Origin of the sequence: Brachybacterium sacelli, from assembly GCF_017876545.1 — a bacterium.
In the GTDB taxonomy this organism is placed as follows: Bacteria; Actinomycetota; Actinomycetes; order Actinomycetales; family Dermabacteraceae; genus Brachybacterium; species Brachybacterium sacelli.
Window position 1 is genome coordinate 1,418,368 of sequence record NZ_JAGIOD010000002.1, and the last position, 225,851, is coordinate 1,644,218.

A 225,851-nucleotide genomic window follows, 5' to 3' on the forward strand; every position below is an offset into this window, starting at 1 on the left:
GTCAGAGGTCGGGCTGGCCTGGTCCTGCTCGGCCTCGCCCTGCTGACCGGAGACGTCCTGGGGTGCGGCGGTCCAGCCCGGGGACTGCTGCTCGGGCGCGGAGTCGCCGGGCTCGGAGCCGTACGGATCGTGCGGATGCGGAGTCTGGCTCATGGTTCCTTCTTCGAGAGGGCCGACCGGAGGGCCGGCGTCTGGCTGATGGCTCCAGCCTAGCCAGCTCGATCCCCGGCGTCGCCGTGGCGGACCGCCATGTCGGGCGGGGGATTTCCCCCAGACGCTCGGAACGCGGTGATGCGCTACGACGCCTTGACGCTGCTCTGAACAGCATCTATGGTCACCGTCTGAACAATTCCGGCGAAGATCGTGTGAACCCCCCCGCGGGCTTCGGTGAGGGGACGCAGTGATCATGGACGGACGAGCAACTCGCCGCGCGGCCCTCGTCCTGGGGGCCGCCGCTGTGCTCGGTACCAGCGGCTGCGGGTCCGACGCCCCACGATCCTCACGGATGCGCTTCGCGCGGCTCTCCGGGAACGTGGGCATCACCAGCGGCGATGCCGCGACCGCCAACCTGATCGTTGTCGCCCCGACGCGCGATCCCGTCTGGTCGGGGATCCACGAGCTGGTGGTGGTCAATGACGCGCCGGAGGGCGGCGATCGCGGGGGACGCCGCGGAGATCATCCCCGGAACGGACAAGGGTGGGCTGCGCGCCGGAACCCTAGCCGTGAGCATCCCGAGCGATGTGAACGACTTCGACCTCAGGACGGTGCGTGTCGTGGTCGACGAGGGTGGGGAGGCAGTACCCCATGACGTCGGCGACTGGCGGATGCACCGGCCGGAGTCCCGACCGACCTTCGAGAGCTCGGGTGAGTATCCAGCGAGCCTCCCCGGGGGCGGGGAGGTCGTCCTCGGTCTCCGGAGCGCCTCGGGGACCGAGGCTCAGGTGACGGGGGTCGACACGGGCACTGCGGGGTTGGCCGCGCGCGACGTCCGCGCCGACTTCGCGGAGGGCGGAGAGGGCACGGTGACCTTCACCCTCGAAGTCGATGACTCCTACGATCTCTTCGCGTTCAGTCCCACACTGACCGTGGACGAGGGAGGGGCGAGGCGCGAGGAATACCTCGATCCCGTCCTCGTGGGTTACCTCGACCTCACCGAGGAGGACGTTCAGCGGATCGCCTCGAGATGACCTCCGCTGCCTTCCCGACGGAGGTCAGGACGGGTCGACCGTCACGAAGTCGATGAGCTCCTCGATGCGCCCGGACAGCGAGGGCTCGACGTCCGCGTAGGAGCGGACGGTGGACAGGATCCGCTGCCAGCCGATGCCCACATCGGCCTTGTCCGCATGGGGCCAGCCCAGTGCCGCCAGCGAGCCGACCTTGATGTCGGTGCCCTTGGGGATGTGCGGCCAGGCCGTCAGTCCGACGCGGGCCGGCCGCACGGCCTGCCACACGTCGACGTAGGGGTGCCCCAGCACCGTGACATTGCCACGGGCGCCGGGCAGCTTCATGACCTCGGCGGCGATGCGCGACTCCTTGGACCCGGGGACCAGGTGGTCGACCAGGATGCCGAGGCGCCGCCCGGCCGACGGGGCGAAGTCCTGGACCCGTTCGACGAGGTTGTCGGCGCCTTCGAGCTGCTCGACCACGATGCCCTCGAGGCGCAGGTCGTGACCCCACACCTTCTGGACCAGCTCGGCGTCGTGGGTGCCCTCGACCCAGATCCGGGAGGCGCGGGCGGTACGCGCCCTCGCCCCCTCGACGTAGACCGAGCCGCTCGCGGAGCGCTTGCGGACCGGGGCCTGCGCACGCGGCGCCGGGCGGGTGAGCAGGACGGGCTTCCCGTCGATCATGAAGCCCGGGCCGAGCGGGAAGGTGCGGCGCTTGCCGCGCCCGTCGTCGAGCTCGACGACCAGCTCGCCGGCGATCTTCTCCACGCGGGTGATCGCGCCGGTGAAGCCGGTCGAGGCCTCCTCGACGACAAGGTCCCGCTGGGCGGGCACCTCGCGGGCCGCGGGGCGGCGGCGATGATGGGTGGGCGGACCGGCGGACAGCACGTCGCGGCCGTACCGGTCGGGGAAGCGATCGGAGGGTGCAGGCACGCGCGACACCTTACCCGCGTGGCGAACACCTCCCCGCGAGCATCGCCGGAGGCGCGTAGGATTGGCACTCGGCACGTGCGGGTGCCAGCCGTCGCGATCGCGACGCTGGTCACGCCCGTCGGCCCCCGGACGACAGGTACGCACGGAACGCAGGAGGTGAGGGACACGGACGCCCGGAAGCTGCAGATCCTCGGTGCGATCGTCGAGGACTACGTCTCCACCCGTGAGCCCGTCGGCTCCAAGTCCCTGCTCGACCGCCATGAGCTGGGGGTCTCCGCCGCCACCGTGCGCAACGACATGTCGTCGCTCGAGGAGGAGGGGCTGATCCATCAGCCGCACACCTCGGCCGGTCGCATCCCCACCGACAAGGGCTATCGCGCCTTCGTCGACCACGTGGCGACCGTCAAGCCGCTCTCGGCCCCCGAGCGCCGCGCCATCGGCACCCTGCTGGAGGACTCCGGTGACGTCGAGGAGCTCCTCGGCCGCACCGTGCGCCTGATGGCCCAGCTCACCCAGCAGGTCGCGATGGTGCAGTACCCGGCCCGACGCCAGGCCCGGATCCGCCACGTCGAGCTGGTCAAGGTCGCCGACTCCCTGCTCCTGGTGGTGTTGATCACGGAAGCCGGGCGGGTCGACCAGCGCACCGTCCCGGTGTTCGCCGCTCAGCCGGCCGAGTACTACGTCGACCTGCGCGACCAGCTCAACCGGGCCATCTCCGGGCGGGAGGTCACCGACCTCACGGCGCCGGTGAACGATCTGCTCGAGACCATCCCGCCGGCGGACCGTGCCGCGGTTCAGGAGGTGGCCGACGCCCTCGTCTCCCTGGCGGCCACGCGGGCGGAGGACCGGATCATGCTGGCCGGGACCGCCAACATCGCCCGCTCCGCCGAGGACTTCGCACGGAACGTGGAGCCCCTGCTGGACGTGCTCGAGGAGCAGCTGGTGCTGATGCGCCTGTTCACCGAGATGCACGCCTCACCAGGCTCCGTCGAGGTGCGGATCGGCTCGGAGCTGCACGACCGGGCGCTGCACCAGGCCGCGCTCGTGGGCGCCGGATACGGTGCGGGCTCGCACCTGGCGATCCTCGGCCCCAGCCGCATGGACTATGCCGCCGGCATCTCGACCGTCCAGGCCATCGCCCGCTACGTGTCCCGCTACCTCGAATGACCTCCCGGCGCGTGCCCAGCCGCGTCCACCCGCCAGCCCTCGCCACCCCGTGCCCGATGCCGCCCGCCGCGGCCCGGCCACTCCGACTCCCCGGTAAGGAACCCTCACCGTGAACGACGACTACTACGAGCTCCTCGGCGTCTCCCGCGACGCCTCCACCGAGGAGATCAAGAAGGCGTACCGGAAGCTCGCCCGGACGCTGCACCCGGACGTGAACCCCGATCCGGAGGCCGCGGAGAAGTTCAAGAAGGTCTCCCAGGCCTACGAGACCCTCGCGAACGCCGACAAGCGCCGCCAGTACGACATGGGCGGCGGCCCGGGCATGGGCGGAGGCGGTTTCGGCGGCTTCGGCGGCGGTGCCGGCTTCGACGTCAACGACATCTTCGACATGTTCGCCGGGGCGGCGGGCATGCGCGGTGGCCGGGGCCAGGGTCCGGTGCCCCGCCAGCGCCGCGGGGGCGACGTGCTGCGCCGGGTCAAGATCGACCTGCGTGACGTCGTCTTCGGCACCGAGCAGGAGGTCACCTTCCGCACGGCCGTGAGCTGCGAGCGCTGCGACGGCTCCTGCTGCGAGCCCGGCACCAGCCCCACCCGCTGCAGCGCGTGCAACGGCTCGGGCCACGTCCAGCGCGTCGCCCAGTCCCTGCTGGGACAGATGGTGACCATGGCCCCGTGCCCCACCTGCGAGGGCCACGGCGACGTCATCGAGAACCCCTGCACCAGCTGCTCCGGCCACGGCCGCACCCCCTCGGAGCGCAGCGTCACCGTGAAGATCCCCTCCGGCGTCGAGAACGGCACCCGCATCCAGCTGCGGGGGGAGGGCGAGGTCGGCGAGGCCGGCGGTCCCTCCGGTGACCTGTTCGTCGAGCTCGCCGTCACCGATCACGAGGTGTTCGAGCGCGACGGCGAGGACCTCGTGATCACCATGGCGGTGCCGATGACCTCCGCCGCGCTCGGTGCGACGATCCCGCTGGAGACCTTCGACGGCACCCAGGAGATCGACGTGAAGCCCGGTTCACAGCCCGGGGACGAGGTCAGCCTGAAGGGTCTCGGCGTGACCCCGCTGCGGCGTGAGCGCCGCGGTGACATCCGTGTGGTCCTCGATGTCGACGTGCCCACCTCGCTCAGCGAGGAGGAGCGCGACCTGCTCCAGCAGCTCGCGGCGCTGCGCGGCGACGAGACCACCCGGCGCAAGGGCCACGGACCCTTCTCCAAGCTCCGCGACCGCCTGCGCGACCTCTGAGCGCAGCAGCCCTGAGATGCCCACCACCCCGCCCGGGTTCCTGGTCCTCGACGACGCCCTCGCCGGCGCGCGCGAGGGCGAGAGCCTGACCCTGGCCGGGGAGGAGGGCAGGCACGCCGCGAAGGTCGCCCGCCTCGGGGTGGGCGAGCAGATCCTGCTCACCGATGCCCCCGGGCGCCAGGTGCTCGCGGAGGTCACCGCCGCCCGCAAGGAGGCTCTGGACCTGCGCCTGCTGTCGGTCCCGACTCCCGCCGTCCAGCGACTGCCGCGCCTCACGCTGGTGCAGGCCCTGGCGACCGGTGGGCGCGACGAGCAGGCCGCCGAATCCGCCACCGAGCTCGGCGTCGACCGGGTGGTGCCCTGGATCGCGCGCCGTTCCGTCTCGGTGTGGCGAGGGGACAAGCTGGTCAAGGGCCGCGCCCGATGGGCAGCGACCGTGCGGGCCGCGGTCAAGCAGTGCCGGCGCCCCGGGATCCCCACGGTCGACGAGCCCGTCACCACCGCGCAGCTCGCCGAGCTCCTGGGCGGGATGAGCGCCGAGCAGACGATCGTGCTGGTCCTGCACGAACAGGAGTCGGTGGGTCTGATGAGCCTCGCCGAGCAACTGCGTGGGGCGAGCCCCCAGGGGGTCGAACAGATCGTCGTGATCGTCGGCCCCGAGGGCGGCATCGATCCGGGCGAGCTCGAGGCCCTCCGCGCAGCCGGGGCCCGCTCCGTGCTGCTGGGTCCCGAGGTGCTGCGTTCCTCGACGGCGGGCCCCGCGGCGCTCGCGGTGCTCAGCAGCCTGGTGGGTCGCTGGGGCTGAGCGGCGCGCGGCACGGCGCGTAGCTCTCTGCACTGCGGCTCTCCGCTGCCAGTGGATTCCTGAAACCCTGCAACAGGGCGCTCGCGGTCTCCTAGGATCAGTCGTCATGAGCCCAGACGCCCGCCACTGCCTGCGCGCCGCGTCGAGCAGGACGGGCGGCGACCGCCGATGATCCTCGCCGAGAACCTGGTCAAGGAGTTCACCCGGCCGAAGCGCGTCGAGGGCCGCTTCTCCGCGCTGCGGTCCTTCTTCAGCACCGACACCGTCACCACCTGCGCCGTGGACGACATCTCCCTGCGCATCGACGACGGCGAGATCGTGGGCTATCTCGGTCCGAACGGGGCGGGGAAGTCGACCACCATCAAGATGCTCACCGGCATCCTCGTGCCCACCGCCGGGCACATCGAGGTCGAGGGCATCGTGCCGTGGAAGGACCGTCGGGCCAACGCCCGCAGCATCGGCGCCGTCTTCGGCCAGCGCACCCAGCTGTGGACCGACCTGCCCCTGCGGGAGTCCTTCGAGCTGATCGCCAAGCTGTACGGGCTGGATCCCGTCGACTACCGGCGCTCCCTGGAGACCTTCGTGGACCTGTTGGAGATGGGGCCGTTCCTGGACACCGCCGTGCGCTCCCTGTCGCTGGGACAGCGGATGCGCGGGGACATCGTCGCCGCGATGCTGTACCGCCCACCGGTGCTCTATCTCGACGAGCCGACCGTCGGCCTCGACGTCGTGGCCAAGGCGCGCATCCGCGACTTCATCGCCGAGCAGAACCGCACCGAGGGTACGACGGTGCTGCTGACCACGCACGACATCGCCGACGTCGAGCAGCTCGCCCACCGCGTGGTGATCATCGACGAGGGGCGGATCCTGTACGACGGGGGTCTCGACAGCCTCCGCGCCCGCTATGCGCCCTTCCGCGAGATCGTCATCAGCGCACCGGCGGTCCCCGAGGACATCGACATCGCGGGGCTGGCCCTGACCCGACTGGTCCCGGCGGGCGACGAACTGCGCGCCACCTTCCGCTTCGACCCGGCGGAGCTCCCGGCCCCGGCGGCGATCGGGCGCCTCACCGGCGCCCTGGAGATCACCGACCTCGCCTCCCGGGAGCCGAATGTGGAGGACGTGATCCGGCGCATCTACACCGACCGGGGCGTGAAGGCATGAGCGTCGCCGTGCAGCGGCCGCAGGGCCGGCTGCTGGTCGACGGGATCTCCGCCTCGATCTCCCACGCCGCCCGCGCCCAGTTCGCCTTCCGCGCCTCCACCTGGACCGGGATCGTCGGCTGCGTGCTCCAGGTGATCCTGGTGCACCTGGTGTGGAGCGCCGTCTACGGCTCGCGCACCGACGTCGCGGGCGTCGCGCAGGTCGATGCGATCACCTACGCGGTGCTCGGGGTGCTGACCACCACCCTGTTCCAGCCGTTCATCTTCGACTCGATGCTGGGGCGGCTGCGCACGGGGGCCATCGCCTTCGACGTGATGCGACCGATCTCCGCCGTCCCGCTGGCCTTGGCCCGGCAGGTGGGCGGCACCGTCGGCCAGCTGCCGGCCGCTGCCACCGCGCTCGTGGTCGGTCTCGCGCTGGGCGCGATCGCCCTGCCGGGAACGTGGCTGTCGGGCCTGGCCTGCCTCCTCTCCCTGGCACTGGGCTTCGCCATCGCGCTGCTGGTGAACTTCACCGTCGGCTTGGTGGGGTTCTGGACCCTCGAGGTGGGCGGCGCGTTCCTCATCTACCGGATGCTCGCCCAGTTCTCCTCCGGGGCGCTGATCCCGCTGTGGTTCATGCCCGACTGGCTCACCGGCGTGCTCACCCTGCTGCCCTTCTCCGCGCAGGTCTTCGTGCCGCTGTCGATCTACGTGGACCGCGCTCCGGGATGGCACACCGTCCAGGCGATCGGACTGCAGGCACTGTGGATCCTCGTGCTCATCGCCCTCGCCGCCCTGGTGTGGCGGCGGGCCGTGCGACGCCTGGTGATCTTCGGTGGCTGAGGCGAGCGCCGGGACCCGGCCGATGCGACGAGGCACCCTCGCCCGCCCGGTGCCGCCCTGGCGCACCTACGCCATCCTGCTCGGGGCGACCTGGCGCAGCATGCGGGTGCACCGCGTGAACCTGGTGCTGACGTTCCTGGGCAGCGCCGCGCTCCAGGGGACCCAGCTGGCCTTCATCGGGGTGCTGCTGGGCGCCTTCGGCACCATCGCGGGCTGGGACGTGTTCGAGGTGGCGTTCCTGTACGGGCTGCGGCTGACCGCGCACGGGGTGTGCACGATCAACTTCGGCCAGCATCGCGCCAGTGCGCAGGTCGTGCGCGACGGGGACTGGGACCGCTACCTGCTGCGCCCGGCCTCGCCGCTGATGCAGCTGCTGACCCGCTTCTTCAACCCGGGCACCCTCGGCGACCTCGTGCTCGGGCTGGCGATCCTCGGCGTGGCCGCCTCCCAGGTCGGCGTCGACTGGACGGCCGGCGCGGTGGCATACCTGGCGCTCGCGGCGATCGGGGGAGGGCTGGTCGAGGCGGGATTGCAGATCGGCATCTCCGGACTGGACTTCCGGATGGGGCCGACGACGCGGGTCAAGGACACCATCGACCGGGTGCTGACGGACTTCGGGGCCTACCCCATGACGATCTTCGGCACCGCCGGAACCTACCTGCTGACGTTCCCGCTCCCACTGGCGTTCATGGCCTACCTGCCCGCCGCGATCGTGCTGGGCCACGAGGGGGAGCTCGTGGTGCCCACCTGGTTCGCACTGATCTCGCCTCTGGCCGGACCACTAATCCTCGTCGCCGGTGTGATGGTCTTCCGGTACCTCTCGAGGTTCTACGCGAGCCCCGGGCACTGAGGTGGCTCGCGAACGCGTCAGCTGACGGGGGAGAGGACCTTCTGCTCGACCGCGGCGAGGGCGGCCTCGAGCGCGGCGGCCTTCTCCTCGGTGACGAACAGCTCGCCCTCGACCGAGAGGTCCTCGCGGAAGCCGAGGCCGATGCTGCCCACGAGATCGGAGCCGACACGGCCCATCAGCGCCTCCAGCAGGGGGAGCACCTCGTGCGCCGCGCCCCAGCCGTAGCCGACCAGCACGGTGGGCAGGCCGTTCCACTCGGCGTAGAGGAAATCGACGGCGTTCTTCAGCGAGCCCGTGTAGGAGCCGTTGTACTGCGGGGTGAGGATGACCACGGCGTCGAGCGCGCCGATCCGCTCGCCCCAGCTGAGGCCGTGCGCGGTGGTCTTGTCCGCGCCGGACTTCGGGCTGGTCGGCTCGTCGAAGGAGGGCAGTGCGATGTCGCGCAGGTCGATGAGGTCGAGGTCGAACCGTTCCCCGGCGGAGTCGGCGACCCACTGGGCCACCTTCTCACCGACGCGGTTGGGGCGGGCGCTGCTGATGATGATTCCGAGCTTCGTCATGATGGTTAAAACTTCTCATACATGAGGGAACTTCCCAACCGGGCTGTGCGAAGAGTCGCTCCCGTAGACTCCGGGGTATGGGAGAGACAGCCACCGGACGCCGGGACCCGGACTGCGTGTTCTGCAAGATCCTGGCGGGAGAGATCCCGTCGGATCGTGTGTACGAGGACGAGACGGTGATCGCCTTCAAGGACCTCAGCCCGAAGGCTCCCGTCCACGTGCTCGTGGTCCCGCGGGAGCACCGGCGCGACGTGCGGGAGCTCGCGGAGCAGCCCGAGCTGCTCGCCCATGTCGCCACCGTGGCGGGGGACATCGCCTCTCACCAGGGCAGCGGCGACTTCCGGTTGCTCTTCAACACCGGCCCCAGCGCCGGACAGACCGTGTTCCACGTGCACGCGCACGTCCTCGCGGGCGGGACGCTCGCAGAAGGAGAGATGTGACGGATCTTGGCTGATGCCCTCACCCCGACGCCCGGCCGCACCCCCGAGGTGCACGAGCGGAAGCTGGCGATCCCTGACCACCTGAGCCCCTTCCAGGTGCTCGGCGAGAACGACCAGGCGCTGGCCGCTCTCGAGGACGCGGTGCCCGACACAGACGTTCATGTGCGGGGCCATGAGGTCACGCTGCGCGGCACCGACGACGCCCTGCGGCGCAGCGAGCACATCATGCGCAGCCTCATCGAGCTGGCCGGCACCGGCCAGGCCGTCACGGCCGAGGCCGTCCAGCGCGCCGCGAACCTCTACGGCGACGACCGTGCCTCGGACCAGAAGCTCGACCAGGTGCTCTCGCGCACCGTGCTGTCCTCGCGCGGGCGCAGCATCCGCCCCAAGACGCTGGGCCAGCAGAAGTACATCGATGCGGTCGAGTCCTCGACCGTCACCTTCGGGATCGGCCCCGCCGGCACCGGCAAGACCTATCTGGCCGTCGCCATGGCGGTCCAGCAGCTGCTGAGCAAGCAGGTCAACCGGATCATCCTCACGCGGCCCGCGGTGGAGGCGGGGGAGCGGCTGGGCTTCCTGCCCGGCAGCCTCAACGAGAAGATCGACCCGTACCTGCGCCCGCTGTCCGACGCGCTGCACGACATGCTCGACCCGGAATCGATCCCGCGCCTGATGGGCGCCGGCACCATCGAGGTCGCCCCGCTGGCGTACATGCGCGGGCGCACCCTCAACGATGCCTTCATCATCCTGGACGAGGCCCAGAACACCACGCCCGAGCAGATGAAGATGTTCCTGACCCGTCTGGGCTTCAACTCCACGATGGTCGTCACCGGCGATGTCACCCAGGTCGACCTGCCGGGTTCGCAGAAGAGCGGGCTGCAGGTGGTCGAGCAGGTGCTCGGCGGGATCGACGACATCTCCTTCTGCCGCCTCTCCGCCCGCGACGTGGTCCGCCACCGGCTGGTCAGCGACATCGTCGAGGCCTACGGCCGGTGGGAGATCGGCCCCGGCGGCAACCGCGACGCCCGCCACCGCCCCGCCACCCGGCATCACGAGCAACGAGAGTCCTCCTCATGACCATCGAGATCCGCAACGAGACCACCGCCGAGGTCGACGAGAACGAGTTCGTCGACCTGGCCCGCTTCGTCCTGGACGCGATGCACCTGCATCCCGCCACCGAGATGTCGATCCTCTTCGTCGACGAGGAGGCGATGGAGAAGCTCCACGTGCAGTGGCTCGACCTTCCCGGCCCCACCGACGTCATGAGCTTCCCGATGGACGAGCTGACGCCCGGGACCGCCGAGCACCCCGCGCCCGAGGGCCTGCTCGGCGACGTCGTGCTGTGCCCGAGCGTCGCCGCCGCGCAGGCCGCGGAGGCCGGGCACAGCGCCGTCGAGGAGATGCTGCTGCTGACCTGCCACTCCATCCTCCATCTGCTGGGCTACGACCACATGGAGGAGGACGAGCGCACGGTCATGTTCGACCTCCAGCGCAAACTCCTGCTGACCTTCCTGGCCTCCCGGGCCGCGAGCTGATCGCCCCGCCGATGCCCCGACCCGACCCTGCCCCTGTCCCCGTGGGACGGCGCCGCGCATGCTGACCGCCCCGCTGCTCGTGCTGATCCCCCTGGGCCTGGTGGCGCTGGTGGTCGCGGCCGTGCTCACCGCGGTCGACGCGGCGCACCAGGCCGTCTCCCGCGGATCCCTCGAGAAGGCCCTCGCCGACCAGCCCCCGGCGGTCCGTGAGCGCGTCCTGACCCAGCACGGCGACGGTCCGCGCACCCTCGCCTCGGTCTCGCTGGGACGCATGCTCGCCGAGGCCGTCACCGTCGCCTCGATCGCCGCGATCACCTTCCTGGTGTTCGACCGGCTCGGCGCCGAGAGCGCCTGGGCGGTGCCGCTGCTGATCACGATCGTGCTGGCCGGACTGCTGCTGCTCGTCGTGCTGGCCATCTCCCCCCGCACCATCGGCCGTGACCGCCCCGAGTCGGTGCTGATCTCCACCCGCGCCCTGATCACGGTCGCACGCTTCGTGCTGTGGCTCCCCGCGAGCGCGCTGACCAGCGTCGGTGAGAACCTCGCGGCCCGGCCCGGGGCCGCCGAGAACGCCGAGGACGGCGCCGAGAAGGCGCGGCAGAACGTCGACCGCGCCCTCGAGGACGAGCACGTCCCGGCCGGGGAGCGGGACATGATCCAGGGCGTCTTCGAGCTGCGCGAGACCATGGTGCGGGAGCTGATGGTGCCCCGCACCGACATGGTCGCCCTCGACGTGGACACCTCGGCGGCGAAGGCGATGCGCCTGTTCGTCCGCTCCGGCTTCTCCCGCATCCCGGTGATCGGCGAGAGCGTCGACGACCTGCGGGGGATGCTCTACGCCAAGGACGTCATGAAGGCGATCCACTCGCCGTGGGACCCGCGCCCCGACCGCGGCGCCGGCGAGATCATGCGCCCGGCCCGCTTCGTGCCGGAGTTCGTCGCGGCCGACGAGGTGCTGCGGCAGATGCAGACCAGCCACGTGCACATCACCGTGGTGGTCGACGAGTACGGCGGCGTCTCCGGCATCGTCACCATCGAGGACATCCTCGAGGAGATCGTGGGGGAGATCGCCGACGAGCACGATCCCGCCGAGCCCGAGATCGAGGATCTCGGCGACGGCCGCTTCCGGGTGCCCGCCCGGGCCGGGCTCACCGAGGTCGGCGAGCTGTTCGACCTCGACCTCGAGGACGACGACATCGACAGCGTCGGCGGACTGCTGGGCAAGGTGACCGGCCAGGTGCCGATCGTCGGCTCCCGCGCTGAGACGCACGGTCTCGTGCTCGAGGCCGAGAAGACCTCGGGACGGCGCCGCCGCCTGTCCACCGTGATCGTCTCCCGCGCCCCGGAGCAGGGCCCCCACCCCCACGATGCCCACCAGGAGAGCACCGATGACTGATCCCCTCACCCCCGCCGGCGGGGACGACCTCCGCCCCGCGCACCGCGCCGGTTTCGTCGCCCTGGTGGGCCGCCCCAACGTCGGCAAGTCCACGCTGACCAACGCCCTGGTGGGGGAGAAGGTCGCGATCACCTCCAGCAAGCCGCAGACCACTCGCCGCGCCATCCGCGGCATCGTCACCGGCGAGGACTCCCAGATCATCCTGGTCGACACCCCCGGCGTCCACCGCCCCCGCACCCTGCTGGGCGAGCGGTTGAACGATCTGGTGCGCGAGACCCTCAGCGAGGTCGACGTGGTCGGTTTCTGCCTGCCCGCCGACCAGAAGATCGGCCCGGGCGACCGCTTCATCGCCCAGGATCTCGCGGAGATGCGCAGCGGCCGGCGCGGCCCCCGGGTGGTCGCCGTCGTCACCAAGACGGACCTCGTCGGGCGCGACCGCCTTGCCGAGCACCTGATGGCCGTCGACCAGCTGCTGGACGTCGACGAGATCGTCCCGATCTCGGCCGTGACCGGGGAGCAGATCGAGCTGCTCGTCGAGGTCATCGCCCGGCAGCTGCCCGAGAGCCCGCAGCTGTACCCGGACGACCAGCTCACCGAGGAGTCCCGGGACGACCGGATCTCCGAGCTGATCCGCGAGGCCGCCCTGGAGGGGGTGCGCGAGGAGCTGCCGCACTCGATCGCCGTGGTCGTCGAGGAGGTCGTCGAGACCGACCCCGACGGCGACCCCTTCGCCGAGGTGGCTGAGGGTGAGGGCCGCCTGGTGGTGCGCGCGACGCTGTTCGTCGAGCGCGACAGCCAGAAGGGGATCATCATCGGCAGGGCCGGGGCCCGGCTGAAGGAGGTCGGCTCCCGCGCACGGGCCGAGATCAACCAGCTGATCGGCCGCACGGTGCATCTGGACCTGCGGGTCAAGGTCGCCAAGGAGTGGCAGCGCGATCCCAAGCAGCTGGGCCGCCTCGGGTTCTGAGGTGCCGCCGGTGCCGCGCGGAGCGAGGGCGTTCGCATCGTGAGCGTTCCGAAGCCCTCGGCTTGACGGTGCTACCGTGAGAATCATGCGTGGATCGCTGCTCCTGCTTAGCCGCCGCGACGGGACCTGAACGCCGGGACCCCGCCGCGGCTGACGTTGCGTCCGGCGACCGGTACCCCAGCGAGAAGGATCCCCTCATGACTGACTCCACGATCACCTCCGCCCCTGAGATCGCCGCCATCGGTGACGCGTCGGCCCCCGTCGTCGGCGCCTCGGGAGACGCCCCGCAGCAGCCCTCGGGCATGCCCACCCACAAGTACCTGCCCTTCCACGAGCAGATCCGGGTGGAGCTCCCGGACCGCACCTGGCCCACCCGCCGCATCTCTCGCGCCCCGCGCTGGTGCGCCGTCGACCTGCGCGACGGCAACCAGGCCCTCATCGACCCCATGAACTCCGAGCGCAAGCTGCGCATGTTCGAGCTGCTGGTGGCGATGGGCTACAAGGAGATCGAGGTCGGCTTCCCCGCCGCCTCGACGACGGACTTCGACTTCGTGCGCACCCTCATCGAGGAGGACCGTATCCCCGAGGACGTCTCGATCCAGGTCCTCACCCAGTCCCGCGAGCACCTGATCGAACGCACCTACCAGTCGCTGGAAGGGGCGAAGCGCGCCGTCGTGCACCTGTACAACTCCACCTCCGTGGTCCAGCGCGACGTCGTCTTCCGGGCCGACGAGGACACCGTTCTCGACATCGCCGTCCAGGGCGCGCTGCTGTGCAAGAAGTACGAGGAGACGATCCCGGACACCCAGATCACGTACCAGTACTCGCCGGAGTCCTACACGGGCACCGAGCTGGAGTACGCGCTGCGGGTGTGCAACGCGGTCATCGAGGTCATCAAGCCCACGCCCGAGGACCGCATGATCGTGAACCTCCCGGCCACGGTCGAGATGGCCACCCCCAACGTGTACGCGGACTCGATCGAGTGGATGCACCGCCACCTGGATCGTCGTGAGGCGATCGTGCTCTCGCTGCACCCGCACAACGACCGCGGCACCGGCGTGGCCGCCGCGGAACTGGGCTACCTCGCCGGCGCCGACCGCATCGAGGGATGCCTCTTCGGCAACGGCGAGCGCACCGGCAACGTCGACCTGGTGACCTTGGGCCTGAACCTGTTCACCCAGGGCATCGACCCGCAGATCGACTTCAGCGATCTCGACGAGGTGCGCCGCACCGTCGAGCACTGCAACCAGATGCCGGTGCCCGAGCGCAGCCCCTACGGGGGCGACCTCGTGTTCACCGCCTTCTCCGGCTCCCACCAGGACGCCATCAAGAAGGGCCTGGAGCGGATGCAGGGCGATGCGGAGACCCGCGGCGTCGACGTCGATGACCTCGTGTGGCGGGTGCCGTACCTGCCCGTGGACCCGAAGGACCTCGGCCGCTCCTACGAGGCGGTGATCCGGGTGAACTCGCAGTCCGGCAAGGGCGGCATGGCCTACCTGCTGCGCACGGAGCACGGCCTGGATCTGCCGCGCCGCCTGCAGATCGAGTTCTCCGGCATCGTCCAGCAGAGGACGGATTCCGACGGTGGCGAAGTGAGCCCGGACTCGCTCTGGGAGGCCTTCACCGACGAGTACCTGCCGGCCACCGAGGAGTCCAAGCGGTGGGGCCGCTTCGCGATCACCTCGATCCATCAGGAGTCCACCGGCGAGGGCGCGGACCGCATCACGGTCGTGCTGGTGGTCGGCGGCGAGGAGCACGAGGTCACGGGCATCGGCAACGGCCCGCTCGACGGCTTCGTCAAGGCCCTGGCCGAGCGCAAGATCGACGTGCGGATCCTCGACTACGCCGAGCACGCCCTCACCGAGGGCGACGACTCCCTGGCCGCCTCGTACATCGAGTGCGAGATCGGCGACCGGATCTTCTGGGGCGTGGGCGTGGACGGCTCCATCACCCGTGCGTCCCTCGAGGCGATCATCTCCGCCCTGAACCGGGAGCAGCGCGCGCAGCAGCGCTGAGGCGCAGCACCTCGTGCGGCGTGCCCCCGCGGCAACTGCCGCGGCGTCGTGAAAGGTACCGGGTGAGTGGCACCATTCACGACGTCGCACACCGGTCAGTCGCGCGAGGTCTCGCCGCCCGCGTCCCCGGCGAGGTGCGGGTCCCCAGCGAGATCCTCGTCGGGGAGCACCACCGGCATCTCCCCGGTCACGGTCGCGTGGGTGGGGATGGGCATGTCCCAGCCCGGCTCCTCGTCGATCGGCTGCGGCTCGTCGGGGGCGCCGCTGCGAGCGGTCAGCGTCACCCCGACGCTCGCCCCGACCACCAGGACCGCGGCCAGCACGCGCAGCGCCGTGGCGTCCTGTCCGATGATCAGCACACCGGTGATCAGCGCCAGGACTGGTTCGAGGCTCAGCAGGATGCCGAAGGCGTGGCGGGGCAGGCGCCGCAGTGCCGCCAGCTCGAGGGTGTACGGGAGGACGGAGGCCATGATCGCGGTGGCTGTCGCGAGCGCCAGCAGGCGCCAGTCCATGAGGCCGACGAGAGCGCCCTCGGTGCCCAGGGGCAGCACGGTCAGGGCGCCGACGGCCATGGCGATCGCGAGGCCGTCCTGTCCGGGCACCAGGCGACCCACCCGGGCACTGGTGAGCACGTACAGCCCCCAGAAGACCGCGGCGATGAGGGCGAACATCACCCCGACGAGGTCGAGGGACGCGGCCCCGGTGAGGGACTCGACGCCGAACAGGCTCACCCCGGCCAGGGCGAGCGCCACCCACAGCAGATCGCTGCGGCGGGTGGACAGGACCGCCGCGACGGTCAGCGGCCCGAGGAACTCGAAGGCGACGGCGGTGCCGAGCGGGATCCGGTCGATCGCGGCATAGAAGTTCCCGTTCATGCCGCCGACCACGACGCCGAAGAGGATCATGGCGATCCACTGCTGCCGGGTGAAGCTGCGGACCCTAGGGCGCACGATCACCAGCAGGATGACCGCAGCGATGGCCAGGCGCAGCGTGGTCGTGCCGAAGGCGCCGAGCTCGCCGAACAGCTGGGTCGCGAGCGCGGCACCGATCTGGAGCGAGCTGCAGGAGCCCAGGACGAAGAGGATGGGGGTCATCGGCAGGCCACCCCCGGCGCCGCCCGGAGTCGCACCCACTGCCGGCACGCTACCGGTCGAGGGGGAGGTCGAAGAAATAGTCACCCTGACACTGTGCCGCGGAGGTACCGCCACGTCTAGCGAATGTTTTCAAGGGGTACCATGAAGTAGAACTGCACGGTCGTCGGAGGTCGCCATGTTGAATCTGCATCGCCTGTTCCTGCTGCACGAACTGCACAGGCTGGAGACGATGTCGGCCGTCGCGCAGACCCATTCGATGTCGCCCTCGGCCGTGTCCCAACAGCTCTCACACCTGGAGCGGGAGACCAAGGTCACGCTGTTCGAGCAGGCCGGGCGCCGGGTCGTGCTCACCGATGCCGGGGCGCGGCTGGCCCGCCGGGCGGAGGAGATGCTGGGCCTGCTGGAATCCGCGGAGGGCGAGCTGAAGGACGCCCAGGGCGACGTCGGGGGCGTGTTGCGCGTCGCCTCCTTCCAGACCCCTCTGATCGCCCTCGCCCCGGCCGCCATCAGTGTGCTCGAGCAGCGTCACCCGCAGCTGCGGATCGAGCTGGCCCAGCGGGAGGTCGAGGGCGCCTACGAGGGACTGCTCGCCCATCGCTTCGAGGTAATCCTGGGGGAGGACTACCCGGGCGGGCAACGGGTGGTGCGACGGGGCACCGACCGGGAAGGACTGCTGCGCGACCCTATGCTGCTGGTGCTGCCCGACCACGGTCCGTGGTCGCGGGCGCGGACCATCGCGGACCTGGCCGACGCCCCGTGGGCACTGGACCCCGAAGGTGCCCGCACCGGGATCTGGGAGCGCACCTACCTGCGCACGGCCGGCGTCGAACCGTGGGTCCGCTTCGACACCCCGGATCCGCTGCTGCAGGTCCACCTGGTCCGCTCCGGGCACGCCGTCGCCTTCGTCCCGGGGATCATCGCCTCCGAACATCTCGGCGGCACCCGCCCGGTGCGTCTGCCCGGCGATCCCCATCGCTCGCTCTACACCGCGGCCCGGGCAGGCGCCGCCTCCCACCCCTCCCTGCTGGCCTTCCGGGCCGCACTCCTCGAGGCCGGCGGGATGGTCACGGAGCTGCAGGGCCTCGAGCGTCTCGCCGCGTGAGCGCCTCGGCCGAGCGTCTCCTCCGTCAGGAGGGCGCGCGGGGACGGATCGGCCCTGTAGAACAGTTCTATGACGACGCAGCTCGGCCGCAACGCGCCGAACGGACCCGCCGCGGGCGACCCCACGGAGCCCACTGACCCCACGGACGACGGTGCGCGGGAACCCGGTCCCCGTCGCCGCGGCCGCGGGCTCCTGCGATGGCAGGTCCCAGCCCTGCTCGCCGTGCTCCTGCTGGTGGCCGGGCTCGGGTTCGCCTCCCGCGGGGTGACGGAGCCTCGGGGCACCGACGCCCCCGAGCACGTCTTCAGCGCTGCCCGCGCCACCGCAGCGACCTCGCAGATCGTCGATGAGCCCCACCCTGTCGGCAGCGACGCCAATGCCGAGGCCCACGCGGACCTCGCGGAGCAGCTGGCCGGCCTGGGCTTCGAGACGACCTCTCAGGAGTCCCTCGGGATGCGAGCGGTCGGCGATCAGGGGACGGCCGGGTACACGGACAATCTCCTCGCCACCCGGCCCGGCACCGACCCGACCGGCACGATCGTCCTGGCCACCCACATCGACTCGGTGCCGAACGCGCCGGGCGCCGCCGACGCCGGGGTCGGGCTGAGTGTGATCCTGGAGACCGTCCGGGCGCTCGGTCCCGAGGCGCAGCGCAACGACCTCGTCATCCTCCTGGTCGACGGGGAGGAGCGCGGCCTGCTCGGAGCCCAGGCCCATCTCGACGCGCGCGCCGGGGAGCTGGCCGAGCCCGTGGTGGTGCTGAACCACGAGGCCCGTGGCGTCTCCGGTCGCCCGTTGGTCACCCGCACGAGCGGACCCATGCACGCAGTCCTCGGCTCGATGCCGCACCCCGAGTTCGAGTCGTTCTGCGACGCCCTGTTCGGCATGATGCCCAACGACACCGACTTCACCGTCTACCGTGCCGGAGGCTGGTGGGGGATGGACATGGCGATCATCGACGACGCGTGGGCGTACCACAGCCCGCAGGACGACGCCGAGCACCTCGATGAGGGCACCTTGCAGCACTACGGCGAGATGACCCTCGCCCTGACCCGCGACCTCACCGCGCGGGACCTCACCGCTCTGCAGTCCCGCACCGACGAGGAGCCCGTCCAGACCACCGCCCCCTGGGGCATCGTCAAGCTCCCCCCGCCGCTGGTCACCGCCGCCGGAGTGCTCGCGCCCCTGGCGGTGCTGGCCGCCGTGCTGGTCCTGCGTCGACGCGGGGAGCTCACGCTGCGCGGCACCGCGCTCGGAGCGCTGACCGGACTGATCGCCCTGCCGCTCAGTGCGGCCGCCGCCGTCATGGCCTGGCAGACCGCGGCCGGGGCGAGCCCGCAGATGCTCTCGCAGACCACGGGCGAGCCCGTGCGCGCCGAGCTGTTCCTCCTCGCCGACGTCCTGGCCGGCGCGGTGGCGGTCACCCTGTGCTGGGTGCTCGCCCGGTTCCTGATCAGCCGTACGGCCCTGCTCTCGGGAGCCGCCCTGGTCACGACGGCGCTGCTGGCGGCGCTGGCCGTCTCCTCACCGCAGCTGGGCAGCTCGATGATCCCGCCCGCGGTGATCGCCGCCGTCGGCTTCCTGCTCACCACCGTGCTCCCACCAGGCGTGGGCCTCGCCGTACGAGCTCTCACGCTGCTGCCGACGGGGTGGATGCTCGGCACCCAGGTCTCCTCCCTCATGGAGTTCGGCATCGCGTCCTCCTCGGGCGGGCTCGCCGGGACCGTGCTGGTCGGGCTCGCCGCCGCCGCACCGCTGCTGCGGGACGGGCGCGCAGCCGGGCACTGCCGTGCACGTCGGGCCCGGCGGCTGCTGGTCCCGGTGCTGGCGGCCGTCCTGACCGCCGCGGCCCTCGTCGGTGGCACCGCGCTGAGCCTGGCCGCTCCGGAGCCGGTCCAGGAGGGCGTGCTCGCGCAGGTCGACGGGCGCAGCGGGGAGACCACCTGGGACGTCAGCGGCACGACCGAGTGGGGTCGCGCGCTCGACGGCACCCGCGCCACCTCCGACCTCCCACCGCCGAGCGTCGAGACCACCCCGGGCGCGGAGCCGCAGGAGGTCGAGATCGTCCTCGCCTCCCCACGCGAGGCCGCGCAGTTCGAGCTCTCCCTCGACGAGGGTGCCCTCCGCGAGGTCCGCCTCGACGGCGAGCCGCTGGAGGCCGAGGAGCCCACGACCGCCCTGCAGATCGTCGGCGTCCCGCAGGACCAGGAGGTCACCGTCACCGCCACGGTGCCCGACGGGGCCGAGCTCACGGTCCTCGAGACCACCTATGACCCGAGCCTCGCCGATGGATGGGTCGAGCCCGGGCCGGAGGTCTCCCTCATGCAGCCGCGGCTGCGCATCGCCGTCACCGAGGGGGTCTGAGACGGGGCAGTGGTGCCCGATGGTCGACGGCGCTGCCCCGGTGATGTAGCTTGACCTCAAGATAAAGGCGAGGGGCCCACACACGACGGAGGGAGCGGCCATGGCGCACGCCTGGAGCCCGGAGCAGTACCTGCGGTTCGGCGACGAACGGGGAAGACCCTTCATCGACCTCCTTGCGCGCGTGGACGCCGAGGCCCCGGAGCTGGTGGTCGACCTCGGCGCCGGGCCGGGGACCCTCACCACCGTCCTCGCCGACCGGTGGCCGTCGGCCCGCGTGCTCGCCGTGGATTCCAGCCCGGAGATGATCGCCCGTGCCGAGTCCGTGGCAGGGATCCACGCCGAGCTCGGCGACCTGCGCACCTGGGAGCCCCCGGCGCCGGTCGACGTCCTGATCAGCAACGCAGCGCTGCAATGGGTCCCGGATCATCTCGAGCAGCTCCCGCGACTGGCCGGCCTGCTCGCCCCGGGCGGCGTGCTGGCCCTGCAGGTCCCCGGCAACTTCACCGAGCCCAGCCACACCATCCGCCGCGAGCTGGCCGCCGAGGAGCCCTACGCGGGGCACCTCGCCGGCATCGCCCACCCCGACTCCTACGACGCGAGCACCTACCTCCGCACGCTGCAGGGCCTCGGGCTCGAGGTCGACGCCTGGGAGACCACCTACCTGCATGTCCTGTACGGGCCGGACCCCGTCTTCGAGTGGGTCTCCGGCACCGGAGCCCGGCCCACGCTGCAGGCGCTGCCGGCGAACCTGCGCCCCGCCTTCGAGGCCGAGTTCCGGGCGCGGCTGCGCGCGGCCTATCCAGATCACGGTTGCGGAGTGCTGCTGCCCTTCCGCCGTGTCTTCGCGGTCGCGCGCCGTGGTTCCCGTCCGTAGGGACTGCAGGAGAGGTGGCCTGACGCTGCTCACCCGGCCGGGAGCACGTCGGCGAGGTCGATCTCGTGCACCGGGACGATCGCCGAGGCCGCGACGGCCTGCGGCACGGTGCTCGGGAGGCCGCGCACGTGCAGACCCTGCACCTCCCGGGGTGCGTCTGCGGCCACCGACCACCAGGGTGCTTCTGCCGGGGAACGGCTCACCAGGGCTATACGCGAGGGATCGATCCTCAGGCCGACGCCCGCTGCTTTGAGCAGGGCCTCCTTGCGGGCCCACAGGGAGATGCCAGATCGCAGACCGTCGGTCTCGCGGTGCTGGCGTTCGCGCGGATGGCGGACGGCGGCGTCGAATCCCGGCCAGAGGGAGATGGGAGGATCCTGCACGTCCACTCCGACCTGCACCTCCTGCGCGGCGACCGCCACCAGCACCTGATCCTGGGACGTGGAGCCGGACAGCGACATCCCGGGGGCACGAGGGCGTCCGTGCGGCGCTCCGCAGCGCTCGCACGCACGCTCCACGACCATGTCCTGGGCACAGGTGGGTGCCGCGCCGAGCACATGGGCCAGCAACAGGCGCAGCGCCGCCCGGCCGGCCAGGGTGCGGTCGCCGTGGAAGCCGCGTCGTGCGCGAGCGGCGACGAGGTCCTCCGGTGCCACGAGGGCCTGCGCGCCGCCCGTTCCCCGCGTTCCTTCGAGCACTGCTGTCACCGTGGTCGACAGGACCCTGATCATCGTCGACTGATGCGCCGGTACTGGACGACCGCTGCGGGAGCGAACACCGCAATGATGACGACGCAGCTGATGACTGAGTACAGCACCGGGTTGTCGCCCGGCCACCCACCCGGACTCTCGAAGCCGGGTGGGACCTCATTGCCGAACCCCTGCCGCGCGGCGGTCGCGACCGCGGTGATCGGGTTCCAGCGTGCGATGGCCTGCAGACCGGAGGGGAGGGAGTCCGCGGAGACGAAGGCGCCGGAGATGAAGCACACCGGGAACAGCCACAGCAAGCCGAGGCTCTGCGCCACCTCCACGGAGCGGGCTGTCAGGGCGATGAGGGCGCCCACCCAGGAGACGGCGAAGGCGAACAGCAGCAGAAGGGCGCAGGCCAGCACTACTGAGCCCGGCCCCGTCGAGGCCCTCCAGCCGATGGCGAGCCCGCAGCCGAGGATGACGAGCACCGAGATCGCGCTCATGACCAGGTCGGAGACGGTGCGGCCGAGTATCACCCCCACCCGCGACATCGGCAGGGCGCGGAAGCGGTCGATGAGGCCGGACTGCAGGTCCTTGGCGAGGTACACGGCGGTGAAGGAGGAGTTGAAGGTGAGGGTCTGAGCGAGGATGCCGCCGACGAGGTACTCCCGGTAGGCGCCTCCACCCAGCGTGCCGCCGAACACGTAGGCCAGGATGATCACGAACAGGATCGGCTGCGCGATCCCGGTGACCAGAGCTCCCGGGGTACGGCGCAGACCGATGAGGTTTCGGCGGGCGATGACGGCGCCATCGCGCACGGCACGCACCGGCCTCATCGTGCGGCCTCCGCGCGGCGTGCGGAGCTGACGTCGGCGCCGAGGTGGTGCGCCCCGGGTGCGTCCGGCTCCGGGACGGGCTCAGGGGCCGGGCCGCCGGTGAGACCGAGGAAGACCTCGTCGAGCGTGGGGCGTCGCAGCGCGGCCTCCCCGACGTCGATCCCGGCGCTTTCGAGGACGGTCAGCACACGCGAGAGTCCTGGTCCGCCGACGTCGGCGGCGAGCGTGAGGCGTCTGCCGCGCTCATCCGTCTCGGCGTCGTGCCCGGCGCGGGCGAGAGCGGCCTGCGCCGCGGCGCCGTCAGAGGCATCGGCGAGGGCGATGTCGACCCGGGAGCCTCCGACCTGCTTCTTGAGTGCGGCCGCTGTGCCGTCCGCGACGATGCGGCCGCGATCGATCACGGCGATCGAGTCGGCGAGTTGATCAGCCTCCTCCAGGTACTGCGTGGTCAGCAGCACGGTGACACCGTCCGCGGTCAGGGAGCTGACCGCGTCCCAGGTGTCGCGGCGACCTCGCGGATCGAGCCCCGTCGTGGGCTCGTCGAGGATCACGACCGGGGGGCGGGCGATGACGGCACCTGCGAGGTCGAGCCGACGGCGCATCCCGCCGGAGTACTGTCCGGCCAGCAGGGTGTCGGCGACGTCGTCGAGACGGAAGTCGTGGAGCAGCTCGCGGGCGCGGTCCGCGGCGGCGCGCCGCGGCATGCCGTACAGGCGGGCGACCATGCGCAGGTTCTCGGATCCCGTCAGCTTCTCGTCGACGGCCGCATACTGCCCGGAGACACCCAGGCTGCGACGCACGCTGTCCGGGTCGGTGCGAACCGAGTGGCCTTCGACCTGCGCGTCGCCCTGATCCGGCACCAGGAGGGTGGTGAGCACCCGCACGATCGTGGTCTTGCCCGCGCCGTTGGGGCCCAGCAGGCCCTGCACGGTGCCCGGGGGCACCTCGAGATCGACCCCGTCGAGCGCTGTCCGGTCGCCATAGTGCTTGACGACGCCGCGCAGGGATATCACGAGGCGGCTCGCGCTCCGTCGTCCAGGCGCCGAGGTGTGATGTCGAGCCAGGAGGCGTCGACGTACGCGAGGCATTCGGCATGGGCCCCCGGGCCGAAGACGGCAACCCACCCCCGGGGCAGGTCTGCGGTCTCGGGCCACAGCGAGTGCTGTCCGCGCTCGTTCACGAGGACGCGGAAGGTGGCGTCGGTGTCGTCGAAAGGGTTCATCCTGTGGTGGTCCCGTCTCCATCGGTGGTGCTGTCTCACCCGTGGTTCGGAGCCGACCCTCCCGCGGTTTGGTCGGATCCGCGGCCGAGCGGGAACGCGTCCAAAGCGGCGGCGACACTCTGCGCGGCCGGTTCCTCGAGCAGCTCCGTGTGGGGGGCGTCGATCCGGCGCACGGCGACTTCGCCGGTGACGTGAGGGCTCCAGGCCTCCGGGCCCGGTCGGCCCCGGGGAACGTCGCGGGTCGCCTCGAGGACGGCGAGGTCGCCCTCGACGACGGGGGTTCCGGCGGCGTCCAGGAGCGCTCCGAGGCGGGTGAAGCGCGAGGCCATGCGTTCCGCCGTGCTGACGGGCAGCTGCCCGAGCGCGTTTCCGGCCGCACGCAGGGCGCTGACCGCCGTCGCGGCATCCAGGTCGCCCTCGGGAACGGGGACGTCCTGGGCCTCCAGGAGCCCTCGCCACCGTGCCTGCTCGTCCTCGACGCCCTGCAGAGATCCCCCGTGGTGGGGGTAGGAGTCGAGGACGGCGAGCAGGGCGACCTCCTCGCCGTCGGCCTGCAGGCGAGCGGCGAGATGGTGCGCGATCCTGCCGCCGAGCGAGTACCCCAGCAGGTGGTACGGGCCGTGCGGTTGGACGGTGCGCATCGCCTCGAGGTAGTGGTCCAGCAGTTCGTCGAGGGTCTGCTCCGCGCCGTGAGGCGGCTCGTCCGTGGTGAGCCCGGGCATCTGCAGCCCGACCACGGGGCGGGGCATGCGCAGATGGGGGAGCAGGCCCGAGAAGCTCCAGGCGAGTCCGCTCGCGGGGTGGACGGCGAACAGGGGATCCCCCTGCCCCTCGGGACGCAGGGGGAGCAGCGGCGAGAGGGATTCGTCGAGGTCGGATGCCGCGGGCCGGTCGCCTCTGCCGACATCGTCCGCAGAGCGCGGGGGAGCGCCGTCGGCCTCGATCGCGAGCTGCGCCACGGTCGGGGCACGGAACAGGGTATGGACGGGGACGTCCCGGCCCAGAGCCTCGCCGATCGCGGCCACCGCGGGTCGGGCCACGAAGGAGTGCCCGCCGAGAGCGAAGAAGGAGTCGTCAGCACGGACGTCCTGGACCCCGAGCACCTCGGCGAACGCTGCCGCCACGGCGGCCTCGGCACCCTCCCGCGGTACGCGCCCGCCGCCCCCGCCGAAGGTGGGACCGGGCAGCGCCTGGACGTCGACCTTCCCGTTGGTCGTCAAGGGGATGGCGCCGACGAGGGTGATCGCGGCGGGCCGCATGTACTCGGGCAGGCGGGTTGCGGCGACCTGCTCGAGCAGGTCCGGCAGCCCGGCGCCGTCGGCGTCCTCGGCGGGCACCGCCCACGCGGCCAGGACCGTTCCGCGAGGACTGGGTACCGGGCGGACCACCGCCTGCGCAACCTCGGGACGGTCCTCGAGCACCGCGGCGACCTCGCCCGGTTCGATGCGGTGCCCACGGATCTTGACCTGGTCGTCGCTGCGCCCGAGCGCGACGACCCGGGGGCGGAGGCCGGCGGCGGCATCGCGCACGGCCACGAGGTCGCCGGTGCGGTACATGCGCGAACCGTCGAGGGCGAACGGATCGGCGACGAAGCGCGCGGCGGTGGTGGCCCCGGTACCGAGGTAGCCGTCGGCGAGCTGGTCTCCGGCGAGCCAGAGCTCTCCGACGCTCCCCACGGGAACCGGCCGCAGGTGCGCATCCAGGACGCGGGCGACAGTGCCGCAGGTCGGCGCCCCGAGGACGGGGGACGGGTTCCCGTCGATCGCCGCGACCAGGGTGTCCACCCCCGCCTCGGTGGGGCCGTAGAGGTTCCATCCTTGGACGGATCGACGCTCGTGCACCCAGGACCACAGTGCCGGCTCGACGGGCTCGCCCCCGAGCAGGAGCACGAAGGGGTTCTCCGGGTCCCGGGCATCGAGGAGATCAGCGAGCCCGGTCTGCCCGCGCAGGGCGTCGAGGTAGCCAGGTGTGGTCTCCCAGGCGTCGATGCGGTGCTGTGTGAGGGCGGCGACCAGGGCCTCGGGGTCTCGGCGCACCTCGTCGCCGATGACGTGCACCTCGTGGCCGGCCACCAGCCACAGCACCGGATCCAGGGAAGCGTCGAAGCCGACCCCCGTGGTGTGGGCGAGGCGCAGCCGGCGCCGATCGGGGTCGGGAAGCAGCGTCGAGCGGTGGCTCCTGAGGAGCTGGGTCAGCGCCCGGTGGGGGACCTGGACGCCCTTCGGCATCCCGGTGCTGCCCGAGGTGAAGATGACGTACGCCGCATCGGAGTCCGCCGGCAGGTCGGCGGGCGCCGTGCCGACCGGCAGATCGGCGCACCGCAGGATGCGATCGGCAGGGATCCCGGCCTCCCCGGCGGCCGTCACCGCCCCCTCCTCGGCGGCGTCGCCGGTGCGCAGCACCCAGGACGGCTGGGCGGTGCGCAGCGTGGCCACCATCCGCGGACCGGGCAGTGTGATGTCGACGGGGACGGCGACCGCCCCGGCCCGCCAGATGGCCAGCATCCCGGCGACGGACTCGGTGCCACGGCGCACGGCCAGGGCGATGCGGTCACCGGCGAGGGCGCCTGCTGCGCGCAACCCGCCCGCCAGGGCATCGACCTGTGCGGCGAGCTCGCCTGCGGTGAGAGAGCCGTCATCCCCGACGAGGGCGGTGGAGCGGGGCCGGTCCACGGCGGAGGCGGCCAGGGCCTCGAGCACGCCCTGAGGTCCGGTGGTGGCCTGCCACGGCTCCAGGGGCGTCGAGGCCGGGCCGGCGGGAATCTCCTGCAGGCTCCGCCCGGGATCCTCGGCGATGCCTTCGAGGAACCCGACCCAGCGGTCGACGAAGCCGCGTGCCGCCTCCTGGCTGAACAGATTCGCGTCGTACTCGAGCACGCCGTCCGCGCCGCCCTCGTCGCGGGGGCGGAGGGTGAGGGACAGGTCCACCTTGGCCGTCCCGGTGGAGTCGGGCTCCACCCGGGTGACTGCCACTCCTGGCAGCTCGAGGGCCGAGCTGCCCGTCTCCTCCACCGAGAGCATGGTCTGGAACAGGGGATGGCGGCCCAGTTGCCGTGCGGGGGCCACCGCCTCGACGATACGTTCGAAGGGGACGCCGTCGTGCTCCATGGCGTGCAGGACGGCCTCGCGGGCCCGCCCGACCGCGTCGCGGAACGGCTGCTCACCGTCGATGTGCAGCCGGATGGGCAGCGTGGTGACGAAGAAGCCGATGAGATCGGCGAGATCGGGGTCGGTCCGTCCTGCCGACGGGGTGCCGATGACGAGGTCGTTCCCGGCGCCGATCCGCTGCAGATAGCCCGCGAGAGCGGCGAACCAGGTGTGGAAGCCGCTGGCGCCGCTCGCCGCGCCGGTGGCCAGGAGGGGACGGGTGACCGTCTCCGGGAGCGTGAAACGCAGGGTGCGTGCCGGGCGCGTGGTGGCCTCGGCACGCCGTCCGTCGACGGGGAGGTTCAGCTCCGCGGGCGCATCGCGCAAGCGCTCGGTCCAGGCCTCGAGGTGGGGGTCGTGGTCGCGTCGTTCACCGTGCAGGGCCTGCTGGTGGCGAGCATGATCGGCGAACTGGACGTCCAGCGGGCGCCGCGCGGAGCGCATCCCCGCGGTACGGGCCCCGTACGCCGTGGCGAGATCGCGCACCAGCGGGCCCAGGGAGGCGCCGTCGGTCGCGATGTGGTGCACGGCGAGCGTCAGCCGCCAGCGACTCTCACCGGTTTCGACCAGTCCGGCACGCAGCGGGATCCCGGTGGCGAGCGGGAACCCGGCGGAGACGTCCACGGGGCCCTGGTGCAGGATGCCCGAGGGCGGGTCCTGGATCCGCTGGACGGGCCGCCCGTCGACCTCGGGGAAGGTGGTGCGCAGGATCTCGTGGCGCGAGACGAGGTCCTCGATCGCCGCCCCGAGGGCATCGATGTCGAGGTCACCCTCGAGGTCGGCCTCGAGGACCACCGTGTACTCGGCGGAGTCCGGATCCATCTGGTGGAGGAACCACAGCCGCGCCTGGTCGGGCGAGAGGGGGAGATCTTCGTGGGGCGGGCGCGGATTCTCCCGAGCCCATTCCTGCAGGCGTGCCGGGGCGGGCGGAACGGATGGGTCGGGATCTGCCACGACGCTGTCGCGTTCGAGCTCGTCCCCGCGGACCGCGGCGAGCAGCTGCGCCGGAGTGGGGGAGTCGAAGACCGTGCGCACGGGCAGGCCGACCCCGAACTCGTTGCGGATGCGGCCCACCAGCTCGACCGCGAGCAGGGAGTGGCCGCCGAGGGCGAAGAAATCTTCCCCGGGCCCTGCGGCGGAGACCGCGAGCACGTCGGCGACGACACGGCACATCCGCTCCTCGGCCTCATCGCGCGGGGCGCGCTCGGGCGAGGGGTCGCGCCGCGGATCGGGCAGCGCCGAGGTATCGACCTTGCCGTTCGAGGTCAGCGGGATCCGCGGGAGGACGGTGATGGTGGTGGGGACCATGTAAGCCGGCAGCTCCCGGCGCGCCGTCTCCTGCGCGGCGGCCGCCTCGACGTCCCCGGCCACCCACGCAGCGATGCGCTCGGTGGCCGGGCCTCCGGGGCTCGTGACGAGGGCGACGGCGGCACGAACGCCCGGCAAGCGCTCCAGCGCGCTCTCGATGTCGCCGGTCTCGATGCGGTACCCGCGCAGCTTGACCTGATCATCGGCGCGATGCAGGAAGTACAGGTCGCCCTCCGGCGACCGACGGACGATATCGCCAGTGCGGTACATCCGCTCGCCGTCCGCGGTGGGATCTGCCACGAACCGCGCCGCGGTCTCGGCCGCGCGACCGCGGTACCCGTCGGCGAGGGTGGACCCGGAGAGGTACAGCTCGCCGTCGACGCCGGGTGGCACCGGGCGCAGGAGGCGGTCCAGCACCCGCGCCCGCACACCGGCCACGGGCTCCCCGATCACGACGGGGCCGGGCACGATCGGGGCGACGAGCGCGTCGATCGTCGACTCGCTGGGACCGTACAGGTTCCAGCCCTCCAGGATCTCGGACCCCGCGACGCGGTCCCACAGGGATGGCGGCACGGCCTCACCACCGAGGGCCAGCAGCAACCGGCCGGGCCCTCCGGCCACGGCGTCCTCGAGCCCGACGGCCATCAGCTGTGCGGCGTAGGACGGGGTCGTCTCCACGACATCGATGTGCTCCTCCCGCACCAGCTGCACGACGGACTCGGCATCGGAGTGCACGGAGTCGTCGGCGATGAGCAGGGCGCTGCCGGCGACGAGCCACAGGACCGGGTCCCAGGCGGCGTCGAAGGCGAGGCCCGAGAGATGGAGCATGCGCGGGGCCCGCCCCAGGCGTTCGCGCAGCGGGCCGATGAGGGATTCCTCGTGCTGGACCAGCACGGTCCCCAGGGCACGATGGGAGACCTGCACACCCTTGGGGACGCCGGTCGTCCCGGAGGTGTGCACGAGATAGGCGGTGTCCTCGGGTCCCGGCGGTGCCGGGACGGCGCCACCGGCAGGGAGGGCCGCCGCAGTCAGCACCGGTATGGCCGACGCGCCGTCCGAGGCGGCCAGCAGGGCCTCGAAGCGGGTGGGGTCGGCGGTGACGACCACGCGCGCCGCGGCCGCGGCGAGCACCTGGGTGAGTCGGGCGTCGGGATGGGTGGAATCGACGGGGACCGCGACGGCGCCGGCGCGCAGCGCCCCGAGGAGGACGGTGACGGCATCGGCGTCGCGGGGCAGGGCGATGACCACACGGTCGCCGCGGCGTACCCCCTTCTCGGCGAGCCCGGCGGCGAGGGACTCGACGCGGCCGAGGAGCTCGGCGGCGGAGAGATCGCCGCGGGGGTCGAGGAGTGCGGGCGCCTCCGGCTGTTCACGGGCCGTGCGAGCGAGCCGGTCCAGCACCGTCGTGGGGGCCGGGGCCTCGGGCCCGCGGGCCCGCTCCGCGAGGCGGTGCAGGTCATCCGGTCCGGTCGTGGGCAGCTCGCCGAGCCGTACCTCGGGATCGGTGACGACCTGTGCGAGGACGCGATCGAGGCAGTCGCGCAGCCGCTCCACGGTGGGGCCGTCGAAGAGGGCCCGGTCGTATCCCAGGGTCACTCGGAGCGCTTCGTCGCCGTCGGTCCCGGGAGTGACGTCGATCATGAGGTCCGCCTTCACCCCGGCGCTGGTCGTGGGGGTGGGGACCCGCACCTGCACGCCCGGGAGCTCGAGCCGCGCCTGCGGCGCATTCTGCAAGGTCAGCAGCACCTGGATGACCGGTGGCCGGTCCAGGTGTCGGGGCGGGCGGACGGCGTCGACGACCGCGTCGAAGGGCAGCTCCTGATGGGCGTAGGCCTCGGTGTTCGCCACTCGCACGCGCTCGATGAGCTCGGAGAGGGTCGGGTCGCCGTGCAGCGAGGTGCGCAGGGCGACCGTGTTCACGAAGAATCCGACGATGTCGTCCAGCAGGGGATCGCCGCGGCCCGCCACGGGGGTGCCGATGACCACGTCGTCCCCGGTCCCGTGCTGATGCAGGGCGGTGGCGAGGGCCGTGTGCAGCACGATGAACAAGCTGGTGCGGCGCTCGGCGGCGAGGTGGCGCAGGGACGCGTGACGCCGCGGGTCCAGGTCGAGCCGGATCTCGCCGACGCCGCGCCGGTCGGCGTCGGCGGGGTCCGCCGTCCCGCGGGCGCGATCACGGGGCAGGGAGACCTCCGGTGGCGCGTCCGCGAGGGTGCGCCGCCAGAACGCGCTCTGGCGCGACAGCTCGCTGTCCGGGTCGTCCGGCGAGCCCAGGCGGCCGCGCTGCCACATCGCGGCGTCCGCGTAGCCCACGGCCAACGGCTCGCAGAACGCCTCACGGCCGGCGGTGCGGGCCGTGTACGCCTCCCCGAGGTCGCGGGCGAGCGGGGCCAGGGACCAGCCGTCGGTCGCGATGTGATGCATGGTGATCACGAGCACCGCGTGCTGGGCGGTGGTGCGCAGCAGCACGGCACGCAGCGGGATCTCCCGCGTGATGTCGAACGGCCGGTGGATCTCGGCGGCGATGACGGCCTCGAGGCGGTCGGCGGGCACGTCCACGGCCACGAGCGGGGAGGGGACCTCCTCGGCGGGGAGGATGTGCTGGATCGGTTCGCTGTCCACGGCCGGCAGCACGGTGCGAAGCGGCTCATGGCGGGCCAGGACGTCGTCGAGCGCGCCGCGCAGTGCGGCGGTGTCGAGATCTCCTTCGAGTTCCAGGACGACCGGGACCGCGTAGGCCGCCGAACCGGGCTCGAGACGGTTGAGGAACCACAGGCGACGCTGATTCAGGGAGACGGGGACCGGGTCGGGACGCTCGCCGCGCTCGGGTCTCGTCGGGGCTCGGCCACCAGGGGAGCCGTTCAGGACGCGGGCGAGGGCCGCGACGCTGGGATGCTCGAAGACGTCGCGCACGGTGACGGTGCGATCGAGGTCGTCCGTCAGCCGCGCCGCCAGGCGGGTGGCCAGCAACGAGTGGCCACCGGCGGCGAAGAAGTCCTCCTCGGCCCCGATGCCCTCCCGCTCGAGCACCGAGGAGAATGCCCCGGCCACCGCGCGCTCCGTGGCGCCCCGGGGCGCTCTGTCGTCGCGGGCGATCGCGGTGGACGGATCGGGCAGCGATGCCCGGTCGAGTTTGCCGTTCGCGGTCGCCGGGAGCCGTTCCAGCACGAGCACCGCGGAGGGCACCATGTACTCCGGGAGCTGATCGCGCAGACCGTCGCGGACCTCGGCGGCGATGTCGGCGTCCGTGCGCCCGGAAGCCGAGGCGACGTAGCCGATCAGCCGAGCCGTCGCCCCATCGCCCCGGACGAGCGCTGCGGCGGCGGTGATGCCGGGATGTCCGCGCAACGCCGCTTCGACCTCGTCGATCTCGACCCGGTACCCGCGGATCTTCACCTGGTCGTCCAGACGCCCGAGGAACCGCAGGGTGCCGTCGGCGCGGCGGCGCACGCGGTCGCCCGTGCGGTACATGCGCGAGCCATCGGCCGCGAAGGGGTCGGCGACGAAACGCTGGGCGTTGAGTCCCGGTCGGCCGATGTACCCGCGTGCGACGCCATGGCCCGCGAGATACAGCTCCCCGATGCCGCGGTCGGGGACCGGCGAGAGGCCGGCGTCGAGCACGTAGTGGCGGCTGCCGTCCACGGACTGCCCGAGGTGGGGCAGCCGGCCCTCCTCGATGGGGGCGACCAGGCTGTCCACCGTCGACTCGGTGGGGCCGTAGAGGTTCACCGCGTGGACACCCTCCCGGGCGGCGAGGGCCGCCCAGAGGGCCTCTCCCACGGCTTCCCCACCGAGTGCGATCTCCGTCGGGTGGTGGTCCCCCTCCAGCATCCCGGTCGCGAGCAGGGCCTCGGCGAAGGAGGGCGTGGTCTCGAGGGCGTCGATGCGCTGGTCGGCGAGATGGGCGGCGAGGCGTTCGGGATCGCGGCGCACGTCGTCCTCGATGACGTGGAGTTCATGGCCGGAGATGAGCCAGAGCAGGGGGTCCCACGAGGCGTCGAACGAGAGCCCGGCGGTGTGGGCCGCGCGCAGCGGACGGCCGAGGCGGGCGGCGGCCGGATCGTGGATCGTGCGGCGGTGCTGCTCCAGCAGGCTATGCAGGGATCGGTGTTCGACGGCGACGCCCTTGGGACGACCGGTGCTGCCGGACGTGAAGATCACGTAGGCGAGGCCCTCGGGCCCCACCGTCGGAAGCTGCCTCGCCGGGGATGAGGGGCGGCGCCACGGCGCCGTCTCGGAGTCGACGAGCAGGGTCGGGAGGGTCCACGAGGCGCCGTCCTCGCGGTCCTGCGCCTGCTGGCCCACGGTGGTCAGCAGAGCGGCGGGGGCGGCGTCCTCGAGCATGTGCGTGACGCGGCCGACGGGGTAGGCGGGGTCCAGGGGCACGTAGGCGGCCCCTGCCCGCAGGATCCCCAGCACCATCTCGGGCAGGCGGACCGTGCGGCCGACGCGGACGGCCACCCGGTCGCCGGGCGCGACGCCCTCCTGGATCAGGCAGTGGGCCAGGCGGGTCGACTCGGTCTCGAGGTCGGTGAAGCTGCGTTCGCCGTCCTCGGCCACCACAGCGCGATCCTCGCCCCGCAGATGCACGGTTCCACGGAGGGTGTCGAGGACGGTGCTCGGCGCCTCGGGGGATGTGGCGCCGTGCCCCAGGGCGAGCAGCGCCTCCCTCTCCTGCCTCCCCGTCAGAGGGGCGGTGAGAGCAGCGGTGTCCTGCGGAGCATCGAGCATGGCGTCGAGCAGGCGCAGAAGTCGCCTGCCGTGGTCGCGCAGGGTCTCCGTGCTGTGCAGTGCGCCATCGCCCTCGAGGCGGAGCACGGGGTCGGCGGCACCGCTGCGCAGATCGCTGAGGACGATCGAGAGGTCGCGCACGGGGCCGGTCGACAGGATGTGGACGGTCCCGCGGGCGGTGCCGAGGCGGAGGTCGTCGATGACCGGCAGCAGATTCACCGAGGGGCCGGGGTGCACGGGGGCGGCGTCGACCTCTTCGAGACGGAAGCGCTGGTGGCTGACGGCCGCGCGGACGGCGTCACCGGCACCGGTCACGACGTCGGCGAGCGTGTCGCGCGGGCGCACCGGCACGCGCAGCGGGAGGATGCTCGAGAGCATGGACGGAGTCGTCTTCGCGACCCGACCTCGGCGGGCGGTGACCGGGAGCCCGAGGGGCACGTTCTCGGTCCCCGTCATCCGGGCCAGGTACACGGCGATCGCCGCGATGACGGTCTTGGGCAGAGTGCGCTCGAGGGTGGCGAGGCGCTCGGCACGCTCAGTACCGAGGGGGATCCCGAGCCGGACGACCGTCGACGCGATGCCCTGGGCCCGGCCCTCGAGTCCTTCGGGGGTCTCCGCTTCCGCGAGGGCCTGCGTCCAGTAGTCGGCATCGGCGGCATGCTGCGCGGAATGCTCGTAGTCCTCGAGGTCGCTGTGGAGAGCGGCGAGCGATGGCAAGGGGGAGGGCACCGTGGCCAGGACGTGCGCGAAGCCGGCGGCGAGGGGGCGCGGCACTCGGGTGCGGGGGAGGAGTCTCGCCATCCCGGAGATCCGGGTGTAGGTCTCGGCCACGTAGCGCAGGGCGATGACCGCGGAGTACCCGTCGATCAAGATGTGGTGGATGCGCAGGAAGAAGAGTGCTCGGTCCTCGGCGATCAGGAAGAGCGTCGCCCCGAAGAGGTCCTCGCCGTCCAGCGCTCGCGGGGTGGACAGCTCCCGATCCATCGCGGCCAGGGCGTCCTGCTCGGCGCGATCCGCGCCGAGCTCCCGCAGGTCCCGCACGCGCAGCAGGTCCGCCGTGGGCTGCGGCCGGCGGATCTCGCCGAAGGGGCCGTGGGCGTCCTCCTGGATGTGCAGGCTCAGCGCCTCGATGTCGGCGACCATCTTGGTCACCGCGATGCGCAGCAGGGAGGGCTGGACGTCCCCGCTCAGGTCGAGGTACTGGCCGATCTGGAACGTCGGGTTCTCCGGGTCCAGGTGCTGGGCGTACCAGATGCCGCGCTGGGCGGCGGTGAGCGGGGTGCGGCCGGTGACAGCTGGCGCGGCCGAGGACGTGCGCCTCTTCACGGAGAGGATCTCCTTTGCGGGACGACGAAGGGTGAGCAGGTGGGTGCTACTGCTGGAACTGGCCGAGCTGCAGGGTCTCCAGCACCCCGTCGGCGCTCACGAGCGGCCCGTCGACGAGAGGCCCCTGGACCAGTGAGGTTCCGGAGCTGCTTGTCGCGGAGGGGGTCTCGGCGGCGTCGGCCGCGGGAGAGGCGCTGGCCGCGGGGGCGGCGAGGGCGATCCCCGTGAGGGAGAGGGCGGCGGTGGTGACGGCGAGGCGTCGGGTGCGCTGGATCATGATCGGTGGCTCCTGTGACGATGCGAGAGAGTGCCGGACACCGTGAGGTCGATGCTTCGGTGTCGGGTGGTTCGCAGCGGAGGAGGAAGTGGATTGGTCTGCGGGCCGGGGTCATGCGTCCGGAGGTGGAGCGCTTCGCGCCCCGCCGGTCGTGGCACGGCCCGCGTGACGTCGAGGATCGCACCGGGGCAAGGATCTCCCGGCGGCGTGATGGGCAGGCCGAGGTCGCCGTCGCACGCAGGGAGGAGACGGTTCTCTCACCGTCGGCATCCGGGTGAGGGCAGTCAGCGACCCACGACGCCGGGCAGGTGCGGTGAGGCCGAAGCCCTCGACGTACGGGTCAGTCGAGGGGCGGGAAGCTCGTCCGCGCCGACGTCGCGATCCGGCCCAGCTGGGCGCGGTCCGACAGGGCGCCGAGGATCGCACCCAGGCCCGGGATCGCCTTGCCGAACAGCCGGGTGGATCGCAGGCCGAAGCGGCGCAGGAGCCGCCCGCCGATCGCGCTCGCGACCTGGGACTGCCCGGTGGCGGGCAGCTTCCCGGCGACGCCGCGGGCCGCGGCGCCCGAGACCGGTCCGAGGTCGACGTTCTTCAGCACGTCCCCGGACTCCTCGCCGAGGAGGGAGGCGAGCACCCGCACGCGGACCTCCTGGTCCTCGAGGTCGTAGCCGCGCACGACCGCGATCGCCCCCACCATCCGCGTGGACTGCACGTAGAACTCGACGACGTTCGTGGGCAGCAGGACCGGGAGGGTGACGAATCCGCCCAGGCCGGTGAGGAACCCGCCGACGGTCACGCCCCGCCGATGCCGACGCACGATCCGTCGCATCGCCACCTCGGGGCGGCGCCTGCCGCGGCCTCGCCGGGCACGGCGCGCGACATCGGCAGCGGAGGAGTAGGTGAGCTTCCCGTCGAGGCCCATGTCGCGGATGATCGTCACCATCCGCTCGAGCGCGCCGCCCGAGGAGTCGTCCCCGCCGCGGCGGGCGTCCTTCAGCGCCTCGCGCGCGGTGCGGCGAGTCGTCTCGTCGCGGCGCAGCATCGAGAAGATCCCCATGGCGTCAGCCTCCCTGTTCTCCGGCACCGAGTCGACGCGGTGCGGTGGCTCTGGCCGTCATCATGCCGCCTCCGACCCCGCCGCGCCCACGCCCCGACCGCTCGGTGCGCTCTCGTGAGGGACCTCGCGGGCGACACCGCGTCCGCATCCGCCGGTACAGGCGGGGGCGGTCGTAGGCTCGAGGGACCATGATGCAGAAGCTCTACCGGGACGACGCGATCGTCCTGCGCACCCATCCGCTGGGCGAGGCCGATCGCATCATCACGCTGCTCACCCGGCGCCACGGCAAGGTGCGGGCGGTGGCCAAGGGAGTCCGCCGCACCGGCAGCCGCTTCGGCGCCCGCCTGGAGCCGTTCAGCCTGGTCGACGTCCAGCTCCATGCCGGGCGCAGCCTGCACACCGTGACCCAGGTCGTCAGCATCGAGGCCTTCGCGGTCGGGATCTGCGCCGAGTACGGCCGCTTCACCGCCGCCAGCGCCATGCTCGAGACCACCGACCGACTCACCGATGAGGTCGTCGACCCCAATCAGCGTGGCTTCCTCATGCTCGTCGGCGCGCTGCGCGCCCTGGCCGAGGGACGGATCGCCCCACCCCTGGTGCTGGACTCCTTCCTGCTGCGCACCCTCGCCGTCTCCGGATGGGCCCCTGAGCTGCAGGTCTGTGCGACCTGCGGCGCCCCCGGCCCGCACCACGCCCTGGACATCCGCGCCGGCGGGCTGGTGTGCACGGCGTGCCGGCGGCCCGGGGCGATCGCCGTCCGCCAGGCCACGGTCGAGCACCTGATCTTCCTGCTCGCCGGGGACTGGGAGAATGTGGTCGATGCCGACGAGACCGTCATGCAGGAGGCGGGCCGTCTCATCACCGATACCGTGACCTGGCATCTCGAGCGCACCGTGCGTTCGTTGAGCTACGTCGAACGCTGAGTGCGCCCCGCGCCCGATCCCAGGAGGACGTCCATGAGCGGTGCATCCGCGCCCGGCTACGAGGAGCCGTTCGAGCACCCCAGCGGGGCGCGGGTCCCCCAGCTGCCCGCCCCCACGATCCCGCGGCACGTCGCCGTGGTGATGGACGGCAACGGACGGTGGGCGAATCGCCGCGGCCTGCCCCGCACCGCCGGGCACGAGGCCGGGGAGGCCGCGCTGCTGGACGTCGTCGCCGGCGCGCTGCAGATCGGCGTCACCCACCTCTCGGCCTACGCCTTCTCCACCGAGAACTGGAAGCGGTCACCGGAGGAGGTGCGGTTCCTCATGGGCTTCTCCCGGTCGGTGCTGCGCCGCCAGCGCGACACCCTGAACTCCTGGGGGGTGCGCATCGTCTGGATCGGGAGGGAGCAGCGCCTGTGGAGCAGCGTGATCAAGGAGCTGAAGGCGGCCGAGCAGCTCACCCGCGCCAACACCCGCATGACCCTGTACATGTGCGTGAACCACGGCGGCCGCGCCGAGATCATCGACGCGGTCCGGGAGATCGCCGATCAGGCCCGCTCCGGGCGCCTCAGCGGTCGCGGCATCACCGAGAAGAGCCTGGCGAAGCACCTGAGCGATCCCGACATGCCCGATGTCGACCTGTTCCTGCGCACCAGCGGTGAGCAGCGCACCTCGAACTTCCTGCTGTGGCAAGCCGCCTATGCGGAGCTGGTGTTCGTCCCCGAGCTGTGGCCCGACGTGGACCGCGTGGTGCTCTGGCGCGCGATTACCGAGTACGCGCGCCGTGACCGCCGGTACGGGGGCGCCATCGACGCCCCGGGCGCGAGCGCGGCGGGGACCGCCTGAGGCCGATCCGGAGCCGACGGGTGAGCCGGGGTCAGGACGATCGTTCGTCGAGCACCTCGACGGTGTCGGGCGGCGGCGCCGAGGTCGTCCCGTCGGCGGAATGCGTCGCGTCCTCACCCTTCCCCGTCTCCTCACTCCGCGGGGCGAGCGGGCCGGTGCGTCGTCTGTGCCGCAGCAGCGCGGCGATCAGGAGGACGACCAGCGCGAGCACCCCGACGGCCGCCCAGGGGGAGCGGACGAACAGCTCGAACCAGGCGGCGAAGGCCACCAGCCCGATGGTGGCGTAGATGACGGCCCAGGCCAACCCGCCGAGGGCGAGGGCCGGGAGATACCTCCTCAGCGGCATCCCGGTCAGTCCGGCCGCCGCGTTCGCTGCGGTCTGGAACCCGACGGTCAGGAAGCTCAGGCCGACGACGGGGGCGCCCCAGCGGTGGACGATCTCGGTGGCCCGCTGGACCCGCGGGGACTCGAGGAAGGCCGCGATCCTCCCGCGGCGGACGGCGCGTCGCGCTCCCCGGCCCACGGCATAGGTCGCCCCGGCGCGCAGCCAGATCACCACGTACAGCAGGCCGACGGCCTGCAGCAGCGGCAGGGACTGCACCCACTCCATCATCGCGACGCGGACCCGTCCGGTTCGCCTCCGGTCCCTGCGTGCTCGGTGCACAGCCCGAACACCTCGAGCGTGTGGTCGAGGTCGGTGAAGCCGTGCTCGTGGGCGATCGAGGTCATGGCGTTCTCGAGCCGGGGCGCGAGGAACTCGACCGTCCGGCCGCATTCGCGGCACACCAGATGGTGGTGGTGGCCGGTGTCCTCGCACTGGCGGTACAGGGACTCCCCGTCGCCGGCGACCAGGACGTCCAGCCGGCCCGAGGTGCTCAGCGCCTGGAGGTTGCGGTACACGGTGGCCAGCCCCACGGTCTCGCCGTCTGCCTTCATCTGCTCATGGATCTGCTGGGCGCTGCGGAAGTCGTCCTGCCGCGACAGCGTCTCGAGGATCGCGGCGCGCTGGCGGGTGTTCCGTTGCATACCCCGATTGTCCCCCATCCCGCCCGGCGGCTCCATCCCTCGTGAGCTGATCGACGTGCGCCCTGCTCAGCGGCTCCGCACCGCGTCGCGTTCGGCGACGGGCCCCGGGCCGCCCTCGGCCGCCGCGGCGCCGGGGGAGGGCAGCAGGGCCCGGGCGAGCATCGCGAGCACGTAGACGGCGATCGACAGCAGCACGATCACCCCACCGGGCGGGAGATCCACGTAGACGGTGATCAGCAGGCCGCCCAGCGCGCAGACCACGGCGATCGCCATCGCGGTGCGCATCGTCCGGGTGAAGCCGACGACGAGCTGCTGGGCGGCGGCGACCGGGACGATCATCAGCGCCGAGACCATCAGGGCGCCCACGATCCGCATCGAGAGCGTCACGGTCAGCGCCGCCATCACGGCGACCAGCACGTTGACCGCGCGGACCGGCAGGCCGGAGGCGCGGGCGAACTCCTCGTCGCCGGTCACTGCGGAGAGCAGTCCGCTGAGGCCGAGGCCGATCGCGAGCACCACCACGGCTAGGACCAGGGCGATGACGAGGTCGGGCGCGGTCACCGTCGACAGGGAGCCGAAGAGGTAGCCCATGAGGTTCTGCGAGGTGCCGCCGGCGAGCTGGATGATCACCACGCCGCCCGCGATGCCGCCGTAGAACATGATCGCGAGCGCCACGTCGCGACTGGTGTGGCTGACCTCGCGCACGTACTCGATGGCCACGGCCCCGATCACGGAGGCGGCCAGGGCGCCGGGGATGGCGAGCAGATCGGCGGGGGTGGCGGTGGTCCAGGCGCCGACCAGCCAGCCCACGGCCACTCCCGTCAGCGCGACGTGACCGAGCCCGTCGCCGAGCAGCGAGAGGCGCTTCTGGACCAGGTAGGTCCCGACCACGGGGGCCGTCAATCCGATCAGCACCGCGATGATCAGCGGGTACCGCATCAGGTCGGAGGTGAGGAGGTCGAGGGGGGAGATCATGCGGGGTGGATCTCCTGTCCGAGGCATTCGTCGAGCGGGGCGGCGTCCTCGAGGTGGTCGTGGCCGGGGTCGAGGTGGGGACGGTCCCGCTCCGCGCCGTCGTGGACGATGCGCCCGCGGTCCAGCACCACGGCCCGTCGGATGTCCGGTGCCAGCTCCCCGGTCTCGTGCAGGACCACCAGGATCGTGGTGCCGCGGGCGGAGAGCTCGCGGAACAGCTCGGCGATGAGGCGCTGGGTGGGCAGGTCGACGCCGGAGAAGGGCTCGTCCAGGACGAGGAACTCCGGGTCCCGCACCAGGGCCCGGGCGATCATCACGCGGCGGCGCTGCCCCCCGGACATCCGGGTCACAGGGCGGCCTGCCAGGTCTTCGAGGCCGACGTCGCGCAGCGCCCGCAGCACGCGCGGGTCACGGGTGCCGGGGAACCAGGAGCGGGAGCCGAGCAGCCCGCTGGCGACGGTCTCGCGGGCGGTGGCGGGGATCGAGCCGGCCTCGATCGAGTCCTGCGGGACGTAGCCGAGACGGTCGTGCGCCCGAGCTCGCTGCACCGGGGAGCCGAACAGGTGTGCCGTGCCCGCCTCGATCGGCAGGACGCCGACGACCGCGCGCAGCAGGGTCGACTTGCCCGAGCCGTTCGCGCCGAGCAGGGCGACCATCTCACCGGGATCGATCCGCAGGTCCACCTCGTGCAGGACACGGGCGCCACCGCGGGACACGGCGAGGGAGGAGACGTCGAGAACGGGACCGACGGGGGTGCTCATGCCCAGCTCTCCAACAGCTTCCGGCAGTTCTCGCGCATCACAGCAGGATAGTCGACGTCCTCGTCCAGCTGCGTCTCGAGGTTGTCGAGCTCGTCGCTGTCGACGCCGACGTTCTCGGCCAGGGTCTGGGCGACCTTCGGCGAGGCGGTGGTCTCGAAGAAGATGGTGGTGACCCCCTCCTCCTCGATGACCTTCTCGAGCTCGAGCAGCCGCTGCGGGGAGGGCTCGGTCTCGGGGTCCACCCCGGCGATGCCGACCTGGTGCAGGTCGTAGCGCTCGGCGAGGTAGGCGTAGGCGGCGTGGCTGGTGATGAAGGTGTGCTCGCCCCCGACGGTCCCGAACTGCTCGGTGAGCTCGGCGTCGAGCTCCTCGAGGTCGGTGCGCACCTCCTGTGCGGCGGCCGTGAAGGCCTCGGCCCCGTCGGGGTCGATCTCCCCGAGGCGGGATCCGAGCGCGTCGGCGATCTCGGCCAGTCGCAGCGGGTCGTGCCAGAGGTGGGGATCCGCGGAGCCGTGGTCGTGGCCCTCGTGCTCCTCCTCGGCGTGCTCCTCGCCGCCGCCGTCGGACGCCTCCTCCTCGTGGGTGTGACCGTCGGCCGGGAGCATCTCGATCACCGAGGAGACATCCAGCACGTTGTCGCCCGGTCCCGAGGTGATCGCGTCGTCGAGAGCGGTCTGGTAGTGCGGGATCTGGAGCACCAGCCCCGCTTCCTGGACCGTCATCACCTGCTTGACCGACAGCTCGAGCCCGTGGGCGTCGGCCCCGGGGGTGGCGAGGTCCGTGACGCTCACGCGGTCGCCGCCGATGCGTCGCGCGAGGTAGGTCAGCGGATAGTTCGAGGTCACGATGCTCACACCGTCCCCCGGACCGCCGGCTCCTCCGCCGCCGTCGCCGCAGGCGGCGAGCACGGCAGTGCCCGCCCCGAGACCGGCGAGGGTGAGCAGGGAACGGCGGGAGGGGTGCGGCATCAGGGACATGACAATCATTCTCACCAGCGCTCCGGGGGCGCGCAAGTCGACGGGGCGCGTGGGAAGGGTGCGCGTGGGCACCGTCACAGCGGCGCCGTCGCTATGCTGGACGGGTTCTGACCACCCCGTCACCAGGAGTCTCCCCGTGGCCAAGGCCCCCGCCAGCACGCTGGACAACGTCATCGCTCTCACGAAGAAGCGCGGCTTCGTGTTCCCGGCCGGTGAGATCTACGGCGGTACCCGCTCCGCATGGGATTACGGCCCGCTCGGCGTGGAGCTCAAGGAGAACATCAAGCGCCAGTGGTGGCGCACCTTCGTCCAGTCCCGGGCCGACATGGTCGGTCTGGACTCCTCCGTCATCCTGCCCAAGCGGGTTTGGGAGGCCTCGGGCCACGTCGCGACCTTCACCGACCCGCTGGTGGAGTGCCGCAGCTGCCACAATCGCTTCCGCGAGGACCACCTGCTCGAGGCCTTCGAGCAGAAGAAGGGCCGCGCCCCCGAGGGGGGCCTGGCGGAGGTGCCCTGCCCCAACTGCGGCACCCGCGGCGAGTACACGGAACCCCAGCAGTTCTCCGGCCTGATCAAGACCTACCTCGGCCCGGTCTCCACCGAGGCCGGCCTGACGTACCTGCGCCCGGAGACCGCCCAAGGCATCTTCGTGAACTTCCTCAACGTCGTCAATGCCACCCGCCAGAAGCCGCCCTTCGGCATCGGCCAGGTCGGCAAGGCGTTCCGCAACGAGATCACCCCGGGCAACTTCATCTTCCGCACCCGCGAGTTCGAGCAGATGGAGATTGAGTTCTTCACCCCGCCGGCGGACGCCGATGAGCACTTCGCCCGCTGGGTGGAGGACTGCTGGAACTGGTTCATCGACCTCGGCCTGAAGGAGGAGAACCTGCGCCGCTTCGACGTGCCCGAGGACGAGCGTGCCCACTACAGCACCGGCACCATCGACTTCGAGTACCGCTTCGGCTTCCAGGGCAGCGAGTGGGGCGAGCTGATGGGCATCGCCAACCGCACCGACTTCGATCTGGGCAGCCACACCGAGGCCTCCGGCACCAAGATGCAGTACTTCGACCAGGCCTCCGGTGAGCGCTACACGCCCTACGTCATCGAACCGAGCTTCGGCCTGACCCGTTCGATGATGGCCTTCCTCGCCGACGCCTACACCGAGGACGAGGCCCCCAACACCAAGGGCGGCGTCGACAAGCGCACCGTGCTGAAGCTCGATCCCCGCCTGGCCCCGGTCAAGGCCGCGGTGCTGCCGCTGTCCAAGAGCGAGGACCTGGTGCCCCGTGCCACCGAGCTCGCCGATCGCCTGCGGAAGCACTGGAACGTCGAGATGGACGTCTCCCAGGCGATCGGCCGCCGCTACCGTCGCCAGGACGAGATCGGCACCCCGTTCTGTCTCACGGTCGACTTCGAGACGGCCGAGGACCAAGCCGTGACGGTTCGCGAGCGCGACTCCATGACCCAGGAGCGCGTGGCCCTCGACCAGGTCGAGTCCTACCTCGCCGCCCGTCTGCTCGGCGCCTGAGGCTGCCGACCGCCCCGATAGCCGGGTGAGGACCGATGTCGTCGTGAACATCGGTCCTCACCCGACGATCGCGCTCTCGCCGGCCGGGCTCCGAGGTTGATGGAAGAGTGTGCCCATGCCCGCCGCCCTCGCCTCCGGACTCGAGCTCTCCCGGGCGTACTACGAGCACGTCGTCCGCCCGCTCCTACACCGGCACACCCCGGGCCTGCCGCACGCTGCCGCGCGATCGGGGTCGGGCTCCGACGTGCTCGGCTTCGACGACGAGCAGTCGCGCGACCACGATTGGGGTCTGCGCCTGACGCTGCTGGTGGAGGACGGGCGCGCCACGGAGATCGACGCCCTGCTGGAGCGCGAGCTGCCACCGACCTGGGACGGCCTGCCCACCCGTTTCGCCACCACCTGGGATCCCGTCGTGCGGCAGCGGGTCGAGGTCGCCCCGGCCGCCGAGTTCGCGGCTTCGCGCCTCGGGATCGACGCCGCTCGACTCCAGGCCGTCGGCGGCGACGGGCTCACGCTGTCGGACTGGTTGTCGCTGACCGGACAGGCGGTCCTCGAGGTCACTGCCGGAGCGGTGTTCCACGACGGGACCGGCGCGCTCACCGCGCTCCGCGAGCGCCTGGCGTGGTATCCGCGGGACGTCTGGCTGTACGCGCTGGCGGCCGACTGGTCGCGGCTCGGGCAGGAGTTCCCGGACGTCGGCCGCGCCGGTCTGCGCGGGGACGAGGACGGCGCGGCGGTGATCGCCGCCCGCCATGTGCGCACGCTGTTCCACCTCGCCCATCTCCTGCATCGGTGCTGGCCGCCGTACGGCAAGTGGCTCGCCCGTTCCTCGGCGCGCCTCCCGGGCGGGGACCGGCTGCGCACCGTCGCCGAGGAGGTGCTGGCGGCCCGTGACTGGCGCGCCCGCCAGGAAGCCCTCGCCGCGGCCGCCGAACTGCTCGCCGCGGTGCAGGGCGAACAAGGGCTGCCCACCCTGGCTCCCGCCACTGAGCCGTTCCACGAGCGTCCCCACATCGGCCTGCGCGCGCTGCCCGAGCTGCTCGCCGAGCAGATCCGGGACCCGGCGGTGAGGGCGCTGCCGATCGGCGCCGGCACGGCCGAGCAGATCAGCGACAACGTCACCGTTCTCGTCGACGCCGCAGCCCGCCGCCGCCTCGTCGGCCCCTGAGGCCGCGGCGTCGCGGCGTCGCGACGTCGGTGCGGCGTCGGGGTGACCGTCCTTGCCGCGTCGCCATGAAGCAGTAATGCGCAGGGACGACCGGTGCTGCGGCGAACACCGGTCGTCCGCGTACATCACTGCGTCCGGCGGTAGCGGGGAGGTCGGCGGTCGCCGGGCGAGTCGAGGATCGCGCCTCTGCTCTGCGCTGATCAGCGCACGACGGAGAACGGCCCGCCCGGGTACGAGCAGGACGAGTCTGGATCCATGACACCGACGACGACACCACGCCTCGAGGACTCCACGCAGACCCCGCCCGCCGACGGACTCGGCACGCTCACCGCCACGCGGCTGCTCCACCACCGGATCCTGCTCCTGGACCGGGAGCTGGACCAGGACAACGGTGCCCGACTCAGCGCCCAGCTGCTGATGCTGGCCGCCGAGGACCCTCACCGCGACATCACCGTGCTCATCAACTCCCCGGGAGGCCTGGTCCCGGCGATGCTGGCGATCGGCGACCTCATGGATCTCGTGCCCTGCGACGTGCGCACGGTCGCACTCGGCATGGCCTACAGCGCCGGTCAGTTCCTGCTCACGCGCGGCACGGCCGGCAAGCGGATGATCCTGCCCCACGGCCAGGTGCTCATGCACCAGGGATCGGCCGGGTTCGGGGGCAGCGCGGCGGACATCGAGCTGCAGGCCGAGGATCTCCGTCGCAGCCGCGACCTCCTGATCCGCCTGACCGCTGAGCGCACCGGGCAGAGCGAGGTGACCATCGCCCGCGACTCCGAGCGCGACCGGATGTGGGACGCCGCCGGCGCCGTCGAGTACGGGTTCTGCGACCACATCGTCACCTCGCTCGAGGAGATCCTGCCGCTGGGGATCGCCGCGCGCAGCGCGACCTCCCTCGGCCTCACCAGCGCCCCGCCCACCCGCGACGAGAACCCCTCAGGAGACCCCCGATGAGCAGCTACCCGATTCCCAGCGTCATCGAACGCACCCACACCGGGCTCGAGCGCAGCGCCGACGTCTACTCGCGCCTGCTGAGTGATCGCATCGTCTACGTCGGCACCCCTATCGACGACGGCGTCGCCGGCGCCGTCATCGCCCAGATCCTGCACCTGGAGAACGAATCGGCCGACGTGCCGATCCAGCTCTACCTCAATTCCAGCGGCGGCGACGCCCAGGCGGTGCTGGCCATCTACGACACCCTCACCTATGTGCGCAGCGCGGTCGCCGTGACCTGCGTGGGTCAGGCAGTCGCCGCCCCCGTCGTGCTGCTCGCGGCAGGAACCCCGGGGATGCGGGCGGTGCTGCCGCACACCCGGGTGGTGCTGCACCCGCTCGAGGCCCAGGCGCGAGGCGCCGTCCCGGACCTGATCCTGGCGACCGAGGAGGTCGAACGGATCCGCCGCGCCCTGGAGGCGCTGCTGGCGGAGCACACGGGCACCGACCTCGCCACGGTGCGACGGGACCTCGAGCGTGAACGGGTGCTGGACGCCGGCCAGGCCGTGGCCTACGGCCTGGCCGACGAGGTCCTGGTCAGGCGGCCGACAGCAGCGTGAGAGGACTTCGGTCAGCGGGTGACGTCGCGGAGACCTCGGCGCCGGGGGCGCCCGAGGTGGGCCGACGCGAGGAGCCGCCCGCGGCGGTCCCCGTCAGATCCAGGACCAGCGGCCGCCGGACCGGGTGATCGGCGACGATCGCCTCGTCGGCGACGCGCAGGAGCAGCTCGGGGACCCCGACGGCGAGAGCACCGGTGATCGCGGCCAGCATCTCGGAGGAGGGATCCTTCCGTCCGCGCTCGACGTCGGAGAGGTGCTGCATGCTGATGCCCGCCGCCTCGGCGACCTGGGCCAGAGTCCGACCCTGCCGGCGGCGCTCGTCACGGAGCGCGGCGCCGACCAGTTCGCGCAGCAGCGGCTCGAGATGCCCGTCCATGGGCCGAGGATACGCCCGGCCCCCGGGCAGGCATCCCGCCCTCTGCTGTGAGCGGAACCTCCCTCCCCAGACCCGCCCGATGCACATCACCCCCGGTGCACCTCCCGGAAGACGGGAGCAGGTGGGACAATCGAGCCGATGACCACCCTCGACGCCGCACCCGCCCCTCGGGCCGTCCCCGACGGCTCGACCCGACGCACCCTGACGATCGGCCCCCACACGGTCGACACCCCGGTGGTGCTCGCGCCGATGGCGGGGATCACCAACATGGCGTTCCGCCTTCTGTGCCGCGAGTTCGGTGCCCTGCACAGCCAGGACGACGGCGGTCTATACGTCTCCGAGATGGTCACCACCCGGGCCCTGGTCGAGGACCACCGCGAGTCCTGGCGCCTGGTCACCATGGGGGAGCGGGAGACGCCCCGCTCGGTCCAGTTGTACGGGGTGGACCCCACCACGGTGCGGCGAGCCGTGGAGATGCTGCGCGAGCGGGACGTGGTCGATCACATCGACCTCAACTTCGGCTGCCCCGTCCCCAAGGTCACCCGTCGCGGGGGCGGAGGCGTGCTGCCGTGGAAGACGGAGCTGTTCACGCGGATCGTGCGCGCCGCGGTCGAGGCCGCGGGGCCCGAGGTGCCGGTGACCGTCAAGACCCGTCTCGGCATCGATGACGACCACCTCACGTACCGCGATGCCGGGCTGATCGCCCAGGAGGTCGGCGCCGCCGCGATCGCGCTGCACGGCCGCACCGTGGTCCAGCACTACTCCGGGCAGGCCCGCTGGTCACCCATCGCCGACCTCAAGGAGCTCGTCACCGACATCCCCGTGCTGGGCAACGGTGACATCTGGTCCGCCGAGGACGCGCTGACGATGATGGAGCAGACCGGCTGCGACGGTGTCGTCGTCGGGCGCGGCTGCCAGGGGAGGCCCTGGCTGTTCGCCGACCTCGCCGCGGGCTTCGCCGGGAAGCCGGATCGGATCCGGCCCACCATGGGCGACATCGCACAGATCCTGCGCCGCCACGCCGAGCTGCTCGTGGAGTTCTTCGAGGACGAGGGCCGGGCCCTACGCGACCTGCGCAAGCACGTCGCCTGGTACTTCAAGGGCTATCCCGTCGGCGGCGATCTGCGCCACCGCCTGGCCACCATGGAGTCCCTCGCGGACCTCGACGCCAAGCTCGCCGAACTCGACCTGTCCAGCCCGTACCCGGGCGAGGCGGTCGAGGGTCCCCGAGGCCGCGCCGGCTCCCCGAAGCGCGCCGTCGTCCCCGAGGACTGGATGAGCACTCGCGAACTCAGCCCTGACCACGCCGAGCGTCTCCACGAGGCCGAGCTCGACACCTCGGGGGGCTGAGGCGATGACACCTGTCGACCCCGTGGAGTCCGCGGAACCCGCGCGCCCGCCCGCCGGCTACACCGAGGCCGACCTCGAACGCTGGACCACCGAGCCCCCGAAGTCCCAGGCCCGCACCCCGTTCCAACGCGACCGCGCCCGCGTGCTGCACTCCTCGGCGCTGCGCCGCCTGGGCGCGAAGACGCAGGTGCTCGGCGCCGGCGCCAACGACTTCGTGCGCACCCGCCTCACCCATTCCCTTGAGGTCGCCCAGGTGGGCCGCGACATCGGTCTCGAGCTCGGCTGCGACCCGGACGTCGTCGACGCCGCCTGCCTCTCCCACGACCTCGGCCATCCGCCTTTCGGGCACAACGGCGAGAAGGTGCTCGACGCCCTGGCCTCCGACATCGGAGGCTTCGAGGGCAACGCCCAGACGCTGCGCCTGTTGACCCGTCTCGAACCGAAGATCCTCGGCGAGGAGCGCCCCTTCGGCCTGAACCTCTCCCGCGCGAGCGTGGATGCGGCGATCAAGTACCCGTGGGCCCGGGGGAAGGGGCCCGACCCCGCCTCCTCCAAGTTCGGGGCCTACGACGACGACCTCGACGTCTACCGCTGGGCCCGCGAGGGCGCCGCCCCTGGCCGCAAGTGCTTCGAGGCCCAGGTGATGGACCTCGCCGATGACATCGCCTACTCCGTCCACGACATCGAGGACGCGATCACGGGGCTCACCCTGGATCTCGGGAAGCTGCAGGACCCCATGGAGCGCGCCGCGGCGCTGTACGTGGTCCAGGACTGGTACATGCCGCACGAGTCCCTCGACGAGCTCGACGCCGCGCTGCAGCGGCTGGAGGCGGAGCCGAGCTGGCTGCGCTCCTTCACCGGCTCGATGCGTTCCGCCGCGGCCCTCAAGAACATGGCCAGCCAGCTGATCGGTCGCTTCACCCGCTCCGCGATCACCGCCACCCGCGCCACCCACGGCGAGGGGCCGATCTCCCGGTACGGGGGCGGCATGGTGGTGCCGGAGCAGACCCACCTCGAGATCGCGGTGCTCAAGGGACTGGCGGCCGCCTACGTCATGTCCTCCGCCTCCCAGCGCCCCGTGTACGAGGCGCAGGAGGAGATCATCCGCGACCTGTTCTCCCGGCTGTGGAACACCGGCACCCAGTACCTGAGCCCCCTGTTCGCCGAGCTGTGGGATGCGGCCGCCGACGACACCGCCCGCCGGCGGGTGATCGTCGACCAGGTAGCCTCCTACACTGACGTCACCGCGCGCCGGCTGCACGAGGTGCTGTTCGACCGCGAGATCACCCATGTCACCGCCGCGGACACGCCGCTGCCCGGACTCGGATCGGAGCTGTGAGCAGGTGGCCCAGGGACTGATCCGCCGCGCCGACGTCGACCTCGTGCGGGAGCGCTCGCGCCTGGACGAGGTCGTCTCCGAGCACGTCACCCTGCGCACCGCCGGCATCGGCTCCATGAAGGGGCTGTGCCCCTTCCACGACGAGAAGACCCCCTCGTTCAACATCCGCCCCCAGCTGGGCCACTGGCACTGCTTCGGCTGCGGCGAGGGCGGCGACGCCATCTCCTTCGTCCAGAAGATCAACCACCTCAGCTTCGTCGAGGCGGTCGAACTGCTGGCCGGGCGCTACGGCGTGCAGCTGACCTACGAGGACTCCGACGGCGGCCGCGGCGAGCGTCCCGACTTCGGCACCCGGCGCCGCCTGCTGGACGCGCACGCGATCGCGGAGGAGTACTACCGCGAGCAGCTCTCCACCCCGGCCGCGGAGGTCGGCCGGCGCTTCCTCGCCGAGCGCGGCTTCGACCGGGCCGCCGCGGAGCGTTTCGGCGTCGGATTCGCCCCCGAGGGCTGGGACTCGATCACCTCGGTGCTGCGGGGGAGGGGCTTCACCGAGGACGAGCTGACCGCGAGCGGCATCGTCTCCCAGGGCCAGCGGGGCGTCTATGACCGCTTCCGCGGCCGGCTGATCTGGCCCATCCGCGACATCACCGGCAACACCATCGGCTTCGGGGCACGGCGCCTGCTGGAGACCGACAAGGGACCCAAGTACCTCAACACCCCCGAGACCGCGATCTACCACAAGTCCACCGTGCTGTACGGCCTGGACCTGGCCCGCAAGGACATCTCCGCCGAGCGCCGCGTGGTCGTCGTCGAGGGCTACACCGACGTGATGGCCGCACACCTCGCCGGGGTCCCCACCGCCGTCGCCTCCTGCGGCACGGCCTTCGGCTCCGAGCACGTCAAGATCGTCCGCCGCGTGATGGGCGACTCGAACCCCAGCTCCGGGCTGCGGCTGAACGCCGATGGCCGCGGACTGGGCGGCGAGGTGGTCTTCACCTTCGACGGTGACGAGGCCGGGCAGAAGGCCGCCCTGCGTGCCTTCGAGGAGGACCAGCGGTTCGTCGCCCAGACCTACGTCGCCGTCGAACCCGGAGGCATGGATCCCTGCGACCTGCGCATCACGCAGGGGGACCAGGCGGTGGTGGATCTCATCGAGTCCCGCAAGCCCCTGTTCGAGTTCGCGATCCGCTCCGCCATCGCCCAGGTCGACCTCGACACGGTCGAGGGACAGGTCGCAGGGCTGCGGATGGCCGCCCCGGTGGTCGCCCGCATCCGCGACCGGGCCATGCGCCCCGAGTACGCGCGCCGCCTGTCGGGCTGGCTGGGGATGGACGAGCGCACCGTGCTGCGCGCCGTGCACGACGCCGCCCGGGCCCCGCAGGGCGCCGCCCAGACGTCGGCCCAGCGCCCCACCGCGCCGGGGGAGACCCAGGAGGAGCCCGGCCTCATCGCGCCGGCCCGCCTGGCCGACGTGGTGAGCCCCCGTGACCCCGTCGGCCAGGTCGAGACCCAGGCCCTGGCGGTGATGATGCAGGCTCCCCAGTTGCTGGAGACCGACAAGGTCGGCGCGCTCCCGGACGACGCCTTCCACGTGCCGGCCCTGCAGGGCGTGTGGGACGTGATGCTGGCCGCCGGCACGCTGCTGGACGCGGTGATCGGCACCCTGCACCCGGCCCGCTACCTCGAGCAGGTCCTCGAGATCGCCGGGGAAACGGTGCGGCCGCTGATCGTCGAGATCGCGAATCTCGACCTGCCCGCGCGGGACGAGGCCGGTCTCCAGCGCCTGGCCGGCTCGCTGCTGGACCGGCTCACGGAGCTTTCCATCACCCGGGAGTACTCGGTGCTCAAGCAGCGTCTGCAGCGCACCGACCCCTCCGATCCGGAGCGGTACCAGGAGATCCTCACGCGCCTCGCACAGGTGCAGGAGAAGAGACGCGCCCTGCGGGCCGCGGACGAGTGACCGCCTCGCGGCGGCGGCGCCGCACGGCCCGCACCGCCTCGATGGTTCCGCCGACGGCGAGCGCCATGCCGATGCCGAGCGCCACGCCCAGCAGCGGCTGGTCGCGGAAGGCGAGCCCGCCGAGCATCCCGATGCCGACGTAGTAGAGGGACCACAGAGCCGCGGCGAGGGCCGCGAACAGGACGAAGCGCCGGCGCGGATAGCCGATCACCCCGGAGGCCACCGTGGTGGCGGTGCGCCCGCCGGGGACGAACCGCGCCGAGACGATCAGCATCCCGCCCCGCGCCATCAGCTCCTTCTCGGCCCAGCCCAGCATCGTGCCGACCCACCGCCGGCGCCGGGCCCACCGTGCGAGAGGACCGGCACCGCGGCCGACATGATGCGCCGCCACGTCTCCGGCCAGGGCACCGGTCCAGGCGGCGAGCAGGAGCGGCAGGGCGTCGGGACCCCCGGTCATGGCATAGGCCGCCGCGGTGAGCACCACGGTCTCGGCCGGGACCACGGGCAGCAGGCCGTCGAACGCGGTCAGCGCGATCACGAGCACGTAGAGCCAGGGGGAGGCCAGCAGGGTCTCTGCCAGGTGCAGCACGGCGTCCATGAGGGGTCTCCTGTGAGGGGTGAGGATACGAGAGAGACGCTACGGAGCTCCCGGGCCCGGCAGAACACGGCTGCCCTCCCGGTCGCGGCGGAGAACCCTCCCCTCCTTTTACGGGAATCCGTAACCTTTCCGGAGGGCGACCCCCTGCACCCCGCCAGAGAGTCATTGGTAGCTTGCAGGGCGACGCCGAGCGGCGTCCTGCCCTGCTGCCCTGGAGCCCCCATGCGCCTGCCCGACCTCTCCGGCATCCAGTTGCCCCGCGAGCCCACCCGGCTCGTGCGCCGGTCGCTGCGCCATGTCGCCGGGGCCCTGCTGGGGCTGCTGCTGGGCCCGCTGCTGATCCTGACCGCCCTGCTCCAGCTCATCCGCTGGCGCGGTCCGTTCCGCCGCGTACGCCGCTGGGAGCTGCGGCGGCTGCACTGGGCGTATCGCCTGCAGCTGGAGGACGGCACCGGCGGCTTCCTCGGGGGGAGGCGCGCCCTTCTGCACGGTGGGGTCGCCGCCGTCCTGGGATACGTGATGGGGGACCTGCTGCTGCTGGTGGCGGCCGTGGTGCTGGGCAGCATGGTGCAGTCCCTCTACGGCAGCGCGGTGGTCATCGAGTTCGACCTGTGGGCGATCAGCCGGCCCGCCCCGGCCGTGCTGCTGATCTTCGGCACCTCGAGCCTGCTGGCCGCCGCCCTCTATGCGGAGTTCGTGGTGTGGCTGCAGACCCGTCTGCTGCGCCGCTGGACCGGGGTGGTGCGCGCGGACGCGATGGACAGCCGCATCAGCCGTCTGCTGACCACCCGGCGCGGGGTGGTGGTGGCGATCGACGACGAACGTCGCCGCATCGAGCGCGACCTGCACGACGGGGTCCAGCAGAACGTCGTCTCCCTGTCGGTGACTCTCGCCCGGGCCCGGCGCGCCGACGATCCGGAGCGCTCCGCCGAGCTGCTCGACCAGGCCCACGCCCAGTCGCAGGCGCTCATCGAGGAGGTTCGCCAGGTGGCCTGGAGGATCTACCCGACGGCGCTGGACGAGCACGGACTCGCCTCGGCGCTCGACGGGGTCGCCCAGACCAGCCCGGTTCCCGTGCATCTCGACCTCCGCCTCGACGGCGAGCTGCCGCAGGCCGCCGAATCGGCCGCCTACTTCGTGGCCCGCGAGGCGGTCACCAATGTCGTCAAGCACGCCGAGGCGACCCGCGTGGACCTCGCCCTGGCCACTACGGAGGAGGCCGGGCGCACGCTGCTGCGCCTGACGGTCACCGACGACGGCATCGGCGGCGCCGATCCCGAGGGCGGGGGGCTCCAGGGCCTCGCCCGCCGGGTCGCGGCGCTGGACGGTAGCGTGAGCGTGGACAGCCCGCTCGGCGGACCGACCACGATCACCGCGGAGATCCCCTGTGACTGAGCCCGACACCACCACCGACGCCCCCGGCGCGAGCGCGCCGCTGACCGTCGTCCTCGCCGACGACGCGGTGCTGCTGCGCGAGGGCGTGCGCAGCCTCCTGCTCGAGGAGGGCATCGAGGTGCTCGCCTCGGTCGGCGACGGCGATGCCCTCCTGGAGGAGGTGGCGAGGCGCCGGCCGCACCTGGCCATCGTCGACGTGCGCATGCCCCCCACCCATACCAATGAGGGACTGCGCGCGGCACTTCGGATCAAGCACGAGCACCCCGACGTCGGCGTGCTCATGCTCTCCCAGTACGTGGCCCGCGAGTACGCGAGCGACCTGCTCGGCACCGAGATGCCCGGCATCGGGTACCTGCTCAAGGACCGCATCACCGAGATCGACAGTTTCCTGCGAGCGGTCCACGGCGTGGCCGGCGGCGGCACCGTCATCGACCCGGCCGTCGTGCGTACCCTCCTGCGCAGCCCCGAGCAGCGCCAGGCGGTCAGCCGCCTGACACCTCGCGAGGTCGAGGTGCTCGAGGCGATGGCCGAAGGCCTCTCGAACCGGGGGATCGCCGAGCGGCTGTTCCTGTCGCTGTCCACGGTGGAGAAGGCGATCAGCGCGATCTTCGACAAGTTCGAGCTCGGCGGCGACGAGCAGACCAGCCGTCGCGTCCAGGCCGTGCTGCGCTACCTCGACGAGCAGTGAGGGAAGGTGGCCCCGCGAGCTGGGGCGGCTGCGCGGTGATTGACGCCCGGCGGCACCGATGGAATGCTCGACGACGTCCGTGAACGCTCACGGCACGAACGGCGCGTGCGAAGCTCGCGCCACGATCGGGAGCCCCGTCGATGAAGATGTCTCGCCGTACCCTTGTCACCCTGACCGCCGCCACCCTGCCTGCCCTGTCCGTTGCCTCCGCGGCGCACTCGGCGCCGCCGACGCCCCCGCACGCCGACGGCGCACAGGCCCTCGCCCGTGCCCGAGTCGCTGCGGACGTCCTGATGGCGGATTACGACCAGAACAAGGCGTGGTTCCCCTCGAGCTGGTGGAACTCCGCGGTCGCCCTGCAGACGGTCGGCGACTACATGCTGCGCAGCGGGGATCGTCGCTACCTGGACCAGCTGGACCACACCTTCGAGAGGAACAAGGGTCCGTTCCCCGCCGGTGAGCTCTCCGGTGACGAGCTGTACGGCAACTTCACCAGCCGCGCGATCGACGACTCCGGCTGGTGGGCGCTGACCTGGATCACCGCCTACGACCTGACCGGCGACCAGAAGTACCTGGACATGGCCGTGACCATCGGCGATTTCATGAACGACTTCTGGGATCCCAGCACCTGCGGGGGAGGGATCTGGTGGGACGAGGAGCGGACGTACAAGAACGCCGTCACCAACGGGCAGTGGATCCGACTGACCGCCGAGCTGCACAACCGCATCCCGGGCGATACGGCGTGGCTCGAGCGGTCCCAGGTGGCGTGGGACTGGTACACGACCAGTGGAATGGTCAATGAGGACGGCCTGCTCAACGACGGGCTGACGGATGCCTGCGAGAACAACGGCGACCGCGTGTACACCTACAACCAGGGCCTGGCGATCGGCGCCGCGCTCGAGCTGTGGCGCGCCACCGGCGATCCGCACCTCCTGGACAAGGCCCGCTACTTCGCGGATGCGGCGCTGGTCGAGGGCGCTCTGGTCACCGGCGGGATCCTCACGGAGTACACCGATGTGCTGGGTGAGACCACGAACGACAACCACAAGCAGTTCAAGGGCATCTTCCTGCGGTACCTGATGGACCTCGCGGACACCACGGGCGATTCCCGCTACCGGGACGCCGTCGCGACCCAGGCGTCGACGATCTGGGAGGTGGACCGCAACGTCGCCGACCAGCTCGGGGTGCGCTGGGCGGGTGCGAGCACGGAGGAGTCCCCGAACGTCTTCGACTGGCGCACCCAGGCCAGCGCTTTCAGCGCGCTGATCGCCGACGTCCCGCAGGACGGGGTGCGCCGCTCGCTGTCCGCCTCCCTCTCCCAAGCTCCGGTGGTGATGCCCGATGGCGAACCCGTGCAGCTGGAGCTCGACCTGGACGTGACGATCACCTCGGCCGATGCCCGTCGCCTCCACGTGCGACTGGAGGCGCAGGGCCCGGAGGGCTGGGAGATCGAGAACGCACACCGCGTCACGGTGGACGTCCCCGGGACGGGGAGGGACGGTGAGCCCGAGACCGTCACCGTTCCCCTGGGCGTGACGGTCCCGGCCGACGCCGCCGACGGGGACCATCGGATCTCCGTGACGGCGAGCGGGCCCGGCGGACTGGAGTTCCTCGCCCGGACGGAGGTGGTGGTGGCCCGCACCATCGACTTCGCAGCGGGAACCCGCGAGGACGCCCCGTGGCTGTTCGATGCCGGCGGCTCAGGAGTCACCGATGAACCCGGCCGGTTCGCCGACGGCGACAGTTACTTCGTCTACCGCTTCCCGTTCCCGGCGAGCACGACGTCGGCCCAGCTCACGTTGACGATCAGCAATCAGTACCTGGTGGACGTGGGCCCGGACGGGGAGAGCTGGACCCGGGTGCTGGCCGAGGACGAGCCGATCAAGGACGCCTCCAATCGCGCCGCCCACGAGCTCGATCTGGCGCCCTCTCTCGATGGCGAGGACAAGGACGTGTACCTCCGGGTGACCGACGCCTTCCCCGAGGACGGCTGGGGCGGTCAGGTGCATCACGTGAGCGTGACGTACGGCGGGTCCTGAGCGCACGCTCGGGGCCCGGTGCACGACGGGGATCCCGTCTCCGCGGTCGGCCGGGACGACGGACCCGCCACTAGAGCTCGCGGGTGCGGTACAGCGCGGTCGAGATGCTGACGGCGACGAGGACGCCGAGGGCACCGATACCGAGGCCGGCGGCGATCACCACGGCGATCGGAACTCCCGACAGCGTCTCCAGCACGAGGGTGTGCACTCCTGTGGCCTGGAGGAGCCAGGCACCACCGGCGATCACGAAGGCCGGCGCGTACGCCATCAGACGTCCTCGCGAGTAGCCGACGCGGAAGAACACCGGCATCTGAAGCGCCAGAGCGAGTCCGACGAACGCTGCTCCCGCAGCCAGGGATATCAGGAGAATCGACGACGGCACGCGATCGCCACGTAGTGCGGTGACGATCACCGTCGCCGCCGTCGCCAGGCCCGTGGCGAGGAGGTAGTACACGACCAGGGACACGGCGCGTCCGGCGACCACGGAGGCCCGCGAGACGGGCAGCACTCCGTACAGCGTGTCGAGTCGTCCGCGTTCGTCGCCCAGGAACGGGGTGGAGACGATCAGCGAGGTCGCCAGGGCGGCGGCGATGATCGCCATGCCCGGGACGGGCAGGATCAGTCCGACGGCCGTGACGAACAACAGGGTGAGCAGGGTCTGCCGACGGGGGAGCCAGGAGAGCAGGTCGAAGCGTGCGAAGGCGGGGATCATGCGGCGACCTCCTGGGAGTCGGCGGCCAGGTGGATGATGACGTCGTCGATGCTCGCGTCGTCGATCACCACCTCGGGGCCGAATGCGGCGGAGTCGCGCATCCGGATCAGTGCCGACCACTGCGCTCCCGACTGCTGCAGCCCCAGGACGGGGCCGGAGGACGGCGGGCCGGAGCCGCGGGCCATGGCGAACTCCTCCGCCACGCTGTCGAGCGTGCCCTGATGGGCGATGGCGCCGTCGACCAGGACGACGAGCTCGTCAGCCAGGTCCACCAGATCGGTGGTGATGTGCGTGGAGAACAGCACGGTGTGCGCGGGGTCGACCATGAACTCCCGGATCAGATCGCCGATCCGGCGGCGGGAGGAGGGGTCGAGGCCGCTGGAGGGCTCATCGAGTATCAACAGGTCCGGGCCCTGGGCAAGGGCGGTGGCCACGGAGAGCTTCACGCCCTGACCACGGGACAAGTCGCCGACGGGCCGATCCGACGGGACCGAAAGCTCCTCGAGGAGGCCGGTGAACCGCTCCTGGTCCCATCCCGGATAGAAGGGTCCCAGGCGCCGCCCGAGGCTCGCGACCGACCACTCCGCAGCGGCAGTCGGCTCGTCCAGGACGACTCCGGTGCGGGCGAGCGCACTGCGGGCACCGGGCGCCTGGCCCAGGACGCGGACAGTGCCTGCATCGGGCGCGAGAAGTCCCAGCAGGGCACGGATGGTGGTGGTCTTCCCCGCCCCGTTGGGGCCCACGAGACCGAGAACGCTCCCTGCATGGAGGGAGAGGGAGAGGTCGCGGATCGCGAAGCCGGGGCGTTGTACGGCCATGTGGCCGATTCGGACGGCGGGATCATTCATCGTGGCTCCACATCTCATCGAGACGGTCATGAACTTGAGGAGGGCTCAGCCGGGCGCGTCGCGCGGCGGCGACGAGCTCCCTGAGCACGTCGTCGACGTGGGTCCTCAGCGCGCTCGAAGCGACCTGGGCGTCGATCGGGAGGACGACGAAACCACGGCCGTGCTCGCCGTGGATGAGGCCGTCTGCCTCGAGATCGTTGTACGCACGGGTGACGGTGATCGAGCTGACCCGGAGGTCAGCGGCGAGCTGACGCAACGAAGGAAGGAACTGGCCTTCCGCGATCTCCCCGGACAGGATCGACGCGCGCACCTGTGTCTTGATCTGCTCGTAGATCGGCGTGCGTGAGCTCGTCGACACCACGATCCGCATGACACTCCCAACTGTATAGGTGCGTAGTAACAGTAGGACAGTCAGCGAGGCGTGGCAAGGGGCCCGACCGCCAGGACCCGGGCGTGCTCCTGATCAGGCGAGGGGCTGGTGAGGAACCAGGACCTTCTCGACGAAGTGCGGAGCCTGCGGGCGGTGGGCAGGGGCGCCGGGTTCGGTTGCCGAGCCCGGCAGGAGGATGCTGGAGGCGGCCCTGCCCTGACCGCCGAACCGGATGAGGGAGATCCAGGTGTCGCCTCCGATGGCGGGCCAGTCCGTCGGGGCAGGCACGATCTCCAGGCATGCGAACAGGCCGAAGTACGTGGGACCGCCGCTGGCCGGCACATCCTCCGGCGCGGCTCCGATCAGTGCGACGTCGCCGTAGGCCGCATCCAGCGGTCGACCCAGCTGCGCGAGGGCCTCTGCGGCACGGTGCAAGGAGTCCACTGCAGCTGCGGGATTCAGCAGGCCGGTGGGCAGTCCGCCCGCCTCACGGGCAGTGCCGAGGCGGCTGTCGTCCATGACGACGTCGCCGACGGGGAAGTGGTCGTGCGCCCACAGGTGGAACAGGAGGTAGCCGCGGCTGCCGGCCTCGGCATGTCGATCCCAGCGCCGCAGCACCTCCACGGCTTCGCCCAGGTCCTCCGACGCAGCGGCGGTCAGGAGGTCGTCGAGGACGATGTCCGCCAGGTGCACGCGGGTGCTCCACTTCAGGTCCAGCAGATCGTGCGGGGAGATCCGTGGGGATCTGCTCATCGCTGCCCGGGACAGGGGAGAGCGGATGTCGCGGATCTGAGCGGGATCCGGAGCGATGCCGTCGGGGTAGTCGGTCGGATCCAGCGGAGGATCGCAGAACCACCAGGGGGTCTCGTTGACGTTCTGGACCCACCCGCACTGCGGATCGATGACCTTGGGCAGACTGCTCGGCGGGTTCAAGCGCTCCCAGATCTGGGCGGGGTCATCCCCGGGAAGTCGGCGCCGGGAATCATCGAAGGCGCCACCTGGTCTTCGGGGCGTGGCTCCGCAGAACGCGGCACCGACCGATCCGGTGGAGTCCGCCGCGATGATGTTGAACATCGGCAGCGGCCGACGTTCCTGCGCCGAGAACAGGGCGGGGACGGTCTCGGCCAGGGACATCTGCCACCAGGCTTCCAGCGCCGTGGTGACCGGCTCGTGGAGGACCCCGGCGACACGGATCGCGACGAGTGTCCCGTCCGGGGCTTCCGTCACGGGTCCGTGGACGCTACGCCGCTCGGTCACTCTCACTGCGTCACCCCCGCGCACCTCCACCACGTGCTCCTGGGTCGTGAACGGGATCAGATCGCTGTCGAAGCGGTACTGGTCACCGCTCACCTCGAGCTCGTACACCCACAGCTGGGGAAGGGGATTCACGGTGTGGGTCCACCCGAGGTGCGAGGTATAGGCGAAGGACTGCCACGGGAACCCGATCGGGGTGACGCCATGGCACCTCCGGCCCGGCGACATCGTCCGCGCCTCGAACAACCTGTACGGTCCGACCCACGGGATATGCGGATTCACCAGCAGCAGCGACTCATGGGTCGATGATTTCTCGGCGGACACCGCCCAGGCGCTCGATCCTCCGCCGAGAAGCCCGGGACCTCCGACGGCCGGGAACGCGAGCTCCTGGTCCCAGAACCGCGCGAACCCGAAGAACAGTGCGAAGGTGTGCGCGACCACGTCACGAGGGGTGATCGGCAACGCCTCGCGGCGATCGCCACCGCGGGCCGGATCCTCAGCGCAGGCCTCGTTGAAGCCGTCGCAGAACGCCTCCAGACGGGTGAGGGTCTGGTCTTCTTGCGCGAGCCACCACGTCTGTACCGCGGCGTCGAGGCCGAACCGCGCGTGCATCACATCGCCCTCGACGAACTCCTCGCCCCACATCGAGGCCGCCCGTCCCCGGGCGATGCCGTAGAGCTCGAGAATCGCAGTGGCATGTGTCAGGGCCTGTGCGTAACCGAATCCACGGCAGGCCCCGAGGTCGTCGTCGGCGGTGATCGTCGGCATCCCGTACTCGTCCCACGTGATCTTCACTCTCGGCACTCCTCGCTTCAGGCTCTGACCGTTCGGCGCGGTCTCGCGACCGGATCTCCTGGAAGTATGGCGGGCCCCTCAGCCCAGATGCTCCGCGAAGTGTCTGTCGATCGAATGCTTAAGGCGGATGTGATTCCCCGGATGACCGTCCCCGGGTCCGTCGCGTTCATGCCGGGAGGCGACGATCCTGCCGGATTCCGCGCGGTGGACGCGGGCATCGTTGGTGAGCGGATCGGACAACGGCGCACGGCGTCACGACGGCCCGACGCGCGGGATCGATTCGAGAAACCTGCTCGTGCGGTCGACGCAAACAGTCCGGTGAGAATGTGATTTCCCTATCCGGGCTGCTACATCAGCACTCCACTTGTGTATCGAGGAGAATGCTGGCGTGATCGCGGTCTGGCATGATGAGCAGTACAGATAAAAAGTTCGTCCAGCGATGTGAGGACCAATCATGTTTCACAACAGCCGTCACGATGATGCCGCCGTCGGAACACTGAGCGCACTCGCCATTGTTCTGATCACGTTCCTTGCCGGGCAGACTCTCGGTGACGCATGGTCAGCTCAATGGATCACCGGCTCCCAGATGCTGGTGTTCGCGTACCTCGCCGCCATGTGGGTTCTGGTGCGCAACCTCGCGGCACGGCCCGGGCGGCATCGTGCACGCTCCTGAACGCAGTTCCCTTGCCTGTCATGGACCAGCGGCAGGGGCGGCATATGTGAAAAGAGGTTTCGGGGGAGGGGACGCTACGTGGTGAGGTGCGACGGCGCGTGGCACAGCGGATAATGGGCCATGAGTCCGCGACGATGACCTTGGAGGTGTGCGCGTCACTCATGGATGATGACGTGCGCGCCCGCGGTTCCTGGATTGATGCCGTTGCATTCCCGGTGCGTACTGCGTAACGGCCGTTCCCATCGAATTCGCTTCTGAACTGGTAGCCCAGGCGGGGCTTGAACCCGCGACCGACGGATTATGAGTCCGCTGCTCTGACCGGCTGAGCTACTGGGCCGTGGACCCACGGTGGGGCCCGGAAGAATCTACCACGTCGTGCCCCTGTGACCTGGCCGGATGCGCAGGGTTCAGGGGACGGGACGGGTCGCTGCGGCGCCACCGGTGCGGGTGTCGCCCGCCGTGATCGCTGCTCGCTCCCGCACCACTCGGACCGTCGGCCGTTCACCGGCACGGGAGGCGTCCATCCAGGCCTCGAACACCGAGCCGCCCGGCGCAGCAGCGCTGCGCTCCAGCAGTGGGTCCCGGCCGACGGGGAACTCTATCTCCCGGCCGCGGGGCGCCGGGGGAGCGGCCTCGCGGGCTGCGGCCACGGCATCGCGGAAGGCTTCCCCGGCGTTCTTGATCCTGCCGTGCTCGTCGAACAGCCCGAGGGTGTGCTCCAGCGGCGGGAAGTCCGCCAGCGAGCGGGAGACGTCATGGGAGCACCACCAGGTGATGCCCCACAGCTCGGGGCACTGCATCGCCGTCTCGAATGTGCTGCGCACGAACCACGGCACCTCCTGCTCGGTGAGGATGCTGCGCGGAGCGCCGACCTCTTGCAACCACAAGGGGCGCTGGGGAGCGGGGGAGAAGGCGCGAGCGAGCTCGAGGTAGTACTCAGCGCGGTGCGCGACCTCGAAGGAGCGGGCGCCGTAGCGCTGCCCGGTGCCGTCGAAGATCCAGGAGTGCACGACGGTGGCGTCACCGAGGGACGCGGACTGGTCGGGGGTGAAGGCGTGGTCGTCCATGAACCAGGCCGCGTCGTAGTTGGCGACCGTGTGCATTCCTCCTGGTGCTCCCGCGCGGGCCGCCGCCAGCAGGGTGCGCGTCCAGGCCTCGGCCTCCGCGACCGAGGTGACGTCCGGGTCGGGATGGTTGGAGGCGGAGAACTGATTGACCTCGTTGCCCAGCGTGAGTCCCACCAGGTTCGGTGCGTCCGCGAGACGGGCCGAGAGGGAGTGCACCAGCTCGGCGGTCGCCTCCACCACCGCGGGGTCGGTGAACATGTTGCGGCGGTGCCAGGTGGCCAGCCAGCTGGGAACGAAGTCGAAGCTCGAGAGGTGTCCCTGGATCGCGTCGACCACGACGTCCAGCCCGACCGTGGCGGCGATGTCGACCACGGTGCGCACGTCCTCGAGGCCTCGGAGCCGGATCAGGGTCCGGTTGGGCTGCAGCAGCGGCCACAGCGGGAAGACCCGCACGTGGTCCGCGCCGAGGGACGCGATCGCCTGGAGGTCCTCGCCGACCGCGTCCGGATCCAGGTCGAGCCAGGAGTGGAACCATCCGGTGCGCGGCGTGTAGTTCACTCCGAAGCGTGGGGCTCCGGATCCGGTCGGTGCAGGGGAGGGGGCAGGCATCGTCGTCCTTCCGTCGGCCGCAGCCGGTGGCGAGGGGTCGGGCCGGGGTCCTGGGCAGGGGACAGCGACAGGCCGGCACGACGGTGACGACCCGGTGCTACTGTAGCGCTCAAGTAACACTGCGAGGCGGCGCGGTGTCGAAGGGATGACGGAGAGGGCGACGATGAGCACCAGCAGTTCCTCCCCGTCCCGCGGCAGCGGGCGCGGCCAGCGTGTCACGATCGCGGACATCGCACGCCGCGCCGGCGTCACCTCTGCCGCGGTGTCCCTCGCCGTCAACGGACGGCCCGGCGTCTCGGAGGCGACTCGCACCCGGATCATGGAGATCGCGAGGGAGCTGGACTGGGAACCGTCCCCGGCCGCGCGAGCCCTGGCCGGAGCGCCGGTGCTCACCGTCGGCATGGTGCTGGCCCGCCCGGCGGAGGTGCTCGGCAACGAGGCCTTCTTCGGGGCCTTCGTCGCGGGGCTGCAGGAGGTCCTCAGCGCCCAGGACTACTCGCTGCAGATGAAGATCGTGGACTCGCCCGAGGCGGAGATCGACACCTATCGCCGCTGGTTCGCGCAGCGCCGCGTCGACGGTGTGGTGGTCGTGGACCTGCGCGTGGACGACCCGCGGATCCCGGCGCTCGAGGAGCTCGGCCAGCCGGCGCTCGTCGTCGGCGGGCCCGGGAACCACGGGTCGCTGCCGTCGGTCTACGTCGACGACGCCCATGCCACGCAGCTGCTGGTCGACCACCTCGCCGAGCGCGGGCACCGCCGGATCGCACGCGTCGCGGGCACCTCCGCGTTCCTCCACACCGCCCAGCGGGACCACGCCTTCCTGGGACGCTGCGCGGAGCTCGGCCTGCACGGCGAACTGCAGGATGCGGGCTTCGGTGCCGAGGATGCCGCGGTCGCGACCGCACAGCTGCTGAGCGGGCAGCACCCGCCGACGGCGATCGTCTTCGACAGCGACGAGATGGCGCTGGCAGGATCTCAGGTCCTCGCCGAGAGCGGCGTTGCGATCCCCGGCGACATCGCCGTGGCCAGCTACGAGGATTCACCCCTGGCCCGCACCCACCGTCCGGCCATCACCGCCATCGGACGCTCCGCCGTGGAGTACGGCGGGGTGACCGCCACCCGGCTGCTCGAGGTCGTCTCCGCGGCGCGACGGCACCGCGGCGGACCCGTCGAGGAGGCGGAGAGCGAGGTGCGCGCCCTCGAGCCGGAGCTGAGGGTCCGCGACTCCACCGACCCCTCCCAGCAGCCCGGCCCCGACGAGGTGAGATAGGGCATAGCGCCCGGTCGGAGCCCTGATCGAGGGTGCGGGCAGCATCCGGTCCTGCTACTGTTGTCCAGGTCGATCCCGCATAGCTCAACGGCAGAGCATTCGACTGTTAATCGAAGGGTTGTTGGTTCGAATCCAACTGCGGGAGCCACAGCAGGAACGCAGCCCCGGGGACACCCCCGGGGCTGCGTCATTTCTCTCTCCCCCCCCATGGTTCCCGCGAAGGAGAAGGACGATGCCCTCCGTCCCCGATGATCACCTCCCCGTCCCCGAGGAGGCCACGCCCGAGAGTGTCTGGGCCGACCGCACCGGGCACCGCACCCTGGTCGGACGCAATCAGCGCGGCGTAGAGATCCCCATCGGCAAGGGGGAGGGCGAGATCAGCCCCGGCGAGCTGCTCAAGCTGGGGCTCATCGGCTGCGCGGGCATGACCTCCGACATCAACCTCTCCCGCCGTCTCGGGGAGGATTTCGCGATGCGCCTATGGGCGCACGGGACCTCCGACGAGGACAACCGGTACGCGCAGATCACGGAACAGGTCCAGCTGCCGCTGGAGGGGCTGACCGAGGCCGAGATCGACGGGGTCGTGACGGTGTTCGGTCGTGCCGTCGCCGCCGGCTGCACGGTCGAGCGCACCGTCGTGCCCGGGGTCGAGGTGACCCACGACGTCCTCGGGGCCGGGGCTCAGGCCGCTCAGTCCGCTCAGACCGGACAGGCGCAGCAGGACGGGGACGCACGATGAGCATCCGTTCCATCCGCCTGGTCGGCGACCCCGTGCTGCGCACACCCTGCGACCCCATCCGCACGATCACCGACGGCACCCGGGGTCTGATCCGTGATCTCGAGGAGACCGTGGATGACGAGGCCCGCGCGGGGCTGGCAGCCAACCAGATCGGCATCAGCCAGCGCGCCTTCTCCTGGCACCTGCAGGGCCACGGCATCGGGCACATCATCAATCCGGTCATCGTCGAGCTCTCCGAGGAGCTCCAGCACGATGACGAGGGTTGCCTGTCGGTGCCGGGACTGTTCTTCCCGCGCACCCGCTCCGCCTTCGCCCGCTGCGTGGGCACGGACGTGGGCGGCGAGGAGGTCGAGCTGGCCGGCGAGGGCATCATCGCCCGCCTCATCCAGCACGAGGTCGCCCACCTCGACGGAGAGCTCTACATCGACGGCCTCGAACGCGCGGTGAGGAAGAAGGCGTTGCGCCAGATCAGGGAGACCCTCTAAGCTCTGCGGGAGAGACAGGAGCCCTCCTGCAGCTCGCACCGTCCGGACGGTACCGATTCGTTGGGGAAGACGCATCGGACACCGGAAGGAACGAGATGACTCAGGGCGTTCTGTATGTTCACTCCGCGCCGCGAGCCCTCGCACCGCATGTCGAATGGGCCGCCAGCGGAGTTCTCGGCGCGCCCTCGCGCATCCGCTGGGAGGAGCAGCACGTCGGGCGCGGTCTGCTGCGCGCCGAGATGACCTGGCGCGGGCGCGACGACACCGGTGCCCGTCTGGTCAGCGCACTGCGCGGGATGCACGAGGTGCGCTTCGAGGTGACCCAGGAGGCCACCGCCGCGAGTGACGGAGCCCGCTGGAGCTGCACTCCCGAGCTCGGCATCCACCATGCCGCCACCGATCATGCCGGCAACACCGTGCTGACCGAGGACCATGTGCGGGGCTGCATGGAGCGGGCGGGGGAGGATCCGCGAGCCCTGCGCCGCGAACTGGGGATCGCGCTCGGCGAGCCCTGGGACGAGGACCTCGAGATCTACCGCCACGCCGGAGATGGCGCCCCGATGCGCTGGCTGCACCGCGTGAGCTGACCAGGCACGGCCCGGCCACCACCGGGCCCGCGGGGACCTCGAGCACGACGACATCGGGACCGGCTCCCGGAAGCCTGCCCGCGGGGGCAGGGTTCCGGGAACCGGTCCCGGACATCGTGCGCAGGAGAACTCCTCGCCGCGCCGGTCAGGCGCTGGTGAAGACCGCCGCGCCGGTCAGGCGCTGGTGAAGACCGCCGCGATGTCGTGGCCGCCGAAGCCGAAGGCATTGTTCAGCACGGCGATGTCCCCCGTCGGGAGGTCCACCGGGGCATTCTGCGCGATCCGCACCGAGACCTCGGGGTCGAGGGTCTCGATGTTGATCGTGGGCGGGGCGACGCGATGATGTGCGGCCAAGGTCGAGAAGAGCGACTCCAGCGCCCCGGCGCCGCCCATCAGATGGCCGGTCATCGACTTCGTCGAGGTCACCACGAGCTGGTCGGTGACCCCGCCGAGGGCGTCCGAGACCGCGCTGAGCTCACCGATGTCCCCGAGCGGGGTGGAGGTCCCGTGGGCGTTGACGTGCACGACGTCCTGCGCCGCGACACCCGCGTCATCGATCGCCTCACGGACCGCACGGGCCTGACCCTCCGCCGAGGGAGCGGAGATGTGGTGGGCGTCCGCGGCCATGCCGCGCCCGGCGGCGTAGGCGTACACCCGGGCACCGCGCGCCGCGGCGTGCTCCTCGCTCTCGAGCACCAGGATCGCGGCGCCCTCACCGAGCACGAAGCCGTCACGGTCCACGTCGTAGGGGCGCGAGGCGTGCTCCGGATCGTCGACCCGGCCCGAGAGCGCACGGATGTTCGCGAAGGCCGCCAGCGTCATCGGGTGGATGCAGGCCTCGGTGCCGCCGACGACGACCACGTCGGCGCGGCCGTCGCGGATCATGCCCATGCCGAGTGACACGGCCTCCGCTCCGGAGGCGCAGGCCGAGACCGGGGTGTGCGCCCCGGCCCGGGCACCCAGCTCCATCGAGATCTGAGCGCTCGAGGAGTTGGCCATGAGCATCGGGACCGTGAACGGGTTCACCCGGCGGGCGCCGCGCTCACGGACCGCGTCCCACTGGTCCAGCGTGGTCCAGATGCCGCCGATACCGGTGCCGACCACGACGCCGAGCCGTTCGGGCGCGACCTCCGGGGTGCCGGCGTCGGCCCACGCCTCACGGGCCGCGACCATCGAGTACTGGCCCGAGGGGTCCAGCTTCTTGGCCTGCGGGCGGGAGAGGGCGTCGAGTGCACCGGGCGCGAGCTGGCAGGCGAAGTCCACGGACAGTCCGTAGTGCTCCTTCCAGTCGTTGTCCAGGGTGCGCGCGGTGGACGTGCCGGCCAGGGCCGCCTCCCAGGTGGAGGCGACGTCGACGCCGAGGGGGTTGACGGTGCCGAGACCGGTGACGGCGACACGGGAGCTGGAAGCGGACATACGGACCTCCGGGTCGGATGGGCTGACGATCGGCGACGCCCGGGACATCAGCGGTCCCGGGCGTCAGGCGGGGGTCAGGACTGGGCGCCCGCGATGAACTTGACGGCGTCGCCGACGGTGGCGAGGTTCTTGACCTCTTCGTCAGGGATCCGGACGTCGAACTTCTCCTCGGCGTTGACCACGATGGTCATCATGGAGATGGAATCGATGTCGAGGTCATCGGTGAAGGACTTGTCGAGCTGGACGTCCTCCGTGGCGACACCGGTCTCCTCGTTGACGATCTCGGCGAGGCCCTCGAGGATCTCGTTATCGGTGTGTGCCATGGGTTCTCCTTAGGTGAACGGGATGTTGGGTGGCGGTGACAGACTACCCGCGCGACCGCCGAGGTTCGGGCAGCGCAGACGATGTGGTCCGTGTGGCGTGATGCGGACGACAGGGCGAGGCTCTCCGCCGGGGTCAGGGGAGGATCAGCACCTGTCCGGCGTAGGCCAGACCGGCTCCGAATCCGAACTGGACCAGGACGTCGCCGCTGTGTGCGGCGCCCTCGGCGAGCAGGCGGTGGGTCGCCAGCGGGATCGAGGCCGCCGAGGTGTTGCCGGTCTCGGCGATGTCCCGGCCGATGACGACGTCCTCGGGCAGCTTCAGCTGCTTGGCCAGCTCGTCGACGATGCGCATGTTGGCCTGGTGGGGGACGAACACGTCGACGTCCTCGATGCTCAGGCCCGACTTCTCGAGCATGCGGCGGATCTTCTCGGCGGTGTGCCACACGGCCCAGCGGAAGACGGTGCGCCCGTCCTGCTCGAGGGTGGGCCACGGGCCCTCTCCGTCACGGAACTCCACGAGCGAGCCCGTCATCCGGATGGTGTTCCAGTTGTCGCCGTCGCTGCCCCACACCGTCGGACCGATCTTCGGTGAGTCGCTGGGGCCGACGACCGCGGCACCTGCGCCGTCCCCCAGCAGGAACGAGATCGAGCGGTCGGTGGGATCGACGAAATCGGAGAGCTTCTCCGCACCGATCACCAGCACGTGGCGGGCGCTGCCGGAACGGATCAGGGCATCGGCCTGGCCGATGCCGTAGGCGAATCCGGCGCAGGCCGCGGAGATGTCATAGGCGATGACGTCGGGCCGGCCCAGCTCGCCGGCCAGCAGGGTGGCGAGCGAGGGGGTGGGGTAGGGGAACGAGATCGTCGAGACGATGATCGCGTCGAGGGTCTCGAGCTCGATGCCGGAGCGTTCGATCGCCTCCCGGGCGGCCTGCAGGGAGAGATCCTTGACGCCGACGTCCTTGCTCGCCCGGGTGCGGGTGATGATGCCGGTGCGCTGGCGGATCCACTCGTCGGAGGAGTTGATCGGCTCGATCAGGTCGTCGTTGGGGACGACGAGGTCACCGCGGGCGGCGCCGTAGGACAGGACCTGGGAGCCCGGGACGGTGGGCTGGTGCTGGAGGGAGACTCGCGCTGCCATGGTCAGTCCTCCTGATCCGTCGAGGCGGTGACGCCGGCGTGCTCGCGCACGAGCGCACCGGCGGCCTCGAGATCGTCGGGGGTGTTGAGGGTCGCGGTGGCGATGCCCTTGAGGTCGCGTTTGGCGAGCCCGACCAGGGTGCCGGCGGGAGCGACCTCGAGCATCGCGGTCACCCCGCGCTTGCGCAGCGTGCCCATGCAGGCCTCCCAGTCGACGGGGGAGGCGACCTGGGTGACGATCTGGTCGAGATAACGGGCTCCGCTGGTGACGACCTCGCCGCCGGCGTTGGAGACCAGCGGCACGGAGGGATCGGTCGCGGTGAGCGAGGGGACGAAGGCGGCGAGCTCCTCGCGGGCCCCGACCATGTACGGCGTGTGGAACGCCCCGGCCACCTGCAGCGGGAGCACGCGGGCCTTCGCCGGGCCGTCCTCCCCGAGGGCGGCGATCGCCTCGACGGAGCCGGCGGCCACCACCTGCGCGGCGGAGTTGATGTTCGCGGCGTGGAGCCCGTGCCGCTCGATCGCGGCCAGGACGTCCTCGCGGGTGCCGCCGACGACCGCGGCCATGGAGGTCGGCTCGGCTGCGGCGGACTGCGCCATCGCCCGGGAGCGGACGGCGACCAGACGCATCGCGTCCTCGTCGCCGAACACGCCCGCTACAGCGGCGGCGGTCAGCTCGCCCACACTGTGCCCGGCGATCACATCGGCGGGGCACGCCTCGTCCGTGCCGTGGAGCTGGGCGGCCGCGATGATCCCGGCGGCGACCAGCAGCGGCTGGGCCACGGCGGTGTCGCGGATGGTGTCGGCATCGGACTCGGTGCCGTGACGGAGGAGGTCCGCTCCGGCGGCCTCGGAGAGGGAGGACAGCGCCTGCTCGACACCGGGCAGCTCACGCCACGGGCTCAGGAAGCCGGGCTTCTGGGCCCCTTGGCCGGGGCAGACGATCGCGAGCACAGGAACCTCCAGGGAGAAGGGGAGAGAGGGGAACGACCCCGCCCGGACGGGACGAGGGCCGGTGGCGGACCGCCTGCGGGGCGCCCGTCACGAGGACGGGCGCCCCGCAGCGGTGATCAGGACTCGCCGCCGAAGGAGCCGGACTGGCCCGCGTTGACGTTGCCCAGGTCGTACTTGTCGAGGGCCTGGCGCACCAGCGACGGATCGACCTTGCCCTCACGGGCGAGCAGCTGCAGGGCCTTGACGACCATGGAGTGCGCATCGATCTTCAGGTGGCGGCGGGCGGCCGGACGGGTGTCGGAGAAGCCCCAGCCGTCGGCCCCGAGCACGCCGTACTGGCCGGGGATCCATTCGCGGATCAGGTCCGGGACCAGGAAGTCGTAGTCGGAGGTCGCGACGTACGGGCCGTCGACCTTCTCGAGACGCTGCGTGATCCACGGGGTGCGCTCGTCCTCGGGGTGCAGGAGGTTGTGCTTCTCGGCCTCCAGGGCCTCCTTGCGCATCTCGCTCCAGGAGGTCACCGACCACACGGTGGCGCGCACGCCCCAGTCCTCGGCCAGGAGCTCGCGGGCGTGGCGTGCCCACGGCACGCCGACCCCGGAGGCGAGCAGCTGGGTCTCGGGCCCGTCGCCCTCGGGGGCCGGCTCCACGACGTACATGCCCTTGAGCAGGCCCTCGACGTCCAGGTCCTCCGGCTCCGCGGGCTGCACGAGAGGCTCGTTGTAGACCGTGATGTAGTAGAAGACCTCCTGGAGCCGGTCGTCCTCGCCGTACATGCGCTGGAGGCCGTCACGGATGATGTGTCCGAGCTCGTACCCGTAGGCGGGGTCGTAGATGACCGCACCGGGGTTGGTGTAGGCCAGGACCGGGGAGTGGCCGTCCATGTGCTGGAGGCCCTCGCCGGCCAGGGTGGTCTTGCCGGCGGTCGCGCCGATCACGAAGCCCTTGGCCATCTGGTCACCGGCGGCCCAGAAGAAGTCGCCGGTGCGCTGGAACCCGAACATCGAGTAGAAGATGTAGAACGGGATCATCGGGAAGTCGTGGGTGGCGTACGAGGTGCCGGCCGCGGTGAAGGCCGCGGTCGAGCTGATCTCGTTGATGCCCATGTGCTTGATCTGGCCGGAGGTGGACTCCTTGTAGGCCAGCAGCAGGTCACGGTCCACCGAGAGGTAGTTCTGCCCGTCCGGGTTGTAGATCTTCGCCGTCGGGAACAGCGAGTCCATGCCGAAGGTGCGGGCCTCGTCGGGGACGATCGGTACCCAGCGCTTGCCGGTCTGCTTGTCCCGCATGAGGTCCTTGAGCAGACGCACCAGCGCCATCGTGGTGGCGATCTCCTGCTTGCCCGAGCCGCGCCGGGTGACCTCGTAGGCCTTGTCCCCGGGCAGCTCGAGCGCCGTGTGCTCTGTCCGCCGGGTGGGGATCGGGCCGCCCAGTTCGGCACGACGGGACTTGAGGTACTTCATGACCGGGGCGTCGTCCTCGGGCATGTACAGCGGGGCGTCGTAGACGCTGCCCGACTCCAGCTGCTCGTCGCTGACCGGGATGTGCAGGGTGTCCCGCAGGGCCTTGAGGTCCTCGAGGGTGAACTTCTTCATCTGGTGGGTCGCATTGCGGCCCGCGAAGTTGGTGCCCAGGCGGTAGCCCTTGATGGTGTGGGCGAGGATCACGGTGGGCTTGCCCTTGGTGTCCATCGCGGCCTGGAAGGCGGCGTGGATCTTCTTGGCGTCGTGGCCGCCGCGGTTGAGCTTCCACCAGATGTCGTCGTCGGAGAGGTCCTCCACCAGCGCCTTCGTCCGGGGGTCCCGGCCGAAGAAGTTGTCGCGGATGAAGGCGCCGTTCTCGGCGCGGTAGGTCTGGTAGTCACCGTCGGGAGTGGCGTTCATCAGGTCGATGAGAGCGCCGTCGGTGGACTGCTCGAGCAACGGGTCCCAGCCGGACCCCCAGATCAGCTTGACGACGTTCCAGCCGGCACCGCGGAACTGGCTCTCCAGCTCCTGGATGATCTTGCCGTTGCCGCGCACCGGGCCGTCGAGACGCTGCAGGTTGCAGTTGACCACGAAGGTGAGGTTGTCCAGGTGCTCCTTGGCGGCGATGTGCAGCGCGCCGCGGGACTCCACCTCGTCCATCTCGCCGTCTCCGAGGAAGGCCCAGGTGTGCTGCTCGCTGGTGTCCTTCAGGCCGCGGTTGGTGAGGTACCGGTCGAAGGAGGCCTGCTCGATCGCGGCGACCGGACCGATGCCCATGGACACCGTGGGGAACTCCCAGAAGTCCTGCATCGCACGCGGGTGCGGGTAGGAGGGCATGCCGTGCTCGCTGGAGAACTCCTGGCGGAAGCCGTCGAGGTCCTCCTGGCCGAGGCGGCCCATCAGGTAGGCGCGGGCATAGATGCCGGGGGAGGCGTGACCCTGGAAGAAGATGTGGTCGCCGCCGCCGGAGTGGTCGCGGCCGCGGAAGAAGTGGTTGAAGCCGACCTCGTACATCGTGGCGATGGAGGCGTAGCTGGAGAGGTGACCGCCGACGGAGACGCCGGGGCTCTGGGCGCGGTGGACGAGCATCGCCGCGTTCCAGCGGTTGATGTTGCGCAGCTCCTTCTCGAGCTCCACGTCTCCGGGGTACTCGCCCTGCTCCTCGACCGGGATCGAGTTCACGTAGTCCGTGGCCAGCGAGTCCGGCAGGTGCAGGTCCTGATCGCGGGCGTGCTGGATCAGGCTCTGGACGACCTCGGAGGCGCGGTCAGTGCCCCGCTGTTCGACGAGACCGTCGAACGAGTCCAACCATTCCCGCGTCTCCTCCGGGTCCGGATCCTGCGCATGACTGGGCAGGTTGATGCCGATGGGACGAGGGGTCTCGTGCGAACTCACACTGTCCTTCTCTCTACGGGAGGCGATGGACCGGCGTCGGGAGCAGTGGGCGCCGGTGGGCACGGCTCCGTCGGCCTCGGTTCGGATCAGCCTACCGTCGCGAGGGGTGCCAGACTCCTTCACCGGACCGCCTCACGTGTGAGACCCCGAACACCCACGGCCGCTGCGTGACGCCCTCGGGGCGGCCTTCCCGCCGTACGGAGTGCAGGAGGGTGGCCGGTGACATAGACTCATGCGCGCACAGTTCGGTCCGGCGCCCTCGGGACGGTCCGGACTGGCGCAACCAGCATGTTCCCTTTCCTGTGAGGAGCCCTTTCTTGTCACCGTCGGCCGACGCCACTTCGTCCAGCTCTCCTGCCGAGGTGCTGTCCTTCACCTCGGGCCAGATCGTGCAGGAGTTCGGCTATGACGACGATGTCGATCACGACCTGCGCGATGCGATCGAGGACTTCCTCGGCGAGGACCTCGAGGACGAGGACTGCCAGGAGATCGTCGACGGCGTCATCATGTGGTGGCGCGAGGGGGACGGCGATCTCACCGACGCCATGGTCGACACCCTCACCACCCTCGCGCCCGGAGCGCCCGTGTGGGTGCTGACCCCGAAGGCCGGTCGCGACGGTCACGTCGCCCCGGGGGAGATCCAGGAGTGCGCCGGGATCGCCGGACTGCGGGTCATGAGCTCGGTGAGCCTGGCCAAGGACTGGACCGGGACCCGCCTGGCCAGCCGCACGAACTGAGAACCCGCGTGTTGTGCTGCCCCCGTGTGGGGTGACACGTCACCTCCCGTGCGGAGGCAAGGGGCAACGCCCCTCCCGGGTCGTTAGCTCAGCTGGTCAGAGCGTCTGGTTTACACCCAGAAGGTCGGGGGTTCGAGCCCCTCACGACCCACCGGATACAGAAATCCCTTCCCGCCAGCCACGAGGCAAGATCGGGGAGGGGTTTCTTCGTGCGTCGGGACGCGCAACACACGAGCTGCGATACGAGTTGTGTACGAGAGTGGTTTCAGGACCGACTTTCTCACCAGACCCGTGCTCGGGGGAGGGTGAAGCGCCCAGGGCGCTTCGTAGGTCACGCGTTCTGCGTGGGTGCCCATCGGCTCGCCGGTGCCCGGCGTTGATTCAGTCCACGCACCTCTCCTATTCGTCAGTGGTCGTGGGACATCGCGTGATTTCTATGCTCTACAGGACAGCCTTAAGGTCCGGGAGACGCTCTTGATCGGCGAGGACGCTGAGTCGGGTGATCCGGTGGCCGTCGGTGTCGAATGCCATGATCGACACGACTCGACGATTCATGACGGCGGCGACGCCGGGGCGACCGCCAATGAGGATCGGCGTCGAGTGTTCAGCCAGACGGCCGGACATCGCTGCTTGCGCGGCGATGGCTCGGGCTCCGTGAATGGATCGGGTTGAGTTTCCGTAGTCGGCGTGCAGGACTGCACCGTCATCGAGCAGCGACAACAGCTGGGTGAGATCGCCGTCTCGGGCGGCAGCCAGCCAGGCGTCAATGATGTGGCGTTCCCGAGCGCGTCCGGGGCGTCCGGCTTCCTCAGCTCCCCGGAGACGGCGTCTTGCTCGGGAAGCGAGTTGACGTGCTGCATCCTCAGAGCGATCGAGCACTGTCGCGACCTCGGTGAAGGGCTGTCCGAACACGTCGTGGAGCACGAAGGCGATCCGCTCGGCCGGGCTCAAGAGCTCGAGAAGAGTCAGCAGTGCAACGCTGATACGGTCACTCTGCACGATCAGCTCAGCAGGGTCGACTTCGACGGTGATGGGCTCATCGCGCCAGGGCTCGACCTGCCAGGAGTGCTCTCGCGTACGTCTCGGTGCCCTGAGCATGTCGAGGCTGATCCGGGAGATGACGGTGGTCAGCCACGCAGGCAGGTTCTCGATCGCTGCCGCATCACTCCGTTCCAGACGCAGCCAGGTCTCCTGCACGGCGTCATCGGCATCGGAGGCTGATCCAAGGAGCCGGGTAGCGATGGCGTGCAAGCGGGGTCGTTCGTCGTCGAAGCGGCGGGCCAAGGTTTCTTCTTCGGTCATGTCACGTCTCCTCGGTGTCGTGCGTCGTGATCCCGACGAGCGACACAGCTCGATCGTGACGAAAGGACGACACCATGACTGCACCCGTTCTCGTGACCGGAGGAACCGGCACTATCGGCAGCCGTGTAGTACCCATGCTACGAACAGCCGGACAGGAGGTGCGGGTCCTGACGCGGCGTCCCGGCAAGAGCGGGCCCGGCATCACCCACGTTCAGGCCAACACCGTCACTGGAGAGGGGATGGACCAGGCGCTGGTCGGCACCGAGGTCGTCCTGCATCTGGCCGGCGGCGCGAAAGGCGACGACGCCGCAGCACGGAACCTCGTCGACGCGGCACAGGCGACCGGCGTGGAGCACCTGATCCTCGTCTCCGTCACCGGAGCCGACACGATGCCGATCAGCTACTTCCGTGCCAAAGCCGCAGCCGAGCAGATCATCGCGGGGTCCGGGGTGCCGTACACGATCGTGAGGGCCGCGCAGCTGCACGATTTCGTGCTGCCCGTCATTCGAGCTATGGGCAGGCTGCCGTTGTTGCCGAAGCCGGGTGGACTGCGCTTCGAGCCCGTGGCCGTCGACGAGGTAGCCCGTCGTCTGCGCGAGGTCACCCTGGGGGACCCCGCTGGTCGCGTCGCCGACATCGTCGGGCCCGAGGTACTGACCGTGCGTGAACTCGCGGATGTCTTCTACGAGGAGACACGTCGCCGTCATCGGGTGAGTCTGCCGGTGCGCATCCCCGGCAAGATCGGCCGCGCCTACCGCGCGGGAGACAACCTCGCTGGCGATGACGCGCTCCGCGGTAGCCGAACGTGGCGACAGTTCCTCGCAGCAAGCACCGGTGCGGGTGTGAAGGCAGCCTGAGAACGGAATCGAGCTGGTCACAGGCGCTCGTGCACCGCCTCAGGGGTGCGCTCCCGCCGGATCATTCGGCCAGGGCATTCCGCTGCCGCGGTCGAAATGATCCCTGGGGCACAGGAAGGCTCACTCAGCGTTGTCCTCAAGCGCACGCACGCGCAGTCGCAATACCCGACGGGGGACCTGCCGGGAATTGTGGATGTGCTGCAGAACGAGATCGGACAGGGGCCATGTCTCGATGCGGTCTATCGCACCGCGGGCCGTCGAAGCCGGGGTGCGCGGCATGTTGGCGTTCCAGCTGTACGTCGAGAACGACAATCTGGGTGCGCTGAACCTGTTCTCGACGAGAGCCAGCGCCTTCACCGACGAGTCGGAGCACGTGGGGTTGCTGTTCGCCACACACGCCGCCATTGCGTTCGCGGCAACTCAGAAGCACGACCAGATGCATCGAGCACTGGCCGGCCGTGACGTGATTGGCCAGGCCAAGGGCATCCTGATGGAACGTTACGGCGTCACGGCCGAACAAGCCTTCCTGGTTTTGGCCAGGATCAGCCAGGAGAACAGCACCAAGCTGCATGATGTCGCCACTGGGCTCGTGAGCACCCGAGTCACGCCGGGGTCTGAAATCGGGCGGACCCGTCCTAGTCACAGCGAAGTCTGACATCGGGAGTGAGGTGACCGATCGGTGAGGTGAATGCATCGCGGCCTGGGTACGCTCGTCTGGACGATGCCGAAGGAGGCGTCCTGCGCTTCTATGACCCCGGAGACGGTCCCATCCAAGGGAGTTGGCGTGATCGAATCATGAGCATCGAAGAGATTCAGGCCCTGTGCGGGGGGCGCGTCAGTGTGTGGGACGGCGACGAGTTGGTCGCCGAAGGACTGCTCGGCGGCGTCGATGTGGTCTCTGCGCCTGAGCCTCCGACTGACGGGGAAGGATGGAGAGTCGAGCAGAGTCTCGTGCTCGAGGTCGATGGCGAGGCACATCGGGTGCGCTTCGAAGTGAAGGTCGTTCCACAGACGTAACCGGCCCGAGCGGTAGTCTCCTGCGCATGAATGCCGCCATGGCGTTCATCGCGGAGACGCCCGACGGAGAGGTCGAGTTCCCCTCGACCGGGCCGACGGCCGACTACCTCCTCGACGCGGCGCACGCGAACGCAGACCGGGAGCCTCACTGGCACCTCCGCTGGTGCCTCGACCGAATGGTCGTTGGAGAGGCGATGGATGTGAGGGATGCGCGAGTCCACCGCGTCGGCCCCCGTGACTGAACTCGGACGCACGAAAGCGCCCCGCCCTCACTGGGTGGTTTGTCGATGAGCAACGAGCTCTACCGCGTGGACGACGTATTCATCCTCGAAGAGTGGATCGTCACCGACACCTCATCGCTGTTCGCACAGATCACCGACCACTCGACCTGACTCTGCCGACGTGCTGGTGCCCGAAAGGGAGGTCGGCGGCGACGAGTCCGTGCTCGAGCGCGCCGGACGCCTCAGCGCGTGAAGTAGTAGGCGAGTGCGAGCACCGCGGGGACCGCCACCGCCGCGCAGCCCCAGATCATCGCCGTCTGCTTGTCACGCGACTTCTGCTCGTCCGTGCGCGGACGCTCACCGGATTCGAAGCCCTCGGCGCGAGCACGATCCCGCTCCCGGTTGCGGTGCGCGATCATGCGGATGACGGCGACCGCGAGGAAGGTGAGAGCCGTCAGGCCGAACAGCAGCAGGATCAGAGTGTCGATGAGAACTCCTCCACCGAGGGGACGGGCAGGTGTGGACAGGATCTCACGACCGGCCGGCCCATCCTGGACGGTTCCTATACTGGATGGACCGTCGCGAACGAGCCCGCCGAGCCGACCGGCCCCCGAGGCCCGCCCCGGAGGGCGGAGTGACCGCGACCGGCACCGAACCGAGGAGGAGCCGCGCAGGTGAACGCACCGAGCAGAGAGTTCGACGTCGAGGCGATCCGGGCAGACTTCCCGATCCTGGGGCGCATGCTGGATCCGGACACGCCGATGATCTACCTCGACGGCGGAGCCACGTCGCAACGCCCCCAGCAGGTCATCGACGCCGAGGTCGACTATCTCACCCGGGACAATGCGGCGGTCAAGCGCGGCGCGCACCGGATGGCGGCGGCCGCGACCGACGCCTACGAGGGGGCTCGCGAGAGGATCGCCTCCTTCCTCGGTGCCCCGTCACCGGACGAGGTCGTGTTCACCAAGAACGCCACCGAGGCCCTGAACCTCGTCGCCCGTTCCCTGGGCGACGGCGACAGCTCCACCCCGGATCACCTGCGGGTGCGCGAGGGCGACGAGATCCTCGTGACCGAGATGGAGCACCACGCGAATCTGGTGCCCTGGCAGCAGCTCGCCCGCCGTACCGGGGCGACGCTGCGCTGGATCCCGATGGCCGACGACTTCACCCTCGACCTCACCGACCTGGGCTCACTGCTGACCGAGCGCACCAAGGTCCTGGCGCTGACCCATCAGTCCAACGTGCTGGGCACCCTCAATCCGCTGGACCGCCTGCTCGAGGCGGCTCGCGCGGTGGGCGCGCTCACCGTCGTCGACGCCGCGCAGTCCGCGCCCCACATGCCCGTCGACCTCTCTGCCCTCGGCGCCGACTTCGTGGCGCTGTCCGGGCACAAGATGCTCGGCCCCACCGGGATCGGTGTGCTCTGGGGCCGCTACGAGCACCTCGCCTCCCTGCCTCCGTTCCTCACCGGCGGTTCCATGATCGAGATGGTCCACCTCGACCATTCCACCTTCGCCGAGCCGCCGGCCCGGTTCGAGGCCGGGACCCCGCCGATCAGCCAGGCCGTCGGCCTCGCCGCCGCGACGGACTATCTCTCCGCCTTGGGGATGGAGCAGATCGCCGGCCACGAGAAGGGATTGACCCAGCGCGCGCTGCGCGGCCTGAGCGCCCTCGAGGACGTGCGGATCATCGGCCCCGCGGCCGCCCCCGAGCGGAGCGGAGCGGTGTCCTTCGACCTCGCCGGCCGCCACCCCCACGACGTCGGCCAGGTGCTCGACTCGCTCGGTATCGAGGTGCGGGTCGGTCACCACTGCGCCTGGCCCCTGCATCGCCGCTACGGTCTGCACGGCACCACCCGCGCCAGCTTCTCCGTGCACACCACCGCCGCCGAGGTCGATGCCTTCGTCGACGGCGTCGCCCGCACCGCCGACTTCTTCCGGTCCCTGTCATGAACGGCGGCCTGAACTCCCTGTACACCGAGCTCGTCATCGAGCACGACAAGCGCCCCCTGCACGCCGGGCTGCGTGAACCCTTCGACGCCGAGGTCCACCACGTGAACCCCACCTGCGGCGACGAGATCACCCTGCGCCTGCAGCTGGCCGGAGAGTGCGACGCGGAGCGGATCGAGGACGTCTCGTACGAGGCGATCGGCTGCGCCATGAGCCGGGCAGCCGCCTCGATCATGGCCGATCTCCTGATCGGGCGGACGGTCGCCGAGATCGAACCCGTGCGCGTGCACTTCGAGGAGGCCATGCGCTCCCGCGGCACCGTCGAGGGGGACGAGGAGCTGATCGGCGACGGCATCGCCCTGCTCGGCGCCGCCCGGTTCCCCGCCCGCGTCAAGTGCGTGCTGATGCCCTGGAAGGCCTACCGGGCCGCCCTGGTCGAGGCCCGCGAGATCGAGCAGCGATGAGCGCGGCGGCGACCGTCGGCTCCGTCACCGGCATCCTCGAGGCGACCTACCCGCTTACCTGGGCGGAGGACTGGGACCGCGTCGGGCTGGTGCTCGGGGAGCGCACGGCCTCGGTGCGGCGGGTGCTGCTCGCCGTCGACCCCACCGTGGAGGTGGCGCGGGAGGCGGTGGAGCGCGGTGCCGAGCTGCTGGTCACCCACCATCCGCTGCTGCTGCGCGGCGCGAGCTTCCTCCCGGCCGACCAGGGCAAGGGTGCGGTCGTCACGGACCTGCTGCGTGCCGGCACCGCGCTGTGGTGCGGGCACACCAACGTCGACCGATCCACCCTCGGCACCGTCGGGGCGTGGATCCGCGCGCTCGACCTGCAGCATGCCCGGCCTCTCGTGCCCGCTCGGGAGGCCGAGGACGGCGCCCATGGCTCCCGGCTGTTCGGCCTGGGCGTCGTCGGCGCCCTTCGGGGTCCGACCACCGTCGGCGCCCTCACAGGAGCCGTCGCAGGCATCGTCCCGTCCACCGCGCGCGGCATACTGCACACCGGTCCCGGGGACCGCGAGGTGCAGCGGGTGGCCGTGGCGCCCGGTGCCGGGGACTCCTTCCTCGAGCAGGCCACGGCCGCGGGCGTGGACGGCTATATCACCTCTGACCTGCGTCACCACCCCGCCCTCGAACATGTCGAGGCGAGCGCGGACCCCGCCTCCGTGCCGGCGCTGATCGACGTGCCGCACGCGGCGAGCGAGGCCCTCTGGCTGCCGCTGGCCCGTGATCTGCTCGCCGGGACCGAGCCGGCGCTGGAGGTGCTGCTCAGCGAGCACACCACCGACCCGTGGGGCGGCCGCTTCGGCTGAGAGGTACCGGTGCGCGACGCCTCAGGCGACCCGGTCGACGACCACGAGCCTGTCGGCGTCGAGCTCTACCCGCAGACCGCTGCCGAAGGCGGTGCGCACCACGTCGACCACCTCGTCGGCCGAGATCGGTGTCCGCTCGGCCTCCAGCAATGCCCGCGTCACCAGCCCCCGGTAGCGCTTCGCCTCGTGCGAGATCACCGTGCGCACCCCGCCCCGCTCCTGGACCGGGGACACCTCGAGCACCTGCACACCCTCGCCGCTGCGCATCGCCATCATCGAGCGGTAGGACCCGGAACGGCAGTCGACGACCACGCCGGCACCCTCCGCGGCCTGCTCGCGACGCAGCTGGGCGGCCACGGGCTTCAGCCGTGGCGACCACCAGGAGCCCGCCTTGCCGAGGCGGGAGAGGGTGGAGCCGGCCGAGAGCCGGTAGGCGGGGATCCGGTCGCTGCCGGCGTCGACGAGACCGAACAGGGCGCTCTGGACGAGCACGCGGCGATCGGCCGCGGGGGAGTGGGCCGGGGAGAGTTGGTCGTACAGGACCCCGGAATACACGGCCAGGGCCCCGGCGGTCGGTTCGGACTCGATCCGGGCCATGCGCTCGATAAGCTCGGGGGAGGAGGCGGGCACACCGAGCCGGGCCGCGGCGTCCTTCCCCGCGGCGGTGCGCCGGGCCGCCCGCAGCATGGTGCGCCGCGACTCGGCCAGCTGCGGCAGCCCCAGGCCGTCGACGTCCAGGGCGGCGGCATCACCCGCCGCGGGACGGGTCTTGGTCTCCGAGGGCGGCAGCAGGATCAGCACCCGACCATTCTCGGCCGCGCCCGGGCCCCGCAGCGGGAGGCTGCGGCGAGATGTTGCGCACGTCAGCGGGCAGCGGGGCCCGGTGCGGTGGCCGGTCGCCACCGCACCTCGGCGTAGACTCCTGCCTGGACCAGTCGGCCGGGCAGTCGCGTCCTCGGGGTTCACGCCCCGGGGCCGAGGAAAGTCCGGGCTCCATCCGGCACGGTGGTGGGTAACGCCCACCCGGAGTGATCCGCGGGACAGTGCCACAGAGAGCAGACCGCCATCGCGTCCCTCGGGGCGCGGAGGTAAGGGTGAAAGGGTGGTGCAAGAGACCACCGCGGCCTCGGTGACGAGGCCGGCACGGTAAACCCCACCGGGAGCAAGGTCAGACAGGGAACGTTCGAGGGCGCCGGCCCGAGTTCCCGGGTGGACCGCTGGAGGTCGTCGGCAACGGCGATCCGAGAGGGATGACTGCCGATCACAGAACCCGGCTTACAGGCCGGCTGGTCCGCCCCGCATCATCACCTCGAGGCGGGCTTCTTCGCGGGCTTCGCGGGCTTGGACGCCTCCCCGGCCGCTTCCACCTCGCGCTGCGCCATCGCGGCGGCTCCGATGATCCCTGCCTCGTTACGCAGATCGGCGGGCACGATCGGCGTCTTCAGGTCGAGCCTCGGCAGGAACTTCGCGTGCTCCTTGGAGACTCCGCCACCGACGATGATGAGGTCCGGGCTGAACAGGAACTCCACCAGGGAGAAGTACTTCTGCAGGCGTTTGGACCACTTCTTCCACGAGAGGTCCTCGCGTTCGCGCACGGACGAGGCCATGTACTTCTCGGCGGAGTCGCCCTTCAGGGGGATGTGGCCGAGCTCGGAGTTGGGCACCAGCTTGCCGTCGACGAACATGGCGCTGCCCACGCCGGTGCCCAGGGTGATGACGAGCACCACCCCCTGCTGCCCGCGACCGGCACCCTGCTCCATCTCGGCGATGCCGGCGGCGTCGGCGTCGTTGACCACGAACACGTCGTGGCCGGTGCGCCCGCTCAGCAGTGCGTCGACGTCGGTGCCGATCCAGGAGTCGTCGACGTTCGCGGCGGTCTGTGCCACGCCGTGCTGGATCACGGCGGGGAAGGTGACGCCGACGGGCATGCCGTCGGCGATGTCGAAGGAGGAGAGCAGCTCGGCGACGGTGTCGGCGACGGCGTCCGGCAGCGAGGGCTGCGGGGTGCGGATCCGCAGGCGGTCCGCGCTCAGCGCACCGGTGGACAGATCCACCGGCGCCCCCTTGATGCCGCTGCCACCGATGTCGATCCCGAACGCGGTCCGCTTCGTCGACGTGCTCATCGCTACTCCTGGTCGAAGGGTCGAGCGAGGAGCTGCCCGACGGATCGGCGCGCCTGCGGGGCGCTGACGGCGGCCACGATACCCGGGTCCCTACCGGGGCGGCGAGGCGTTCCGGGAGCTGCGCCGCCCCGCCCGTCGATCACACGACGGTCAGCAGCTCGGCACCCTCCGCGGTGATCACCATCGTGTGCTCGAACTGGGCGGAGAACGAGCGGTCCTTGGTCACCACGGTCCAGCCGTCGTCCCACTGCTCCCAGTCCTGTGATCCGGCCGCGACCATCGGCTCGACGGTGAAGGTCATCCCCTCCTCGATCACGTCGTCGAACAGGGGTGCGGAGTCGTAGTGGGGGATGACCAGTCCGTTGTGGAATCCCTCGGCGACACCGTGACCGGTGTAGTCCCGCACCGACTCGTATCCGTGGCGTGCCACGAACTTCTCGATCACGCGGCCGATGACGTTGACCTCGCGGCCGGGCCTGGCGACCTTGATGCCGCGCATCATCGCCTCGTGGGACCGCTCGACGAGCTGATGGGCGGCCGGATGGACCTCGCCCACCTCGAAGGTGGCGTTGGTGTCGCCGTGGACGCCGTGGAGGAAGGCGGTGACGTCCACGTTGAGGATGTCGCCGTCCTGCATGACGGTGGAATCCGGGATGCCGTGGCAGATGACCTCGTTGAGGCTGGTGCAGCAGGACTTCTCGAAGCCCAGGTAGCCCAGCGTCGAGGGGTAGGCGCCGTTCTGGATCAGCACCTCGTGGACCACCTCGTCGATGCGGTCCGTGGTCACGCCGGGCACCGCGGCCTCCCCGGCGGCCTGCAGGGCGAGCGCCGCCACCCGGCTGGCCTCGCGCACCCGTGCGATGACGTCGGCGCTCTGGACGCGCGGACCGGAGTCGGAGACCGCCTCCTGCTTGCCCACGTACTCGGGGCGCTCGATGCGCGCGGGCACCGCCCGGCGCGGGCTCAGCGTGCCGGGCACCAGCAGCTCACGGCCTTCAGGACGGATCCACACCTGCTCTAGAGTCATACTCGTCAGTCTCTCACCGACAGGGGAAGGTATCCGACATGACGCAGGGCACGGAGTTCTTCTACAACCTCACCACCGGCGCCGTCGAGGAGGGCCGCCAGTCCTCGGGCACCGATCTGATGGGTCCCTATTCCTCCCGCGCGGAGGCGCAGCGGGCGCTGACGACCGCGGCGGGCCGCAATGAGCAGTGGGACGAGGACGACGCCGAATGGGACAGCACGGCTGCCGACGACGAGAGCTGACGTCGGGGCAGGTTCACTCGAAGGAGTGCTCCTCACCGGGATAGGAGCGCTCACCGACCTCGGCCCGGTACTGCTCGGCCGCATGGGTGAGGTCACGGCGCAGGTCCGCGAAGGTCTTGACGAACTTGCCGTGGAAGCCGGAGAGCCCGGCCATGTCCTGCCACACCAGCACCTGGCCGTCGCAGGCGGGGCCGGCGCCGATGCCGATGGTCGGGACCTGCACGACCTCGGTGATGCGAGCGGCCACCGAGGCCGGCACCAGCTCGAGCACGATCGCCGAGGCGCCCGCGTCCTGGATCGCCAGCGCATCCTCGGCCAGCTGATCGGCGCCGTGGGCATCGCGTCCCTGCACGCGGTGCCCGGACAGGGAGTTGACCGATTGGGGGGTGAAGCCGAGGTGGCCCATGACCGGGATGCCGGCCTCGACCAGGGCACGGATCTGCGGCACGACCGCGTGCCCGCCCTCGAGCTTGACCAGCTCCGCGCCGGCACGGACGAGCTCCACCCCGTGCCGGACGGCATCGGCCGGTCCGGTCTCGTAGGTGCCGAAGGCGAGGTCGGCCACCACCAACGGCCGATGCACGCTGCGGGCGACCGCTCCGGTGAAGGTGAGCATGTCCTGATGCGTGGTGGCGGTGGTCGAGCTGTGCCCGAGCACCGTGGTGCCCACGGAGTCACCCACCAGCAGCACGTCGATGCCGGCCTCCTCGAAGGCTTGCGCGGAGAACTGGTCGTAGGCGGTGAGCATCGAGAACGGCCGCCCACGGTCCTTGGCGTCGTGCAGATGACGGATGCGTACCTTGGCGGGGCCGACGGGTCCGGTACCGGAAGAGGTGCTCACGATGATGCTCCTGGGCGGGTTCGGGTCAGAGGCACGGGGCCACCCGCGCCGCGCGGCCCGGCGGGGGACGGGGAGAGGGGGACCCGGTGCACATACAGCCTATCCGCGTGCCGGAGACGGACGCCGATGTGCCCGGCCCCGGGACGGGCTGTGACACTGTGTGGTCACGTCGGTGCCCAGGCCGACGCCGAGAGAGAGGTGCAGGACCATGACGCCGATCATGCGCAGGACGGTTCGGGGTGCGGCGACGGGCCTGGGAGCGCTGGCCCTCGTGGCGGGGGCGTCCTCGTGCAGCACGCTTCTCGGGGGTGAGGACGAGGGCGGACAGGAGACCTCGGCGGGTGAGGAGCAGGCTGCCGAGGACGAGAGCGACGCCGGGTCCGACGCGGGCGGTGAGGAGGCCGGGTCCGATGCGGGCGGCGACGAGGCCGCAGGTCGGATCGACGAGGCCGGGCTGACCGCCGCGGGCGATCGGTTCCTCGAGTTCCTGCAGGTCCTCGACGACGGCGACGCCGACACCGCGTGCGCCTTCGTCCTCGATCCCTCGACCGGGGAGCCCTTCGCCGGCGACAGGCTCGCGCAGTGCACCGAGATGATCGCTCCGAAGATGGAATCCTTGGAGCCGGGCAGCATGGACATCCTCGGTCGTTCGATGATCGAGACCATGGACAACGGCGACGGCACCGTGGACGTCACGGTCGCCGGACGAGATTTCCAGTACGTCCTGAAGCAGGCGCCGGACGGCGAGTGGTACGTCTCGAACGCCTGAGAGCTCCCCGCTCGCCCGCCGTCGTGGCGCGCCTGATCCTGAGGCACACTGGCCCCATGGAACATCTCCACGACGACGTCATCCGGAAGGTCACCGACAGCGACGTGCGGTTCATCCGCCTGTGGTTCTGCGACATCGCCGGGACGCTGAAGTCCATCGCGATCTCCCCGTCGGACCTCGAAGCGGCCTTCGCAGAGGGCATCGGGATCGACGGCTCCACGATCGAGGGGCTCACCCGCAGCTACGAGTCGGACATGATCCTGCGTCCCGACCCCGCCACCTTCGAGCTGCTGGCCTGGCGGGGTGAGATCAACGCGACCGGTCGGATGATGTGCGACGTGCTGACCCCGGACGGCGAGCCCGCCGCCTCCGACCCGCGGCGCGTGTTGCGGGAGGCGCTGTCGCGCGCCGAGGAGAAGGGCCTGGAGTTCTTCGCCCACCCGGAGATCGAGTTCTACCTGTTCGACGAGCCCTACCGGCGAGGCGAGCAGCTGCGACCGATCGACGGCGCGGGCTACTTCGACCACGTCCATCGCGGCCAGGGCCAGGACTTCCGCCGTACCGCGATCCAGCACCTCGAGGCCATGAACATCCAGGTCGAGTTCTCCCACCACGAGAACGGGCCCGGGCAGAACGAGATCGACCTGCGCTATGCCGACGCGCTGACCACGGCCGACAACATCGTCACCCTCCGCACGGTGGTCAAGGAGGTCGCGCTGTCGATGGGGCAGGTGGCGACCTTCATGCCCAAGCCGATGATCGAGCATCCCGGCTCCGGCATGCACACCCACCTGTCGATGTTCCAGGGCGGCAAGAACGCCTTCCACGAGCCCGGCGCCGAGTACGGCCTCTCCCGCCTGGGCCGGCAGTTCATCGCCGGGCTCCTGCGCCACGCCCCCGAGTACAGCGCGGTCACCAACCAGTGGGTGAACTCCTACAAGCGGCTGTGGGGCGCGCAGGAGGCCCCGAGCTACGTCTGCTGGGGCCACAACAACCGCTCCGCCCTGGTGCGGGTGCCGTTCCACAAGCCCACCAAGGGCACCAGCTCCCGCGTCGAGTTCCGTGGCCTGGACTCCTCGGCGAACCCCTACCTCGCCCTCGCGGTGCTGCTGGCGGCGGGGATGGCGGGGATCGAGGGCGAGTACGAGCTGCCCGAGGGGGCGGAGGACGCGGTGTGGGACCTCTCCGAGCGCGAACGCCGCGCCATGGGCATCGAGCCGCTTCCCACCGACCTGTTCCGGGCGTTGGAGAGCTTCGAGGGCTCCGAGTTGATGGCCTCCACGCTCGGGGAGCAGGTCTTCGAGTTCTTCCTGCGCGACAAGCAGCAGGAATGGCAGCGCTACCGCGAGCAGGTGACCGACTACGAGCTCGCCTCGACCTTCAGCCGGGTCTGAGGAGACCCGAGGAGAGGAGCGATCGATGGCGACCGAGCCGCCCACCACCACCGGTGCCCTCGCGCGCCTGGGCTTCAGCCGCACCGACCGGGTCCGCCGCTTCCTGGACGACCCCGTCCTGGCCGCCCTCGGCCCGGGAGCCGTTCAGCGCCTCGGGGCGACAGCCGACGGCGACGACGCGGTGCTCGGCCTGCTGCGCCTGGCGGAATCCGCCCAGGAGTCCGGGCAGCAGTCCCTGATGGACGACTTCCTGGCCTCCGTCGGGACGCGGGGAAGCCACGGGGAGCGACTGATCTCCCTGCTGGGGACCTCCGTCGCCCTCGGTGACTTCCTCGCCCGCCACCCCGAGTGCCTCGAGGCGCTGCGGGAGGGGGACGACGACCTGACCGTGAACGCCGCCGCGGTGCGCGGCTCGCTGCTGCGCGCCGTCGGCGCGGACCCGTCGGCCGACGTCCCCGTCGCCGGGGAGGGCGCGCGCGAGATGCGCGACGCACTGCGGGTCGCCTACCACGAGCGGCTGGTGCAGATCGCGGCGGCCGACGTCCTCGCCCCCGATCCCACCGCCCTGCAGCCCCAGGTCTCCGCTGCGCTCAGCGATCTCGCCGACGCCGCCCTCGATGCGGCAGCCGCGATCGCCCGGGCGGCGGTCGAGGGACACGAGAAGATCCGCTGGGCCGTGATCGCCCTCGGCAAGACCGGAGCCCGGGAGCTGAACTTCCTCTCCGACGTCGACGTCATGCACGTGATCGCCCCGGCGCAGGGACGAGAAGGCGGCGAGCACGGTGATGTCGATGACATCGATGAGGAGGAGCTGGTCGCCCTCGGCTCCGCACTGGCCCGTGAGCTCGCCCGCGCCGCCTCGGACCGCACTGCCGAGGGTTCCCTCTGGCAGGTCGACGCGAACCTGCGCCCGGAGGGCAAGGACGGACCGTTGGTGCGGACCCTGGACTCCTACCGCCGGTACTACGACCAGTGGGCGCACTCCTGGGAGTTCCAGGCGCTGCTGAAGGCCCGTGCCGCCGCCGGCGACCTCGACCTCGGACACGCCTTCGAGGAGATGGTCGAGCCATGGGTGTGGCAGGCCTCGACCCGCGACAGCTTCGTGGAGGACACCCGGGCGATGCGCCGCCGCGTCGTCGCGCACATCCCCCGCGGGGAGGTCGACCGCAACATCAAGCTCGGCCCCGGGGGCCTGCGCGACGTCGAGTTCACCGTCCAGCTGCTGCAGATGGTCCACGGACGCACCGAGGCGCGACTGCAGAGCCGCTCCACCCTGGAGTCCCTGGCACGCCTGGGGGAGGGCGGCTACATCTCCCGTGACCACGTCACCGAGATGGACGAGGCCTACCGCTTCCTGCGCTGCATCGAGCACCGTCTGCAGCTGCACCGGATGCGGCGCACCCAGGTGCTGCCCACCTCCGGGGCGGACCTTCGGCGCCTCGCGCGCACCCTGGGACTGACCCAGGACCAGTTCCACCAGCGGTACAACCGCACCCGGCGCCGGGTGCGGCAGCTGCACGAGGAGATCTTCTACCGGCCGCTGCTGGTGACCGCCTCGCAGCTCAGCGACGGAGAGATCGCCCTGACCCCTGAATCGGCGACGGCCCGGCTGGCCGCGATCGGCTACCGCGATGGCTCCCGCGCGCTCGGCCACATCTCGGCGCTGACCGAGGGCATCTCGCGGCGCGCCAGGATCCAGCGCCAGCTGCTGCCGGCCATGCTCGAGTGGTTCGCCGACGGGATCGACCCCGACCTCGGACTGCTCTCCTTCCGCCGCCTCTCGGACACCATCGGCTCCGCCCACTGGTATCTGGGCCTGCTGCGCGACTCCGGCCTGGCCGCCAAACGTCTGACCAGGGTGCTGTCGGCGAGCAGGTTCGTCGGCGAGCAGCTCGAGCAGATCCCCGAGGCGGTGCGCTGGCTGGCCCGCGACGAGCTGCTGAGGCCCCTGTCGCGCGACGTGTTGGGCCGGGAGTTCCTCGCCGTCATCTCCCGCGTCGACTCGGTGGAGGTCGCACGCGACGTGCTGCGCCGCTCGCGCAGCCGGGAGCTGCTGCGCATCGCTCTGGCACATCTGACCGGTGTCGCCACGCCCGCGCAGGTGGCACGGGCGCTGACCGACCTCGCCGAGGCAGTGCTCGAGGCGGGTCTGCTGGTCGCTTTCCACGTCGTGGCCCGCGAGCGGAAGGTCGTCGACGATGACGCGGAGACCCTGGACGGCATCGACGAGGTCGACGTGGACACCGCCAAGCGGCTGCGGGAACGGCGCTCCGACCCGGCCCGGGCCCTCGGCATCGAGATGGCGATCATCGCGCAGGGCAGCTTCGGCGCCCGCGAGATGGGGTACGCCTCCGACGCGGACGTGCAGTTCCTCGGCATCGATCACGGGGCGGGCGACAGCGCCGGGGAGATCGCGATCGCGGTGGCCACCCAGACCCAGAGGATCCTCAACGCGCCGGCTGCCGGGGCGGACATGAAGGTCAGCGCCGACCTGCGCCCCGAAGGGAAGGTCGGGCCGCTGGCCCGCAGCCTCGAGGCGTGGACCGACTACTACCGACGCGACGCCCAGACCTGGGAGAAGCAAGCGCTGGTGCGGGCGCGCCCGGTGGTCGCATCGGCCGCTGTCGCCGAGCAGCTCGTGACGGAGATGGATCGCCACCGGTACCCGAGCGGGGGACTCGACGACGGCTCGCGCCGGGAGATCGTGCGGATGAAGGCGAGAGTCGAATCCGAGCGGCTGCCTCGCAACGCGGACCCCTCCCGGCAGGTGAAGCTGGGACGCGGTGGCATGACGGACGTCGAGTGGTGCGCGCAGATCCTCGCCATGGACCACGGCCACGAGGTCGAGGCCCTGCGCACCACCCACACCCTGACCCAGCTGGAGGCGGCGGCGGAGGCCGGGCTGATCGCGGGCCGTGAGGCCCAGGAGCTCTCGGAGGCCTGGGCCCTGGCCTGGCAGGTGCGCCGCTGCCTGTTCCTGTGGAAGCGGCGCGAGGGCGACGTGCTCCCGTCGGACCGCACCGAGCTGCTGGCGCTGGCCTGGCTGATCGACGGCGACGACACCTCCGCCTCCGACCTCGAGGAGCGATATCTGCGCCTGACCCGCCGCGCACGGCTCATCGCCGAACGCCTCATCTTCGGGGCCGAGGACTAGTCGTTGCTGGCCAGAACGGTGCCGACGTCAACCGGTAGCGGGCGATCGTGCATGTATCCTGATTCCGTGGAGAGGCAGCAGCGATTTCGGGACCCCCGGCCGGGAGATGGCCGCGGGGTCTTCGACGAGCGCTCGTAGCGCATCAGGTCTCCGCAGGTACGGCCGGGGGAAGCTCTCACCCTCGCCGATTTGCAACCCTTGTGGGGACCTTCTCATGTCGACTACCGATTACCTGACCACTGACCAGCTGTCTCGAGCGCTGACCCTGCGTGACCTCACCGATCCCGCTCATGGCGAGCACGCCATGCAAGCCCTGCTCGACGCGGTGGTGACCGCGCTGCAGTCCCGATGGCGCAGCACGGTGCGCCACGTGCGCAGCTCTCCGATCGTGCCGGTCCGCGAGAACTACGACCGTCTCGGCTACGGCCCGGACGATGTCACGCGCGACCACCGGTACACCCGGTACATCTCCTCGACGGTGATGCTCCGCAGCCACACGAGCGCGGATGTCACGACCGCGCTGGAGGATTATGCGGGCCGTCGCGACGTCGACGAGCTGCTGGTGGTCCCCGGCCTCGCCTACCGGCGCGACGCGGTCGATCGCCATCACGTGGGCGAGCCGCACCAGGTGGACCTCTGGCGCGTGCGCAGCACTCCGGACACCGATGACGGCGAGTTGCTCGCGATGATCGGCTGCCTGGTCGACGCGGTGCTCCCGGGTACGGAGTGGACCGCGACCGATGCGGTTCACCCGTACACGGTCGGCGGGAGGCAGATCGACGTGATCCACGACGGCGAGTGCCTCGAGCTCGCCGAGTGCGGGCGAATCCATCCCGAGGTGCTGCGCGGCTCCGGGCTCGACCCCGAGCAGTGGTCGGGACTCGCGCTCGGCATGGGGCTCGAGCGCGCGCTGATGCTGCGCAAAGGCATCCCCGACATCCGGTACCTGCGGGCAGAGGACCCCCGCATCGTCTCCCAGATGCTCACCCTGGAACCATGGCGGCACGTCTCATCCCTGCCGGCGAGCCGCCGTGACCTCTCCGTGGTGCTGGACGCCGAAGAGGACGAGGAGACCCTGGGCGATCGCATCCGCACCGCCCTCGGGGACGATGCGGACGTGATCGAGTCCGTCGAAGTGCTCAGCCGCACCGCCCACGGCGACCTCCCCGAGGCTGCACGCTCCCGCCTCGGCACGCAGGAGGGCCAGGTCAATCTTCTGCTGCGGATCGTCCTGCGGCCCCTCGACCGCACGCTCACCTCGGACCAGGCCAACGCGATGCGCAACACGATCTACCGCGCCGTGCACGAGGGGCCGGTGTTGGAGCTGATCTGACTGGCGCCGATGACCTCCGGCGCGTCCGGGCTCCGCACCCTCACCGCACCGCGGACCCGACGTACCGTGTTCCCTGACCCCGTCGCCCACCGCGCCCGCCCGCGCGCTCCCGAGGAGCCATGACCACCCCGAAGCTCAGCGCCGACACCCCGCGCGGCCGCATGTACCGTCTCGAGCCCGAGGGGCCGCTGCTGTACCCCTCGATCACGACCGTCTCGGGGATGCGCGCGAAGGACCATCTGCAGGGCTGGTACGCGACCATGGCCTCCAAGCGAGCCCTGGAGATGTACGCCTGGCTGGACCGCAATCCCGGGCGCGCCGCGGCCGAGATCTCCCGGGTCTCACGGGACACCTGGGGAACCCAGAAGCGCATCGCGGCGGCCGCCCCCGAGTACACGCGCACCGCCGCCGATTTCGGCACCCTGGTCCATGCGGCCTGCGAGCTGTGGGGGACCAGCGGGTCCCGCCCCACGGCGGACGAGGTGAGCGGCCTCGCCGAGTCCATGCGCGCCGGACAGGGCGCGTTCGCGACGGAGAAGGACCCTCGCGCCCTGGTCTCCCGGGCCGATGTTCGCCTGGACGGCTACGCCCGCTTCCTGGAGGACTACCAGCCCGAGTTCGTCGAGGTCGAGCAGACCGTCGTCAACCACACCGTGGGCTACGCCGGCACCACCGACGCGATCGTACGGATCGGCAACACCCTGCTCAGCGGCGACATCAAGACCTCGAAGAAGGTGCGCGGCGACTACGCCCTGCAGGGGGTCGCCGTCTGCCGCGCCGAGCAGCTGCTGGACGACGACGGCACCGTGCGGGAGATGCCGGAGCTGACCGGGGCGTTCATCATCCACCTCCCGGAGGCCGGGGGCTATCAGGTGGTGCCGCTGCGCACCGGCGACGCCGAGTTCGAGGTGTTCCGCTCCCTGCGCAGCGCCTGGTCGTTCGAGCCCGACGAGTGCGCGCTCGGCACCGCCTCCGGACCGAAGGACCTGGTGCTGTCGCTGCTGCGCGCCAAAGGGGGGATGGACGCACTGGACTGACCGCGCGTCGGGTCATTCCGGCCGCAGGATCCCCTGGGCCCGGGCCTGCGCCACCGCCTGCGCGCGGCTGGTGACGGCGAGCTTGTCGAAGACATGCACGAGATGGGTCTTCACGGTCGCCTGTGAGAGGAACAGCTCGGTCGCGATCTGCGCATTGGTGCGGCCCTCCGCGACCCGGGTCAGCACCTCGAGCTCCCGCACGGACAGCACGGTGTCCGCGGAGCGGCTGCGCAGGCGGTGCGAGATCCGGGGGTCGACGGCCGCCGACCCGGTGTGTGCCCGGCGGATCGCCGCCGCCAGCTCCTCGGCCGGGGAGTCCTTGAGCAGGTATCCGCCGGCACCGGCGTCCATGGCGGCCGTGACGTCCTGGTCATTGTCGTAGGTGGTCAGCACCAGGATGGTGGGCTGGGAGCCCACGGCGCGCAGGGAGGGGATCACGTCCGTGCCGCGCTGCTGCCCCTCACCGAACCGAAGGTCCAGCAGTACGACGTCGGGAGAGCTGGAGCGGGCCTGTCGCACGGCCTCCTGCGGGGTGGCGGCCTCACCGACCACCTCGAGGTCGGCCTCCGCGCCGAGCACGGCGATCAGTCCTCGGCGCACGATGGCGTGGTCGTCGGCCAGCAGCACGGTGATCATGGGGACTCCTCGGGGCGGGGGAGGGGCTCCTGGGCCAGCGGGAGCACCACTTGGACGGCCGTGCCCGCGCCGGGCGCGGTCTCGATCACGAGGGCGCCCCCGACGGACGCGGCCCGGGCCCGGGCCGACCGCAGCCCGAAGCCGGCGACCTGCTCGGGCACGAAGCCGCGCCCGTCGTCGACCACGTCCAGCAGGATCTGATGCTCGTGCCTGGAGACGGTGACGATGATGCGCGGGGCGTCGGAGTGCTGGACCGCATTCGCCAGCAGCGACTCCACCAGGCGGAGCAGGGCGCGGGCCGTGCTGCGGGGCAGCTCCTCCAGCTCCTGGTCCGTGAGATCGTCCCGCAGCTCCACCGCGCCGGGGCCGACGGCGGTGGCGTCTGCGGTCAGGCGTCGCAGCTGCTCACGCAGCTCCGGTCCGGTGGGCACGTCGACGTCGGCCGCGTCGACGAAGCGGCGGGTCTGCTGCCCGGTGCGGGCGGCGGCGGCCCGGGCCTCCTGGACCAGGGATCGCGCCTCGACCGTCTCCTCCCGTTCCAGCGCGGCGGTGGCCGCATCCAGCAGCAGGTGGATCGACAGGTTCGACTGGGCGACCGTGTCATGCAGCTCGCGGGCGACCCGGTCGCGCTCGGCGGCGGTGGTCGCGGCGCGGGTCTGCTCGGCGATCATGTCACGTGCCCGGGCGAGCTGCTGCGCCAGATGGGTGCGGCGGTCGACCTCGCGCTGCAGGGCGCGCACCGTGATCACCACGGCGAGCGCCACCAGGGCACCGATGACCGGTCCGGCGATCTCTCCGGGTGCTGGATCCTGTGACCAGCTGGTGTACCCCAGCACGGCGATGGCGGTCACCACCACGAGGCCGAGCAGACCCCCCGTCCAGGGCATCGCGTACAGCACGGCGAAGTCGAGGCCGAAGGCCACCCAGACCGCGTCGGGCCCGAGGAAGAAGGTGCCGGACCACAGCACGACGCTGGGGCCGAGATGGGCCAGCGCGCCCCACGAGCCCTCCGGTCCGGCCCGGCGGCGCAGCGCTCGGCGGGCGCCGACCGAATAGACGGTGGTGACCGCCGCCAGCAGCACCAGCGTGAGGGCAGCCCCGTCGGCCGGGCGGGGGAGCAGCACGATCACCGCCGCGACGACGACCATCGCGTACACCAGGGCGTGCACGGCCCAGCGCAGAGCAGAGGCGAAGGGTGTCGGCGTGAGGTCCGGATCCAGGGCCTCCCGGCCTGTTCCCGTCGCGTGGCGCCCGTCCATGGGGCGACCCTATCCGCACCGCTCGGCCGGCGCCCCTTGCCCCCGGTTGAACACACGTATAGCGTGTTGAACGTCTGTTCAGTCACGGGAGGTGCCATGGTCGAGCAGCCGGCCGACGAGAGGATCCTGCAGGCGGCCCTGCGCCGCTTCGCGGTCGACGGACTGAGCGCACCCCTGCGCCGGGTCGCCCAGGACGCCGGGGTCAGTGCGGGGCTGATCATCCATCACTTCGGTACTCGCGAGAAGCTGCTGGAGGCGTGCGACGCCCGCGCGCTCGAGGTCGCCCGTCGCGAGAAGTCCAGCGTGCTCACGCACGGGGCCGGAGAGCTCATGGCACAGATGGCCGACGTCGAGCGCTACGCACCGGTGATCGGCTTCGTCCTGCGCCGGCTCCAGGCCGGTGGGCCGCTCGCTCAGCAGCTGGTCGACGACTTCGCCGCGCGCGCCGTGGAGTACCTCGCCGAGGGCGTCGAGTCCGGTCGCATCGCGCCCAGCCACGATCCCGAAGGTCGCGCTCGCGTGCTCAGCGAGATGGCGCTGGGCGCCCTCCTCCTGCAGCTGCCCGCCCAGCGCGACCACCTCGACCTCGACGAGCTGCCGCGATGGCTGAGGGGGTACAGCGAGCGCATCATCGGCCCACTGCTCGAGCTCTACACCGTGCCCCTCCTGACGGACTCCAGCTTCCTCGACGCCTACCGCGACGCCCACACCGCCCAGCCCGATCCACCGACCCCTTGACCGACGAACGGGGAGCAGCAATGACCAGCACCGAGACCGCCGCATCCGCCGCGGCCACCGCCGACACGACCGTCGTCATCCGCGATCTGACCAAGACCTTCGGCACCACGCGCGCGCTCGATGGCTTCTCCCTCACCGTGCCCACCGGGAAGGTGACCGGGTTCCTGGGCCCCAACGGCGCCGGGAAGTCGACCACGATCCGCATCCTGCTCGGGCTGCTGAGGGCGAGCTCGGGCGCCGCCGAGGTCCTCGGGATGGACCCGTGGTCCCATGCCGTGCAGATCCACCACCGCCTCGCCTACGTCCCCGGCGATACCAACCTCTGGCCGAACCTCACCGGGGGAGAGGCCATCGATGTGCTCACCCGCACCGAACGGAGCGCCGCGCACCGGCACCGCCGCGACGAGCTGATCGAGCGCTTCGAGCTGGACCCGACCAAGCGCTGCCGCACCTACTCCAAGGGCAACCGCCAGAAGGTCTCGCTCATCGCAGCCCTCTCGCGGGACGTCGACCTCTACGTCATGGACGAGCCCACCTCGGGATTGGACCCCCTGATGGAGGCGATCTTCACCGACGAGGTCAGCCGGCTGCGGGCCGACGGACGGACCGTGCTGCTGTCCAGCCACATCCTGGCCGAGGTCGAGAAGCTCTGCGACACCGTCACCATCATCCGCGCCGGCCGTGACGTCGAGAGCGGGACGCTCGCCCAGCTCCGCCACCTCACCCGCTCCACGGTCGCAGCGACCACGGATGTCGACGCGTCACCCCTGGAGCGGACCGAGGGCGTGCACGACCTGGTCGCCGAGGGCGGGCGGGTGCGCTTCGACGTCGACGACTCGGCCGTCCACGACGTGCTGCCCGTCCTGGCGCGGATGGAAGCCACCGGCCTCACCATCACGCCGCCCTCCCTCGAGGATCTCTTCCTGCGTCATTACGGCGACGATCTGGGCGTCGACGCCGCCGAGGAGGGCCCGCGATGACGACCCTCGACCCCGCAGCCACCCCGCGCCGCACCCACCTGCGCTCGGTACGGCCCGCCTCCCCGCTGACCGGTCTCGGCCTGCTGGTGCGGCTGTTCGGGCGCATGTCCCGGCTGCAGATCACGGTCTGGACCGTGGCCATGTTCGTCACCGTCGCCGCTTCGGTGGCGGCGCTCGAGGAGGCCTACCCCGACCAGCAGGCCCTCGATGCCCGCGCCGCGCTGCTCGGGAACCCCTCGGCCGTGCTGATGACCGGACCGGCCTTCGCCCGCGAGGACTACACCCTGTGGGCGGCGGTCGCCAACGAGCTGTTCCTGTACATCCTGCTCGCCGGTGCGATCATGAGCATCCTGCTGATGGTCCGCCACACCCGCACCGAGGAGGAGGCCGGGCGGCTGGAGATGCTGCGGTCCCTGCCCACGGGTCGCCTTGCTCCCGCAGTGGCGGCCCTGCTCCTCGTCGCCCTCGCGAATCTCGCCCTCGGCGCCGCGGTGAGCATCGGCGTGCTGGTGACCGGGGCCGCGGGCCTCGATGCACTCGGCTTCGGCGTCGCCACTGCCCTCACCGGGCTGGTCTTCGCCGGTATCGCCGCCGTCACGGCCCAGCTGACCGAGCACGGCGGCACCGCCTCCGGCATCGCGCTCGGTGCCCTCGCCGTCGCCTTCTTGGTGCGCGGCGTCGGCGACGTGCTCGAGGCAGAGGGGTCGTGGCTGTCCTGGTTCTCGCCCCTGGCCTGGGCGCAACAGTCCAAGGTCTTCGTCGATCTGCGGTGGTGGCCCCTGGCGGTGTCCGCCGCGGCGATCGTGATCCTGTTCGTCCTCGCGGGTGCCCTTTCGCGCCACCGCGACCTCGGCTCGGGACTGCGCCCGGCCGCGGCCGGGCCCGAGGCCGGCTCGTCGGCGCTGCGGGCATCCGGGGGTCTGGCGCGACGCCTGGTGACCCCGATGATGATCACCTGGGCGATCGGACTGTTCCTGTTCTCGATCGCCTTCGGGTCTTTGGCCTCCTCCCTCGAGGACATGGTCGACCAGATCCCGACCATCGGGGAGTTCGCGCCACTGGACCTCGACGATCTGACCCGCTCGTTCACGGCGTTCATCCTGATGATGCTCACCCTCGGGCCCGTCGGCCTGATCGTCGCGGGCGTGCTGCGACTGCGCTCCGAGGAGCAGGCGGGGCGCCTGGCCGGCGTGCTGCTGGCCGGCACCTCGCGACTCGGCATGGCGCTGAGCTGGATGCTGGTCGTGGCGCTCGAGGCGTTCGCCCTCCAGGTCCTCCTCGGCCTCGGCACCGGCATCGGGGTACGGATGGCCACCGGGGAGGCCTCCTGGATCGGTGACGCCACCCTCGCTGCGCTGGCCTACCTGCCCGCTGTCGCCTTCATCGGCGCCCTCACCCTGGCCCTGTACGGGCTGCGGATCCGCCTGGCGGGCCTCGCCTGGCTGGTGGTGATCTGGGCCGCCCTGGACACCTTCCTCGGCGACCTGCTGCAGCTTCCGCAGTGGGCGCGCGATCTCTCGCCGCTGCACCATGTGCCCTTCGTGCCCGACGCGGATCTCGAGGCGACATCGCTGGTGGTGATGAGCCTCCTCGCCCTGGCGCTCACCCTCCTCGGGCTGCTCGCCCTGCGGCGCCGCGACCTGGCCGCGGGCTGAGGAACGCCGACGGCCGGCCCGGAACCCCGCGGGGAACCTGACCGGCCGTCGATCATGTCTGCTCCGAGCGCTGCTCAGAAGGCTCAGATGTCGTAGTAGAGCTCGAACTCGTGGGGGTGCGGGCGGAACCGGAATGGGTCGATCTCGGTGGTGCGCTTGAGCTCGATCCAGGTCTCGATGAGGTCCTCGGGGAACACGTCGCCCTCGGTGAGGAAGCCATGATCGGCCTCGAGCGCGTCGAGGGCGGCGCCGAGGGACTCGGGCAGCTGCTTGATCTGCTTGTGCTCCTCCGGCGGCAGCTCGTAGAGGTCCTTGTCGATCGGCTCCGGCGGCTCGATCCGGTTGCGGACGCCGTCGAGGCCGGCCATCAGCTGCGCGGCGAAGGCCAGGTACGGATTCGCCGAGGGATCCGGCGCGCGGAACTCCACGCGCTTGGCCTTGGCGGAGGCGCCGGTGACCGGGATGCGGATCGCGGCCGAGCGGTTGCGCGCCGAGTAGACCATGTTCACCGGCGCTTCGAAGCCGGGCACCAGACGCTTGAAGGAGTTCACCGTGGGGTTGGTGAAGGCCGTCAGCGAGGGGGAGTGCTCGATGATGCCGCCGATGTACCAGCGGGCGATGTCCGAGAGACCGCCGTAACCGCGCTCGTCGAAGAACAGCGGTTCGCCGTCCTTCCACAGCGACTGGTGGGTGTGCATGCCCGAGCCGTTGTCGCCGAACAGCGGCTTGGGCATGAAGGTCGCGGTGCGGCCCGCGTCCCACACGGTGTTCTTCACGACGTACTTGAACTTCATGACGTCGTCCGCGGCCTGCAGGAGCGTGTTGAAGCGGTAGTTGATCTCCTGCTGGCCGGCGGTGCCGACCTCGTGGTGGGCGCGCTCGACGTCGAGCCCGGTCCTGTCGAGCACCGCGCAGATCTCATCGCGCAGGTCAGCCATCTGGTCGTTCGGCGGCACCGGGAAGTAGCCGCCCTTGAGCCGCGTCTTGTAGCCCTGGTTGCCGCCGAAGTCGGACTCGTCGCGATCGGTGTTCCACACCGCCTCGTCGGAGTCGATGCTGTAGAAGCCGGAGTTCACGCCGGTCTTGAAGCGCACGTCGTCGAAGATGTAGAACTCGGCCTCGGCCGCGAACAGGGCGGTGTCCGCGATGCCCGTCGAGCGCATGTACTCCTCGGCCTTGGCGGCCACGGTGCGCGGGTCGCGGGAGTAGGGCTCGTCGGTGAACGGATCCACGATCGAGAAGTTGATGATGAGCGTCTTGCGCTCCCGGAACGGATCGAGGTAGGCCGTCTCCAGGTCCGGGACGAGCTTCATGTCCGACTCGTGGATCGCCTGGAAGCCGCGGATGGAGGAGCCGTCGAACAGCTGCCCGGTCGCGATCGCGTCCTCGTCGAAGGTGCTCGCCGGCACGTTGAAGTGCTGCATGATGCCGGGAAGGTCGCAGAAGCGGACGTCGATGAACTCGACACCCTCCTCCTCGATGTACTTCACGACCTCGTTGGGATTGTTGAACACGTCTCCTCCATCCGCACCGTGGGGCGCGCCTGTCTGGTTGTCCCCGGGGGGCGTTCACCGTCTCGAGCTCCGGGCGGATGCTGTTCCGGCCCGTACTCGGCTGGGGACAAGCTTAGGCGCTGTGTGTCCGGGGTCCGCCTCGCGCCCACGGCTCCCAGATCTCCTCGATATGCTCGGCGTCGTGATCGATCGCAAGGAACTGGGCGCGTGGATGGACGGCGCCCCGAGCTCGCCGGACTACGTCAGGGGCTCCTCGCTGGGCCTGCCTGCGAGCGGCCCCGGCGCGGTCGCGCCCTTCTGGCGCCGGCCCCTCTCGCTGCTGCTGGACTGGGGGCTGTGCATGCTCGTCTCCGCTCTGGTCTTCGACAGCGGCGCGCTGGCGAACCTGCTCCTCTTCGTCGCGGTGAACCTGCTGTTCCTGAGCTTTTTCGGCGCGACCCCCGGACAGTTCGTGCTGCGCGTGAGGGTGCTCCCCGTGCGCGGGCGCACTCCGATGATCCTGCGGGCCCTGGTGCGCACGGGGGCGATGCTCCTGCTGCTGCCGGCCATGGTCTGGACCAAGGACGCCCAGCCGCTGCACGACGCCGCCGCCGGCACCGCCGCCGTCCGCGTCTGACGCCGCCGGCCCACGTCCGCTCCCACCTCCGCGCGCACCCCCGCGCATGCCCCTCCGCCTCCTGACGACGGACGGCGGAGGACTTCTCCACCTCCTACATGGCGCCGTGACCTGCTGCGATCCCGAATGTCACGATAAGGTCACGAAGATAACAGAATGATAACGGGGTCTCATGTCGATCGGGCGCTGCCCATCTCGGATCTCGACGCGCCGACTGGTTCCATTGATGTGCCCCACCACCGGAACGGATCGGTGGAACGGCTGCACCGGACCCCGTGTCGTCTGCTGCATCACCTCTGACGCATCCCGCGCCGTGCCACCCCGGTGCCACCCCGGAAACCACGAAGCCCCCACCCGGCCTTGACGGCCGGATGGGGGCTTTCTGCGGGGCAGGCGGCTCAGCGGCCGCGCATCGCCTTGCGGTTGGGTCGCGCGCGCATCGGGTCCACGCCCTTGGGCACGGACTGACGGATCGAGCGGTGCAGGGCCACCAGGCGCTTGCTCACCTGGGCCGACTCGTCCTTGGTGAGGGTCTTCTTCATGCGCGTCATGTGGCTGGGCAGCTTGTGCAGCGGGATCTCGCCGTCGCCGTCGCCGACGACGATCTGGTGGACCGGCACATTGTCGTGCTGGAGGACGCGACGGATGTTGCGACGTTCCTTCTCCAGCAGCTTCATGGAGATGGCGGAGGAATCCTCGGCGACCACCGCGATCCCTGCTCGGCCGGAGGCGCGGAAGAGCATCTTCTGGCTGCGCGGATCGATCTGGACGGGCTCCTCGGCCACGTCCCAGCCGCGGCGGATCGACTGCATCGCCGCCAGAGCGGCGCCGGACTGCCCCTTGATGCGGCTGAACGCGGCGCGCTCGGCCTTGCGGGCCAGGATCAGCATGGCGGCGAGCACGCCGACGGCCAGGCCCATGAAGATGCCGTACCAGGGGCTGTTCAGCACCAGCCAGCTCACCGCGACGCCGACGATGATCGCGGCGATCAGCGCGCCGATCATCCACGGCAGCGTGGTGCGATCGACCTCCTGGGTGTACTTGAACACCTCGATCATCTGCTTGAAGCGTCCCGGCTTCTTCGCCGTGTCCTTCGCAGCGCCCTGGGTGGGCTTGCTCTCGCTCTTGCGGGCCATAGGGGGTGGGGTCCTCTCGGGGGCGGGCTGGCGTCAGCTCGCGGCGGGCTGATTCGCGCGGGCGACGACGCTCGCGGCTTCCTGACGGGCGGGCTGGTCCTGATCCAGATGACGGAGGTTCTCGGGGATCTCGCGGTCGAGCTTGCGCATCACCTGCGCCCACAGCTTTCCGGCGCGGTAGGAGGAGCGGACCATCGGACCGGCCATCGTCGCCAGGAACCCCATCTCCTCCGCAGCCTGGGACAGCGCCACGAACTCTTCGGGCTTGACCCAGCGATCGATCGGGTGGTGACGCTTCGAGGGGCGCAGGTACTGCGTGATCGTGATGATGTCGCAGCCCGCGTCCCGCAGCTGCTGCAGCGACTCGAGGATCTCGTCGGTGGTCTCACCCATGCCCAGGATCAGGTTGGACTTGGTGATCATGCCGGCGTCCTTGCCCAGGGAGATCACGTCCAGGGACCGCTCGTAGCGGAACGCGGGTCGGATCTGCCTGAAGATCCGCGGGACTGTCTCCAGGTTGTGGGCGAACACCTCGGGGCCGGCCTCGAAGACCTGGTGGAGCGCGGAGCCGTCGCCCTTGATGTCGTCGATGAGCAGCTCCACGCCGGTCCCGGGGTTGAGCGCACGGATCTGTCGGCAGGTCTCGGCGAACAGCCAGGCGGCACCGTCGGGCAGGTCGTCCCGCGCCACTCCTGTGATCGTGGAGTAGCGCAGCCCCATCTCCTGGACGTTCTGGGCGACCTTGAAGGGCTCCATGGGGTCCAGCGCCATCGGCTTGCCGGTGGCGATGGCACAGAAGTCGCAGCGTCGGGTGCAGGTGTCGCCCCCGATGAGAAAGGTGGCCTCGCGATCCTCCCAGCACTCGAAGATGTTCGGGCAGCCGGCTTCCTCGCAGACGGTGTGGAGGCCCTGGCCGTGCACGCGCTTCTTCATCGCGCTGTACTCGGGGCCCATCACGGCGCGGGTCTTGATCCACTCCGGCTTGCGCTCGATGGGCACCTCGGCGTTGCGTGCCTCGACGCGCAGCATGCGCCGGCCTTCGGGAGCGATGCTCACCCTCATGCCTCCTACGTTCGACGTTTCGGGAAGTCTATCGAGCCGGGCCGGATCCGGGCGTTCAGGACACCGCGGAGGTGCGGTGCGCCACCAGCTCGGTCAGGGCCTCGGCGGCGACGTCGACCACGTCGGCCACGGCGATGCGCCGCCCGGCCTCCTGGGTGAGGCTGGTCACGCCGGCGTCGTCGATCCCGCAAGGGATCACGTTCTGCGCCCAGGACAGATCGTTGGCGCAGTTCAGGGCGAAGCCGTGCATGGTGGCCCGCTTCGAGACGCGCAGCCCGATAGCGCACACCTTGCGGGCCTCCTCCGCCTCCGGGGCCACCCACACCCCGCTGCGGCCCTCGATCGGGACGGTCGGGACACCCATCTCGGCACACACCTCGATGAGCGAGTGCTCGAGCTCCCTCACGAAGCCGACGACGTCGATGGGGATCGGGAGCTTGATCAGCGGATAGCCGACCAACTGCTGCGGGCCGTGCCAGGTGATCTTGCCGCCGCGGTCGATGTCGACCACCTCGGCGCCGTCCCGCGGCCGTTCCTCCTCGGTGGTGAGCTTGCCGGCGGTGTAGACGGGCCGGTGCTCGAGCAGCAGCAGTGTGTCGGGACGGGTCCCGGCCGCGACCTCGGCATGGAGCGCGCGCTGCAGCGCCCAGGCGGCGCGGTAGTCGACCGGCCCCGGGGGCAGCGCGAACTCCTCGTGCCGGTCGCCACCGGGGAGGGGTTCGCTGAAACCGAGACGGATCACATCGAGCACGGGCCCAGGCTACTCCCGCTCTCACCTGGACGTTGTGGATGACCACCAGGGGATGCTTCCCGGTGGGGTTCACTGCCCCCATGGAGGACTTCGACGAGGCGCGCTTCACGCAGGGGCCCCTGCCCGCGGACGGACGGCCGGAGCGCCCCGGCGGCCCGACGATCCCGCTGCGCCGGGACGAGGACCGGCACGAGGAGCTGGTCGGTTCCTCGGGGCAGCTCGGGGTGCGCGTGAGCGCCGGGTCCGCAGACGGGCAGGAGGCCCTCCGGGCCGAGATGCACCTGCTGGCCTCCCTCGAGGTCGCAGGGCTCGCCGCGGCCCCGACGGTGCTGACGCTCGAGGACGACGGGTACGTGCGCGAATCCGCCCACCCGCTCGGACACCGCAGGGGTCGACGCGCCGCCGGGAACCCCTCGCCCGCGACGGCCGAGAGGGCGGCCCTGGGACGCGCCCGCGACGACCTCGACGCCCTCGTCGACGCGCTCCACGAGCGGGACTGGGTGCTCGGGGCGCCACCGGGGGAGGGACTGGGGATGCGGGCCGACGGCAGCGTGGTCCTGCTCGACCTCGGTGGGCTCCGCCCCGGCCAGGCGCTCGCGGACCGGCGAGCCGATCGGCACTGGGTCGACTCGGTCCTCCACGACGAGGAGCGCACGCTGCGGCGCCGGGTCCACGAGGCCGAGCCGCGGACCGAGAAAGAGCTCGAGGGCCCGACGCACGTGGCGAGCGCATCCTCCTCGGCCACGCCGCTGCCGGCCCCTCGCCCGACCCGCTCCCGCCCCGAACATCCTGCCGGCCCCCGGCCAGCGGTGCCCGGCCTGATGACCTCGATGCGGGAGGTGGTCGCCCAGCGCGGCCTGCGACGCACCACGGCACTGACCGCCGCGGCCGTGCTGTCCCTCGGTGTGCTCCTCGGCACCGGGACCTGGCTGGTGCTCTCCCCGGGCCACGAGCACCCGAAGACACCACCGGCGGCCGCCTCGCCCACCCGAGAGGGGGCGCCGGAGATCACCGAGCCGTGGGCGCTGGCCGCCGAGCTGGCCGGTGCCCGCCACGCCTACGTCACCGGGCTCTCGTCCCGGCCCGCCGCGGCTCCCGGCACCCCGGCCCTGTCGTCCGATCAGCAGGTGCGCCAGGCCTACCAGGGATCGACCGTGACCGGCGGCGGCCCGGTCATCCACGAGGCGCGACTGCGTGGGGGCCCGGACGAGGAGGGTCTCGCCGTGCTGGAGGTGACCTCTTCCCGTGAGGAGTACGAGATCGAGGAGGCCGACGGCACCGTCCGCACCGTCGCCGCGAGCGAGCCCGCGGTCCTCGAGCTCACCCTGCGCTGGGACGGCGCACAGTGGCTCGTCACCACCACCCGCACGGTGAGCTCCCCGGACGCTGCCTGAACCGGCCGGCACGCGGAGAGGGCCGGCACCGAACGGATCGGTGCCGGCCCTCCCGGGTCAGGTCAGAGACGCAGGCTCACAGGCCCTCGGGCTCACAAGCCGAGTTCCGCCTCGAACGCGCCCTCCTCGAGCCGCTTCTTCATGAAGGTGAGGAAGCGCGCCGCATCGCCGCCATCGACGAGGCGGTGGTCGTAGGAGAGGAACAGGTACATCATCGAGCGGATCGCGATGGAGTCGTCGCCCTCCGCGTTCTGCACGACCGCGGGGCGCTTCACGATGGTGCCGCAGCCGAGGATGCCGACCTGGGGGCTCGGCACGATGGGGGTGTCCCACAGGGCACCGCCCGAGCCGGTGTTGGTGATCGTGAAGGTCGCGCCCTGGAGGTCGTCGGGCGTGAGCTTGTTGCTCTTCGCCCGCGCGCCGAGATCGCCGATCTGGCGGGCCAGACCCGCCAGGTTCAGATCGCCCGAGTTCTTGATCACCGGCACGACCAGGCCGCGCTCGGTGTCCGCCGCCATGCCGATGTTCTCGGAGGCGGCGTACTTGATCGTGTCCTCGTCGATCGAGGCGTTGATCTTCGGGTAGGTCTTCAGACCCTCGACCGCGGCCTGCATGATGAACGGCAGGAACGTGAGCTTGGCATCCTCGCGCTGGGCGAAGGCATCCTTGGCCTTCCCCCGCAGCTTCGCGACCCGGGTCATGTCGACCTCGACCGCGGTGGTCAGCTGCGCCTGCCCGTGCAGGGACTCCATCATCCGCTTGGCCGTGACCTTGCGGATGCGGCTCATCTTCTCCTCGGTGCCGCGCAGCGGGGAGACCTCCACGGAGGCCGCGGCCGGAGCTGCGGCCGCAGGGGTGCCCGAGGCCGCGGGAGCGGGGGCCGCCGACGACTGCGCGTCGATCGCCTGCTGCACGTCCTGCTTGCGGATGCGGCCACCGAGCCCGGTGCCGGAGACCGTGGACAGGTCGACGCCCGCCTCGGCGGCCATCTTCCGCACCAGCGGGGTGACATAACCGGAGGCCTCGGCGCCGGTCACGGAGTCGGCGGCCTGGGGAGCCGGAGCGGCGGCGGGAGCGGAAGGCTCCTGCGTCTTCTGCTCCGGAGCCTTCGGGGCCTCGGTCTTCGGCTGCTCAGCAGGCTTCTCCGAGGGCTTCTCCTCGGCCTTCGGCTCCTCCTTCGCGGGCTCCTCGGCCTGCGGGGCGGGAGCCGAGGGCTCGGCGGACGGAGCCGCGGCACCGGAGGAATCGCCGACGATGGCCAGCACGGAGCCGACCTCGGCGTCCGCGTCCTCCTCGACCCGGATCTCGAGCACCGTACCCGCGACGGGCGAGGGGATCTCGGTGTCGACCTTGTCGGTCGAGACCTCGAGCAGCGGCTCGTCGACCTCGACGCTGTCGCCGACGGCCTTCAGCCAGCGGGTGACGGTGCCCTCGGTGACGGACTCACCGAGCGCCGGCATGGCGACCTCCTGGCCGGAGGCCGCGCCCGAGCTGCCCGAGGACGGGGCCGGCTCCTCCGGCTCCGGCTCACCGGCGGGGGTCTCCTCCTCGGTGGAGGGAGCGGTGGTCTCGTCGGAGGCGAGGTCCTCGCCCTCCGGGGCGGCGGGCGCTTCCTGCTCTGCGGTCGCACCGGAGTCGTCGGAGCCGGCGTCGGAGGAGCCGGAGCCGTCGCCGATGACGACGAGATCGGCGCCCACCTCGGCGTCGTCGTCCTCCTCGACCAGGATCTTCTCGATGGTGCCCGCGACGGGCGAGGGGATCTCGGTGTCGACCTTGTCGGTCGAGACCTCGAGCAGCGGCTCGTCGACCTCGACGGTGTCGCCGACGGCCTTCAGCCAGCGGGTGACGGTGCCCTCGGTGACGGACTCACCGAGAGCAGGCATCTTGACGGTTTCAGACATGGGGGTTCTCTCCTCCTGGACGGGCTCAGGCGTGGGCGTGCAGCGGCTTGCCGGCGAGGGCGAGGGCCGCCTCGCCCACCGCCTCGTGCTGCGACGGGTGGCCGTGGATGAGGGAGGCGACGTCCTCGGGGTGCGCCTCCCAGTTGACGATGAGCTGGGCCTCGCCCATGAGCTCGGAGATCCGCGAACCGATCATGTGCACGCCGACGATGGCGCCGCCCTTCTCGCGGACCAGCTTGATGAAGCCGGTGGTGCCGAGGATCTGGGACTTGCCGTTGCCGCCGAGGTTGTACTCGTAGGACTCCACGGCGTCCTCGCCCAGCTGTTCCTTGGCCTGCTTCTCGCTCAGGCCCACGGATCCGACCTGCGGCTCGCAGTAGGTGATGCGCGGGATCCCGGATTCGATGATCGGGGCGGGGTTCTGGCCGCCGATGCGCTCGGCGACGAAGATTCCCTGCTGGAACCCGCGATGGGCGAGCTGCAGGCCCGGGACGATGTCGCCGACGGCGTAGATGCCCGGCGCGCTGGTCTCGAGGGTCTCCTTGTTCGCGAGCACGAAACCGCGGTCCATCTCGATGCCCTGCTGCTCGTAGCCGAGGTCCGCGGTCGCGGGGCCGCGGCCGACGGCCACCAGCAGGTAGTCGCCCTCGAAGACGGTGCCGTCGGCGAGGGTGACCTTCACGCCGTCGTCGTCCTGCTCGGCCTTCTCGGTGAAGATGCCCAGCGAGAAGGTGATGCCGCGCTTCTTGTACGCGCGCTCGAGCGCCTTGGAGATCGACTCGTCCTCGTTGGCGACCAGGTGGGGCAGGCCCTCGACGATGGTGACCGACTCGGCACCGAGGGACTTCCACACCGAGGCGAACTCGACGCCGATGACGCCGCCGCCGAGGATGATCGGGTTCTTGGGGACCTCGGGCAGCTGCAGGGCGGCCTCGGAGTCGAGGAAGCGCCCGCCGAGGTCGATGCCGGGCAGGGTCTTCGAGTAGGACCCGGAGGCGAGGATGATGTTCTCGGCGGTCAGCTCGCGGGTGCCGCCCTCGGACTCCACGGAGATCGTCTTGGGGCCGGTGAGGCGGCCGAAGCCCTCGACGTACTCGACCTTGCGAGACTTCACCAGGCCCTGAAGGCCCTTGTGCAGTCGGCTGACGATCTTGTCCTTGAAGCCCAGCATCTTGTCGACGTCGACCGCGTTGAGCGTGAGGTCGAGACCCACCTCGGAGGCCTCGGCGGGGGCGTCGGCGAGCTCGCCGACGTGCAGCAGCGCCTTCGTCGGGACGCAGCCGCGGTGCAGGCAGGTGCCGCCGAGCTGGTCCTTCTCCACGAGGGCGATCTTCTGGCCGAGCTGGGCTCCGCGCAGCGCGGCCGCATAGCCGCCGCTGCCACCGCCCAGGATCACGACGTCGAACTGGTCAGTGGTTGTATCCGCCACCTGTGTGCTCCTCGGTGTGTACGTGTCTGTGCGGCACGAGTCGGCTCGGATGCCGACGGCGCCGCCTGCGTGTCCCATGCTAGGGCACCGGGCGGCACCGTCCGGCCCGCTCAGCCAGATGCTCAGCGGTGATCCGCGGCGAGGATCACTCGCCGGCGGTCCCGGCGCGGGCCTCGAGGACCTGCAGCACGGTGCGCACGCTCATCCCGGTCGCGCCCTTGCCCATGTAGCCCAGCGGTGAGGAGGCGAAGCCGGGACCCGCGATGTCCAGGTGCGCCCACTGCGTCTGCCCGACGAACTCCTGCAGGAAGATGCCGGCCGTGAGGGCGCCGCCGGGACGCTCGCCGATGTTGCTCAGGTCCGCCACCCGTCCGGTCAGGTCGGCGCGCAGCTCGGCGGGGAAGGGCAGCGGCCAGAAGGGCTCGCCGGTGACCCCCGCGGCCTCCATGACGGTGTCCCGGCCCAGCTCGGTGCCCATCACCCCGGCGGTGCGCTTGCCCAGCGCCACCACGGCGGCTCCGGTCAGTGTGGCCACGTCCATCACCAGGTCGGGTGCGTCCGTCACGGCGTCGACGAGGGCGTCGGCCATGACCATGCGACCCTCGGCGTCGGTGTTGAGCACCTCGACGGTCTTCCCGTTGCGCATGGTGACCACGTCGCCGGGGCGCTGGGCGCCACCGCCGGGCATGTTCTCGGCCAGCGCCAGGAAGGTGGTGACCTTCACGTCCAGACCCAGTTTCGCGGCACCGAGGGTGGCGGCGAGCACGGTGGCGGCGCCGGTCATGTCGGAGGTCATGTCGTCCATGCCCGGGGCGGGCTTGAGCGAGATGCCGCCGGTGTCGAAGGTGATGCCCTTGCCCACCAGCGCCACGGAGCTGCGGGCGGTCTCGGGGGCGTACTCCAGGCGCACCAGGCGCGGCGGACGGGTGGAACCCTGGCCGACGCCGACGATCCCGCCGTAGCCACCCGCGGCCAGCTGCTCCTCGTCGAGGACGGTCACGGTCAGCGGGAGGTCAGCCGCCAGCTCCTCGGCACGCCGGGCGAACTCGGACGGGTACAGGAGGTTCGGCGGAGTGTTGACCAGGTCGCGGGTGATGTCGACGATCTCCGAGAGCGCGCCGGCGCGCTCGGCCGCCGCGCTGTCCGCCCCGTCCCCACCGAGCAGGGTCAGGGACCCCAGGGCGGGCTTCGGGGCGGAGGCGCCGGAGCCGGTCTTGTGTGCGGTGAAGGCGTAGGCGCCCAGGGCGGCCCCCTCGAGGGCGGCGGCCCGCTGCTCGGCGGATCCCCCGGGCACGGCGAGCGCGGCGGAGCCGACGCCGGCCAGGCTCCGGGTGGCGGCACCGAAGGCGAGACGGAGGTTCTCGGCGGTGACCGCGGAGAGATCCTCCTCACCGACGCCCACCAGCAGCAGGGACCGGGCGCCGGTCAGGCCGAAGGATGGGATGCGATGGACGTCGCCGCGGGCGGCGGAGGCCTCCAGATGGGTGATGGCCTCGGAGATCTCGGCGGAGCCGGGCACGGTGGAGGGGGCGCTGTCGCTCCCGGGGAGCAGAGGGAGGATGAGGACGTCGGCGTCGACGTCGCGCAGAGCGGTGTCAGCAACAGAAACGATGGGCATGGTTCTATCGTAGGGGCGGTCCGGACACTCGTCCGCGCCCTGTGCCCCACCCCGAGAAGAACAGGCAGGTCGATGCTGGCCCTGAGCATCCTGGTGTCGATCGTGTGCCTGCTGACCGCGCTGCTGGGGCTCTACTACGCGGTGCGCGACCTCACGGCCGATCTCGTTCTCCTCGGTGCCTGTGCGCTGGCGGCCCTGGTGTGGGCGGTGCTGGGCGCCGCCCTGGGCCTGCGGGACCTCGGCGGCGGGCATCCGGGCGACCGGGTGACGCTCTACGGCTATCTGCTCACCGCTCTGGTCATGACCGTCGGGGGCGGCTGGGTCGGGCTCTGGGAGCGCAGTCGCTGGGGGAGCCTCGTGATCGCCGTGGTCGCCCTCGTGTCCCTGGTGCTGCTGATGCGCCTGACCCAGATCTGGCCGGGAGGCTTCGCATGACCGAGACCGCTGCTCGTTCCCGAGGGTTCGAGGTCGTGCTGATCATCGTCTACGGGATCTTCGCGCTCTCGGCGACCGCACGCAGCCTGGTCCAGATCCTGAGGGACTTCTCCTTCGCCCCCGTCGCCTACGTCTTCTCCCTCCTGGCGGCGCTGACGTACATCGCCGTGACAGCGGTGCTCGTGCGCCGCGGACGCCGCTCGCCGCTGGCTCTGGCTCTGTGCCTGATCGAACTGGTCGGCGTGCTCGTGGTGGGGATGCTGAGCGTGTTCGACGCCGCCCTGTTCACCGACGACACGGTGTGGTCCGGGTTCGGGGAGGGGTACGGCTACGTGCCGCTGCTGCTGCCGGTGGTGGCCCTGACGTACATTCTCCGGGCCCGCTGGAAGCACCACCAGGGACCAAGGGACCGGGCGAGCTCCCGCTGACCGCGTACGGTGTCCCCGTGACCACGAACGACACCTCCCGACGCGGACCCTACGCGGCGCTGTTCCGGCACGTCCTCAGCCGGCTGGACGCGGAGCAGGCGCACCGGTTGACCGTGGGCGCCCTGCGCCTCGCGCATGCGCTGCCCTGCGGGCCGCGTCTGCTGCGCGCCGCCTTCGCCACCCCGGACCCGATGCACGATGCCCGTCCTGCGCGCGAGGTGCTCGGCGCCGAGCACCGCACCCCGCTGGGGCTCGCGGCCGGCTTCGACAAGGACGGCGAGGTGCCGCTGGCCCTGCTGGATCTCGGTTTCGGGCACGTCGAGGTGGGCACCGTGACCGCCAAGGCGCAGCCCGGCAATCCACGACCGCGCTCCTTCCGTCTGATCACGGACCGGTCGCTGATCAACCGGATGGGCTTCAACAACCACGGCGCCCGGGCACTCGCGAAGTCCCTCGCCCGGGCACGCCGCACGGAACGCGGCCAGCGTGCGGCGATCGGGGTGAACATCGGCAAGTCCAAGGTGACCGCGCTCGAGGACGCCGCCGAGGACTACCGCTTCTCCGCCCGCCTGCTGGCGCCGTACGCCACCTATCTCGCCATCAACGTCTCCAGCCCCAACACCCCGGGCCTGCGCGACCTGCAGACCGTCGACATGCTCCGCCCGGTGCTGGAGGCAGTTCTCGACGAGGCCGAGCAGGCGCGCCGACGGCTGCGCCGCGAGCTGCCGGTGCTGGTCAAGATCGCCCCCGATCTCCACGACGAGGACGTCCGTGCCGTCGCCCGTCTGGTCGCCGAGGTGGGGCTCTCGGGAGTGATCGCCACGAACACGACCACCGCGCGGCCCGCGTCGCTGCGCGCGGAGCGCTCCCGCCTGCAGAGGATCGGAGCCGGGGGCCTGTCCGGCCCGGTGCTCGCCGAGCGCTCCCTCGAGGTGCTCCAGCTGCTGCGCCGCGAGCTGCCGGGTCACGCCTCGATCATCAGCTGCGGCGGGGTCACGACCGGTGATGACGTGCGCGCCCGCCTCGAGGCCGGCGCCGATCTTGTCCAGGGATACACCGCGATGATCTACGAGGGTCCCTCCTGGCCGGGACGGCTGGCCCGTGAGGTGGGCCCCTTCCGGTGAGGGGCCGGGCATGATCCGTCCCCGCCGCGGCTTAGGCTGAAGGGATGGAGGAGGACCTGTTCTCGCTCGGCGGCGACGCGCCCGCCCCGCGCACCCTGTCCGATCGCAACGTCGATCACCGGGCGCCGCTGGCGGTGCGGATGCGCCCTCGCAGCCTCGAGGAGATCGTCGGCCAGCAGGCGGCGCTCGAACCCGGCAGCCCGCTGCGCCGTCTGGTCGCCGCCGACGACTCCCGCACGGCGCCCAGCTCGGTGATCCTGTGGGGCCCGCCCGGCACCGGCAAGACGACCCTGGCCTATGTGGTCGCGCAATCCGGTGACCGCGAGTTCGTGGAGGTCTCGGCGGTCCTCGCCGGCGTCAAGGACATCCGCGAGGTGGTCGACCAGGCCCGCTCGAGGCTGCGCACCGTCGGCCGCGAGACCGTGCTGTTCGTCGACGAGGTCCACCGCTTCTCGAAGTCCCAGCAGGACGCGCTGCTGCCCAGCGTCGAGAACCGCTGGGTGACGCTCATCGCCGCGACCACGGAGAACCCGTACTTCTCGGTGATCTCCCCGCTGCTGTCGCGGTCGATCGTGCTGACCCTGGAGCCGCTGGAGCGGGCGGACCTCGACAACCTGGTGGACCGCGCCCTGGACGACGAGCGCGGACTCGACGGAGCGGTCACCCTCACCGAGGAGGCGCGCGAGGCCCTGCTGCGGCTCGGCGGGGGAGACGCCCGCAAGATCCTCACCTCGCTCGAGGCCGCGGCGGCGGCCGCGCTGATGAAGGAGCGGGCGGAGATCGACGCCGCCACGCTGGCGCAGGCGGTCAATCGCGCCGCGCTGCGCTATGACCGCGGCGGGGACCAGCACTATGACGTCACCAGCGCCTTCATCAAGTCGATGCGAGGCAGCGACGTCGACGCCTCCCTGCACTACCTGGCCCGGATGATCGAGTCCGGGGAGGACCCGCGGTTCATCGCCCGGCGCGTGGTGATCGCGGCGAGCGAGGAGGTGGGCATGGCCGATCCGAGCGCGCTGCAGGTCGCGGTCGCCGCAATGCAGTCGGTGCAGATGCTCGGCATGCCGGAGGGCCGCATCCCGCTCGCGCAGGCCGTGGTCCACATCGCCACGGCCCCGAAGTCCAATGCGTCCTACCGGGCACTGGACGCCGCGATCGCCGACGTGCGCGACGGCAAGGGGAACGGCGTCCCCGCCGCGCTGCGCGATGCCCATTACGCCGGGGCGACATCTCTGGGCCACGGCGCCGAGTACCGCTACGCCCACGACGCCCCGCACGGAGTCGTGGCCCAGCAGTATCCGCCCGATGACCTGGTGGGGGTGGACTACTACCATCCCAAGACCCATGGCAACGAGGCGCAGACCGGTCGACGTCTCGAGGCGCTGCGCCGGATCCTGCGTGCGGAGCAGGGCGGGACCGGCAGCGGAAGCGGGGGCGGCGCCTGAGCCCGTTGTGTGCGACTCCACAGGAACTTCGGGCCCACCGGGGACGAAGAGCGTTGAGCGGGCCGGATCCCTGCGGTAACGTAGGTCGCTGAATCCGCGGCTGCACGACTGGATTCACCACACGCGAACAAGAGGTATACCTCGTGACCAACGTCACCCGTGCGCGCCGCCAGGCGCGACTGTCCCGAGCCCTCGGGCTCCCGCTCACCCCGAAGTCGGTCAAGTACTTCGAGAAGCGCCCGTACCCCCCGGGCGAGCACGGCCGCGCCCGCCGCCGGACCGAGTCCGACTACGCCGTGCGCCTCAAGGAGAAGCAGCGTCTGCGTGCGCAGTACGGACTCCGCGAGAAGCAGATGCACCGCGCCTACCTGGACGCCAGGAAGGAGCCCGGCCTGACCGGCGAGAGCATGGTCGAGCTGCTCGAGATGCGCCTGGACGCCCTCGTGCTGCGCTCGGGCTTCGCGCGCACCACGCTGCAGGCCCGCCAGGCCGTCGGGCACCGTCACGTGCTCGTCGACGGCAAGGTCGTCGACCGTCCCTCCTTCCGCGTGAAGCCGGGCCAGACGATCCAGATCAAGCCCAAGTCGCAGGCCATGGAGCCGTTCCAGATCGCCGCCGAGGGGGGCAACTCGGACGTCTTCGCCTCGACCCCGTCGTACCTCTCGGTCGAGCTCGATCAGCTCAAGGCGCAGCTCGTCGCGCGCCCCAAGCGCGCCGAGGTCCCCGTGACCTGTGACGTCCAGATGGTCGTCGAGTACTACGCGCGCTGATCTCCTCTCTCCGCGGCGAAGGCCCCGGCGGGTGTACTCCGGTACCCTGACCGGGGCCTTCGTGTCCGCACTGCCCGTCCGGCGCCGAGCGGCGCCCGCCTCCGGTGTCCCAGGAAGGACCTCCTCAGACCATGCGCACCTCAGAGATCCATCGTCGCTGGCTCGACTTCTTCGCCGCGAAGCAGCACGAGATCGTCCCCAGCGCCTCGCTGGTCTCCTCGGACCCGTCGATCCTCTTCACGATCGCCGGCATGGTCCCCTTCATCCCGTACATCGTGGGCACCGAGAAGGCTCCCTACTCCCGTGCCGTCAGCGTGCAGAAGTGCATCCGCACCAATGACATCGAGAACGTCGGCCGCACCACCCGCCACGGCACCTTCTTCCAGATGGCCGGGAACTTCTCCTTCGGCGACTACTTCAAGCAGGGCGCGATCGACTTCTCCTGGGAGCTGCTGACCACCTCCCAGGACGACGGCGGGCTCGGCTTCGATCCCGAGCGCCTCTGGATCACGCTGTGGGAGCAGGACGAGGAGTCCTACCAGCACCTCCTGGAGGTCATCGGACTGGATCCGTCCCGGATCGTGCAGCTGCCGTGGGAGGAGAGCTGCTGGGACACGGGCCAGCCCGGACCCGCCGGCTCCACGGGGGAGTGGCACTACGACCGCGGCCCCGAGTACGGCCCCGACGCCGCGAGCGGCCGCGTGCCCGAGTGGCCCGGCAGCCCCGACGCCGAGGACCGCTACATCGAGATCTGGAACCTGGTGTTCGACCAGTTCCTGCGCGGTGAGGGCCCCGGCAAGGACTACCCGCTGCTGGGGGAGCTCGAGCAGAAGTCGATCGACACCGGCCTCGGCGTGGAGCGTGTGGCCTACCTGCTGCAGGGCAAGCAGAACATGTACGAGATCGACCAGGTCTTCGGGGTGATCGAGAAGGCCCAGGAGCTGACCGGCCGCGTCTACGGTGCCGACGAGGAGGACGACGTGCGCCTGCGCATCGTCGGCGACCACGTGCGCAGCGCGCTGATGCTGGTGGCCGACGGGGTGCGCCCGAGCAACGAGGGGCGCGGGTACGTGCTGCGCCGGCTGATCCGACGGGCGGTGCGCTCCATGCGCCTGCTCGGCTACGTCGATCCCGCCATGCCGCAGCTGCTGCCGATCTCCAAGGCGTCGATGGCCGAGTCCTATCCGGAGCTGGAAGCCGACTTCCCCCGCATCGACGAGGTCGTCCGTGCCGAGGAGGAGGCGTTCCGCCGCACCCTCGAGACCGGCACCACGATGTTCGACCGCCTGGTGGAGGACGTGAAGAAGGAGGGTGGCCGCGCGGTCCCCGGGGACGACGCGTTCCGGCTGCACGACACCTACGGGTTCCCGATCGATCTCACCGTCGAGATGGCCGGCGAGGTCGGCCTGGCCGTCGACGAGGACGCCTTCCGCAGCGCGATGCAAGAGCAGCGTGAACGCGCCCGCGCCGACGCCGCCGCCAAGAAGTCCGGTCACACCGACACCGCGGTCTACAGCCGCCTGCTCGGCCAGCGCGGGGAGGACGTGCCCTTCCTCGGCTACACCGAGTCCAGCATCGCCACCACCGTCGAGTCGGTGCTGGTCGACGGCGCGCTCGTCGACTCGGCCGAGGCGCCCGCCGCGGTCGAGGTGGTCCTCGCGGCGACCCCGTTCTACGCGGAGGCGGGCGGTCAGCTCGCCGACCAGGGCCGGATCGCGGTCGCGGGTGGCGGCCTCCTCGAGGTCGACGACGTCCAGAAGCCGGTGCGCGGGCTGATCGTGCACCGCGGCCGCCTCGTCGAGGGCTCCGTCACCCCGGGCACCGAGGCCGTCGCCACCATCGACGAGACCCGCCGTGGCGCCATCGCCCGCGCCCACACCGCGACCCACATGGTCCACCAGTCCCTGCGCGAGGAGCTCGGCGAGAGTGCGACGCAGGCCGGCTCCGAGAACTCCCCGGGCCGCATGCGCTTCGACTTCCGCTATGGGCAGGGGGTGCCGCGCAGCGCGCTCGAGCAGATCGAGGGCCGCGTGAACACGCTGCTCCAGGACGAGCTGGCCGTGACCGACCAGCAGATGCCGCTCGACGAGGCCCGCGCGCTCGGTGCCCAGGCGCTGTTCGGCGAGAAGTACGGGGACATCGTCCGCGTGGTCTCCATCGGCGGCGACTGGTCCCGCGAGCTGTGCGGGGGCACGCACGTGCCCAGCACGGGCGCCATCGGCACCGTCCAGCTGATGGGGGAGTCCTCCATCGGCAGCGGGGTGCGGCGCGTCGACGCCCTGGTGGGGCTGTCGGCCTACCGGTTCCAGGCCAAGGAGCACGCGCTGGTCTCCCAGCTGTCCGAGATGCTGAAGGTCGGCTCGAGCGAGGACCTTCCGGAGCGGGTCGCCTCGATGACCCAGCGCATGAAGGACATGGAGAAGCAACTGGCCGCCCTGCGCGGGCAGCAGCTGCAGGCCGAGGCGGGCAAGCTCGCCGAGCAGGCGGTCGACGTCGCCGGCATCCGACTGCTCGCCCACGATGCGGGGGAGGGGGTCGCCGCCGGCGATCTGCGCACCCTCGCCCTGGATCTGCGGACCCGCCTGGGGGAGGACGCCCCCGCCGTGCTCGCCCTGACCGGGCACGAGGACGGACGCGCCGCGCTCGTCGTGGCCACCAACGCCGGTGCCCGGGATCGGGGTCTGGCGGCCGGGTCGCTGCTGCGCACGGCCGCCGAGGCGATGGGCGGACGTGGGGGCGGCAAGTCGGACCTGGCGCAAGGTGGCGGCGGCGAGCCCGCTCGCATCCCCGAGGCGCTGGCCGCTGTGCGCAGCTCGCTCGGGGAGGCCGTCTCCGCATGAGCGATGCCGACGGCATGCCGGACGCCGCCGGCCTCCCGCGCGGCGTCCGGCTCGGCGTCGACGTCGGCGACGTCCGCGTCGGGCTGGCGCGCAGCGACCTCGACGGGCTGATCGCGACCCCGGTCGAGACCCTCGCCCGGGAGCACGCGACGCGCCGCGTCCTTCAGGAGGCGCTCGAGGCCGGGGCCCGTGCCATCATGGTGGGGCTCCCGCGCTCCCTGAACGGGTCCGAGGGCCCGGCGGCCGCCAAGGCGCGGGACTTCTCCGCCGAGCTCGTCACGATGTTGGCACGAACCGCCGAGGACATCGAGGTCCGCCTGCTCGACGAACGGCTGACCACGGTGACCGCCCATCAGGCCCTGCACACCTCGGGCCGCAAGGGACGCAAGCACCGGCAGGTCGTCGATCAGGTCGCCGCCGTGATGATCCTCCAGCAGGCGCTGGACATCGAGCGGTCCACGGGAGCGCGCGCCGGAGAGCCGGTCGACCCCGCCCCCGGGACGACCGCCGCGAACGACGAGGAGGACGCCGGATGAGCGACGAGGACGATCTGTCCTTCGAGGAACTCGCGGAGAACCAGTCCGCCGAGTCCTCGAAGCACCACGGTCGTCGTCGGTCCCCTCGCAGGCGCCCCGGATTCTTCCGCTCGATGCTTCCGTTCGTGCTGGTCGTCGCCGTGGTCCTCGGGCTCGGCGTCGGAGGCGTCCAGGGATACCGCTGGCTCACCTCGAACGTCAGCGTCGAGCAGGAGGCCACGGACTACCCCGGTCCCGGTTCCGGCGAGGCCACCGTCGAGGTGGCCTCCGGCGACACCGGCACCGACATCGCCTCCACCCTGGTCCAGGAGGGCGTCATCAAGTCCACCGGGCCGTTCGTGAACATCTTCGCCAACACGCCCGACGCCTCCGGCATCGAACCGGGCGTCTACCGCCTCAAGCAGGAGATGACCTCCGCCGACGCGCTCAACGCCCTGATGGACCCCGAGAACCTCGCCGGTCACCGGGTGATCGTCCCCGAAGGCCTGCGCCTGACCCAGATCTGGCCGCTGCTGTCCGAGGCCAGCGGGATCCCGGTCGAGGACTTCGAGGAGGCCGCGAAGGACTACACCGCCTACGGCGTCCCGGAGAACTCCGCGGAGAGCCTCGAGGGATACCTGTGGCCCGGCCGCTATGACATCCCCGAGGGCGCCACCGCCGAGGAGGTCATCCAGAAGATGTGGGACCGGATGGAGAAGCAGCTGACGGACCGGGGCATCCCGGAGGACGAGTGGCACGAGACCCTCACGATCGCCTCCCTCGCCGAGCTCGAGGTCCGCGAGAGCAAGGACTACGGCAAGGTGATCCGCACCATCCACAACCGTCTGGAGGGCGCCGGGGAGGCGGGCGGCACGCCGATGCCGTTGCAGTTCGACTCGACCATCCACTACATCACCGGGAAGGCTGCCAGCGTCGGGACCACCGACGAGGAGCGGCACTCGGAGAACCCGTACAACACCTACCTCAACACGGGTCTGCCGCCGGGCCCGATCGCATCCCCGGGCGGTGCGACGCTCGATGCGAGCATCGACCCGCCGAAGGGCGACTGGCTCTACTTCGTCACCGTCAACACCGACACCGGCGAGACGAAGTTCGCCTCCACCTGGGCCGAGCACGAGGAGAACGTCGCGGAGTGGCAGGCCTGGGCCCAGGAGAAGGGGTGAGCATGAGCTCGGACACAGCCCGGTTCGCGGTCGTCGGCTCCCCGGTGGCCCACTCCCTCTCGCCCGTGCTGCACCGCACGGCATACGCGGAGCTCGGCATCGACCATGCCGCCTACGACCGCTTCGACGTGCCCGCCGGCGAGCTGGCCGGCTTCCTGGCGGCCGGCCCGGGCCGCGAGCTCGCGGGCCTCAGCGTGACCATGCCCGGCAAGCCGGAGGCCTTCGCCCTGGCCGCCGAGACGGACGAGACCTCCCGGGCACTCGGGATCGCCAACACTCTGATCCGCCGGACCGATGGCCGCTGGCGCGCCGAGAACCACGACGTGCACGGGATCGTGGCCTCACTGCGCGATCACGGGGCCCACCGCCCTGTCACCGGCGGTGTGCTCGGCTCCGGTGCCACCGCGGCCAGTGCGGTCGCCGCGCTGCTCGAGCTCGGGACCGAGGAGATCGTGCTGTCGGCCCGCAGCCCCCACAAGCTCGCTCCGCTCGAGGAGCTCTCGTCGCGGGCCGGGGTGCGCACGCGCCGGGTGCCCTGGGAGTCCAGCCGGGAACTGCTCACGGCCGACGTGCTGATCAGCGCGCTGGCCGCTGAGGGCGCTCAGGCCCTCGCGGCAGACTGGGGCACCGTGACGGACCGCTCGGTCCCCTCCCAGTTCCTGGACGTCCTCTACGATCCCTGGCCGGCGCCGCTGGCCGCCCTCGTCGCCGCCCGGGGCGGTGAGGTCGCCGACGGTCTCGAGATGCTCGCCCACCAGGCGGGCCAGCAGGTCCGCTCCATGCTCGGCGTCCCCTCCGCCCCGGTCCGGGAGATGCTCGCGGCCGCCCGGTCCGAGCTCGCCGGGCGAGGGCGCGGGCCGACCCCGTCCCGGCACCCGGATCCCTTGTCCCGCTCGGTAAAGCGGTAGTAAAGTGAGGCGCAGTCGGCGAGAGGTCGCCGACGACATAAGGACGAGCACGAGGAAGTGACTCATGGACCTGGATCGAGGGCTCCCGGACGGCACCGACGGCCGGCCACCCCGTGGCACCGACGATCCCGTACTCATGTCCCCGACGGATCCCGTCATCGACCCCGCCGACTCCACCGCACTGCTGCGCCGGTGCACGGCGCTGGCGACCCGTGCTCGCGTCGACCTGCTCACCGCCGGGCGGCACTCCGCCTCCGAGGAGCTCGACGAGGTGCTGATCGTCCTGGAATCCTGGGAGGAGACGAGGGTCGCCGACCCGGACCCGACGATGGTCGTGCTCGCGGCGGCCGCGCTCCAGGATCTCCTCGAGCGTCTGCCCGAATCCTCCCGCTCCACCCTCGGAGCTCGGGCGGAGGCCGCGCTGCGGGTGCTGCACACGCTGATGCGCTCCGCACGCATCGACGCGATGGCGTGATTGTCTTCACGTCACTGCTGGCAGAGGCCGTTTCGGTTCCCGGCGCATTCCCGGTGCGTGCTATATTTCTTCCGTTGCTACGGCGACCACCTGTCCGGGTGGCGGAATTGGTAGACGCGCTAGCTTGAGGTGCTAGTGCCCGCTTTAGGGCGTGGGGGTTCAAGTCCCCCCTCGGACACGGATCCACCCCTCCTGATCGATGCGACATCGGCAGGAGGGGTTCGTCGTTCCCGCGGGGTCGCGGGGGAGGGGGAGCACGAGGTGAGGCCGAGGCGCGACGCCGAGCCGACGGCGGTGACGCGCCCGTCCGAGCGCACCCCTCCCTGGCGCTACGCGCTGGGCATGTTCGGCACCTCGATCCCGATCAACCTCATCAAGGGGTCGATCGTGCTGCTCTATGTCGACATCCTCGGCATGGACGTGCGCGCCTACGCCGTGGTGATGACCCTCTACGCGGTCATCGACGCCCTCGACAACCCGCTGCTGGGGTTCCTCTCGGACCGCACCCGCACCCGGTTCGGGAGACGACGCCCCTGGTTGCTGCTGGGCACGCCGCTGCTCGCGGCGAGCATGATCGCGCTGTTCACCCCGCCCTCCTGGCTCGACGGGAGCGGCCTGGTGATCTGGTTCGCGGTGTTCGCGATCCTCAGCGAGCTGTTCGATTCGATGCTGAACGCCAACTACGGGGCGCTGCTGCCGGAGCTGTTCCCGCGCGAGCGTTCCCGGGCGGTGGCCAATGCTCTGCGCCAGGGGTTCCAGCTCCTGGCCCTGATCATCTCCCTCGCCCTCACGCCGGTCCTGACCACCAGCGTCTTCGGCAACGAGGAGACCACCGGCGGGTTCACGGTGACCGCTGTCCTCTACGGCGTCCTCGCCGTCGTCGTCCTGCTGGTGATGACGCTCGGGGTGCACGAGAACCCCACCTACGGGCACGAGGAGCGTCCACGCTTCCTGCCGGCCGCTCTGCAGATCCTCCGCAACGGCCTGTTCTGGTCCGTGGGCCTCACCGGTGCCTGCTACGGCATCGCACTGGCGATCGTGCTGGCCGGTATCCAGCTGTATGTCCGGTACACGCTGGGACTCAGCGTCGCCCACGCCTTCGTCCTCCAGGGCGAGGTCATCATCGTCGCCGCGGCGGGACTCGCCGTCTGGTCGCGGGTGATCGCGCGGATCGGCGCCCTGCGGGCATGGCGCACGGCGTTCCTCGTGCTCGCGGCGGCCTTCGCCCTGATGTTCTTCGCGAACTCGCTGCTCACCGCCCTCGGCGCCGGAGTGGTGCTGGGTCTGGGCTGGGCCGGCATGATGGCCACCCAGGACCTGGTGGTCGCCCGGGTACTCGATGCGGACGCGGCCCGGCACGGGACACACCGGGAGGGGCTGTTCCTCTCCGCTTTCGGGGTCTTCGGGCGTCTGAACGGCGCGGTCACCGGTGTGGCTCTGGCCTCGCTGGGAGTCCTCTTCGGCTACAACTCCGGGGACGATCCGGGCACCCGGACCGATGACGCCTTCCGTGTGTATCTGTGTGTCTATCCCTTCGTGCTCGTGGCACTCGGCGCGATCGCCTCGCGGTTCATCCACGTCCCACCCGCGCAGCCCCGGGAAGGCCGGGACCGCGCAGCGGTCGCTGAGTAGTCTGAACCGATGACCCGACGACTGGTGATCACCGCGGATGATCTGGGTCGGGACCCCTGAAGCACCGCGGAGGTCGAGGCTCTCGCCCGCGAAGGGCACCTCACGGCGACCTCGCTGATCACGCTCACCGAAGGCTCCGCCGGCGCCGCCCGGCGTCTGCGGGACGCCGGGCTCGAGCGTTGGCGTCCACACACCCGCGGTGCGAGCCTGCTGGACCCGGACGGCCTCCTGAGCAGCGACCCCGCCCGGGTGCTCCCGCAGCCCGTCGCCCGGCTCCACCGCGAGGCCCTCGTCCTCGCCGACGAGCTCGGCGTCGCCCTGCCCGCGGCGATCATCACCACCCCTCGGGCCGGCGACGACGCAGAACTCCGCGGCCGGATGATCGACCTGCTCGCCGCGCTGCCGGAGGGGACCAGCGAGCTGTTCGTGCACCCCGCCGCCGACGGGCCGGGCATCCCGTCGCAGCGGGTGGCCGAGGCGCGTCTGCTGCGCGACCCCCTCTGGCACCGCGCGCTGGAGCACGAGGGACTCGAGGCGATGGGGCAGTGGTGAGTGCGATCCCGATCGGTCCCTGATCCTCCCCGTGGGAGAATCACGCCCATGGTCCACGTCTTCCTCCACGAGCCCGCCATCGCGGGCAACACGGGCAACGCCATCCGGCTGGCGGCCGTCACCGGAGCCCGGCTCCACCTCGTCGAGCCCTTCGGCTTCGACCTCGAGGACGCGAAGCTGCGTCGAGCCGGACTGGACTACCACGACCTGGCCGACGTGAGCATCCACCCCGACCTGGACGAGGGCCTCGCCGCGGTCCCCTCCGCACGCGTGTTCGCCTTCACCGCACACACCGATGTGCGCTTCGACCAGGTCGAGTACACCCGCGAGGACGTGCTGCTGTTCGGGACCGAACCCACCGGGCTTCCCGCCGACGTCCTGGAGCACCCCCGGGTCACCTCCCTCGTGCGGATCCCCATGCTCCCCGCGCGCCGATCGCTGAACCTCGCCAACTCCGTCGCGATCGCGGTCTACGAGGCCTGGCGACAACTGGGCTACGACGGGACCGGCGCGTGAGCTCCCGCACCCCGTCCCGTCACGCCCTGCCGACCCGGATCCAACGCCGCAACGGGCTCTTCCAGCAATGGCAGGCCCTGCTGACCAACCGGACCAAACGCACCCGCACCGGTGAGATGGTGATCCAGGGGGTGCGGCCCATCACCCAGGCCATCGCCCACGGTGTCGAGATCCGCGCCCTGCTCAGCGACGGCCGGGAGCGTCCCTCGCAATGGGCGCGCGAGCTGCTCCAGGCCCCGCCGGCACCGGTCGTGCAGCTGGCCCCCGAGCTGATGGCCGAGCTGGGGGAGCGGGTAGACGGCACCCCGGAGCTGCTGGCCCTGGCCGCCGTCCCCTCCGACGACCTCGCAGCCCTCTCCCCGTCGCCCTCCGCGCTCCTGGTCGCCTTCGACCGCCCCACGGGCCCGGGCAACATCGGGTCCCTGGCCCGCACCGTCGACGCGCTGGGCGGCGAGGGGCTCGTGATCACCGGGCACAGCGCGGACCCCTGGGACCCCGCCGCGATCCGGGCCAGCACCGGCTCGATCTTCGCCGTCCCCGTCCTGCGCCGCCCCTCCCACCAGGACGTCATGGACTGGGTCGCCGGTCGTCGCGCGCTCGGGGAGCCCTGGACCGTGCTCGGCCTCGACGAGGCCGGGGGCTTCGAGCTGGCCGAGGTGGACCTCACCGGCCCGGTGCTGCTCGTGGTCGGCAACGAGACGGCCGGTATGAGCACGCAGTGGCGGGAGGCCTGCGACGTCGTCGCCGAGATCCCGATGGGTGGCAGCGCCTCGTCGCTGAACGCGTCGGTGGCGGGCTCGATCGCCCTCTACGAGGCACGGCGCCAGCGAGGCCGGGCTCGCGCCTGAGATCGCCGGCTCAGCCGGTGCCGAGGGCGGCGCGCACCAGCGGGGCGCCGAGCAGCCCCAGGAACGGGCCAGCCAGCAGCACCGGGCCGACGGCGAAGCGCACCCCGGCCCGACGGGTCAGGACCATCACCACGGCCCCGGCGGCGCCGCTGAGCACGGCGATCCCGAGCAGCGCCCCCAGCAGCACCTCTCCGCCCAGCGCCGTGCTCATCAGCACCACCACCGGCACGGTCTTGGCATCGCCCATGCCGAGCAGCGGCGGAGCGATGAGAGCCAGGAGGATCGCCCCCAGTCCCAGGAGGAGGGCCAGCACGGCGGCCGTGCGCAGCTCCTCCCGCAGGGCGGGCACGGCGAGGGCGACGCCGGCGAGCGCCGCTGACACGGCGAGCGTGAGGCCGCCGACCCACCGGTTGGGCAGGCGGTGCTCCCGGCCGTCGACCCATGCGAGCACCAGTGCGGGCGGGAGATAGACGAGGCCGAGCACCGCGAGGGGCAGCAGGGTCGTCACGGAGGCGGGGTCCACGCTCGCCATTCGACCAGAATCGGCCCTCCCGCGGGCGTGGACGGGCTTTCTTGTGGACGGCAGCCGGCGGCCGCCTCAGAGCGTCGGCGGCTGCCCGAGCGTCGACTCCACACGGATGATCCGCCGGCGCAACCACACCTTCTTGCCACCGCCGAGGTAGATGCGGGTGCGGGCGTGCTCCCAGCGACCGTACTCGGCCTGGTCCGTCAGGGCGGCGCGCACCTGGCCCACCGAGCTGCTGCGCGGAACCGTGATGATCTGGAACTCGTAGTCCTCGGCGGCGCGCCCCGACTCCAGCGGGAGGTCCCGGACCTGACGCGGGTCCCGCACGTGCTCGATGCGAGCGACCAGGCTCTGGTGGGCTCCGGGCAACGGTTTCCTCCTGTGCGCGTTCTGCGCCGGGACGACTCCGTGACCGCGTCCCGGCCGTATCCGCTGTCCATTCTGCCGTCGGACGCGGTACCGTCCAACCATGAACACGGATCCTCGCTCCGCTCTCGCTGCGCTGATCGCTGCCCTCGAACGTCACTACGAGGCGGCCGCCGCCTCCCGCGGTGACGACGATCCCGCCCTGGACGCCGCCACCGAGCAGCTCACCACGGCCTTCGACACCTACGACGACTCGCTCTTCGACGCGTACGACATCGCCACGCCGCTCATCGTCTTCGATGGTGAGGACGACGAGGAGGACGACGACTTCGACGACCTCGACGACTTCGAGGACGACGAGGACGACTACGGCTCGGACGACGATGACCGGTACGACGACGAGAGCGACGAGGATGACGACGACGAGCGCTGAGCTCGTCCGCTGACCCTGCACGTCATTTTCACCACTGGTCCCTGCGCGGTACCGGGCACGATGCCCGGTGCCGCGTACTCTGTGCGGGGCCGACGATCGCGTCGGCCGTGCGAGACCGTCGCCGTCCCCGAGGAGTGTCCATGTCGTTCATCGAGGCGATCGTCCTGGGCATCGTCCAGGGTCTGACCGAGTTCCTCCCGATCTCCTCGAGCGCCCACGTGCGCGTGGTGGGCGAGCTGATGAACCCCGGCCAGGATCCGGGCGCCGCCTTCACGGCCATCATCCAGCTCGGCACCGAGACCGCGGTGCTGATCTACTTCTGGAAGGACATCACCCGGATCATCGGGCGCTGGTTCAAGGCTCTGGCCGGGAAGATCCCCCACTCCGACCCGGACGTGCGTATGGGCTGGCTGGTGATCATCGGCTCGATCCCGATCGGGGTGCTGGGGCTGTTGTTCGAGGAGCAGATCGACTACGGCCTGCGCAACCTCTACATCACCGCCACCATGTTGATCGTCTTCGGTCTCCTGCTGGGGCTGGCCGACCGCGTCGCCCCGCAGCGCAAGGAGCTCACGGACCTCTCCGTCCGCGACGGCATCCTGTTCGGCCTCGCCCAGGCCCTTGCCCTCATCCCCGGCGTCTCCCGCTCCGGCGGCACCATCACCGCCGGGCTGCTCATGGGGTACTCCCGCAAGGCCGCCGCCCGCTACGCCTTCCTGCTGGCCGTGCCCGCCGTCTTCGCCTCCGGGCTGTACAAGGCGGCGCAGGAGGTGCCCGCGCTGCTGAGCACCGACGGGCGCGCCGCCGCCGCGGCTGCGGGCGAGCCCTCGCTGCTGGCGATGATCCTCGCGACCCTCGTCGCCTTCGGCGTCGGCTTCGCGGTCATCGTGTGGTTCATGCGCGTCATCGAGAACCACTCGTACCTGATGTTCGTCGCGTACCGCGTGGTCGCCGGCCTGGTGCTGCTGGGCCTGTTGTGGTTCGGGGCGGTGGACCCGCTGGGCGGGGCCTGAGGCAGGTCTCACAGCGACGGCTGCGCCGCCCTCTCGGTCCGCCTCGATCCAGGTGGCGGCCCGTATGATCGAACGGTGCATTCCTGGACCTCCCCGTCGATCTCGCCCCTTCCCGCCTCCGGTGTGCCGCTGAGGCTGCACGACACCCGGACCGGCCGCACGGCGCCCCTCGTCCCGCTCGTGCCCGGGCGGGCACGGCTGTACGTCTGCGGGATCACCCCGTACGACGCGACGCACCTGGGGCACGCGGCCACGTACCACGCCACCGACCTCATGCGCCGTGCCCTGCTGGACGTCGGCCTCGAGGTGGAGGTCGCCCAGAACGTCACCGACGTCGACGATCCGCTGTTCGAGCGCGCCGGCCGCGACGGGGTGGACTGGCGTGAGCTCGCCGCCTCGCAGACGGAGCTGTTCGCGGAGGACATGGAGGCGCTGCGGATCATCGCCCCGGAGACCTACCGCTCCGTGAGCGAGGCGATGGACGACATCATCACCACCGTGCGCACCCTGCGCGAACGGGGCCGTGCCTATCCCGTCCAGGCCACCGACGCCGCCGGCGCCGAGGGCACGGACTGGTACCTCGACCTGTCGATCGACGGCGCCCTCGGGGACGTCTCGGGCTGGGACGAGCAGCAGATGCTCGAGGTGTTCGCCGAGCGCGGCGGCGACCCCGAGCGCGAGGGCAAGCGCGGGACGTTCGACCCCCTGCTGTGGCGCGCCGAGCGCGAGGGCGAACCGGCCTGGGAGGCGGGGGAGCTCGGTCGGGGCCGGCCCGGCTGGCACGTGGAGTGCGTCTCCATCGCCGAGGACGCCCTGGGCCTGCCCTTCGACGTCCAGGCCGGCGGCAGCGACCTGATCTTCCCCCACCACGACCTCGGCGCCGCGCATGCGATCGGGACGGGGCGCGGTTTCGCCGCCGTCTACACCCACAGCGGCATGGTGGCGTACGAGGGCGAGAAGATGAGCAAGTCCCTCGGCAATCTCGTCTTCGTCCACCGCCTGGTGCGCGACGGCGTCGACCCGATGGTGGTCCGCCTGGTGCTCATGGCCCACCACTACCGCACCGACTGGGCCTGGACCGGGGCGGAGCTCGAGCTCGCCGCGACCCGCCTGGAGGCCTACCGCGCCGCCGCAGCGCGCGGAGGTCACCACCCGGGAACGGTCGAGGCACTGCGCGGCGCGCTGCGGGAGGACCTCGACACCCCCGCGGCGCTCACGGCCCTCGATGCCTGGGCCGAGGGCGCCACCCCGGAGCCGGATGCCGCCGCCGAGGGGCCCGGGGACGTCGCCGCCGCGACCGACGCGCTGTTCGGTCTCACGCTGCGCGTCTGAGCCCTCGGCGGCGCGGGCCCGCCGGGTTCACTCCGACTCGCGCCGTCGCTTCAGGAACTGCTCGAACTCCTCGGCGATCGCCTCACCGCTGGCCTCCGGCAGCTCCGCCGCGTCCTGAGCGCGCTCGAGCCGGCGCACGTACTCCGCCACGTCCTCGTCGGTGCGGGCCAGCTCATCGACCCCCCGTTCCCAGGCCTCCGCGTCCTCGACCAGCTCACCGAGGGGGATCGGGGCGCTGACCAAGGACTGCACCTCCCTCAACAGCCCCAGCACCGCCTTCGGGGAGGCGTTCTGGGACACGTAGTGCGGGACCTGCACCCACGCGCTCGTGGTGCGCATCCCGGCGCTCGCGGTGCGGCGGGCGAGGATCGTCGGCACCCCGATCGGCCCCGAGTACAGCTCGCTCCCGTCCACCTTCTCGGCCCTGCCGGGCTCGACGTCGGCCGAGACCGGCAGCGGGCGGGTGTGCGGGGAATCGGCCAGCAGGGCGCCCAGAGAGATGACGGAGCTCACGTCCAGCACCTGCAGCTGCTCCAGCACCTCGTCGCAGAAGCGCTTCCAGCGCACAGAAGGCTCGGGCCCCAGCACCGTGACGATCTCGGGACCGCGCGGGGGCTGCACGATCCGCAGCTCGGTGTCCGGCCAGTCGATCACCCGCAACCCCTCCTCGGTGGTGCGGATCTCGGGGCGATTGACCTGGAAGTCGATGAACTCCTCGGCGTCGACCGCTCCGGCAGGACGGGAGGGCCACATCTCGAGCAGGTGCTCGATCACCCCGCTGGCGGCCTCTCCCGCGTCGTTCCACCCGTGGAAAGCGGTGATGGCGATTCGACTCATCATTCCATCATAGGCTCGGGCGACCTCGCGGAGCCTGGGTGCAGGAGCACCGGATATCCTCGGCCCGGTCCGGACCGCGACCGCCCGGGCACGGAGGAGACGCACCATGAAGAGCCCCACCCTGCGCCTGGGTGCGCTGCCCCCGATCAAGGTCAGCCCCGGAACCCTGGTCACGGTGCTCGTGCTCGCCGTCATCCTGTACCCGGGACTGGGCGCCGGCGGCTCCTCCCCGGCGACGGGGGCGCTGCTGGCGTTCGGCATCGCCCTGTTCATGATCCTCTCCGTCCTCGTCCACGAGGCCTCGCACGCCCTCAGCGCCCACGGCTTCGGCGCGCAGGTGGACCACATCGCCCTGACCCTGTGGGGCGGGCACACCCAGTACCGGGGCGAAGCCCTGGGCACCGTCGCCTCGATGGTGATCTCCCTGTCCGGTCCGCTGGCCAACGGGGTGCTGGCGGCGCTGACCACGGGCTTGGGCGCCCTGAGCCTCCCGGGCACCCCCGCGGACGTGTTCTGGACCTACGGCAGCATCCTGAACATCGCCCTGGGCCTGTTCAACCTGCTGCCGGGACTGCCGATGGACGGCGGGCGCGCCCTGGAGGCCCTGCTGGGCGGGGTGCTGCGAGACGTGCTGCTGGGCACCCGTGTGACCGCCTGGATCGGACGCGTCATCGCGGTCGCCGTGGTGGCGCTGCCCCTGTGGCGGATCCTGCGTGACCAGGGGACCGGCTCCCTGGGCCTGCTCACGCTGCTGTGGGCGATGCTGATCGCCGCGATGCTGTGGCAGGGAGCCTCGCGCGCCCTGCAGGCCGCGACCCTGCAGCATCGGATCCGGACACTCGACGCAGCGGCGCTGGCGCGCCCGATGCACATCGTCCCGCCCGGACAGCTGCTCGCGGAGCTCGGCTCCGGGTCGGATCTCGACACCGTGCTGGTCCTGGACCGCAGCGCGCCGCGGCCGGGGACCGTCGGCCACGCCTACCGCATCCACCCCGCCGCGGCGGAGGCAGTCCCCGTCGCGCAGCGCGGGCGGACCCCGGTCAGCGCCGTCGCCGGCTCCGTGGGCGAGATGGGCCTGCTGGACGCCTCCCTGCGCGGCGACGCACTGATCTCGGCGATGCTCGCCCGCCCCGTGCCCGTGTACCTCGTCCATGAGTCCGAGGGACGGCCGCGCGGCGTGATCATGAGCGCCGACGTCAACGGTCTTCTGCGCGGACGGTGACCAAGTCGACTCTCGCGCGCAGACGTCTCACCTCGCGTCATATGCTGGGACGCATGACGCAGCAGCCCGCGCCCCGAGCTCCCCGCCGCGGCCTGGATCGCACCGGTCCCTTCGACCTCGGCGACAAGGTCCAGCTCGCCGACTCCAAGAACCGCCTGCACACGATCACGCTCAAGCCCGGCGGGCAGTTCCACACCCATCGCGGGGTGCTCGAGCACGATCAGCTGATCGGGGCCGAGGACGGGGTGGTCGTCGAGGACAACCGGGGCACCCGCTACCAGGCGCTGCGCCCCCTGTACTCCGACTACATGCTCTCGATGCCCCGCGGCGCCGCGATCATCTACCCCAAGGACGCCGCGCAGATCCTCATGTGGGGCGACATCTTCCCGGGTGCCCGCGTGCTCGAGGCGGGAGTCGGCTCCGGCGGTCTGACCACCGCGCTGCTGCGCGCCGTCGGCGCCGACGGTTCGGTCCACTCGATCGAGCGCCGCGAGGACTTCGCCGAGGTCGCCCGGGAGAACGTCGAGACCTTCTTCGGCGCCCCGCACCCATCGTGGGATCTCTCGATCGGCGACTTCCAGGACGTCGCCCCCGCCCTGAACCCGGACGGCCCCGCCGTGGACCGTGTGGTGCTGGACATGCTCGCCCCCTGGGAGTGCGTCGACGCCGCCGCCGAGGTGCTCGTCTCCGGCGGGGTGTTCCTCGCCTACGTCGCGACCGTCACCCAGCTCTCGCGGACCGCCGAGGCGCTGCGGGACCACGGCGAGTTCACCGAGCCCCACGGCTGGGAGTCCTTCGTGCGGCCCTGGCACCTCGAGGGCCTGGCCGTGCGTCCCGAGCACCGCATGAACGCCCACACCGGCTTCCTGCTGACCTCCCGGCGCACGGCCCACGGGGCCCGCGCCCTGACCCGCGTGAGCCGCCCCGCGCCGGGCTCCCGGGACGAGGAGGAGCTGACCGATCCCGCCAACGACGGCTTCGGCGGCTCGACGAGCGAGTGGGGTCCGCAGGACGTGGGGGAGCGGGGCGTCGCCCCACGCAAGCTCAAGCGCGCACTGCGCGACATCCGGCAGGGACGCGACCGCTGACGCGTCCCGAGCAGAGGGAAGGAGACCGCTCCCGATGAAGACCTACGCGGAGATGACCGCCGAGCTGGAGCAGCTCGCCGCCCACAACGACCGGCTCACCGGCTCGCTGCGCGCCGCCCGTGCCCAGATCGTCGAGCTCAAGAGCGACCTCGAACGGGTCGGGGACCCGCCGAACTCGTATGCGACCTTCCTGCGCCGGACCGAGGGGACCACCCTCGACGTCCTGCACAACGGGCGGAAGCTGCGGGTCGCGACCGCTGCGAGCCTGGACCTGGACGCCCTCACGCCCGGCACCGAGCTGCGCCTGAACGAGGCCCTGGCCGCGGTGGAGGCAGTGGCCGCGAGCGACGCCGGCAACGTGGTGCCCGTGGTCGAGTCCCTCGCCGACACCCGCTTGCTGGTGGCCGTCGCCCCCGACGACATCCGGGCGCTGCGCCGAGCGGGCGGCCTGACCGAGGAGACCCTGCATCCCGGCGACCACGTCCTGGTGGACCTCAAGGCACAGCTGGTGCTCGAACGGATCGACCGCGCCGAGATCACCGACCTCGTGCTCGAGCAGGTCCCCGACGTGTCCTTCGACGAGATCGGCGGGCTCGGCGACCAGATCGAGGCGATCCGCGACGCCGTCGAGCTGCCGTTCCTCCAGCAGGACCTCTACCGAACCTACGGTCTGCGCCCGCCGCAGGGCGTGCTGCTGTACGGTCCGCCCGGCTGCGGCAAGACGATGATCGCCAAGGCCGTCGCCCACGAACTGGTGCTGCGCAGCGCCGAGGTGCGCGGGGTCAGCGTCTCCGAGGCGCTCGAGAACTCGGCCTTTCTCAACGTCAAGGGCCCCGAGCTGCTGAACAAGTACGTCGGCGAGACCGAGCGCTCCATCCGCCTGGTCTTCGAGCGGGCGCGGGAGAAGGCCGCCGCCGACCATCCCGTGGTCATCTTCTTCGACGAGATGGAGGCGCTGTTCCGCACCCGCGGCACCGGGCTGTCCAGCGACGTCGAGACCACGATCGTGCCGCAGCTGCTGGCCGAGATCGACGGCGTCGAGGGGCTGGACAACGTGATCGTCATCGGCGCCTCCAACCGTGAGGACATGATCGACCCCGCGATCCTGCGCCCGGGACGGCTCGACGTGAAGATCCGCGTGCGCCGCCCCCACGCCCGCGCCGGTCGCGAGATCCTCGGCCTCTACCTCGACGAGAGCGTGCCCGTGCGCGAGGACCGGGCGGCGCTGCTGGACCTCGCGGTCGCGGAGATCTACGACGACGGTCCCTCCTCGGCCTTCGTGCGCCTGGAGTACGGCGACGGCACCGAGGAGACGCTCCACTTCCGCGACTTCGTCTCCGGGGCGACGCTGCGCAACATCACCGACCGCGCCAAGAAGCTCGCCGTCAAGGACCAGCTCCGCAGCGGCCAGGAGGGTCTGACCTCGCAGCATCTGCGCGACGCGATCACCGCCGAGTTCGTGGAGAACGAGGACATGCCCTCGGCCGCCCACCCCGAGGACTGGGCCCGGGTGGCCGGTGACCGGGGCACGCGCGGCCGGCGCCTCGACGCGGTCGTCCCGCTGCAGGGCCGCTCCCGCGCGACCGCCGCCGACGAGGAGGAGGCGACCGCCCGATGACCGAGCACGTCCCCCCGACCGCGGCACTGAGGACCGAGCGGGTGATGGGCATCGAGACCGAGTTCGGGGTGCTGCACGCCGACCTCGAGGACCGCTCCCGGGCCGGCGCCGGCAGCTCGATCCTGCTCTCGCACCTCGTGGTCGGGGCCTACGCCCTGCTGGACCCGCTGGAGGGAGAGCGCGGCCGCCGGGTGCGCTGGGACTACGGTGACGAGACCCCGCTGCGGGACGCCCGCGGCTTCGAGCTCCAGCGCGCCGCGGCGCACCCCACCCAGCTCACCCACGAGGTGCGCGACGCCCACGTGCCCAGCGTCGAGCTGGACCAGCCGCTGGCCGGTCCGGAGGTGGCGCCCGAGGGCGACGACGCCGAGGTGCTCACCTGGGCCGCGCAGCGCTCGATCGGCAACGCCGTGCTCACCAACGGCGCCCGCTGGTACGTCGACCATGCCCATCCCGAGTACTCCGCCCCCGAGGTCACCAGGGCCCGCGAGGCGGTGGTCGCCGACCGCGCCGGCGAGGAGATCGCCCGTCGTGCGATGGGCATCCTGGAGGCCGCCGAGGGCATCCCCGACGTCGCGCTGTACAAGAACAACACCGACGGCAAGGGGGCCTCCTACGGCACCCACGAGAACTACCTCGTCGACCGCGACGTGCCCTTCGAACGGGTCGCCGCCGCCATGCTGCCGTTCCTGACCACTCGCCAGGTGCTGGTGGGTGCGGGCCGCGTGGGACTGGGAACCCGGGGCGAGCACCCCGGGTTCCAGCTCTCCTCGCGCGCCGACTTCATGGAGGCCGAGGTGGGGCTCGAGACCACCTTGAACCGGCCGATCGTCAACACCCGCGACGAGCCGCACTCGGACCCCTCGCGCTTCCGCCGCCTGCACGTGATCGTCGGGGACGCGAACCTGCTCGAGGAATCCACCTTCCTCAAGCTCGGCACCACCTCGCTGGTGCTCGCCGCCCTCGAGGCCGAGCACCGCACCGGCGAGGCGATCCTGCCGGACCTGCGCCTGGCCGATCCCGTCACGGCGATCCGCACCATCAGCCACGACCCCACGCTGCGGGCCACCGTCCCCCTGGCCGACGGGCGGGAGCTCACCGCCGTGCAGATCCAGCGTGCGCACCTCGAGGCGCTGGTCGAGGTCGCCGACCCCGAGGACGAGGAGACCACCCAGGTGCTGGCCGCCTGGGGCGAGCTCCTCGACCTGCTCGAGGAGGACCCGGCCCGGGCCGCGGATCGCGTCGAGTGGGTCGCCAAGCTCCAGCTGCTGGAGCGCTACCGCGCCCGCCACGGTCTGCCGTGGGGTGATCCGCGCCTGTTCATGGTCGACCTGCAGTACTCGGACCTGCGCCCGGGCAGGGGGCTGTTCACGAGGCTGCGCTCCGCCGGTGCGGTGGGCACCCTCGTCGGCCAGGACGAGGTGGACGCGGCCGTCACCACCGCCCCCGTCACCACCCGTGCCCACCTGCGCGGGGGCCTGATCGCCGCCCACCGCGAGCACGTGCCCTCGGCCGGCTGGGACGCGATCACGCTCGCGGGCGCCGACGGCGGCTACCGCCTGCGCCTGGCCGATCCGCGCCTGGGCTCCGCCGCGTGGTGCGCGCTGCGCGGCATCGACCTGTCGGAAGATCCCGAGACGATCCTCGACGCGCTGCGCCGGGCCGTCTCCGAGTCCTGAGGAGGACCCCATGTCCCAGCAGTCACTGCACGGCCCCGGAGATCACGACGACTCCGCCGACTCCGCTGACGTCGCCGGCGGGCAGACCTTCGCCTCGGCCCAGGGCGCCGACGACCTGCTCGACGAGATCGACTCGGTCCTGGAGTCGAACGCCGAGACCTTCGTGCGCTCCTTCGTCCAGAAGGGCGGCCAGTGACCCGATGATGCGTCGCGTCGGAGGGCTGGAGACCGAATTCGGTCTGGTGTGCGTGCGGGCCGACGGCTCCCGCGCCCTCGAGCCGGAGGCCGCCGCCCGCGAGCTGTTCCGCCCCGTGGTGGCCATGGGCCGCTCCTCGAACGTGTTCCTGCGCAACGCGGCACGGCTCTATCTCGACGTGGGCTCCCACCCGGAGTACGCCACTGCCGAGTGCGACGACTGGTGGGAGCTGGTCGCCCAGGACCGCGCGGGAGAGCGGATCTTCGCAGACCTCGCCGCCCAGGCGGACCGGCGCCTCGCCGACGACGGGCAGGACGCCCGCATCCACCTGCTCAAGAACAACGTCGACTCCGCGGGCAACGCCTTCGGCTCCCACGAGAACTACCTCGTCGACCGCCGCGGGGAGTTCACCCGCCTGCCCCGCTACCTGCTGCCGTTCCTGGTCACCCGCCAGATCATCACGGGCGCGGGGGGAGTGGTCACCGATCCCGACGGCACCGGACGCTTCGTCTTCTCCCGGCGCAGTGACCACATGTGGGAGGCGATCTCCTCGGCGACCACCCGCACCCGCCCGATCATCAACACCCGGGACGAGCCCCACGGCGATCCCACCCGCTTCCGTCGCCTCCACGTCATCGTCGGCGATTCGACCATGAGCGAGGTCTCCACCCACCTGCGCTTCGCGACCACGGACCTGGTGCTGCGAGTGATCGAATCGGGCCGGTCGCTGCCCGAGCTCGCCCTGCACGATGACATCGCGGCGATCCGCGCCGTCGCCCGCGATCTCACCGGGCAGCAGCCGATCCCCACCGCGAACGGGGGCAGCACCACCGCGGTGCAGGTGCAGCAGCGATGGCTCGACCTCGCCGCCGAGGTCGCCCAGGAGGGGGAGGAGCAGCAGGTCCTGGAGACCTGGCAGAAGGCCCTCGACGCCGTGCGCACGGGGGATCGGTCCTGGGCCGCGACGCATCTCGACTGGGCCATCAAGGAGCAGCTGGTTGGCCAGGTCGCCGCGCGCCTCGGCCTCGATCTCTCCGCGCCCGAGATCGAACGGCTCGATCTCGCCTATCACGACATCGCCCCCGCCCACAGCGTCTTCCAGGCGCTCCAGCGTCGCGGGCTCGCTCCGTCGGTGCTGCAGGAGCAGCGGGTCGAGGACGCCCGGGAACAGGCCCCGCGCACCACGCGGGCCCATCTGCGCGGCCAGGTCGTCACGGCCGCCCAGCAGCACGGCGTCGACCATGTCGTGGACTGGACCACGCTGCGCCTGACCCGCCCCGGCGCCATGCCGGTGCAGGTGCTGGACCCCTTCGCGACCTCGCTGCCGGCCGTGGACGCGCTGCTCGCGGAGATCCGTGCGCTCGGCGCGGACGCGCCGCCGCCGGCACCGCCCGCCTGAACCCTGGGTCGTCCCCACCCTGGGAACTCCTCGGCCCGCGCCCCGTACCCTGGTGCCCGTGCCCCGCTCGGGGCTCCTGACCCGAAAGGCCCGCTCTTGATCCGCCGCCGCACGCTGCTGACCACCGCCCTCGCCGCCACCGCCGCCATCGGGCTGGCCGCCTGCTCCGAGGACGGCTCCGATCCCGAGGCCACGGGTGCCGCCTCCGACGCCGGCGGCGGCGAGCCCGCCCTCTCGGGCGTCACGGTCGGTGAGGATCTCGGCGCGGAGCCGACCGTCGAGTTCTCCGCCCCGCTGGCGATCTCCGGCCCCGACGCGCAGGTGATCGTGCCCGGGGACGGCGCGAAGATCGCCGAGGGCGACAACCTCATCTGGCGCAGCCTCTACGCCGACGCGGCCACGGGCGAGACGCTGCAGTCCTGGTGGCAGGGCGCCCCCGCCAGCGGTCTGCGGGTCGACGCCGAGGGGGTCGGCCAGTCGGCCCTCGAGGCGCTGACCACCGCGACCGTCGGCTCCCGCGTCGCGATGGCCGGATGGCAGACCTCGCAGTCCGGCGACAACTACTCCCTGGTCCAGGTGGCCGACATCGACCGCGTCGTCGACCCGCTACGCGCCGAGGGCGAGAGCGGCGACCCCTCCGGGGACTTCCCGGCCGTGACCCTCGACGACAAGGGCGCACCCGCGCTCCAGGACACGCCGCAGGGCGATCCGCCCACCGAGACCGTGCGTGAGGAGCTCATCGTCGGGACCGGCGAGCGCACCCGCGAGGGTGACTACCTGGTCATGCACTACACCGGCTGGTCCTGGGCCGACGGGAAGCAGTTCGACTCCTCCTGGGAGCGGGATGCCCCCTTCTCCTTCGTCCAGGGAGCCGGGCGAGTCATCCCGGGCTGGGACCAGGGCCTGCTGGACCTGCCCGTCGGCAGCCAGGTCATGCTGGTCCTCCCGCCGGCCGCCGCCTACGGGGAGAAGGGCGAGAACGACGAGGAACTCAACGGCCAGACGCTGATCTTCGTCATCGACGTCCTCGACGCCGCCCACAGGGCAGACTGAGCGGACGACCGGTGACCGTCCGAGTCCACTGATCCGATCGATCCGATCGACCCGACCCCGAAGGAGGTCCCATGGACCGCAGCAAGCCCGAGATCGACCATCCCGAGGGCCCCGCGCCCACCGAGCTGGTCAGCCATGACGAGATCATCGGCGACGGCGAAGAGGCCGGCCGCGGCGACGTGGTCGACGTCCACTACGTCGGCGTCTCCCATTCCAGCGGCGAGCAGTTCGACGCCTCCTGGGACCGCGGCGAGCCGCTGCGCTTCCAGCTCGGCGTCGGCCAGGTCATCTCCGGCTGGGACCAGGGGGTCCAGGGGATGAAGGTCGGCGGTCGCCGCCGGCTGGGGATCCCCGCCTCCCTCGCCTACGGCGACATGGGCGCCCCGCCCGTCATCGCCCCCGGCGAGTCCCTGATCTTCGTGTGCGACCTGGTGGCGGTGCACAAGCGCTGAGCAGGTCCGCCATGTCGGCGGCGGGGGAGCAGGAAGGTCTCTTCGAGGCCCCCGCCCCCGCCGCCCCTGCACCCGAGGCCCCCGCGGGCGACCCGGGCCGCACGACGGCGGCCCGGGATCGCGCCCTGCGCACCACCGCGGGCTTCGACGTGGTCGAGGAGCTCCCCGTGGCGAGCGTGCGCCTGGTGGGGGTGCTCCCGCACCTGGACAGGCCCTTCGAGTACGCCGTCACCCCCGAGACCGCCGCGGCCGGCCCGGGGATGCGGGTACGGGTGCGCTTCTCCGGCCGCGACACCGAAGGCATAGTGCTCGCCCGTCTGGCGGAGCCGACCACCGACCGGGCCCTGGCACCGCTGCGCCGCCTGGTCTCCGAGGACGTCGTGGTCCCTCCGGCCATGATGCGCGTATGCGAGGACGTCGCGGCCCGCTGCGCCGGCACCGTCGGCGACGTGCTGCGCCTGGCGCTGCCGCCTCGCCACGCCCGCGCGGAGAAGGCCGACCGCGCCGCGGCGCAGAAGGAGGCGGAGACCGCAGGACCGGCGCCGGATGACGACGGGAGCACCGGCACCCCGCCCGCCGCGGTGAGCGCCCCGCGACCAGGGGATCGCTATGCGGGTCTCGCCGCCCTGCTCGGCCGCGCCGGCGACCCCACCGGACCCGTGCCCCGAGCGACCCTCACGCTCGATGCCGCGGACCCCTGGACGGCGGTGGCCGCTGACGCCCTGTCCGATCTCGCACCGGAGGCGGGCGCCCTGGTCATCGCCCCGGACCAGCGGGACGTGGCCCGGCTCGGGCGGGTGCTGACCGAGCGCGGCATCGCCCACGAGGTGCTCGCGGGCACCGAGGGACCCGAGAAGCGGTACCGCACCTTCCGCCGGATCCTGCGCGGCTCGGTGAGGATCGTGCTCGGCAACCGCTCGGCCGCCTTCGCCCCGGTGCAGGACCTCGCGCTGGTGATCTGCGTCGACTCCTCCGACGACCTGCTCGAGGAGCCCCGCGCCCCGTACCCGCACGTGCGCACCGTGCTGCAGTGCCGCTCCCGCGAGGAGCGCTGCGCGCTGCTGTTCCTGGCCGCGAGCGACTCCGTGCCGCTGCGGGCGCTCACCGAGTCCGGTTATCTCGCCCGCCTCGACCCGCGCCCCGCGCCGGTGACGACGGTGCGGCCGCACATCGTCGCCATGGACCAGTACCTGCGCGACCGAGAGGGCCCCTCCGGGCGCTCCCGCCTCCCGCAGGAAGCGATGCGGGTGATCCGCCGGGGGCTCGACCACGGCCCGGTCCTGGTGCAGGTGCCGCGCTCCGGGTACGTGCCGGCGATCGCCTGCACGTTCTGCGGGACCCGGGCCCAGTGCCCCCGCTGCGCGGCCCCGCTGTCGATCACCGGACGCGGCGGACACCTTCACTGCCGGGTGTGCGGCCGACGCGAGGACGGCTATCGCTGCCCCGAATGCGACCGCACCCAGGTCCGCGCCATGGTCATCGGCTCCACCCGCACCGCCGAGGAGCTCTCGCGCGCCTTTCCCGAGGTGACCCTGCTGGTCTCGGGCGGTGCGCACGGCGCGCTCGAGGATGCCGAGGTGCCCGAGGACGCGATCGTCGTGACCACCCCCGGGGCGGAGCCCTCGCCCCCGGGTCGCTTCGCCGCGGCTCTGCTGCTGGACGCCGACGCCATGCTGGGACGCGCCGCCTTCGACGCCGACGTGGAGGCGATCCGGCGTTGGCGCAACGCGATCGCCCTCGTGCGCAGCGCCGAGGAGCACGGCGAGGTGCTCGTGGTCGGCACGGCGACGCTCCCGGCCGTGCGCGACCTCGTCGCCCACCGCTCCGGCGCCTTCCTCGACCGGGTGCTGCAGGACCGCCGCGAGCTGGATCTACCGCCCTTCAGCCGGGTCGCCGAGATCGTGGGGGACAAGGAGGCCTGCCGCGCTTTCCTGGAGACCACCGAGCTGCCCGACGGCACCGAGGTCTTCGGTCCCGTCGACCTCGAGGGGCCCGACGCCGCCGGACGCGCCCGAGCGGTGGTGCGTCTGGACCCGCACCGCTCCCGTGAGCTCGCCGACGCACTCCGGGCCGGGGTCGCCGCCCGGTCCGCCCGCAAGTCCCGCGGCTCGCTGCGGGTGCGCCTGGACCCGCCCGACGTGTTCTGACACGCCCGTCCCGGGCGTCCCTCGCGCCCGCGACCTGCTCCCGTAGTGTCTGCGGGAGCACCCGTTTCCACCGCGATGACGCGATGAAGGGACCGAGATGTCCTCCCAGGACCCCACCACGTCGACGACACCGTCTCCGCACCGATCCGATCTCTCCGAGGGCGAGCGAGCGCCGGCCGAGACGAGACGGACGCTCCTGGTCCGCCGCCTGGGGCTCGCCCTGGGCGTCGTCGGTGCGGTGGTCGTCTACGCGATCATGCCGGCCGACGTGCCCCACCCCGCCCGTCTCACTGCGGCGACGGCGGTGCTGATGGCCGTCTGGTGGATGACGGAGGCGCTGCCGATCCCGGCGACCGCCCTGGTGCCCGTCGTCGTCTTCCCGGTGCTCGATCCCGAGATCGGCTTCGACGACGTCGGCGCCTCCTACGGCAACAACATCATCTTCCTGTTCATGGGCGGATTCATGCTGGCCCTGGCCATGCAGCGATGGAACCTGCACAAGCGCATCGCCCTGACGATCGTCGGTGCCATCGGCACCAGCCCGTCCCTGCTGGTCCTCGGATTCATGATCGCCACGGGTTTCGTCTCCATGTGGGTCTCCAACACCGCGACCGCGGTCATGATGCTCCCGATCGGCGTGTCCGTTCTGCTGCTGGTGAACAAGCTCCGTCTCGAGGACGCCGAGGCGAAGGGGGAGGACCCCGGGGAGGGTGTGGATCCCGACCCGGACAGCGAGGGGACGGCCGCACCGATACGATCCAACTTCGGCGTCGCCCTCATGCTGGGCATCGCCTACGCCGCCTCCATCGGTTCCCTGGCCACGATCATCGGCACTCCTCCCAATGCCCTCCTCGCCGCCCACATGAGCCAGGACTTCGGCATCACGATCGGGTTCGGACGCTGGATGCTCGTCGGCACCCCCATCGCCGTCGTCTTCCTCGTGATCGCGTGGCTGCTGCTGACCAAGGTCCTCTTCAAGCCCGAGATCGACCGGATCCCCGGCGGGGCCGAGCTGATCCGGGCCGAACGGGACAAGCTCGGCAGGATCTCGAGCGGCGAGGTGAGGGTGCTGACGATCTTCGTCCTGGCGGCCGTCAGCTGGGTCTTCGTCCCCCTGATCTGGCAGATCATGGACGCGGGGGAACCACCCATCGGCGATGCCGGGATCGCCATGGTGGTGGCCATGCTGCTGTTCCTGCTGCCCGCCGGCGCTGCCCGTGGGGTGCGTCTGCTGGACTGGGAGGCGGCGGTGAAGCTGCCCTGGGGCGTGCTGCTGCTGTTCGGCGGCGGGCTGGCGCTGAGCGCCCAGTTCAGCTCGTCGGGACTGACCGAGTGGATCGGTCAGGTCACCGAGCAGATCGGCGGACTGCCGATGGTGCTCGTGGTGGCGATCGCAGCGGCAGGCGTCCTCTTCCTCACGGAGCTGACCTCCAACACCGCGACCGCGGCGACGTTCCTGCCGGTGGCCACCGCGGTCGCCGTCGGGATCGGCATCGACCCGATGCTCCTGGCAGTGCCTGTCGCCATTGCCGCGACCTGCGCCTTCATGCTTCCGGTGGCCACGCCGCCCAATGCGATCGCCTTCGGCTCCGGGTACGTGAGGATCCCGCAGATGGCGCAGGCGGGTCTCTGGCTGAACCTCATCGGCATCGTGCTGATCACGGTCGCCACGTTGACGCTCGCCGTGTGGGTGTTCGGCCTCGTCTACTGAGGCGGACCAGCTGCCTTCTCGCCCCGTAGACTCAGGGCATCATGCGTCTGCTCTTCGCCGGCACCCCCGAGGTCGCCCTTCCCTCCCTGCGCACCCTGCTCGACTCGCACCACGAGGTCGTCGGGGTCCTCACCCGCGCCGACGCCCCGTCCGGTCGCGGCCGGACGCTGACTCCCAGTCCTGTGAAGTCCATCGCCCTCGAGGCAGGGGTCCCGGTGCTGACCCCCGCGTCGCTGCGCGATCCGTCCGTCCAGCAGCAGCTGCGCGAGCTCGCCCCGGACGCCGCCGCCGTGGTCGCCTACGGTGCCATGGTCCCGCCCGCGGCCCTGGACATCCCCGCCCACGGCTGGGTGAACCTGCACTTCTCCCTGCTGCCGGCGTGGCGGGGCGCCGCCCCCGCCCAGCGCGCCGTCCTGGCCGGGCAGCGCGAGACCGGGATGAGCGTCTTCCGCCTCGAGCAGGGGCTGGACACCGGCGACCTCCTCGCCACCGCGTCGACGACCATCGGCGAGTTCGAGACCTCGGGTGAGCTGCTCGCCCGCATGGCCGTGGACGGCGCACCCGTGCTGCTCGGGGCGCTGGACGCGCTCGAGGATGGCTCGGCCACGCCGACCGGGCAGGACCACGCCGCGGCCACCCATGCCGCGAAGCTGAGCACGGCCGAAGCCGCCATCGACTGGACGCTTCCGGCGCCTCAGGTCAGCGCCCACATCCGCGGGATGAGCCCGGCCCCGGGCGCCTGGACCCTGCTCGACGGCGCCCGCACCAAGATCCTCGGCCTCGAGGCCGCCCCGGAGCACGATCCGCTGCCCCCGGGGCAGCTCGAGGCCACCCGACGTCAGGTGCTCGTGGGCACCGGGACGGACGTGCTGGCCCTGGCGAGCCTCGCCCCGGCCGGGAAGCGCCCCATGCGGGCCGCGGACTGGGCGCGCGGCGCGGGACTGGCGACCGACGCCGCCTTCACGCAGGACGGAGCGCAGGCATGAACAACCAGCGACGAGACCGCGACGGCCGCGACGCCAAGGGGCGCGAGCGCTCGGGTTCCCGCGGCCGGGGCGGTCCCCGCCGGGGCTATTCCGCCTCCCGTCCCTCCGAGCGGGAGCGTCGTGCCACGCCCTCGCGGCAGGTCGCCCTCGAGGGTCTGCGCCTGGTGCGCGAGGAGGACTCCTACGCGAACCTGGTCCTGCCCCGTCTGCTGCGCTCCTGGCGGGTCTCCGGTCGCGACGCCGCCTTCACCACCGAGCTGTTCTACGGCTCGCTGAGGGCACAGGGGAGGCTCGACGCGATCCTCGGCGCCTGCGTGAACCGTCCGCTGGCCGACGTCGAACCCGCCCTGGTCGACGTGCTGCGCCTCGGCGCCTACCAGCTGCTGGACATGACCGTCGCCCCCCACGCGGCGACCTCCGAGACGGTCGCCCTGGCCCGCGCCGAGGTCGGCGCGGGCGCCGCCAGCTTCGTGAACGCCGTGCTGCGACGGGTGGGGGAGCGGACCCTCCCGGAGTGGCTCGCGGAGGTCGCCCCGGACCGGGAGCAGGACCTCGCCGGGCATCTGGCCGTCGTCCACTCCCATCCCCGCTGGGTGGTCCGCGCCCTGATGGACGCCCTGGCCGGGCACGGCCGCTCCCGCGAGGAGATCGACGAACTGCTGGCCGCGCAGAACGCCGCGCCATCGGTCTCCCTGGTCATGCGGCCCGGCCTCACGGACCTCGACGAGCTCATCGACCACGGCGCCGGCCAGGGGCGCCTGAGCGTCTTCGCCGCCGCCTGGCCCTCGGGCGACCCCGGCGGTATGGACCTGGTCCAGCAGGGCCGGGTCGCCGTGCAGGACGAGGGCAGCCAGCTCGCCGCCCTGGCGCTCGCGCTCGGGGCCGACGACCTGGTCCGCGCCGAGGACGCGCACTGGCTGGACCTCTGCGCCGGCCCCGGCGGGAAGACCGCCCTGCTGGGCGGGTTGACCGTCGGCCACGATGCCGATCTGCTCGCCGTCGAGCTCCAGGAGCACCGTACGGAGCTGGTCGAGCGCACCGTGGCCGCCCTCCAGGAGGCGGGCTGCGAGATCACCACCCGCACCGCCGACGGCACCACGATCGGCGGCGAGCTGCCCGGCCGCTTCTCCCGTGTCCTCGTCGACGTGCCCTGCTCCGGACTGGGTGCCCTGCGCCGTCGACCCGAGGCCCGATGGCGCCGCACCCCCGCTGACATCGGCCACCTCAGCACCCTGCAGCGGGATCTGCTGCGCTCGGCGCTCGACGCCGCCGCCGACGGGGGAGTCGTCGCCTACGTGACATGCTCCCCGCACATCGCGGAGACCCGCCTGGTGGTCGCGGACATCCTGAAGGAGCGCGGGGACGTGGAGCAGCTCGACGCCCGCGAGGCCGTGCGGGCCGGAGTCCTCCCCGCCCAGCGCGCCGGGGTCGACCTCGGCGAGGGCCCCTCCGTCCAGCTGTGGCCCCACGTCCACGGCACCGACGCCATGTACATCTCGCTCCTGCGCAGGCAGGGCGCCCCGACCGTGGAAGGTACCGCATGAACGCCGCCTACTCGACCGATGGCCAGTACATCCACCCCAGCATCCTCAACGCCGACTTCATGGAGATCGGCGGCGAGCTGGACAAGATCGCGAGCGCGGACAGCGTCCACGTCGACATCATGGACAACCATTTCGTGCCGAACCTGACCTTCGGACCGGGCATGGTCGAGCAGATCGTCGAGCGCAGCGCGATCCCCGTCGATGCGCACCTGATGATCGAGGACGCCGATCGCGAGGCACCGGCCTTCGCCGAAGCGGGCGCTGCCTCGGTGACCTTCCACCTCGAGGCCGCGAGCGCCCCGATCAAGCTCGCCCGCGACCTGCGCCGCAAGAACACCGAGGTCGGACTCGCCTTGCGTCCCGCGACCGCGGTGGAGCCGCTGCTGGACGTCATCGGGGAGTTCGACCTGCTGCTGCTGATGACGGTGGAGCCGGGATTCGGCGGACAGAGCTTCCTGGAGTCCATGCTCCCCAAGATCCGCCGTGCTCGCCGCGCCATCAGCGAGGCCAACCTCGAGGTGTCGATCCAGGTCGACGGCGGGGTGAGCCGGGAGACCATCGAGCGCTGCGCCGAGGCCGGGGCCAACGTCTTCGTGGCCGGCTCGGCGATCTACCGCGCCCAGGACGCGGCCGAGGAGATCTCCGCCCTGCGTGAACTGGCCCGCGGCCACGGGACCCACTGACCTACCCCGTTCCGGCGGCGGGGAGAGGACCGACATGGAGCTTCTGCAGTGGCTCTTCGAGGCGAGGATCGACTTCGCGGGCGGTCAGTTCGTCCTCCTGCGGGAGGTGCTGGGCAACGTCTTCGGTCTGCTGAGCGCCCTGGGCGGCATGCGCCGCAAGGTCTGGGCCTGGCCCCTCGGCATCGCCGGCAATCTCCTGCTGCTCACCGTCTTCCTGGGCACCGTCTTCGGCAACCCGAACTCCGTGGACCTGCTCGGTCAGGCCGGGCGTCAGGTCATGTTCATCCTCACCAGCATCTACGGCTGGGTCCGCTGGCGGCAGGCCCAGCACACCGGCGGCACCGCCGTCGAGCCCCGCTGGGCCTCCTGGGGGACCCGCGTGCTGCTCGTCGTCGCCCTCGTCGGCGGCACCGCGGCGCTGACCCCGCTGTTCCGGGCGTTGGGCTCCTACGAGCCGGTGTGGGCGGACGCCTGGATCTTCATGGGCAGCCTGCTGGCGACCTTCGGCATGGCCAAGGGCTGGGTCGAGTTCTGGCTGATCTGGGTCGCCGTCGACCTCGTCGGTGTGCCGCTGCTGGTCGGCGCCGGGTACTACGCCAGCGCCTTCATGTATGTGTTCTACGGCGCCTTCACCCTCACGGGCTTCTTCGTGTGGTGGCGGGTGCGCAGCCGTCAGGAGCGCGGGGGAGAGAGCGACGGTGCCGTCTCGGTGGAGACCGCGCACCTGGATCCCACGGTGCGCCGGGAGTGATCCCGCTCCCGGTGGACGGGCGGGCGCGCGGACCGCGCGGCAGGGCGCGTACCCTGGTGGTGTGAAGGATTTCGAGGCACTGTTCGCCGAGCTCACCGAGAAGGCCCGCACCCGACCCGAGGGATCGGGCACCGTGCGCGAGCTCGACGCCGGGGTGCACCAGATCGGCAAGAAGATCGTGGAGGAAGCGGCGGAGGTCTGGATGGCCTGCGAGCACGAGTCGCAGGAGGACGCCGCCATGGAGATCAGCCAGCTCCTCTACCACCTGCAGGTGATGATGGTCGCCAAGGACATCTCCCTCGAGGACGTCTACCGGCAGCTCTGAGCCGCCGCCACCTGCTGACCCCAGTTCCACCGACCCACCGGTCGACGACTCCGTCGGCCCTCATCCCGTGCGCCGCCGCGGCGGCCGAGGAGGATCCGTGCTGCGCATCGCCGTCCCCAACAAGGGCGCCCTGTCCGAGCCCGCCGCCGAGCTGCTGCAGGAGGCCGGATACCGGCGCCGCGGCATGGCCAAGGAGCTCGTCGTCGTGGACGAGGAGAACGACGTCGAGTTCTTCTACCTGCGACCCCGCGACATCGCCGTGTACGTCGGTTCGGGAACCGTGGACGTCGGCATCACCGGTCAGGACATGCTGATCGACTCGCGCACCCCCGCCCGCGAGATCCTCTCCCTGGGATTCGCCCGCTCCACCTTCCGCTTCGCCGCCCCGCTCGGCACCCGCTCGGACGTCTCCGACCTCGCCGGCACCCGCATCGCCACCAGTTACGAGAACCTCGTCGAGGACTACCTCACCGAGCGCGGGGTGGACGCCTCGGTGGTCCACCTCGACGGAGCGGTCGAGTCCTCGATCCGCCTGGGCGTCGCCGACGTGATCGCCGACGTCGTCGAGACCGGCACCACGTTGCGCCAGGCGGGGCTCGAGCCCTTCGGCGAGCCGATCATGACCAGTCAGGCCGTGCTCTTCTCCCGGCCCGGGATGGAGCTCGACGCCGCCGGGCAGCACTCCCTCGAGGTCCTCGAGCGCCGCACCCGCGGCGTGCTGGTGGCCCGCGAGTACGTGATGCTCGACTACGACGTGCCCACCGCCCTGCTGGAGACGGCCGTCGAGATCACCCCCGGTCTGCAGTCCCCGACGGTCTCGCCCCTGCACGGCGGGCAGTGGTCCGCCGTGCGGGCGATGGTCGACCGCCGCGCCGCCCACCGCATGATGGACGACCTGTACGCCGCCGGCGCCCGCGCCATCCTCGTCACGGCCATCCAGGCCTGTCGTATCTGAGCTGCCGTGTCCTCGTCGGATCCGGGCTCTCCCGGCGGCCAGGAGCCAGAGACCATCGTGCTGCGGCCGCGGATGGTGCGCGTGTCCGCCTATCTCACGGGGGTGATCGTGCTCGCGGGCATGATCGGCGGCGCCGTGGCGCTGGAGAGCTTCCATCTCGGCGGACGGCTGGGTCTGGTGGCGATGGGCATCCTGATGTTCCTGTTCTGCCACCTCGAGGCCTCCGTGCGGCTGATCGCACGGCCGCGCGTGCTCGAAGTGCGCAACGTGTTCCGCGTCCGCACGCTGGACTGGCCGGAGATCGTCGGGATCAGCTTCCCGATGGGGGACCCCTGGGCGCACCTGGACCTCGCCGACGGATCGACGCTCGCGATCAACGCCATCCAGCGCTACGACGGCAAGCGCGCCATCGCCGCTGCCCACCGGCTCCAGCGGCTCGTCCACGAGCGCGGCGAGGCGACCGATTCCGATCCCCCCGGGCCCTGACGCGCAGGTCAGCGCCGTGGGACGAGGGTCGCGGCGCATCGCCCGGCGAGCGCTGCGTACCGGAAGGCCTCGGGGTCCTCGCCGAGGCTGCGCCCCATGGTCGACAGCCGCAGCGGCATCTCCTCGAGGGCGTCCCGCAGCCCTTTCGCGTCGACCTCGGTCAGCACGTGCTCGATGCCCCGCTCCCGCCCCGGCGCGACAATCGCTGTTTTCACCTGTTCCTGCACTGACGCATGAAAAGGGCTGTAACGCGAGTCGTTCCGGGAGAGCACGGGGAGATGGGCCGGTGCGAGCGTGGCCTGGCCGTAGGTGGTCGCGGAGTGGTGCGAGAGCCCCCGATGGCGATCGCGGTGGTCGGCGTTCGAGACTCGCAGCGCGGCCACCGGGGTGCCGCCCAGCGCGGTCGCCGCATGCACGGACTCGGCTGCCTCGATCCCGGAGAAGCCCCAGCCCGTGCCCGTACCGAGGTTCCCCGGGCCCTGGATCACCACGGCCACGTCGGCCCGCACCACGTGCTTGGCGCCGAGCAGTGCGGAGTGGACCGTGACCGCCTCGAGGTCGCCGCCGAAGGACTGCCCCGCGCTGATCACTGAGGTCAGCAGGCCGGTCTCCCGCAGCCGGGCGGTGGTGCGCGAGTACGCGGCCGGGAGCGCGGCGCCGTCGGTGTGCACATAGGCGATGCGGGCGCCGTGCCGCTGGGCGCGGATCCCGGCGATGATCGCGGGCAGCGAGGAGTGCAGGTCGGCGACGACGACCGGCATCCCGTCGACGCCCCGGGCCTCGCGGATCGTGTCGTAGTGCTCCCCGTCGGGGTCGTCGATCGCATCGACCATCGTCTGCATCGGGGTGTAGCGCGCCTTGACCATGTGGCCGGTGGCAATCTCCGGGTCGGGCAGCACGTCCAGGCGCGCTACCACCAGGGCATCGCCCCCGGTGCCGAGCCCGCGCCGCAGCGCATTGGTGTTCAGCAGCACCCGCTCCCCGTGCTCCGGTGTGCCTGTCAGCTCGGGGTAGGCGAGCGCGGAGACCACCTCGCCGTCGTCCTCGGTCTCGACCTCCAAGCGGGCCACGCCTCGCCAGGATGATCTCGCGCCGGTGACCGTTGCCCGTTCCCAGTGCAGCATGGGACCAGCCTAGGTGTAGTTGGTCATGACGTTGTCGACGCCGGTGTGAAGTCGTGAGGCCGGGGGCTGGTCGCCGCAGGCGGTGTGGGGTCGGTGGAAATTGTAGTGATGGACCCAGATCGCGATCGCTTCGCGCCGCTCGGTCTCGGAGCCGTAGGGGCGGGCGTAGAGGCACTCCTCGGCCAGGATCCGCTGGTAGCGCTCGATCTTGCCGTTGTGGCGAGGTGTGTAGATCCTCGTACGCTGGTGCCGGGAGATGAAAGCGCAGGTCGATCGCCGAAACGCTGAGGCGGTGTAGTTGCTGCCGTTGTCGGTGACCAGCCGCGTGATCCAGGTGATGCCGTGCGCGGCGAAGAACACGCGGGCGCGATGGAAGAACCCGATGGTCGTGATCGCTTTCTCGTCCTCGAGCGACTCGGTGTAGGACAGGCGGGAGAAGCCGTCCTCCATGGAGTGGAGGTAGGTGTAGCCGACCTTTTGCTTGTGGGCGCGCTTGCCGGCGAGGGCCAGTTCGCTGCCACGACCATGGGCCCGCCAGCCGCCGCCGTCGGGAATCTGACCGACCTTCTTGACGTCCATGTGGACTATGTGGCCGGGGTAGCGGGCGGTGATCTTCCCTGGTGAACGCAGGTTCTCACCGTCTGGGGTGATATCGCGGATCCGGTTCAAGCCGAGGCGGTCCAGCCACCTCGTCACCGTCCTCACGCAGCACGCGAACCCGTGGCCGTCGGCGAGCTCGCGGGCGATCCGGCGCGCGGACCACTTCCTCTTCCGCCGCCAGGACTCGATCAGCTCGAGCACCCAGATCGGGAGGCGGGTGGGGCGGTTCGCCGGCGCGCTGGAGTGGTCTTGCAGGCCTGGGTCGCCGTGCTCGCGGTAGCGGCCGACCCATTTCGAGAGCGTGGTGCGAGCGATGTGAAACTCGGCCGCGACGTGGGCGATCGGGCGACCGGAGTCGATGACCTGCGCGACAGCTCGCTGCCTTCCAACGACGGTCAGCGGCGCATTACGGTGGTGCATGGAACGGGCCTCTTCCTGCGAGACGGTTGCTTAGACACCACCCATCGTGCAGTCCAGGGGCCCGTTCCTTCATCCCATACGCCGTGACCACAACGTCATGACCCGCAACACCTAGGGCCGCGGAGCCCGTGGGGCCGCTACCCTGGCCGGGTGGCTGCCAAAGGTGTGGAAAGACTGCTCAACGTCATCATGACGATCGGGTCGCGCCGTCGGATCGACCGCGCGAAGCTCTTCGCCGTGATCCCCGACTATGCGAACGCGACGTCCGAGCAGGCCGCGGAGCGCATGTTCGAGCGCGACAAGGCCGCGATCCTGGAGCTCGGACTGCCGTTGGTCACCGAGCGGGACGTCCTCGACGAGAACACCGTCTTCTACCGGATCGACGCGGCGCAGTCCGGTGCCGTGCTGGACCTCACCACCGAGGAGTACACGGTGCTGCTGGCCGCGAGTCGGGCCTGGGACGACGCCGCCGCCGGGGGAGCGGCCCGGCGGGTGCGCTCCAAGCTGCTCAGCCTCGGTCACGACGCCGATCCCGACCTGCTGCGCCGCACCCCCCGCGGCGCCGTGGAGTCGCTGCCCGTGCTCTCCCCGCTGCTCGAGGCCGTCACCGCGGCCCGTTCGGTGCGCTTCACGTACCGCGGGACCCATGGCGCCCCGGCCGAGCGTCACGTCGAGCCGTGGGTGGTGGGTGTCCACGAGGGGCACTGGTACGTCCACGGCTGGGACCGGGACCGCTCGGCCCCGCGCCTGTTCCGTGCCTCCCGCATCGAGTCCTTCCCGGCCGAGGGCCCGCCCTCGGTGCAGGAGCGCCCGGAGCAGACGGACCTCGCCTCCGTGCTCGAGGCGATGCACCACAGCGACGACCACGCCCGCGCGGTCGTCGTCGCGGCCCCCTTCAAGGCACTCGCCCTGCGCGACCGCGCCGGCGCGTCCCTGGATGCCGAGCGACTCGAGCTGCCGCCGCTGCCCCGGCCCGCCGCGCGCCGGCTGGTCCTGGCCGACGTCCGCTGGGGCGAGCTGCTCGAACCGGTCCCGTGGCGCGCCGAGCTCGCGGAGGTCCTCACCGCCGTCGCCGACGCCCACGAGGGGGAGGGCGACACCGCTGCCGTCGACGCGGCGGCCGTACGTCCTGAGCCCAGGATCCGCACCACCCCGACCGGCACCGACACCCTGTCCCGGCTGATCTCCGAGGCGGCGTACGTGATGGATCGCGGCGAGGTCGATCTCGCCGAGCTCTCCGCCGCCCTCGGCGTCTCGACGAAGCAGCTGATCACCGATCTCCAGGTGCTGTTCGTCTGCGGCGACATGGGCACCGGCTGGGAGGACCTGATCGAGGCCGAGTGGGAGCACGGGACCGTCCGGGTGCGCAATGCCGAGCCGCTTCGGCGGGCGCTGCGGCTGAGCGCCGTCGAGATCACCGCGCTGCTGGCCGGGCTCGCCGCCCTCGAACCCTCCGCCGGGGAGGCCGAGAGCATCGTCGCCAGTGCCCGCGGGAAGCTCCTGGCCGGCGCAGGGGGCTCCTCCGATCAGCCGGTGGAGCCGCCCACCAGGGCCGAGCTCGCCGAGGCCGCCTCCGTGGACGAGATGGCCTCGCGCACCGCCGATCGCGCCGAGTCCGTCCTGACCGCCGTCCACCGTGCGCTGCGCGCCGAGACGGACGACGACGCGTCGCGCCTGATGATCCGCTACTCCTCGATCGACCGGCCGGGCACCAGCATCCGCCGCATCCGCCCGCTGCGGATCGACACCGACGGCACCCGCTCCTACCTGCTGGCCGAGTGCGAGCTCGCCCAGGGAAAGCGCCGCTTCCGGCTGGACCGGGTCGTGGAGATCCTGCCGGCGGACACGCCGCAGGGGCGCGCCGACCTCGGTGAGGGGCCGGTGCTCGACGGCCTCGCCGACGGCGAGGTCTGGCTGCGGCTCGATCCGCCGGGTCGCTGGGTCGGGGAGTCCTTCGGTGCCGTCGAGCTGCGCGACGGCGCGGACGGTGCGGCCTTCGCCCGTCTGGACCGACCGGTGCGCGCGGCGCTCGTGGACGCGGTCCTCGAATCCGCGGGGGCCGTCGAGGTCCTCGCCCCGCGTGAGCTCAGAGACACTATCGTGACCGTGGCCCGCGCCGCAGGCGCACGTCACTCCCAGCCCTAGCCGTTACCCTGGGACGACCCGCCGCACGGTGGGCCGGACCACCGTCCGAGCGGTCCGTCAAGCGCTCCGTCCGCTGTGGGATGATGTGTGGGCCCGTGCAAGATCGCGGCGCTTCTGAAAGGTATTCCATGAGTTTCTTCCGTAGCCCCTGGCCGATCGTCATCCTGGTCGTGCTGGTGATCCTGCTTTTCGGGGCCAACAAGCTGCCCGGTCTCGCACGCAACATGGGAAAGTCGATGCGCGTCTTCAAGAGCGAGGTCGAAGAGCTGCGCGGCGATGACAAGGAAGAGGACGAGGGTGAGGGCGGGACCGACGAGCCGCGCTCCCGTTCTTCCCGCGAGCGGGACCGTGACGACAGCGGCGACCGGCCCTCGCGAGACGGTCGTGATGACCGCCGCACCCGTGACGACCGCGAGTACGACCCCCGCGACGAGTCCGAGCCCGAGAGCGTCCGCCGCCGCGAGGACGGCGACTACCGTCGGGACTGAGCACCCGGGCGCCGGTTGACGCCAGGGGGTCCGGGCAGATGATCGCCCGGACCTCGAACGCTGGGAGGAAGCAGACCCGTGGCGAGTGATACGCAGGGCCGCGAACGGGCCAGGAAGCCGCGTTCGCCCAAGGACCCCGAAGGGCGCATGTCCCTCGGGGAGCATCTCATCGAGCTGCGCAATCGCCTGGTGATCAGCGCTGCGGCGGTGCTGATCCTTTCCGTCGTGGGCTGGTTCCTGTTCGACTGGGTCTTCGAGGCGCTCAAGCGCCCGTTCAGGGTTGCCGCTGCGCAGGGTCTGCAGGCGGACCTCAACTTCCAGGGCGTGGGCACCGGTCTGAACGTGCAGCTGCAGATGTCCGCATATGTGGGCCTGCTGCTTGCTTCCCCGGTGATCATGGTGCAGATCTGGATGTTCGTCATGCCGGGTCTGCACCGGAACGAGCGCAAGTACGCGGTGGGCTTCTTCGGCACGGCCATCCCATTGTTCTTCATCGGATGCGCCGCAGGGTACTGGGCCATCAACCAGCTGGTCCCCGTGCTTCTGAGCTTCACCCCGCAAGCCGACCAGGTCATGCAGCTCATCAAGTATGACGAGTACCTGAGCATGTTGGTCAAGACGATGCTCGCCTTCGGCATCGCCTTCGTGGTCCCCGTGGTGATGGTGCTGATGAACTTCCTCGGCCTCATCCGGGGTCGGACCATGCTCAAGGCCTGGCGCTGGATCATCTTCATCAGCGTGCTGTTCACCGCGATCATGGTGCCGACGCCGGAGCCGTTCACCCTGCTCGCGATGTCCGCTGTGATCGCGAGCCTGTTCTTCGCCGCGATCGTCATCGCACTGATCCACGACAAGCGCCACGGCGTGGGCGATGACGACGAGCTGGACGACGACGAGACCGAACCCCTCGAGAAGCCGTCGAGCCTCGACGACGAGGACGGACGGTGAGCAGGCTCCGGGTCGGTCTGCTCTCGAACCCGACCGCCGCCCTCGGCACCGCGCACCGGGTCGGTCGACAGGTCGGTCACCTGCTGCGTCTGGCGGGCATCTCGGTGGTCGACCTGTCGGGACCCTCGGCCTCCGTGGCCAGGGCACGGGCCCTCGAGGTGCGCGACACCCTCACCGCGCTCGTCGTCGTCGGCGGCGACGGGACGGTCTCCCTCGGTGCCGAGATCGTGGCCGACAGCCCCGTGCGGCTCGGCATCGTGCCCGCCGGCAGCGGCAACGACTTCGCCCGCGCGCTCGGCCTGCCTCTGAACGACCCCGAGGAATCCGTGCGGATCCTCCTGCACGCGCTGTCCCGTCCGGTCGTCGCGGTCGATGCGATCGAGATCCTCGCCGCGGGCGAGCACGCGCTCCCGCACCGCTCGGTGGCCCTGGGCAATGTCAATCTCGGTTTCGACGCGCTGGTCAACGCGCGGGCGAACAGCTCAGGTCGCGCCCGCAGCTTCCGGTACACCACGGCGGTGCTGCGGGAGCTGCCGGCCTTCACGCCGCTGCCGTACTGGCTCGAGATCGACGGCGGGGAGCGGATCGAGCTGGATGCGACGCTCGTGACCCTCTCCAACTCCGGGACCTTCGGCGGGGGGATGCGCGTCGTCCCCGACGCCCGGCTCGAGGACGGCTCCCTCGAGCTGGTCACCCTCGAGAAGGTCGGACGGCAGGAGCTGCTGCGCTTCTTCCCGCGGGTCTTCCGCGGCACCCACACCTCGGTGGACGGCTTCGGCATCCGCCCCGTGCGGGAGGTGACGGTCGGGCTGCGCCACGGCCGTTCCCTGCGCTGCTACGCCGACGGCGAGCCGCGCGCGCTGCTGCCGATCACCGCCCGGCTGCTGCCGGGCGCGGTGCGGCTGCTGGCCGACGTCTCCTCAGGAGGTTCCTCGTGAGCTCACCGTCCGAGCGCTACGCCCGGTGGCAGGCGGAGAAGAAGCTCGCCGCCTCCGAGCTCGGCGCCTTCACCACCCGCTACGACTTCGCGCTGGACGACTTCCAGCTGGCCGGCTGCCAGGTCCTCGAGGACGGCAGCTCGGTGCTGGTCGCCGCGCCGACGGGCGCGGGCAAGACCGTCGTCGGCGAGTTCGCCGTGCACCTGGCGCGCGCCCGGGGCCGGAAGGTGTTCTACACCGCCCCGATCAAGGCGCTGTCGAACCAGAAGTTCGCCGAGCTGGTGGACTGGCTCGGGCACGACGCGGTGGGGCTGCTGACCGGGGACACCTCGATCCGGCCCGAGGCGGATGTGGTGGTGATGACCACCGAGGTGCTGCGCAACATGCTCTACGCCGACTCGTCCCTGCTGGACGGTCTCGGCTTCGTGGTGATGGATGAGGTCCATTACCTGGCCGACCGCCTGCGCGGCCCGGTGTGGGAGGAGGTCATCATCCATCTCGATCCCTCCGTGCAACTGGTCGCGCTCTCGGCGACGGTCTCCAACGCGGAGGAGTTCGGTGCCTGGCTGCAGGAGGTGCGAGGCTCCACCGAGATCGTGGTCTCCGAGACGCGTCCGGTGCCGCTGTGGCAGCACGTGGTGGTCGGCGACGAGCTGATGGACCTCTTCGTCGATTCCCACGGTGAGGCAGTCGTCTCCCACGGGCCCGGCGTGCGCGGGGATCGGCACGTCAACCCGGAGATCGAGCGCGTCACCTCCTTCTCCCTGCCGGTCGACGAGCGCTCGGGCCGCGGCCGCGGACGCGCCCCCGGCGGTCGCCGGGGCACCAGCGGCCGGCACCGCCCCCGCGGGTCCGGTCAGCACAAACCGCCGCACCTGCGCAAGGGTCGCGGCCCCCAGGGCGGTGGCGGGCACCCCGGAGGACCGCGGCCACCGCGCCGGCCCGAGCTCGTGCGGCTGCTCGAGGACGCCGCCCTGCTGCCCGGGATCATGTTCATCTTCTCGCGGGCGGGCTGCGAGGGCGCCGTCCAGCAGTGCGCGCGGGTCCGTCTGCGCCTGACCGACGAGGACGAGCGTCGCGAGATCCGCGCGGTGCTCGAGGATCGACTCGCACCCATCGGGATCGAGGACGAGGACGTGCTCGGCATCGCGGCGTTCCGCCGCGCGGTGCTCGACGGCTACGCCGCCCACCATGCAGGGATGCTCCCGCTGCTGAAGACCGTCGTCGAGGAGCTCTTCGCGGCGGGGCTGATGAAGGTCGTCTTCGCCACCGAGACGCTCGCCCTCGGCATCAACATGCCGGCGCGCTCGGTGGTGCTGGAGAAGCTGGTCAAGTTCAACGGGGTCGACCATGCCGACCTCACCCCCGGGGAGTACACGCAGCTGACCGGCCGGGCGGGGCGCCGCGGGATCGACACCGAGGGGCACGCGGTGGTGGTGGCCGGGCCCCGCTTCGACGCCCATGCCGTCGGCTCGCTGGCCTCCCGGCGCACCTTCCCGCTGCGCTCGGCCTTCCGGCCCACCCCGAACATGACCGTGAACCTGCTGGACCGCTTCGACCTCTCCCGGGCACGGGAGACGCTGGAGACGAGTTTCGCCCAGTTCCAGGCGGACCGCTCCGTGGTGGGGCTCGCCCGCCGCGCCCGCGAGCTCGAGGACACCGCGGAGTCCTACCGCGAGGCCGTCACCTGCGACCGAGGCGACCTGCTCGGGTACGCCGAGCTCCAGGAGCGGATCAGCGAGCGCGAGAAGACGCTGTCGCGTGCCCGCGCCGCCGCGGATCGCGACCGCACCCGCACGGTGCTCGGCGGGCTGCGCCGCGGCGAGGTGATCGCCGTGCCCGGTGGCAAACGCCGAGGCTACGCCGTGGTGCTCGACGTGGACCGGGTCGTGCTCGGCGGGCCGCAAGTCGACCTGCTGGACACGGAGGGACGGCGCCGCAGCCTCCGTCCCGGGGACGTGCCCTCCTCTCCGGCCGTCATCGACACCCTGCGGCTGCCCCGCCAGGAGGCTCTGGGCAGCGGGAAGGTGCGCAAGGACACCGCGGCCGCGCTGCGTCAGCGGCTGTCGGGACGCGACGACCCCCGCCGGGAGGTGCGCGCCCGCACCGAGCGGACCCCGTCGACCGCTGCGAGCGACGAGACCCTCCAGCAGCTGCGCGAGGAGTTGCGCGCCCATCCCTGCGCCGCCTGCCCGGAGCTCGAATCGCATCTGCGGTGGGTGGGTCGCTGGCGGAAGGCCCGCACCGATCTGGAGGGCGTCCAGCGTCGCATCCAGGGCCGCACCAGCTCGCTGGCCCGACAGTTCGACCGTCTCGCGGACCTGCTGGTCGAGCTCGGCTATCTCACACGCAGCGGTGAGGAGCTGGTTCCCACGCCCGGCGGACTGCGGTTGCGCCGCCTGTTCAGCGACCGCGACCTGCTCATCGCCCAGTGCCTCGAGCACGGTGCCTGGAAGGGCCTGGACGCCGCGGGACTGGCCGCCGTGGTTTCCGCCGCCGTCCACGAGGCCCGTCGCGACGACCGCGCCCCCGAGCCCCTGGCGGATCCCGCGGTCGACGCGGCGATGGAGGCCACCGGCCGCCTGGCCGCCGAGCTGCAGGCCGCCGAGTCCCTTCACGGCATCGACCCGACCGCGCCGCCCGATCCGGCGATCGCCGCGATCGTGCACCGCTGGGCCCACGGCGCCTATCTCGCCGCCGCCCTGGACGGCAACGACCTGCCTCCCGGGGACTTCGTGCGCCACTGCCGGCAGGTCATCGATCTGCTCGACCAGCTCACCGCCGACGAGGAGCTGGGATCCGTCGCCCACCAGGCGGTGCGTGCCGTGCGCCGCGGTCTCGTCGCCCAGGAGATCGACCGATGAGCGTTCTCCCAGGCGCGCACGAGACCCTGGGGCATGTGAGAGAGACCGACGCCGCCCTGCCCACGCTCTACACCGGCATCGTGCTGTACAGCAGCCAGGATCCCGAGGCCTCCGCGATGCTGGTGGCCGATGGCCTGATCGCCTGGACCGGCCCCGAGGACACGGCACGGGTGATCCACGACGGCGCCCAGGTCGTCGACGCCACCGGCTGCCTGCTCACCCCCGGGTTCGTGGACGCCGCCGCCACCGCCGACGGCGCCGCTCCCGATCCCGCCGAGGACGCGGAGGCGGCCGCCCGGGGGATCGTGCTGCGCCTTCCCGGGCCGACGGGGCAGCGCGAGGGCGTCCGCGTCCTCGCCCCCGTCACCGAGAGCGCCGATCATCTCGACCTGCTCACCGAGGGCACCCCGCTGGCCTTCGGCTCGGGCGGGGAGCAGATCGGCGCCGATCCCTGGGACTGGGTGCGCGGGGCGACCCGGCGGCCCCCGGCCGCGCAGCGGATCAGCGATCGTGCGGCCTTCCTCGCCTCCACCCGCGGCGGTCAGCGGGTCGCCGGCCGGCGGCACCCGGGGTCGCTGGCCACCGGGATCGAGGCGACCTTCGTGATGTGGGAGCCCTGGGACCTCACCGTGCAATCACGGGCGGAGCGGGTCGAGGCCTGGTCCACCGACCCGCGCTCGCGCACGCCGCTGCTGCCCGATCTCGACCAGGGCACGCCGCGGGCGCTGCGCACCGTGATCGACGGCGTCGTCGTCCATGACCGTCTCGGGGGGAGCCCCGTATGACCGCGACGACCCGGGCCGCCTCCGCCCGGGCCGGCTCGCGGCGGGCGCGCGACGAGTTCGACCCCACGCCGTGGCCCATCGCCCTGGTCTGCGCCGTCGCCGGCGGGGCCGCCGCCCTGCTCGCCTTCCCGCCCTACGGGATGTGGATGCTGCTGCCCGTCTCCCTGGCCCTCCTGGGCGCCGGCCTGCTGGTGCGCAGCGTGTGGGTGTCGATCCTGGTCTCGCTCGCCTGGGGCGCGGCGTTCTTCGTCCCGCTGACGGCCTGGGCGAACACCTACGCGGGGACTCTGCCGTGGGTGGCGCTGGGTGTGTTCGAGGCGCTGTACGTCGTGGTCTTCGGGCTGCTGGCCCGCACCGTCATGCTGCGGCGCGGGCTGTGCCTGTCCTCCGCGGTGGTGGTCTCCGCGCTCTGGGTCGGCATCGAGACGCTGCGCAGCCACGCCCCCTGGGGCGGCCTGCCGTGGGGCTCCAGCGCCTTCGCCCTGGCCGACTCCTCGCTGTTGAACCTCGGTCCCTGGATCGGCGTGGCGGGCCTCGCCTTCGTCGTCGCCCTCCTCGGGCAGATGCTGCTGCACGGCGCGCTCTCCCTGCTGGGGCGCCGTCACCGCGGTCTCGTCGGGTTCGCCGGTGTGTGGCCGCTCGCCCTCGCCGTGGCCGCGATCCTGGCCACCGTGGTCGCGCCCTCCCCGCCCAATACGGCGCCGGGGGACCGCGGCACGATGACCGTCGCCGGCGTCCAGGGCTCGATGGAGAAGATCGACCCGGCCACGCTGGCCATGCCGGACGACGTGTTCGAGAACCATCTCGCTGTCACCCGCGACACCGTCCAGCAGTCGCAGGACGAGGGCAAGCAGCTGGATCTGATCGTGTGGCCCGAGGACTCCACCGGCTACGACCCGCGCCAGGATCCCTGGATGGCCGACCAGATCAGCTCGGCCTCGACCGAGGCCGGTGCGCCCATCCTCATCGGCACCCAGGTGGCGGTCGGCGAGTCCGAGCGACTGAACCAGTCGGTGCTGTACGCGCCCGACGGCTCCACCCCGTACGCCTACTCCAAGCGGCACCCGGTGCCCTTCGGCGAGTTCGTCCCGATGCGGGACTTCTTCCGCTCGATCACCGACAAGGTCGATCTGATCTCGCGCGACATGATCGCGGGCGACGAGGTCGGAGTGATGGACATGGAGGAGCTCGACCAGGGCCATCACCGCGTGGGCGTGCTGATCTGCTTCGAGATCGCCTACGACAACCTGGTCGGTGACGTCGTGCGCAACGGCGCCGAGGTGGTCGTGGTGCAGTCCAACAACGCCCTGTTCGGCGACTCGCACGAAGCCATCCAGCAGGTCGCCGAGGCGAAGGTCATGGCCGTCGTCTCCGGGCGCAGCGTCGTGCACGTCTCCACCGTGGGGCACTCGGCGATCTTCACCCCGGAGGGGCGCCAGCTCGACTTCGTCGACCATTGGGACCAGGGCGCAGTCCTCGCCGACGTGCCGCTGCGCACGGGCATCACCCCGGCGATCGCCGCCGGACCCTGGATCGCCGTGGGGCTGTCCGCACTGGGCCTGGTCGGGTTCCTGGCCGCGCTCTCGAGCCGGCGTCGGGCCCTGTCCCCGCTCCCGCGCCACCGTGGGAGGAGCTGAGATGCGACCCTCGACCGCCCCGCTGCCGCCCACCCTGGTCGTCATCCCCACCTACGACGAGCGCGAGGCACTGCCCGGCACCCTCGCCCGGCTGCGCGCCGCGGTGCCGGCAGCGGATGTGCTCGTCGTGGACGACTCCTCGCCCGACGGCACGGGGGAGTGGGCCGACCACGCCGCGGAGTGCGACACCCACGTCCACGTCCTGCACCGCGCGGGCAAGGAGGGCCTCGGCCCGGCCTACCTGGCGGGCTTCGCCTGGGGCCTCGAGCACGGATACGCGCAGCTGGTGGAGATGGACGCCGACGCCTCCCACCGGCCCGAGCAACTGCTCGGACTGCTGGAGGCCGTGCGCCGGGGTGCGGATCTCGCGATCGGATCGCGCTGGGTGGCCGGCGGGCGCGTGCACGACTGGCCACTGTCCCGGCTGCTGCTCTCGCGCGGAGCGAACGTCTACGTGCAAGCGCTGCTGGGGCTCGGGGTCCGGGACGCGACGGCGGGCTACCGCGCCTTCCGCGCCGATCTGCTGCGGGAGCTGGTCGCCGGGGACATCGCGTCCCAGGGGTACTGCTTCCAGGTGGACATGACCCGGCGCGCCCGTGACCTCGGTGCCGTCATCGCCGAGGTCCCGATCGATTTCGACGAGCGCACCGAGGGGGCCAGCAAGATGTCCCCCCGCATCGTGCGCGAGGCGCTGGTGCTCATCACTCTCTGGGGACTCTCACGCCGCACCCAGCGGATCCTGCGACGGCTGCGTTAGTCTTCCCGCATGAGCACAGCACCCGGCACCGGTCCCCGCCCCGACCGTTCCCGCTGGGGCACGCTGCTGCCGATCGTCATCGTGGTGGTCGGTCTCCTCGAGCTGACGATCCTGGTGCTCATCGGAGTCTCCACGAGCCTGTGGTGGTCGGTGCTGATCATCGCGGTGGGCTGGGTCGTCGGCGTCGCCCTGCTGGTGGCTGCCGGACAGCAGTCCTTCGTGCGCCTGCGCTCCCTGATCCGGGCAGTGCGCGGTGACGGCGACGTCCAGGACCATCTCTCCCGCCCCGCCTTCACCGTGCTCTCGGCGGTGTTCTTCTTCTTCCCGGGCGTGCTGACCGATCTCGTCGGCCTCATCCTGCTGCTGACGCCCGTCCAGCGCCGGTCGGTCAAGGCGATGGGACTGGGCAGCGGCTCCGAGGGCGCCCGACGGGTGCTCTACCGCCGTTCGAGCACCGGCGTCATCGACGGGGAGATCATCCTCGACGCCCAGAAGCCCGAGCGACGCGGCGAGCGGTCCGACCGCCCCGAGTCGCCGCCGACGATTACCCAGGACTGAGCCTCAGGGCCTGGACACGGACAGACGGATCGCCCCCGCCCACCGTGAGGTGGAGCGGGGGCGATCCGTCCGTCGCGGGCGCGACTCAGAGGTTGCGGCGCTGGTGCAGGCGACCGGACCGGAGCAGCGCCAGGCGCTGGTCGAGGAGCACCTGCAGGTCCTCCTCGCTGCGGCGCTCCAGGAGCATGTCCCAGTGGGTGCGCACCGGCTTGCCGGCCTTCTCCTCGGGCCGCTCGTGGTCACGAAGCAGTGCGGAAGCGCCGCAACGGCACTCCCAGACGGCGGGCACGTCCGCCTCGACCGAGAAGGGGAGGACGATGTGGTGGCCGTTGGGGCAGTCGTAGATTGCCTCCTGGCGCGGTGCGGCGAGGACGCCCTCGTCGGTCTCCATGGAGAGGGAGCCAAGTCGGGTGCCTCGCAGGCTGCGGCTGTTCATGCGGTTCTCGCTTCCTGCCGGGATGAAGTCTCAGGGGTGGCAACGCTCGCGGGACCGGGTTTGTTCCGGGGGCGGGGTGCTCAGGGGGCGTCGAGCAGCTCGGAGAGCAGATCGACGCGATTGGTGATGATACCATCCACGCCCGTGACCAGGAGATCCCGCATGGTCACAGGGTCGTCGACGGTCCACACGTGGACCTCGCAGCCCGCGCGATGGGCGGCGGCGATGTTCGCCTCGGTCACGATCGGGTAGCCCTGGTAGGTCCGGGGGACCTGGAGGGCGCCGTAGGGGGCGAGGAGACGTCCGATCACCGCGTCGGGCGCCTCGACGGCGCGCGCGGCCAGGAACGAGGCCATCACGGCGCGCGCGGGACTGCGCACCGGGAGGATGCCGGTGGCCGCCTGCACGGTGCGGACGGTCCGGCGGGCCACGGAGCCGTCGAAGCCGGCGATGCAGACGCGGTCCGCGCTGCGGGTGCGGGCGATCGCGGCGACGGCCGGGCCGATGGCCGAGGGCGCCTTGACGTCGATGTTGACCGGCACGTCACGGAACGCTTCGAGCACGTCCTCGAGCATCGCGAGCGGTTCGTCGCCGGCGAGGCGCACGGCCCCTGCCTCGGCGGCGGTCAGCTCGTCGATGCGGCGGGGGTCGCCCGCGATCCGCTGCAGGTCCTCGTCGTGGACGGTGAGGGCGAGCCCGTCGGCGGTGGCGCGGGTGTCGGTCTCCAGCAGGTCCGCCCCGGCGTCCACGGCGGCCTGGAAGGCGCTCAGGGTGTTCTCGGGTGCCTCGAGGGCGAGCCCTCGGTGAGCGATCCGGCGGGGCCGGGGGCCCGGCAGGAAACGTCCGGCAGGGGCTCCGCGGCGGTCAGCGGTCCCGGTGGTCGATGAGGGCATCCTCTTCCTCCTCGTCGAGGCCCCGGCGCCGGGTGGGAGCCGGCCGCCGGGGGCGATGATCGGTGTTCTCGCGCAGGGGAGTCCCTGCGTCGTCGGGGGCGTTCTCGTCGGCCTCGAGGTCCTGCAGCGTGCGACGGGTGCGGTAGATCAGCGCACCCGGGAAGAACAGCGCGAAGGCCCACCACTGCACCGCGTAGGACAAGTGCGGGCCGAGCGATCTGTCGGGTTCGGGAAGGGCGACCGGACGGGGGGATTCCGGTTCCTCCGCGGCGAGGTCCCCGTAGGCGTCGGTGATCATCTCGCCGTCACCGGCGGGCAGCAGGCCCTCGATCTGGGGCGGGTTGACCGAGTGCACCTGGCCCTCGGGGATCTCCCGATCGAGGACGGGCTCCGCCGGGCGCAGGCGGACGGTGAGGCTCAGCTCGCCCTCCGGCACGGGGGCGGGGTCGGCCGGGGCGGAGCGCTCGCTCTGGGAGTTCACCCAACCGCGGACCACGAGCAGGGTGGAGCCCTCGTCGGTGGTGAACGGGACGAGCTGCCAGAACCCGACGCTGCCCTGGAGCTGGCGGTTGCGGACGTACAGCACGCAGTCCGGGTCGGTGCAGTAGCTGCCGCGGAGCTCGACGGGTGTCCAGTCATCCGTGGCGCCGAACGAGAAGTCGGGGGAGGGGAGCACGTCCGCCAGCGGGACCGGCTCGGCCTCGTAGTGGCTCTCGATCACCGCGGCGGCGTCCCGCTTGCCCTCGAATCGCCCGAACTGCCAGAAGCCCAGGGAGACGCAGATCGCGGAGGCGAGGAGGACGAGCAGGAGGCCCACCAGGGTCTCGCGGCCGAGCAGGACGCTCAGACGGGAGGGACGTCGGCTCATCCGGCATCCGGCGCCGAGGCCACGACGCCCGGCTCGGAGGCGGGGGCGAGCACGGAGCCCGCGCTGCCGGAGAGCATGCCGGGCAGGTCCTCGATCGCGAAATCGACCAGGAGCACGAACATCACGGCGGTCGCCGCGGCGAGCAGGAAGCCTGCGACGGTCACGGAGATCGTGACCCCGAGACGCAACCTGGGGCGGTCCTTCACGGGCTTCGCGGGAGGGAACCCGTAGTCCTCGTCCTCGAGATGGTTCTGCGACCACATGCCCGGATTGAGCACCGCGACCGGGTAGGTCTCCACCCGGCGGCGCGGCCGGGCGCCGCTGGCGGGGATGTCCTCGGAATCGTGCAGCGGCGGCTCCCCGTGACCGAGCGGCTTCTCCGGCAGCCAGAGCCGCCACCCCGCCGGGACCCGCCCCCACGAGCTGTGGGGGCGGAAGTCCGCCGGCGGGACCCAGTCCTCACGTGGTGGTTCCGGCCAGTTCGGCGGGGGGTTGAACTGCGGACTCACTCAGGGATCTCCCACGAGTACACATCGACGTAGTTGTCGTACTGCAGGGTGTTGCCGGCGGAGCGCTCGAAGTCGTACAGGACCTTGAACGTGTACGTCTCACCCTTCTCGAACTGATAGTTCGTGTCGTAGTCCATGCCGGAATCGGCCAGCCCGAAAGTCTCCGAGGAGCTGTCGACCGAGCCTCCGTACGGGGTGACCACGGAGAAGTAGTAGGAGGGGAACTCCATGGTGCCCTCGGTCACCGTCATCTGCGCGGTGACGACGAGGTACTCGCCGTTCTGCGCCTTCTCGACGGTGCCGCCGTAACTGCTCGGCAGCTTCTCGGCAGGCAGCCACTGCGTGTGCACTGCCAGCGTCCCGGCACCGTTCTCCCCGATGACCTCCTTCTCCGTCGCGGAGGAGTCGATCGTGGGCAGGTCGGTGGTCGGATTCGGGGACTCGGCCTCGATCGTGGCCTCCTCCTCGGTGGCGGACTCGTCCTCGGTGGCGGTCTGCTCCTGGGTGGTGGTCTGGCCACCACCCCCGGCGGTCTCGTCACCACCGCGGAAGAGGAGGATGCCGCCGATGACGGCGACGATCAGGGCGACGATCAGGAACAGCACGATGCACCCGACCCACCAGAACCGCGCGAACACGCCCTTCTTCGGGGCTTCTCCCGCAGCGGTGGTCGCAGTCCACCCGGAGCCGGTCTCAGGGCTCTGCCCGAACCCCGGGGACGCGGGATAGTCGGAGGCGGAGCCCTGGCCGTACCCCGGTGCCGGAGAACCCTGGCCGTACCCCGGTGCCGGAGACGGCTGGCCGTACCCCGGTGCCGGAGACGGCTGGCCGTAGCCCTGGTCTCCGTGGGCGGCCGCCCCGTATCCCTGCTCCGGCTGCGATGCACCCGCACTGCCGTAGGGATCGGAGCCGCCGTAGGGACCGGACTGGACGGGCTCGGCCGACTCGTACGGCGCCTGCTGCGCCAATCCTGCCTCGAGGTCGGGTCCCTGGTACTCGGCGGTCTCGGAGGTGCTCCCCTCACCCGTCCCCGCCACGTGCGTCTCGTCCTCGTGTCCGCTGCCGGACTCCTCGGGGGCCTGTTCGATGCTCGAAGGCGGCTCTCCGCCGGCCGCGGATTCCTGCCCCGGGCCAGACACCTCATGAGCGCGCACCTCGGAGTCGTCACGGGGCGGCTGCTCCGTCGAGGACTCCTCCACAGGCTGCGCGGGACCTGTCGAGACCACTCGCGTCGCGTCGTCCTCGACGGGCTCTGCGGGCTGTGCGGGCCCGTCGGCCTCGATCCAGAAGTTCCAGCCCTCGGGGGCGGGGCCCCACGAAGGATCCGGCTGCCACCCCGGGGGCGGCGACCAGTCAGGATCCTCGATCGGCCAGTTCGGCGGAGGGTTGAAGCGGTATGACATCTGCGTAGTACCTTCCCAGGGCTGACGTTCGTGGGCGGGTCTCCCCCGAGATTCCCGACACTCTCTCGCCCCGTATCGTAGAGCACACGGATCCGACGAGGCCGCAGCCGCCGCCCGCGATCCGCCCGTCACCCCCTGACCGAGGAGCCCAGATGTCCGACGCCACCCCCGAGCCGCGCAGTGTCCTGATCACCGGAGGCAACCGCGGGATCGGCCGCTCGATCGCCGAGGAGTTCCTCCGCCGCGGCGACAAGGTGGCCGTGACCAGCCGCTCCGGCCATGGCGGACCCGAGGGGTCGCTCACCGTCGCCGCCGATGTGACCGACGGGGAGAGCCTCGAGGTCGCGATCAGGGCCGCCGAGGAGGCGCACGGTCCGATCGAGGTGCTGATCGCCAATGCCGGCATCACGGACGACCAGCTCCTGCTGCGGATGAGCGATGACGCCTTCGAGTCCGTCCTGGACACCAACCTCACCGGGACCTTCCGCACCGTGAAGCGGGTCATCAAGTCCATGATCCGCAAGAAGAAGGGCCGCATCGTCCTGATCAGCTCCGTGGTCGGGCTCTACGGCTCCCCGGGGCAGGTCAACTACGCCGCCTCGAAGTCTGGCCTGGTCGGCTTCGCCCGGGCCCTGACCCGCGAGCTCGGTTCGCGCGGGATCACGGCGAACGTCGTCGCTCCCGGCTACATCGACACCGAGATGACCCAGTCCCTGCCCGAGGACCTGCAGGCGACCTATCTGAAGGCCATCCCGGCGGGGCGCTTCGCCGACGCCGAGGAGGTCGCGCGGGTGGTGGCGTTCGTCGCCGGGGACGATGCAGCCTACATCTCCGGTGCCGTGATCCCCGTCGACGGCGGTCTGGGCATGGGACACTGACGACGATCGCGGATCGACCCGACCATTCCGAACGAAGGCGTGAACGCAGCCCCATGTCATCTTCCGACCCCGACAGTCGCCTGCTGCTGCTGATGCGTCACGGCAAGGCGGACAGCGGCTCCGGACAGCCGGATCACGAGCGTCCGCTCGCCGAGCGCGGCACGGCACAGGCGCAGCTGGTGGGGGAGTACCTCGCCTCCCAGAACGTCCACCCGGCACGGGTCCTCGTCTCGGACGCCCTGCGCACCACGCAGACCTGGGACGCGGTGGCCGCGGCGATGCCGGCCCTCGACGGCAGGGTGACCTTCCACGAGGACATCTACAGCGGCGGGGCGGCGGAGGTCCTGGCTCTGCTGCGCGAGGTCGAGGACGCCGACGCGGTGGTGATGGTGGTGGGGCACGAGCCGACGATGTCCTCCCTGACCTCCCTGCTCGCGGACGAGGACTCCGATGCGGGCTCCGTCGCCCAGACCCGTCTGGGGATGCCCACCGGCGGCATGGGCGTCCTGTCGGGTTCCCTGGCGCACTGGTCGGACCTGGACGAGGACGCGCTGAGACTGCACACCATCGTGCGCCCCTGAAGCGGTCTCAGCGGGCGGCGGCCGCCTGCAGGTGGGGCCAGGCCTCCAACAGCGACTCGCCGTCGAGGACCACGTCGGCGATCTCGCGCAGGGCCGGCTTGGCCCGGTAGGCGATGCCGGTGCCCGCGGCCCGCAGCATCTCCCGGTCGTTCGCCCCGTCGCCCATCGCGACGATCCTCGGCACCGGTACGTCGTAGGTCGCGGCGTACTCCTCGAGTGCGCGCCGCTTGGCCGCGCCGTCGATGATCGGTCCCGACACCTGGCCCGTGAACCGTCCGTCCTCGATCCCGAAGCGATTGGCGAGGACGTGATCGATGCCCGCGGAAACGGCCAGCTCGTCGATCACCTCGTGGAAGCCGCCCGAGACGAGGGCGACCACCCAGCCGTCGGCCTTCGCCCGGCGGACCAGCTCGAGCACTCCGGGCGTCGGCACGAGGACGGCGCGCACCTCGGCCAGGACGGACTCCTGGAGTCCCTCGAGCAGCGCGACCCGGGCCCGCAGCGACTGGGAGAAGTCGAGCTCGCCGCGCATCGCCGCGGTGGTGATCTCCTCGACCCGGTCCCGGACGCCGGCGTGGTCGGCGACCAGCTCGATGACCTCCTGGGCGAGGAACGTGGAATCGACGTCAGAGACCAGCAGTCCTGCTGCGCTCACGGTTCGATGACCGTGCCCTTGCCGATCACCGTGATGCCGGAGTCGGTGACGACCCAGCCGCGGGCCCGGTCGGCCTCGGCGTCCAGCCCGATCTGGGTGCGCGGCGGCACGACGACGTTCTTGTCGAGGATCGCGCGATGGATCTGGCAGTGACGGCCGATGGAGACGTCGTCCATGATCACCGAGTCCGAGATCGTCGACCACGAGTTCATCCGCACCCCGGGGGAGACCACGGAGTTCGACACCTGCGCCCCGGAGATGACCACTCCCGGGGAGATGACGGAGTCCACCGCGGTGCCCACGCGTCCCGGCCCGGCGTGCACGAACTTCGCGGGCGGTTCGTTGCGGTGGCCCGTGAAGGTCGGCCAGTCGTAGTTGTACAGGTTGAACACCGGATGGATCGCGATGAGGTCGAGATGGGCGTCGTAGAAGGCGTCCAGGGTGCCGACGTCCCGCCAGTAGTCCCGGTCGCGGTCGGTGGAGCCGGGCACGTCGTTGTGGATGAAGTCGTAGACCCCCGCGGAGTCCTGCTCGACGAAGTAGGGGACGATGTCTGCGCCCATGTCGTGCTTGCTCTCGTCGTCCTGGGCGTCGCGGGTGACGGCCTCGACGAGTGCGTCGGCCGTGAAGACGTAGTTGCCCATCGAGGCGAGGATCGAGCCGGGGTCGTCCGCGAGGCCCTCGGTCCGGGTCGGCTTCTCGACGAAGCGCGTGATGGCGCTCGGGTCCGACGGGTCGGTCTCGATCACCCCGAACTGGTCGGACTGCTCGAGGGGCTGCCGGATCGCGGCGACCGTGCAGGCCTTGCCGGAGGCGACGTGCGCGTCGACCATCTGGGAGAAGTCCATGCGGTAGACGTGATCGGCGCCGACCACGACCACGTAGTCCGGCTTCTCGTCGTAGATGAGGTTCAAGGACTGGGCGATGGCGTCGGCCGAACCGCGGTACCAGTGCTTGCCCATGCGCTGCTGCGCGGGGACGGGGGCGACGTAGTTGCCCAGCAGGGAGCTCATGCGCCAGGTCTGCGCGATGTGCTTGTCCAGCGAGTGGGACTTGTACTGCGTCAGGACCACCACCCGCAGGTAGCCGGAGTTCACGATGTTCGACAGCGCGAAGTCGATGAGGCGGTAGTTGCCGCCGAAGGGCACGGCGGGCTTCGCCCGGTCGAGGGTCAGCGGCATCAGCCGCTTCCCCTCACCGCCGGCGAGGACGATGGCGAGGACCTTGGTGGACGACATGGTGCGAGGATAGACCAGACGTGGCACCCGTCACGCCCCTGAGGAGAAGGAGTCGGTCATGCGCGTGGATCTGCTCACCAAGGAGTACCCCCCGGAGGTCTACGGAGGCGCCGGGGTGCACGTCGCCGAGCTGACCCGCGTGCTGCGCCCGCACGTCGACGTGCAGGTGCGGGCGTTCGGCGCCGCGCGGGACGAGACCGGCACCAGCTCGTACAGCACCCCGGCGGAGCTCGAGGGCACCAACGCCGCCCTCAGCACTCTGGGCACCGACCTGCTGATCGCCGCCGACTGCGCCGGGGCGGACCTGGTCCACTCCCACACCTGGTACGCGAACTTCGCCGGTCACATGGCCTCGCTGCTGCACGGCATGCCTCACGTGCTGTCAGCGCACTCGCTCGAGCCGCTGCGGCCGTGGAAGGCCGAGCAGCTGGGCGGCGGCTACCGGGTCAGCTCCTTCGCCGAGCGCTCGGCCTACGAGGGCGCGGCCGGGATCATCGCGGTCTCCGGCGGCATGCGCGAGGACATCCTGCGCGCGTATCCGCGGGTCGACCCCGCGAAGGTCCACGTGGTCCACAACGGGATCGACATCGAGCAGTGGTCACCGAACCCGGCGACGGACGCCCTGACCTCCCGCGGCATCGACCCGGAGGCGCCGACGATCGTGTTCGTCGGCCGCATCACCCGCCAGAAGGGCCTGCCGTACTTCCTGCGCGCCGTGCGCGAGCTGCCCGCCGAGTGCCAGGTCGTCCTGTGCGCCGGGGCCCCGGACACCCCGGAGATCGCGCGGGAGGTCGACTCCCTGGTGGGCGAGCTCTCGGCACAGCGGGGAACCGTCCATCTGATCACCGAGATGCTGCCGCGCCATGAGCTCACCCAGATCCTCACCTACGCCACCACCTTCGTGTGCCCGAGCGTGTACGAGCCGCTGGGGATCGTGAACCTCGAGGCGATGGCCTGCGGCACCCCGGTGGTCGGCTCTGCCACCGGCGGCATCCCCGAGGTCGTGGCGGACGGGGAGACCGGGTACCTGGTGCCGCTCGAGCAGCTCAGCGACGGCACCGGCACCCCGGTCGACCCGGACCGTTTCGTCACGGACCTCGCCGAGGCGCTGACCAGGATGGTCTCGGACCGCGAGCGGGCCCGGCGGATGGGCGAGGCCTCCCGCCGCCGTGCCGCCGAGCACTTCTCCTGGACCTCGATCGCCGAACGCACCCTCGACGTCTACCGCACGGTGCTCGCGCAGAACGCCTGATCAGTCGGTCTGGTCCGCGGTGATCCGCTCGACGACCTCGACCAGAGCACTGCGGGCGGCGTCGTGCAGCTCGTCGAGCAGACCCCGCCTGGCCAGGGCCTCGGCGAGATGGATCGTGTGTCCGTGCCCCTCGTCGATCTCGGAACGCGTCAGCAGCAGCGTGCGGGCGGCGAGCACCAGCAGATGAGCGGCGCCGGCGTCGACGTGGCGGGGGAGCGCGGTCGAGATCCAGGTGGGCGGGATCCGGGCCGGCTCGACCGGCTCGTCGGGCACGAGGTCCAGATCGATGCTGCCGTCGGCGACCCGGCGCAGCGCGCGCAGCAGCTCCTGGCGGGCGTGGCCGGAGGACGCCGCCGGCGGCACGTGCGTCCCGAGTGGAGCGGCCAGACGGGTCCAGCCCACGGCGTGCCGCGCGCCGCCGGAGGGATCGGCCGGGCTGATCACGGGGATCAGGGTGTGGTCGGCGATCCCGGCGGCGGTCACCACGATCGCCTGCTCCGCGTCCAGCGCCGCGGGCAGTGCCGCCGGCGGGCCGACGAGGCCGGCGATGCGGCCCGGCACCGGCAGCACGAGGCGCAGCTGCGCCAGCGGCAGGCGGCGCAGCGAGGTCATCCAGGTGAACAGGTCCTCGCCCTCGCCGCTGGGTGCGCTGCGGCCGACGCCGTGACTCATCTCGGAGGCGTCGTCGGGACCGAGGTCGCCGCGGAGGTAGGCCGAGGTCCACAGCATCAGCACCGCGGCCCGGGGGAGGGCGACGAGGTCGCCTCCGGCTGCGGCCTCGCTCATGCGGCCTCCTCCTGCGCGGGAACGAACAGGGCGCGGCTCCGCTCGGGATCGACCGACTCCAGCATCACCCGGACCACGTCGCCGGGGGCGGCGTCCATGGCGACCCAGGCGGTCACGGGCGGCTCGGTGAGCTGGACCTCGACCCGGGTCGGCGCTCCGCTCGCCTCCCGCCGGTCGATCACCGTCGCGCTGAAGATCTCTCCCTCCCAGGTGGCCAGGGCCGAGGTCTCCACCAGGTCGAGCGCTAGCCGTTCGAGGTTCCCGGCCCGCGCTCCGGTGGTCCGCATGGCGTCGGGGATCTCTCCGAGCGCGGCGAGCAGCTCCGGCGCGGGGCGGTGCCCGCGGGCGTGGGCGTGGCACACCAGCAGCACGAAGCGGTCCACGAGGCGGCGCAGCGGGGCCGTGGTGTGGGCATAGGGAGCGGCGACAGCGGCCTGCGCCGGGTCCGCGGGCACCTCCTCGGGGCTCGTGAACGCCGCATAGGATGCGCCGCGGAAGAGGGCGGTGGCGTGGTTGAGCAGGGCGAGGTGGGCGGGCTCGTGCCAGTCCAGGTCGCGCAGGAAGGCGCCGTAGGCCCGGTCCGCCGGCCAGGGGACGCCGAGCACGTCGGCCTGGCGGCGGAAGCGGTCGATCGCCTGGCCCCGGGCCGGGGGCAGGGTGCGGAGGATCCCGGCGCCGTGGGCGAGCATGAGCTCGGCGGCGGCCATCCCGGTCATCAGCGAGATCTGGGCGTTGGCGTCCTCGATCGGGACAGGGCGACGCCAGGTCAGGCGCACCAGGTCCCCGTCGGCCACCACCTCCTGCTCGGGCACGTTCAGGCTCGCCCCACCCCGCGCGATCTCCTGCGCCGCGCGCAGGGCGCCGATCTCCTGCAGCAGGATCATCGTCGGATGTCCCGCGCCGCGGTCGAGGTCCTCCTGCACCTGCTCGTAGGCGAGCTTCCGGATGGAGCGCACCCGGGAGCGCTCCAGGTCAACCGCGCGGACAGCGCCGTCGGGGTCGAGATCGAGCACCCAGACGAAGGCGGGCGTGATCTGCCCGGGCAGCAGCGAGGCGACCCCCTCGGAGAGCTTCTCCGGGTGCAACGGGATCCGCCGGTCGGGGAGGTAGACGGTCTCGCCGCGTCGTCGCGCCTCCCGGTCCAGCGCACCGTCGAGGCCCACGAACCAGGGGACGTCGGCGATGGCGTACAGCACGCGGTAACCGTCCTGGGTCCGCTCGAGGTGCATGGCCTGATCGAGGTCCGTGGAGGTCGCCGGATCGAGGGTCACGAAGGGGACCGCGGTGCGATCCGTGCGATCGTCGGCGGCGAGCTCGCAGGCGGCGGCCCGCTCGGCCTCGGCGAGTGCCTCGGCGGGGAACTCGAGGGGAACGTCCTGGGCGTCCTCGGCCAGCAGGGCGTCGATGCCCTCCCGGATCACGTCGGCCGCGACGGACCCTCGCGGGGCGTGCAGGGACACGGGACGGTGCGGCACGGGACCTCCTCAGCGGCGGTTCGGAGCCTGTTCAGTCTAGGGCGGGAGGTCGTCACGAGGGGGCGCCCGGGAACGATAGGCTCAGGCCATGTCCGTCGCAGCAGCCTCCCTGACCGATGTCGTCGTCCGCCGCAGCGGGCACAGCATTCTCGATGCCGTCTCCCTGGAGATCGCCGAGGGCGAGCGCTGGGCGATCCTGGGCCCCAACGGTGCCGGGAAGTCGACGCTGGTGCGGCTGCTGGCCGCCCGCATGCATCCCACCAGCGGGACCGTCGACCTCATCGGTGAACAGCTCGGCAAGGTCGACATCTTCGAGCTGCGGCCCATGATCGGTCTGGCCAGCCAGGAACTGGCCGAGACCATCCCGGTCGAGGAGACTGCGGAGAACGTGGTGGTCACCGCCGGCTACGGCGTGGTGGGCCGCTGGCGCGAGGAGTACGACGAGCTCGACCTCGACCGCGCGCGCACCCTGCTGGCAGCCTTCGGGGTCGGCGACCTCGCCACCCGCAGGTTCGCCACCCTCTCCACGGGGGAGCGCAAGCGGGTCCTCGCCGCCCGCGCACTCATGACCGATCCTGAGCTGCTGCTGCTCGACGAGCCCGCCGCCGGCCTGGACCTGGGAGGACGCGAGTCGCTCGTGCGCACCCTGGGCCGGCTGGCGAAGGATCCCGCGACCCCGGTCACCGTGCTGGTCACCCACCACGTCGAGGAGATTCCGCCGGGCTACACGCACGTCGCCCTGCTGCGCGAGGGCGGGGTCGTCGCCGCCGGTCCGATCGAGGAGACGCTCACCTCGCAGAACCTCACGGCCACCTTCGGGCTGCCGCTGGTCGTCGAGCAGCGCGGCGAGCGGTACACCGCACGTTCCCTCTCGCTGAACTGAGCGGCCGTGGAGCTCCCGCAGCTGCGTCGGATCACCGACCTCGCGGACCCCGCGCTCGACGACTACCTGCGCATGACCGATGTACGGCTGCGCGCCCGGGTCGAGGTCGAGCGGGGGCTGTTCATGGCCGAGAGCTACGAGGTCATCTCCCGGGCGCTCGAGGCCGGGATGGCCCCGCGCTCCTTCCTCATGAGCGAGAAGTGGCTGGAGAAGTTCGCGCCTCTGTACGCGCGCTTCCCCGACGTCCCCGTATTCGTCGGGGAGGAGCCGCTCATCGAGCAGCTCACCGGCTTCCACCTCCATCGCGGGGCCCTCGCCGCCATGCAGCGCCCGGAGCTGCCCCGGGTCTCGGACCTCCTGCAGGGCGCCCGGACGGTGGCGGTCCTCGAGGACATCGTGGACCACACCAATGTTGGTGCTCTAATTCGTAGTGCCGCGGCGATGGGCGTCGATGCAGTTCTCGTCACCCCTCGCTGCGCGGACCCTCTGTACCGGCGTTCGATCCGAGTCTCGATGGGCACGGTCTTCCAGCTCCCCTGGACGAGAATCGAGTCCTGGCCGGAGAGCATCGGCACACTCCAGGACTCGGGGTTCATCGTCGCGGGCATGACGCTGGGCGAGGGAGCGATCACTTTGGACGAACTGGCCGCAGAAGACCATGAGAAGCTCGCTCTCGTCTTCGGGTCCGAGGGGCATGGATTGACTCCGGCTGCAGACCGTCGGCTCGACAGCAGGGTGACGATCCCGGTGATGGGCGGAGTGGATTCGTTGAACGTCGCTGCGGCGGCGGCGGTGGCGTTCTACGCGACGAGGTGAGCGTCGAGTTCGACGCCCCACGTCGCTGCCACTCCTCGTCGGGCGGTTGAACACGCACCGGTTCCGTCGCCCACGCCGGCCACTCATTCATGAGCCCATCGTCCCATCACCGATCTGTGTCCGGTCATGAATCGGCGCGCCAGGTCGCCTGTGTCTGCCGCGGCAGTCCGACAATCCGCGCTCTACGGCGGCCGCTCAGTCCTGTGATCGCGCGTTCCACGATTGACCGCAGGACGTCGGCTACCGCTGCGAAGGTTCGTGGATGCACAGGAAGGCCGCTGCGATGCTCCCGGCCCCGTCGCATCCAGCCCGGTGCGCCAGCGGGACGACGTGGCGTCTCCACCAGGCAGCAGCAACCGCAGGGTCGAGGACACCCTCGTCCTCGGCAACGGCGGTGTCGTTGTGCTGGGCACTTCATCGGCGCGCGGCAGCCTTGACCTGCAGATCCGTCTGCGTCAGGCACGCGCAGGCAAAGGCGACCGTGCAAACAGAGCAGATCACGGCTTCGACGGCGAGCTGGCCCCGGACTCGTGCGATCGAGAGGCGGTGATGTCCGTCGTCGACGAAATGCAGCTCGCCGACCCGGACCAGCGACACCGGGGACAAACTGGCCGTGCCGATACGAGCGAGGCGTCCTCGTCGGTCCCGCAGAGCAGGGTTGAGGGGCCGGAACAGCCGGTCGAAGTCTTCTCCGCGCGCCAGGGCCACCACTTTGACCACCACGAGCTCGGCCCACGCGTCTCGTTTCCGTGCGTCCGTCCCATATCCCCCGGTCCGAACAGAGAGGAAGTCTCTGACTTCGCGCGCAACTTGTTCCGGGGCGTCTTCCATGACGAAGTGGCAGGCCTGCGGCACGACGACGAGGTCAGCCGCGGGAATGTCATTGCTGAGCCGTTGCGGGTAGCCACATACTGCCAGCGGTCCCGATCGGCCTACAGAATGCGGACAGGCACGGTGAACCGACCGTTCGCGCTTGGTCCCCAGTCGCCGGGCGGAGACAATGGGAGCATGAGGATTGCGACTCTGAACACTTGGGGACCCCGAGGGGCATGGTCCAAGCGATTAGAGGCAATGCGGGCCGAGTTCGCACGGATTGATGCCGACATCATCACCTTGCAAGAGACGGTGTTGACCGCCGAGTTCGACCAGGCCGCATTGATGCTCGGTAGCGGATATCGACTTGCCCAGCAAACGGTCCGCGAGTCCGGCGACCGGGGCGTTCCAGCTGGCCAGGGCATTACGACCGCGAGCAGTTGGCCGCTCGGCGAGGTCGTCGAGGTGGATCTCAACGTCACCGAACGCACCGCGGACTTCGCCTGTGCCTGTCTGATCACGGAGGTCCTTGCCCCCGAGCCTCTCGGCAGAATCTGGGTGGCCAACCACTTCCCGGACTACCAACTGGACCACGAGCGCGAGCGACTCCTGCAGGCCCACACCGTCGCAAGAGCCCTCGAACAACTCATCATCGACAAGCCCGGCCACGTCATCGTCGCCGGCGACATGGACGCCGACCCGTCGTCCGACAGCCTGCGCTTCTGGACGGGGCGGCACGTCATCGGCGAGACCAGTGTCTGCTACCGCAGCGCCACCGAAGCCACACGCGGCGGTGAGGTAATTGAGACCTACACGACCGCGAATCCGTTCCAGGTCGACCAAGACTGGCCCTTCCGCAGTATCGACCATGTACTCGTTCGTTGTGGACACAGCGGCCCTTCCCTGATCGCACGATCCTGCCGACGCGCCTTTGACGCAGGCCCTACGACCGTCAGCGATCACTATGACTTCGTGGTCGACTACGACATCGCCGCAGATACCGAGGGGATAGAACATTGAGCGACGCCAGGATGGAATGGACCCGCTCACGGATCTACCGAAGCGATAACTTGTGTGGCCAGCTGACCTGAGCGCTGGCGTAGCGCGCCCGCGCTCAGTTAGGGGTGGGCGGCGCGGAAGCGTTCTGCCTTGGCCTGGTTGCCGCAGGTCTTCATGCTGCACCAGCGGCGACGGCGGCCGCGCGAGTTGTCGAGGAAGAACCAGCCACACCGATCGCAGGCGTGCACGCCTCGCGAGGGCGGGCTGAGCACGAGCCTGATGGCGCGTAGCGCCAGGATGGCGAACACCCCCTCCGAGGCCAGTGTCGTCATAGAGCCGTCGGGGTTCACGGTGATACCGGCGATGCCGCGGCGGGCGGTCGCCAGCAGGCTGCTCAAGGCGTCTGCGGGGATCGTGCGGCCGTCGCTGTGCGCGTCGAAGACCGTCCAGAAGAGCCCACGCAATGCGCGAGCCTCGTCGAGCGCGGCGTCGGGATCAGCGAAACGGCCATACGGTTGGTCGGTCGCAGGCAGCAGATGCGTCCGGTCGAGCCACGTGGTGAGTGCGACGGCGTTGGTAAACAGGTCGGCACCGAGTTCGGGTGTACGGCGGTAGACGGTGTTGGCGAAGTCCAGTGCGAGATCCCCGGCGATGAAATGGTCCTCGACCCATTCGGTGGTGGCGGTCACGGGAGGTGATACCTCAGGACGGGCCGGTCGCGCTTGGGTCGGGCGACCTTCGTGAGCCCCGCGGCGGTGAACGCGCTGTCGATGCCCGTCATCGCCGTGTCTGGCCCGGCTTTGCGTCCGTGGGAAGGTTCGACCGGGTAGGCCTCGACCGTGCGTGTCCGGGAGGTCTCGGCGAGGTGGTCACAGACGGCGGTGATCCACGCGGGCAGCAGTCCTTCGCTGCGGTGGCTTTTCTTGATGAGCAGGCAGGTCAGTGAGATGACCGGCTCGTCGTCGACCGGTTGCAGCAGGGTTGAGCGCTGCATGCGGGGGAAGTCCGAGCGATCTCCGAAGGCGCACCACGCCACCGGCTCGGTATCGAGATACCCCACGACTCCGGGTGATCTATCGCCTTCTGCGAGTGCGCGCATGGCGGCCTTGTTGCCCTCGCCCTTGTTATCCACCCACTCAGTGATGCACAGCCGCCAGTGCATGCACCAGCAACCGCGGGCACCGCCGCGTGCACCCATGACGGTCTCGAAGTCCTCCCAGGTGTCCCGGGTCAGCGGTCTCACTGTCAGTTCTGCTGTGCTCACGATCGCACCCCTGCGCGGTCGAAGGCGTCACGGGTGAAGGTCACGAGCAGGTCGGCGACCTCGGCGGCGTGGGTCTCGAGCAGGAAGTGCCCGGCGTCGTAGATGTGGGCCTCGAAGGTGGTGAGTGCGTGGTGGTAGGCGAGGACTTCGGCGATGTCGAAGGCCGGGTCGTGGCGGCCCCAGAGCACCATGCACGGTGGCTGATGCTCGGCGTGGTAGTCGGCGATCTCGGCGAAGCGGGCGACGTGGGTGCGGAAGTCGTAGAAGAATTGGAAGTACACCTCGGTGTTGCCCGGCCGCGACAGGCGCTGCCAGTCCAGATGCCACGACTCCGGCGGATGCAACTTTGCTACCTCATCGGGCACCCCTGCGAGGTAGGTGTCGCGGGTGCCCTCGAAGGTCAGCCAGTCCGGCAGCGCGGCCCGGTTCTCCTCGGTCGGTTCGGCCCAGTACCGCCGAGCGGAGTCCCACACCTGGCCCAGGCCGGCTTCGTGTGCGTTGCCGTTCTGCACCACCAGGCCCAGCACTTGTTCCGAGTGACGGGTGGCCATGAAGTAGCCCACCGGTGTGCTGTAGTCCGTCACGAACAACACGTACTGGGTCACACCGAGGTCATCGAGCAGTGCCTCGATCACGCGCGAGAGGTGCTCGTAGGTGTACTCGTAGTCCTCGACCGTTGGTGCGTCGGAGAATCCGAAGCCAGGGATGTCCGGGGCGACCACGTAGGCGTGCTCGCCCAAGGTAGGGAGCACCTCGCGGAAGGAGTAGGACGAGCTGGGGGCTCCGTGCAGCAGCACGACCGCGGTCGATGACGGCACACCGCTCTCGCGGTAGTGCACCTGCAGTCGACCGACTTCGCGATGGCGGTGCCGGGTCTTGGCCGAGTGCAGCATGATGCTCCCTTCGCGACGAGGACGATCCTCGTCTCCGAGTAACCGTAAAGGACAAATTAAACGGTTACAAGAGGTAAGTCGGCGGCGTGGACTGAGTGACGCGGCCCGACAGTCACTTGGATCGAATCAGAATCGGCCGTGTGACCAGTGCGCTGTCACAGATCGGACAGCGTGGAGACCTCTGCTCTTCCTGTCGCTCGCGACGAACTCAGCGCTTGCTCAGCCCGCCGTCGACGAAGTAGCGGGAGCCGGTGACGTAGGCGGCATCATCGCCGAGCAGGAACAACGCGACGGCTGCGGCTTCGTCGGGCGTACCTGCACGGCTGAGCGGGACGCGGCCGATGACGTCGCGGTTGAACGTCTCGCGGGTGTCGTCGTCCATGAAGCGTCGGAAGTCGGTGTCGACGTTGCCGGGCACGAGCACATTGACCCGGATGTTTCTCGGTGCCAGTGCCGTGGCCCAGCCGCGGGCTGCGGACTCAATCGCGCCCTTGGTGGCGGCGTAGACGGTGGCAACCGGCGAGCCTTCGACCGAACCGGTCGAGGAGGTGATCACGATCGACGCGCCGTCGTTGAGATGTTGTGTCAGCGCGGCGAGTTGTAGGAAGGCGGCGCGGACGTTGACGGCCATCATGCGGTCGAAGAAGTCGACCGTGACCTCTTCCACGGGGGGCGATGTCGGTGTAGCCGGCGTTGAGCCAGAGCCCGTCCAGTCCGGCTCCGGCTTCGGCGACGTGGGTGGCCAGGGCGTTACCTGTGTCTGGCTCAGCGGCGTCGTTGTGCCATGCCAGCACGCCAGGCATGGCGGATCGAGCGGCTTCCAGTCGGTCGGCGTTGGTGCCGGTGACCATCACCTGTGCGCCCTCGTCAACCAGCCGCCGGGCACCGGCTAGCCCGATCCCGTTCGTCCCGCCGGTGATGAGCACACGTTTGCCACTGAACTTCGCCATGATCCAAGTCTCCCACACGAACATCTGACGGAGTCGGTTCCTCATCGATACCGCCATTGGCAAGGTTTCGATCGGGATTCTGCAGCCGAGACGATTATGGGCTGAGGCGGTCCTCGGTGAGATCACTTGGTTCTGGGTGACGGGTTCTCATCAGGGTGATGCCGACTGCGACACCCCACACCCATAGGAGGGGGAGTGCGACGGCCCACATGAAGAGTTCCGGGATGACCGTTGAGCCGAGCGACCAGGTGATGCCGGCGAGGAAGGTCGCCGTCCCGGTCGCGGCGGCGATGACCGCAGCCCAGCGGGGGGCCGGTCCCCGCCTGGAGCAGTGCGCGATGCCGAACAGGGCGAAGGGGAGGCCGTAGACCAGGAGGGGCAGGACGTTGAACAGGGGTGTGCGGATCGCGACTTGGACGGCGTCACCGACGGCGACGAGCGTGGCCTGCTGTGTCGGATCTGCTGTCTCCCACTGCGCTGCGAGCCCGGGAATCGCGATCGCGTCGATCAGGAACAGCGAAGCCGAAGCTGCGATGCCGACGGCGAAGGTCATGGTTGCGAATCGGCCGAGCCAGCCGCCGCCAGGGTGTGCCTTCTCCATCGCGGCGAAAGTGGCGAGCCACCCGAGCAGCCCGAGGAGCATGAATAGGTTCGCCGGTGCCCAGGCGGGTGTCGAGAGGACGTGCTCATACACCGTCTCCGATGCGGATGGATCGGTTCCGGCGGTGAGCGTGCCGTGAAGGATGCCCGTGACCGCGCTCAGCACGGTCGCGATAAAGGTGATTACGCCAGCGGTGCGTAGTCTGGGAGAGGCGCTATCGGGCGCGGTGGATGACATATGTAAGACCCCCTGTAGGATGTGAATGAATGTTTACTCACGGTAGCACGGAGACTTCGGCCACGCGTCAGCGTGTGATTGAGGCGGCGCGCACGGTCATGGCCGAGCGCGGGATCGCGCGGGTGCGGATTGACGCGGTCGCGCAGGAGGCGGGCCTGTCTGCGGGCGCTCTCTACCGGCACTTTTCCGGCAGGGAGGACCTGCTGCTGGCGGTGATTCTCGACAGTGCGCCGGGCAACGAGCTTCCCGACATGGATGCCGGCACCGAGCCCCGCGGGCTGCTGACGAGGCTGGTGAGCGAGGTCTACGCGCATGAGGAGCGCATGGCTTCGATCACTGTCACACTCTTGGCCGATGAATCGTTGAGTGCCCGGTTTCGTGAGTTGCTTGCTCAAGCGCCGGGTGGTCCCGATGAGTATCCCAAGGGGCTCGCCAGGTCACTTGACGCATTGCAGCAACGCGCGGGCATCCCGCCGGAGAAGGACACGCTGACCTGCGCGATGAATGTTCAGGCCCGTTGTTTCCACCACGCGACGCTCGAACGCCTGCACGGGCCGAGTACGCTGCGAGGCATGCACACCGACCTCGTCGATCAACTCGTCGCCGACCTGATCCAGTAAGGAAGCTGGCCGCAACCCCTTTTTCCGGTCAAGGGTTGCCTTGGCCAGTACAGCACGCAGCAGGATCATCCCTCGGTTAGGTATTGGCTTCGTCGGTCAGCTCATCGATGATCGTGGCGATGCGCCGCTGACGGGTCTCGGGCCGCTTGGCGGTGGCGACCCCGTCGGCGCGTTTGCGACGTTTGCTGTACGAGAGTCCGTCGAACGCCGAACGCGCGCCAGCGTGAGCCTCGAGCGCTGCTGCAAGGTCGTCGGGAACCTCGACTCGGCGTTCGGCGGTGTCGTGCTCGAGCGTGACCTCCACGGTGTCGCCCGCCTGGACACCAGCCGCTTCACGGTTCTGCGCGTTCAGCGGCAACATGTATATGCCTGAGTACACGGCGACGGTGCTGCGGTAAGTGTGGCCGTTGATGGTCACCAGTATTTTCGGCTTCTTCCCCTCGCCCATCGCTGCGACGGCGTCGGCGGGAACGCAGAAGCCGGTGGCGGTCTTGCCGCCGAGTTCGATCTGGGTGGTGAATGTCTGGCTCATCCGAGGTGTCCTCTGCTCCACTCATCGGCGCGTTCCTCGTGCTCGGCCAGCGAGAGGTCCTCCTGGCGGGTGCCCATCGACCACTGGTGGCCGGCCGGGTCTTTGATCTGCGCGTAGCGGTCGCCCCAGAACGTGTCCTCCGGCGGTTCGAGCGACTCCGCACCGGCCTCGATGCAGCGCTGGTAGGCGGCATCGACGTCGGCCACGTACAGGTGCAGGGTGACCGGGCTGCCGCCGAGGGCTGTCGGGGTCTGGCCGTCGTCGCTGAAATCGTCGTGCAGCAGCAGTCTGCCGCCATTGATGAGCAGCTCGCAGTGGAACACCCGACCGTCATCACTGGCGTTGCGGATCAGCTCGTCGGCCCCGAAGGCCGCCTTGTAGAACTCGACGGCCTCATCGGTCGAGGGCACGGTCAGGTGGGGTGTGATGCCCGCGTATTCGTTGGTGTCCATCGTTTACTCCTTCGGTCTCGCTTCGTCGAGCAGCCGGACGGCCTGCTCGGATGTCACCAGTGCATGCAGATGGCGCAGTTCCTTAGCCGCTGCGGCCTTGCCCGCTTCGGTGATCGCGTATCTGCGCCGTCTCTCGGCGCGTCGGTCGGCTCTTTCGGCAGCCGGATCGGCATCGACCTCGACGATGAGCTCCTCGACGCGCAGCCGCTGCAAGGTCCGGTACAACGTGCCCGGGCCCAGGCTGACACCCCCTGCTGTCAGCGCCTCGACATGGTCGATCAGAGCGTAGCCGTGCTGCTCGCCGTCGCTGAGCGCGACCAGCAGCGTGAGCATCGCCGGAGTCATGACCACCTACTATCCACACTGGATGATATCCATTATGGATAATACCTGCTCGACCGTGAGTAAGCCAGGGCATGACTCGTGTCCTCGCGTAGGCAGTGTGTGGCGTTTACTGACCGGGGAGGCCAGAACCACTCCGACGCCGCCGCTGCCGCGATTCATCGGATCCGTTCCCCGTCGGCAATCGTTGGCCTGATCGGTTGTGATGCCGTGGCCTCGGCCGATCGGGGGAGAGGCGGACATATTTTCGGACCGATCGGCCGAGGCGCTGGGTGCCTGGTCTTAGGCAGAGTGGTTGTTGTTCTGATCATGACATCACGGGCACCTGCAGGTGCTGGGGAGGAATTCACATTGCCGGTGACAGCACCTGAGAACACTCGCGACCGGGGCACGCGGGCGGCCATCGCTGCTCGCGATCTCGTCAAAACCTATGACGGCGGCGGCACCTCGGTCACGGCCTTAGATCGTGTCTCGGCCACGTTCGCGACCGGCACGTTCACCGCGATCATGGGCCCGTCCGGGTCGGGCAAGTCGACGTTGATGCATTGCCTGGCCGGTCTCGACGCGGTCACGTCGGGGTCGGTCATCATCGGAGACACCGAGCTTGTCGGCCTGGCCGATAAGCAGGTCACCTTACTGCGCCGGCAACGAGTGGGATTCGTGTTCCAGGCGTTTAATCTCTTGCCCACGCTGACGGCGGAGCAAAACATTCAGCTTCCCCTCGATATCGCCGGCAGGCGTGATCCCGATCCGGCCTGGCGGGACCGCGTGATTGACGCACTTGGCCTGCGAGAGCGCCTCGGGCACCGACCGAGCCAGCTATCGGGCGGACAGCAGCAGCGGGTCGCCTGCGCGCGGGCGCTGGTGACCCGGCCCGACGTGGTCTTCGCCGATGAACCGACCGGCAACCTCGACTCCCGTGCCGGCGCGGAGGTGTTGTCGCTGTTGCGCATGGCCGTCCAGGAGCTCGGCCAGACGGTGGTGATGGTCACCCATGATGCGGCGGCGGCCAGTTATGCCGAACGGGTGGTGTTCTTGCGCGACGGTCGCCTGGCCGGTGAGCTGACCGATCCCACTGCCGAGTCCATCCTGGACACGCTCAAGACGCTTGAGGGATGAAGACTGTGCTCAAGACAACATTCGCGAACCTGCGCGCTCACCGCTCACGCCTGCTCTTGTCATCACTGGCCATCGTGTTGGCCACGGCCTTCGTGGCCGGAACGTTCATGTTCACCGGCGCGATGCGCTCAGCACTGTCAGACACGTTTTCCCAGGACCTGGGGTCCGCCGACGTCGTGGTCACCGCCCCCGACGAGGGCGAGATCAGCGACGAGGTAGCCGCCGACGTGGCCCAGACCCCGGGAGTGGGCGAGGCGCACCACCGGGTGGCCCGCTATCAGCCGGGGGCGTTGTATCTGCCCAGCGGCCCGGTGTCCTCGGCCACGATCGTCAGTGTTGCCTCAACCCCGGAGCTGGGATGGCCGCAGATCATCGAGGGCCAACTGCCCAACGAGCCGGGGGAGACTGTTCTCGACCAGGTCACCGCGCAGCGCAGCGGGCTCGGTGTCGGTGACACCGTGGCCGTGGGGCTGGATGGCACCGATTCCAGTGCCCAGGAGCGGCAGACGCTGCGCATCGTCGGCCTCGTCGATCCAGGTGACGGTCCGCAGTATGCCGACTCGTCGTTTCTCGGGATGACCACCGCCCAGGTCCAGGCCATCACCGACGATCGCGGGTCGGCCATGATCCTGGCCACCGGTGACGACTCGGCGTCCGCCCAGCGGTTGGCCGGCCACGTCGGGTCGGCCGTTGGTCCCGACTACGAGGTGGTCACCGCCGAGAAGTACGCCAGTGGGCAGGTCTCGTCCGGGGGCACGGCGAGTGTGACGATGGTGCTGCTGGCCTTTGCGGGCATCGCCCTGTTCGTGGCGGCTATCGTGATCGCCAACACGTTTTCCATTCTCGTCGCCCAGCGCACCCGGGAGATGGCGCTGTTGCGCTGTGTCGGGGCCACACGTCGGCAGGTGTTCGTCTCCGTGCTCGCCGAGTCGGCGATGGTGGGCCTGGCCGGGTCGCTGGCCGGAGTGGCTCTCGGTTACGGTCTGACGTCGCTCGTGGGCACGGTCTTGAGTGCAGCACTGACCACGTTCCCGTTCGGAACGGTCACATTGTCGGTCCCGGCCGTTGTCGTGCCACTGGTCGTCGGAGTGACGGTCACGGTCGCCGCCGCCGTGCTGCCTGCTCGCGCGGCCACCCGGATCCCGCCGGTAGCGGCCCTGCGCGACCAAGCAGGGCACGCACCAAGGACCGGACGGGTCCGCATCGGCATCGCGACTGTATTAGTGATCGCCGGGGCCTCAGCGTTGGCCGTGGGCGGTCTCGTGATGTCGTCGACGCAGGGATTCGCGGTCGTCTTCGCCGGTTGCGCGGCAGCGTTTATCGGTGTCTTGCTGGCCGCGCCGGTCCTGGTGCCGCCGCTGGCGCGTCTCATCGGTGCCGTCTTCGCCCGACTGCTGGGCACACCTGGGCGGTTGGCCGCGCTCAACGCCGTGCGCAACCCTCGCCGGGCGGCGGCGACGACGGCGGCGCTGATGGTCGGAGTGACGTTGATCAGCGTGCTCAGCGTCGGCGCGGCCTCGACCCGGGCGACGGTCAACGCGCAGCTCGATGAGACGTTCCCGGTCGACTACATGGTCCGCGCCGAATCCGGAATACCGGCCGAGGTGGTCGCCGAAGTCCGCGACCTCCCCAGCTTGTCCGAGACCACAGTCGTCCACTCAACGACCACCAAGGTGCAGGGACACGAGATCGGCATCACCGGCTACCACCCACAACAGCTGGCCGCAGTGACGTCACAGCTGCCGGACATCGCCGACCTGAGGCCGGGAGAGGTGGTGCTGTACTCCTCGCTGGCCGACCAGCTCGGACTCGAAGCGGGCGACTCGCTGGAGTTGACCGGCAGCAACGCAGACACCGCGACGTTGACGGTCAGCGCCATCCTGGGCCACAAGGCAGCCCCCGAGGCCGCGTTCGTGACCCAGCGAGACCTCGCGCGCCTGTTCCCGGATGCGCCGCTGGTGGGGGTCTTCGCCGAAGCCGCGCCGGACGCCGAGCCGGCTCAGGTCAGCGCTGCCCTCGATGAGGTTGCGGCCGGGCACGATGTCACTGTCAGCGGTACTGCTGAGACCCGGGCGACGTACACCAGGACCCTGGACTCCGTGCTGGGGGTCACGACTGCGATGCTGGCGGTGGCGATGGTCATTGCCGTGCTCGGAATCGCCAACACCCTGACGCTGTCGGTGATCGAACGCACCCGTGAGTCCGGGCTGCTGCGCGCCCTGGGACTGACCCGCGGGCAACTGCGCGCAGCGCTAGCCGCCGAGGCAGCCCTGCTGGCGCTGATCGGTACGCTGCTCGGCGCGATCCTGGGCATCGTCTTCGGCTGGGCAGCGATTTCCTCGATGCTCGGCTCCTCCTTCGAGGTTGTCCTCGCCGTGCCCTGGCTGCGCCTGGCCGGGCTCACGGCCGCGGCGGTGGCGGCGGCACTCTTGGCTGCGGTACTCCCGGCACGCCGCGCCGCCCGCACCTCCGTCGTGGCCGCACTGGCCGACGAATGATGCCCGGACAGGTAAATTGGATAGCCAACGGCAACAATAGGCAAAGTGCCCACGGTCAGCGGAGGGCACCGATAGGAGGACGCCTCGCACAGTGCAGAATCTACGTTCCGGACACTGGTGTAGCGGTGTGAGCAATCGTCTGCTGGGGGTGCTCTCATCCCGTCGTGCCTGGTTGCCTCCGGTGGGTTTCGTCCTCGCTGGCGTGTTCTTCGCCGTCAGCGTCCCGGCCGGTTTCTTACGCGCCTGGTCTCTGAGCGCCCCGCCGCTGGGATGGGTGCAATGGTCCAGTGCTCTCGTCGTCGCGGCCGCGACGATGCTCGCCTTGCCGCGGCGGACCCTGCCCGAACACGTCGTTGTCGCCGGGGCATGCGCTGCCCTGACCATCGTCGCAGTTTCCATCGCCATGCTGGTCGTCACGCCCGCTGCCGGCGAGTGGCGGCCGACGGTGCTGACTCCGCCCGAGAGATACGGTCTGGCACTGCTGTCGCTGCTGACCGCCTATCGTTGCCGACCCGGGCCCGCGGTCGCCGTCGTCGCCGCTGCTGGGCTGGCCGCCGGCAGCGCCCCGCTGCTGCGGCTGGCCGCCTACGGGACTGACACCCCAGCGTTCGTGCTGATCGCCTCATCCTTGGCCGTCGTCGTGGCCGCGGTCAGCATCGGCTTGCTCCTGCGTGTGTCAGCAGCCGCCCGCGCCCAGCAGTTCGCCCATGCCCGGCGCGAGGAACGCCTCGCCCTGGCCCGGGACGTCCACGACACCGTCGCCCACCACATGACCGGAGTCATCGTGCAAGCCCAAGCATCACGGCACATCGCCGAACGCGACCCACAGGCAGCCGTCTGCGCTCTCGACCACATCGAACAAGCGAGCACCGAGGCACTGACCGCAATGCGCCGCGTGGTCGCCATGCTGCGCGAGGACACCACTCCGGCCCCACGCGCACCCACCGAGTTGCGCGCCGCCCTTCACCAACTCGCCAACGCGACCGGGCCTCCTCAGGTGCGTCTGACCATCCACGACGACACCGACACGCGCCTGCCACCCGAGGTCAGTTCGACCGTGCTGCGCATCACCCAAGAATCGTTGACCAACGCCCGGCGGCACGCACACGCCTCCCACATTGACGTCGTGACCCGTCTGACCGACGATCACGTGATCCTCGATATCACCGACGACGGGCGCGGCGCACCGCCTCATCACGGTCAGGGGTACGGGCTGGTCGGGTTGGCCGAACGGGTGGACATGCTCGTCGGCGATTTCGCCGCCGGGCCGGGTCCAGCTGGCGGGTGGCGCGTCCACGCACGTCTGCCGATACGTCCGGGGCAGTCGTGACGATCCGGGTTCTGATCGCTGACGACCAGGAACTGGTCCGCGGCGGCTTCCGCATGATCCTCGACAATGAGCCCGACATCGAGGTCGTCGCCGACGTCGGTGACGGCGCGAATGCGCTCGAACGCGCCCGGACCCTGCGGCCGGACGTGTGTCTGCTCGACATCCGCATGCCGGAACCCGACGGTCTTGAGGTCACCCGCAGACTTGCCGGACTCACCGTGCGGGATCCGCTCAAGGTCGTGGTCGTGACGACGTTCGACATCGACGAATACGTCTACACCGCCCTGACCAACGGTGCCAGCGGCTTCCTCCTCAAAGACGCCGGGCCCACCTTGTTGGTCGAAGCCGTCCGAGCAGCCGTTCGCGGTGACGCCCTGATCTCGCCTGCCATCACGGTCCGACTGCTCGAACACTTCGCCGAACCCCCACCGAAACCACAGGCAGCCAACCCACGACCGACCGGACCGGTCGAGCGGCTCACCGGTCGCGAAGATGCCGTGCTGAACGCGACTGCCCAGGGGCTGACCAACCAGGAGATCGCCGACCGTTTGCACATTTCATTGTCGACGGTGAAAACGCACCTCTCGGCGATCCAAACCAAGCTTGACGCACGCAACCGGGTCGAAATCGCCACCTGGGCCTACCGCACCGGTCGGATGGACCGGTGAACTCTCGATAACGGCGAGGGCGTGTGGATCGTCGGTTGCAAACGCCAGTGATGAGGGAATTCTGCAGGAGACCGTTCGCTTTCTGTGGTCCGGAGCGGGTCGGTCACGATAATCACAGCACGGTGGAGTCGACCGCCCTCCAGGCACGTGAGAGCGCGTCGAGCTGGTCCGCGCTCAGGTGGTCGAGGAATCGCTCTCGGACGCCCTGAATGTGGGTGCGGTGTGCCTGGTCGAAGACCCGCCGACCTTTGCCGGTGAGGCTTGCCGAGGCACCGCGGGCATCATCGGGAGTGGGATCGCGCCTAACGAGGCCACGAGTCTCGAGCGAGTTGACGATCCGGGTCACGCTGCTGCGGGGCTGCAGAATCGTCTCGGCGAGGGCGGCCATCCGCATCGACCGGTGAGGATGTGCGGTCAGGGCCACGAGGGCGTCGTAGTCGGCCATCGACAGCTGGTGCCTGCGTGTGAGCTCCGCGCCGAGGTCGCGGCGGAGCCGGTGGGTGATCCGCAGCATCCCGCGCCAGGCCGCCAACTCGCTCGCAGTGAGCTCCTTGGCCATTGCGCTTGAGGGGGTTGTTTCGGATGGAATCATCTGGCTAGACTACATGTTGTTCCACTTGGAATTTTACATCGATACGATCGGGAGGCACCATGAGGATCACTGGACTGGGGTGGCTCGGGGCCCACACGAGCCGGCGCGGTCGCCAGGTAGGCAATGGTGGCTATCACCGGTGTGCAGACTGCAATGCTGGCCGATCCCGCGCTGCCGTCCGCGAACCCGGGAGAGCCAGGAGTTCAAGTCGCGCCTGACCCGCACTTTCACCGCGTCTTGCCCTCAAGCCCGCTTTAAGTATTACGATCGGGTGCAAACGCATCCGTAGATGGGAGACAACAATGAGTAGTTCGGTACCGGTGGGATCATGGCCGGCCAAGCTGCCGGCGATGCAGGTGAGAATGGCCCGCCCCACGAATCGGCTCCACGACATTACAACCTTCTACGGCGACTTGCTGGGCCTGCAGGAATTACATCGGGGCGAAGCAGACGGCTGGACAGCGGTGATGTTTGGCCTGCCCGGCGATCAGTACAACCTCGAGTTCGTCGCTCATACCGACGGGATAGACGGTGAAGCGCCTACGCGTGAGAATCTGCTCGTCTTCTACTTCGGCTCTGCCGATGAACAAGCCGAGGTGGCCGAGCGGCTGCGAAATGCCGGAACGCCCGAAGTCGAGCTGGACAATCCGTGGTGGGAACGTAACAGCGCCTGCGCCTTCCTCGATCCTGACTCTTGGCATGTCGTGCTGATGCCGACTCCGGTCATGCTCAGCCAAATGGAGAGCGGATCCACTAACAGTTGATGCTTTCGAGCTTGGGGTGCCGAGTGACGCGAGTGAGCGAAATTGACTTGGCCGGGGCGGCACCACACGGCTTGCGCCGCCTGGTTCACCGATGCCTATCAATGGGTGAACTGCCTCTCGGTCACGCCGACACAGCCGGGGGTGTGGGTCCTTTCCCTGCCCAACGGAGAGGCGGTCGAGGTGTTCGCCGAGGGCCACCGGGGCAAGGAGCTCGTGGACATCGAACCCGTGGCCGGTTTCGTGGTCGAGGATCTGCCAGGCGCAGTCTCCGAGCTGCGGGCGGCCGGCATCGAATTGCTCGGCGATCCCGGCCGACCTGGCAACAATTCCGAGCACCTGACGGCAACGTCTATCAACTCACAGCCGCCCCACCTGATTCGCGGAGAGGAGATGGCACCCCATGATTGGCACCAGCCAGACACTGCCACCGCAGTTCTACGACATCTTCAGCCACCACTTCACCGACCTCGACGAGGTCCGTCTGCATCACGTCGAGGGCGGGCCTCGCGACGGTGAGCCCATCGTACTGGTCCACGGCTGGCCGCAGACCTGGTACGCCTGGCGCAAGGTGATGCCGGCCCTCGTCGCAGCAGGCCATCGTGTGATCGCAATTGAGTACCGCGGGGCCGGAGACTCGAGCCGACCGGCCGGCGGATACGACAAAAAAACGATGGCCGGCGACCTGCGCCAGTTGTTCGATCGGCTCGGCCTCGACCGCGTGCACTTGGTTGCGCGCGACATCGGTCTCATGGTCGCCTACGCAGTTGCCGCGCAGTGGCCCGAACGGGTCGCGTCCTTGACGATGCTCGATGTTCCGGTTCCCGGCACCACCGCGTGGCAGCAGGCCAAGAGCGACCCTCAGACCTGGCACTTCGGGCTGCACCGCCAGCGTGACGTGGCGGAGTTGCTCATCGGCGGCCGCGAGTACGACTACCTCTCGACTTTCTACCGTGAACGCACCCAGGTCGCAGACGCCATCACCGATGACGACCTCGCCGTCTACGCACGTGCCTATGCCGCCCCGGGCGCTCTGCGCGCGGGCTTTGAGCTCTACCGCGCCTTCGACCAGGACGAGCACGACCTCGCCGAACTACAGGCCACCAAGCTGGATATGCCGGTGCTCGCCATGGCAGGCGAACTGGATAATGGAAGACTGATCGCCGAGATGGCACACGAGATCGGCACCGACGTGGAATCGGCTGTCGTCCCCGGCGGGGGCCACTGGACTCCCGAGGAGAACCCGGACTTCCTGCTCGAACAGCTGCTCCGGTTCCTGCCCCGGGCTCGCACATGAGCACCCCAGCCGAAGACGACGCCGCGAGCGTCGTCGTGACGCGTGTCGTCCATCCCGGTCACGAGCGGGAGTTCGCGACGTGGGCCGACGACATCGACCGCGCAGCCGCGCGCTTCGCCGGCCACCAGGGCGGGGTACGACTACACGACGACCAGGGGCTCAACCATCTTGTCTACCACTTCGACTCCACCCGCCACCTGCGCGCGTGGGAGACCTCCTCTGAACGCCGCAACCTCATCGCCCGCGGGGATCGAATCTCCGACGAAGAGCGAAGCGTTGCCGGAGGACGCGACACCTGGTTCCAGATCCCCGGACGTAGCACACCACCGCGCTGGAAGACCTTCCTCATCATCTGGGCGGCCGTCTACCCGACCCTGTTGATCATCGCCACCGGACTCGACACGCTCGCACCTGATCTTCCGCAACCTGCGGCGCTGGCGATCAGTTCCGCAACGTTGACCGCCCTGCTCACCTGGGTGATCTTGCCGCGGCTGACCCACCGCACCCGTTCCTGGCTGCTGCGGGGAGCACAACCCCAGCACACGAGGCGTCCACCCGACCGGTAATTCGCTCTACATCTTCGGATCATGAGGAAGACCTGCACTTGGGCGGCGTCGGCATGGTTCGCACGCATCCAGATTGCCCGAGGTGTTCGTCACTGTCCTGGCTGCCGGGTCGATTCCGGCAGGCAGCCGGCATCTATCCGAGATCAACCGCAAGTAACCGAAAGGGAGCACCAACTATGAAGATCGCTGTCATCGGAGCAACGGGTACCGCCGGGTCCCGCACCGTCGCCACGCTCAAGAACCGGGGCCTCAGCCCTGTCAAGGTCTCCCGGTCCACCGGGGTGGACCTGATCACCGGCAAAGGTCTGACCGATGCGCTGGACGGGGTCGACGTCGTGATCGACACCTCCAACGCCTTTCCTCCGGACGAGACTATCGGTCTGCACGAAGCACTCACCTCGGCTACCCGCCATATCGTCGAAGCCTGCGTCGCACAGCGGGTCGGGCACCTCGTGTTCCTGTCGATCAATGGAGTCGACAGCCCTGTGTTCGACGACTTCCCCTACTACGTGGCCAAGCGCGCCCAAGACGACATCGTGGCCAACAGCAACGTCCCCTCGACGGTCGTGAAGTCCAGTCAGTGGCACGAGTTCGCCACGAACCCGTCGGCCGTCACCTTCGAAGACGAGGAGGTTCGAGTCGAAGACTGGCTCATCCAGCCAGTGGCCGCCGATACTGTCGCCGAAGCGCTGGTCGAGGCGGCTCTGGGACGGCCAGGCGCAGGACCCAGGACGATTGCCGGACCAGAGACGATCCGGCTGCCAGAACTGACGACGAAGCTGCTGAGCCGGCTCGGTGGCCCCCGCCCCGTTCGTACCACCGCACCTGCGCTGCCGGCACTGTCCGAGGGCGCTCTCCTGGCTCCCGACCACGCCGCCATCCTCGGACCGGACATCGACACGTGGCTCCACACGGTCGATACGGCGACGTGATGCAGGACAGTCCATCCCCATCGGGCGCTCGGAGGCAACCATGTCGCCGAGAGTGGAGAGATCACCACGTTCTGGCGTCTGCCGGCGATCACAGTGCCGGGCTGGCGAACATCTGGTCGAGGTGGTACTGCAGGATCCTCTGGGCTGTCGTGATGGTGCGTTGGCCGACCAAAACGCTTGTTCCCAGGCCGTGGCTAAGTGTCAGTAAGCGGCCTGCTTCGATGTCGGGATCACGGTCGACGGGCAGTTCGCCGTCGTCGATGGCGTTACGGAGCAGCTGTGCGAGTTCGCGTTCACGGAGGTTGGGCCCGTCGATGAACGGTTGTTCAGCCATGGCCGTGTCGGTCATGGACAGTACCGCGTAGGACGTCCACAGCAGGTGGTGGGTTCTGCTCTGCTCGTCGGTCGGCAGCGCTGCCGCGAGGAATGCTTCCAGTCGTGCACGGGCGGACGACGAAGCCGATGCCGTAATGCGTTCTGCCCATTGCGCGACACTCTGGGATTCGAGGGACTCGAGAGCTGCCTGCATCATTTGAGACTTGGACTGGAAATAATACTGGACCAACCGCAGTGATACTCCGGCCTCGGCGGCGACGGCTCGCATTGTGATGGCATGCAGTCCCTCCCGCGCGGCGCAGCGGACCAGGCTGTCAATAATCTGTGCACGCCGCAGGTCGTGGTCGACGCGCTTCGGCATCGCGATCTCCTAACAACCGATAGTGATACGTATGTATCATATCAGTATGTCTTCGAGTTCTGCCTCCCATCTGCCCCCGGCCACCCGCCGTCGTGCTGGTGTTGTCGTGTTGGCGTGTGCGGCCCAGTTCATGGTGGTGCTGGACGTGTCGATCGTCAACGTCGCCCTGCCCACGATCCAGGCAGACCTGGGCTTCAGCCCGGCGGCCCTGCAGTGGGTGGTCAATGCCTACGTGCTGGCCTTCGCCGGACTGTTGCTGCTTGGTGGTCGGCTGGCCGACATCTACGGCCGGCGGCGAGTCTTCCTCGCCGGCCTGATGGTCTTCTCCATGGCCAGCCTGATCGGCGGCATCGCCAGCCACCCCGGAATGCTGATGGCAGCGCGGACGGGCCAAGGGGTCGGGGCAGCGGTCCTCGCACCAGCGACATTGACGCTGCTGACCACATCGATCCCACGCGGTCCTGCGCGGACGCGGGCGCTGGCGGCATGGACGGCGGTCGGAATGGCCGGAGGGACGGCAGGCAACCTGATCGGGGGAGCGCTGACCGAGTTCCTGTCCTGGCGCTGGATCCTGCTGGTCAACGTCCCCATCGGCACTGCCGCAGTCCTTGCCACATTCGCCCTGCTTGGCCGTGACGGGCACCGGACCGCGTCCCGGCGGCTCGACATCGGCGGGGCAATTCTGGCCACCGTCGGGCTCACGGCACTGACGTTCGGCCTCAGCCGCATCGAATCGGAAAGATGGGCCGACCCGTCCGTGCTGGTCACCATCGGTGCCGGAGTGGTTGCCCTGGCCGGGTTCGTGTTCGTCGAGGCGCGAGTCACGGCTGAACCGCTGATGCCGCTGGGACTGTTCACGGTTCGATCGGTGGCCGTCGGTAACCTGGTGATGGTGCTGGCCGGAGCCGCTTTCATGCCGATGTGGGTCTTCCTCACCCTCACCCTCCAACAGGTACTGGGCTACACCGCGCTGCAGACCGGGCTCGCGTTCCTGCCGCACACGCTGATCACCATGCTGGTCACCGCGAAGATCACACCGTGGCTGATGGGCCATGTCCAGGGACGCACACTGATTGTGATCGGAGCCCTACTGGCGGCGGCGGGCTTCGTGTGGCAAAGCGCCATCACTGCCGACTCCGGTTACATCAGCGGCATCCTGGGGCCGGCGATCGTGTTCTCCGCTGGAAGCGGGTTGCTCATCACCCCGGTGACGACGGCCGTGACAAGCGACGTCGCCGACCGCGACGCCGGCGCTGCCTCCGGCATCATGAACACCGCCAGACAGGCCGGAGGCGCGATCGGTCTGGCGGTGCTCTACCTCCTCAGCGAGCCCACAGGCACTTCCCGACACGCTGTCGCCGACGGGTACGCGAACGCGTTCGTCACCATCGCCGTCATCCTCATCGCAGTCGCCACCCTCAGCCTCGCACTGCCCACCAACAACGAGGACGATGGACAAGACCCGGTCGCGGATCGCTGACACTACGGTCAGTGTTCGCCGGTTGGCGGCACGCCGTGGGGGAGCGAAGGCGGCTCATCGGCCGAAGGGTCATGCGTCTGGTTGTGCTTTGTCGTCCTGGTGGTCGAGGTGGGCCTGGAGCCCGTCGAGCAGGGTACACAGGCCGAATTCGAAGCTGGTGTTGTTGACTACGGCCGGGTCGGCGTTCGACAGTGCCGTGTACCGCTCCAGCAGCAGCGGGTAGTCGGCGAGGTCGGGCTTGACCTGCTCGAGCAGGTCGACGGTCGTGATCGAGGAGTCGTCCGGAGTCGATGACTGAGTCTGACCCCAGGCGTCGCCGATGACGAAGGAAAACACGGTCGCGCCGGCCCAGTCGAGATCGAAGCCCTCGAACCCCGCCTGTCGGCAGACGACGAGCAGGTGGTTCTGAAAGCGCCTGAGCGCGGGTCCCTGAGTGTTCGGGTAGGCGGCGAAAGCACTGGTGAGCCACGAATGGCCGGTGAACATCGTGCGGAGTTCCCGGGCGGTGGCGGCGAGTCGTTCACGCCAGGACGTGTTGTCGTCGGTGTTGAGCTCCAGTTCGGCGAAGACGGCGTCGGCGGCGAGACCGACGAGGTTGTCCTTGCTGCCGACGTGCCAGTACATCGCATTCGCCGAGGCCTGAAGCACCGCACCCAGCCGCCGGGTGCTCAGTGCGTCGAGCCCCTCGGCATCCAGGAGGGCGACGGCGGCGTCGATGACGCGCCCACGGTCGAGTCGTTCGGTGGCCATGGCCCAACTCTACGACCCACTTGTGCGGTGCGCAAGTGTCTTGTACGGTGCACAAGTGAACGACTTGCGCACTGCACAAGAAAGGAGCATGTGATGACAGAGCCACATGACAGCAACGCCATAGCCGACGGAGGTCAGCCGGTGACCAGGCGTTCCTGGCTGACCCTGCTGGCGGTCGCGCTGGGGATCATGGTGATCCAGCTCGACGGCACGATCGTGTCCGTCGCCAACCCGTCGATCGCCACTGATCTGGAAGCCACCCCAGCGCAGATCCAGTGGGTGACGACGGGCTATCTGCTGGTGTTCGCGGGTTTGCTGATCCCTGCGGGCACGGTGGCCGACCGGCTCGGGCACAAACGGGTGTTCCTGACCGGTGTCGGCGGGTTCACGCTTGCCTCCCTGCTGTGCGGGCTCTCGGTGAGCGTGGAGATGCTCATCTCCGGCCGCGTCCTCCAGGCGGTGTTCGCCGCGGCGATCGGCCCGGCAGGGCTCGCGCTGATCCGCACCGCGTTCCCCGCCGATGCTCTTCCTCGCGCGCTGGGGGTCTTCGGCGCGGTGACCGCCGCCGCCCTGGCCTCGGGGCCTCTGCTGGGAGGGGCGCTGCTGGCTCTGGGGAGCTGGCACTTGGTGTTCTTGGTCAATCTGCCCTTCGGGCTGCTGGCCGTCCTCGTCGGGGCCCGGGTGCTGCGCCACGCGCCGTCGCAGTCACGCGAGCGGCTCGACCTCGCCGGAGCGATCACACTCGTGGTCTCGATGGTCGCCGTGATCTGGGGCATCACCGCCGTCCAGAACAATGGGTGGACGGCCAGCACGATCGGGTTCCTCATCGGCGGTGTGGTGCTGCTCGCGGTGTTCATCCTCATCGAGAGCCGGGTGGCCCGGCCGATGGTGCCACTCGGGTTGTTCCGGGATCGGACCTTTGCCATCGGGTGCGTGCTCAGCATCGTGACGATGTTCGTGTTCTTCGCGATCATGTTCTATCTGACGTTCTTCTTCCAGGGCGTCCAGTCCAAGACTGCGGTGACCACGGGCCTGGCGCTGTTGCCGTTGACTGCGATCTTCACGGTCGCCTCGCCCCTGGCGGGCTGGACGACCGAACGCCTCGGCAGCCGGGGGACGGTGCTCATCGGAGCCGGTGCCATCACGGCCTCCCTGGTCATCCTGCTCGGCCTCGACACCGACTCGTCGGTGCTGTCGCTGGCCCCGGCGCTGCTGCTCGCCGGTGCCGGTGCAGGGTTCCTGCTGGTCCCGGCCATCAACCTCGTCGTCGGCAGCGCGCCCGAGGAGAAATCCGGCGTGGCCTCCGGCATCCAGCAAGCCACTCAGCAGCTCGGCGGCACGCTGGGCATCGCGGTCTTCGGCAGCATCATCTCCACAGTCGTTGCCCGGACCTTCGCCCAGGCCGTCCAGGCGACCAACGCACCTGGCGCGGTGGCTAAGGGCCTCGGATCCGATGCCAGCCTGCACGAGAGCGTCGCCCTGGGATTTCCCGCCGGTGCCCAGGAACAGTTGCGCGAGCAACTCGGCGAGCCTGTCGCTGCCGAGGTCATCCAGGCAGCCCATCTGACGTTCCTCAGCGCCCTCGACACGGTATTCATCGTCGCCATCATCACCGTGCTCGCCGCCGCGCTGCTGTCGCTGTTCATCAAGAAGCCGCGCAACGATCAGCGGGCATGACCGTCAGGATCCGCTGAACCTCCAACGGAACGCACTGGCTGTCCAGAGCTACCTCTCGTCGTCAGTGGCTCTGAAGATCCCGCTGGCCCCCCACGCCTTGCGGTGCGGCCATCCGCGAGGATCGTCGATCATTGTGGCTGTCGCTCTCGTCGGGTCACAATCGACCTGTCTGCAGTCTGTAGGAGGGCCGTTGTGCTCGACCCGGACTGTGACCCACGGCAGCACAGCTCCGACGAGGGATCCGGTGCACAGGGAGATGAGGATCGTGCCGAGGCCAAGCGTGCCCCCGATGGACCAACCGACGAGGGCGACGACGACGTCGAGCCCGGTCCGTACGGCCGCAACCGGTTTCCCGGTCATGTGCACGAGGCCGGTCATCAGCCCGTCGCGCGGGCCGGACCCGAACTGTGCTCCCAGATACAGGGCGTCGAAGAAGGCGAATCCCACCAGCCCGACGACGAAGGCCACTATGCGGGCACCGAGGGAGTCGAGGTCAGGCAGGAGTGCGGCGGTAGCGTCGGCAGCGGCTCCGACGATCATGACGTTGAGGACCGTTCCGATGCCGGGAGGCTCGCGCAATGGGATCCAGGCCAGGAGCACCACTGCCGCGATGAGGTTCGTCGTCCATCCGAAGGAGAGCCCTGTGTTCTCTGCGACCCCCTCGGCCAGGACGTTCCAACTCGCAGCCCCCAGCCCGGACTCGACGAGCAGCATCACGCACGCCCCGTATCCGATCAGACCGACCAGGAGTTGGGGTATCCGGCGGGCGAGGTTACCGGCCCGCAACTGCTCACGGGGCCCCATCCGGGCCAGTGGTGTCGCTGCACGTCGGGACGGTCGGAACGCTGAGAATCGGGAAACCATATCTGCCACTCTCGGCCGAACTGGACTTTATTTCCATAGCCAGATGGGCGATGCTGGCATGATGAGGCTGGAAGCAAACGCACTGGCAGTCCTGCTCGGCCAGTGGCACAGCGGGACCGGGGCCGCGCATCGTGGCCTGTCGGAAGCTCTTCAACGACTCATCGTCGACGGCCGTCTCGCCCTCGGTGTCAAGCTTCCCAGCGAACGGACCCTGGCAGAAGCCCTGCACGTCAGCCGGACGACGACATCGACGGCCTATCGCAACCTGGTCGCGTCCGGTTTCCTACAGACCAACTCCCGCACGCGAGCCGTCGTGACACTGCCGGCAACGTCGCTGGAGACCTTGCGACCGCACCGCGTCGAAGACGTCATCGATTTCTCGTCGGCGTCCCCGGCGGCACCGGGCGAATTGATCCACGAGGCCTTCCGCGCTGCAACGGACTACATGCCGCGCCACTTCGCCGGGAACGGGTACGAACGCGCGGGGATCGCGGAACTGCGACGCGCGATCGCTGACCGCTACAGCCGACGGGGCCTGCCTACCGGCCCGGACCAGATCATGGTCACCCATGGAGCACAGCATGCGCTGGCGCTGGTCGCCCATGAACTGCTGCCCCGTAATGGGCGTGTGGTCATCGAGCATCCCACCTACCCCAATGCGATCCGAGTCTTCCTCGACCGGTCCGCGCGCATCACACCGATCAGCGTCGCCGATGGCTGGGATGCCGAGCGCTTCTCCGCGGCCAGCCGCACCGCGGACCTGACCTACCTGACGCCGGAGTTCCAGAACCCTACGGGCCTGACGATGACAGAGGATGTCCGCCGTTCAATGCGGTTGTCGTCGCCGACCATCGTCGACGAAACCCTCCTCGACGTCGATGCGGGACCATGCTCGTTCTCGCCCATGACGCCGCTGGCTGCTTACCATCCGCAGATGGTGACGATTGGGTCGCTGTCCAAAAGCGTCTGGGGAGGCCTGCGTGTCGGCTGGGTGCGAGCGGGCACGAACCTCATCGATCGGTTGGTCCGCTCCCGCAGTCTGTTCGACCTCGGCAACCCGGTCCTCGAGCAGCTGGCCGCGGCCGAGCTCATCGCAGGGGACCGAATCCGTGATGATGGACCCCGGCTCGCGCGGCACCGCGCGCTGAACGCTCTCGGCACCGCACTGTCGACGCAGCTGCCTGGCGTGACATACGCGGTCCCTGCTGGTGGCGTCGGTCTCTGGGTGCGCCTGGCCGAGCCCATCAGCACGCGAATGGCCAACACTGCCCCGGATCACGGGCTGTTGCTCGCAGCAGGGCCACGGTACGGAGTCGGGGGCGCGTTCGAGCGGTACCTGCGCCTGCCCTTCACGCTGCCCGGGGACGAACTACGCGACGGCGTCGACCGGCTCGCTGCGCTCTACTCGGCGGTCCTCGCCGGACGCACAGGCCACCACCCGCCGTGTGCGATCGCGTAAGGACGCACCTGTGGCGTGGCTTCGACCGAGAAGGAGCGGTTCCCGACCCCCGGGACTGGTGCGCGGGCTGACGGTGCGCCGGGTAACATGTCTGCTCAGGACTCGAATGCCGCTCCCTCAGCGGGGTGACCGAGAGGGAGGATGCCAAGCATCGTGTGCGATGGCGGCACCAACCGCCATGCAACTGTGCTGGTCTCGACGGAGTCGAGGCCGCCGAGGAAGACGGTCCCGAGCGTATTCTCAGCGGCCCATAGGTAGACGTTTTGGGCAATCAGCCCCGCCTCGAACCAGCAGAAGCGTTCACCGCGGCCTGCCTCCTGGGCTTCGAACGCATCGTTGGCGGCGGCGAGGTCGACCGAGAGTAGCAGCATGGCAGGGCACGTGGTCAGCCAGTCCGCGTCGAGCGTCCCGTCGGCTATGCGTGAGCGGTGATCTCCTTCTTCCAGATTGACCAGGGCGTGTTCGGCGGGTAGGTAGCGGTAGGCGGCCGGGGCGAGCCCGTCTACGGCGGCGGCAATCACGGTGAGCACGATGTCGTACCTGGCGTGCGCCGAACCGTATGGCCGGTGGGTGGCGGATGCGCCGCCGACCGCAGTTCCCAAGAGCTGACTCAGCGTCTCGAGATCAATGGGAGTCTTCCGGTACGATTTGGTCGACCTGCGGTGTCGCAGAAGTTCCGCGAAAGGTCCACCCTCCTGCGGGGGTTTGAGGACAATTCTGTGCTTATCATGGTCGCCGTTGGCCGGATCGCAGTTGGGATTCTGTGACAAATAGCCCTCCGTTCATTGGAACTTCCATGGTTTCACGAGTCGACTCACTGGTGTTCGCCAACTCAGAGCGTTGCTGTTGACGCGGGAGCGGATCGGTATCTGTCAGCGCGAGGGCGAAGCGACCGCCCGCTTCTCGTCAAGTAGCTCGGTGAGGCGGCGGCTGGCGAAGGGCACGAAGTCTCGAACGGATAGCAGAACAGTTCTCGCATTGCCGACGTAGCACGGGCGGATTCCAGCATGGCGTTCGTAATCGTGGCCGACGACGGGGAAGTGGGTGTCGTTGTCGTCACCGACGTCGAGGGTCTCGCACCAGACCCGTTCTCCGTCGACGAGCGCAGGGAACCGGCGCTGCTTGAGCCGCGGCCGGGCGATCAGCGACTCGGCGTGGTGCAGGTAGCTGTTGCGGTTGTGTCCGACGGCGTTCGGTCGTGTTGATGCGCTGATCTGTAATCAGGCCCTGACAGGCTCTGATGGCGCGATCGGCGAGTTGAGCGCCGCAGACCTGGACCGACACTGGATGGTCGATGCCCGAGCGTCGATCATGTTGGCCCAGGCCTTCGCCGCACACCACGACGACAGCCGTCGTGCATCAATCGTGTTTCTGACCTCTGGGCAAGACTTGGGGCCGATGCCCGGAGAGGTGGCATACGCGGCGGCGAAAGCTGCCCTGGCTGGAGTGACCACGACCATCGCCGATCAGCTCGCCGATCGTGGAGTCCGTGTCAATACCGTCAACCCCGGTCCGGTCGACACCGGCTATCTGACCGAGGAGATGTGGCAGGCGGTCGAACCGATGTTTCCGTTCGGCCGGTACGGCGACCCCGACGATCCGGCCCGTCTCATCGCCTGGCTGACCACCGAGGAGGCGTCCTGGGTCACCGGCCAGATCATCAACACCGAAGGCGGCTTCGGGCGCTGGCGTCCACGCGGTGTCGCGCCGCGGAGAACAAACTGAGTCTCGTCGCCTCGAGGCCCACGCAGCGTGGACGCCGATCAACTCCGCCTGGCCGGCCGCTTGCTGGCCTCGGAGACCGAACTCATCGGACGTCCTCGACCGCCTGACACGACTGCTGCCAAGCATTCCTCGTGACCGTGTGCTGACGGTGCACTTGGACGCAGGTGGCGACACGATCCGTGAGCGGGTACACCGGCGTGGATGGCTGGTCAAACTCGCCGATGATGCCGTGGAACACGCCGCGCAGATCGATCCCGACCTGGCCGACCAGTCTCGCAACGCCCACCAACTAGGACGATCAACAAAACCGAGCGTGATCACCCGGGAGACGACGGTCTCCTGAGTCGCCCCCGCTGGCAATAGCTCCCATACCGAGTGCTGACCGTCAAATGAGTTCCATGACGGGGCCGTGGTGGACTGCGCGATAGATGGCATTGCGAATGGCGTTGGCGTCGGCCGAGGTCAGTGTCTGGTCGATCGGCCGCAAGATGATTCGCAGCAGCATATTGCTTTGGCCCGGTTGCAGACCAAGCCGTTCCCGTGCCGCTTCGGGAAGCTCGCCATACGAGGTGAGAGCGAGCAGCTCGACGGATTCGATGACCTCGGCATCGTCGCCCAGTGATGATCGAATGACATCGCCCAAGGTTTCCTCGTCGTCGTCATCCGGGACGACAACGGAGATATCCCGCCGTGCATGCGGCAACGGCGACACGTGCTCCCACGGACCCAGATGCTGCATCTGCGCGGCGATGCGGGGATCAGCCGCCCGTAGGTACCGGATGTCGGGAATGGACTTGCGCAGCATCAGCGCCCGCTCCAATCCCATGCCCAGCGCCAGCCCTGACCACCGCTGTGGGTCGAGTCCGGCGCTACGAAGAACACCGGGGTGGATGCGACCGCATTCGGCCAGTTCGAGCCATTCACCGTCGAGCCACAGGTCGATCTGGCGACCGCCGACGGTATACGGATGGACCGCATCGGTGACCTGCCACTCGGCACCGGGCAATACAGCCTCGACGAGACGGTCGATCATGTCGAGCATGTCGTCGTCGCTGGTGTCGGGCGTGTCCCGGATGCGCCAGAGGTCGACCTGATGCGGTTCGCCGACATGGCTGCGGTCGACGACGTCGCGACGGTAGACGAGGCCGGGAACGACCACCAGCTCGTCGATATCGGCATCGTGGGCGTATGATTCCAGAGCGCCGGGGATCTCTGCGCTCGTGTGGCTGCGCAGCATCGTCGTCGGGCTGAGGTAGCGGGTGTAGCGGCGGTCTCGAGTGACGTCGGTGGCGTCGTAGCCGAGCCGGTCGTAATTGTCCCTGACGGCGACAACAGGCGGGTTCCGCACGTATCGGGCGGTGCAGTGCCAGCGATTTTGCAGGGCAGACACGACCGAGGTCAGCAGCTGCTGGATCGCGTGCTCGCCCTGGGAAGGGTCAGTCAGATCCCGCAGAGCAAGGGCGCGCTGAATCTGGTCAGGTGTGAGGTAGTGAGAAGTAGGCATTGGGAGATCTCCTGAGTGAGGCGGACCGGTGAAGGATGGATCGCTTCCCCCGGCCGTGCCTACGGAGATCCGGCGACGTTAAAGGCGCATGTGAAGGACCCCGCGGCCGTCTTTCGGCCGGGGGTCAAGAAATCGCTGCTGCCAACTCACGCTCACCACCATATCAGCAGCTGAGGATCACAGTGTGGCCGTACAGTCCAGAAAGAGTGTCGTCGGCGCGACCCGATCCTCTACGATGAACTCATTATGCGATTGATCTGCTCGCCGTTCCACCTCGGCCGTGAAAATGTCGGTATGGGCCAAGGTCCTCGTCAATTTGTCGACCACGGTGCAGTGACCGTCCTTGAGGAGCTGGGGCTCCAGGTTGAGGTGCGCTGGGTCCAAAGGCCTGAGCGGTCGGCGAAGCTTGATCATGGGACCGGCAACGCGTTCGCCGTCCAAGTTGCGCTGGCTGCCGAGGTCGCGGACGCGATCGAGACAGGGCAGTCCCCGGTCGTCCTCGGTGGCAATTGCAGCACGATCCTCGGGGCGGTCGGCGGCATGCCGGCCTCGACCGGACTCGTGTTTTTCGACGCTCACGCCGACGCGAACACACCCGAGACTACGACCAGTGGCTTCCTCGACGGCATGCCGGTCGCCGTGGCGACGGGACGCTGCTGGCAGAACTTGGCCGGCCAGATCCCTGGATTCGCACCGCTGCCGGACGGGCGCGTTCTGTTGGTCGGGCAACGCTCCATCGACCCGGATGAACAGCGGCTCCTCGATGAGTCACAGATCGGCGTCGTCACTGCCACTCAGTTGGACGACGAGGTGCTCTTGGCCGGAGCCCTCGATCGATTGGGTGCCGAGGTGGAGGGCGTGCATCTGCATGTCGATCTCGACGTCATCGACTCGTCTGACGGGCTGGCTAACGAGCAGTGGGCCGAAGAGCCCGGGCCCAGCCTCTCCCAGCTCACCGCAGCCATCGGCCAGGTGGGGCAGCGGGTGCCGGTGCGCAGCGTGTCGCTGACCTCCTACAACCCCGACGTCGACACCGACGGCCGTGCCCTGCGGTCGGGGCTGACGATCTTTGGTGCTCTGGGTGCACTCGTTGCGGGCCGAAGATCAGGCACCAGCAACAGGTGACTCCAGAATCAGCGCCAATCCTCTCCTGACCTGGAACCGTCCGTCATTGTGCGGAGGCGATACCATTACGCAGCGCATAGAGGACGAGTTGGACACGGTCGCGGGAGTGAGTTTTGGCGAGGAGGTTGCCGATGTGGGTCTTGATGGTGGGCATCGACAGCCAGAGTCGATCGCAGATCTCCTGATTCGACAGCCCCCGCGCGATCAGCGTCAGGACCTCTGACTCTCTGGAGGTGAGATCGGCCGGTATCTGTTGTTCGGTGACAGAGCCCGAGCCGATACTGGGTGTGGGCCGGTTGCGGAAGGTCGAGAACAGACGCCGCGTTGGCCCGGGAGAGATCACGGAATCCCCGTGGTAGACGGTATGGATTGCCTCGATGAGTGTCTCCGGCGGTGTGTTCTTGAGCAGAAACCCCGCCGCGCCGGCTTCGATGGCCGTGAGGACGTATTCATCGGATTCGAATGTGGTCAGGATGATGATTCGGGCTCTGGTGTCCTCGTTGACGAGCTGCCGGATGGCGGTGAGCCCGTCGGTGCCCGGCATCTGGATGTCGAGCAGGAGGACATCGGGTTCTGTGTGGCGGTGTTGGCGAATCGCGTCGGCTCCGTCGACCGCCTGCCAAAGGACATGCAGGCCTTCTTGGGCGTCGAGGACCATGGCGAGCCCGGCGGTGAAGAGAGGGTCATCGTCGGCCAGGGCGATCGTGATCACGATCGGTTCCAGGGCAGGTGGACGTGGACTCTCCACACGCCGGTCGCGGCATCTGGTCCTGCATCGAACGCACTTCCGTACACGTGGGCACGTTCGGCCATGCCGATCAAGCCGTGCCCCTGACGTCCACCATCGGCTGCGGGGCTCGTGGCGGGGTTGATCACCGTCATGTCGAGGCTGCCGGCATCAATGGCCAGGCGGACGGTGATCGGGGACCGACCGTGCCTGATGGCGTTGGTCAGGCTTTCTTGAGCAATGCGATAAGCGGCCAGGCTGACGCGGCTGGGAACGGCATCGACGTCGCCGTCGACCTGCAGCTTGATCATCGTCTTCGGGGTCTGGAGGGTGGTGACGAGATCGGCGAGGTTCCGCAGGGTCGGGTCCGGGCGAGGGGAGACGTCCTCGTCCTCGGTGCGCAGGACGTCGATGACGTCGCGGACATCGTCGACGGCCGTGCGGCTAAGGACGGCGATGTCGTGAAGCGCCCGATCTGCCCGGGCCGTGTCGGAGGTGAGGATGTACCGGGCACCTTCGGCCTGGGCGGCGATCGCGTTGAGGGAATGGCCGAGGATATCGTGCATCTCTCGGGCGACACGGTGGCGTTCCTCGAAGGCGGCCAGTCGTCGTTCGGTGTCCAGTTGTCCTTCCAGGACCGCGGCGCGTTCGACCGCCAGCTCGTAGCGCGTGCGACGGTGACGCCGCAGCATGCCGAGAGTCGCGGCAAGGGAGATCGCCACACTGACAGACGCGACCGCGAAGGCCCGTGTCTGCCAATCGTCGCTCAGTGCGGTCGAGTCCAACATGGCCGCCAGCCCACCGGCATAGATCGCTGCCAGGAAGCCCCAGCGCCACGGTGGCACGAGCTGGGTCTGCGTCGTGTAAGCGGCTACGAGACAGGCGAGACCGGCGACGACGCTGGGGACGTCGAAGACCAGGAGGTGGACCAGCAGAAGCACCGCGAGGACCGTCAGCGCGGTGCGCGGCACCCGGCGGCGGAACCCGATGGCCAGGGACGCACCGATGACGATGAGGACGTATCCAATCGACTGCCCGGCCGACAACGGGATCGGTGGCCAGGCGAGAAGACCGACCGCGCACAGGATGAGACCGACGGCGACATCTGTCATTCCCGAGCGTGTCACGATGTCGGGAAGCCTCGTGACGACACGCTCGGGTGGAGATTTCATAACTTTCCACGATACCGGTCGGCTCGACGGGCTGGCTCCTACCACGGTATGAAGTCGCGGCCGGGCATGGTTCAGACCCCGGTATGTTCAGTCACCCCGCCGGGACGGGGATCGTTGGGGGTATGACGTTTGAAGCGAGGCGCTGATGAGCGCCGCAGTGACCACCCACCACCTGACCAAGACCTTCACCAACCACACAGCCGTCGACTCTCTCGACCTGCACGTGCCCGAGGGTGCGATCTACGGGTTCCTCGGCCCCAACGGGTCGGGCAAGTCCACGACCATGAAAATGCTGCTGGGCCTGACCCGGCCCACCGAGGGCGAGATCGAGCTGTTCGGCCAGCCGCTGACCCCAGCGTCCCGCACGAAGCTGTTGCCGTCGATCGGGTCGATGATCGAGGCACCACCGGGCTACGGCCACCTGACCGGGGCCGAAAACCTGCGCATCGTCCAGGACATGCTCGGCCTGCCGACCGCTCAGGTCAAACGGGCCCTGACCACGGTGAGGCTGAACGCGCACAAGGACAAGCTGGTGCGCAACTACTCCCTGGGCATGAAGCAGCGCCTGGGCATCGCCATGGCACTGGCCCGTGACCCGTCACTGCTCGTACTCGACGAGCCGACGAACGGCCTCGACCCCGCCGGCATCGAGGAAATCCGCGACCTGCTGGTCGACCTGACCGGGCAGGGCATCACCGTCATGGTCTCCAGCCACCTCCTCGACGAGATCGACAAGATGGCCAGCGTCATCGGCATCCTCGCCAACGGATCACTGATCTTCCAAGGCGCGCGCGAAGAACTCTTCGAACATTCGATCCCGGACCTGATCATCGAGACACCCGAGCCCGCAGCGGCCCTCGACCTGGGGATCACGGCGACGCGCGGGCCCGAGGGCCTGCGGGTCTCGGGTCTGGACCCGGACCAGACCGCCGACCTGGTCTACCGGCTTGCCGCGGCCCGGGTTCCGATCCATCAGGTCCGTCGCGTCCAGCAGAGCCTCGAAGATGTCTTCATGGACCTCACCGGACGCGAGGGCCTGCTGTGATACGCGCAATTCGGTTGGAGTTTCGCAAGATGCGGCGTCTGCGCACGATCCCGGTCGTGGCCGCGCTCGTCGTTGCCGTCGCGCTCATCAGCAGCGTCTGGCAGTTCTCCAGCAGCACCCAGACCACGTTCGATGATCCCAGTCAGGTGCCGTGGGCGGCGTTTCTGCTGACCTACACGCTCATGGCCGCGATGACCTCACCCCTGCTGACCGCCGTCATCGCCAGCCGACAAACCGACATCGAACACACCGGAGCCGGCTGGACGCTCGCCGCGACCGCCGGCTACACCCCAGGACACCTGTGCCGGGCCAAACTCGCAGCCCTCGCGATCATTCTCTTGCCTGCTACGGCAGTGCAAACGACACTCGTGATCGGCGCAGGCCTGATCGCTGGCATGCCGGCACCGACCGACCTCGGTCCATGGGTCGGCTACACGATCTGGCTGTATCTGATCAACACGGCCTTCTGCGGACTGCATATCTGGCTCGCCGCCGCCGTCGAGAACCAGCTCATCAGTGTCGGCATCGGCATGCTCGGCGCGTTCCTCGCCGTGTTCAGCCTATTCCTGCCAGCGGCCGTGACCCACGTGATCCCCTGGGGCTACTACGCCGTGATCACCCACATCACCCAGAACGGCGACGAGGCCGCCTACGCCACCCCGTCCTACGTCTGGCCGGTGGCGTTCCTCATTATCGCTGCCGCCGCGTTCGTGGCCGGCACCCGCCGCTTGAACCGCATCGAAAGGTAACCACCTGTGTTCCGTGCCGAATTGATCAAACTCAAACGCTCCACGACCTGGCTGATCGCTCTCGTCCTGCCCCTGCTGGCGGTGACCACCGGGGCGATCAATGTCGCCAACAATGCCGAGACTCTCGACTCCGGGTGGGAATCACTGACCTCCCAGGCCGTGCTGTTCTATGGGCTGCTGTTCTTCTCGATGGGCATTGCAATCATTGCCGCCACCGCCTGGCGGGCCGAACACCGCGGCACCAACTGGAACCTGCTGCTGACGACCACCACCGGACCCATCACACTCGTTGTGGCCAAGATCGCTGTGATCGCCGTGCCCGTGGCGTTCATGCAGGTCGTGCTGGTCGCTGCCACGCTGTTTTCCGGTGCGTTCATTCTGCGTTTGGATGGAGCCATCCCGTGGGAGTTCACCCTCGCCGGTCTCCTGGCTATCGTCGCCGCGTTGCCGCTGATCGCGGCCCAGTCGCTGCTGTCGATGCTGCTGAAATCCTTCGGCGCACCGATTGCGATCTGTCTCGTCGGCTGCGTCGCCGCAGTACCGGCCATCACCTCAGCCGCACTGCGCCCGCTGAGCTTCCTGGTACCTCAGGCGATCAACACGCGCACGCTGAACCTCGGCTCGGTCGCCGTTGTGAACTCTGGTTCCCTCACTGCCGCCGACGTCCTACCGATCCTTGCCGCAGCACTTGGTCTCACGGTGATCATCGCTGCCGTCTCCGTCGCCGCTCTGCGCACCATCAAACTCCGGTAACGCCGAACCGGCTCCAGGCGATTACGCACCATCGCTGGATCAGTGCAGGGAAGCTGCGAGAGGCGAATCCCCGTGCAGCGGCGCAGTGAGGCCTCCCTATGGGTCGATCGCGGCGAGGTACGCGGCTCCCCGAGGCGCGATCTGGTAGCCGACCTGGAGGCTGCGGGTGAGGCCGAGGTTCTTGAGCTTGCGGATGTCGAGCTTGAGGCCCTCTTTGTCGCGCCCGAGTGCCTCGGCGAGGTCGCGTGCTGGTCGCCCGGGGCAGACCACGATCTGGTGCAGCGTGGCGTGCGTCCACGCGCCGTGGCTGCTGCGCTTGTCCAGGCTGGCCAGCCGCCGGCCGATCTGGTCGACTTGCTCGTGGGAGAGCGTGCTCTCGGCGCTCAGGGCGTCTCGGGGATCCGGACCGTGCCAGTGCACGGCGATCCTGTAGAGGGTCTGATCGCTGGACCCACGCAAGGAGGACAGCAACTCGGTCGGTGACCCGGCACCGGAGGCCGTCGCGTCGGCGACGCTGATCTCCGAGGGGTCGATCGCAGTGACCGAGTCGATGGCGACCACACCGGCGACCGTCCGCAGGGTGTCGCCGGCGGCGACGTCGGGATGCTGCCAGCGCCGGAACACGAGGCTGATTGTCCCGTCGGAGATGCCACGGGCGGCATCGTTGCTGAGGAGCATATTTTCATTGTCTCCGACAACCGGCGTCGCATCCAGTCGTCCGGCCTCCAAGAAGGTCATTACTCCTGGCCAGGGCTCGACTGATTGTCGAGGACCATGCGGACGAAGTCAGCCTTCCCCTCTGTGTACGCCTCACGGTCGGTGGCATGCTCGATGGCCAACGTCCGTTTCAGCTCCGCGTAGCGGCGCACGAGCGCCGGGTCGGCGCGCAGCGCATCGCGGAACGCCACCTGCTCGGCCCAGCGCGGGCTGCTGGCCGGCAGCAGGTGCAGGTGCGCCGTGCGGTGGTCGTCGACCACCTGGACCAGGAAGCGACGCCACGGCCTTGCGTCGAGGTCGGCAGGGACAAGGTGCCAGCCAGCAGGGGACAGGCCTTGCGCTATGGCGTCGGCGCAGCTGAGATCGACCACGGCGGCCTGCACGTCGATGATCGGCTTGGCCGCCAGGCCGGGCACGGCGGTCGAGCCGACGTGCTGAGTCGGGACGACCAGCCAGCGGGAGAGCACGTCATCCAGCTCCCGGCACAGCTGCGCCCCGCGTCGCTGCCATCCCTCCTCGGGCGGTCGAACACGCACCTGCTCGGTCGCCCACGTCGGCCACTCGCTCATGAGTCCATCGTCTCATTCGCCGATCCTTATTGGCAGGGTCGGTAAGATCAGTACATGCCTCATCGGTCCGAGTGCCTGATCTGTTCGTCAGAGACACCGAGTGACGTCATCGCCGAAGGCACGCACTGCTGGGTCACCGCGCCTCAACATGGCCCCTTGCCCGGATACGTTTGTATCGTGTTCAAGAAGCACGCTGTCGAGCCGTTCGATCTTCCGCTGGAACAGCAGGCAGCGTTCTGGTTCGATGTCTGTGCCGATCGGGCATGTCCGTCGTCCGCAAGCGGATCCTCTTACGGCACAACGAGTGCAGAGATACGGGGCCTGCCGACGTTTAATCGGCGCGATCAGAACTTGTGCGCGTGGCTCGGGCGCTCCGCTTCACCCGGGGGACGACCTTGACCATCAGGACGTGCCCTATAGTAGCGGCCAGCAGCATCCAACTCAGGCCTCCGTGCCAGGCCCTATCCGCGGGGACGCCCAGACCTCGGGCGACTCCGCTGACCACAGTCCCCAGAGCGAGCAAGAGGACTACCGCAGCCAGGACGGTGCTCATCCTGCGCCAGATATCGCGCCGGGCTCTGATCGTCGGCCGTCTTCGCAGGGGACGGTTTCGAGTGGCCAGGTGCCAGATCGTGGCCCCAGCCCAGCAACCTCCCATCACCAGGTGCAGCGCAGATAAGCCGACAACCAGTACCGACGCGAGCAGTAACCCAGCGACCGGCAGCTCGGCCCACCACCACGAACTCGCTCGGCTCCTTACCTTCGGTGCCATGACTAGCTCTCGCGGCTGCTCTGCCAGGCGAGGGCGAGGAAGGCGACCAGGTGGCACATAAACCGGCCCAGATGACCGAATTCCCACCGGTCTCGCAGAGCGATGACATCGAGAGGCACCTCATCGCCGTACCGCAGCGTCGCCCTGTTGGTCTCAGCAACCAGGCTGAAGAACAGCACCGGGTTCGCCAGAAGTAGTGCGCAGCTGCTGGTCAACGATTGACGCCGGGAATCGGGGTCCATCACCGCCAGTGCCGGAACAGCCAGCAATGCGATGCCTTCGGCGTGGCCGGCCCGACCGAACCAGGGCCGATACAGCGTCCGCGACAAGTTCCACCACTGTGCTGTTTCCATCCGCCGCTTGGCCGGCAGCTCCAGGGCGTGAGCCATCGACAGCCCGAGCGTCACCGCGGAGGACACCAGCGCCACCGTACGAAGAGCCGGCCGGTGGCGGGCCACCAGGGGTGCAACGACTGGCGATACGACGACCAGTGTGGACAAGAGTGCGCGTGTTACAGGTTTCATGTGGTCCAGCCTGGACGGTGAACCCGGGTTCAGGGCAAGGTGGGTGCATGCAGTTTTCCACTGGTGAAGCCGCCGCCCGGGCCGGCGTCGCATCCTCGGCACTGCGGTACTGGGAAAGGCAGGGCCTGGTAGCGCCAGCGCGGCACGGTGGGCAGCGGCGCTACGGCCGAGCCGAGATGCGGCGTATCGCTCTGTTGAAGCTGGCTGGAACACTCGGCTTCCGGCTGACGGCGGCCGCGACCGTCCTCGACGCGTCACCTCGGCAACGCCGCCACGCTGCCGAGGAAGAGATTCAACGACTCGACCACCTCATCGAAAACGCCCGCGGCGCGCGAGAACTCCTGGCATCGGCACGAGACTGCCCCGAGAGCCACCAGGCCTCAGCGTGCCCGTCCATGCAAGGCGCACTCGACCTGCTCCTCGACGGGGTCGATCCCACGATCCTGCGCGACCTCGACCAACCCGGGCGGTGACCGTCGGGCGATGCCGCCCGCGTTCACAGGTCCCATCGTGCCCTGACCGCCCCCGTGAGCGAAACCGCACCTCTGCTCAACCATCGGGGCCACCGCCTTGCGCACGTCCCGCTCCTCTATGGCGCAGTGAAACGGGCGACGTATCGGCGCTGCCACGGAGTCTCGACCGCCCGTGGGTCGTAGTATTTGCGAACGTACGTTACGGCTTCACGAGCGGGCACGCCGTCGAGCACCGCCAGGCAGGCGAGTGCGGTGCCGGTCCGACCGCAGCCGCCACCGCAGGCGACTTCCACGCGCTCTGCGCGAGCACGATGCCACGCTTCGTGCAGTGCGTTTTGGGCGTCGCCGCGGTCGACGGGCAACCGAAAGTCCGGCCATCGGACCCACCGCACTTCCCATGGCACGGGCTGCGGCTGCTGGTTGAGCAGGTAGAGCCCGAAGTCCGGGACACTGTCATCGGGCCTCAGGTGTCGCAGGCTGCGCCCACGGACGAGCCGACCTGAGGGAAGGACAAGGACTCCAGACTCCGAGGCGTTCCACCCATTCACGATCGCCAGACTACCGGTGACGGCGCGAGACGCCTGTGCCAGTAGACGATTCGGTTGCGGAATAAACCCAGGAACGCCACGCTCCGAGCGTGGAGGGTGCGCTGAGCACGGCTGAAGTGTCAGCAGACGCCGGGTCGTTCCTGACTTGTCTCCTCGACATGCGGGGCTTCGGAGCCCGTGACGGCGTCGCACAGGGCAGTGATCGCTGCGGCGATGCGGGGGTTGTCGCGCGAGCCGCGGCGTAGTGCGAGCAGAATCCTGCGTCGGGGTATCTGGCTGCCGGCGAGAGGGATCTGGACCACCTTCGGGTGGGAGACGGACATGGCGATCCGGGGGACGGCGGAGATGCCGAGGCCGGCGGCGACCATGGCGGTGGTGGCGGTGAGTTCCTGGGCGTAGTGGGCCACGCGCGGGGCGTAGCCGATGGCGCGGGTCGCGGCCAGCAGTTCGATGTAGGCGTCTTGATGCGCGTGGCCGGAGATCCATTCCTCGTCTGCCGCGTCGTCCAGGCTGATCTGGTCGCTGTGGGCGAACCGGTGGTCTTCGGGCACGAGCAGGTCGATCGGGTCGTCGAGCAGGCTGATCACCTCGATGTGGCTGTCGGTGACGTGGCTGGTGGACTCGCCGGCCACGAACAGCCCGAGATCGATGGTGCCGGATTCCAGCGCGGTCAGGGTCTCGCGGGAGAAGATCTCCTTGATGACCGGCTGCAGCAGGCGGTGGCGTGCTCTCAACCGCACAACAGCGGGGGTCAGCAGCGAGGAGATCGCAGTGGGAAACCCGCCGAGGACCACCGGGCCGCAGAGCTGCCGGGCAGCGGCGGTGGTGTCGCTCAGCGCGGTCTCCCACTGCGCATTGAGTGCGCGGGCGTGGGTGACCAGGCGCTGCCCGGCCGGGGTCAGCCGGACACGGCGGCCGTGACGTTCGAGCAGATCGACGTCCAGCTCGGTCGCGAGTTCCTTGAGCTGCTTGGAGACACCCGAGGGGCTGCGGTAGAGCGCTTCGGCGGCTGCGGTGACGGTGCCGTACTCGCACACGGCGATCAGCAGGTTGAGCCGCGTATCTATCATGCACTCATGGTGCACGATTCCGGTGAAAAACGGAACCTAGACGTCGGTGATCGGTGGTCTCCAGACTGGAGATATCCCTGATCCCGACCTCTGGATGGCACTGACAATGAAGGATGCGAGACGACCCACGCTGAACCGGACCCTTCTGGGTGTGCTGGCCGTGTTCGGCACCGTGATGCTGGTCGGTGGCACGGACATGACCAAGGTGACCGTGGCCCTGCCGACGCTGAATGAGGCGCTGTCCCTGGGGTCCGTGCAGTCGCTGTGGGTCGCCGATATCTACGCACTGGCCGCGGGGGTGGTGCTGGTTCCGGCCGCAGTGGTCGCCGACCGCTACGGTCGCAAACGCCTCTACCTGCTCGGCCTGGGTGTGGCGATCGTCAGCGCTATTCTCGCAGGGCTCGCGCCGACCGGGGCGGTGCTGATCGCCGCGCGGGTCGGGCAGGGCATCGGCTCGGCACTGCTGATCGCCGGCACCGTCGCCATCATCCGCGTGACCTTTCCCGGGCTTCAGCTTCGGGCGCTGGCCTACGGCGTCTGGACCGCGGGCTTCAGCACCGGCTCTGCGCTGGGGCCTCTGCTCGGCGGAGGGCTCGTGGACTTCGCGCAGTGGCAGTGGGTGTTCTGGATCAACGTGCCGATCCTGCTGGTCTGCCTCATCGCCGCCTGGATGATCCTGCCGGAGTCGACGAACCCGGACCCTCCGAGCCTGGACGCGCTCAGCGCGGGCCTGTCTGCCGCGGCAGTCGGCCTGCTCATCGCCGGATTGAAAGCACTCACTCAGCCCGGCGTGCCCTCGTGGCTGACCTGGGTGGCGGCCGGTGTGGGTACCGTGGCCGCGGTGCTGTTCGTCATCCGGCAGCTGCGCCTGCCGCGGCCCTTCCTCGATGTGCGCCTGTTCGCCGATCGTCTGCTGGCCGTCTCGGCTGTGGTGATCGCGGTGACCCTGGGCGTGTTCAATGGGACGCTGTATCTGCTGACCCTGCGCTACCAGGTCGTCGACGGGCTCTCGGCCGTCGACGCCGGGATCGCACTCATCCCGCTGGCCGCCGCGATGGCAGTCGGGGGACTGCTCGGGCCTCTGCTGCAGCGGCGGTTGACTCAGAAGCACGTCATCGTCGGCGGGCTGGCCCTGACTGCTGTCGGGTCTCTCGTGCTGGCCAGCCCGTCTGGAACAGGCCACCTGGCGGGTATGATCACGCTCGGGTTCGGCTCCGGGATCGTCATGGCTATCGGTGCCAACGCCGTGATGAGCACCGCCGCGGAGGACCGCACCGCCGATGCCGGAGCGATCCAGGAGAGCGCCTTCGCCCTCGGCTCAGGGACCGGCATCGCCGTCCTCGGAGTCGCAGCCATCCATCTCGGCACCTCCATCGGTGGCAGTCCCTCCGTGGAGGCCGTCTACGGACCCGGAACCGAGACTACCCTGGGCCTGACCGCGTTCTTCTACGCGCTCTTCACCATCGCAGCCAGCCTCATCATCCTCAGCACCACCAGACGTCAGCACAGCAGGACACATTTGAGAGCCCTATAGCAGCAAAGCATGATCGCGGTGTCGACGCACGCTCGAGAACCCCTCGAGGCTCAACTCGGGAGCGCGCCCATGCGGACACCATAAGGAGTTCACTCAGAGCTACGTTGCGTATCGTTGACAACAATTTTCAGGGGGAGAGAACCATGAAAATCATCGCCGAAGAAGCGAACTTCGACGCGGAGGCTGCAGACGCAGAGTCGCTCTTGGAGGAAGTGCTCGCGCTGCCCTTGTTCGCGCACCTGGCGACCGCATCGAAGGAGGGACCTCGTGATTCGCCTCTGTGGTTCCTTTGGGAAGCCGGATCGATCTGGACCCTCGGCAACTACGACGGTGACTCGTTCCCACGTCGGGTCGAAGCCGATGGACGCTGCGCAGTCGGCATCGTCGACTTCGACGTCGCTACCGGCCGGGTTCTGCATGTCGGGTTCCGAGGACACGCAGTCCTCACCCCGCAGGAACCAGGCCGCGTTCGCCGGCTCCTGCGTCGCTACCTCGGTCCCGACGAATCCGGCTGGGATTCGCGCTTCACCGGAATCCTCGGCGACGAGAGCTGGGTTCTCCTGCGGTTCGATCCCGTCACCGCTGTCGTTCGAGACCAGTCCTACCAACTCGGCGCACCACAACCGAGAGGAACCGGGCCGGAGGTTGCGACAGGCCGACCCGTGCCCCGGTAGGAGGGTGAGGCGATCGCGGCCCTCCGCGATTGACTCGCAGGATGTTCCTTCGCCAGTTGCGCCCCTTGACGGTTGACCCCTCAACGGACCTGTCTTGTGTGCATGCTAATGCGTGATTCTCCAGAGCGTGGCTACCGGCGCGGGGCCAGCGCCCTGGCCAGTGCAGCGATGAAGCGGGGGAGGGCCTCGGGGTCGGCGGCGGCGTGGACGGGGTTGAGTTCGCCGACCGACAGTGCCCGGCAGTCCGGGTCGCCCCAGAGACGCGCCAGGGCCTGCTCGAGTTGCTCGATCGTTGGCCCGCTGTTGCGCCCATTGACGTTCTCAGCGAGGGGCGCGTCGATGAAGTCGATGACGTCGACGTCGACGTGCACGGCGAACGGACCAGGCCGGAGGGCCTCCCTCGCTGCGACCGCGGCCCGAGCCGGTGCCTGCACCAGTTCGTCCTGCGGCACGACGTGCAGGCCGAGTCGCTCGACCTGCGTGCGTTCCCAGTCGGTGGCCTGGGTCTCGTCCACGCCGAGGAAGGCCAGCCGGGAGGGTCGCAGCAGCGGGCCGGGGCCGAGGGCGTCGACCAGTTCGGGGACGGCCCCGTCCAGGTCCAGCGCGTGGGCCAGGCCCATCCAGTCCAGGGCTCCCTCGGTGGTGCTGTCGGGGGTGTTGAGGTCGAAGTGGCGGTCGATGTAGACCAGACCTGGTGCAGCCCCGGCGCATCGCAGCCCGTTGCAGGTCCCGAGGGCGGTCGTGCAGTTTCCGCCCATCACGAGCAGCCGCTCATCTGAAGTGCCGAGCAGGTCAGTGGCGGCGGTGGTGAGTTCGTGCACCGACTGCACGACCTCGGGTAGGTTCTGGGCAAAGGGCCGGTCGCGGTCGGGTTTCCACGTCTGCTCGGTCAGGTCGCCGTGGTCGCGGACGTTATTGCCGGCGTCGGTGAGTGCCTCGATCAGCCCGGCCGCTCTCAGTGCCGCTGGCGCTTGCTCCTGGCCGGGTGAGTAGCTGCCGGCGCTGCTGGGCACGCCGATTACGTTGAGTACTGTCATCAAGTCTCCGTTTCGGTTTCCTGCGCGGCACGGTGTCTAGTGTGCCCGGTCGCTTCCTCGGCCGGCCGACGCTGCGGCCGACGAGTCAATAGTCCATTCTCCCCACCCCTCCGGTCGGTGGCTGGCGACTTCCGGCGTCGGTGGCCGACGACGGTGCCGGCGCTGGCAGCGCCGACGCAGACGAGTGCCAGCCACTGCAAGGCGTCCAGGTGCTCGGCCAGGATGAGCGTGCCAGCAAGTCCGGCTGCGGCGGGCTCGAGACTCTGGAGGATCCCGACGATCCGCGGCGGGATGCGGCGCAGGGCCACCAGCTCGAGCGAGTAAGGCAGGACCACGGCCATGACGGCCACGACCAGCCCGATTGCCAGCACACGGGAGTCGAGCAGTGCGGCCCCGCTTTCGGCGACGCCGATTGGCACGGTCAGCACGGCGGCCCAGGTGACCGCCCACACCAGAGGCGCAGCTGCCGCCATGTGAGCTCCGGCTCGTCTGCTCAACAACAGATACGCAGCCATCGCCGCCCCGGAGGCCAGGGCCAAAAGGATGCCTGGCAGCGCGTAGTGCGCTCCGGCCGGGGAGTGGAACAGCCAGACACCGAGGCCGGCGAGGGCGGCGAACCCGGCATCGAGTAGTCGACGAGCGGTGAGCAGGGCTAGCGTGATGGGCCCGAGCAGCTGCAGCGACGTCGCCAACCCCAGGGGCAGATACTGCATCGCCGGATAGATCAGATTCATCCCCGCGATCGCGGTGCCGAAACCGAGCACCAGGACCACGTTCGCCCGACCGCGCGGCAGGGCCGGGCGGAAGATCAGCAACAGGACGAGCGATGCCAGACCGAGCCTCAGGGCGACCACGCCGCCGGGCCCGACAGGCCCGAAGAGGCTCTTGCCGATCGCCTGGCCGAACTGGACGCTGAGCACGCTGTACACCACCAGCAAAGGAGCGGGAAACCTGGTCATACATCAAGGGTGCGCATTGAAGTTCGTGTAGGTCCAGCGATCTTTCGTGAAGTAAATCGTCTAGTATTGCTACATGATCGATCTCCGCAGATTGCAGGCACTGGTTGCGGTGGCCGAGTACGGGACGGTCACGGCGGCGGCGAAAGCTCTTAGCTTCACGCCCTCCGCCGTGTCCCAGCAGATCGGCCAGCTCGCTCAAGATCTCGACGCCGAGCTGCTAGAGCGTCAGGGAAGACGCGTCCACCTCACGCCTGCCGCGCACGCTCTGCTTGCCCACGCGTCGACCATCCAGGCTCAATGGGAACAGGCCAAGGCGGAACTGGCTGCCACCACCGGGTTAGTCCACGGAACCCTGCGCATCTGTGGAGTCTCCTCGGCGATCGCGGCACTGGCCGCCCCGGCCACCAACCAATTGCAATTGCAGCACCCCAATCTGCACGTCCTGCTCCGAGAAGAAGAGAGCGCCGCCTGCTACCAGTTGCTGCTCACCGATGAGTCTGACATCGCTCTGGTCCTGCCGACCATGGACGCGCCGGACCCGACCGACGCCCGATTCGAACAGCAGGCCGTGCTCACCGACCCGCAGGACCTCCTCGTCCCCGAAAGCCACGCACTGGCGCAGACCGGGGGAGTGGACCTCGCCGACGCCGCCGAAGAATCCTGGATCGTCAAGCGCCACGACAACGACAGCTACACGCTGCTATCCGTGGCGTGCGCTGCCGCTGGGTTCACGCCGCACATTGCGCATGAAGCCAAGGAGTGGTATGCAGTCTCCTCCCTCGTCGCCGCAGGACTCGGCGTGTGCCTGCTCCCGCGCATCGTGCCCCTTCCCGCCTCACATCCTGTCGTCCGCGTGCCGCTGACGGGCCGGTCGGCTCCCGCCCGCCGGATCCTGACGAGCGTCCGACGCGGCAGCGCGGACCACCCCGCAATCGCCGCAGGACTCTCCGCACTTCACGACGTCGCTGACAACGACCGGCGGTCTCACTGACTTCCCGAAATGTGATGCCGGGCGGCATCGCTTTCATCGGGTCGCCATCGCGGCTTGAGGGGTCCGCATTGAGCAACGGTGGTTCTGAGCGACTACGTCTCTTAGGGATCGGGTCCGCGATCCGCTCGGCCGCCGTCGACAGGCACCACAGTGCCAGTGGGGAAACTGGCGGCGTCGGACAGCAGGTACGCGACTGTTTCGGCGACTTCGTCGCCCCGGCCGACCCGGCCCAGGGGATGCAGCGCGGCCATCTGCTGCTCTGTCTGCGCCGCCAGGTCGGGTCCCTGCGGCGAGGTGGGTGTCGTAGTGTTCGGTGCGGATGGAGCCCAGCGCGACGGCGTTTACCCGGACTCCGGCGGCACCGTGGTCGACGGCGGCTGCCCGGGTGAGACCCTCGATCGCGGCTTTGGCGGTGGCGTAGGGGGGCGTGCCCCGCACGGCCCGCTGCGCCTGATGGCTGGAGACGTTCACAATCGCCCCGCCCTCGCCGACGGCGAGAAAGCGGCCGGCAGCGACCGTGCAGGCTCGGCGGCAGCGGCATCCCTGATCTATGCGTCGCCAACAATGTCCCTGGCGGCCAGGAGCGCCGGGCCCAGACCCCACACACGCCACGTACCGTCGTCGAGCCTGACCAGCGTGAGAAATGTGACAGTCGTCGCGTAGGCGGCGAACGCCTGCGCGGTGGTGGCGACCTCGGGGATGAAGCGCATGAAGGCGATCCGGTCCGGTTCGTCGACGGCGGGGATCACTCTTGACGCGAGCGACTTGTCGGCGAGCATGTCGATGGCCCACTGGTAGTCGCCCCAGGCGCTGGGTGCGAAGGTGAGCTCGCGCGCTGTCTCGGTTTCTGCATCGAGCACGGTCCACCACTGGAGGGCGATCTGCGCGGGGTCGGTCAGGTCGCCGGCTTCGCCGAACGCGGCCACGGCCTCGTCCTGGTCGGCGCTCACGAGCGCGGTGATCGGCGAGGAGGGCTCGTCGGGGCTCTCGTCGCGGGAGCGGATTTGATCGGCGGCCAGGTTGGCGAGGATCGGCACCGTTCCGGTCAGTGATGCGAGGAAGTCCGTGGCCGTCTGCGCTGGGTTCCTCAGGTCGGCGCTGCCCCGGCGCAGGGCCTCGACGACCCCGACGGGGTCCTCGGCGAGCAGGCCGGTCAGGAACGTGTCCGGGTGGATGGCATCGACCTGCCAGCCGCTCGTCGAATCCGGCGGGAAGTCCTTGAGGTTGAACGTCACGAGCGTGTCGGCTTCAGCACGCACGGCGGCCGCGAGCACGTGACGGTCCTTCGGGTCACAGGTCATGTCCGCGATCAGATGGTCAAAGTCGTCGACGAGCGCGGCTTCCCCGAAGGCATCACGCATCGTGCTCACGCGGTGGGCAGCCTTCTCTTCGCTGATGCCGAGCTTCGGGAGGTTGCGCTGGACCTCGTCGAGGATACGGTCCGACCAGAGCAGCTCGAAGATCCCCGCTTCGGATAGCCACAGCAACGTCGTCGCCAGTCTGATCGGCACCAGTGCGCACGCATCGAGAACGGCGACTCGGATGCTCCCCGCTGCTGCGTCGCTCACCGGGTCTCGATCACCCGGTCGGCGGGTGTGTCCTCGGTGACGTCGCCGGCGAGCTTGGCCATCGCCGAGCGCCTCCGCGTCTGGGTAACCGCCTGGTAACGAGCCAGCTCTGCCACCGGGATCCGCCGGTGCACGGCGCTGGTCTCCGCTCGCATCTCGCCACGGTCGACCAACCGCACCACGGTCATTCGACTGACGCCGAGCAGCGCGGCCGCCTGGCTCGTGGAGATCGTCGCCTCGGCCGGGAACACGACCGCGTCGTCGCTGGACTCGAGCACGTCGACCAGCCGGGCGAACGCCGCGCGGGCGCTGTCCGTGACCTCCGGCGCGGCGCGTAGCGCCTCGTCCACCGCATCGCGCAGCTGCGATGCCTTGTCATGCGTGATTGCTCCAGCCATGTTCTCATTCTACGCCATCAAACGCTCAAAACGCACGGGGATAATGCCGTGCGAACTTCGTTGGGACCGTCGAGCCCGCAGTCAGCGAGGCGGTCCATCAGCGCGTGCAGCGCGGTCGCAGCGGGCCGGACACACGGCGCGGGTCATCGCTGCTCCTCCGGGCCTGGGCAGAGAGGATCTCCGGAGTGCGCTTCGTGGTTGGTTCGGCAGCGAGCAGCCTGCGAGGATAGCCACATGCAAGATGAACAAGCTCTTGAAATCCGCGCTTCTCGTGGCCCTGTCGAGTATCCGACCCTCGTTGAAATATGGCGCAGCGCCGTGCGCGCGACGCACGACTTTCTCGAAGAGTCTGACTTCGACCGGATCGAGAGTAATCTTGCATCGGCCTATTTGCCTGCCGTGAGCCTGATCGTCGCCGAACGAGCCGGAGGGCCGGTCGGCTTCGCCGGGATCGTTGAAGGAAATCTTGAAATGCTTTTCGTGACCGACGAGGCGCGTGGAGGGGGGGGGATCGGTACGAAGCTGCTCAATGAGGCCATCACCGAATTCGGAGTGACCAGAGTCGACGTGAATGAACAGAATTCCGGAGCCTGCGGCTTCTACCTCAGTCGAGGATTCGAGCAGGTGGGGCGCGATGAGCTCGATGGAGATGGGCGACCGTATCCGACCCTCCATCTGGAACTCAGCAAGTAGCAGTGGCAGGTGCCCCCATCGGCAGAGCGCGTAGTTTAGAACACCCGACCAATGTGGGCGCCGTGTTCCGCTCCGCCGCGGCGCTCGGCGTCGACGCGGTGCTGGTGACGCCGCAGTGCGCCGACCCGCTCTACCGCCGCTCGATCCGGGTGTCGATGGGCACCGTCTTCCAGGTGCCCTGGACGCGGATGGAGGCGTGGCCGCGCGACGGGGCGGGACTGCTGCACGAGGCCGGTTTCGACCTGCTCGCCCTCGCCCTCACCGACGAGGCGATCGCCCTCGACCAGGCCGATCTGGGCCCGGACCGGAAGGTCGCTCTGGTGCTCGGCGCGGAGGGACACGGCCTCAAGCCTGCGACGCTGCGGGCGGTCGACGAGCACGTGGTGATCCCCATGGCCGGGGGAGTGGACTCGCTGAACGTGGCCGCAGCCAGCGCGGTCGTGTTCTGGCAGCGTCGGGCGATGCTGGCCACGAGCTGAGGTCGCCACCTCCTCACACGGTCCCCGCCCCCGGGCGCCGGGCGAGGAGGCTCAGAGCGTTCGGCAGCCGCCCGTCCCAGGCCGCGGCCGGGGCCTCCTCGTCGGGCATCCAGAACGGATCGGGGTGCTCGGCCAGGTGCAGCAGCTCGAATCCCGCAGTGAGCACCGTCATCACGAGCTGCGCGAGAGTGCGCTGATGCTCGGTCGCACCGCGGGCCGGGAAGGTGTCGTTGACGTGGTGTGCTGCGAAGTAGCTGCGGTCCGGCCGCACCCGCGCCTCGTCGGCCTCCCAGGACCACAACGGCACCAGAGGATGGGACTCGTAGACGAACAGGTGGCCACCGGGGCGGAGCAGGCGGTGCATCTCAGCTGCCCAGGCCTCGAGATCGGCCATCCAGATCAGCGCGCCCTTGCCGGTGTACACGAGGTCCGCAGAGCTCGCGGGAACGTCGGTGCCGGGCAGCTCGGCGACCATGTATCGGCACGGCACGGCGAGGTCATCGGCGCGGCGCTGGGCAGCCCCGACCGCCGTGGGGCTGTAGTCCAGGCCCAGCGCGGAGCGTGCCCCGAGGCGGATCAGGGCGTGGTCGTCGATCCCGTGTCCGCTCTGCGGATGCACCACCTCCGCGCCGCCGATCAACGGCTCCAGCAGCTCCTCCTCGATCGGCAGCAGCCGCGCCGCGCGCGCCTGCGCGAGATGCTCGTCGTACTCGCGCACATGCTTCGCGGAGGCCTCGTCCCAGGCACGGCGGGTGCTTTCGTAGGTGCTCACCGCCCGAGACTCGCACCGACGGGTCCCGGCGTCCAGGGAGTTTCCGCCGTCTGCTATCTTGCTGGGCAGCGTCGCGTGCCGGTGGCAGACCGTGCCAGGCATGGAGGCGCCGAACCGAAGGAGGCCGACGATGATGACGTCGCACCCTTCGTCCTCGCGTGTCTGAGCGCGAGACGACCAGGCTCATCGCTTGGAGCCAAGAACTGCGCCGCGTGCACACCCGATTGCGCGAGGCCCTCCGCGTCACCCGGGAGGCGCTCGCCTCGGGTGATTCGCCCGGGCATGCCACCCGTGACCTGCTTCTGTACTGTCACGGCTTCTGCACAGCGTTGAACGCCCACCACGCCGGTGAGGACCGAACCCTGTTCCCCGCGATCGAAGCGGCGCATCCGGGCCTCGCGCCGGTGCTACGCGCCCTCGAGCAGGATCACTCCATGCTCGGCCACCTCCTGGCAGGGCTCCAGGACGCCGCTGATCGTGCTGCCACGGCCGACGAGCTCGACGCCCACGTCGAAGGGATCGCCGCGCTCATGGAGAACCACTTCCGGTACGAGGAACGCCAGCTGCTCACCGTCCTGGAGGGCTTGGACCTCGAGGCCGACCCGGGCGAGACGCTGGGGCCGCTGTGAAACCGACGGCCGCTTCCCGGTCAGAGCGTGATCTGCAGCTTCACGTCCGTCGGGCGGCCTTCGAGGAAGCGCTCGAAGGCCTGCACCGAGTCGTCGAAGGCGAAGGTCTCGGACACAAAGCGGCCGAGGTCCACGGCATCGGTGGCGGCGAGGTCGATGGCCTTCTGGTAGACGTTCGCGTAGCGAAACACTAAGAGCGACCTGCCTTCACTATGACCTGCACGGTCTTGGAACTTGTGACAGCTAAATAGCCATTGAAATGCCTTGTGGATAACGTACGTCACACGGAGGCGACCGCGCTTTGGACTCAAGCATATGCCGGGACAGACCGCCAACACAGGTCGACAGGGCAGTGGGAATCGCGCGGCATCGCCTCGAGCTCGCGTGGACGCCGAGCCCTCGGGCCGGGGTCTCCGGACACTCCCTGCGCGCCGGACACGCGATATCGGCCGCCGAATAGGGGATCGACCCGGTGACGGCCTCCCGCACCACCAGGAACCGCCTGCTGGACTTGCTCTCACGGTACGTGCGCCCCGCCCACGCCCTCGAAGACTCCACTGCGGGCAAGATCGGTCTGTAGCCGCACTGCGGCCCGGCTTACCAGAAAGCGTGAGCGGTTCTCGGGATCACGTCACGACTTGACGAGGCGCCGTACTGCGTCCGAAGCCTCCTTCAGCTTCTTCTCGGCCTCGTCTCCGCCTTCGCGAGCGGCATCGAGGACGCAGTGACGGAGGTGATCGTCGAGCAGGCCCAACGCAACATTCTCCAGCGCGCTGTTCAGGGCTGAGATCTGGGTGAGGATGTCGATGCAGTAGACGTCCTCGTCGACCATGCGGGAGATCCCGCGGGCTTGCCCTTCGATGCGCTTGAGACGGTTAAGGTAGCGAGGCTTGTCCTGAATGTAGCCGTGAGGTCCGCTGTGGCAATCCTGGCCTTCAGCGGACTCGGGGACTGTGTTCATGAGTGATTCCATTCGGTGAGGGAGGGTCGTGGCGAGCTCGCACGGCGGCGACGGTCGTCTCCGGACGCAGGTCGAGCCGCCGAAGGAGCTGCGCGTTCAAGGCGACGACCACGGTGGACAGGGACATGAGGATCGCGCCGACGGACATCGGTAGCACGAACCCGATCGGGGCGAGGATCCCGGCTGCGAGCGGCACGGAGATCAGGTTGTAGCCGGCTGCCCACCACAAATTCTGCTTCATCTTCCGATACGCGGCGCGGGAGAGCTCGATCACCGACAGCACTGAGCGGGGATCGGAGCTGGCCAGCACCACGCCGGCGGAGGCGATCGCGACGTCGGTGCCGGCACCGATGGCGATGCCGACATCGGCCTGGGCGAGGCCGGGGGCGTCGTTGACACCGTCGCCGACCATAGCGACCTTCTTGCCCTCCTTCTGGAGTTGGGCGACCTTTGAGGACTTGTCCTCGGGTCGCACCCCGGCGAAGATGCGGTCGATGCCGAGCTCGCGGCCGACGCTGTTCGCCACCGCCTCGGCGTCACCGGTGATCATCACGACCTCGACCCCCAGGCTGTGCAGGGCATCGACGGCCTCGCGAGATTCGGGGCGCACCTCGTCGGAGAGCTTGAGCCCGCCGATGACCTCGCCATCCCGCAGTACGTGGAGGATGATCGCACCCTCCTCGCGCCAGGACGCGGCCTCCTCGATCTCGCCTGCGCCGGTCTCCTCGAGCAGGCGGGGCCCACCCACGCGGATCAGATGGCCATCGACCTGGGCGCTCACGCCCAGAGCCGGGGTGGAACTGATGTCGGTCCCGGAGGGAACCCGCACGCCGTCGGCCTGAGCCTTGCTGACGATGGCGCGCGCCAGTGGGTGCTCGCTCTCTGCCTCGGCCGCAGCCGCCAATGCCAACACCTCCGCGGCCTCCGCGTGGCGAGGAATGACCTCGGCGAGCACTGGCTCACCCTTGGTGAGGGTGCCGGTCTTGTCGAACAGGACCGCGTCCACCGTGCGCATGGCCTCCAGAGCCAGGCGATCCTTCACCAGCACGCCACCTCGGGCAGCGCGCTCCGTGGCGATGGAGACGACCAGAGGGATCGCGAGTCCCAGGGCGTGGGGGCAGGCGATCACCAGCACAGTCACCGTGCGCACCACGGCGGCATCGGGCATCCCGAGCACCGACCAGACGATTGCGGTGATCACCGCAGCGCCGAGAGCGAACCAGAACAGCCAGGCAGCGGCCGTGTCCGCGATCCGCTGGGCACGGGACGTAGAGTTCTGCGCCTCGGTCACCAGGCGCTGAATGCCAGCCAGAGCGGTGTCGTCACCGATCGCGGTGACCTCGATGCGCAGGCTGGAGTCCGTGGCGACCGTGCCCGCCACGACGGAATCTCCGGTGGAACGCCCCACTGGGCGGGACTCGCCGGTGACCATGGACTCGTCCACATCGGCGCGGCCTTCGCGGATCGTGCCGTCGGCCGGGACGCTGGCCCCGGGGCGGACGAGGACGAAGTCACCTCGCCGCAGCTCGGTGGGCGAGATGCTCACGAGCTCGTCCCCTTCGATGCGTTCTGCCATGTCGGGGAGCAATGCGGCCAGGGAGTCGAGCGCGGACGTGGTCTGGGCGAGGGAACGCATCTCGACCCAGTGCCCCAGCAGCATGATCACGATCAGCAGGGCGAGCTCCCACCAGAACTCGAGCTGGTGGTCGAGGATTCCGAGGGTCGCCCCCCAGGAGGCGAAGAACGCCACCGTGATCGCCAGAGCGATCAGCAGCATCATCCCGGGCTGACGAGAGCGGATCTCGGAGACGGCACCGGTGAGGAACGGGCGACCACCCCAGACGTACATGACGGTGCCGAGGACCGGGGCGATCCCTATCGCGCCGGGGACATCGGGAACGTTGTACCCGAGCAGCATCGCGAACATTGGCGAGAACACGACAACTGGGACCGCGATGATCAGGTTGATCCAGAAAAGCCGCCGGAACTGCCCGACGTGGTCTCCATGACCGGAATGGCCACCATGTCCTGAGTGACCCTCGTGGCCTGAGTGGTCCTCGTGAGATGCATGGTCGTTATTCGCGTCGGATGCGTCGTGCTCAGCAATGCCGGTGTGGGCATCATGAGGCGTGGAGGATGGATTAGCGTGCTGCATCCCGGGCTCTCCGTGGTCGTGACGGTGGGGGTGGTTGCCAGCGTTCATGCATACGACCGTATACCCCTAGGGGGTATTTGTCGAGAGGTTGGATTCCGCTGGGAGCATCGGTGCAGTTGAGGTGTGGAGGTGCGGCACGAGAGCCACCACGTCGGGGCCGGCGTCCAAGCCGCTTACTCCAACGAGCTGGCCCGCTCGCCCGTGCGTGAGGACGAGGGGGCTGGTAGAGAAGGCGCGTGTAGTCCCGAATCGGCCTGTATGTCCAGCAGCGATGTACAGGTGCTGGTGGATCTGTGCGCTGTAGAGGGCGCGGGGTCGGTAGGGGCCGGGGCCGTCGGCGAGCCCGAGCGAGGCCAGGGCGCTGCGTGCGGCGTGCGCGCCCTGTGCCTCGGCGTCGCTCCAATGATCGATGCGCCAGGTCGTGCCGTCAGTCTCGTGGACCGCGACGCCTCCTGCGGCGTAGACGTTTTCGTGGTCTCGGCTGCGCAGCCGAGAATTGACAGCGATCGCTCCGCCCCAGGGGGAGGGGGATAGCGTGCGCGTTCCGAGGGCGGTGATGGCCAGGTCTGCGGCGATGTCACGGCCGTCGGTGAACTCGGCGTGCAACTCGCTCTCGACGAGCTCAAGGCGCGTCAGCGCGTGACCGAAATGCGTGTCGACAACGACCCGATGTGCCTAGGAAAGTTGTCCTGCGACCTGGGCGCCGAAGGCGGTGGCCCCAGGGATGGGCGAAGAGGCGGCGAGTGTGACCCTGCATCCAGCGTCGCTGAGGATTCCCGCGGTCTCGGCTCCGATGAACCCTGTCCCGTAGATGAGGACCCTTGGGGAGGGCGTGCGGTCGAGGACGGCGCACACACGGAGCGCATCGTCCAGGGAGTGCAGGTGCGTCACCCGTTCGCTCTCCAGGGCGGCAGGGTCGGTGATACCCGGAGGTAGGTCGCGTGGCGCGCTTCCCGCAGTGACGATCAGCGCGTCATAGTCCACGCGGGCTCCAGAGCGCAGGTGAACGGTCTGCTCTAGGGGGTCCACCGCCTGGACGCGATCCCGGACTGGCGGAGCGGGCAGTGCTGGCAGATAATCCTGATGGGGTTCGAGGAGGCTAGTGGCGACAGCCTTGTTGACCAGGGCGCGGTTATACGGGGTGGTTTCCGTATCGATGATCGCGATTGTCGTGATCCCCTCGTGCTGGGCAAGCTCCCGGACCGCGGCCGCCCCCGCAGCTCCTGCACCGATGACGAGAACGTGTGCCGTGTCGGGCATTGCCGAGCTCCGATCTATATGGGGGAGGGGGCGCGCTGCTTGGCAGTGGCCCCCTCCCGCTGAGCGGTGGTGCTCAGGCGGCGACGTACTTCTGCGGATCGGCGTCGAACAGAGGGACGCACCCGGTGCAGCACAGCCAGTAACGGGTACCTTCGTAGTCGCGGAACAGACCCGCGGACTCGGCGACGCTCTTGACGACGGTCCGGCCCTCCATCACAGGGCAGGTGGCCATGTCGTTCTCCCCGGGGCCCATGAGGTTCGGGCGCCCCTCGGACTCCACAGGAGCGTGGGAGGTATGGCCGCCGCAGCAGCTGGAGTTCTGATCGGTGGTGTCGTTCATGGGTTTCCTTCCATAGGGGTTTCGTGCGGGGATGGTCAGTTCTTCGCGATGGAGGTGAAGCCTCGCAGGCGGAGGCTGTTGCCCACGACGAAGACGCTGGAGAACGCCATCGCGGCACCGGCGAGCATGGGGTTGAGCATGCCGAGCGCAGCGATCGGGATCGCGGCCGTGTTGTAGGCGAAGGCCCAGAACAGGTTGGTCTTGATCGTGCCGAGGGTCTTGCGGGACAGACGGATGGCATCGACCGCGCTGCGGAGGTCGCCACGTACCAGCGTGATGTCACTGGCCTCGATCGCGACATCGGTACCGGTTCCCATCGCCAGTCCCAGATCGGCCTGAGCGAGGGCAGGTGCGTCATTGACGCCGTCGCCGACCATCGCGACGCTGCGGCCCTTGCGCTGGAGGCGGGAGACCACATCGACCTTCTCGGAGGGCAGGACTTCGGCGATGACCTCGTCGATGCCGACCTCGGTGGCGATCTGGCGGGCCACGGCCTCGTTGTCGCCGGTCAGCAGGATCGGGGTCAGCCCCAGCTCCTTCATCGCGGCGACCGCCTCCGCGCTGGTGGGTTTGACCGTGTCGGCGACCACCAGGATCCCGCGGGCGACTCCGTCCCAGCCGATGGCGACGACGGTCTTGCCCTGTCCCTCGGCCTCCGTCTTGGCGGCGGCGACCACGGGGCTCAGGGTCATCTGCGTCTCGGCGAGGAGGCTCTCGCGGCCGACGACGACGGTGCGCCCTTCGACGATGCCGCGCACGCCCTTGCCCTCGATGTTGGTGAAATCCGAGAGTGTCGGGAGTTCGCCGATCTCCTGGGTGGCGCCCTTGGCGATTGCTTGGGCGATCGGGTGCTCGGAGGAGTCCTCGACGGCGCCGGCCAGTCGCAGCAGCTCGGCGCGATTGGTGCCTTCATCGGTGACGACATCGGTGAGAGTCATCTTGCCGGTGGTGACGGTGCCGGTCTTGTCCAGCACCACGGTGTCGACCTTGCGGGTGGACTCGAGCACCTCGGGGCCCTTGATCAGAACACCCATCTGGGCTCCGCGGCCCGTGCCCACCAGTAGTGCGGTCGGGGTCGCGAGTCCCAGGGCGCAAGGGCAGGCGATGACGAGCACGGCGACGGCCGCGGTGAAGGCCGCGGTGACGGGGAACCCGGCGCCGAGCCATGCGCCGAGGGTCAGCGCGGCGACCAGGATCACGATCGGCACGAAGATCCCGGAGATGCGGTCGGCCAGGCGCTGGACCTCGGCCTTCCCGGTCTGGGCGTCCTCGACGAGCTTCGCCATCTGCGCCAGCTGCGTGTCGGAACCGATACGGGTGGCGCGGACCACGAGGCGTCCGCCGGCGTTGACCGTGGCACCGGTGACGGCATCCCCTTCACTCACCTCGACGGGGACCGACTCGCCGGTGAGCATGGAGGCGTCGACCGCGGAGGTGCCGGAGACGACGGTGCCGTCGGTGGCAATCTTCTCGCCAGGGCGGACGATGAAATCGTCACCCTCCACGAGATCGTCGATGGCGATCTTCTGCTCCTGGCCTCCTCGCAGCACGGAGACTTCTTTCGCGCCGAGCTCGAGGAGGGCGCGCAGGGCGGCACCGGCCTGGCGCTTGGACCGCTTCTCGAAGTAGCGGCCGGCCAGGATGAACATTGTGACGCCCGCACCGACCTCGAGGTAGATGTTCGCCACCCCGTCGGAGGGTGCGATCGTCAGCTCGAAGGGGTGGGTCATGCCAGGGGTGCCGGCCGTGCCGAAGAACAGGGCGTACAGGGACCACAGCAGGGCGGCGGAGGTGCCCATCGAGATGAGCGTGTCCATCGTGGCTGCGCCGTGCTTGAGGTTCGTCCAGGCCGCCTTGTGGAAAGGCCAGGCGCCCCACACGATCACCGGGGCCGCGAGCGCGAGCGAGAGCCACTGCCAGTAGGGGAACTGTAGGGCGGGGATCATCGCCATCGCGATGACCGGGACGGTCAGCACGACCGCACCGATCAGCCGGTGGCGCAGGGAGGTCAGCTCCGGGTCGGAGCCCTCCGGATCGTCCCCAGGCGTGTTCGCTGAGTCCTTGCCGGTGGCTGGCTTGGGCAGCGCGGCGGTGTATCCAGTCTTTTCGACTTCACTGACGAGCAGCTGCGGATCGTAGCCCTCTGGGGCCGTCACCTTGGCTTTCTCGGTGGCGTAGTTGACGGTCGCGGTGATGCCGTCAAGCTTGTTGAGTTTTCGCTCGATACGGTTCGCGCAGGACGCGCACGTCATCCCGCCGATTTCCAGCTCAATGCCTGCCTCCGCGATAAGTGGTGTTTCGGGGTTCACTGCAGGTCCTTTCCGGTCTGTCTTGACGGTCGATCTGGCCCCAAGGGGTTAGTGACCATCCGGGTGCGCTCCGGCGCTCTCGTTCTCGGTGCCCTGTTCCGCCTCGACGACGAACTGCGCAGTGTGCACCTCGCCATCGATCTGGAAGTCAAGGTAGAGGTAATAACGGCCGGCCGTGGGGGCCTCCGCCATGAAGGAGATATCCGGGCCGGAGGTCTCCCCGGCAGCAGGGTCCTCGCCCTCGGCGTGGACGTGGAGGTACTCCATGTCGCCCTCGCGCAGAGCAACGAGATGGCCGAAAGCGCCAAGGTAGGGTTCCAAGTTGGTTGCCGGAGCGCCGTCTTGGGTGACGCTCAGCGTGAGGTCGCTGGATGTCCCGGCAGTCAGGTCCCCGTCCAGAGTCACCTCGAACCCGTCGACCTCGTCCTTCGCAGAGAGGGGACGGTCGGTGACCGGCGTGAGTTCGCCAACAACGTCAACGGTCCGCGACAGCGTCAGAGTGTCCTCGCCATCGCCGGTGGGGGCGAAATCGGCATAGATCTTGTACGTACCGGCTTCCTCCCACTGCCAGGGCAGGGACCAGCTCCCGGTGGACGGGTCCAGCTCCGGGTGCACATGGCGGTATTGGGTGCCGTCGGTGCGGACCACGATCAGGTGCATCTCCTTCTCGTGGGCCTCCTGATATTCCGTGACGGGGCTCCCGTCGGGCCCGGTGATCGTGTACGCGAGCTCTCCGACCTGCTCAGCGGACTGCGGAGCGGAGACCTCGGACAGCACGTAGCCCTGAGCGGACATCGAGACTCCCTTCTGCGGTGTGACCACGGGCTGCGTGCCTGTGGCCTCGTGGCCGGACTCATCGTGCGGGGAGTCGGCAGCCTGCGCTGACCATCGTTCGACGACCCGGTCCGGGACGACGGCGCCGGCTGCGACGAAGGCGCCGCCGAAGGTCACTGCGACAGCAGCGCCGTAGGCGATCAGTCGTCCCGCGGCATTCATCGGGCCTTGACCGCCGAGTAGCCGGCCTCCTCGACCGCGGTGAGGACCTGTGCGTCATCGAGGGGCTCCTCGGAGGTGACGACGAGGCGGCCCGTCTGGGCGCTCACCTGGATGTCGCTCACCCCGGAGAGCTCACCGACCTCCTCGCGGACCGACATCTCGCAATGCCCGCAGGTCATTCCGGTCACCTGGTACTCGTTCGTCGTCGTCATGATCGTGCTCCTCTAGTCTGGATACCCCCAAGGGGTATCGGTTCAGGGTTGAGGCTATACCCCCTCCCGGTATCGCGCAAGCAATTCGGTTGCGTGTCGGGGGCGCGTATCCGTGGGATGCAAGGGGCGGCCGACGGCGGATGCAGGGTCTCTCCGAACACGGGCAGCAACCGGCTCTCGCTCCTGCCAAGCAAGAGGTCCCCGACGTCTGCCTCCTTCGACGTCGGGGACCTGAACGATCGGCGTCAGGACGCGTAGTCGATACCGGTCATCATGCCGGTCTCCTGGTGGTATGCGTTGTGGCAGTGCGCTGCCCACCGACCCGGATTGTCCGCATCGAAGTCGAGTTCGACCGATTCCATGGGTGCCAGCAGCACGGTGTCATTCCGGAGTCCCGACGGCAGGGCGAAGGTGTGGCCGTGGATGTGGAGGGGGTGGCTCATCATCGTCTGGTTGGTCGCGCTGATACGGACCCGCTGTCCCTCGCGGATGCTGAGCGGAGTGTTCTGCCCGTAGGGCGCTCCGTTGATGGCCCACTGATAGGGCTGCATTGAGCCTTGGAAGGCGAGCTCGAGCTCGGTGTCGACGGCGCGGTCCTCGAGTCGCGCGGCCTCGGCCGGTTCCAGAGTGGATCCGATGAGGACGTCCTCGTCGAGTTCCCGGACCTGGGCGTCCGGAGCGGGAGTGGAACCGGAGCCGGTCTTCAGCACGGCGAGCCCTTGACCGCCGCTGGACTTCCCGACGGGACGCGCCACCAGAGGGAACATGCCGTCCTTCACCGTGACCACCACGTCGTAGCGCTCGCCCATGCCGAGGTAGAGCCCCTTGGCGGTGACCGGTTCGACGGCGAATCCGTCCGAGTGGGTGACGGAGAGATCGTGGTCTCCGAGTGCGAGGGCGAAGATGGTGT

Annotated in this window: 218 protein-coding genes, 4 tRNA genes, 1 other RNA gene and 5 pseudogenes (2 of these 228 only partly in view); 131 read left to right on the forward strand and 97 right to left on the reverse strand. The window is 70.1% G+C overall.

Annotated features, from left to right (window positions below; genetic code table 11):
* Positions 1-153 carry the 5' portion of a DUF4870 domain-containing protein gene (locus JOF43_RS20835; RefSeq protein WP_209905050.1) on the reverse strand. It extends 657 nt beyond the left edge of the window, so the window shows 153 of its 810 coding nt (coding positions 1-153); its start codon is at positions 151-153; the stop codon falls past the left edge of the window.
* 479 nt (positions 154-632) lie between these two features.
* On the opposite strand from JOF43_RS20835, the gene JOF43_RS20840 reads away from it, so the two are divergent.
* A complete protein-coding gene (locus tag JOF43_RS20840; RefSeq protein WP_209905051.1) occupies positions 633-1,187 on the forward strand; it encodes a hypothetical protein in 555 nt (184 codons plus the stop codon).
* Positions 1,188-1,211: 24 nt separating this feature from the next.
* Here the strand turns inward: JOF43_RS20840 and JOF43_RS20845 are convergent, their stop codons facing one another.
* Positions 1,212-2,108, reverse strand: coding sequence for a DUF3097 domain-containing protein (locus tag JOF43_RS20845; RefSeq protein WP_209905052.1), 897 nt, complete (start codon positions 2,106-2,108; stop codon positions 1,212-1,214).
* 147 nt (positions 2,109-2,255) lie between these two features.
* On the opposite strand from JOF43_RS20845, the gene hrcA reads away from it, so the two are divergent.
* From hrcA to JOF43_RS20875, 6 genes are all read left to right on the forward strand, one after another.
* Positions 2,256-3,266, forward strand: coding sequence for a heat-inducible transcriptional repressor HrcA (hrcA, locus tag JOF43_RS20850; protein ID WP_209905053.1), 1,011 nt, complete (start codon positions 2,256-2,258; stop codon positions 3,264-3,266).
* Positions 3,267-3,375: 109 nt separating this feature from the next.
* Complete coding sequence (gene dnaJ, locus JOF43_RS20855) at positions 3,376-4,509, forward strand: molecular chaperone DnaJ (protein ID WP_209905054.1); 1,134 nt, start codon at positions 3,376-3,378, stop codon at positions 4,507-4,509.
* A 16-nt stretch (positions 4,510-4,525) separates the two neighbouring features.
* Positions 4,526-5,314: a 16S rRNA (uracil(1498)-N(3))-methyltransferase gene (locus tag JOF43_RS20860; protein ID WP_209905055.1), complete on the forward strand. Its 789-nt coding sequence runs from the start codon at positions 4,526-4,528 to the stop codon at positions 5,312-5,314.
* Positions 5,315-5,482: 168 nt separating this feature from the next.
* Positions 5,483-6,478 (forward strand): ABC transporter ATP-binding protein, encoded by a 996-nt coding sequence (locus tag JOF43_RS20865; protein WP_209905056.1) that lies wholly within the window; start codon positions 5,483-5,485, stop codon positions 6,476-6,478.
* Positions 6,475-7,302, forward strand: coding sequence for an ABC transporter permease (locus JOF43_RS20870; protein WP_209905057.1), 828 nt, complete (start codon positions 6,475-6,477; stop codon positions 7,300-7,302). The genes JOF43_RS20865 and JOF43_RS20870 overlap by 4 nt, the downstream gene beginning before the upstream one ends.
* 22 nt (positions 7,303-7,324) lie before the next feature.
* Positions 7,325-8,152 (forward strand): ABC transporter permease, encoded by an 828-nt coding sequence (locus JOF43_RS20875; RefSeq protein WP_209905058.1) that lies wholly within the window; start codon positions 7,325-7,327, stop codon positions 8,150-8,152.
* A gap of 17 nt (positions 8,153-8,169) precedes the next feature.
* Here the strand turns inward: JOF43_RS20875 and JOF43_RS20880 are convergent, their stop codons facing one another.
* Positions 8,170-8,712, reverse strand: coding sequence for an NADPH-dependent FMN reductase (locus JOF43_RS20880; protein WP_209905059.1), 543 nt, complete (start codon positions 8,710-8,712; stop codon positions 8,170-8,172).
* Between the two features lie 77 nt (positions 8,713-8,789).
* Here JOF43_RS20880 and JOF43_RS20885 point away from each other — a divergent pair, with 77 nt between their 5' ends.
* The 6 genes from JOF43_RS20885 to leuA all read left to right on the forward strand — a co-directional run bounded on the left by JOF43_RS20885 (position 8,790) and on the right by leuA (position 15,065).
* Entirely contained in the window at positions 8,790-9,152 is a 363-nt protein-coding gene (locus JOF43_RS20885; protein ID WP_209905060.1) for a histidine triad nucleotide-binding protein, read from the forward strand.
* Between the two features lie 6 nt (positions 9,153-9,158).
* Positions 9,159-10,229 carry a PhoH family protein gene (locus JOF43_RS20890; RefSeq protein WP_209905061.1) on the forward strand — a complete coding sequence of 357 codons (1,071 nt, stop codon included), beginning with the start codon at positions 9,159-9,161 and terminating at the stop codon, positions 10,227-10,229.
* Entirely contained in the window at positions 10,226-10,687 is a 462-nt protein-coding gene (gene ybeY / locus JOF43_RS20895; protein WP_209905062.1) for an rRNA maturation RNase YbeY, read from the forward strand. The genes JOF43_RS20890 and ybeY overlap by 4 nt, the downstream gene beginning before the upstream one ends.
* 58 nt (positions 10,688-10,745) lie before the next feature.
* Complete coding sequence (locus JOF43_RS20900) at positions 10,746-12,083, forward strand: hemolysin family protein (RefSeq protein ID WP_209905063.1); 1,338 nt, start codon at positions 10,746-10,748, stop codon at positions 12,081-12,083.
* On the forward strand, positions 12,076-13,050 hold the full coding sequence (gene era, locus JOF43_RS20905; RefSeq protein ID WP_209905064.1) for a GTPase Era: 975 nt from the start codon (positions 12,076-12,078) through the stop codon (positions 13,048-13,050). The genes JOF43_RS20900 and era overlap by 8 nt, the downstream gene beginning before the upstream one ends.
* Before the next feature lie 302 nt (positions 13,051-13,352).
* Positions 13,353-15,065 carry a 2-isopropylmalate synthase gene (gene leuA / locus JOF43_RS20910; RefSeq protein WP_245354888.1) on the forward strand — a complete coding sequence of 571 codons (1,713 nt, stop codon included), beginning with the start codon at positions 13,353-13,355 and terminating at the stop codon, positions 15,063-15,065.
* Positions 15,066-15,160: 95 nt separating this feature from the next.
* Here leuA and JOF43_RS20915 read toward each other — a convergent pair whose 3' ends face one another.
* Positions 15,161-16,159 carry an EamA family transporter gene (locus tag JOF43_RS20915; protein WP_209905066.1) on the reverse strand — a complete coding sequence of 333 codons (999 nt, stop codon included), beginning with the start codon at positions 16,157-16,159 and terminating at the stop codon, positions 15,161-15,163.
* 175 nt (positions 16,160-16,334) lie between these two features.
* On the opposite strand from JOF43_RS20915, the gene JOF43_RS20920 reads away from it, so the two are divergent.
* The 3 genes from JOF43_RS20920 (at position 16,335) to JOF43_RS20930 (ending at position 20,499) form a co-directional block, all read left to right on the forward strand.
* Complete coding sequence (locus JOF43_RS20920) at positions 16,335-17,261, forward strand: LysR family transcriptional regulator (RefSeq protein ID WP_209905067.1); 927 nt, start codon at positions 16,335-16,337, stop codon at positions 17,259-17,261.
* A 69-nt stretch (positions 17,262-17,330) separates the two neighbouring features.
* Positions 17,331-19,625 carry a M28 family peptidase gene (locus JOF43_RS20925; RefSeq protein WP_209905068.1) on the forward strand — a complete coding sequence of 765 codons (2,295 nt, stop codon included), beginning with the start codon at positions 17,331-17,333 and terminating at the stop codon, positions 19,623-19,625.
* Positions 19,626-19,725: 100 nt separating this feature from the next.
* The gene (locus tag JOF43_RS20930) at positions 19,726-20,499 is read left to right on the forward strand and encodes a methyltransferase domain-containing protein (protein WP_209905069.1); all 774 of its coding nucleotides are present in this window, start codon (positions 19,726-19,728) and stop codon (positions 20,497-20,499) included.
* Between the two features lie 29 nt (positions 20,500-20,528).
* Here JOF43_RS20930 and JOF43_RS20935 read toward each other — a convergent pair whose 3' ends face one another.
* The 7 genes from JOF43_RS20935 to JOF43_RS20965 form a co-directional block, all read right to left on the reverse strand.
* Positions 20,529-21,230, reverse strand: coding sequence for a 4'-phosphopantetheinyl transferase family protein (locus JOF43_RS20935; protein WP_209905070.1), 702 nt, complete (start codon positions 21,228-21,230; stop codon positions 20,529-20,531).
* Entirely contained in the window at positions 21,227-22,024 is a 798-nt protein-coding gene (locus tag JOF43_RS20940) for an ABC transporter permease (protein ID WP_209905071.1), read from the reverse strand. The genes JOF43_RS20935 and JOF43_RS20940 overlap by 4 nt, the downstream gene beginning before the upstream one ends.
* A complete protein-coding gene (locus JOF43_RS20945) occupies positions 22,021-23,037 on the reverse strand; it encodes an ATP-binding cassette domain-containing protein (RefSeq protein ID WP_342592249.1) in 1,017 nt (338 codons plus the stop codon). Before JOF43_RS20945 ends, JOF43_RS20940 begins: the two co-directional genes overlap by 4 nt.
* Positions 23,034-23,246 carry an MbtH family protein gene (locus JOF43_RS20950; protein ID WP_209905073.1) on the reverse strand — a complete coding sequence of 71 codons (213 nt, stop codon included), beginning with the start codon at positions 23,244-23,246 and terminating at the stop codon, positions 23,034-23,036. The genes JOF43_RS20945 and JOF43_RS20950 overlap by 4 nt, the downstream gene beginning before the upstream one ends.
* 35 nt (positions 23,247-23,281) lie before the next feature.
* Positions 23,282-33,757, reverse strand: a complete 10,476-nt coding sequence (locus JOF43_RS20955) for a non-ribosomal peptide synthetase (protein WP_209905074.1) — start codon at positions 33,755-33,757, stop codon at positions 23,282-23,284.
* A 46-nt stretch (positions 33,758-33,803) separates the two neighbouring features.
* Entirely contained in the window at positions 33,804-34,034 is a 231-nt protein-coding gene (locus JOF43_RS20960; protein ID WP_209905075.1) for a hypothetical protein, read from the reverse strand.
* 340 nt (positions 34,035-34,374) lie between these two features.
* Complete coding sequence (locus JOF43_RS20965; RefSeq protein WP_209905076.1) at positions 34,375-35,091, reverse strand: EcsC family protein; 717 nt, start codon at positions 35,089-35,091, stop codon at positions 34,375-34,377.
* Positions 35,092-35,279: 188 nt separating this feature from the next.
* Here JOF43_RS20965 and recO point away from each other — a divergent pair, with 188 nt between their 5' ends.
* Positions 35,280-36,014, forward strand: a complete 735-nt coding sequence (recO, locus tag JOF43_RS20970) for a DNA repair protein RecO (RefSeq protein WP_209905077.1) — start codon at positions 35,280-35,282, stop codon at positions 36,012-36,014.
* 33 nt (positions 36,015-36,047) lie between these two features.
* Positions 36,048-36,860, forward strand: a complete 813-nt coding sequence (locus JOF43_RS20975; protein WP_209905078.1) for an isoprenyl transferase — start codon at positions 36,048-36,050, stop codon at positions 36,858-36,860.
* Positions 36,861-36,891: 31 nt separating this feature from the next.
* Here the strand turns inward: JOF43_RS20975 and JOF43_RS20980 are convergent, their stop codons facing one another.
* From JOF43_RS20980 to JOF43_RS21000, 5 genes are all read right to left on the reverse strand, one after another.
* Positions 36,892-37,470 (reverse strand): DedA family protein, encoded by a 579-nt coding sequence (locus JOF43_RS20980; protein WP_245354641.1) that lies wholly within the window; start codon positions 37,468-37,470, stop codon positions 36,892-36,894.
* On the reverse strand, positions 37,470-37,886 hold the full coding sequence (locus tag JOF43_RS20985; protein ID WP_209905080.1) for a Fur family transcriptional regulator: 417 nt from the start codon (positions 37,884-37,886) through the stop codon (positions 37,470-37,472). The genes JOF43_RS20980 and JOF43_RS20985 overlap by 1 nt, the downstream gene beginning before the upstream one ends.
* Before the next feature lie 66 nt (positions 37,887-37,952).
* Entirely contained in the window at positions 37,953-38,861 is a 909-nt protein-coding gene (locus JOF43_RS20990) for a metal ABC transporter permease (RefSeq protein WP_209905081.1), read from the reverse strand.
* Positions 38,858-39,622 carry a metal ABC transporter ATP-binding protein gene (locus JOF43_RS20995; RefSeq protein WP_209905082.1) on the reverse strand — a complete coding sequence of 255 codons (765 nt, stop codon included), beginning with the start codon at positions 39,620-39,622 and terminating at the stop codon, positions 38,858-38,860. The genes JOF43_RS20990 and JOF43_RS20995 overlap by 4 nt, the downstream gene beginning before the upstream one ends.
* The gene (locus tag JOF43_RS21000) at positions 39,619-40,599 is read right to left on the reverse strand and encodes a metal ABC transporter substrate-binding protein (RefSeq protein ID WP_245354642.1); all 981 of its coding nucleotides are present in this window, start codon (positions 40,597-40,599) and stop codon (positions 39,619-39,621) included. The genes JOF43_RS20995 and JOF43_RS21000 overlap by 4 nt, the downstream gene beginning before the upstream one ends.
* A 136-nt stretch (positions 40,600-40,735) precedes the next feature.
* Here JOF43_RS21000 and JOF43_RS21005 point away from each other — a divergent pair, with 136 nt between their 5' ends.
* The 4 genes from JOF43_RS21005 to JOF43_RS21020 all read left to right on the forward strand — a co-directional run bounded on the left by JOF43_RS21005 (position 40,736) and on the right by JOF43_RS21020 (position 44,848).
* Positions 40,736-42,127, forward strand: coding sequence for a glycine--tRNA ligase (locus tag JOF43_RS21005; protein ID WP_209905083.1), 1,392 nt, complete (start codon positions 40,736-40,738; stop codon positions 42,125-42,127).
* A gap of 115 nt (positions 42,128-42,242) precedes the next feature.
* Positions 42,243-43,295, forward strand: coding sequence for a DUF4037 domain-containing protein (locus JOF43_RS21010; protein ID WP_209905084.1), 1,053 nt, complete (start codon positions 42,243-42,245; stop codon positions 43,293-43,295).
* A gap of 255 nt (positions 43,296-43,550) precedes the next feature.
* Complete coding sequence (locus tag JOF43_RS21015) at positions 43,551-44,249, forward strand: ClpP family protease (protein ID WP_209905085.1); 699 nt, start codon at positions 43,551-43,553, stop codon at positions 44,247-44,249.
* Complete coding sequence (locus tag JOF43_RS21020) at positions 44,246-44,848, forward strand: ClpP family protease (protein ID WP_209905086.1); 603 nt, start codon at positions 44,246-44,248, stop codon at positions 44,846-44,848. Before JOF43_RS21015 ends, JOF43_RS21020 begins: the two co-directional genes overlap by 4 nt.
* Here JOF43_RS21020 and JOF43_RS21025 read toward each other — a convergent pair.
* A complete protein-coding gene (locus JOF43_RS21025) occupies positions 44,826-45,224 on the reverse strand; it encodes a helix-turn-helix domain-containing protein (RefSeq protein ID WP_209905087.1) in 399 nt (132 codons plus the stop codon). The two genes, JOF43_RS21020 and JOF43_RS21025, sit on opposite strands and share 23 nt — an antisense overlap.
* 138 nt (positions 45,225-45,362) lie before the next feature.
* Between JOF43_RS21025 and dusB the strand changes: the two genes are divergently transcribed.
* Genes dusB through dnaG form a run of 3 tightly spaced genes read left to right on the forward strand, consistent with a single transcriptional unit; the run spans position 45,363 to position 49,873 of the window.
* Entirely contained in the window at positions 45,363-46,574 is a 1,212-nt protein-coding gene (gene dusB, locus JOF43_RS21030; RefSeq protein ID WP_209905088.1) for a tRNA dihydrouridine synthase DusB, read from the forward strand.
* Between the two features lie 4 nt (positions 46,575-46,578).
* Positions 46,579-47,913, forward strand: a complete 1,335-nt coding sequence (locus JOF43_RS21035; protein WP_209905089.1) for a deoxyguanosinetriphosphate triphosphohydrolase — start codon at positions 46,579-46,581, stop codon at positions 47,911-47,913.
* A 4-nt stretch (positions 47,914-47,917) separates the two neighbouring features.
* Positions 47,918-49,873: a DNA primase gene (gene dnaG, locus JOF43_RS21040; protein ID WP_209905090.1), complete on the forward strand. Its 1,956-nt coding sequence runs from the start codon at positions 47,918-47,920 to the stop codon at positions 49,871-49,873.
* Here dnaG and JOF43_RS21045 read toward each other — a convergent pair.
* Complete coding sequence (locus JOF43_RS21045; protein WP_209905091.1) at positions 49,815-50,471, reverse strand: DedA family protein; 657 nt, start codon at positions 50,469-50,471, stop codon at positions 49,815-49,817. The two genes, dnaG and JOF43_RS21045, sit on opposite strands and share 59 nt — an antisense overlap.
* A gap of 222 nt (positions 50,472-50,693) precedes the next feature.
* Between JOF43_RS21045 and JOF43_RS21050 the strand changes: the two genes are divergently transcribed.
* The 3 genes from JOF43_RS21050 to JOF43_RS21060 all read left to right on the forward strand — a co-directional run bounded on the left by JOF43_RS21050 (position 50,694) and on the right by JOF43_RS21060 (position 54,593).
* Positions 50,694-51,866, forward strand: coding sequence for a sensor histidine kinase (locus JOF43_RS21050; protein ID WP_209905092.1), 1,173 nt, complete (start codon positions 50,694-50,696; stop codon positions 51,864-51,866).
* Entirely contained in the window at positions 51,859-52,554 is a 696-nt protein-coding gene (locus tag JOF43_RS21055) for a response regulator transcription factor (protein ID WP_342592250.1), read from the forward strand. Before JOF43_RS21050 ends, JOF43_RS21055 begins: the two co-directional genes overlap by 8 nt.
* Positions 52,555-52,694: 140 nt before the next feature.
* Positions 52,695-54,593, forward strand: a complete 1,899-nt coding sequence (locus JOF43_RS21060; protein ID WP_209905093.1) for a glycoside hydrolase family 76 protein — start codon at positions 52,695-52,697, stop codon at positions 54,591-54,593.
* A 70-nt stretch (positions 54,594-54,663) separates the two neighbouring features.
* Here the strand turns inward: JOF43_RS21060 and JOF43_RS21065 are convergent, their stop codons facing one another.
* The 4 genes from JOF43_RS21065 to JOF43_RS21080 all read right to left on the reverse strand — a co-directional run bounded on the left by JOF43_RS21065 (position 54,664) and on the right by JOF43_RS21080 (position 58,572).
* A complete protein-coding gene (locus JOF43_RS21065) occupies positions 54,664-55,305 on the reverse strand; it encodes an ABC-2 transporter permease (RefSeq protein WP_209905094.1) in 642 nt (213 codons plus the stop codon).
* A complete protein-coding gene (locus tag JOF43_RS21070) occupies positions 55,302-56,153 on the reverse strand; it encodes an ABC transporter ATP-binding protein (RefSeq protein WP_209905095.1) in 852 nt (283 codons plus the stop codon). Before JOF43_RS21070 ends, JOF43_RS21065 begins: the two co-directional genes overlap by 4 nt.
* Positions 56,146-56,523, reverse strand: a complete 378-nt coding sequence (locus JOF43_RS21075) for a GntR family transcriptional regulator (protein WP_209905096.1) — start codon at positions 56,521-56,523, stop codon at positions 56,146-56,148. Before JOF43_RS21075 ends, JOF43_RS21070 begins: the two co-directional genes overlap by 8 nt.
* 93 nt (positions 56,524-56,616) lie before the next feature.
* Positions 56,617-58,572, reverse strand: coding sequence for a penicillin acylase family protein (locus tag JOF43_RS21080; protein WP_209905097.1), 1,956 nt, complete (start codon positions 58,570-58,572; stop codon positions 56,617-56,619).
* A gap of 454 nt (positions 58,573-59,026) precedes the next feature.
* On the opposite strand from JOF43_RS21080, the gene JOF43_RS21085 reads away from it, so the two are divergent.
* Positions 59,027-59,245, forward strand: a complete 219-nt coding sequence (locus JOF43_RS21085; RefSeq protein ID WP_209905098.1) for a hypothetical protein — start codon at positions 59,027-59,029, stop codon at positions 59,243-59,245.
* Positions 59,246-59,505: 260 nt separating this feature from the next.
* Here JOF43_RS21085 and JOF43_RS21090 read toward each other — a convergent pair.
* A tRNA-Ile gene (locus JOF43_RS21090) sits at positions 59,506-59,582 on the reverse strand.
* A 70-nt stretch (positions 59,583-59,652) separates the two neighbouring features.
* Positions 59,653-60,921: a glycoside hydrolase 5 family protein gene (locus JOF43_RS21095; protein WP_209905099.1), complete on the reverse strand. Its 1,269-nt coding sequence runs from the start codon at positions 60,919-60,921 to the stop codon at positions 59,653-59,655.
* Between the two features lie 163 nt (positions 60,922-61,084).
* On the opposite strand from JOF43_RS21095, the gene JOF43_RS21100 reads away from it, so the two are divergent.
* The 5 genes from JOF43_RS21100 (at position 61,085) to JOF43_RS21120 (ending at position 64,002) form a co-directional block, all read left to right on the forward strand.
* Complete coding sequence (locus JOF43_RS21100; RefSeq protein ID WP_209905100.1) at positions 61,085-62,191, forward strand: LacI family DNA-binding transcriptional regulator; 1,107 nt, start codon at positions 61,085-61,087, stop codon at positions 62,189-62,191.
* Between the two features lie 73 nt (positions 62,192-62,264).
* Positions 62,265-62,339, forward strand: a tRNA-Asn gene (locus JOF43_RS21105).
* Between the two features lie 84 nt (positions 62,340-62,423).
* Positions 62,424-62,930, forward strand: coding sequence for an OsmC family protein (locus JOF43_RS21110; RefSeq protein ID WP_209905101.1), 507 nt, complete (start codon positions 62,424-62,426; stop codon positions 62,928-62,930).
* Positions 62,927-63,415 (forward strand): peptide deformylase, encoded by a 489-nt coding sequence (locus JOF43_RS21115; protein ID WP_209905102.1) that lies wholly within the window; start codon positions 62,927-62,929, stop codon positions 63,413-63,415. The genes JOF43_RS21110 and JOF43_RS21115 overlap by 4 nt, the downstream gene beginning before the upstream one ends.
* 95 nt (positions 63,416-63,510) lie before the next feature.
* Positions 63,511-64,002, forward strand: a complete 492-nt coding sequence (locus JOF43_RS21120; RefSeq protein WP_209905103.1) for a DUF3145 domain-containing protein — start codon at positions 63,511-63,513, stop codon at positions 64,000-64,002.
* A gap of 174 nt (positions 64,003-64,176) precedes the next feature.
* Here the strand turns inward: JOF43_RS21120 and JOF43_RS21125 are convergent, their stop codons facing one another.
* The 5 genes from JOF43_RS21125 to aceE form a co-directional block, all read right to left on the reverse strand.
* Complete coding sequence (locus JOF43_RS21125) at positions 64,177-65,418, reverse strand: beta-ketoacyl-[acyl-carrier-protein] synthase family protein (protein ID WP_209905104.1); 1,242 nt, start codon at positions 65,416-65,418, stop codon at positions 64,177-64,179.
* 74 nt (positions 65,419-65,492) lie between these two features.
* Entirely contained in the window at positions 65,493-65,741 is a 249-nt protein-coding gene (locus JOF43_RS21130; RefSeq protein WP_209905105.1) for an acyl carrier protein, read from the reverse strand.
* Between the two features lie 133 nt (positions 65,742-65,874).
* Complete coding sequence (locus JOF43_RS21135; protein WP_209905106.1) at positions 65,875-66,882, reverse strand: beta-ketoacyl-ACP synthase III; 1,008 nt, start codon at positions 66,880-66,882, stop codon at positions 65,875-65,877.
* A 2-nt stretch (positions 66,883-66,884) separates the two neighbouring features.
* The gene (locus tag JOF43_RS21140; RefSeq protein ID WP_209905107.1) at positions 66,885-67,835 is read right to left on the reverse strand and encodes an ACP S-malonyltransferase; all 951 of its coding nucleotides are present in this window, start codon (positions 67,833-67,835) and stop codon (positions 66,885-66,887) included.
* A gap of 116 nt (positions 67,836-67,951) precedes the next feature.
* Positions 67,952-70,696, reverse strand: coding sequence for a pyruvate dehydrogenase (acetyl-transferring), homodimeric type (aceE, locus tag JOF43_RS21145; protein WP_209905108.1), 2,745 nt, complete (start codon positions 70,694-70,696; stop codon positions 67,952-67,954).
* Between the two features lie 317 nt (positions 70,697-71,013).
* Here aceE and JOF43_RS21150 point away from each other — a divergent pair, with 317 nt between their 5' ends.
* Positions 71,014-71,433 carry a DUF3052 domain-containing protein gene (locus JOF43_RS21150; RefSeq protein WP_209905109.1) on the forward strand — a complete coding sequence of 140 codons (420 nt, stop codon included), beginning with the start codon at positions 71,014-71,016 and terminating at the stop codon, positions 71,431-71,433.
* Positions 71,434-71,510: 77 nt separating this feature from the next.
* A tRNA-Val gene (locus tag JOF43_RS21155) sits at positions 71,511-71,584 on the forward strand.
* Positions 71,585-71,874: 290 nt separating this feature from the next.
* Here the strand turns inward: JOF43_RS21155 and JOF43_RS21160 are convergent.
* Positions 71,875-72,735: a sigma-70 family RNA polymerase sigma factor gene (locus JOF43_RS21160; protein WP_209905110.1), complete on the reverse strand. Its 861-nt coding sequence runs from the start codon at positions 72,733-72,735 to the stop codon at positions 71,875-71,877.
* Between the two features lie 74 nt (positions 72,736-72,809).
* On the opposite strand from JOF43_RS21160, the gene JOF43_RS21165 reads away from it, so the two are divergent.
* The 5 genes from JOF43_RS21165 to JOF43_RS22815 all read left to right on the forward strand — a co-directional run bounded on the left by JOF43_RS21165 (position 72,810) and on the right by JOF43_RS22815 (position 75,001).
* Positions 72,810-73,592 carry an SDR family oxidoreductase gene (locus tag JOF43_RS21165; protein ID WP_209905111.1) on the forward strand — a complete coding sequence of 261 codons (783 nt, stop codon included), beginning with the start codon at positions 72,810-72,812 and terminating at the stop codon, positions 73,590-73,592.
* A 277-nt stretch (positions 73,593-73,869) separates the two neighbouring features.
* Entirely contained in the window at positions 73,870-74,247 is a 378-nt protein-coding gene (locus JOF43_RS21170; RefSeq protein ID WP_209905112.1) for an ANTAR domain-containing protein, read from the forward strand.
* A 140-nt stretch (positions 74,248-74,387) separates the two neighbouring features.
* Entirely contained in the window at positions 74,388-74,609 is a 222-nt protein-coding gene (locus tag JOF43_RS21175; protein WP_209905113.1) for a hypothetical protein, read from the forward strand.
* Between the two features lie 38 nt (positions 74,610-74,647).
* A complete protein-coding gene (locus tag JOF43_RS21180; RefSeq protein WP_209905114.1) occupies positions 74,648-74,851 on the forward strand; it encodes a hypothetical protein in 204 nt (67 codons plus the stop codon).
* A 45-nt stretch (positions 74,852-74,896) separates the two neighbouring features.
* A complete protein-coding gene (locus JOF43_RS22815; protein WP_245354644.1) occupies positions 74,897-75,001 on the forward strand; it encodes an ester cyclase in 105 nt (34 codons plus the stop codon).
* Positions 75,002-75,072: 71 nt separating this feature from the next.
* Here JOF43_RS22815 and JOF43_RS21185 read toward each other — a convergent pair whose 3' ends face one another.
* Positions 75,073-75,249 (reverse strand): hypothetical protein, encoded by a 177-nt coding sequence (locus JOF43_RS21185; protein ID WP_209905115.1) that lies wholly within the window; start codon positions 75,247-75,249, stop codon positions 75,073-75,075.
* Between the two features lie 255 nt (positions 75,250-75,504).
* Between JOF43_RS21185 and JOF43_RS21190 the strand changes: the two genes are divergently transcribed.
* Genes JOF43_RS21190 through JOF43_RS21200 form a run of 3 tightly spaced genes read left to right on the forward strand, consistent with a single transcriptional unit; the run spans position 75,505 to position 78,088 of the window.
* Positions 75,505-76,782 (forward strand): aminotransferase class V-fold PLP-dependent enzyme, encoded by a 1,278-nt coding sequence (locus JOF43_RS21190; RefSeq protein WP_209905116.1) that lies wholly within the window; start codon positions 75,505-75,507, stop codon positions 76,780-76,782.
* Positions 76,779-77,243 (forward strand): Fe-S cluster assembly sulfur transfer protein SufU, encoded by a 465-nt coding sequence (gene sufU, locus JOF43_RS21195; RefSeq protein ID WP_209905117.1) that lies wholly within the window; start codon positions 76,779-76,781, stop codon positions 77,241-77,243. Before JOF43_RS21190 ends, sufU begins: the two co-directional genes overlap by 4 nt.
* Positions 77,240-78,088: a Nif3-like dinuclear metal center hexameric protein gene (locus JOF43_RS21200; RefSeq protein WP_209905118.1), complete on the forward strand. Its 849-nt coding sequence runs from the start codon at positions 77,240-77,242 to the stop codon at positions 78,086-78,088. Before sufU ends, JOF43_RS21200 begins: the two co-directional genes overlap by 4 nt.
* Before the next feature lie 21 nt (positions 78,089-78,109).
* Here the strand turns inward: JOF43_RS21200 and JOF43_RS21205 are convergent, their stop codons facing one another.
* Positions 78,110-78,889: a YaaA family protein gene (locus JOF43_RS21205; protein WP_209905119.1), complete on the reverse strand. Its 780-nt coding sequence runs from the start codon at positions 78,887-78,889 to the stop codon at positions 78,110-78,112.
* Positions 78,890-79,019: 130 nt separating this feature from the next.
* On the opposite strand from JOF43_RS21205, the gene rnpB reads away from it, so the two are divergent.
* Positions 79,020-79,382, forward strand: an RNA gene (gene rnpB / locus JOF43_RS21210) — RNase P RNA component class A.
* Between the two features lie 10 nt (positions 79,383-79,392).
* Here rnpB and ppgK read toward each other — a convergent pair.
* Both ppgK and map read right to left on the reverse strand, forming a co-directional pair.
* On the reverse strand, positions 79,393-80,211 hold the full coding sequence (gene ppgK / locus JOF43_RS21215; protein ID WP_209905120.1) for a polyphosphate--glucose phosphotransferase: 819 nt from the start codon (positions 80,209-80,211) through the stop codon (positions 79,393-79,395).
* 139 nt (positions 80,212-80,350) lie between these two features.
* Entirely contained in the window at positions 80,351-81,238 is an 888-nt protein-coding gene (gene map, locus JOF43_RS21220) for a type I methionyl aminopeptidase (RefSeq protein WP_209905121.1), read from the reverse strand.
* A gap of 38 nt (positions 81,239-81,276) precedes the next feature.
* Between map and JOF43_RS21225 the strand changes: the two genes are divergently transcribed.
* On the forward strand, positions 81,277-81,480 hold the full coding sequence (locus JOF43_RS21225; RefSeq protein ID WP_209905122.1) for an SPOR domain-containing protein: 204 nt from the start codon (positions 81,277-81,279) through the stop codon (positions 81,478-81,480).
* A gap of 13 nt (positions 81,481-81,493) precedes the next feature.
* On the opposite strand, the gene panB is transcribed toward JOF43_RS21225, so the two are convergent.
* Positions 81,494-82,321, reverse strand: coding sequence for a 3-methyl-2-oxobutanoate hydroxymethyltransferase (gene panB / locus JOF43_RS21230; RefSeq protein WP_209905123.1), 828 nt, complete (start codon positions 82,319-82,321; stop codon positions 81,494-81,496).
* A 208-nt stretch (positions 82,322-82,529) separates the two neighbouring features.
* Here panB and JOF43_RS21235 point away from each other — a divergent pair, with 208 nt between their 5' ends.
* The 5 genes from JOF43_RS21235 to JOF43_RS21255 all read left to right on the forward strand — a co-directional run bounded on the left by JOF43_RS21235 (position 82,530) and on the right by JOF43_RS21255 (position 90,008).
* On the forward strand, positions 82,530-83,090 hold the full coding sequence (locus JOF43_RS21235) for a hypothetical protein (RefSeq protein ID WP_209905124.1): 561 nt from the start codon (positions 82,530-82,532) through the stop codon (positions 83,088-83,090).
* Between the two features lie 56 nt (positions 83,091-83,146).
* On the forward strand, positions 83,147-84,484 hold the full coding sequence (locus JOF43_RS21240; protein ID WP_209905125.1) for a glutamine synthetase family protein: 1,338 nt from the start codon (positions 83,147-83,149) through the stop codon (positions 84,482-84,484).
* 25 nt (positions 84,485-84,509) lie between these two features.
* Positions 84,510-87,638, forward strand: a complete 3,129-nt coding sequence (locus JOF43_RS21245) for a bifunctional [glutamine synthetase] adenylyltransferase/[glutamine synthetase]-adenylyl-L-tyrosine phosphorylase (RefSeq protein WP_209905126.1) — start codon at positions 84,510-84,512, stop codon at positions 87,636-87,638.
* 214 nt (positions 87,639-87,852) lie between these two features.
* Positions 87,853-88,971 carry a PheS-related mystery ligase SrmL gene (gene srmL, locus JOF43_RS21250; protein ID WP_209905127.1) on the forward strand — a complete coding sequence of 373 codons (1,119 nt, stop codon included), beginning with the start codon at positions 87,853-87,855 and terminating at the stop codon, positions 88,969-88,971.
* Between the two features lie 119 nt (positions 88,972-89,090).
* Positions 89,091-90,008 (forward strand): hypothetical protein, encoded by a 918-nt coding sequence (locus JOF43_RS21255; protein WP_209905128.1) that lies wholly within the window; start codon positions 89,091-89,093, stop codon positions 90,006-90,008.
* Positions 90,009-90,020: 12 nt separating this feature from the next.
* On the opposite strand, the gene JOF43_RS21260 is transcribed toward JOF43_RS21255, so the two are convergent.
* Both JOF43_RS21260 and JOF43_RS21265 read right to left on the reverse strand, forming a co-directional pair.
* Positions 90,021-90,644 carry a response regulator gene (locus JOF43_RS21260; protein ID WP_209905129.1) on the reverse strand — a complete coding sequence of 208 codons (624 nt, stop codon included), beginning with the start codon at positions 90,642-90,644 and terminating at the stop codon, positions 90,021-90,023.
* Entirely contained in the window at positions 90,641-91,903 is a 1,263-nt protein-coding gene (locus tag JOF43_RS21265) for a sensor histidine kinase (RefSeq protein ID WP_209905130.1), read from the reverse strand. Before JOF43_RS21265 ends, JOF43_RS21260 begins: the two co-directional genes overlap by 4 nt.
* 96 nt (positions 91,904-91,999) lie before the next feature.
* Here JOF43_RS21265 and JOF43_RS21270 point away from each other — a divergent pair, with 96 nt between their 5' ends.
* The 3 genes from JOF43_RS21270 to JOF43_RS21280 are packed head-to-tail and all read left to right on the forward strand — an operon-like array spanning position 92,000 to position 95,276.
* Positions 92,000-92,641 carry a TetR/AcrR family transcriptional regulator gene (locus JOF43_RS21270; protein ID WP_209905131.1) on the forward strand — a complete coding sequence of 214 codons (642 nt, stop codon included), beginning with the start codon at positions 92,000-92,002 and terminating at the stop codon, positions 92,639-92,641.
* Between the two features lie 20 nt (positions 92,642-92,661).
* Positions 92,662-93,621 (forward strand): ABC transporter ATP-binding protein, encoded by a 960-nt coding sequence (locus JOF43_RS21275; RefSeq protein WP_209905132.1) that lies wholly within the window; start codon positions 92,662-92,664, stop codon positions 93,619-93,621.
* Positions 93,618-95,276 (forward strand): ABC transporter permease, encoded by a 1,659-nt coding sequence (locus tag JOF43_RS21280; RefSeq protein WP_209905133.1) that lies wholly within the window; start codon positions 93,618-93,620, stop codon positions 95,274-95,276. The genes JOF43_RS21275 and JOF43_RS21280 overlap by 4 nt, the downstream gene beginning before the upstream one ends.
* A gap of 83 nt (positions 95,277-95,359) precedes the next feature.
* Here JOF43_RS21280 and glnA read toward each other — a convergent pair whose 3' ends face one another.
* On the reverse strand, positions 95,360-96,790 hold the full coding sequence (glnA, locus tag JOF43_RS21285; protein ID WP_209905134.1) for a type I glutamate--ammonia ligase: 1,431 nt from the start codon (positions 96,788-96,790) through the stop codon (positions 95,360-95,362).
* 181 nt (positions 96,791-96,971) lie between these two features.
* Between glnA and JOF43_RS21290 the strand changes: the two genes are divergently transcribed.
* Positions 96,972-97,406 (forward strand): RDD family protein, encoded by a 435-nt coding sequence (locus JOF43_RS21290; protein ID WP_209905135.1) that lies wholly within the window; start codon positions 96,972-96,974, stop codon positions 97,404-97,406.
* A 398-nt stretch (positions 97,407-97,804) separates the two neighbouring features.
* On the opposite strand, the gene JOF43_RS21295 is transcribed toward JOF43_RS21290, so the two are convergent.
* The 3 genes from JOF43_RS21295 to lipB all read right to left on the reverse strand — a co-directional run bounded on the left by JOF43_RS21295 (position 97,805) and on the right by lipB (position 100,355).
* Positions 97,805-98,542, reverse strand: coding sequence for a DUF4191 domain-containing protein (locus JOF43_RS21295; protein WP_209905136.1), 738 nt, complete (start codon positions 98,540-98,542; stop codon positions 97,805-97,807).
* A gap of 33 nt (positions 98,543-98,575) precedes the next feature.
* Positions 98,576-99,598, reverse strand: a complete 1,023-nt coding sequence (gene lipA / locus JOF43_RS21300) for a lipoyl synthase (RefSeq protein WP_209905137.1) — start codon at positions 99,596-99,598, stop codon at positions 98,576-98,578.
* A gap of 61 nt (positions 99,599-99,659) precedes the next feature.
* The gene (gene lipB / locus JOF43_RS21305) at positions 99,660-100,355 is read right to left on the reverse strand and encodes a lipoyl(octanoyl) transferase LipB (protein ID WP_209905138.1); all 696 of its coding nucleotides are present in this window, start codon (positions 100,353-100,355) and stop codon (positions 99,660-99,662) included.
* An 80-nt stretch (positions 100,356-100,435) separates the two neighbouring features.
* Here lipB and JOF43_RS21310 point away from each other — a divergent pair, with 80 nt between their 5' ends.
* Positions 100,436-101,749, forward strand: a complete 1,314-nt coding sequence (locus tag JOF43_RS21310) for a hypothetical protein (RefSeq protein ID WP_209905139.1) — start codon at positions 100,436-100,438, stop codon at positions 101,747-101,749.
* Positions 101,750-101,841: 92 nt separating this feature from the next.
* On the opposite strand, the gene sucB is transcribed toward JOF43_RS21310, so the two are convergent.
* The 3 genes from sucB to JOF43_RS21325 all read right to left on the reverse strand — a co-directional run bounded on the left by sucB (position 101,842) and on the right by JOF43_RS21325 (position 106,697).
* Complete coding sequence (sucB, locus tag JOF43_RS21315; protein WP_209905140.1) at positions 101,842-103,650, reverse strand: 2-oxoglutarate dehydrogenase, E2 component, dihydrolipoamide succinyltransferase; 1,809 nt, start codon at positions 103,648-103,650, stop codon at positions 101,842-101,844.
* Between the two features lie 25 nt (positions 103,651-103,675).
* Positions 103,676-105,079 (reverse strand): dihydrolipoyl dehydrogenase, encoded by a 1,404-nt coding sequence (gene lpdA, locus JOF43_RS21320; protein ID WP_209905141.1) that lies wholly within the window; start codon positions 105,077-105,079, stop codon positions 103,676-103,678.
* Between the two features lie 145 nt (positions 105,080-105,224).
* The gene (locus JOF43_RS21325; RefSeq protein WP_209905142.1) at positions 105,225-106,697 is read right to left on the reverse strand and encodes a leucyl aminopeptidase; all 1,473 of its coding nucleotides are present in this window, start codon (positions 106,695-106,697) and stop codon (positions 105,225-105,227) included.
* Positions 106,698-106,769: 72 nt separating this feature from the next.
* On the opposite strand from JOF43_RS21325, the gene JOF43_RS21330 reads away from it, so the two are divergent.
* From JOF43_RS21330 to JOF43_RS21400, 15 genes are all read left to right on the forward strand, one after another.
* Positions 106,770-107,132 carry a hypothetical protein gene (locus JOF43_RS21330; RefSeq protein WP_209905143.1) on the forward strand — a complete coding sequence of 121 codons (363 nt, stop codon included), beginning with the start codon at positions 106,770-106,772 and terminating at the stop codon, positions 107,130-107,132.
* A complete protein-coding gene (locus JOF43_RS21335) occupies positions 107,129-107,560 on the forward strand; it encodes a hypothetical protein (RefSeq protein ID WP_209905144.1) in 432 nt (143 codons plus the stop codon). Before JOF43_RS21330 ends, JOF43_RS21335 begins: the two co-directional genes overlap by 4 nt.
* Before the next feature lie 17 nt (positions 107,561-107,577).
* Positions 107,578-108,684, forward strand: a complete 1,107-nt coding sequence (locus tag JOF43_RS21340; RefSeq protein ID WP_209905145.1) for a quinone-dependent dihydroorotate dehydrogenase — start codon at positions 107,578-107,580, stop codon at positions 108,682-108,684.
* 44 nt (positions 108,685-108,728) lie between these two features.
* On the forward strand, positions 108,729-110,129 hold the full coding sequence (locus JOF43_RS21345; protein WP_209905146.1) for a replication-associated recombination protein A: 1,401 nt from the start codon (positions 108,729-108,731) through the stop codon (positions 110,127-110,129).
* Between the two features lie 143 nt (positions 110,130-110,272).
* Complete coding sequence (gene rpsD / locus JOF43_RS21350; RefSeq protein WP_209905147.1) at positions 110,273-110,899, forward strand: 30S ribosomal protein S4; 627 nt, start codon at positions 110,273-110,275, stop codon at positions 110,897-110,899.
* A 131-nt stretch (positions 110,900-111,030) separates the two neighbouring features.
* The gene (gene alaS, locus JOF43_RS21355) at positions 111,031-113,739 is read left to right on the forward strand and encodes an alanine--tRNA ligase (RefSeq protein WP_209905148.1); all 2,709 of its coding nucleotides are present in this window, start codon (positions 111,031-111,033) and stop codon (positions 113,737-113,739) included.
* A complete protein-coding gene (gene ruvX, locus JOF43_RS21360; protein ID WP_245354645.1) occupies positions 113,736-114,275 on the forward strand; it encodes a Holliday junction resolvase RuvX in 540 nt (179 codons plus the stop codon). Before alaS ends, ruvX begins: the two co-directional genes overlap by 4 nt.
* Positions 114,272-115,438: an endolytic transglycosylase MltG gene (mltG, locus tag JOF43_RS21365; RefSeq protein ID WP_209905149.1), complete on the forward strand. Its 1,167-nt coding sequence runs from the start codon at positions 114,272-114,274 to the stop codon at positions 115,436-115,438. The genes ruvX and mltG overlap by 4 nt, the downstream gene beginning before the upstream one ends.
* 2 nt (positions 115,439-115,440) lie before the next feature.
* Positions 115,441-116,346, forward strand: coding sequence for a shikimate dehydrogenase (locus JOF43_RS21370; protein WP_209905150.1), 906 nt, complete (start codon positions 115,441-115,443; stop codon positions 116,344-116,346).
* A gap of 64 nt (positions 116,347-116,410) precedes the next feature.
* Positions 116,411-116,821 carry a hypothetical protein gene (locus JOF43_RS21375; protein WP_209905151.1) on the forward strand — a complete coding sequence of 137 codons (411 nt, stop codon included), beginning with the start codon at positions 116,411-116,413 and terminating at the stop codon, positions 116,819-116,821.
* Positions 116,822-116,913: 92 nt separating this feature from the next.
* Positions 116,914-116,999, forward strand: a tRNA-Leu gene (locus JOF43_RS21380).
* Positions 117,000-117,082: 83 nt separating this feature from the next.
* Positions 117,083-118,453, forward strand: a complete 1,371-nt coding sequence (locus JOF43_RS21385; protein WP_342592251.1) for an MFS transporter — start codon at positions 117,083-117,085, stop codon at positions 118,451-118,453.
* Positions 118,454-118,702: 249 nt separating this feature from the next.
* Positions 118,703-119,005: a polysaccharide deacetylase family protein gene (locus JOF43_RS21390; RefSeq protein ID WP_209905152.1), complete on the forward strand. Its 303-nt coding sequence runs from the start codon at positions 118,703-118,705 to the stop codon at positions 119,003-119,005.
* Positions 119,006-119,053: 48 nt separating this feature from the next.
* Positions 119,054-119,521, forward strand: coding sequence for a tRNA (cytidine(34)-2'-O)-methyltransferase (locus JOF43_RS21395; protein ID WP_209905153.1), 468 nt, complete (start codon positions 119,054-119,056; stop codon positions 119,519-119,521).
* Positions 119,518-120,369: a TrmH family RNA methyltransferase gene (locus JOF43_RS21400; RefSeq protein ID WP_342592252.1), complete on the forward strand. Its 852-nt coding sequence runs from the start codon at positions 119,518-119,520 to the stop codon at positions 120,367-120,369. Before JOF43_RS21395 ends, JOF43_RS21400 begins: the two co-directional genes overlap by 4 nt.
* Before the next feature lie 10 nt (positions 120,370-120,379).
* Here the strand turns inward: JOF43_RS21400 and JOF43_RS21405 are convergent, their stop codons facing one another.
* Positions 120,380-120,901, reverse strand: coding sequence for a hypothetical protein (locus JOF43_RS21405; protein ID WP_209905154.1), 522 nt, complete (start codon positions 120,899-120,901; stop codon positions 120,380-120,382).
* 66 nt (positions 120,902-120,967) lie between these two features.
* On the reverse strand, positions 120,968-121,264 hold the full coding sequence (locus JOF43_RS21410) for a DUF5703 family protein (protein ID WP_245354646.1): 297 nt from the start codon (positions 121,262-121,264) through the stop codon (positions 120,968-120,970).
* Between the two features lie 100 nt (positions 121,265-121,364).
* Here JOF43_RS21410 and JOF43_RS21415 point away from each other — a divergent pair, with 100 nt between their 5' ends.
* The 3 genes from JOF43_RS21415 (at position 121,365) to mshC (ending at position 124,039) form a co-directional block, all read left to right on the forward strand.
* Positions 121,365-121,694, forward strand: coding sequence for a DNA primase (locus JOF43_RS21415; RefSeq protein WP_209905155.1), 330 nt, complete (start codon positions 121,365-121,367; stop codon positions 121,692-121,694).
* A 140-nt stretch (positions 121,695-121,834) separates the two neighbouring features.
* Positions 121,835-122,707: an undecaprenyl-diphosphate phosphatase gene (locus tag JOF43_RS21420; RefSeq protein WP_209905156.1), complete on the forward strand. Its 873-nt coding sequence runs from the start codon at positions 121,835-121,837 to the stop codon at positions 122,705-122,707.
* A 75-nt stretch (positions 122,708-122,782) separates the two neighbouring features.
* Positions 122,783-124,039, forward strand: a complete 1,257-nt coding sequence (gene mshC / locus JOF43_RS21425; protein WP_209905157.1) for a cysteine--1-D-myo-inosityl 2-amino-2-deoxy-alpha-D-glucopyranoside ligase — start codon at positions 122,783-122,785, stop codon at positions 124,037-124,039.
* A 27-nt stretch (positions 124,040-124,066) separates the two neighbouring features.
* On the opposite strand, the gene JOF43_RS21430 is transcribed toward mshC, so the two are convergent.
* Positions 124,067-124,876, reverse strand: a complete 810-nt coding sequence (locus tag JOF43_RS21430; RefSeq protein WP_209905158.1) for a PAC2 family protein — start codon at positions 124,874-124,876, stop codon at positions 124,067-124,069.
* Between the two features lie 106 nt (positions 124,877-124,982).
* Here JOF43_RS21430 and JOF43_RS21435 point away from each other — a divergent pair, with 106 nt between their 5' ends.
* The 17 genes from JOF43_RS21435 (at position 124,983) to JOF43_RS21515 (ending at position 143,171) form a co-directional block, all read left to right on the forward strand.
* Positions 124,983-126,098 (forward strand): site-2 protease family protein, encoded by a 1,116-nt coding sequence (locus tag JOF43_RS21435; RefSeq protein WP_209905159.1) that lies wholly within the window; start codon positions 124,983-124,985, stop codon positions 126,096-126,098.
* A gap of 53 nt (positions 126,099-126,151) precedes the next feature.
* Entirely contained in the window at positions 126,152-127,186 is a 1,035-nt protein-coding gene (locus tag JOF43_RS21440) for a tRNA (adenine-N1)-methyltransferase (RefSeq protein WP_209905160.1), read from the forward strand.
* Between the two features lie 34 nt (positions 127,187-127,220).
* Positions 127,221-128,804, forward strand: coding sequence for a proteasome ATPase (gene arc, locus JOF43_RS21445; protein ID WP_209905161.1), 1,584 nt, complete (start codon positions 127,221-127,223; stop codon positions 128,802-128,804).
* Positions 128,801-130,483 carry a depupylase/deamidase Dop gene (dop, locus tag JOF43_RS21450; protein WP_209905162.1) on the forward strand — a complete coding sequence of 561 codons (1,683 nt, stop codon included), beginning with the start codon at positions 128,801-128,803 and terminating at the stop codon, positions 130,481-130,483. Before arc ends, dop begins: the two co-directional genes overlap by 4 nt.
* A 10-nt stretch (positions 130,484-130,493) precedes the next feature.
* A complete protein-coding gene (locus JOF43_RS21455) occupies positions 130,494-130,679 on the forward strand; it encodes a ubiquitin-like protein Pup (RefSeq protein WP_209905163.1) in 186 nt (61 codons plus the stop codon).
* Between the two features lie 4 nt (positions 130,680-130,683).
* A complete protein-coding gene (gene pafA, locus JOF43_RS21460; RefSeq protein WP_209905164.1) occupies positions 130,684-132,078 on the forward strand; it encodes a Pup--protein ligase in 1,395 nt (464 codons plus the stop codon).
* 96 nt (positions 132,079-132,174) lie between these two features.
* Positions 132,175-133,131 (forward strand): FKBP-type peptidyl-prolyl cis-trans isomerase, encoded by a 957-nt coding sequence (locus tag JOF43_RS21465; protein WP_209905165.1) that lies wholly within the window; start codon positions 132,175-132,177, stop codon positions 133,129-133,131.
* 71 nt (positions 133,132-133,202) lie between these two features.
* Entirely contained in the window at positions 133,203-133,583 is a 381-nt protein-coding gene (locus JOF43_RS21470; protein ID WP_209905166.1) for an FKBP-type peptidyl-prolyl cis-trans isomerase, read from the forward strand.
* A gap of 11 nt (positions 133,584-133,594) precedes the next feature.
* Positions 133,595-135,730, forward strand: a complete 2,136-nt coding sequence (locus JOF43_RS21475) for a primosomal protein N' family DNA-binding protein (protein ID WP_209905167.1) — start codon at positions 133,595-133,597, stop codon at positions 135,728-135,730.
* Positions 135,731-135,827: 97 nt separating this feature from the next.
* The gene (locus tag JOF43_RS21480; protein WP_209905168.1) at positions 135,828-137,441 is read left to right on the forward strand and encodes an SLC13 family permease; all 1,614 of its coding nucleotides are present in this window, start codon (positions 135,828-135,830) and stop codon (positions 137,439-137,441) included.
* Between the two features lie 41 nt (positions 137,442-137,482).
* On the forward strand, positions 137,483-138,427 hold the full coding sequence (gene fmt, locus JOF43_RS21485) for a methionyl-tRNA formyltransferase (RefSeq protein ID WP_209905169.1): 945 nt from the start codon (positions 137,483-137,485) through the stop codon (positions 138,425-138,427).
* Positions 138,424-139,971 (forward strand): RsmB/NOP family class I SAM-dependent RNA methyltransferase, encoded by a 1,548-nt coding sequence (locus JOF43_RS21490; RefSeq protein WP_209905170.1) that lies wholly within the window; start codon positions 138,424-138,426, stop codon positions 139,969-139,971. Before fmt ends, JOF43_RS21490 begins: the two co-directional genes overlap by 4 nt.
* Positions 139,968-140,654, forward strand: coding sequence for a ribulose-phosphate 3-epimerase (rpe, locus tag JOF43_RS21495; RefSeq protein ID WP_209905171.1), 687 nt, complete (start codon positions 139,968-139,970; stop codon positions 140,652-140,654). Before JOF43_RS21490 ends, rpe begins: the two co-directional genes overlap by 4 nt.
* A gap of 34 nt (positions 140,655-140,688) precedes the next feature.
* On the forward strand, positions 140,689-141,405 hold the full coding sequence (gene pnuC, locus JOF43_RS21500) for a nicotinamide riboside transporter PnuC (protein ID WP_209905172.1): 717 nt from the start codon (positions 140,689-140,691) through the stop codon (positions 141,403-141,405).
* A 61-nt stretch (positions 141,406-141,466) separates the two neighbouring features.
* The gene (locus JOF43_RS21505) at positions 141,467-141,730 is read left to right on the forward strand and encodes a phosphoribosyl-ATP diphosphatase (protein ID WP_209905173.1); all 264 of its coding nucleotides are present in this window, start codon (positions 141,467-141,469) and stop codon (positions 141,728-141,730) included.
* A gap of 97 nt (positions 141,731-141,827) precedes the next feature.
* On the forward strand, positions 141,828-142,685 hold the full coding sequence (hisG, locus tag JOF43_RS21510; RefSeq protein ID WP_209905174.1) for an ATP phosphoribosyltransferase: 858 nt from the start codon (positions 141,828-141,830) through the stop codon (positions 142,683-142,685).
* A gap of 6 nt (positions 142,686-142,691) precedes the next feature.
* A complete protein-coding gene (locus JOF43_RS21515) occupies positions 142,692-143,171 on the forward strand; it encodes a PH domain-containing protein (protein ID WP_342592253.1) in 480 nt (159 codons plus the stop codon).
* Between the two features lie 8 nt (positions 143,172-143,179).
* Here the strand turns inward: JOF43_RS21515 and JOF43_RS21520 are convergent, their stop codons facing one another.
* Together JOF43_RS21520 and JOF43_RS21525 are read right to left on the reverse strand one after the other, a co-directional pair.
* Complete coding sequence (locus JOF43_RS21520; protein ID WP_209905175.1) at positions 143,180-144,295, reverse strand: DUF3866 family protein; 1,116 nt, start codon at positions 144,293-144,295, stop codon at positions 143,180-143,182.
* 9 nt (positions 144,296-144,304) lie between these two features.
* The gene (locus JOF43_RS21525) at positions 144,305-145,315 is read right to left on the reverse strand and encodes an IS481 family transposase (protein ID WP_209903502.1); all 1,011 of its coding nucleotides are present in this window, start codon (positions 145,313-145,315) and stop codon (positions 144,305-144,307) included.
* Positions 145,316-145,465: 150 nt separating this feature from the next.
* On the opposite strand from JOF43_RS21525, the gene JOF43_RS21530 reads away from it, so the two are divergent.
* The 9 genes from JOF43_RS21530 to JOF43_RS21570 all read left to right on the forward strand — a co-directional run bounded on the left by JOF43_RS21530 (position 145,466) and on the right by JOF43_RS21570 (position 156,435).
* Positions 145,466-147,460, forward strand: a complete 1,995-nt coding sequence (locus tag JOF43_RS21530; protein ID WP_342592254.1) for a WYL domain-containing protein — start codon at positions 145,466-145,468, stop codon at positions 147,458-147,460.
* A gap of 128 nt (positions 147,461-147,588) precedes the next feature.
* Entirely contained in the window at positions 147,589-147,948 is a 360-nt protein-coding gene (gene tatA / locus JOF43_RS21535; RefSeq protein WP_209905176.1) for a Sec-independent protein translocase subunit TatA, read from the forward strand.
* Between the two features lie 78 nt (positions 147,949-148,026).
* Positions 148,027-148,896 carry a twin-arginine translocase subunit TatC gene (gene tatC, locus JOF43_RS21540; RefSeq protein ID WP_342592255.1) on the forward strand — a complete coding sequence of 290 codons (870 nt, stop codon included), beginning with the start codon at positions 148,027-148,029 and terminating at the stop codon, positions 148,894-148,896.
* The gene (locus JOF43_RS21545; protein WP_209905177.1) at positions 148,893-149,834 is read left to right on the forward strand and encodes a diacylglycerol/lipid kinase family protein; all 942 of its coding nucleotides are present in this window, start codon (positions 148,893-148,895) and stop codon (positions 149,832-149,834) included. The genes tatC and JOF43_RS21545 overlap by 4 nt, the downstream gene beginning before the upstream one ends.
* A complete protein-coding gene (locus JOF43_RS21550; protein WP_209905178.1) occupies positions 149,831-152,698 on the forward strand; it encodes a DEAD/DEAH box helicase in 2,868 nt (955 codons plus the stop codon). The genes JOF43_RS21545 and JOF43_RS21550 overlap by 4 nt, the downstream gene beginning before the upstream one ends.
* Positions 152,695-153,483: a hypothetical protein gene (locus JOF43_RS21555; RefSeq protein ID WP_245354647.1), complete on the forward strand. Its 789-nt coding sequence runs from the start codon at positions 152,695-152,697 to the stop codon at positions 153,481-153,483. The genes JOF43_RS21550 and JOF43_RS21555 overlap by 4 nt, the downstream gene beginning before the upstream one ends.
* Positions 153,480-155,120 carry an apolipoprotein N-acyltransferase gene (gene lnt, locus JOF43_RS21560; RefSeq protein WP_209905179.1) on the forward strand — a complete coding sequence of 547 codons (1,641 nt, stop codon included), beginning with the start codon at positions 153,480-153,482 and terminating at the stop codon, positions 155,118-155,120. The genes JOF43_RS21555 and lnt overlap by 4 nt, the downstream gene beginning before the upstream one ends.
* A 1-nt stretch (position 155,121) precedes the next feature.
* Positions 155,122-155,877: a polyprenol monophosphomannose synthase gene (locus JOF43_RS21565; protein ID WP_209905180.1), complete on the forward strand. Its 756-nt coding sequence runs from the start codon at positions 155,122-155,124 to the stop codon at positions 155,875-155,877.
* A 9-nt stretch (positions 155,878-155,886) separates the two neighbouring features.
* The gene (locus tag JOF43_RS21570) at positions 155,887-156,435 is read left to right on the forward strand and encodes an FxsA family protein (protein WP_209905181.1); all 549 of its coding nucleotides are present in this window, start codon (positions 155,887-155,889) and stop codon (positions 156,433-156,435) included.
* 85 nt (positions 156,436-156,520) lie between these two features.
* Here the strand turns inward: JOF43_RS21570 and JOF43_RS21575 are convergent, their stop codons facing one another.
* From JOF43_RS21575 to JOF43_RS21595, 5 genes are all read right to left on the reverse strand, one after another.
* The gene (locus JOF43_RS21575; protein ID WP_209905182.1) at positions 156,521-156,871 is read right to left on the reverse strand and encodes an RNA polymerase-binding protein RbpA; all 351 of its coding nucleotides are present in this window, start codon (positions 156,869-156,871) and stop codon (positions 156,521-156,523) included.
* Between the two features lie 80 nt (positions 156,872-156,951).
* On the reverse strand, positions 156,952-157,764 hold the full coding sequence (locus JOF43_RS21580; protein ID WP_209905183.1) for a glycerophosphodiester phosphodiesterase family protein: 813 nt from the start codon (positions 157,762-157,764) through the stop codon (positions 156,952-156,954).
* Positions 157,736-158,632, reverse strand: a complete 897-nt coding sequence (locus tag JOF43_RS21585) for an SURF1 family cytochrome oxidase biogenesis protein (protein ID WP_209905184.1) — start codon at positions 158,630-158,632, stop codon at positions 157,736-157,738. The genes JOF43_RS21580 and JOF43_RS21585 overlap by 29 nt, the downstream gene beginning before the upstream one ends.
* On the reverse strand, positions 158,629-159,141 hold the full coding sequence (locus tag JOF43_RS21590) for a hypothetical protein (protein ID WP_209905185.1): 513 nt from the start codon (positions 159,139-159,141) through the stop codon (positions 158,629-158,631). The genes JOF43_RS21585 and JOF43_RS21590 overlap by 4 nt, the downstream gene beginning before the upstream one ends.
* Positions 159,138-160,544 carry a hypothetical protein gene (locus JOF43_RS21595; RefSeq protein WP_209905448.1) on the reverse strand — a complete coding sequence of 469 codons (1,407 nt, stop codon included), beginning with the start codon at positions 160,542-160,544 and terminating at the stop codon, positions 159,138-159,140. Before JOF43_RS21595 ends, JOF43_RS21590 begins: the two co-directional genes overlap by 4 nt.
* A 152-nt stretch (positions 160,545-160,696) precedes the next feature.
* Here JOF43_RS21595 and fabG point away from each other — a divergent pair, with 152 nt between their 5' ends.
* Complete coding sequence (fabG, locus tag JOF43_RS21600; protein ID WP_209905186.1) at positions 160,697-161,422, forward strand: 3-oxoacyl-ACP reductase FabG; 726 nt, start codon at positions 160,697-160,699, stop codon at positions 161,420-161,422.
* A gap of 53 nt (positions 161,423-161,475) precedes the next feature.
* On the forward strand, positions 161,476-162,003 hold the full coding sequence (locus tag JOF43_RS21605; protein ID WP_209905187.1) for a SixA phosphatase family protein: 528 nt from the start codon (positions 161,476-161,478) through the stop codon (positions 162,001-162,003).
* 7 nt (positions 162,004-162,010) lie between these two features.
* Here JOF43_RS21605 and serB read toward each other — a convergent pair whose 3' ends face one another.
* A complete protein-coding gene (serB, locus tag JOF43_RS21610) occupies positions 162,011-162,658 on the reverse strand; it encodes a phosphoserine phosphatase SerB (RefSeq protein WP_209905188.1) in 648 nt (215 codons plus the stop codon).
* Complete coding sequence (gene glgC, locus JOF43_RS21615; protein WP_209905189.1) at positions 162,655-163,896, reverse strand: glucose-1-phosphate adenylyltransferase; 1,242 nt, start codon at positions 163,894-163,896, stop codon at positions 162,655-162,657. Before glgC ends, serB begins: the two co-directional genes overlap by 4 nt.
* A 58-nt stretch (positions 163,897-163,954) precedes the next feature.
* Here glgC and glgA point away from each other — a divergent pair, with 58 nt between their 5' ends.
* Complete coding sequence (gene glgA, locus JOF43_RS21620; protein ID WP_209905190.1) at positions 163,955-165,148, forward strand: glycogen synthase; 1,194 nt, start codon at positions 163,955-163,957, stop codon at positions 165,146-165,148.
* Here glgA and JOF43_RS21625 read toward each other — a convergent pair whose 3' ends face one another.
* Positions 165,149-165,934 carry a hypothetical protein gene (locus JOF43_RS21625; protein WP_209905191.1) on the reverse strand — a complete coding sequence of 262 codons (786 nt, stop codon included), beginning with the start codon at positions 165,932-165,934 and terminating at the stop codon, positions 165,149-165,151. It lies immediately after the preceding gene.
* On the reverse strand, positions 165,931-167,409 hold the full coding sequence (locus tag JOF43_RS21630; protein ID WP_209905192.1) for an RNB domain-containing ribonuclease: 1,479 nt from the start codon (positions 167,407-167,409) through the stop codon (positions 165,931-165,933). Before JOF43_RS21630 ends, JOF43_RS21625 begins: the two co-directional genes overlap by 4 nt.
* 88 nt (positions 167,410-167,497) lie before the next feature.
* On the opposite strand from JOF43_RS21630, the gene JOF43_RS21635 reads away from it, so the two are divergent.
* Together JOF43_RS21635 and JOF43_RS21640 are read left to right on the forward strand one after the other, a co-directional pair.
* A complete protein-coding gene (locus JOF43_RS21635; protein ID WP_209905193.1) occupies positions 167,498-168,292 on the forward strand; it encodes an ABC transporter ATP-binding protein in 795 nt (264 codons plus the stop codon).
* Positions 168,293-168,298: 6 nt separating this feature from the next.
* Complete coding sequence (locus JOF43_RS21640) at positions 168,299-169,108, forward strand: TrmH family RNA methyltransferase (protein ID WP_209905194.1); 810 nt, start codon at positions 168,299-168,301, stop codon at positions 169,106-169,108.
* Between the two features lie 414 nt (positions 169,109-169,522).
* Here the strand turns inward: JOF43_RS21640 and JOF43_RS21645 are convergent, their stop codons facing one another.
* A complete protein-coding gene (locus tag JOF43_RS21645; protein WP_209905195.1) occupies positions 169,523-169,939 on the reverse strand; it encodes a hypothetical protein in 417 nt (138 codons plus the stop codon).
* Between the two features lie 177 nt (positions 169,940-170,116).
* On the opposite strand from JOF43_RS21645, the gene JOF43_RS21650 reads away from it, so the two are divergent.
* Positions 170,117-170,941, forward strand: a complete 825-nt coding sequence (locus JOF43_RS21650) for an endonuclease/exonuclease/phosphatase family protein (protein ID WP_209905196.1) — start codon at positions 170,117-170,119, stop codon at positions 170,939-170,941.
* 98 nt (positions 170,942-171,039) lie between these two features.
* Here JOF43_RS21650 and JOF43_RS22820 read toward each other — a convergent pair whose 3' ends face one another.
* From JOF43_RS22820 to JOF43_RS21675, 5 genes and pseudogenes are all read right to left on the reverse strand, one after another.
* Positions 171,040-171,609: a CGNR zinc finger domain-containing protein gene (locus JOF43_RS22820; protein ID WP_342592256.1), complete on the reverse strand. Its 570-nt coding sequence runs from the start codon at positions 171,607-171,609 to the stop codon at positions 171,040-171,042.
* The gene (locus JOF43_RS21660) at positions 171,606-172,082 is read right to left on the reverse strand and encodes a hypothetical protein (protein WP_209905197.1); all 477 of its coding nucleotides are present in this window, start codon (positions 172,080-172,082) and stop codon (positions 171,606-171,608) included. Before JOF43_RS21660 ends, JOF43_RS22820 begins: the two co-directional genes overlap by 4 nt.
* Before the next feature lie 98 nt (positions 172,083-172,180).
* Positions 172,181-173,077, reverse strand: coding sequence for an alpha/beta fold hydrolase (locus JOF43_RS21665; RefSeq protein ID WP_209905198.1), 897 nt, complete (start codon positions 173,075-173,077; stop codon positions 172,181-172,183).
* Between the two features lie 208 nt (positions 173,078-173,285).
* Positions 173,286-174,084, reverse strand: a pseudogene (locus JOF43_RS23325) (SDR family oxidoreductase).
* Positions 174,085-174,121: 37 nt separating this feature from the next.
* A complete protein-coding gene (locus JOF43_RS21675) occupies positions 174,122-174,721 on the reverse strand; it encodes a hypothetical protein (protein ID WP_209905200.1) in 600 nt (199 codons plus the stop codon).
* 173 nt (positions 174,722-174,894) lie between these two features.
* Here JOF43_RS21675 and JOF43_RS21680 point away from each other — a divergent pair, with 173 nt between their 5' ends.
* Complete coding sequence (locus JOF43_RS21680; protein ID WP_209905201.1) at positions 174,895-175,485, forward strand: TetR/AcrR family transcriptional regulator; 591 nt, start codon at positions 174,895-174,897, stop codon at positions 175,483-175,485.
* Between the two features lie 76 nt (positions 175,486-175,561).
* On the opposite strand, the gene JOF43_RS21685 is transcribed toward JOF43_RS21680, so the two are convergent.
* The 3 genes from JOF43_RS21685 to JOF43_RS21695 are packed head-to-tail and all read right to left on the reverse strand — an operon-like array spanning position 175,562 to position 176,802.
* A complete protein-coding gene (locus JOF43_RS21685) occupies positions 175,562-176,017 on the reverse strand; it encodes a YdeI/OmpD-associated family protein (protein ID WP_209905202.1) in 456 nt (151 codons plus the stop codon).
* Positions 176,014-176,469, reverse strand: a complete 456-nt coding sequence (locus tag JOF43_RS21690; RefSeq protein ID WP_209905203.1) for a VOC family protein — start codon at positions 176,467-176,469, stop codon at positions 176,014-176,016. Before JOF43_RS21690 ends, JOF43_RS21685 begins: the two co-directional genes overlap by 4 nt.
* Positions 176,470-176,472: 3 nt before the next feature.
* Positions 176,473-176,802, reverse strand: a complete 330-nt coding sequence (locus JOF43_RS21695; protein ID WP_209905204.1) for a PadR family transcriptional regulator — start codon at positions 176,800-176,802, stop codon at positions 176,473-176,475.
* Positions 176,803-177,120: 318 nt separating this feature from the next.
* Here JOF43_RS21695 and JOF43_RS21700 point away from each other — a divergent pair, with 318 nt between their 5' ends.
* The 4 genes from JOF43_RS21700 (at position 177,121) to JOF43_RS21715 (ending at position 182,426) form a co-directional block, all read left to right on the forward strand.
* Positions 177,121-177,930: an ABC transporter ATP-binding protein gene (locus JOF43_RS21700; RefSeq protein ID WP_209905205.1), complete on the forward strand. Its 810-nt coding sequence runs from the start codon at positions 177,121-177,123 to the stop codon at positions 177,928-177,930.
* Positions 177,927-180,428: an ABC transporter permease gene (locus JOF43_RS21705; protein ID WP_209905206.1), complete on the forward strand. Its 2,502-nt coding sequence runs from the start codon at positions 177,927-177,929 to the stop codon at positions 180,426-180,428. Before JOF43_RS21700 ends, JOF43_RS21705 begins: the two co-directional genes overlap by 4 nt.
* Positions 180,429-180,555: 127 nt before the next feature.
* Positions 180,556-181,758 carry a sensor histidine kinase gene (locus JOF43_RS23075; RefSeq protein WP_209905207.1) on the forward strand — a complete coding sequence of 401 codons (1,203 nt, stop codon included), beginning with the start codon at positions 180,556-180,558 and terminating at the stop codon, positions 181,756-181,758.
* A complete protein-coding gene (locus JOF43_RS21715; protein WP_209905208.1) occupies positions 181,755-182,426 on the forward strand; it encodes a response regulator in 672 nt (223 codons plus the stop codon). The genes JOF43_RS23075 and JOF43_RS21715 overlap by 4 nt, the downstream gene beginning before the upstream one ends.
* A gap of 112 nt (positions 182,427-182,538) precedes the next feature.
* Here JOF43_RS21715 and JOF43_RS21720 read toward each other — a convergent pair whose 3' ends face one another.
* A complete protein-coding gene (locus JOF43_RS21720) occupies positions 182,539-183,018 on the reverse strand; it encodes a MarR family winged helix-turn-helix transcriptional regulator (protein ID WP_209905209.1) in 480 nt (159 codons plus the stop codon).
* A gap of 362 nt (positions 183,019-183,380) precedes the next feature.
* Here JOF43_RS21720 and JOF43_RS21725 point away from each other — a divergent pair, with 362 nt between their 5' ends.
* From JOF43_RS21725 to JOF43_RS21740, 4 genes are all read left to right on the forward strand, one after another.
* Positions 183,381-183,782 carry a VOC family protein gene (locus JOF43_RS21725; protein WP_209905210.1) on the forward strand — a complete coding sequence of 134 codons (402 nt, stop codon included), beginning with the start codon at positions 183,381-183,383 and terminating at the stop codon, positions 183,780-183,782.
* Between the two features lie 400 nt (positions 183,783-184,182).
* Positions 184,183-185,076: an alpha/beta fold hydrolase gene (locus tag JOF43_RS21730; protein WP_209905211.1), complete on the forward strand. Its 894-nt coding sequence runs from the start codon at positions 184,183-184,185 to the stop codon at positions 185,074-185,076.
* Positions 185,073-185,642: a putative antibiotic biosynthesis monooxygenase gene (locus tag JOF43_RS21735; protein ID WP_209905212.1), complete on the forward strand. Its 570-nt coding sequence runs from the start codon at positions 185,073-185,075 to the stop codon at positions 185,640-185,642. Before JOF43_RS21730 ends, JOF43_RS21735 begins: the two co-directional genes overlap by 4 nt.
* A gap of 176 nt (positions 185,643-185,818) precedes the next feature.
* Complete coding sequence (locus JOF43_RS21740; protein ID WP_209905213.1) at positions 185,819-186,574, forward strand: SDR family oxidoreductase; 756 nt, start codon at positions 185,819-185,821, stop codon at positions 186,572-186,574.
* An 88-nt stretch (positions 186,575-186,662) separates the two neighbouring features.
* Here the strand turns inward: JOF43_RS21740 and JOF43_RS21745 are convergent, their stop codons facing one another.
* Positions 186,663-187,271: a TetR/AcrR family transcriptional regulator gene (locus tag JOF43_RS21745; protein WP_209905214.1), complete on the reverse strand. Its 609-nt coding sequence runs from the start codon at positions 187,269-187,271 to the stop codon at positions 186,663-186,665.
* 46 nt (positions 187,272-187,317) lie between these two features.
* On the opposite strand from JOF43_RS21745, the gene JOF43_RS21750 reads away from it, so the two are divergent.
* Positions 187,318-188,751 (forward strand): MFS transporter, encoded by a 1,434-nt coding sequence (locus JOF43_RS21750; protein ID WP_281065143.1) that lies wholly within the window; start codon positions 187,318-187,320, stop codon positions 188,749-188,751.
* Between the two features lie 69 nt (positions 188,752-188,820).
* Here the strand turns inward: JOF43_RS21750 and JOF43_RS21755 are convergent, their stop codons facing one another.
* Positions 188,821-189,501 (reverse strand): TetR/AcrR family transcriptional regulator, encoded by a 681-nt coding sequence (locus JOF43_RS21755; RefSeq protein WP_209905216.1) that lies wholly within the window; start codon positions 189,499-189,501, stop codon positions 188,821-188,823.
* Positions 189,502-189,594: 93 nt separating this feature from the next.
* Here JOF43_RS21755 and JOF43_RS21760 point away from each other — a divergent pair, with 93 nt between their 5' ends.
* Positions 189,595-191,178 (forward strand): MFS transporter, encoded by a 1,584-nt coding sequence (locus tag JOF43_RS21760; protein ID WP_209905217.1) that lies wholly within the window; start codon positions 189,595-189,597, stop codon positions 191,176-191,178.
* A 48-nt stretch (positions 191,179-191,226) separates the two neighbouring features.
* Here JOF43_RS21760 and yczE read toward each other — a convergent pair whose 3' ends face one another.
* Positions 191,227-191,982 (reverse strand): membrane protein YczE, encoded by a 756-nt coding sequence (yczE, locus tag JOF43_RS21765; RefSeq protein WP_209905218.1) that lies wholly within the window; start codon positions 191,980-191,982, stop codon positions 191,227-191,229.
* A gap of 103 nt (positions 191,983-192,085) precedes the next feature.
* Here yczE and JOF43_RS21770 point away from each other — a divergent pair, with 103 nt between their 5' ends.
* Complete coding sequence (locus tag JOF43_RS21770) at positions 192,086-193,501, forward strand: aminotransferase-like domain-containing protein (protein ID WP_209905219.1); 1,416 nt, start codon at positions 192,086-192,088, stop codon at positions 193,499-193,501.
* A 95-nt stretch (positions 193,502-193,596) separates the two neighbouring features.
* Here the strand turns inward: JOF43_RS21770 and JOF43_RS21775 are convergent, their stop codons facing one another.
* The gene (locus tag JOF43_RS21775; protein ID WP_209905220.1) at positions 193,597-194,271 is read right to left on the reverse strand and encodes a SagB/ThcOx family dehydrogenase; all 675 of its coding nucleotides are present in this window, start codon (positions 194,269-194,271) and stop codon (positions 193,597-193,599) included.
* A gap of 102 nt (positions 194,272-194,373) precedes the next feature.
* Positions 194,374-194,715 (reverse strand): AAC(3) family N-acetyltransferase, encoded by a 342-nt coding sequence (locus JOF43_RS23330; protein WP_209905441.1) that lies wholly within the window; start codon positions 194,713-194,715, stop codon positions 194,374-194,376.
* Between JOF43_RS23330 and JOF43_RS21785 the strand changes: the two genes are divergently transcribed.
* Complete coding sequence (locus tag JOF43_RS21785; protein WP_245354651.1) at positions 194,678-195,226, forward strand: SDR family oxidoreductase; 549 nt, start codon at positions 194,678-194,680, stop codon at positions 195,224-195,226. The genes JOF43_RS23330 and JOF43_RS21785 overlap by 38 nt on opposite strands.
* A gap of 139 nt (positions 195,227-195,365) precedes the next feature.
* Positions 195,366-195,569, forward strand: a complete 204-nt coding sequence (locus JOF43_RS21790) for a hypothetical protein (protein ID WP_209905221.1) — start codon at positions 195,366-195,368, stop codon at positions 195,567-195,569.
* Between the two features lie 42 nt (positions 195,570-195,611).
* Here the strand turns inward: JOF43_RS21790 and srmL (JOF43_RS21795) are convergent, their stop codons facing one another.
* Positions 195,612-196,730, reverse strand: coding sequence for a PheS-related mystery ligase SrmL (srmL, locus tag JOF43_RS21795; protein WP_209905222.1), 1,119 nt, complete (start codon positions 196,728-196,730; stop codon positions 195,612-195,614).
* 246 nt (positions 196,731-196,976) lie between these two features.
* On the opposite strand from srmL (JOF43_RS21795), the gene JOF43_RS21800 reads away from it, so the two are divergent.
* The gene (locus JOF43_RS21800) at positions 196,977-197,855 is read left to right on the forward strand and encodes an arginase family protein (RefSeq protein ID WP_209905223.1); all 879 of its coding nucleotides are present in this window, start codon (positions 196,977-196,979) and stop codon (positions 197,853-197,855) included.
* A 43-nt stretch (positions 197,856-197,898) separates the two neighbouring features.
* Here the strand turns inward: JOF43_RS21800 and JOF43_RS21805 are convergent, their stop codons facing one another.
* Positions 197,899-198,567 (reverse strand): response regulator, encoded by a 669-nt coding sequence (locus JOF43_RS21805; protein ID WP_342592258.1) that lies wholly within the window; start codon positions 198,565-198,567, stop codon positions 197,899-197,901.
* On the reverse strand, positions 198,564-199,694 hold the full coding sequence (locus tag JOF43_RS21810) for a sensor histidine kinase (RefSeq protein WP_209905224.1): 1,131 nt from the start codon (positions 199,692-199,694) through the stop codon (positions 198,564-198,566). The genes JOF43_RS21805 and JOF43_RS21810 overlap by 4 nt, the downstream gene beginning before the upstream one ends.
* 205 nt (positions 199,695-199,899) lie before the next feature.
* On the opposite strand from JOF43_RS21810, the gene JOF43_RS21815 reads away from it, so the two are divergent.
* From JOF43_RS21815 to JOF43_RS21825, 3 genes are read left to right on the forward strand one after another with little or no spacing between them, the layout of a single operon-like run.
* Positions 199,900-200,799 carry an ABC transporter ATP-binding protein gene (locus tag JOF43_RS21815; protein ID WP_209905225.1) on the forward strand — a complete coding sequence of 300 codons (900 nt, stop codon included), beginning with the start codon at positions 199,900-199,902 and terminating at the stop codon, positions 200,797-200,799.
* Positions 200,796-201,548, forward strand: coding sequence for an ABC transporter permease (locus tag JOF43_RS21820; protein ID WP_209905226.1), 753 nt, complete (start codon positions 200,796-200,798; stop codon positions 201,546-201,548). Before JOF43_RS21815 ends, JOF43_RS21820 begins: the two co-directional genes overlap by 4 nt.
* A gap of 6 nt (positions 201,549-201,554) precedes the next feature.
* Complete coding sequence (locus JOF43_RS21825) at positions 201,555-202,301, forward strand: ABC transporter permease (protein ID WP_209905227.1); 747 nt, start codon at positions 201,555-201,557, stop codon at positions 202,299-202,301.
* A 96-nt stretch (positions 202,302-202,397) separates the two neighbouring features.
* Here the strand turns inward: JOF43_RS21825 and JOF43_RS21830 are convergent, their stop codons facing one another.
* The 3 genes from JOF43_RS21830 to JOF43_RS21840 all read right to left on the reverse strand — a co-directional run bounded on the left by JOF43_RS21830 (position 202,398) and on the right by JOF43_RS21840 (position 204,778).
* Entirely contained in the window at positions 202,398-203,030 is a 633-nt protein-coding gene (locus tag JOF43_RS21830; protein WP_209905228.1) for a hypothetical protein, read from the reverse strand.
* Between the two features lie 8 nt (positions 203,031-203,038).
* Complete coding sequence (locus JOF43_RS21835; RefSeq protein ID WP_209905229.1) at positions 203,039-203,587, reverse strand: GrpB family protein; 549 nt, start codon at positions 203,585-203,587, stop codon at positions 203,039-203,041.
* 774 nt (positions 203,588-204,361) lie between these two features.
* Positions 204,362-204,778 (reverse strand): DUF1772 domain-containing protein, encoded by a 417-nt coding sequence (locus JOF43_RS21840; protein ID WP_209905230.1) that lies wholly within the window; start codon positions 204,776-204,778, stop codon positions 204,362-204,364.
* 152 nt (positions 204,779-204,930) lie between these two features.
* On the opposite strand from JOF43_RS21840, the gene JOF43_RS21845 reads away from it, so the two are divergent.
* Positions 204,931-205,356 carry a MerR family transcriptional regulator gene (locus JOF43_RS21845; protein ID WP_209905231.1) on the forward strand — a complete coding sequence of 142 codons (426 nt, stop codon included), beginning with the start codon at positions 204,931-204,933 and terminating at the stop codon, positions 205,354-205,356.
* A 116-nt stretch (positions 205,357-205,472) separates the two neighbouring features.
* On the opposite strand, the gene JOF43_RS23225 is transcribed toward JOF43_RS21845, so the two are convergent.
* Both JOF43_RS23225 and JOF43_RS21850 read right to left on the reverse strand, forming a co-directional pair.
* A complete protein-coding gene (locus JOF43_RS23225; RefSeq protein ID WP_342592259.1) occupies positions 205,473-206,096 on the reverse strand; it encodes a phosphatase domain-containing protein in 624 nt (207 codons plus the stop codon).
* Positions 206,024-206,974 carry a LysR family transcriptional regulator gene (locus JOF43_RS21850; RefSeq protein WP_209905232.1) on the reverse strand — a complete coding sequence of 317 codons (951 nt, stop codon included), beginning with the start codon at positions 206,972-206,974 and terminating at the stop codon, positions 206,024-206,026. Before JOF43_RS21850 ends, JOF43_RS23225 begins: the two co-directional genes overlap by 73 nt.
* 106 nt (positions 206,975-207,080) lie before the next feature.
* Between JOF43_RS21850 and JOF43_RS21855 the strand changes: the two genes are divergently transcribed.
* Positions 207,081-208,508, forward strand: a complete 1,428-nt coding sequence (locus JOF43_RS21855; RefSeq protein WP_209905233.1) for an MFS transporter — start codon at positions 207,081-207,083, stop codon at positions 208,506-208,508.
* A gap of 143 nt (positions 208,509-208,651) precedes the next feature.
* The gene (locus JOF43_RS21860) at positions 208,652-209,182 is read left to right on the forward strand and encodes a pyridoxamine 5'-phosphate oxidase family protein (RefSeq protein ID WP_209905234.1); all 531 of its coding nucleotides are present in this window, start codon (positions 208,652-208,654) and stop codon (positions 209,180-209,182) included.
* Between the two features lie 131 nt (positions 209,183-209,313).
* Here JOF43_RS21860 and JOF43_RS21865 read toward each other — a convergent pair whose 3' ends face one another.
* Together JOF43_RS21865 and JOF43_RS22840 are read right to left on the reverse strand one after the other, a co-directional pair.
* Positions 209,314-210,219, reverse strand: coding sequence for an arginase family protein (locus JOF43_RS21865; RefSeq protein ID WP_209905235.1), 906 nt, complete (start codon positions 210,217-210,219; stop codon positions 209,314-209,316).
* Positions 210,219-211,148 carry an EamA family transporter gene (locus tag JOF43_RS22840; protein WP_209905236.1) on the reverse strand — a complete coding sequence of 310 codons (930 nt, stop codon included), beginning with the start codon at positions 211,146-211,148 and terminating at the stop codon, positions 210,219-210,221. Before JOF43_RS22840 ends, JOF43_RS21865 begins: the two co-directional genes overlap by 1 nt.
* Before the next feature lie 103 nt (positions 211,149-211,251).
* Between JOF43_RS22840 and JOF43_RS21875 the strand changes: the two genes are divergently transcribed.
* The gene (locus tag JOF43_RS21875; protein ID WP_209905237.1) at positions 211,252-212,169 is read left to right on the forward strand and encodes a LysR family transcriptional regulator; all 918 of its coding nucleotides are present in this window, start codon (positions 211,252-211,254) and stop codon (positions 212,167-212,169) included.
* Between the two features lie 101 nt (positions 212,170-212,270).
* Here JOF43_RS21875 and JOF43_RS23335 read toward each other — a convergent pair whose 3' ends face one another.
* The 4 genes and pseudogenes from JOF43_RS23335 to JOF43_RS21890 form a co-directional block, all read right to left on the reverse strand.
* Positions 212,271-212,420: an SDR family oxidoreductase gene (locus tag JOF43_RS23335; RefSeq protein WP_377782710.1), complete on the reverse strand. Its 150-nt coding sequence runs from the start codon at positions 212,418-212,420 to the stop codon at positions 212,271-212,273.
* A gap of 112 nt (positions 212,421-212,532) precedes the next feature.
* Positions 212,533-212,781 (reverse strand): annotated as a pseudogene (locus JOF43_RS23340) (SDR family oxidoreductase); the annotation flags it as partial.
* Positions 212,718-213,737: a VapC50 family PIN domain-containing toxin gene (locus JOF43_RS21885; protein ID WP_209905239.1), complete on the reverse strand. Its 1,020-nt coding sequence runs from the start codon at positions 213,735-213,737 to the stop codon at positions 212,718-212,720. The pseudogene JOF43_RS23340 and the gene JOF43_RS21885, both read right to left, overlap by 64 nt.
* Positions 213,734-214,135, reverse strand: a complete 402-nt coding sequence (locus tag JOF43_RS21890; RefSeq protein ID WP_209905240.1) for an excisionase family DNA-binding protein — start codon at positions 214,133-214,135, stop codon at positions 213,734-213,736. The genes JOF43_RS21885 and JOF43_RS21890 overlap by 4 nt, the downstream gene beginning before the upstream one ends.
* A 234-nt stretch (positions 214,136-214,369) precedes the next feature.
* Between JOF43_RS21890 and JOF43_RS21895 the strand changes: the two genes are divergently transcribed.
* A complete protein-coding gene (locus tag JOF43_RS21895; RefSeq protein WP_209905241.1) occupies positions 214,370-214,828 on the forward strand; it encodes a GNAT family N-acetyltransferase in 459 nt (152 codons plus the stop codon).
* A gap of 47 nt (positions 214,829-214,875) precedes the next feature.
* Positions 214,876-215,307 (forward strand): annotated as a pseudogene (locus JOF43_RS21900) (TrmH family RNA methyltransferase); the annotation flags it as partial.
* A 13-nt stretch (positions 215,308-215,320) separates the two neighbouring features.
* Here the strand turns inward: JOF43_RS21900 and JOF43_RS21905 are convergent.
* On the reverse strand, positions 215,321-216,079 hold the full coding sequence (locus JOF43_RS21905) for a class I SAM-dependent methyltransferase (protein WP_209905242.1): 759 nt from the start codon (positions 216,077-216,079) through the stop codon (positions 215,321-215,323).
* Between the two features lie 212 nt (positions 216,080-216,291).
* Between JOF43_RS21905 and JOF43_RS21910 the strand changes: the two genes are divergently transcribed.
* The gene (locus JOF43_RS21910) at positions 216,292-216,708 is read left to right on the forward strand and encodes a hemerythrin domain-containing protein (protein WP_342592260.1); all 417 of its coding nucleotides are present in this window, start codon (positions 216,292-216,294) and stop codon (positions 216,706-216,708) included.
* Between the two features lie 20 nt (positions 216,709-216,728).
* Here the strand turns inward: JOF43_RS21910 and JOF43_RS21915 are convergent, their stop codons facing one another.
* The 9 genes and pseudogenes from JOF43_RS21915 to JOF43_RS23345 all read right to left on the reverse strand — a co-directional run.
* Positions 216,729-216,899, reverse strand: a complete 171-nt coding sequence (locus JOF43_RS21915; RefSeq protein ID WP_245354654.1) for a hypothetical protein — start codon at positions 216,897-216,899, stop codon at positions 216,729-216,731.
* Between the two features lie 440 nt (positions 216,900-217,339).
* A complete protein-coding gene (locus tag JOF43_RS21920; RefSeq protein ID WP_245354655.1) occupies positions 217,340-217,669 on the reverse strand; it encodes a metal-sensitive transcriptional regulator in 330 nt (109 codons plus the stop codon).
* Positions 217,644-219,824 (reverse strand): heavy metal translocating P-type ATPase, encoded by a 2,181-nt coding sequence (locus tag JOF43_RS21925; protein WP_245354922.1) that lies wholly within the window; start codon positions 219,822-219,824, stop codon positions 217,644-217,646. The genes JOF43_RS21920 and JOF43_RS21925 overlap by 26 nt, the downstream gene beginning before the upstream one ends.
* A gap of 66 nt (positions 219,825-219,890) precedes the next feature.
* A pseudogene (locus JOF43_RS22845) lies at positions 219,891-221,084 on the reverse strand (NAD(P)/FAD-dependent oxidoreductase).
* Positions 221,085-221,157: 73 nt separating this feature from the next.
* A complete protein-coding gene (locus JOF43_RS21940; protein ID WP_245354656.1) occupies positions 221,158-221,424 on the reverse strand; it encodes a hypothetical protein in 267 nt (88 codons plus the stop codon).
* A gap of 35 nt (positions 221,425-221,459) precedes the next feature.
* Positions 221,460-223,733 (reverse strand): heavy metal translocating P-type ATPase, encoded by a 2,274-nt coding sequence (locus tag JOF43_RS21945; RefSeq protein ID WP_342592261.1) that lies wholly within the window; start codon positions 223,731-223,733, stop codon positions 221,460-221,462.
* 48 nt (positions 223,734-223,781) lie between these two features.
* The gene (locus JOF43_RS21950; RefSeq protein ID WP_245354657.1) at positions 223,782-224,729 is read right to left on the reverse strand and encodes a hypothetical protein; all 948 of its coding nucleotides are present in this window, start codon (positions 224,727-224,729) and stop codon (positions 223,782-223,784) included.
* Complete coding sequence (locus JOF43_RS21955) at positions 224,726-224,941, reverse strand: heavy-metal-associated domain-containing protein (RefSeq protein WP_209905246.1); 216 nt, start codon at positions 224,939-224,941, stop codon at positions 224,726-224,728. Before JOF43_RS21955 ends, JOF43_RS21950 begins: the two co-directional genes overlap by 4 nt.
* Positions 224,942-225,186: 245 nt before the next feature.
* Positions 225,187-225,851 (reverse strand): annotated as a pseudogene (locus tag JOF43_RS23345) (multicopper oxidase family protein); it runs 838 nt beyond the window's last position.

Bases quoted from the DNA above. Each gene is read 5' to 3' on its own strand.
- JOF43_RS21035 (WP_209905089.1), top strand. From the start codon at position 46,579: ATGACACCTGTCGACCCCGTGGAGTCCGCGGAACCCGCGCGCCCGCCC.
- JOF43_RS21125 (WP_209905104.1), bottom strand. From the start codon at position 65,418: ATGTCCGCTTCCAGCTCCCGTGTCGCCGTCACCGGTCTCGGCACCGTC.
- JOF43_RS21135 (WP_209905106.1), bottom strand. From the start codon at position 66,882: ATGGCAGCGCGAGTCTCCCTCCAGCACCAGCCCACCGTCCCGGGCTCC.
- JOF43_RS20875 (WP_209905058.1), top strand. From the start codon at position 7,325: ATGCGACGAGGCACCCTCGCCCGCCCGGTGCCGCCCTGGCGCACCTAC.
- JOF43_RS21015 (WP_209905085.1), top strand. From the start codon at position 43,551: ATGACACCGACGACGACACCACGCCTCGAGGACTCCACGCAGACCCCG.
- JOF43_RS21665 (WP_209905198.1), bottom strand. From the start codon at position 173,077: ATGCTGCACTCGGCCAAGACCCGGCACCGCCATCGCGAAGTCGGTCGA.
- JOF43_RS21520 (WP_209905175.1), bottom strand. From the start codon at position 144,295: ATGCTGCACTGGGAACGGGCAACGGTCACCGGCGCGAGATCATCCTGG.
- yczE (WP_209905218.1), bottom strand. From the start codon at position 191,982: ATGGGGCCCCGTGAGCAGTTGCGGGCCGGTAACCTCGCCCGCCGGATA.
- JOF43_RS21735 (WP_209905212.1), top strand. From the start codon at position 185,073: ATGAGCACCCCAGCCGAAGACGACGCCGCGAGCGTCGTCGTGACGCGT.
- JOF43_RS21165 (WP_209905111.1), top strand. From the start codon at position 72,810: ATGACTGCACCCGTTCTCGTGACCGGAGGAACCGGCACTATCGGCAGC.
- mltG (WP_209905149.1), top strand. From the start codon at position 114,272: ATGAGCGACGAGGACGATCTGTCCTTCGAGGAACTCGCGGAGAACCAG.
- JOF43_RS21745 (WP_209905214.1), bottom strand. From the start codon at position 187,271: ATGCCGAAGCGCGTCGACCACGACCTGCGGCGTGCACAGATTATTGAC.
- ruvX (WP_245354645.1), top strand. From the start codon at position 113,736: ATGAGCGATGCCGACGGCATGCCGGACGCCGCCGGCCTCCCGCGCGGC.
- fmt (WP_209905169.1), top strand. From the start codon at position 137,483: ATGCGTCTGCTCTTCGCCGGCACCCCCGAGGTCGCCCTTCCCTCCCTG.
- JOF43_RS21260 (WP_209905129.1), bottom strand. From the start codon at position 90,644: ATGATCACCGTGCTGCTGGCCGACGACCACGCCATCGTGCGCCGAGGA.
- JOF43_RS21185 (WP_209905115.1), bottom strand. From the start codon at position 75,249: ATGATCGCGCACCGCAACCGGGAGCGGGATCGTGCTCGCGCCGAGGGC.
- JOF43_RS21235 (WP_209905124.1), top strand. From the start codon at position 82,530: ATGACGCCGATCATGCGCAGGACGGTTCGGGGTGCGGCGACGGGCCTG.
- JOF43_RS21095 (WP_209905099.1), bottom strand. From the start codon at position 60,921: ATGCCTGCCCCCTCCCCTGCACCGACCGGATCCGGAGCCCCACGCTTC.
- JOF43_RS21270 (WP_209905131.1), top strand. From the start codon at position 92,000: ATGGTCGAGCAGCCGGCCGACGAGAGGATCCTGCAGGCGGCCCTGCGC.
- JOF43_RS21475 (WP_209905167.1), top strand. From the start codon at position 133,595: ATGTCGGCGGCGGGGGAGCAGGAAGGTCTCTTCGAGGCCCCCGCCCCC.
- JOF43_RS21770 (WP_209905219.1), top strand. From the start codon at position 192,086: ATGGGCGATGCTGGCATGATGAGGCTGGAAGCAAACGCACTGGCAGTC.
- JOF43_RS21225 (WP_209905122.1), top strand. From the start codon at position 81,277: ATGACGCAGGGCACGGAGTTCTTCTACAACCTCACCACCGGCGCCGTC.
- JOF43_RS21740 (WP_209905213.1), top strand. From the start codon at position 185,819: ATGAAGATCGCTGTCATCGGAGCAACGGGTACCGCCGGGTCCCGCACC.
- map (WP_209905121.1), bottom strand. From the start codon at position 81,238: ATGACTCTAGAGCAGGTGTGGATCCGTCCTGAAGGCCGTGAGCTGCTG.
- srmL (WP_209905127.1), top strand. From the start codon at position 87,853: ATGTCGACTACCGATTACCTGACCACTGACCAGCTGTCTCGAGCGCTG.
- ybeY (WP_209905062.1), top strand. From the start codon at position 10,226: ATGACCATCGAGATCCGCAACGAGACCACCGCCGAGGTCGACGAGAAC.
- srmL (WP_209905222.1), bottom strand. From the start codon at position 196,730: ATGCCTACTTCTCACTACCTCACACCTGACCAGATTCAGCGCGCCCTT.
- JOF43_RS21415 (WP_209905155.1), top strand. From the start codon at position 121,365: ATGAACACGGATCCTCGCTCCGCTCTCGCTGCGCTGATCGCTGCCCTC.
- JOF43_RS21420 (WP_209905156.1), top strand. From the start codon at position 121,835: ATGTCGTTCATCGAGGCGATCGTCCTGGGCATCGTCCAGGGTCTGACC.
- JOF43_RS21280 (WP_209905133.1), top strand. From the start codon at position 93,618: ATGACGACCCTCGACCCCGCAGCCACCCCGCGCCGCACCCACCTGCGC.
- JOF43_RS20915 (WP_209905066.1), bottom strand. From the start codon at position 16,159: ATGACCCCCATCCTCTTCGTCCTGGGCTCCTGCAGCTCGCTCCAGATC.
- JOF43_RS21730 (WP_209905211.1), top strand. From the start codon at position 184,183: ATGATTGGCACCAGCCAGACACTGCCACCGCAGTTCTACGACATCTTC.
- JOF43_RS21555 (WP_245354647.1), top strand. From the start codon at position 152,695: ATGAGCGTTCTCCCAGGCGCGCACGAGACCCTGGGGCATGTGAGAGAG.
- JOF43_RS21440 (WP_209905160.1), top strand. From the start codon at position 126,152: ATGACGCAGCAGCCCGCGCCCCGAGCTCCCCGCCGCGGCCTGGATCGC.
- JOF43_RS21955 (WP_209905246.1), bottom strand. From the start codon at position 224,941: ATGACGACGACGAACGAGTACCAGGTGACCGGAATGACCTGCGGGCAT.
- JOF43_RS21635 (WP_209905193.1), top strand. From the start codon at position 167,498: ATGTCCGTCGCAGCAGCCTCCCTGACCGATGTCGTCGTCCGCCGCAGC.
- JOF43_RS21755 (WP_209905216.1), bottom strand. From the start codon at position 189,501: ATGGCCACCGAACGACTCGACCGTGGGCGCGTCATCGACGCCGCCGTC.
- ppgK (WP_209905120.1), bottom strand. From the start codon at position 80,211: ATGAGCACGTCGACGAAGCGGACCGCGTTCGGGATCGACATCGGTGGC.
- JOF43_RS21700 (WP_209905205.1), top strand. From the start codon at position 177,121: ATGACATCACGGGCACCTGCAGGTGCTGGGGAGGAATTCACATTGCCG.
- sufU (WP_209905117.1), top strand. From the start codon at position 76,779: ATGAACGGCGGCCTGAACTCCCTGTACACCGAGCTCGTCATCGAGCAC.
- recO (WP_209905077.1), top strand. From the start codon at position 35,280: ATGATGCAGAAGCTCTACCGGGACGACGCGATCGTCCTGCGCACCCAT.
- JOF43_RS20925 (WP_209905068.1), top strand. From the start codon at position 17,331: ATGACGACGCAGCTCGGCCGCAACGCGCCGAACGGACCCGCCGCGGGC.
- JOF43_RS21490 (WP_209905170.1), top strand. From the start codon at position 138,424: ATGAACAACCAGCGACGAGACCGCGACGGCCGCGACGCCAAGGGGCGC.
- JOF43_RS21565 (WP_209905180.1), top strand. From the start codon at position 155,122: ATGCGACCCTCGACCGCCCCGCTGCCGCCCACCCTGGTCGTCATCCCC.
- JOF43_RS21895 (WP_209905241.1), top strand. From the start codon at position 214,370: ATGCAAGATGAACAAGCTCTTGAAATCCGCGCTTCTCGTGGCCCTGTC.
- JOF43_RS21370 (WP_209905150.1), top strand. From the start codon at position 115,441: ATGAGCTCGGACACAGCCCGGTTCGCGGTCGTCGGCTCCCCGGTGGCC.
- JOF43_RS21850 (WP_209905232.1), bottom strand. From the start codon at position 206,974: ATGATAGATACGCGGCTCAACCTGCTGATCGCCGTGTGCGAGTACGGC.
- JOF43_RS21085 (WP_209905098.1), top strand. From the start codon at position 59,027: ATGTTTCACAACAGCCGTCACGATGATGCCGCCGTCGGAACACTGAGC.
- JOF43_RS21335 (WP_209905144.1), top strand. From the start codon at position 107,129: ATGACCGAGACCGCTGCTCGTTCCCGAGGGTTCGAGGTCGTGCTGATC.
- JOF43_RS21685 (WP_209905202.1), bottom strand. From the start codon at position 176,017: ATGAGCCAGACATTCACCACCCAGATCGAACTCGGCGGCAAGACCGCC.
- JOF43_RS20870 (WP_209905057.1), top strand. From the start codon at position 6,475: ATGAGCGTCGCCGTGCAGCGGCCGCAGGGCCGGCTGCTGGTCGACGGG.
- alaS (WP_209905148.1), top strand. From the start codon at position 111,031: ATGCGCACCTCAGAGATCCATCGTCGCTGGCTCGACTTCTTCGCCGCG.
- JOF43_RS21585 (WP_209905184.1), bottom strand. From the start codon at position 158,632: ATGAGCCGACGTCCCTCCCGTCTGAGCGTCCTGCTCGGCCGCGAGACC.
- JOF43_RS21925 (WP_245354922.1), bottom strand. From the start codon at position 219,824: ATGCAGCACGCTAATCCATCCTCCACGCCTCATGATGCCCACACCGGC.
- JOF43_RS21920 (WP_245354655.1), bottom strand. From the start codon at position 217,669: ATGAACACAGTCCCCGAGTCCGCTGAAGGCCAGGATTGCCACAGCGGA.
- JOF43_RS21660 (WP_209905197.1), bottom strand. From the start codon at position 172,082: ATGCACTGGCGGCTGTGCATCACTGAGTGGGTGGATAACAAGGGCGAG.
- glgA (WP_209905190.1), top strand. From the start codon at position 163,955: ATGCGCGTGGATCTGCTCACCAAGGAGTACCCCCCGGAGGTCTACGGA.
- JOF43_RS21405 (WP_209905154.1), bottom strand. From the start codon at position 120,901: ATGGCGAGCGTGGACCCCGCCTCCGTGACGACCCTGCTGCCCCTCGCG.
- JOF43_RS21010 (WP_209905084.1), top strand. From the start codon at position 42,243: ATGCCCGCCGCCCTCGCCTCCGGACTCGAGCTCTCCCGGGCGTACTAC.
- JOF43_RS21725 (WP_209905210.1), top strand. From the start codon at position 183,381: ATGGCCCGCCCCACGAATCGGCTCCACGACATTACAACCTTCTACGGC.
- JOF43_RS20935 (WP_209905070.1), bottom strand. From the start codon at position 21,230: ATGATCAGGGTCCTGTCGACCACGGTGACAGCAGTGCTCGAAGGAACG.
- JOF43_RS20985 (WP_209905080.1), bottom strand. From the start codon at position 37,886: ATGCAACGGAACACCCGCCAGCGCGCCGCGATCCTCGAGACGCTGTCG.
- JOF43_RS21275 (WP_209905132.1), top strand. From the start codon at position 92,662: ATGACCAGCACCGAGACCGCCGCATCCGCCGCGGCCACCGCCGACACG.
- JOF43_RS21200 (WP_209905118.1), top strand. From the start codon at position 77,240: ATGAGCGCGGCGGCGACCGTCGGCTCCGTCACCGGCATCCTCGAGGCG.
- sucB (WP_209905140.1), bottom strand. From the start codon at position 103,650: ATGTCTGAAACCGTCAAGATGCCTGCTCTCGGTGAGTCCGTCACCGAG.
- JOF43_RS21575 (WP_209905182.1), bottom strand. From the start codon at position 156,871: ATGAACAGCCGCAGCCTGCGAGGCACCCGACTTGGCTCCCTCTCCATG.
- JOF43_RS21240 (WP_209905125.1), top strand. From the start codon at position 83,147: ATGGAACATCTCCACGACGACGTCATCCGGAAGGTCACCGACAGCGAC.
- JOF43_RS21875 (WP_209905237.1), top strand. From the start codon at position 211,252: ATGATCGATCTCCGCAGATTGCAGGCACTGGTTGCGGTGGCCGAGTAC.
- dusB (WP_209905088.1), top strand. From the start codon at position 45,363: ATGACCACCCTCGACGCCGCACCCGCCCCTCGGGCCGTCCCCGACGGC.
- JOF43_RS21430 (WP_209905158.1), bottom strand. From the start codon at position 124,876: ATGAGTCGAATCGCCATCACCGCTTTCCACGGGTGGAACGACGCGGGA.
- era (WP_209905064.1), top strand. From the start codon at position 12,076: ATGACTGATCCCCTCACCCCCGCCGGCGGGGACGACCTCCGCCCCGCG.
- tatA (WP_209905176.1), top strand. From the start codon at position 147,589: ATGAGTTTCTTCCGTAGCCCCTGGCCGATCGTCATCCTGGTCGTGCTG.
- JOF43_RS21815 (WP_209905225.1), top strand. From the start codon at position 199,900: ATGAGCGCCGCAGTGACCACCCACCACCTGACCAAGACCTTCACCAAC.
- JOF43_RS21595 (WP_209905448.1), bottom strand. From the start codon at position 160,544: ATGTCATACCGCTTCAACCCTCCGCCGAACTGGCCGATCGAGGATCCT.
- JOF43_RS21800 (WP_209905223.1), top strand. From the start codon at position 196,977: ATGCGATTGATCTGCTCGCCGTTCCACCTCGGCCGTGAAAATGTCGGT.
- JOF43_RS21570 (WP_209905181.1), top strand. From the start codon at position 155,887: ATGAGCACAGCACCCGGCACCGGTCCCCGCCCCGACCGTTCCCGCTGG.
- JOF43_RS21175 (WP_209905113.1), top strand. From the start codon at position 74,388: ATGAGCATCGAAGAGATTCAGGCCCTGTGCGGGGGGCGCGTCAGTGTG.
- JOF43_RS20940 (WP_209905071.1), bottom strand. From the start codon at position 22,024: ATGAGGCCGGTGCGTGCCGTGCGCGATGGCGCCGTCATCGCCCGCCGA.
- JOF43_RS20865 (WP_209905056.1), top strand. From the start codon at position 5,483: ATGATCCTCGCCGAGAACCTGGTCAAGGAGTTCACCCGGCCGAAGCGC.
- JOF43_RS21395 (WP_209905153.1), top strand. From the start codon at position 119,054: ATGGTCCACGTCTTCCTCCACGAGCCCGCCATCGCGGGCAACACGGGC.
- JOF43_RS21295 (WP_209905136.1), bottom strand. From the start codon at position 98,542: ATGGCCCGCAAGAGCGAGAGCAAGCCCACCCAGGGCGCTGCGAAGGAC.
- JOF43_RS21645 (WP_209905195.1), bottom strand. From the start codon at position 169,939: ATGGAAGACGCCCCGGAACAAGTTGCGCGCGAAGTCAGAGACTTCCTC.
- JOF43_RS21695 (WP_209905204.1), bottom strand. From the start codon at position 176,802: ATGCTCACGCTGCTGGTCGCGCTCAGCGACGGCGAGCAGCACGGCTAC.
- JOF43_RS21435 (WP_209905159.1), top strand. From the start codon at position 124,983: ATGAAGAGCCCCACCCTGCGCCTGGGTGCGCTGCCCCCGATCAAGGTC.
- JOF43_RS21025 (WP_209905087.1), bottom strand. From the start codon at position 45,224: ATGGACGGGCATCTCGAGCCGCTGCTGCGCGAACTGGTCGGCGCCGCG.
- JOF43_RS20920 (WP_209905067.1), top strand. From the start codon at position 16,335: ATGTTGAATCTGCATCGCCTGTTCCTGCTGCACGAACTGCACAGGCTG.
- JOF43_RS21345 (WP_209905146.1), top strand. From the start codon at position 108,729: ATGGAGGAGGACCTGTTCTCGCTCGGCGGCGACGCGCCCGCCCCGCGC.
- pnuC (WP_209905172.1), top strand. From the start codon at position 140,689: ATGGAGCTTCTGCAGTGGCTCTTCGAGGCGAGGATCGACTTCGCGGGC.
- JOF43_RS21020 (WP_209905086.1), top strand. From the start codon at position 44,246: ATGAGCAGCTACCCGATTCCCAGCGTCATCGAACGCACCCACACCGGG.
- JOF43_RS21720 (WP_209905209.1), bottom strand. From the start codon at position 183,018: ATGATTCCATCCGAAACAACCCCCTCAAGCGCAATGGCCAAGGAGCTC.
- dop (WP_209905162.1), top strand. From the start codon at position 128,801: ATGACCGAGCACGTCCCCCCGACCGCGGCACTGAGGACCGAGCGGGTG.
- JOF43_RS21470 (WP_209905166.1), top strand. From the start codon at position 133,203: ATGGACCGCAGCAAGCCCGAGATCGACCATCCCGAGGGCCCCGCGCCC.
- JOF43_RS21580 (WP_209905183.1), bottom strand. From the start codon at position 157,764: ATGCCCTCATCGACCACCGGGACCGCTGACCGCCGCGGAGCCCCTGCC.
- JOF43_RS21860 (WP_209905234.1), top strand. From the start codon at position 208,652: ATGAAAATCATCGCCGAAGAAGCGAACTTCGACGCGGAGGCTGCAGAC.
- JOF43_RS21065 (WP_209905094.1), bottom strand. From the start codon at position 55,305: ATGATCCCCGCCTTCGCACGCTTCGACCTGCTCTCCTGGCTCCCCCGT.
- JOF43_RS21100 (WP_209905100.1), top strand. From the start codon at position 61,085: ATGAGCACCAGCAGTTCCTCCCCGTCCCGCGGCAGCGGGCGCGGCCAG.
- JOF43_RS20990 (WP_209905081.1), bottom strand. From the start codon at position 38,861: ATGATCTCCCCCCTCGACCTCCTCACCTCCGACCTGATGCGGTACCCG.
- JOF43_RS21480 (WP_209905168.1), top strand. From the start codon at position 135,828: ATGTCCTCCCAGGACCCCACCACGTCGACGACACCGTCTCCGCACCGA.
- JOF43_RS20885 (WP_209905060.1), top strand. From the start codon at position 8,790: ATGGGAGAGACAGCCACCGGACGCCGGGACCCGGACTGCGTGTTCTGC.
- JOF43_RS21750 (WP_281065143.1), top strand. From the start codon at position 187,318: ATGTCTTCGAGTTCTGCCTCCCATCTGCCCCCGGCCACCCGCCGTCGT.
- JOF43_RS21130 (WP_209905105.1), bottom strand. From the start codon at position 65,741: ATGGCACACACCGATAACGAGATCCTCGAGGGCCTCGCCGAGATCGTC.
- leuA (WP_245354888.1), top strand. From the start codon at position 13,353: ATGCCCACCCACAAGTACCTGCCCTTCCACGAGCAGATCCGGGTGGAG.
- JOF43_RS20950 (WP_209905073.1), bottom strand. From the start codon at position 23,246: ATGAACCCTTTCGACGACACCGACGCCACCTTCCGCGTCCTCGTGAAC.
- lnt (WP_209905179.1), top strand. From the start codon at position 153,480: ATGACCGCGACGACCCGGGCCGCCTCCGCCCGGGCCGGCTCGCGGCGG.
- JOF43_RS21170 (WP_209905112.1), top strand. From the start codon at position 73,870: ATGTTGGCGTTCCAGCTGTACGTCGAGAACGACAATCTGGGTGCGCTG.
- rpe (WP_209905171.1), top strand. From the start codon at position 139,968: ATGAACGCCGCCTACTCGACCGATGGCCAGTACATCCACCCCAGCATC.
- JOF43_RS21075 (WP_209905096.1), bottom strand. From the start codon at position 56,523: ATGCGGATCGTGGTGTCGACGAGCTCACGCACGCCGATCTACGAGCAG.
- JOF43_RS21605 (WP_209905187.1), top strand. From the start codon at position 161,476: ATGTCATCTTCCGACCCCGACAGTCGCCTGCTGCTGCTGATGCGTCAC.
- JOF43_RS21760 (WP_209905217.1), top strand. From the start codon at position 189,595: ATGACAGAGCCACATGACAGCAACGCCATAGCCGACGGAGGTCAGCCG.
- JOF43_RS21330 (WP_209905143.1), top strand. From the start codon at position 106,770: ATGCTGGCCCTGAGCATCCTGGTGTCGATCGTGTGCCTGCTGACCGCG.
- JOF43_RS20995 (WP_209905082.1), bottom strand. From the start codon at position 39,622: ATGAGCACCCCCGTCGGTCCCGTTCTCGACGTCTCCTCCCTCGCCGTG.
- JOF43_RS21940 (WP_245354656.1), bottom strand. From the start codon at position 221,424: ATGAACGACACCACCGATCAGAACTCCAGCTGCTGCGGCGGCCATACC.
- JOF43_RS21115 (WP_209905102.1), top strand. From the start codon at position 62,927: ATGAGCATCCGTTCCATCCGCCTGGTCGGCGACCCCGTGCTGCGCACA.
- JOF43_RS23335 (WP_377782710.1), bottom strand. From the start codon at position 212,420: ATGGCCGCGCTGCATCCCCTGGGCCGGGTCGGCCGGGGCGACGAAGTC.
- JOF43_RS21890 (WP_209905240.1), bottom strand. From the start codon at position 214,135: ATGGCTGGAGCAATCACGCATGACAAGGCATCGCAGCTGCGCGATGCG.
- JOF43_RS21160 (WP_209905110.1), bottom strand. From the start codon at position 72,735: ATGACCGAAGAAGAAACCTTGGCCCGCCGCTTCGACGACGAACGACCC.
- JOF43_RS21625 (WP_209905191.1), bottom strand. From the start codon at position 165,934: ATGAGCGAGGCCGCAGCCGGAGGCGACCTCGTCGCCCTCCCCCGGGCC.
- JOF43_RS21680 (WP_209905201.1), top strand. From the start codon at position 174,895: ATGTTTACTCACGGTAGCACGGAGACTTCGGCCACGCGTCAGCGTGTG.
- JOF43_RS21325 (WP_209905142.1), bottom strand. From the start codon at position 106,697: ATGCCCATCGTTTCTGTTGCTGACACCGCTCTGCGCGACGTCGACGCC.
- JOF43_RS20975 (WP_209905078.1), top strand. From the start codon at position 36,048: ATGAGCGGTGCATCCGCGCCCGGCTACGAGGAGCCGTTCGAGCACCCC.
- JOF43_RS22815 (WP_245354644.1), top strand. From the start codon at position 74,897: ATGAGCAACGAGCTCTACCGCGTGGACGACGTATTCATCCTCGAAGAG.
- JOF43_RS21865 (WP_209905235.1), bottom strand. From the start codon at position 210,219: ATGACAGTACTCAACGTAATCGGCGTGCCCAGCAGCGCCGGCAGCTAC.
- JOF43_RS21255 (WP_209905128.1), top strand. From the start codon at position 89,091: ATGACCACCCCGAAGCTCAGCGCCGACACCCCGCGCGGCCGCATGTAC.
- JOF43_RS21845 (WP_209905231.1), top strand. From the start codon at position 204,931: ATGCAGTTTTCCACTGGTGAAGCCGCCGCCCGGGCCGGCGTCGCATCC.
- JOF43_RS20980 (WP_245354641.1), bottom strand. From the start codon at position 37,470: ATGGAGTGGGTGCAGTCCCTGCCGCTGCTGCAGGCCGTCGGCCTGCTG.
- JOF43_RS20965 (WP_209905076.1), bottom strand. From the start codon at position 35,091: ATGGGGATCTTCTCGATGCTGCGCCGCGACGAGACGACTCGCCGCACC.
- JOF43_RS21245 (WP_209905126.1), top strand. From the start codon at position 84,510: ATGGCGACCGAGCCGCCCACCACCACCGGTGCCCTCGCGCGCCTGGGC.
- JOF43_RS20900 (WP_209905063.1), top strand. From the start codon at position 10,746: ATGCTGACCGCCCCGCTGCTCGTGCTGATCCCCCTGGGCCTGGTGGCG.
- JOF43_RS21180 (WP_209905114.1), top strand. From the start codon at position 74,648: ATGGCGTTCATCGCGGAGACGCCCGACGGAGAGGTCGAGTTCCCCTCG.
- JOF43_RS21060 (WP_209905093.1), top strand. From the start codon at position 52,695: ATGAAGATGTCTCGCCGTACCCTTGTCACCCTGACCGCCGCCACCCTG.
- JOF43_RS20880 (WP_209905059.1), bottom strand. From the start codon at position 8,712: ATGACGAAGCTCGGAATCATCATCAGCAGCGCCCGCCCCAACCGCGTC.
- JOF43_RS21855 (WP_209905233.1), top strand. From the start codon at position 207,081: ATGAAGGATGCGAGACGACCCACGCTGAACCGGACCCTTCTGGGTGTG.
- JOF43_RS21310 (WP_209905139.1), top strand. From the start codon at position 100,436: ATGGAGGACTTCGACGAGGCGCGCTTCACGCAGGGGCCCCTGCCCGCG.
- JOF43_RS20960 (WP_209905075.1), bottom strand. From the start codon at position 34,034: ATGATCCAGCGCACCCGACGCCTCGCCGTCACCACCGCCGCCCTCTCC.
- JOF43_RS21455 (WP_209905163.1), top strand. From the start codon at position 130,494: ATGTCCCAGCAGTCACTGCACGGCCCCGGAGATCACGACGACTCCGCC.
- JOF43_RS21110 (WP_209905101.1), top strand. From the start codon at position 62,424: ATGCCCTCCGTCCCCGATGATCACCTCCCCGTCCCCGAGGAGGCCACG.
- JOF43_RS21050 (WP_209905092.1), top strand. From the start codon at position 50,694: ATGCGCCTGCCCGACCTCTCCGGCATCCAGTTGCCCCGCGAGCCCACC.
- JOF43_RS20840 (WP_209905051.1), top strand. From the start codon at position 633: ATGACGCGCCGGAGGGCGGCGATCGCGGGGGACGCCGCGGAGATCATC.
- arc (WP_209905161.1), top strand. From the start codon at position 127,221: ATGAAGACCTACGCGGAGATGACCGCCGAGCTGGAGCAGCTCGCCGCC.
- JOF43_RS20930 (WP_209905069.1), top strand. From the start codon at position 19,726: ATGGCGCACGCCTGGAGCCCGGAGCAGTACCTGCGGTTCGGCGACGAA.
- JOF43_RS21810 (WP_209905224.1), bottom strand. From the start codon at position 199,694: ATGACAGATGTCGCCGTCGGTCTCATCCTGTGCGCGGTCGGTCTTCTC.
- JOF43_RS21690 (WP_209905203.1), bottom strand. From the start codon at position 176,469: ATGGACACCAACGAATACGCGGGCATCACACCCCACCTGACCGTGCCC.
- JOF43_RS21120 (WP_209905103.1), top strand. From the start codon at position 63,511: ATGACTCAGGGCGTTCTGTATGTTCACTCCGCGCCGCGAGCCCTCGCA.
- JOF43_RS21705 (WP_209905206.1), top strand. From the start codon at position 177,927: ATGAAGACTGTGCTCAAGACAACATTCGCGAACCTGCGCGCTCACCGC.
- JOF43_RS21265 (WP_209905130.1), bottom strand. From the start codon at position 91,903: ATGGACGGGCGCCACGCGACGGGAACAGGCCGGGAGGCCCTGGATCCG.
- JOF43_RS21070 (WP_209905095.1), bottom strand. From the start codon at position 56,153: ATGAATGATCCCGCCGTCCGAATCGGCCACATGGCCGTACAACGCCCC.
- JOF43_RS21525 (WP_209903502.1), bottom strand. From the start codon at position 145,315: ATGCACCACCGTAATGCGCCGCTGACCGTCGTTGGAAGGCAGCGAGCT.
- JOF43_RS21650 (WP_209905196.1), top strand. From the start codon at position 170,117: ATGAGGATTGCGACTCTGAACACTTGGGGACCCCGAGGGGCATGGTCC.
- glgC (WP_209905189.1), bottom strand. From the start codon at position 163,896: ATGTCGTCCACCAAGGTCCTCGCCATCGTCCTCGCCGGCGGTGAGGGG.
- JOF43_RS21950 (WP_245354657.1), bottom strand. From the start codon at position 224,729: ATGAATGCCGCGGGACGACTGATCGCCTACGGCGCTGCTGTCGCAGTG.
- pafA (WP_209905164.1), top strand. From the start codon at position 130,684: ATGATGCGTCGCGTCGGAGGGCTGGAGACCGAATTCGGTCTGGTGTGC.
- JOF43_RS21045 (WP_209905091.1), bottom strand. From the start codon at position 50,471: ATGGACGCCGTGCTGCACCTGGCAGAGACCCTGCTGGCCTCCCCCTGG.
- JOF43_RS21000 (WP_245354642.1), bottom strand. From the start codon at position 40,599: ATGTCCCTGATGCCGCACCCCTCCCGCCGTTCCCTGCTCACCCTCGCC.
- fabG (WP_209905186.1), top strand. From the start codon at position 160,697: ATGTCCGACGCCACCCCCGAGCCGCGCAGTGTCCTGATCACCGGAGGC.
- JOF43_RS21835 (WP_209905229.1), bottom strand. From the start codon at position 203,587: ATGAGCGAGTGGCCGACGTGGGCGACCGAGCAGGTGCGTGTTCGACCG.
- JOF43_RS21375 (WP_209905151.1), top strand. From the start codon at position 116,411: ATGGACCTGGATCGAGGGCTCCCGGACGGCACCGACGGCCGGCCACCC.
- JOF43_RS20860 (WP_209905055.1), top strand. From the start codon at position 4,526: ATGCCCACCACCCCGCCCGGGTTCCTGGTCCTCGACGACGCCCTCGCC.